The organism is Acidimicrobiales bacterium (assembly GCA_016716005.1).
In the GTDB taxonomy this organism is placed as follows: domain Bacteria; phylum Actinomycetota; class Acidimicrobiia; order Acidimicrobiales; family JADJXE01; genus JADJXE01.
Genome location: JADJXE010000001.1, coordinates 441539 through 672224, shown reverse-complemented (window position 1 = coordinate 672224; position 230686 = coordinate 441539). Strand labels below are relative to the sequence as shown.

The following is a 230686-nucleotide window of genomic DNA, read 5'->3' as shown; positions in this document are numbered from 1 at the left end:
TGGCCGTGCTGCGGGCGCTCAGCCGCCGCGAGCTCGATGTGGTGGACGCCCTGCGGGTGCTGTGACGGGCGGGTGGCCCGGCGCGCCGGCGGGAGCGCTCCGTGTGGCCCGGCGTTCTGCGCGTGGCAACGGCCGTCTCCCGGCCCTGCCCGTGCACAGAACGGGGAAGGCGGGGCCGTCAGGCGGTCGGCGCCGCGCAGGCGCCGGGGCCGACCAGGCAGCCGTCGGCCTCCAGATCGGCCACCAGCAGGCGGGCGTAGCGGTCGGCGCCGTAGGCCGTGAGGTGACCCAGGTCGGGTAGGCGGGTCGCCGGGCGGTCGGGGGGTGGCAGCAAGGTCGTCCGGCCGAGGGCCTCCCAGCCGTCGAGGGCGTCGACGCGGGCGCCGAACCGCTGCGACAGCGCGTGCCACAGTGGGCCCAGGGTGAGGCGCCCGCCGTCGTCACGGCCGTAGAGCTCGGACGACAGGAGCCACACGACGCGGGCGCCGCCGGCCACCAGGTTCGCGGTGAGGTCGTCGGCCCGCCGCAGCCACTCCGCCGCGTAGGCGAAGGAGCCAGGGGGGATCTCGGCGCCGCCGGCCTCGCGCACCCAGGGGGGCCGGTAGCCGCCCTCCAGGTCGACGAGCACCACGTCGGGTCGGAACGCCTCGGCTTCGGCGCGGATGCGGGCGGCCCAGTCGTAGCTCGACGACACCAGCCCGGCGGTGGAGTGGTGGGCCGCGTGCACCCACGCCCGGCCGCTGCCCTCGAGGAGCGCCTGCAGGCGGGGCGCCACCTGGAAGGCGATGCTGTCGCCGACCAGCAGCACACGCGGCCGGCCCGCGGGGGCCACCGGGGTGGGTGGCGGTCCGCCGAACGAGGGCACGCAGCCCGAGCCCGTCGGATCCAGGCACCACTCCCGGATGATCTGGTCGGCCACGAGCTCGGCCAGCCGGTGGGCACCTTCGGGGGCCAGCCCGTAGCCGTCCTCTGCGCGCAGGGCCATGGTGGCGCCGCCGGGCCCGGGGACGGTCGCGGTGAAGCCGCCGTCGGGCCCGGCCAGCCGCCGGCGGGCGTCGGCGAAGGAGACCCGGCCCGGGTACGACGCGAGGAGCGCCTGCTGGCCGACGGCGATCATCTCAGTGGTGATGGCCCGGGCCGGGTCGCCGTCGGGCGGCGGCACCACCCAGAGCACGCGGGCGTCGTGGGCCGTGGCCACGTCCATCAGGGCCAGCACGCCGCTGCCCCAGCGGTTGAGCCACGCCGGAGAGCCCGGTGCCGCCGGCGCGCCGTCGGGCCCGGGCGCCCACGGCGGGGTGTCGGCCCCGCCGAAGTGCGCGACGACCAGCTCGGCGCCCGTGGCGTCGAGGAGGCGGTCGAGCTCGGCGGGCCAGTCGAAGGTGCCGGCCATCCCCGTGCCCGGTCGGGCCGCCTGGGCGACCACCAGGGCCAGCCCGGTGCGGGTGAGGCGGGTCGCCAGCTCGGGCCCGGCCTGGGCCATCACCTCGTCGCCCACGAGCAGCACCCGAAGCGGCCGCGGTTCGGCGCCGGCGGGCGCACTGGCGGCGGCGAGGCCGGCGGCAAAGGTCGCGAGGACGGCGAGCACGCCGAGGGTGGTCGGCCCGGGCCGCGGCCGGGCCCGTCCCCCGTGGGCCGCTCCGATCTCCATGGGCTGCCTCCGTCGCCGTGCGCGCCGTGCGCGCCCACGCCATGGTGCGCGCTGTCGGGTCGTGCCGCGGCAGGGGCGGAGGTCCCGGGTCCATCGGCGCGAGCGCACCAACCGCTCGGCTGCGCCGGGCTCGCCGACGGGTTGTGCCAGGCTCGCCGACCGTGCGGGTGATCGGCCGGGTGGTCTGATGAGCGGGCCCGTCGTCGTCGAAGCCGCGTGGTCGGACGGGTGCATCGCGCTCTGGGGTCGCACGACGGGACCAATGCCGCGCCGCCGGCCGCCGTCGGCGTCCCGGTCGACGCTGCTCGGGACGCTCGGCGACGGCCCGGCCGCAGCCCGATCGGCCGAGGTGCCGCTGCTCCTGGCCCGGCCCGGCGGTCGGCGACCCGAGACGCAGGTGGTCCCGGCCCTGCTGGTCGATCCCGCCTCGGCCCTGCCGTGGCTCCTGGGGCTGCTCGACGGGGATGCACCGGTGAGCCGGTGGGCCGCCGACTCGTTGCGATGGGTGCTGGCCGTGGCCGCCCTGGCCGACGACCTGGCCGCGGCCGGAGCGGTGGCTCCCGGGCTGGTGCTGCACGACGACGGCCGGGCCGAGGCCCGCTGGTGGCCGGTGCCGGGCGCCGGCGAGGTGGCGCGCCTGCGCGCCCTCGTCGCCTCGGTGCCGGCCAGCGTGGCCGGTGGTGACCGCGCGACGAGCACGGCCGAGATCCTGGGTGCGCTGGTCGACGCCGCCTGCCGGGCACGCCTCGACGGGGTGCGGCTGGATCCGCCCCGCGCCCGCCCTCGCCGCGGACCCGACGAGCGGGTCACGGCGGCCTGGCTTACGTCCCTGATCGGAGCCGACCCCGTGCTGGCCTCGTCGCCCGGCTTCCCGCTCGATCGGGCGGCGCTCGAGCGCCTGCTCGCGGAGGTCAGCGCCTGGGTGCGCTCGGGCCTCCCCGACGCCGGCCCGGTTCGCCTGGTGCTGCGCCTGGAGCCGCCGCCCGAGGCAGAGGCCGGCGCCGCCACGGAGACCGTGGGCGAGACCGGCGCCGCGGTGGAGACCGTGGGCGAGACCGGCCTCGAGACCGGCGGTGGTGGCGGCGGGCAGCGCTGGTGGCTCGAGTACCTGGTGCAGCCGGCGTCCGACCCGAGCCTGCTCTTGCCGTTGGGCAGGCTGTGGGCGACCGGCCGGCGGGTGCCCCGCGCCGTCGGCCGGCTTCGGGCCGAGGTGCCCGATCTCGACGAACGTGTCCTCGGTGCCCTCGGCCGGGCCGTGCGCCTCTGCCCCGACCTGGCGGCGTCGCTCGACGTGGCCCGCCCCGAGGGCGCCGATCTCGCCGTGGAGGAGGCGCACCGGTTCCTCGTGGCCGCCGCGCCCCTGCTCGAGCAGGCGGGGATCGGGGTGCTGCTCCCGTCGTGGTGGCTGCGGCGCCCCCGGCTCGGCGCCCGGCTCCACGCCCGGTCGTCGGCGGCGTCGCCGCCCGGCACGACGGCCGTGACGGCCAGCGGCCTCGACCTGCTCGCCGCGGCCGAGTTCTCGTGGGAGGTGGCGCTGGGCGAGGAGGCGCTCACCGAGGACGAGCTCGACGAGCTGGCCGCGGCCAAGGCGCCCCTCGTGCGGGTGCGGGGCCAGTGGGTGGAGCTGGGCCCCGGCGACCTGGCCGCGGCCCGCCGGCTGCTGGAGCGGCCCGCCGCCCCGGGGGAGCTGGCCGAGCTGGTGCGCCTCGACCTCGGCCTCCCCGGGGCCGGAGCCGGCCTCGCCGCCGGCCCCGGCGACCTCCCGGTGCTGGGGGTGCGGGCCGAGGGGTGGCTGGCCTCGCTCCTCGACGACGTGGCGCACCAGCGCGTGGAGCCCGTACCCACGCCGTCGGGCTTCCACGGCGAGCTCCGTCCCTACCAGGAGCGGGGCGTGGGCTGGCTCGGGTTCCTCGGCCGGCTCGGCCTGGGGGCCTGCCTGGCCGACGACATGGGTCTGGGCAAGACCCCCCAGCTCCTCGCCCACGTCGTCGCCGATCCGGTCGGTGGGCCCACGCTGGTGGTCTCGCCCATGTCGGTGCTGGGCAACTGGCAGCGGGAGGCCGAGCGGTTCACGCCGGCGCTGCGGGTGGAGGTGCACCACGGGTCGCGGCGGCGGGTCGACCCCGTCGCCTTCGCCGAGCGGGCCGGCGAGGTCGATGTCGTCCTGACCACGTACGCCCTGCTGGCCCGCGACGCCGCCCTGTTCGCCGCCGTCGCGTGGGGCCGGGTGGTGCTCGACGAGGCGCAGTACGTGAAGAACCCGGGCACCAAGCAGGCCCAGGCCGTTCGCCGCCTGTCGGCGGGGCGGCGCGTGGCGCTGACGGGCACGCCGGTGGAGAACCGCCTGTCCGAGCTTTGGGCCTTGATGGATGTGCTCAACCCGGGCCTGCTCGGCTCGGCGACCGCCTTCCGGGAGCGCTTCGCCGTGCCCATCGAGCGCCACCGCGACGACGAGGCGGCCGAGCTGCTGCGGCGCGTCACCCGTCCCTTCGTGCTCCGGCGGCTGAAGACCGACCGGACCGTGATCGCCGACCTGCCCGACAAGCTCGAGTTCACCGAGCGCTGCAGCCTCACCCGGGAGCAGGCGTCGCTCTACCGGGCCGTGGTCGACGAGATGCTCCGGAGGGCCGACGAGGCCGAGGGCCAGCAGCGCCGGGGTGTCGTGCTGGCCGGGCTGACCAGGCTGAAGCAGGTCTGCAACCACCCGGCCCAGCTGCTGGCCGACGGCTCACCCCTCGTCGGTCGGTCCGGCAAGCTGGCCCGTGTCGAGGAGCTGCTGGAGGAGGTGCTCGCCGCCGGCGAGCGGGCCCTGTGCTTCACCCAGTTCGCGGCGTGGGGCCACCTGCTCGCCCCCTACCTCGAGCGACGCCTGGGCGAGCAGGTGCTCTGGCTGCACGGCGGCGTGCGCAAGGCCGCTCGCGACGAGCTGGTCGATCGCTTCCAGGCGGCGGACGGTCCGCCGGTGCTGGTGGTGTCGCTCAAGGCGGGCGGGACCGGGCTCAACCTCACCGCCGCCAACCACGTGGTGCACCTCGACCGCTGGTGGAACCCGGCCGTGGAGGACCAGGCCACCGACCGGGCCTACCGGATCGGCCAGCGCCGCCAGGTGCAGGTGCGCACGCTGGTGTGCATGGGCACCGTGGAGGAGCGCATCGATGCCCTGATGGCGACCAAGCGGGCGCTGGCCGACCGGGTGGTGGGCACGGGGGAGCGCTGGCTCACCGAGCTCGGCACCGACGAGCTGCGCGAGCTGGTCGTCCTGTCGGCCGACGCCGTGGCCGAGGCGGTGTGATGGCCGGCCGCGGTCAGGGAGGGGGGCCCGGCCGGTGGGCGAGCGGCTGGCCACCGTCGCGACCCCTGCCCGTCGACGGCGGCCTGGTGGCGCGCAGCCAGCGAGGCGGCATCGGCGAGCAGTGGTGGTCGCGGCGCTTCGTGGCCGTGCTCGAGTCGTACGGACTCGGGGCGCGGATGAGCCGGGGCCGGCGCTACGCCAGGGCCGGCCAGGTGCGCTCCCTGGGCGTGGTGCCCGGGCGCATCGAGGCGGTGGTGCAGGGGTCCCGGCCGACCCCCTACCGCTGCGTCGTCGAGGTGCCCGTGTTCGACGATGCCACCTGGGAGCGCCTCGAGGATCGCCTGGCCGCCCGGGCCGCGTTCGCCGCCCGGCTCCTCGACGGTGAGCTCCCGCCCGACCTCGAGGACGTGGTGACCGCCGAGACGGGCGTCGCGCTGCTGCCGCAGTCGTGGGGAGAGCTGCGGGCCTCGTGCAGCTGCCCCGACTGGGAGAACCCGTGCAAGCACCTGGCCGCCACCCTCTACCTGCTGGCCGAGCGCCTCGACGACGACCCCTTCGCGGTGCTGCTGCTGCGCGGTCGCGGGCGCGTCGAGCTGCTGGCCGGGCTCCGACAGCGGCGGGGGACCGCCGGCCACGGCCCCGGGGGCGTCGCGGCGCCGGCCCCGGTGGTGGGCCGCCCGGCGCCGTGGTGGCCCGACGGGGTGACCCCGCCGGCCGACGGGGTGGTCGTCGAAGCCGATCCCGACACCTGGTACCGCGCCGGCCCGGGCCTCGACGACGCGCGCACGTCCCCCGGCCCGTCGGCGGCCGCGCCCGAGCGGCTCGCCCCGCTGGAGCGGCGAGCCTGGGGCCGGCCGGTGGCCGACGTGCTGGCGGCCGCGTACGAACGGCTCGCCGGGGAGGGAACCGGGCCGCAGGGGCCCTGAGGGGATCGACGACCTCGTGTCGGCCTCCCGTTCTGTGCACCGGGACGATCGCATTGCGGCACTGCCGGTGCACAGAACGGCGGCCCGCCTGGCCGGCCGCCGCCGTCACCCCGATGCCGACCCGGCGTGGCCGGGCCACCTGTGACCGCGAGGGTGCAGGCCCCGGCGACGTGGTCTGCCCGGTCGACCGGGGCGTGAACCCCGAACGGCGTCCCAGCGTGCGGGTGATGGACCCGGCGAAGGTTGCGCTGCTGTTCGCAGAGGTGCCCGAAGGCGACGACCCCGACGACCCGGACGACCGCTCGCTGCTCATCGAGCGGGAGATGGGCGACGCCATCGACCAGCCGGGAGGCCGGTTGCGGGCCGTGGTGCGCGAGGCGCTGGCCAACCAGATCGCTGGCGGCGAGCCACCCGAGACGTGGTCCGCGGCTCAGCGCCTGCTGGCCGCCGGGCTCGAGTGTTCGAGGTGTCACCCGGCACGGAGCGACAGGTGCTCGAGCTGTTGGAGGACGACCCGGCCGAGCTGTTGGGCTACCTCGCCGCGGCCGAGCGGCCGCCCACGCTGCTCACCCGCGAGAACGAGCCGCTGGTGGCGTGCCGGGCCGAGATCGAGGTGCCCTCGGCCAGCGCCGCCGCTCTGGTGCTCGACGAGCGCTACGAGCTGGACGAGGACGTCGGCGGCGACACCTGGCTCGACCGCCACGAGCTGGGGGAGTGGGAGACCGTGGTGCGGGCCTGGATCCGCTTCGCGGATCGCACGATCACGGTGGAGACGATGAGCGAGGGGCGCCTCGACGCCGTGCTCGACACGGTGCTCGGTGCGATCCCCGGCGCGCGGGTCGTCGAGGACGAGCGCACGCCCGTGCGGGCGGAGGAGCTGGCGACCCGGGCCGGGTCAGGCGGCCCGGCCGGGTCGACGGACCTGTTCGTGCCGCGCAACGAGGAGGAGCGCGCCGCCCTGCGAGGCCATCGCCGATCGGTTCGAGCAGCGCTGGTGCGATGAGTCGGTCCCCGCCCTCGGCGGCCTCACCCCGCGCCAGGCCGCCGCCGACCCGACCCGCCGCGAGGAGCTGGAGGGCTCATCGCTTCTTTCCCCGAGTGGGAGCCCGGCTCCTTCGCCGTCACGATGCGCCCGGCCCGCCTGCGGACGCTGCTCGGCCTCGACGAGTAGCCGGGGTGTTGGCCGCTCTCAGGTGAGCCCGGCGAGGCCGAATGCCAGCGCGGCGACGGCGAACACCACGCCGAGCATGGCGAAGAAGAGCGTCCGCTGCTGGCCGACGAGCTGTCCGAAGGTGACGGCGATCTCCTGGCGGACCGCTCCGATCTCGTCGCGCACGGCGCCCGTCTGTCGGTGCACCTCGCCCCGCAGCAGGGCGATGTCGCCTCTCAGCTCGACGCGCAGGCTCTCGAGATCCTGCTTCGTGGTCACGTCGGCCCAGGCCGCCGGGGGGAGGAGGGCCATCAGCGTGGCTGCCTCGTCAGCGCCAGCGACGCCTCGAGACTCCGGTGGAGAGCAAGGCGAGCACGCTCATCGACCTGCATTGTCCCGCTCCTGGGTGGAACCGACAACGGGCGGCCTGGGCCAGGAGGCACCTCGGTGCGGCACGAGCACCATGCGACGGGGGTGTGTCGCGCTGGCGGACGTGGTGGCCAGCGAGGTGGGCGCCCCGCTGGCCGGCCCCGCAGCCGACCCCCCGCCACCCGGTCTCAGGTGGCGGCGGTGTCGTTGGCTTCCAGCCAGGCCCCGGGCAGCAGGGCCAGGTCGATGCGCTCGGCGGCCTCCGTGTCACCCGTCTCGTACAGCACCCCGATCGTGCCGTCGGTCAGCGCGACGAGGTCGGAGTAGCCGGCCGGGCCGCCCTGGACGAGCGCGCCGGTGCTCCACGTGGCGCCGCCGTCGAGGGATCGCCGCACCCGGAGGTCGAAGCGGGCGTCGGGCGCGCTGGGCGCCGACAGCAGCAGCACCGCCCCGTCGTCGACGGCGAGCACCGACGCCTGCACGACCGGCGCGACGAGCCCGACGACGTCGGTGAAGGGCGCGTCGAACGACGCGCCGCCGTCGCTCGACGTGGCGGCGAGGCGGTGCCACGCGTCGGTGCCGTCCTGGTCGCGGGCGTTGACGTAGACGGTGCCGTCGGGCCGTTCCGCCGCCGTGCTCTCGTTGGGATGGCGGTCGCCCCCCGCTGGGGTGTCGACGGCGCCGATCGTCCACGTGGCGCCGCCGTCGTCGCTCAGGACGAGGTGGGCGCCGTAGCCCCGGGCCGGGTCGGAGTGGTTGGCCGGCACCACGAGGCGCCCGGCATGCGGGCCGTGCCGCAGCTGGATGGCGTGGCCGGGCCCGACGGCGTACCAGCGCCACTCCGGCCGCTTCACCTGCGCCGTGAGGTCGACCGGCGCACTCCACGTGGCGCCGCCGTCGTCGCTGGTGGTCAGCAGCACCCGGCTCGTCCCCTCGCTCGTGCCGAGGACGATCTCGATCTCCTCGTCGGTGCCCGCCTTGGCGATGAAGGGCACCAGCACGCGGCCCGTGGAGGCGTCGACCACCGGTGCCGGGTTGCCGGCGAAGTCCGGCCCGTCGTCGACGACGACCTGCAACGGCCCCCAGGTGCGGCCGCCGTCGTCGCTGCGCCTGAGCACGAGGTCGACGTCGCCATCGTCGGAGGTCGAGCCGCGCCCCTCGGCGAAGGCGAGCAGCCCGCCGTCGGCGGTGGCGACGACGACCGGGATCCGAAAGGTGTCGTAGCCCGCATCGCCACCGGCGAAGACGGTGACGGTGACGGGATCGGCGGGGGGCGCAGTGGTGGTCGGCGCTGCGGTCGTGGGGCCGGCGTCGTCCGACGAGGAACAGCCAGCGGCCACGAGCAGCGTGGCGAGGACGAGGACGGCGGGTCGGAGCGGTCGCACGGCGGCGAGGTGCCGTCGCCGTCGTGGCGGTGCCACACGGTGGACCACGTCACCTCCCTCCGCGGCGTTGCGGGCCGATTCTGCCTCGTCGGTGCGGCAGGGACGTGGAGGGGGTCGCCGACGGGCCGAACCGGGGGTGGTCCGGCAAGGCTGCGACACCCTCCCGGTACCATGTGGCGGTGCTTCCCCCTCCGCACGGTCATCACCGCAGGAGGACATCATGGCGCTCACCGACGCCGAACGGCTTCGGCTCCACCGCCGCTTGGAGGAAGCGCTCGGGCCTGACGAGGCGGCACTGCTCATGACGGCTGTGCCGCCCGTCGGCTGGTCCGACCTGGTCACCAACGACGTGCTGCGCAGCGAGCTCGTTCTCGTGCGGGCCGAGCTCCGGGGTGACATGGCGGAGCTACGGGGTGAGTTCGCCGAGCTACGGGGCGAGTTCGCCGAGCTACGGGGGCACCTCGACCTGCAGCTGGCCCATCAGACCCGCTTGTACATCGCCGCCACCGTCACCTTGGTGCTGGCGGCCATGGCCGTGTCGTTCGCGGCCGCCGTCATCGGCTGAGGCGCTGGCTGACGGCGGCCGGCGGCGCGGATCTCGGTCAGGCCCCTCCCAGCCGCGCGAACGCGGCCTGGAGCACCTCGTCGAAGCGGGGGCGGATCGTGTCGAACCAGGCCGGGTCGTCGTCGGCGAAGGCGGCGCGCACCTGGGAGCGGATCGGCCCGGCGGCCGGGCCGGTGGGGTCGCCGTGGGCGTGCAGCCAGGCGTCGGCCCGCAGGGCCTGCAGCACGGTGATCGGGTCGATCGTGCCGAACTCCAGCGCCGCGGCCGTGACCTCGGTGCCCGGGAGCCAGTCGCCCACCCGGGCCAGCCAGTCGCCGACCACGGTGGCCGAGACGCTGTCGCCGTCGATCATGGAGCGCACGTCCCCCCACCACGACGTCGCCCGGGCGTAGCCCGGCTCGGAGACGGACTCGTGGGAGATCAGCTCGCCGTGGCCCCAGGGCCCGAGCCCGGTGTGCAGGTCGATGATCGCCAGCCGCTCGTGCCCGACGAGCAGGCCGGCGAGGTGGTCGCGGAGGAGGGCGTGCGACCACACCGGGCCGGTGCCGCCGTAGAACACGCCGGTCGGGTGGTGGTACTGGCCGCCGCTGATGATCGCCTGCATGGTGTCGAGGCCGAGCCGCTCGGCCAGCGCGAGCAGGGCTGCGGTGGTCTCCTCCTGCGCCTCCTCGGTCCACGTCTCGGGCACGAGCAGGTCGGCCAGCTCGCCATAGCCGTCGTTGGTCGGGGTCGGCTCGGCCCAGTCGACGAAGTTCCGGTTGAGGTCGACGTTGTCCTCGTTGGCCCGCCGCACCCAGGCGAAGCCGTACGGGTTGAACGCGTGCAGCAGCACCACACGGACGTCGGCGGGCCGCTGGCCGACGGCGGTCGTCAGCCACCAGTGCTGGAGGGCCGAGCCCGCGAACCCCTCGACGCCGTGGGTGCCCGAAACCACCAGCACCGCGTCGGCGGTGCCGTCGGGCCCGACGGTGGCGACGTCGACGGCCAGCTCCTCGCCGCGGGGCCCGGTCATCGGATGGCGATGCGTCGTGACGCCCGCCCCAGCAGACGCTGCCGCGGCGAGGAAGCGCCGCCTGGCCACGGCGTAGGACGGAGCGAGGGGAGAGCCGGGCGCGTCGGTCATCGCCGGAGGCTACCGACGGACGCCCGACCGAGGACGCCTTCAGCAGCGCCGTTGCTGACACACCCGGTGCGTACGGTGTGGTCGTGGGCGCGCTGCGGGGCGCGTCCCGAGGTGGAGGTGAGGAGGCGGCGTGCTCGGTGAGTCGTTCGACTGCGCGGTCAGGCTGGTGCGCGAGTCCTTCGCGGGCACGTACCGCAAGGGCACCGAGATCCCCTACGTGGCGCACCTGCTGGAGGTGGCGGCGCTCACCCTGTCGGCCGGGGGTGACGAGCCCCAGGCCATCGCCGCCCTCCTCCACGACGCCCTGGAGGACGTGCCCGACCGGATCACGCCAGCGCTGATCGAGCACCGGTTCGGCGGGGACGTGCTGGCCATCGTGGAGGCCTGCACCGACGGCACTCCCGGCCAGGCCCGGGACCCGGAGTCGTGGCTGGCCCGCAAGGAGGCCTACGTGGCGCACCTGCGGGGGGCGGACACGAGGGTGCTGGTCGTTTCCCTCGCCGACAAGCTGGCCAACGCCCGCGCCATCGTCGCCGACGCCCGTGCGCTGGGACCCCCGTTCTGGAAGCGGTTCAACGCCGGCCCCGAGGAGCAGCGCTGGTACTACGAGAGCCTGCGCAGCGTCTTCACCGAGCGGCTCGACGGCCACGCCGGTGCGGAGGTGCTGGTCGAGGACTTCGCGTCGACCGTCCGCCGGCTGTCGGTCCTGGCCGCCGAGGCCGAGGTGGCGCCGTGATGTTCGACGAGCTCGCCCCCACCGAGGACGACGACCGGCCGCCCTGGCTCACCCTGGGGCTCCCCAACCCCGCCGGCACGCCCGATCTGGGGCCGCTGCTGCTGGGCGAGGTGGTCGGCCGGCTCGGGATCGGCGACGGCGCGCTGGAGCGAGCCGAGCGGGCGGTGCGGTGGCGCACCGGCCGGCTGGCCACGCTGCTCAGCGCCTCGTCGCCCGGGTGGGCCCTCGAGGCACCGGTGGTGCGGCTGGCCGCGGTCACCCGAGTGGTGGGTCGCGTCCGCTCGCCGCGCGAGGTCGTGGACGAGGTGCTGGCCGAGGCCAACGCCCGGGCGGGGATCGGGGCCTTCGTGTGGGACCCCCGCGCCCGGCAGGTGGTCCTGGCCGCGACTGCGTGGTGCAACGAGACCCAGGGATGGACGGTGCCCTCGTTCGCCGGCCGGGCGGCGACGGTCGCGTACCAGGCCGACGTGACCGCCGACGTGCTCGCCGACCAGCTCGACGGTGTCGTGGCGAAGGCCGGCGACGACGGCGCCGAGGCCGACACGGTGGCGGCGACGCTGTTCGGACAGGTCGCCGCCGCAGGGGCGGACGCCCCGCCGTTCGACAGCGCCGACTTCGCCCACCTCGAGGTCAGCGGCGACGTTCCGTGGGATCGGGTGTTCGCGCACGAGACGGCGCTCTCCGGCGAGCTCGACCTTCGTCCGCCGCCCGCCGACGACGAGCCTGCGGTGACGGCGTCGGTGCTGCTCGGCTCGGGCCACGCCCACGGCACGCTCGGCCCCGGCCTGCAGGTGGCCGTCGTGCTGCCCCTGGTGGAGGACCGGCGAGCCGCACTGGCGCTGTGCACCCGGCTCAACCGTGACGAGCTGACCCAGCCGACCGGCTTCGGCCTCGACGGGGCGTGGCACGTCTCCGGGGGAGACGTCGCCGAGGTCTGCTTCCGGGGCTTCCTGCCAGCGGCGCTGGCGCAGCCCGACCGGCGGCGCCACCTCGCACACGTCGCGTGGACGTGCTGGATGCGGGCGTGGTGGGCGGCCGACACCGTGCTGGAGGAGGGGAGGCCGATCGCCACGCTCTACCGCGACGACGGCGGGGACGCGGCCGAGGGCGGTGCGGCCTGAGCGGACGGGTCCGGGCGGAAGGCGGGGCGATGGCGGCGGAGGCGACGTTCGGTGAGCGGCTGCTCGCCCTGCTCGACGGGGCGAGCCGCTCGACCACCTACAAGTACGCCCTGCTGCTGGCCATCCTCGATGCCGTCATGCGGCGTTCCGACCCCGACGGCGGTCCGCCCGAGGCGATCCCGGTGCGGGCGCTGGCCGAGCGGGTGATCGAGCTCTACTGGAACCAGGCGGTGCCGTACCCGGCGACCGGTTCGGTGCTGCGCCAGTCGCACACGGGCCAGGCCGAGATCGTCACCAGGATCCGCGGCCTGCGAGAGGGGATCGACGAGCGCCCGCAGCTCACCCTGGCCGAGGCCCGGGCCCTGGCCCCCGACCGGGTGGAGCGCCTGATCGGCGACATCGAGTGGAAGCTCGTCGAGATGCCCCTGCCCCGACTCCAGCGCCTGCAGGGTGCCGACGACCCGTTCATCTACGAGACCGACTGGGACGAGACCGTGAGGCGGGCCGACCTTCGCCGGCCCGGCTTCCGCTGTGAGATCAGGCTCCGTCCGGGCGTGGGGCGCGAGCTGCTCCAGCTGTCGACACTGGTGCGGCCCCTCGTCGAGCGGCTGTGGGCCGGTCAGGTCGTCGCCTACAACCGGCTTCCCGAGGGCGAGATCGAGCGCTTCCTGCTCGGCGCGGACCGGCTCGCGGCCGCGCGGATCCGGCCGACCCCGGGCGCCTTCGGGCGATCCTGGCGGCGTCGGGCTCAGGTCGTCGAGCGAGCGCTGGTCGGGGGCGCCGAGGAACTGCTCGACCGTTCCTGCCCAGCCCCAGCCCCGTTCCTGCGGACGGCCGTCATCGCTCCGCACCGGACGGAAGAGCCGCCGTCACGTGCCCCATGACCGCAGGCTACGTGACTCGCCCGGAGGCCGCCGCGGCCGTCCCGGCGCCCTACCAGTACCCGGCCATCAGCTCCCGGACCCAGGCCGGCTCTCGCACGGGCCCGCGGGGTGCGAGCTCCTCCAGGTAGGGCTTGAGGTCGAGGACGGGGGTGCCGTCGATGGCGTCGAGCCCCCGCACCCGCACGCGCAGCCCGTCCACGCCGAGCAGCTCGCAGGTGCACACCCCGAGGCGGTTGGGCCGGGCCCTGCCCCGCTGGGCGAAGATCCCCACCTCCGGCCAGTCGGTGCGGCCGCGCGGGTGGCGGGCCCCCGTCGTGACCTCGGCCGGGGCGACCAGGTGGAACAGGTAGACCACGTCGAGGTGCGAGAACCCGTCGAGGCCGACGAGGGCGTCGGGGGTGAACCGGCCGTCGAGCTCGATGGTGGCCTCGACCGGGCCCCAGTCGTCGTCGACCGGCTCGGTGCGGCCGCCCCGCACGGTGCCGACCGGTGTCAGCTCCACCGGCGAGACCCTCCTCGGTCGGCCACGGCCACGGGGTCGAGCTCGATGGGCCGGTACGTGCGGGCCAGCGCGCCGAGCCCGTGCTCGGCGTGCAGGTGTTCGGCGGCCGTCGGGTCTCGTCTGGTGCGGATGGTCGCACGGTAGCGCCGAGCCGGGCTGTCCCGATCGGGTTCCGTGCACGCCAGCGGCCGGCCGGATCCCGGCGTGTGCGGTGCACAGAACGGCGGCGGGCCGGCACGGCACGCCGGGCCGCGGCATCATCGGTGGATCGACGCGCCGCCGCCCGCCCTGCGCCACCTGCCCGACCCCGACGTCGAGGTCATGCTGGCCGCCATCGAGGAGATCGCCTCGTGGGGGGTGCGCCGCCCCGGCTACCCGGCCGACCAGCGGGCCATCGAGCACCTCGCGGCGCGGTTCGAGAGCCTGGGCCTCGAGCGGGTGCGCCTGGAGCCCGTGCACACCCCCTACTGGGAGGACCGATCGGCCCGCCTGCGGGTGCAGGTCGGCACCGGGTTCGTCGACGTGGCCTGCTCGGCCGTGCCGTTCAGCGAGCCGGCCCGGGTGGCCGGCGAGCTGGCCCGCTACGACCCGGCCCACCCGGGTGCGGTGCGGGGGAAGGTGGCGGTGTACGAGCTCGCCCTGGTCGAGCTGCCCCCGGCGTTCCCGGTGGCCGGCCGGCGGGCCCGACCCCTCGCCGATGCCGGCCCGGCCCGCGCGGCGCAGGAGGCCGGCTGGGCCCACGACCCGGGCGGCAACTTCGCGGGCGGCACCCATGTGCTGCCCTTCGCCCCCGAGGTCCAGGCGACGATGGACCCGGCCGTCGCAGCCGGCGCGGTTGCCTACGTCGGCATCCTGCGCAACTACCCCGGCGGCGGCTGCCAGTACTACGTGCCCTACGACGGTGAGCCCCGACCCATCCCGGGGGTGTACGTGGGGGCCGCCGACGGCGACCGGCTGCTGTCCCTGCTGGGCGGGGGGAAGGTGCCGGCCATGGTGGCCGTCGACGCCGAGCGCAGCACCACGACGAGCCACAACGTGGTGGGCGAGCTGCCCGGCGCCGACGACGAGTGGGTGGTGGTGGGCACCCACCACGACGGCCCCTGGCGCTCGGCCGTGGAGGACGCGTCGGGCCTCGCCCTGCTGCTGGCCCAGGCCGAGGCGTGGGCGGCCGTCGACCGCCACGACCGCCCGCACCGCCTGGTGTTCACCGCCAACGCGGCCCACATGACGGGCGGCCGGGGCACCCAGGCCTTCATCCGACGCCACCGCGACGAGCTGGCGCGCATCGTGCTGGAGGTGCACCTGGAGCACGCCGCCCGCGAGTGCCCGGACGTCGACGGCGAGCTGGTGCCCGACGACCGGGCCGTGCCCCGCTGGTGGTTCACCAGCGAGAACCCCTGGCTGGAGCGGGCGGTGTGGGACGCCGTCGTGGCCGAGGCGGTCGACCGCTCGCTGATCCTCACCCCGACGGCCCTGGGGGTGCGGCCGACGACCGACGGCGGCCACTTCCACGACGAGGGCGTGCCCCTCGTCAACTACCTGACCGCGCCCTGGTACCTCTTCGACGCCGCCGACCTGCCCGACAAGGTGCACGTCCCCAGCCTGCGCCAGGTCACCAGGGCCGCCTTCCGCGTCGTGGCCGCCACCGCAGGGGTGTCGGCCGCGGCCATGCGGGCCGGCGTCCGGCCGGAGGGCTGAGCGGTCAGCGCCGCGTCCGCACCGCGCCGGCCAGCTCGGCGGCGCTGAACACCCCCACCGACTCGCCCTGCTCCGCGTAGCGGTACATGGCCACGCCGAACACGGCGCGCACGGTGCTCGACAGCAGGCCGCCGACGATGAGCAGGGCGACCCCCGCGGCGGCCAGCGCGACCCCCAGGGCCACCACCTCGCCGTTGAGCAGCAGCACGACGCCCGCCACCAGCAGCACCAGGCCGGGGAGCACGAACAGCAGCGAGATCCGCACGCCCAGTCGGAACGTGCCCGACACCTCGGTGCCCCATCGCTCCTTGAACAACCGGGCCGACCGTTTGATGGCCTCGATGGGTCCGACCCCGTCGAGCACGATGGCCGGCACCGCGAACAAGGTGGCGAAGGCCCACGTCACGGCGATGGCGGCGCTGACCACCAGGCGGAGGATGGCGACGAAGGCGTTGCCCCCGCCGTCGCCCCGCAGGGCGCTGAGGAGCCAGCCGACCGCCATGGTGATGGCCGCCCACCCGGCCAGCGCGCCCAGGTGCTGCATCGCCGCGCTCCTGGCCTCGGCGCTGGTGGGGTCGGGGTGGCCGGCGAGGATGCGATCGGCGGCCCACGCCACCGCGCCGGCGAACACCATGCCGGTGAGTGTGGCCAGGTAGACCGCCACCAGGGCGATGGTCGCGGCCGCGATCGCCGCCGGGGTGCTCGCGTCGTCGGCGGAGAGCACCGCGCCCGCAGGGATGCCGCCTACGGCGAGCATCACCGTGGCGACCACTGCCCCCTGGACGACCAGTGACAGCAGGACGCGGTGCTCCTTCACGAGGCCCCAGGTCTTCCTCGCCAGCTCGCCACCTTCTCGCCAGGCCATCGCATCCCCCGCGTGCTCGTTCCTCAGCGCCAGTCTGCCCGGGCTCGGCCCGGCCGACCGGGACCGCGTGCGGGCCGGCGGCTCCGGCTGCCACGCTGGCGGCCGTGAACGCCGTGCGCATCGACGACGAAGGGGCGGTGCGGCACCTGGTGCTGTGTCGCCCCGGGGCCTACAACACCATCACCCCCGAGCTTCGTGACGAGCTGGGCGACGCCCTGCGCGGCGCCGACCGGGACCCCGCGGTGAAGGTGGTGCTGGTCCGGGCCGAGGGTCCGGCCTTCTGCGCCGGGTTCGGTCTCGACTGGAGCACCGCCGGCTCGGCCACCGGTGCGACCTCGGGGCACGTGTGGGACTCGATGGCCGACCTGACGATGATCGGGCGGTTCGCCGAGACGTTCGCCCTGCTGCACACCATCACCAAGCCGACCCTCGCGGCCGTGCAGGGGTGGTGCGTGGCCGGCGGCACCGACATGATCCTCAACGCCGACCTCATCGTGGCCGGCGAGTCGGCCACGTTCGGCTACCCGCCCGCGCGGGTGTGGGGCGTGCCCGAGGCCACGTGGGTGTGGGTGGCGCGGCTCGGCCTCGAGCGGGCCAAGCGCTACCTGCTGACCGGCGACGAGCTGCCCGCCCCCGAGGCCGCCCGCATCGGGATGATCCTCGAGTGCGTGCCCGACGACGAGCTCCTGGCCCACACGGCGGCCCTCGCCCAGCGGATGGCCCGGCTGCCCCTCAACCAGCTCCAGATGGTGAAGCTGGCTTGCAACGACGTCGCCCGCCAGGCGTACGCGCCGGACCGATCACGGCTGATCTCGTGCCTGTTCGACGGGGTGGCCCGCAACACCCGGGAGGGCCTCGACTTCGTGGCCCGGTCGCAGGAGGTGGGCTGGCGGCGAGCGGTGCGCGAGCGCGACGAGCCCTTCGGCGACTACGGCTCCCGCCCGCGTCCGTAGCCCGTCGCGGCCCGCCCCGGCGAGACACCCCAGGGGTACGATCACCTCGTGCTCCCCCCTCTCGCCGGTCCCGACCGTGGAGGGTCACCGTGGCGCTCACCGACGCCGAACGATTGCGGCTCCACCGCTGCCTCGAGGACAAGCTGGGCCCCGACGAGGCGGCCCTGCTGATGACGGCCGTTCCCCCGGTCGACTGGTCGGACATCGTGACCAAGGACGTGCTGCGAGGCGAGCTGGCGCTCGTCCGGGGCGAGATGTCAGGACTCCGTTCGGAGCTGCGCGGCGAGATGGCGGGGGTGCGCGGCGAGATGGTCGAGCTGCGTTCGGAGCTGCGCGGCGAGATGGCGGGGGTGCGCGGCGAGATGGTGGAGCTCCGGGGTGGGATGGCCGAGCTCCGGGGCGACGTCGTCGGTCTGCGGGGCGAGCTCAAGGCGGAGATCCGAGGCGAGCTGAGCGCCTTCAAGGGCCAGCTGATGCTGGCGCTGGTGGCGTTGGTGGTCTCGATGATCGGCGTGATGCTGGTGGGGGTCCGCCTGGCCGTGTGAGGCGGACCCTCGGATCGCTCAGTCCCCGCCCGGCTCCTGGGCCGGGCGGGCCCGGCTGGGGTTCACGCGGGTGGGCTCGCCGGCCATCTTCGGGTAGACGGGCGGCCACGGCGCGTCGGGGAGGCCGGCGGCCTGGTCGCGTGCCACCAGGTCGAGCAGCGGGTCGAGCTCCTGGGCCGCGCCGGGCAGGTCGGCCCAGGGGTCGCCCAGCAGCTCCAGCCGACGAGGCACGATGGCGATGGTGAGGTCGCGGGGGTCCACCCCGGCGACCTCCTCCCAGCGCAGCGGGCACGAGACCGGGGCGTGGTCGACGGCCCGCACCGACCACGGTGCGAACACTGTCTTGTGCGGCGCGTTCTGGTTGAAGTCCACGAAGATGCGGGCGCCCCGCTGCTCCTTCCACCACGCGGCGGTGACCAGGTCGGGCCGGCGTCGCTCCAGCTCGCGGGCCACGGCCACCGCGGCCGAGCGCACCACCACCGAGTCGTGGCGGGGCACCAGGGGGACGTACACGTGCAGGCCCCGCGAGCCGGTGGTCTTCACGAATCCCCGCATGCCCACCTCGTCGAGGAACGACCCTACGAGGGCGGCGGCCTCACGGGCCATGGCGAAGGTGGTGCCCGGCTGCGGATCGAGGTCGACGCGCAGCTCGTCGACCTCGCCGGCGTGGCCGGCGCGGAAGGGCCAGGAGTGGAAGCCGACGCACCCCAGGTTCACGGCCCAGACCAGGTGGGCCAGGTCGGCGATCACCAGGGCGGTCGAGGGGGTTCCGTTGACCGTCCACACCACCGTGGTGGTGAGCCAGTCGGGCGCTCCCTTCGGCACCCGCTTCTGGAAGAACGACGAGCCGCGCGCCCCGTCGGGGAACCGCTGCAGCAGCACGGGTCGATCGGCCATGGTGCGCATCACCGCGTCGCCGACGGCCAGGTAGTAGCGGACCAGGTCGAGCTTGGTCTCGCCGCGGGCCGGGAAGAACACCTTTCCGGGGTTCGACACCGCCAGCTCGCGGCCCGCCACCTCCACGACGACGGCCTCGTTGGCCATGGTCGGACCGTAGCGGCCGGCGCGACCATGAGGTCGTGCAGAGCCGATCTCGCGAGGTGCGGGCGGCCGGGCCGGCGGTGCTGGCGGTGCTGGTGGCCGGGCTCGTCACGGCCTGCGGTGGCGGGAGCGGCGACGAGGGCGGAGAGGTCTTCTCGCCGCCGTCTGCCGAGGGCACCGCGTCCTCGACGGAGGAGACGGCGGCCTCCAGCGACACCGGGGCGCTCCCCCCGGGGGCCCGGGACTGCGGCCGAATCACGCCGTCGGGCTGGCCGACCACCGCCCTGCCCAGCCCAGAGGTCCTCTCGTGCCTGGTCGACGCGCTGGCGACCGGGGCTCCGGCCTTCCTGGTCGAGGTGAGCTACGCCGCCCATGGCGCGCCCGGCGCCGCCGACCCGGCGTACCGCCACCAGATCACCTACGAGGTGGTGGGGCCCGGCGCCCTGCGCGTGACCACCGACTGGACCGGTGTGCCCGGCGCGCCCGCCGGCGTGGTCGCCGAGGTGTGCCGGGGGCTCGCGGGCAGCCTCTGGCCCGAGCCCACCGGCTGCGCGCCGGCCTGAGCCGGGTCGGGATCACCGGCCGGTCGTCGAGCCCTGGCCAGGACCGTGGCGACGGCGCCGGCCGCGCTCAGCACCATGTCGTCGCGCCAGGGCCCACCGACGACCTGGACCCCCAACGGCAGCCCACCGTCGGGCACCGGCACCGGCACCGGCACCGGCACCGGCACCGGCACCGGCATCGGCACCGATGCCGCCGGCCAGCCGGTGAGGCTCCACGGCAGCGTGAACACGTAGTCGAGCTCGTCGAGGGCCCGGGCCGGCGGGGCCACGCCCGCGGTGCTGGGGGTGACGAGCAGGTCGAAGCCGTCGGCCAGGGTGAGCAGCCGGCGCCGGAAGCGGTCCCAGTCCCAGAGCAGCCGGTCGTTGGCGGGGCCGTCGAGCGAACGGCGCGACCAGTAGCGGCGCGTGATGTCGAGGGACTCGTCGATGATCCCCGTCAGGGGCTCGTCGGCCACCCGCGCGCCCGCCTCCTCGAGGGCCACGAGGGCCCGTCGCACGGCGGCCGCGACCCCCGGGCTCGCTCGCCCGGCTCCGTCGTCGACCAGCCAGGCCACGCGGGTGGCTCGCAGGGCCTGCGGTGCCCCGACGTCGAGCGGTACCGGCGCGCAGGCGGCATCGCGCCCGTCGGGGCCGTGGATCACGCGCAGGCAGAGGCGGAGGTCGTCGACGTGGCCGGCGAGCGGGCCGATGACGGTGCGGCCGTCGTGCAGGGCACCGATGCGGGGGAAGTGGCCGGTGAGGGGCACCCGCCCGAAGGTGGGCTTCAGACCCGTGGCGCCGCACCAGGACGCCGGCAGGCGGATGCTGCCGCCGCTGTCGCTGCCGATCCCCAGGCACGAGCCGCCCGCACCGACCAGCGCGGCCTCGCCGCTGGACGAGCCACCGGGGCTGCGGGTGGCGTCGACCGGGTGGCGGCACGGCCCGAACAGCGGATGGTCGACCCCCACGTTGGTCTTGGCCACCACCACCGCGCCGGCCGCCCGGAGCCGGGCGACCACTGTGGCGTCGGTCGCCGGCACCCGGTTGCGGTCACCGCTCTCCCCGACGCACGGGAGACCGGCCACGTCGATCCAGTCCTTCACCGTCACCGGCACCCCGTGCAGCGGGCCGACGGGGCCGCCGGCCGCGAAGCGCCGGTCGAGCTCGGCGGCCTGGGCGAGGGCGGCCTCGTCGTCGCGGGCGACCACGGCGTCGAGCCCGGCCAGGGCGTCGAGGCGGGCCAGCCGGGCCGAGACCGTCTCGCGCGCCGACACCGCGCCGGCGGCCACCAACCGGGCGGTGGCGGCCGCGCCGAGCAGGCCCAGCTCGTCCAGGCCCGGAACGTCCAGGCCCAGCTCGTCCATGCCCGGAACGTACCGCCCGAGCCGCTACCCGCCGTCGACAGCCTGGAGCAGGGTGAGCTGCAGCACGGTCGGCTCGTGCGCAAGCACCGCGTGGGGGAGGTGGGCGGTGAGGTGGACGAGCCCGCCCGGCCGCAGGTCGACGGTGCGCCCGCCGGCGCTCACGGTGAGCCGGCCCGACAGCACCTGCAGCAGCACCGGCAGGGCCGCGGTGTGCTCGGTGAGCTCCTGGCCGGCGTCGAACGCGAAGAGCACGACCCTCGCGCCTGCCTCCCGGAGCACCACCCGCGACACCGTGCTCTCGGCCTGCACCGCCACCAGGGCGGTCACGTCGTCGACGAAGGTGAGGGCGCTGGCGGTGGTCATGCGGGCAGGGTACGGCGCGGTCAGCAGATGCGGGGGAGCTGCTCGCCGAGGGGCAGGTCGACGATGCGGGTGCCGCCGATGGCGGTGACGGCCGCCACGACACCGGGGTGGGCGTCGGTGACCCGCCCGATCACTGCGGCCCCGCGGCCCTGCGGGTGGTCCTGCATGGCCCCGACCACGGCGTCGACCGAGGCCGGGTCGACGAAGGCCACCAGGACGCCCTCGTTGGCCACCGCGTAGGGGTCGAGGCCGAGGAAGCCGCAGGCGGCGCGCACCTCGGGCGGGACCGGCACGGCGCGCTCGGCGATCTCGACCCCCACCGCCGACGAGGCGGCGATCTCGTTGAGGGTGGCGGCCAACCCGCCGCGGGTGGGGTCGCGCAGCACGTGCACCCCCGGGGCGGCGGCGAGCATGGCCGCCACCAACCCGTGGAGCGGCGCCGTGTCGCTCTCGACCACAGTGCCGAACTCCAGGCCCTCGCGCACCGACAGCACCGCGATGCCGTGGCGGCCGATGGACCCCGACACGATTACGGCGTCGCCCGGCCGGGCCCGGTCGGGGCCGATGTGCACGCCGGGCGGCACCAGCCCCACGCCGGCCGTGGTCACGAACAGGCCGTCGCCGTGGCCCTGGTCGACCACCTTGGTGTCGCCGGTGACCAGACGCACGCCCGCCAGCCGGGCGGCCTCGCCCATGGCCTCGGCCACCCGGCCCAGCACCTCGAGGGGAAGGCCCTCCTCCACGATGAAGGCGGTCGACAGGAAGAGCGGGGTGGCGCCGGCCATGGCGACGTCGTTGATGGTGCCGTGCACGGCCAGGTGGCCGATGTTGCCGCCGGGGAAGAACAGCGGGCGCACCACGTAGGAGTCGGTCGAGAAGGCCAGCCGGGCGCCCCCGGCCTCGACCACGGCCGCGTCGTGCAGGCCGGCCGGGTCGGCGCCCCCGAAGGCGGGCAGGAACAGGTGCTCGACCAGCTCGGCCGAGAGGCGCCCGCCGCCGCCGTGCCCGAGCACCACGGTGTCGTGGTCGCGCAGGGGCAGGGGGCAGCTCCACGTCGCCGGGTCGGCCGCGGGCCCGGCGACGTCAGCCACCGCGGCCCGGTGCGGCCACCGGCTGGTCGAGCCGGCGGTACCGGTAGTAGGCCGCGCAGGCGCCCTCGCCCGACACCATGGTGGCGCCGAGGGGTGCGCGGGGCGTGCAGCGCGTGCCGAACGCCTCGCACTCGTGGGGCGTGATCAGCCCTTGGAGCACCTCGCCGCTGCGGCACAGGGGCGACTCTCCGGTGCGGATGGCGCCGACGTCGAAGCGGGCCTCGGCGTCGAGGCGGCGGTAGGGCTCGGCGAGGCGCAAGCCGCTGGCCGGGATCGTGCCGATGCCCCGCCAGGTCCGGTCGCACACCTCGAACACGTCGGCCAGCACCCGGCGGGCGGCCTCGTTCCCCTCGTCGCGCACCGCCCGCGGGTAGGCGTTCTCGAGCTCGGCCCGGCCGGACTCCAGCTGGAGCACGGCGCGGCGGATGCCCTCCAGCACGTCGAGCGGCTCGAAGCCCGTCACCACCATCGGCACGCGGTGCTGCCGGACCAGCGGGGCGTACTGGCCCGTGCCCATCACGCTGCAGACGTGGCCGGCGAGCAGGAACGCCTGCACCCGGCAGGAAGGCGAGGCGAGGATGGCGGTGACGGCCGGGGGCACCAGCACGTGTGACACCAGCACCGAGAAGTTGGTGACGCCGCGCTGGTGCGCCTGGAGCACGGCGAGGGCGTTGGCCGGGGCCGTCGTCTCGAAGCCGATGGCGAAGAGCACCACCTGGCGGTCGGGCTCGGCCTCGGCCAGCGCGAGGGCGTCGAGCGGGGAGTAGACCACCCGCACGTCGCCGCCCCGGCTCTTCACCGTGAGCAGGTCGTGCTCGCTGCCGGGCACCCGCAGCATGTCGCCGAAGCTGCAGAACACCACCTCGGGCCGCGATGCGATCGCGAGCGCCCTGTCGATCACCTCGAGGGGGGTGACGCACACCGGGCAGCCGGGGCCGTGGATCAGCTCGATGGCTTCGGGCAGCAGCTGGTCGATGCCGTGGCGCACGATCGAGTGGGTCTGGCCGCCGCAGACCTCCATGATCGCCCACGGCCGGGTGGTGGCCCGATGGACGTCGTCGAGCAGCCGCCGGGCCAGGGCGGGATCGTTGAACTCGTCGAGGTACCTCACGGCGACGGCTCGGTGGTGCCCGGCTCGTCGCCGGCGCCCAGCTCGGCGAACAGGTCCAGCGTCTCGAGCGCCGCCGCCTCGTCGAGGCGGGTGATGGCGAACCCGACGTGCACGATCGTGTAGTCGCCCACCTGCACCTCGGGCACGTAGGCGAGCGAGACCACCTGCTCCACTCCGCCGAAGTCGACGCGGGCCGTCCGGCCGAGGTCCTCGCCGTGGATCTCCACCACCCTGCCGGGCACCCCGAGGCACATGGCCCCTCCCCTCAGGTCGACGCGGCCAGGACGGCCTGGCCGAGGGCGAGCCCCCCGTCGTTCGGGGGCACCCGCCGGTGGACCAGCACCTCGAACCCCTCCGACCGTAGCCGGGCGAGGCTCCAGCGGAGGATGGTGACGTTCTGGAACACCCCTCCCGTCAGGCCGACGCGGCCGATGCCCGTGACGGCACGCAGGTGGGACGCGGTGGCGGCCACGACATCGGCCACCGCGGCGTGGAAGCGGGCGGCCACCACGGCGGGCGGGGTGCCGGCGCGCACGTCGGCCGCCACCGCCGCGATCACCGGGGCCGGGTCGAGCACCACCGGGTCACCCGGCCGGAGCGTGAACCGGTAGGGGTCGGCGGGCTCGCCGGCCACCAGGCCCTCGAGCTCGATGGCGGCCTCGGCCTCGTAGCGGCAGGCCTGGCGGACGCCCGCCAGGGCGGCGACGGCGTCGACCAGGCGGCCCATGCTCGACGTGCGCACGGTGGTGGGGCTCTCGAGCTGGCTGGCCACGACGGCGCGCTCCGTCGGCGGACAGGCCGCCACCGCGGGCAGCGCCTCGTCCCAGGCGATCCCCGCGGCCCACAGGTGGGCCAGCGCGCTGCGAGAGGGCCGGGCGACGGCGGCGTCGCCGCCGGGGAGGGGGACGGGAGCCAGGTGGGCCGCCCGCCGGGCCGGGCCGGCCCCCGTCATCAGCACCTCGCCGCCCCAGATCGAGCCGTCGTCGCCGAAGCCGGTGCCGTCGAAGGCGACACCCAGCAGGGGCGTGTCGGGCGCCTCGCCGTGCTCGGCCAGCAGCGACGCCACGTGGGCCCGGTGGTGCTGCACCCGCACCAGGGGCACGCTCAGGGCGGCCGCGGCCCGCTCGGCCCACCGGGTGGTCTGGTAGGCGGGGTGGGCGTCGCAGGCCAGCACCTCGGGGGCGATCCCGTATGTCCGCTCGAACTGCTCGACGGACCGCTCGAAGGCCCACAGGGTCTCCAGCGATCCCATGTCGCCGATGTGCTGGCTGAGCCAGGCGTGCGTACCCGCGGCGACGCAGAACGTGGTCTTGAGCTCGCCCCCCACGGCCAGCACCGGCCGGACCTCGCCGGGCAGCCGGACGGGGAACGGCGCATAGCCGCGGGACCGCCGCACCGCCAGCTCCGCGCCCTCGACCAGCCTGACCACCGAGTCGTCGCACGGCACGTGGATCGGCCGGTCGTGGGTGCAGAAGGCGTCGGCCAGCCGGGCCAGGCGGATCAGGGCGTCGGCGTCCTCGTGGGCGATGGGCTCGTCGGCCAGGTTGCCCGAGGTCAGCACCAGGATCTCGGGCGCCGGTGGCGAGCCGGGGAGCGGCCGTACCAGCAGGTGGTGCAGCGGGGTGGACGGCAGCATCACGCCCAGGAAGGGGTTGTCGGGCGCCACCTCGTGGGCCGCGGGCGCTCCCCGGCCCCGCTTGGCGAGCAGCACGATCGGTCGCGCCCGCGACTCGAGCAGGTCGGCCTCGTCGTCGCCGACGTGGCACAGGCGGCGGGCAGTGGCGACGTCGGCCACCAGGAGGGCGAACGGCTTGCCGCCGCGGGCCTTGCGCTCCCGGAGCCGGGCGACCGCTGCGGCGTCGGTCGCGTCGCACGCCAGGTGGTACCCGCCCAGCCCCTTCACCGCCACGATGCGGCCCCCGGCCAGCTGCGCTCGGGCGGCGACCAGGGCGTCGTCGCCCTCGGCCAGCAGCGAGCCGGAGGGGTGGCGGAGCGCCAGCCGGGGCCCGCACGCCGGGCAGGCGTTGGGCTGGGCGTGGAAGCGGCGGTCGGCGGGGTCGTGGTACTCGCGCTCGCAGGCCGGGCACATGGCGAACCCGGCCATGGTGGTGGCCGGCCGGTCGTAGGGGAGCGACTCGATGATCGTGAACCGGGGCCCGCAGGCGGTGCAGTTGGTGAAGGGGTAGCGGTGCCGGCGGTCGTGCGGGTCGAGCACCTCCCGGAGGCAGTCGTCGCAGGTGGCCACGTCGGGGGGCACGAGGGTGGTGCCACCGGCCCCGGCCCGGCTGGCCACGATGGCGAAGCCGGCCGCCCCGGTCGCCGGCACGGTGGCGGCCTCGACCGCGTCGATCACCGCCAGTGGAGGGGCGTCGTCGACCAGGGCCCGCTCGAAGGCCCTCACCGCCGCCGGCGTCCCCTCGACCTCGATGAACACCGACGCCCGGTCGTTGCCCACGAAGCCGGTGAGGCCGAGACGCGCCGCCAGGCCGTGCACGAACGGGCGGAAGCCGACCCCCTGGACGACGCCGCGCACGGCGACGCGCCGACGGAGCTCGGGCGCGCCGTCATCCATCCTCATCCGCCGTCCCCGCGCCGGCCGAGCTCGTCGAGGAGCAGTTGGGCGAGGCGCTCCGTGGCGTCCTGCACGCGCGGCGACAGCGGGTCGCCCAGCTCCGTCGAGGCGACCTCCACCAGGTAGGCGGTGACCTCGGCCGGGTACTCGTCCTGCAGCAGCCACCGGGCGAAGGCGAGGGCGTGGTCCCACCGGTACCCGTGCAGGTCGAGGCCGGTGGCGGTGGGCAGCTGCTCGACGACCTCGGCCGCCACCCGGTGGAGCGTGCCCGGCTCGCCGCCGGTGCTGCAGGCGTCCACGACGATCACGTGGTCCTGGCCGCGCATGGCGAAGGCCACGTCCATGCCGGCGGTGCCGGCATCTGCCAGCTGGACCCCGCTCGGCACGCCCCGCTCGGCCAGCATCCGCACGAGGACGGGCCCCACGGCGTCGTCGCCCCGGAGGAGGTTGCCGCAGCCGACGACCAGCGTCATCCCAGCCCGGCTCCGCCTCTGAGCCAGAGCACGTTGGCCATGCGTCCTCCTACGGGGTGCTCGACGGCGTGCTCGGCGGGATCCTGACGGTGAGGTCCGCACGGCGGGCCTCGAGGGTGCGCACGAGCAGGTCGACGCCAGCGCCGGTGCGGGCCGAGGTCTCGACCACGGGGAGGCCAGGGTGGACCGCCTCGATGGCGTCCAGGGCGGCCGCCCGGTCGAAGTCGACGGCGTCGGCCAGGTCGACCTTGGTGAGCACGGCCAAGTCGGCGGTGTGGAACAGCCCCGGGTACTTGAGCGGCTTGTCCTCGCCCTCGGTGACGGAGAGGAGCACGATCCGCATGGCCTCGCCGAGGTCGAAGCTGCTGGGGCACACCAGGTTGCCGACGTTCTCCACGAACAGCACGTCGATGCCGGCCAGGTCCCACCCCTCGAGGTGCTGCTCGACCATGTCGGCCTCGAGGTGGCACATGCCCTGGGTGACGATCTGGCGGACGGGGGCGCCGCTGCGTCGCAGGCGCACGGCGTCGTTGTCGGTGGCGCAGTCGCCGACCAGGGCGGCCACGCGGTGGGCGGGGGCCATGGCCACCAGCACCGCCTCCAGCAGGGCGGTCTTGCCCGTGCCCGGGCTGGACACCAGGTTCACGGCGAACACGCCGGCAGCGAGGAACCGGTCCCGCAGCCCGGCTGCCAGCAGGTCGTTCTTCTCCAGGATGCCTCGGCGCAGCTCCACGATCCGGGGCTCGGTCACGGCGTCGCCTCCTCGGCCACGACCACCTCGATCGAGGCGATCTCCAGCTCGCGCCCCTGCACCACCTCGGCCGTGGGGGTGCCGCAGGCCGGGCACCGAAACCGGGTGAGCTCCGCGAGCGCGCCGTCGGTGCCGCAGGTGGGGCAGTGGACGACGACGGGGAGCGCTTCGATCTCGAGGCGGGCGCCCTCGGCGGCGGTGCCGTCGGCGGCCACGTCGAAGGCGAACTCGAGTGCCGAGCACACCACGCCCGAGAGCATGCCCACCCTCAGGCGGACCAGCGACACCCGCGCCGCGCCGTTGGCGACGGCCGCATCGGCCACGGTGCCGACCACGGCCTGGGCGAGGGACAGCTCGTGCATCAGCCTGTCGACACCGACGGGCCGAGGGCTCTCACCACGGTGGTGCTCACGGGCGCCTTCCCTCCGCCGGTGCGGGCGACGGCATGAGGCAATCGTACGCGCCGGCATCGGCGACGCCGTGGCCCCGCCGGGCGCTCCCCTTCGGCCCGGCTGCTGGCGCTCGAGGCCGGGCGGTCGCGAGCGGCGCCGGGAAGGGTGGCGCCGGTGGCGGGGTTGGCCCGGACATGGAACTCGATGCAGCTCTCGGCTTCGTCCGCCAGCGGCGCTGGGGGGTGCTGGCCACGCTCAAGGGCGACGGGCGGCCGCAGCTGTCGAACATCGGCTACGCCGTGGGCGACGACGGCGTCGTGCGGATCTCCGTCACCGATGAGCGGGCCAAGACCGCGAACCTCCGGCGCGACCCTCGCGCCTCGCTGCACGTGACGAGCGACGACTTCTGGTCGTACGCGGTGCTCGAGGGCCGGGCCGAGCTGAGCCCGGTGGCCGCCGCGCCCGACGACGCCACGGTGGACGAGCTGGTCGAGGTGTACCGGGCCCTGGCCGGCGAGCACCCCGACTGGAGCGAGTACCGCGCCGCCATGGTGGCCGATCGCCGGATGGTGGTGCGCCTACGCCCCGAGCGGGCCTACGGGATGCTCGGCGGATAGGGCTGCGAGCCGCCGGGTCGACCGGACAGGGCGGCCTCGCCCCACGCCGCGAGGGCCAACGCCGTGAGGGCGTGCCACAGGGCGTGGCCCTGCAGGCGCGAGTCGGGGTGGCACAGCGGCCGGCCGGTGCGGCTGAGCACGTTCACCACCGAGCCCAGCACCAGCGCCCCGCCCGAGAGCCCGTAGGGGCCCTGGGCCGAGCGGCGTCGGTGGAACCGGCCGCGACGTACCGAGAGCAGCTCGGCACCCAGCACCCCGGCGGCCAGGGTGCCGGTGACCGGGTTGCTGGCGTCGGGGACGAACGCGAGCAGCAGGGCGGTGCCGCCCACCACGGCGCCGGCGCCGGCCAGCGCCAGGTGGGCGGGCCCGTCGGCGGCGTCGACCACCACGTCGTGGGCGCCCATGAAGCCGAGGGTGCCGGCGAGGGCGATGTCGTGGATCCATCGGGCCCAGGGCTCGCCCGGCCCATGGAAGGCCACGCCTCCCGCGCCGTTGGCCGCCACCAGGGCGCCGAAGGCCACCAGCGGGAGCCGGTGGCCGGCCGGCCGGGCCACCCCCCGGGCGATCAGCGCGCCGCCCGCCACCAGGTAGGCCAGGCTCGACGCCGTGTTCACCGGCTGGGCGACGAGCCCCGGCCGGATCCGCTCGCAGTCGGCGGCGCCGACGTGCACCCACTCGCCGTCGGCTGGGCGAAGGACGGGGGGACGGGGCATCGCCGGCCGACGGTAGCGCCGCCGCTCGGGCGGGCGTCGCGACGGAGGTGAGCGATCGGCCGGCATCCGGGGGCCGACGGCGGGCGTTGCCGGCCCGTCAGCCCCGATGGTCCTCGATCCAGCGCTTGTTGAACGCCAGCTCGCCCTCCAGCGCCTTCTGGGCGTCGCCCACCGCCCAGGCGGCGATCTTGCCGCCGATGAGCGGCACCTTCACCTCGACGTCGCCCTTCACCGACTGGGTGGCGCGGCCGTCGCCGGTGGGGTCGAGGCGCATGGTGCCGCTCACCCGCATCGGGGCCCCCTGCACCTCGATGACGAACGTGCCCTCCCGTCGCCCGTCGACCTCGGGGCCCCACGTGTCGGTCTGGGTGGTGAGGTTGTTGGGCTTGAGGACCTTCTTGGCGAAGCCCGGGAGCTCGAGCGGCACCGTCCGCTTGCTCCTGATCACCCAGCCGCCGTCGGGCGACGCCTCGTTGGCGAGCACCTCCGCGTCCTTGTGGCCGAGGGACTCGGCCCGCGCCACGGTGGCCTCGGCGTCCTGGAAGAGCATGAACGCGGTCGCCACGTCGGCCTCGTACGTCTCGCTGGCGCTGAACTCCATGTCGTCCCTCCGTCGGATGTCAGTGCGGGCGACAGTGTCGCGCCGACGGCGCCTGGGGCGTCGTGAGCGCGATGCGGACCGGGCGTGTTCGGCCTCGGGCGCGTCGACGGCGCCTGGGGCGTCGTGAGCGCGATGCGGACCGGGCGTGTTCGGCCTCGGGCGCGTCGACGGCGCCTGGGGCGTCGTGAGCGCGATCGAGACCAGGCACATCAGTCGAGGCGGGTCACCTCGTTCGGGAGGACGTAGGTCTCGCCCTCGTCGAAGGCGACCAGCACGCTGAGCACGCCGTCGGTGACCTCGACGATCACGTTGGCCAGCACGATGCCCTGGGCCTCCAGGTCGAGGGCCTTCAGCTCGTCGAGCTTGTCGGCGAGCAGGCGCAGCTCGGCCGCGTCGAGCACCTCGATGTCGTCCTCGTCGCCGTCGTCCTCGAGGTCATCGAGGAGGTCCTCGAGGGCCTCGGCGATCTCCTCGTCGTCGAGATCCTCCAGCTCGGCCAAGGCCGCGTCGAGCTCGTCGGGCTCGCCGGGCACGTCGTCGTCGGGCGCCATGGGGGTCTCCTCGTGGGGTCGCGGCTCTCCCCGCCGTCCTACCACGCCGACGGTCGTGCCGGTCGGGCCGGTCAGCAGCCGGCCGCCTCCAGGTAGTAGCTGATGTTGGCGTTGACGTCGACGAACGTGTCGTTGGCGAGGTCGAGCAGCTCCTGGCCGCCACCGTCGGCGAACGGGGTCCCGACGGCCACGTTCTGCTGGAGCATCTCGCCGGCCTGCTGCGCGGTGTCGAGGCTGTCGGAGATCGGGCCGAACAGGTCGCCCTCGGCGGGTGTGACCGACTCCAGGACCCGCAGGGTGGACACGGCCGCCAGGAAGGCCTCGGGGTCGAGGTCGACGGGGCTGTCGGGGCTGGTCATGGAGGCGTACTGGCCATCGTCGTAGAGCTGGATCATCAGCTGGTACGTGAGGTTCACCGTGCCGGCGGCGTCCAGCGCGGCCGGGCAGTCCACCTCGCCGCCGCCTCCTCCGCCCCCGCCGCCGTCGCCAGTCTCCGGGACGGCGGTGCCGGCAGGTTCGGTGACGGCGACCGTGCCGGTGGTGCCGCCATCGTCGTCGTCGCCCCCGCAGGCGGTGACGAACCCGCCCACGAGCAGCACGGCCATCAGGATCGGGAAGAGTCGTCGCGTCCTCATGGCCTCATCATGAGCCAGTCGGGGCCGACTGCCCACCCGTCCCGACGGCGCGGCGGGACCTGTTCGACGGCGGTGCCCCGCCACCACCAGCGCAGGACCGGCCCGCCGGGGCTCGCCCTGGTGTCCGAGGCCCGAGCGGTGCCCCCCCTGCGAGGAGCATGGTGCCGTGCGGCGAGCTCGCGCGCGGGCTCGACCGGCGAGCGGGCCTCAGGCGTCGGTGCTGGTCGGGGCGGTCGGGGAGCCCGCGTCGGGCCCGCCGCCGGCCCGGGCCAGCACCTCGATCGCGGCCAGCAGGACCAGCACCAGCAGCACCAGCCCGAGCACCACCCACGGGGTGGGTCGCGACCAGAACGTGAGCAGGAGCCCGCCCAGGACGATGGCGACCACCTGCAGGGCCCTGCGGTGGGCGGCGACCCAGCGGGGCACGGGCCCGGGCTCGCCGACACGCTCGCCCGCCCTCCCGAAACCGGCCTCCAGCGTGGCCCGGAAGCGGCGGGCCGCCCGGCTCGGACCGAGCGCGATGCCGACGAGGGCCATCAGCACGCCCACCGTGAGCACCACGCGCAGCCCGTCGCGGAGGAACCGAACGACGATGTCGAACACGGCCGTGGCCGCGTCCTCGGGCATGGTGTCCTTCACGGCGCCGAGGTAGGCGTGGCGTCCGAGGGCGAGGGCCGTGCCGAGCACCACCATGGAGATGGCAAGGCCGCACCCCACTCGCACCACGGCGCGGCGGCGGTCGAACGACACGCCGATGGCGCCCCCGAGCGATGCCAGCGCCAGGATCGGCAGCACGTACGCGAGGGTGTCGAGCAGGTCGGTGGCGGAGCGGGCCTTGGCCAGCGGCTCCGATTCGAACAGCTCGAGCTCCACCGCCACCTGGTCGATGGGGACGTCGTCGAACACCGAGATCCCGCGGTCCTTCAGCGCCAGCTGGACGCGCGTGAGGATGTTGGCCAGGTCGACGGCGACGGTCTCCGACCGGTTGCCGCTGCTGGTGAGCAGCCGCACCACCTGCTCGTGCGCCCTCCGGTTGGCGTCGACCCACACCTGCTCGAACTGCTGGGTCTCCAGCACCTTCTCGACCTGGGTGGCCACGAAGCCCTCGAGGGTGCTGGTGAGCGGTGCCGCGAACGCCGAGGCCCCGCTCGGCAGCGCGTCCTTCGCGATCGCCTCGACGTCGACCGCGGCGAACAGCGAGTCGGTGATCTCGGTCGCGGCGAAGGAGATGATCGCCGGGTCGGTGGCGAGGGGCGTGACGGTGGCGACGTAGCGGTCGGTGTCGAGCAGCTGGTTCCGCACCCAGATGGAGGCCACCGAGAGGGGGGCGAGCACGCAGCCCAGCACCAGCAGGATCCAGGCCACGACCGTCCTCCAGCGAGGTCGGCGGGGCGTCGCTGCGGTGGTGTCGGCAGGCTCCATCGCGGCAGCGTAACCGGCCGGTCCCGCGGGCCCCGCGGGGCCGGCGAGCCTCTCGCGTCGGTGCGGGCACGGCCGGGCCGGCCGGCCCGGGCCTACGATCGGCAACCATGAGGTTGCGCTGGGCCCTGGCTCTGCTGCTGGCGGTGGGGCTGGTCGCGGCCGCGTGCACCGATGGCGACGGCGGGACCGGCGCGGCCACGAGTACCACGGTGGCCGTCGCCGACGGCGGCGGGGCCGCCGACGGCACCCCCGCTCCGGCGCTGGCCGCCGAGGTGGGCGCCGACGGCACGATCACGTTCACCAGCGGCGGCGAGCCCTTCCTCCGGACGGTGCCCGTCGGCGGGGAGGCGACCGACGGCATCGCCACCGTGGCGTGGCGGACGACCCCCTACCAGGTGGCGTCGAAGCAGCCCGGCCTCTACCTGGGTCACGAGGTGCTGAGCACCCCCGGGCCGGAGGCCGTCCCCTGGACCGCGCCCGTCGCGGCCACGGTCGACGGGCAGGACGGCGGCACCGTCACCGCCACCCTCAGCGCCGCCGACACCGGAGAGCAGGCGACGATCTCCGTCGAGCCCCTCGACGCCGGGATCGTCCGGGTCGAGATCGACGCGCCGGACACCGCGACCGAGGTGGCGACCAGCTTCGCCTGCACCGCCGGCGACCGCTTCTACGGGTTCGGCGCCCAGACCTGGGCCACCCAGCACCGGGGGAGCACCGTGCCGATCTGGGTGGTGGAGCAGGGCCTGGGCAAGGTCACCCCCGAGACGCCTCAGCCCGCGCCCTCGGTGATGGGCGAGCCCTACGACAGCTACGTGCCGATGCCGTTCTTCTGGAGCCCGGGGCCCGAGGGGGGACCGGGCCCGTACGGGGTGTCGCTCGACACGACCCGCTACGCCGCCTTCGAGCTCTGCACGGCCGAGCACCCCGACACCTGGCGGGTCCGCACCTGGGACGACCGGCTCTCCTACGAGGTGTACGTGGGTGCGCGACCCCTCGACGTGGTCGAGCGCTACACGTCGGTGGTCGGCCGGCCGCCCATGCCCCCCGACTGGTTCTTCGCCCCCATGAACGACGCCGTGCGCGGCCAGGACAACGTGGCCCGCGTCGCGCAGCTGCTGCGCGCCAACGACATCCCGTCGTCGGTGATCTGGACCGAGGACTGGATCGGGATCGGGTCGCAGGCCACCGGGTTCCGGCTCAGCCACGACTGGCAGGTCTCGCCGACCGAGTACCCGGACCTGCGGGCGCTCACCGACCAGCTGCACGCCGACGGCTTCCGGTTCCTCGGGTACGTCAGCCCCTTCATCGTGAGCGCCGAGAGCACGCCGGGTGGACCGTCCGTCGACCAGACCGGACAGCCGGTGGAGCTGGTGCCGCACAACCAGGAGAAGTGGGCCGAGGCCCAGGCGGGGGGGTACTACCTCACCACCCCCGACGGTGAGCCCTCCTTCATGCTCACGCCGCCGTTCGTGCTGCCGGGCGGCACCGCCCTCGACGTGACCGACTCCGAGGCGGTCCAGTGGTTCCAGGGCTACCTGGCGCGGGCCGAGGCGCTCGGCCTCGACGGCACCATGACCGACTTCGGCGAGTGGGTGCCCTTCGACGCCCGGTTCGCGAACGGTGAGACGGGTGCCGAGCTCCACAACGAGTACCCGGTGCGGTGGCAGCAGATCAACCGCGAGTTCTGGGACGAGGCCCGTCCCGACGGCGACTACCTGTTCTACGTCCGCTCCGGCTTCACCGGCTCGCAGCGCTGGGCGCCGGCGTTCTGGGGCGGCGACCAGAACACGTCGTTCGACCGCCTCGACGGCCTGGCCAGCGTGGTCTCCCTCGGCGTCAACCTGGGGATGTCGGGCGTGCCGTTCTACGGCCACGACATCGCCGGCTACTCGGCGTTCGCCATCCCCGGCGTGGAGAACACCCCCACCACCAAGGAGCTGTTCCTGCGGTGGGCCGCCATCGGCGCGTACACCCCGATGATGCGCACGCACCACGGCAGCCGCTACGGCGAGAACTGGTCGTTCGAAGGGGCACCGAACCCGGCCTATCCAGCCGACCCGGTCGACGACCCGGAGACCCTGGCGGCGTGGAAGGCCCTGGCCGAGACCCACATCTCGCTCTTCCCCTACCAGCAGGCGATGGCCGCGGCCGCCCTCGAGCGCGGCCAGCCGATCATGCTCCACCCCATCCTGCTGTACCCCGACGACCCGAACCTGCAGCGAGGCCTGCCCGAGGGGCCCGAGTGGGACGCCTTCGCCGCGGTCGGGCGGCCCCGGGGGGAGCTCTTCGAGTACTTCTTCGGCACCGAGCTGCTGGTGGCGCCCGTGATCGACGCCGGCGCCACCGGCCGGCCGGTGTACCTGCCCGAGGGGGACTGGGTCGACGTGGCGACCGGCGAGCGGTTCACGGGGCCCACCACGATCACGGCCGAGGCCGCCCCCGGCGAGATCCCCGTGTACGCCCGGGCCGGTGGCGTCGTGCCCCGCCTCCCACCCGGCGTGGAGACGCTGGCGCCCACCGACGCCCCCGGCGTCGTCGACCTGGCCGACGTGGCCGGCGAGCTGGTGGTCGACGCGTACCTGGGCGCCGACGGCTCGTTCGAGCTGGCCGACGGCACGCGCTTCGAGCTGACGTCGTCCTCGTTGCCGGACGGAGCGGTGCGCGCCGAGGTCGACGGCGAGCCTGCGGACGTGGTGCGCGACGGCGCGGTGCTACGGGTCGCGGCCGAGCTGGCCGGCGACGGCACCGTGCGTCTCGATCTCGGCGACGCCGGCTCGGCCGAGCTGCGGGTGCAGGGCGCGCCCGGGCCCCGTACGTACACCGTGCGGTTCGTGGGCTGATGCCATGAGCGGGCCCGGCTCTCTCGTCGCCGCTGAGGCGCTGGCTCACCACGTCACCGTCCGCCGTGGCCCGTGCGCCCTCAGCGCCACCCGGCCTGGACCACCGTCACCTCGTCGGCCGATCGCCGCGGCTCGGGCGCGGGGTCGGGGCCGTACCCGAGTCGGAGCACCAGCTGGGGGTGCGAATCCGGCCGACCGACGAGCGCAGCCAGGCGCGGCCGCATCTCCGCCACCTCGACCGGCTGGTTGAGGAAGGCCCCCGACACCTGCTCGGCCCGGGCCCGTAGGAGCACCCGTACGAGGGCCTGACCGGCCGCCAGCCAGTCGTGCTCGGTGTCGCCCTCGGTGCCCAGCACCGCGAGCAGCGGCGAGTGCTCGGCCAGCTCGCGGTCCCTGGCGGCCTGCCCCTTGCCCACATCGAACGTGCGCAGCACGAACGGCCCGACGTGGCTCATCAGGTGGCGCATCCCGAGCCCGTAGCCGCGGATGCCGTCGGGCCGGTCGCTGTCGTTGGTGCGGATCCACGCGGCCAGCTCCCGGCGGAACCGCCGGTCGGCGAGCTGGACGTGGTCGGCCTCGGCGACGAGGTCGACGAGGGCGTGGCGGGCGGCGTCCTCCCCGACGATGTGCAGCCAGGCGTCCTCGCCCTCGGCGTCGGCTCCGAGGCGGGCGGCGAGGGTGTCGGGCACCGGACGCGGATCGAAGGCCCTGCGGTTGGTGCGCCGCAGGGGGATCGCCCGGAAGAGGTCGTCGACGTCCGGATCGAAGGGAACGGGGCCGGCGAGGCGCACCTTGGCCAGGGCCTCCTCGGCGGGGGGAGGCGCCGGCTCCACGAGGGTGGCGTAGCCGAAGTGGGCCAGCGCGATGCGCAGGACCCCCAGCGCCGCGCCGCACGAGATCGTGAGCTCCCGGTCGTCGGGATCGACCACCGGGAGGCACCGCTGGCGGTCGGCCCGCACCTCGAGGCCCCCGTCCTCCAGCACGAACTGCCAGGGCTGGGTGTTGTGGCTCGAGGGGGCGAGGATGGCGTAGCGCACGGCGAAGGTGAGCTTCTGGCTGTCGGTCCCCGCCGTGGGGAACTGCAGCTCGTCGACCGACCAGACCGCCGTGGGGTCGGGATGGTGGCTCACGATCTGATCGTGCTCAGGAGCGCCCGTCCCCGGGTAGGGCCGATCGACCCCGGCGACCCGACGACCCGGCGCCGCATCGGGGGTTCCGGCGCGCCGTCGGCGGATGTCACGATGGGACGATGGCGACCGCGTCGGCACCGACCGTCCGCAGGTGGGTGGCCGTCGGCCGCTCGTCGAGCCCGGGTGCCCGGGAGGCCGGCGTGGAGGCGGCGCGCGGTGCCCTGGCCGGCCCCGACCCCGGGCTGCTGGTGGTGTTCTGCGGCAACTCGCAGGCGGTGCCGGCGCTGCTCGACGGCGTGCGGTCGGTGGCCGGAGAGGTGCCCCTGGTCGGCTGCTCCACCAACGGCGAGATCTCGGCCGGCGGCCCGGCCGACGACAGCGTCGTGGTGCTGGGCCTCGGCGGCGCCGGCTTCTCGGTGGCGACCGGCGTCGGTCACGTCGACGAGGTCGGCCTGCGCGAGGCCGGCGCGCTCGCCGCGGCCTGTGCCGCCTCGGTCAGCGGTGCCCACCGGGTGCTGCTGCTCCTGTCCGACGCGCTGGCCGGCGACCAGCAGGAGGTCGTGCGGGGCGCCTACCGGGTCGTGGGTGCCGAGGTGCCGCTGGTGGGCGGGTGCGCCGGCGACGGCCTCACCATGACGGGCACGCACCAGCTGCACGGCGACCAGGTGCTGGAGCGGGCGGTCGTGAGCGCCGCGATCGCGTCCGACGGGCCACTCGGCATCGGGGCGCACCACGGCTGGCGCCGGGTGGGCGAGCCGATGCTGGTCACGCGCAGCGAGGCCAACCGGGTCCTCGCCCTCGACGACGAGCCCGCCCTCGACGTGTACCTCCGCCGGCTGGGCGCGCCAGCCGAGCTGGGCCGCGACTCGGCCGCGCTCACCCGGTTCGCGCTGACGCACCCGCTCGGGATCAGCCGCCGCTCGGGCGAGGAGGTCCGCTTCGTGGCCGGCGCCGACCTCGACGAGCGCGCCCTCGTCTGCATCGCCGAGGTCCCCCAGGGCGGTCTGGCCTGGCTCATGGAGGGCGACCGGGCGTCGGTGCTCGACGCCACCGACGGTGCCTGTGCCGACGCCCTCGCCGCGCTCTCGGGGCACCAGCCCCTCGGGCTGCTCGCCTTCGACTGCATCGCCCGCCGCGGCGTGCTGGGCGAGGACGGCGTGCGACGCGAGGTCGACCGCATCGCGGGGCACGCCGCCGGCGCGCCGGTCGCCGGCCTCTACACCTACGGCGAGTTCGCCCGCACCTCGGGGGTCACCGGCTTCCACAACCAGACCCTCGTGGTGCTGGCGTTCGCATGACGGCCGGTTGCGACGGCGCCGCCGACGGCCCGACCGCGGGCGGCGAGGCCGACCGGGCGGCGGTGCCGGGCGGGTGGGCCGCACTCCGGCTGGCCGAGTTCCTCGAGCGGGTGTCGGTGCTGCCCGATGCGTCGGCGGCCGCGTCCGCCGCCGTCGAGGAGGCGGCCGAGGCGCTGGAGGCGGAGCTGGTCGGGCTGGTCGGCGCCGGGGGCGTGCTGGCCGCGGTCGGCTATCCCGCCGGCCGCGTGCCGGAGGCCGAGCTGCGGGCGGCGGCCGCCGGGCAGCGGCCGCAGCTCGACGTACCCGGCGTCGGGCCCTGCGGCGTGCTCACCGTGCCGGTGGTCGGCGAGGAGGCCACCCTGGTGCTGGCCCGCTCCGGCGCGGCGTTCTCGCGCACCGAGGTGGGGCTGGCGCGGGCCATGGCCCGGGTGCTGGGGCTCACGCTGGGCATGCGGCGGATGATCGACGCGGAGCGGGCGCTGCGCGCCGAGAGCGAGCGGCAGGGCCGCGAGCGCGCCCGTCTGCTGGCCGAGGTGCGTGGCCGCCAGCGCCTGCTGGAGCGGCTCTACGCCATCCAGCGCGCCATCTCCCACCGGGCGCCGGTGCAGGACGTGTTCGACGCCATCACCGAAGGGGCGTCGGTGCTGTTCGGCGACCAGGTCGTCGGCCTGCGCCTCCTCGACGAGGATCATCCCGGCTCGGTGCGGCTGGTCTCCAGCCGGGGCCTCTCCCCGGCCGAGGTCGAGGCGGTGGGGCGGTCGCCGATCGGCGAGGGAGCCGGTGGCCTGGCGGTGGCGGAGGGGCGGCTCGTCGTGTGGGACCGCTACGCGCGGGCCGACGCGCCGATCGAGCACTTCGCCCGCGCCGGCCTGCGGGCAGCCATGGCCGCGCCCGTCCACCAGGACGGACAGGTGGTCGGCAGCCTGGTGGTCGCTTCGTACGACCGGTCCGACGGCTACGGCCGCGACGAGCAGTCGATGCTGCTGGCCTTCGCCGAGCACGCCTCGATCGCCCTGAACGACGCCGGCGCCCTGGAGGCCATGCGCCGGGCGTTCGACGACGCCGTCCGCCGGGCGACGCACGACCACCTCACCGGGTTGCCGAACCGCACGCTGGTGCTCGACCGGCTGGGGCACGCCCTGGCCCGTGCGGCGAGGCCGCAGCAGCCAGTCAGCGTGCTGTTCATCGACATCGACCGGTTCAAGGCGGTCAACGACTCGTTCGGGCACGGGGCCGGCGACCGGGTGCTGCGCGAGGTCGCCCGCCGGCTGCGCGACGTCGTGCGGCCCGAGGACACCGTCGGCCGGCTGGCCGGCGACGAGTTCGTGGTGATCGGTGAGGACGTGGGGGAGGGGGCGGCGCGAGACATGGCCGCCCGGGTGGCGGCCGCCATCGCCGAGCCCATGGCGCTCGAGGGCAGGGAGCTGGTGATCACGGCCAGCATCGGCGTGGTCGGCGCACAGGGGTCGTCCGACCCGGAAGGCGTGCTCCAGGACGCCGACGTCGCCATGTACCGGGCCAAGGAGCAGGGCCGCAACCGCGTGCAGGTGTTCGACCAGGCGCTGCGCACGGTGCGGCTGGCCCGGCTCGACCTCGAGCACGACCTGCGACGCGCCCTGCGGCGTGGCGAGCTGGCCGTCCACTACCAGCCGGCGGTCTGGTGGCCCACCGGGGCCGTGATCGCGGTGGAGGCGCTGGTGCGGTGGGAGCACCCCGATCGCGGCATCCTGCCGCCGGCCGCCTTCGTGCCCGTGGCCGAGGAGTCGGGGCTCATCGTGGCCATGGGCGAGCAGGTGCTCGCCGAGGCCTGCCGCACGCTGGCCGACGTGCGGGCCGACCGGCCCGAGCTCGACGCCGTCCGCATGGCCGTGAACCTGTCGGCTCGGCAGTTCGCCGACCCCGACCTGGTCGACACGGTGGCTGCGGCGCTGCTGGCCGCGGGCCTCCCGCCCGAGGGCCTGTGGCTCGAGATCACCGAGTCGGTGCTCGTCGAGGAGGCGGAGGCGGTGTCGACGTTCCGGGCTCTGAAGGACCTCGGGGTCCACCTGGTGGTCGACGACTTCGGCACCGGGTTCTCGTCGCTCGGGTACCTCAGGCGCTTCCCGGTCGACGTGCTGAAGATCGACCGCACGTTCGTCGAGGGTCTCGACAGCAGCGCCGAGGACCGGGCCATCGTGTCGGCGGTGCTGGCCCTGGCCGGCGCGCTGGGGCTGGCTGTCATCGCCGAGGGCGTGGAGACGGCGGCGCAGCGCGACCAGCTCGACCGGCTGGGCTGCCATGCCATGCAGGGGCTCTTGTTCGGCCCCGCGGTGCCGGCGGCCGAGCTGGGCGGGCTCCTCGCCCGCCTTCAGCAGCCGGGCGGCCTACGGGCGGCCCACGGCGCGGCCGCCTCCAGCTGGGCCGCCACCCGCAGCAGCACGTCCTCGCGCCCGTAGGCGGCCACCAGCTGCACGCCCACGGGCAGCCCGTCGGGGGTCTGGTGGAGCGGGAGGGAGATCGCGGGCTGGCCGCTGGCGTTGAACGGCGGCGTGAACGGCACCAGCAGGGCCGAGCGGGCGAGGGGCGCCAGCGGGTTGGCGGGATCGTTGGCGAGGGTGCCGAGGTGGGGGGGCGGCTCGGCCAGGGTGGGGGTGAGGAGCAGGTCCCAGCCGGCGGCCCACCAGCCGGCCAGGGCCCGGCGGAACGTGCCCATGGCCGCCTGGGCCGCCAGCACGTCGGGGCCGGTGGTGCTCGCGGCCATCTCGGCCATGGCCCAGTTGACGGGCTCGACGTCGTCGGGGCCGATGGCCCGGCCCAGCTGGTCGCCGACGCCCCGGATCGCCATGGCCATGGCCGACGACCAGAGGGCGGTGAAGCGGCTGGCGAAGGTGGTGTCGCCCAGCACCGCCGGCCAGGCCTCGTCGACGTGGTGGCCGAGGCGCTCCAGCAGGGCGGCGGCGCGGCGGGCCGCGGCCTCGCAGTCGGGGTGGACGGCGGTGGTCGGATGGGTGGGCATGAGCCCGATCCGCAGCCGGCCGGGGTCGGCGCCGACCTCCGCGAGGTAGGGGCGTGACGGGGCCGGGGCGATCACGGTGTCTCCCGGCGCCGGCCCGTGGGTGGCGTCGAGCAGGCCGGCGCAGTCGCGGACGGACCGGGTGAGGACGTGCTCGACCCCGAGGCCGCTCTCGTCGCGGAGGGGGCCGAGGCTCGTGCGACCCTGGCTCACCTTCAGGCCGACCAGGCCGCACGCCGACGCGGGGATGCGGATCGAGCCCCCACCGTCGCTGGCATGGGCGGCCGGCACCATGCCGGCGGCCACCGCCGCGGCCGAGCCGCCGCTCGAGCCGCCCGGGCTGCGGCTCGGGTCCCAGGGGTTGCGGGTGGGGCCGAACGCGACCGGCTCGGTGGTGGGGAGGCTGCCGAACTCGGGGGTGTTGGTGCGTCCCACGATCACCAGGCCCGCGGCCCGATGGCGAGCGACCAGGGTGGTGTCGCTCGGAGCCGGGACGCAGGCGGCCTTGAGGGCGGCGTTCCCGTTGCAGATCGGGTCACCGGCGGTCGTCGCCCAGAGGTCCTTGATCAGGAAGGGCACGCCCCGGAACGGGCCGTCGGGCAGTGCGGGGTCGGCGGCCGCGGCCCGGGCCTTCTCGAACAGCTCGAGGATCACCGCGTTCAGGCCGGGGTCCAGCCGTCCGATCCGCTCGATGGCCGCGTCGACCAGCTCCGCCGGCGTCACCTGGCCGGTGCGCGCCAGCTCGGCCTGCGCGGTGGCGTCGAGCCACTGGGTGTCCTCGGCGATCCCCACGTCGTCCCCCTCCACGGCCAGCATGCGCGACCCGCTCCCGCGGGGCCGGGGCAGCGTACCCAGGTGGTTGGCGTTCGCCCGGCGCGGCCGATCTACGGTGTGCCGCCGATGGGGGGAGCGCTGCGGGTCGCGCTGGTGGGCGGGCCCATGTACGACGGGCTGTACCGCCTGCTCGACGGCCGCCACGTCGAGGTGGTCGTGCACGCCGACCATCCCACCCTCAACCTGCGGGTCGCCGGGCTGCTGGCCGCCGGCGAGCGGATCGACGTGCTGTCGACCCACGCCAAGTACGCCCCCTCGCAGGCCCGGTGGCTGCGCCCGCTCGACACCCTGCTCGACCCGGCGGTGCCCGCGGCCCTCGCGCCCCGGGCGGTGGAGCTCTGCCGGGTCGACGGCGCGCTGCTCTCGGTGCCCCGCAACATCGACGTCCGGGTGCTCTGGGCGGATCGCCGGCAGGTCGCCGGCCGGGTGCCCGCGACGTGGGACGAGCTGGTTGCCTCCGGGCTGGCCTTCGGCTTCCCCGGCCGGGAGTCGGGCCTGTTCGGCACGTTCTTCGAGGTGGTGACGGCCCTCGGCGGCCAGCTGTTCGACCCCGACGGCAGACCCACGCTGGCCACCGCCGAGGCGGAGGCGGCGGTGGCCACGCTGGTGGCGCTGGCCCGGCGGGCGCCGGCCGATCTGCCCGGCTGGCACTACGACGACGTCGACGCCGCGCTGGGCGCCGGCCGGGTGGCGCTGGCCGCGGCGTGGCCGGGTGCCACCGCCGGCCTTCGCCGCTCCGGGCGCGGGCCGGCCCTCGAGCCCCACCCCTACCTGGGCGGGCTCCTGGGCGTGCGCTCCTACGCGGGCTGCCATGCCTGGGCCATCCCCACGACCTGCGGCGACGTCGACGGCGCCGCCGCCCTGGTCACGGCGCTGTGCGGCGAGGCCGCCGGGGCCCTCGAGGCGACGAGCGGGGCGGTGTGCGCCCACGTCGAGGCGTTCGCGGCGGTGGCGCCGGTCGACGAGGTCGACGCCCGTCGCCTCGCCATCACGCGTGACACGATCGCCTCGGGGATGATCACGTACGCGCCCTCCGAGCGGTTCCCCGAGGTGGAGGACGCGGGGTGGGAGGCGATCCGGCGGGCGTTGCGGGGGGCGTGCTCGCCCGCAGCCGCGTTGGAGGAGATGCAGCGGGCGGCCGAACGGGTGGTGATGGGGTGATGGGCGAGCCACGGATGAGCGGGCTGGTGGCGTTGGTGACAGGAGGCGGGTCGGGGATCGGCCTGGCGACGGTCGGTGCCATGCGGCGCGAGGGGGCACGGGTGGCGGCGCTCGATCTCCGGCCGCCGCCGGCGTCGGACGGGCTGCTCCCCGTCCGGGCCGACGTGACCGACCAGGGGTCCGTCGACGCCGCCGTCGCGGCCACGGTCGAGGCGTTCGGCCGCGTCGACGTGCTCGTGAACGACGCCGGGATCGGCGCGGTCGGCGGCGTGGAGGCCAACGACGACGACGAGTGGCGCCGCGTGCTCGACGTGAACGTGATGGGCATCGTGCGCACCGCGCGGGCGTGCCTGCCGCACCTGCGGCGCTCCCCGCAGGCCGCCATCGTGAACCTGGCCTCCATCGTGTCGTGGACCGGCCTGCCCCAGCGGGCCTGCTACGGCGCCAGCAAGGGTGCGGTGCTGGCTCTCACCCTGGCCATGGCGGCCGACGGCGCCGCCGACGGGATCCGGGTCAACTGCGTGTGCCCGGGCACGATCGACACGCCGTGGGTCGGCCGGCTGCTGGCCGCCACCGACGACCCGGACGCGGCTCGGGCCGGCCTGGTGGCCCGCCAACCCGTGGGCCGCCTCGGCACCGCCGAGGAGGTGGCGGCCGCCATCGTCTACCTGGCGTCCCCGGAGGCCGGGTACGTCACCGGCACCGCGCTGGCCATCGACGGCGGCACCCACGGCTTCCAGGTGCCGGGCGGGGTGCGCCGGTGAGCGCGACGCCCCGCATCACGGGCGTCGAGGTGGTCGACGTGCGGGCCCCCACGTCTCGCTGGCTCCACGGATCCGACGCCGTGCACCGGGACCCGGACTACTCGGCCGCCTACGTGGTGGCGCACACCGACCTCGAGGGGTTGGCCGGCTACGGCCTCGCCTTCACCCTCGGCCGGGGCACCGAGGTGGTGTGCGCGGCGGTCGAGGCCCTGGCCCACCACGTCGTGGGCGTACCGCTCGACGAGCTCACCGGTGACCTGGCCGGGCTCCAACGCCGCCTCACCGGCGACACCCAGCTGCGGTGGTTGGGCCCCGAGAAGGGCGTGATCCACCTGGCCACGGCGGCCCTGGTGAACGCCGTGTGGGACCTGTGGGCGCGGGTGGAGGCCAAGCCGGTGTGGAAGCTGGTGGTCGATCTGGAGCCGGAGCGGCTCGCCGACTGCCTCGACTGGCGCTACCTGTCCGACGCGCTCACCCGCGACGAGGCCGTGTCGTTGCTGCGGTCCCGGGTGCCGGGGCGGGCGGAGCGCGAGGCGGAGCTGCGCCGCGACGGCTATCCGGCCTACCTCACGTCGGCGGGGTGGCTGGGCTACGACGACGAGCTCGTCCGGCAGCGGCTGCGGGTCGCGCGGCACGACGGCTGGACCCGCTTCAAGGTGAAGGTCGGCATCGACCCCGATGCCGACGTGCGCCGACTGGGGCTGGTCCGGGGCGAGATCGGGTGGGACGCCGACCTGATGGTCGACGCCAACCAGGTGTGGGACGTGCCCCAGGCCATCGAGTGGACGCGCCGGTTCACCCCCTTCCGGCTGCGGTGGGTCGAGGAGCCGACCAGCCCCGACGACGTGCTCGGCCACGCCGCGATCCGCGGGGCGGTCGCGCCGATCGGTGTGGCCACGGGCGAGCACGTGGCGAACCGGGTGGTCTTCAAGCAGCTGCTGCAGGCCGGTGCCATCGACTACTGCCAGGTCGACGCCTGCCGCCTCGGCGGGCTCACCGAGGTGCTCACGGTGGTGGTCCTGGCGGCCCACTACGGCGTGCCCGTGTGCCCCCACGCCGGCGGCCTCGGCCTGTGCGAGTACGTCCAGCACGTGTCGTTGATCGACTACGTGGCCGTGAGCGCCGACCTCGACGGGCGCATGTGCGAGTACGCCGAGCACCTGCACGAGCAGTTCGTGCACCCGGCCGAGGTCCGGCGGGGCAGCTACGTGGTCCCCGAGGCCGCCGGGTTCTCGGTGGAGCTGCGGCCCGAGGCCATCGACGCCCTGCGCTTCCCCGACGGTGCCGAGTGGCGCGACCGGGGTCGCGCCGAGGTCTGAGGCGTGCCCGATCCCGCGGCGCGAGTGCCGCTGGGGGGCACCGGCGTGCGGGTCACCGCGCTCGGGCTGGGGTGCGCCCCGCTCGGGAACCTGTACGAGCGGGTCGGCGAGGACCAGGGGCGCGCCACCGTCGACGCCGCGTGGGACGCCGGCATCCGGTGGTTCGACACCGCCCCCCTCTATGGTCACGGCCTGGCCGAGCGTCGCCTGGGTGAGGCGCTGGCGCGCCGGCCCCGCCCCGAGGTGGTCGTCGCCACCAAGGTCGGCCGGCTCCTCGTCCCGGGCGACGACCCCGACGGCGTCTTCGTCGACGTGCCCCCCGTCCGGCCGGTGTTCGACGTCACGACGGCGGGCGTCCGCCGGTCGCTCGAGGCCAGCTTCGAGCGCCTCGGCCTCGACCGGGTCGACGTGGTCCACGTGCACGACCCCGACGAGCACGAGGGCGAGGCCCGCGAGGCGGTCCTGCCCGAGCTGCGCCGCCTCCGCGACGAGGGCGTCGTCGGCGCGGTGGGTGCCGGGATGAACCAGTCGGCCATGCTCACCCGCTTCGTGCGCGCCGGCCTCGTCGACTGCGTGCTGTTGGCGGGCCGCTACACGCTGCTCGACCAGTCCGCCCTCGACGACCTGCTGCCCGCGGCCCTCGAGGCGGGCGTGGCCGTGATCGTGGGCGGGGTGTTCAACAGCGGCGTGCTGGCCGATCCCGGGCCCGGTGCCACGTTCGACTACGCGCCGGCCGGCCCCGCAGTGCTCGAGCGGGCGGCCGCCCTGGCAGCCGTGTGCCGCCGCTTCGACGTGCCGCTCGCGGCGGCGGCGCTCCAGCTGCCGGCCGCCCACCCTGCGGTGGCCTCCGTGCTCATCGGGGCCCGGTCGGCCGACGAGGTGCGACAGAACGTGGCTCGGTTCGAGCGGCCCGTGCCCGTCGGGCTGTGGGACGCCCTGCGGTCTGCCGGGCTGCTGCGACCCGACGCACCGACCCCGGGCTGATCGCGGTCAGGGGCCCGCGCCGGCGCGGGCCTCGGCTGCGGCCCGGGCCGGCGACGGGCCCAGCGACCAGCGCATCACCTGGATCAACCCCGCGGCCGCAGGGCGGACGGCCACTGCGCCGGTCACCGGCGGCAGCGGCAGGCGCAGCTCGAGGCGGGCCCAGAAGGGCAGGAGCTCGACGGCGGCGGCAGCCAGCAACCCGTAGGCCGGCCGGGCCGGGAGGGGCAGGGGCGGCGCGAGCAGGTACCGAACCGCCTGGTGGGCGCTCGGGCCGGCGCGCAGCTCGGGCCGGACGTCGCGCAGGTAGGCGGCCAGGGCGCCGGCCGAGCGAGGGGGGTCGGCCGCGCCGAGGAGGCCGGCGACCGTCGCCATCTCCGCCACGTAGCGGTCCTGGTCGGCGGGGGTGAGCCGGCCGCCGTAGCGGCGGAACGCGCCCAGGAGGCTGTCGACCTCGGTGGCGTGGACCCAGGTCAGCAGGTCGGGGTCCTGGGCTCGGTACGGGCGGCCGTCGGGCGCGACGCCCTGGACCCGCTCGTGCACCCGGCGCACCGTCTCCACCGCGGCGAGGGCCTGCTCGGTGGTGCCGTAGGTGGTGGCGCCGACGAACGCGGCGGTTCGCTGCAGCCGCCCCCAGGGGTCGCGTCGGTAGTCGGAGTGGTCGGCCACGCCCGCCATGGCCAGCGGGTGCAGGGTCTGGAGGAGCAGGGCCCGCACGCCCCCCACGAGCATCGACAGGTCGGCGTGCACCCGCCAGGTCACGCTGCCGGGGCCGTGGAGCCCGGCGTCGCCGGGCCCGGCGAACGGGCTGTCGGCCGGCCGCGCCGAGCCGGTGAGCAGCCGGCGCACCGTGGCGGCCACGGCGTGCTGCAGGGGAGCGAGGGGATCCACCACCTCGCGAGGGTGGACCCACCGGCGGTGCTCGGCCAACTCGGCGGCGACCGCGAGTGGAGGGGGTTGCGCCCAGATACCCCCAGGGGTATAGTGAGTGCAGCAGAGCGGGAGGTGCACCGTGGCCGTGTCCCAGACCACCGCCCAGGAGCTGGTCGCCCGGCTGAGGAAGGTCGAGGGCCAGGTCCGGGGGCTGCAGGTGATGCTGCACGAGGGACGTCCGTGCCGCGACGTGGTCACCCAGCTCCGGGCGGCCCGGAGCGCGCTCGACCAGGTCGGGTTCCGGCTCCTGTCGGCCGACCTGCAGGCCTGCCTGCGCGACCCGGAGGCCGCGGCCCGCAGTGGCGAGTCGCTGGAGGAGGTCGAGCGGCTCTTCCTGAAGCTGGCCTGACGGGCGGCGCGCCCTGCGGCCGACCGCTCGTCCCAGGAGAACCAAGAACCGGCCGGCAACGCCCGGCCCCGATTCCCGCGAGGAGACGGCCTTGTACTTCCAGCAGTACTACCTGGACTGCTTGTCGCACGCGAGCTACCTGATCGGCGACCAGGGCACCGGCCGCGCCGTGGTCGTCGACCCCCAGCGCGACGTGGCCCGGTACCTCGCCGACGCCGAGGCCCACGGGCTCGTCGTCGAGCGGGTGATCGAGACCCACTTCCACGCCGACTTCCTGAGCGGCCACCTCGAGCTGGCCGGCGCGACGGGCGCCGTCATCTCCTACGCCGAGGGCGCGACGGCCGACTACCCCATCGAGGGGCTGGCCCACGGCCAGCGCCTGTCGCTCGGCCAGGTCACCCTCGAGATCCGCCACACGCCGGGGCACACCCCCGAGTCGCTCTCCGTCGTGGTGTACGAGAACGGTGACGACGAGGTGCCCTACGGCGTGCTCACCGGCGACACCCTGTTCATCGGCGACGTCGGCCGGCCCGACCTGCTCGCGTCGATCGGTGTCAGCGCCGACGAGCTGGCCCGCCAGCTGTACCACTCGTTGCACGAGCAGCTGCTGTCGCTGCCGGACGCGACCCGGGTGTTCCCCGCGCACGGCGCAGGCTCGGCCTGCGGGAGGAACCTCAGCACCGAGACCGCGTCGACGATCGGCGATCAACGCCGGACGAACTACGCCCTCCAGCCGATGAGCGAGGACGACTTCGTGCAGGCCATCACCGAGGGTCAGCCGCTCGCCCCGCTCTACTTCGCCTTCGCGGCGAGCCGGAACCGCCAGGAGCGTCCGACCCTGGACGAGGTCGAGGCCCCGGCCGCGCTGGCCCTCGACCGCGTGCTCGAGCTGCAGCGCCAGGGCGCCGTGGTCGTCGACACGCGCGATCCTGCCGACTTCGCCGCGGGCCACCTCCTCGGTTCGGTCAACATCGGGCTGAGCGGTCGGTTCGCCGAGTACGCGGGCGACGTCCTCCAGCCCCATCAGCCCGTGATCGTCGTCGCCGAGAACGACGACGGTGCGATGGAGGCCAGGATCCGCCTCGGGCGGATCGGCTTCGACCAGGTCGTGGGCCGGCTGGACGACCCCATCCGCGCGTTCGTGGAGCGGCCCGACCTGGTCGCCCGCAGCAGCCGCCTCACCACCGAGGCCCTGGCCGAGCGGCTCGGCGACGTGCCCGACCTCCAGGTGGTCGACGTGCGCAACCCCGGCGAGGCGCGCCTCGGCATGATCCCGGGCGCCGCCCTGATGCCCCTCGCCGACTTCGTCAACCGGTTCCGCGCGCTCGACCCCGGCCGCCCGGTCGCGGTGTACTGCGCCGGCGGGTACCGGTCGGCGGTGGCGGCCAGCACGCTCGAGGCCAACGGCTTCGGCGACGTGTCCGACCTGTTGGGCGGTTTCGACGCCTGGGCCACCGTGCACCTGCCCGTGATCCGCCCCGACGAGACCGAGGTGATCTCGTGAGCCTGTTCCACCGCCATCACGTGCCGTCGGTCGACCCCCTCGAGGTCGGCGCCATCGCCGAGCCGAACGTGCTGGTCGACGTTCGCGAGCCCGACGAGTGGCACGCCGGCCACGCGCCGGGCGCCGTGCACGTGCCGCTGGGGCAGCTGGGCCAGCGGCTGGGCGAGCTGCCCGCCGACACCAGGCTGGTGATGGTGTGCCGCTCCGGCAACCGCTCGGGCCGGGCCACCGACGCCCTGGTCAAGCACGGCTACGACGCCGTGAACCTGGTGGGGGGGATGCAGGCCTGGGCTCGGGCCGGGCTGCCCGTGGTCACCGACGACGGCGGTGCCGGGCGGGTGGCGTGATCGGGCCGCTCGCCCTTGTCACCGGCGCCCGGCCCCTGGTGCTCGCCGCCGGCACCCGCGCCCTGGCGGCCTCACCGCTGGGGTTCCTCATCGGAGTGTCCCTCGGAGCCCTGGGGGGCGGCGGCTCGATCCTCGCGGTGCCGGCCCTCGTGTACGTGGCCGGGCTGGCGCCCAAGGAGGCCACGTCCGTCTCCCTCGTGGTCGTGGGCCTGTCGGCGCTCGTGGGCCTCGTCCCGCACGCCCGCCGGCACACGGTGGTGTGGGGACCGGGCCTGCTGTTCGGTGCCGCCGGCGTGGGTGGGTCGCTGGTGGGGTCGGCGCTCAACGCGGGCGTCGACCCCGACGTGCTGCTGCTCTTGTTCTCGGCGGTGATGGTCGTCGCCGCGGTCGCCATGTGGCGGAGGACCCGGGTGGTGCACGGGCCGGAGGCCGGCGACGTGCCGCTCGAGGATGTCGTCGACGAGCTCGACGACGAGCTGGCCGTGGAGGCCACCGGCCTCCTCACCGCCACCACGGCCCGGAGACGCCTCGACGCCCGCGCCGTGGTCGAGGTGCTCGTGGCCGGCTCGGTCGTCGGGCTCATGACGGGGTTCTTCGGGGTGGGGGGCGGCTTCGTGATCGTGCCCGCCCTGGTGCTGGTGCTGCGCTTCCGGATGCCGGAGGCGGTCGGCACCTCGCTGCTCGTGATCGCCGTCAACTCGGCCGTGGCCCTGGCGGCGCGGGGTGGCGCCGGCAACCTCGACTGGGGCGTGGCCCTTCCCTTCGCGGTGTCGGCCATGGCCGGCGTGGCCGCGGGGAGCTGGGTCGGCCACCGGGTCGACGCCACCCGCCTGTCGCGCGCGTTCGTGGTGCTGCTGGTCGGCGTGGCCCTGTACACGGCCCTGCGGTCGGTGAACGCCCTGGTGTGAGGCCGGCTCAGGCGGCGTCGCCCGGCGGGGGCTCCACACCGTGCCGGAAGGTCAGGCTCATTCGCGGACCCGCGGCCCGCACCTTGGGCACCCGGTGCTGCCAGGTCCGCTGGCACGAGCCTCCCATCACCAGCAGGTCGCCGTGCCCGAGCCGGAAGGCGCGCGAGGCGCCACCGCCCGCCGGGCGCAGGAGGAACGGCCGGGCCTCGCCCAGCGACACCATGGCCACGACGGGCTCGGGGCCCGTGCGGCCCTCGCGTTCGGCATGCCAGCCGACCGAGTCGGCGCCGCCGCGGTAGAGGTTGCACCCGACCGAGTCGAAGTCGCGCTCGTAGCGGGCCGACAGGACGCGGAGCGCCTCGACCACCACGCCGGGGAGCGGCGGGGCATCGGCGTCGTCGCGGCGCCACCACCACGTGAGCCGGGGCTCGACGAGCCGCTCGCCGTCCATGGCCACCGGACGGGTGCGCCACGGCAGCTCGTGGACCAGTCGCTCGAACAGGGTGTCGGCGCCGGTGAGCCAGGCGGGCTGGTGGTCGACCCAGGCGCCGTCGGCGAGCTCGTGGCGGTGGATCGTGGCGAACCCGCGGTCGACCCCGGGCGAGCCGACCTCGAGCAGCGAGGGCTGCCATCCCACGAACACTCGTTCGACAGTAGTCGCCTCCCGCACCTGCGTGCGACCGCGCGGGAGACTGGCCGTGTGGACCCCTACCCGCCGATCGAGCGCCTGGCGGCGGAGCTGCGCGATCTTCGTCGGGAGCTGGCGGTCGTGGCCGCGCTCCCGGACCTGGTCCCACAGCGGGACGAGCAGCTGCGGGACGTGTCGCGCCGGCTGGACGAGCGGTTGGTCCTCGCGGCCGAGATGCTCGAGGTCGACGCCCCGGAGCGCGTGCCGCTGGCGCCGACCGAGCGGGTCACCCTGCTCCGCGACCTTGCCGGGGCCGGCCTGGACGTGGAGCCACCGCCGGCTCGCCCCGATCCCTAGACCGACAGCACCCGCACCTGCCCGCGATCGCCGTCGACCTCCACCAGGGCCCCGTCGGGGATCGAGCGGGTAGCGTCCGTGACGCTGACCACGCACGGGATCCCGAGCTCCCGGCTCACGATCACGGCGTGGCTGAGCTGGGCGCCGACGTCGACGACCACCGCGTCGGCGGCCAGGAACAGCGGCGTCCACGAGGGGTCGGTGATGGGAGCCACCAGCACCTCGCCGGGGCCGAGGCCCCGGGGGTCTGCGGGGTCGAGCACCACGCGGGCCCGGCCGCGCGCGATGCCGGGGCAGCCGCTGATGCCGAGCAGGGTGGTGCCGGCGTGGACGACCGTCGCCTGGGTGGCACGGCGCGCCCAGCGCTCGATCGGGGGGACCTGCCCGTCGACGACGAAGGGCGGTTCGAGCCCGCGCAGGCGGTCGCGTGTGGCCCGGCGGGCGTCGAGCACTTCGGCGAACGACGCCGGGTCGGCCAGGTACGCGGGCAGCTCGCCGATGGTGAGCAGCCACAGATCGGTGAGATCGTCGGGTCCGCCCCGGTCGCGACCGCGACGGGCGAGCTCGCGCTGAGCCAGGCGGACGGCGTGCAGGGCCCGGATCACGGTCGTCTTGCTCCGCTCGCGGCCCTGCGAGAACAGCTGGGCGGACCGCAGGGCCAGGTCGAGCTGCAGGCGCTGGGGCGCTCGGAGGGCGGCTCGGGCGGCGTCGGTGGCTGCCACCCGCCGGAGCCGCAGGCGCTCCTGCTGGCGGCGCGGGTCGTGGCCGGGGTCGGCGCCCCGGAGCCGGTCGATGGCGGCGAGCGCCGTCGCCGGGTGGGTGGCCCACACCGCTGCGGCCCCCTCCCACTCGTTGGGGCCTCGGCACCCGTGCTCGGCGATGAAGGCCGCGAAGCCGGCTCGGAACTGCTCGGCGGCGCCGCCGGTGGCGGCGGCCAGGCGCAGGCCCAGCCCGTCCAGGCCGCGGTCGAACAGCCCCGTGAGCACGGGGCTGGCGGCCACCAGGCGGCCGAGGTCCCAGAGCGCCACCGACGGCGCCGCCGACTCGACGTCACCGATGCCGGCGAGGAGGGTCGTGGGCAGGGTCGGATCCCCCAGCCTCCCCGTGCACAGCGACGCGAGGAGACCGGGCCCGATCTGGCCCTGGAAGGTCATGAGGACGTGCCGCCCGAACAGCTGCCGGAACATCGGACGGAAGCCGTTGAGGATCGCCAGCAGGTCGCGGTCGGAGGCTCCGGCAGGGTCGGGGAGGTGCCGCATCCACGAGCCCACCCACTGCTTGTCGGCGTCCAGATCGGGGAGGGTGCGAGCCAGGAGGGTGCGCGCGAGGGTGGCGCCCACGCGCAGCGAGGCCAGCAGGTGGCGGTCGCCGGGGCGGGGCACGTAGGGCGGCGCCTCCGACTCGCCGAAGAACTGCCGGTCCAGGTCGGCGACGGTCATGCCGGGTGTCCGCACCGCGAGCACCCGGATGTAGGACGCGTTCAGGTACGCGTAGCCGCCGAACACGCCGAGCAGCAGCATGCGCTCGCCGGCCACGTCGGCTGGCACGAGCACCCCGAATCGGGTGAACGCGTCCCGCCACCCCAGCTCGGCCATCTCCCCGAACAGCGACCAGGTGAGCGGGCTCACGACCGTGGGGAAGACCTCGCCCACGTTCCCCCGCGTGTACAGCGGGAAGCGATGGCTGGGGGCGTCGTCGACGATCCAGATGGGCTCGCCCGCCCCCTCGGTCACGGCCGGCCGCGGCCGGCGTTCGGGGCGCCGGGGCCAGTCGGGCCGCCGGGGCCGCCACGCCCGCCGGGGCCGCCCGGGCCGCCGGGGCCGCCACGCCCGCCGGGGCCGCCGGGGCCGCCGGGGCCGCCGAACGGCCGGCGGTCGCGCTTGTCCTTGGGCGGCGCGCGGAAGGGCCCCTCGATGAGGGCCTGGAAGACGTCGTCGTTCGGCTGGTGGCGGTCGTTCAGGTGCTGGAGGTACTCCTTGAGCGCGGCCCTGGCCGGGGCGACGTGCTCGCCCTTGAGGTTGGCCGACCGCTTGAGGGCGTCCTTTGCCGCCGCGACCCGCTCCTTGCGCTTGGCCTTCTCCTCCTCGGAGTGCTGGGTGGCGCCGCCCGGGCCGGGGCCGGCGCGGCCCTGCTCCTCCCGCTGGCGGGCGGCCAGCTCCTCGGCGGTCGTCAGGCGGGCGCGGATGGCCATCGGCGGTGTCCTCGCAGTCGTGGGGATCGGTGCGATCGGGCGCGGCATGCTACCGGGGCCCGGCAAGGGGTCGCCCACCGCTCAGCCGGCGACGGCGGCGGCCACGGCGCCCACCAGGCCCAGCCCCAGGGGGACCAGGCCGATCAGGCTGACGCGCCACGCGATCCGCCGGGAGCGGTCGGGCAGGTTGTCGTCGGCGCCGACGAGCGCGCCCACGAGCAGCACGGTCGCGCCCGCCACGAACAGCACGACGGAGACGGTGCCGGCGACGCTCACCCGGCCAGTCTGGCTCGTCGGTCGGCTTGCCCGCCCGCCTCGACGTGGTCACAGTGGAGCCGGGCCGGACGACCGGCACCACGGTGGGAGGTGGCGCGGTGGCGCAGGAGAGCGGAACCGGCGGGGGGTTCGTGCGGGGGCTGCTGGACGCGGTCGCGGGGTGGCCGGCACGGCTTCGGCCCGCCGGCGCGCCCCGGCAGGTGCGCCGGGTCGTCACCGGCGACTCGCCCGAGGGCACCTCGGTGGTCGTGAGCGACGGCCCACCGCCCCGGGTCGCCAGCGTGCCCGCGTGGCCCGGGTTCTCCAGCACCGTCGTCTGGGCCACCGACGCCGGCATGACGGCGGTGCCGGGTGCCGACGACCCCACGCCGGCGATGACGTCGTTCGTGCCAGGCCCCGGTGGCACTCGCTACACCGTCGTGGTGATCCCCCCCGACACCGGCGGGCTGGCGCCGGGTGCCACACCCGACGACCTGGTCGGCCAGATGGCCGAGGCCCTGCCCGGCCTCGGGGACCGGATGGACGCCGAGCACCCGGGCGTCCACGCCACGGACACGGTCGACTACAACGTCGTCGTCTCCGGCGAGGTGTGGCTCGAGGTCGACGACGGGGTCAGCACCCTGCTCCGCGCCGGCGACGTGGCCGTGGTGACGGGCAACCGCCACACCTGGCACAACCGGTCGAAGGCGTCGGCGGTGCTGCACACCGTGGTCGTGGGGACGCCTCGCACGTAGCGCGGATCGGTCAGCGATCCGCGGCTGCGGGCGCCCCCTTCGAGCGTTCTCGGGCAGGTTCGCCACCGCCAGGGTGGTCGAGCGGGCGCAGAACCCGCCTCGCGCCGGCCCCCGGATCGGCGGCGTGCCGGCACAGGCGTGCCGGCACGAGGTGCCTGGCTCGTCCGTGAACCCTGCGTTTCGGTGGCCCGTCGGTCTCGACCGAACCGACGCCGCGCCCGTATGCTGCCCCGACCGTGCTCCTGAGGAGGACCCGAGGTGCGTCGAACCCGTTCCTGGATGGCCCTGCTGCTGGTGCTCACGCTCGGCGTCGCCGCTACCGCGTGCGGCGACGACGATGACGACAGCGGCTCCACCGACACCACCGCGGCGTCGTCGGACACCACCGCGGCGGCCGGCGGAGAGACGGCCGCCACGCTCGACGGGGTGACCCTCGTCAGCGACGGCGAGCTCACCGTGTGCACCGACTCTCCCTACCCACCCTTCGAGTTCGAGGGTGACGACGGCGAGCAGACGGGCTTCGACATGGAGCTGCTCCGGGTGCTGATCGCGCCGCTCGACCTCGAGCTGGCTCCCACCGTGACCCCGTTCGACGGGATCTGGCTGCAGCCTGCCGCGGGCACCTGCGACCTGGTCGGGTCGGCGATGACCATCACGCCCGAGCGCCAGGCCGCGGCCCTCTTCTCCGACCCGTACTTCGACGCCGACCAGTCGCTGCTGGTGCGGGTCGACGACCAGGACACCTACGCGACGCTCGACAGCCTGGCCGGCGCCGTGATCGCGGTGCAGACCGGCACCACCGGCGAGGCCTACGCCCAGGAGAACGCCCCGGAGGGCGCCGAGGTCAAGAGCTTCGACGAGGCCGCGGCCATGTTCCTCGCCCTCGAGAGCGGCGACGTCGCAGCGATCCTCCAGGACTTCCCGGTGAACGCCTACCGGGCCACCCAGGACGACCAGTTCGTCGTCACCGAGACGTTCACCACCGGCGAGCAGTACGGCTTCGGCGCCTCGCTGGACAACACCGCGCTGATCGACGTGATCAACACCCGCCTCGCGGAGGTGCGCGACAGCGGCGAGTACGACGAGGTGTTCAGCGAGTGGTTCGGCGAGGCCCCGCAGTAGGACAGGCGGACCCGGGGGGGACGTGGATCGGCGAGTAGGGGCAGCCAGCCCGGGTGACCGGGCTGCAACCCACCGGCGCTGGGGGACCCGCACGGGTCCCCCACGCCGCGTGTGGGGGGCACAGAGCGGCGTGGGGCGACCGAGGTGGCCCTGACCCGACGGCAGCGATCCCGCCTCGTGCGGTGGGGCGTGTACGCGGCCACGCTCGCCCTCCTCGCCGTCACCGCGCTCAGCGTCGACTGGGGTCGTCTCTACGACGCCCTGTTCGACTGGGACATCGCCAAGCAGCTGTTCCCCGACGTCCTCACCGTCGCGGCCAAGAACACACTCATCTTCACCACCCTCGGCTTCGTGGGCGCCCTGCTCCTCGGGCTGCTCCTCGCCCTCATGCGGCTCTCGTCGGCCAAGCCGTACCGCTGGTTCGCGGCGGGCTACATCGAGGTGTTCCGGGGGATCCCCGCACTGGTCACCATCGTGCTCATCGGCTTCGGGCTGCCCATCGCCCTCGGCGTGCGGGTCCCGGGGATCTACGGGCCGGGGGCGTTGGCCCTCTCGGTCGTCTACGGCGCCTACCTGGCCGAGACGATCCGCGCGGGCATCGAGGCCATACCCAAAGGCCAGATGGAGGCGGCCCGCTCGCTCGGGATGAGCCACGTCCGGGCCATGGTCACCATCGTGATCCCGCAGGCCTTCCGGGTGATCATCCCGCCGCTCACCAACGAGTTCGTGGCCCTGCTGAAGGACACCTCGCTGATCTCGGTGCTGGGCGTCACGGCCGCTACCCTCGAGCTCACCCGGTTCGGCCGGAGCGCGGTCAACACGTACGCCAACGCCACGCCGCTCATCGTCGTGGGAGTCGTCTACCTCGTGCTGACCGTGCCGCTCACCCGCCTGGCGGGGTACCTGGAGAAGCGGTCCCGCCGGGCCCGGTAGGCCCGCTCCGGAGGAGCCATGACCTCGAACCCGCCCCTCGTCTCGATGGCCGAGCCCGCCATCCGCATCGAAGGCCTGCACAAGTACTTCGGCGCGCTCGAGGTGCTGAAGGGCGTCGACCTCGAGGTGCGTCGCGGCGAGGTCGTCTGCATCGTGGGCCGCTCCGGTTCGGGCAAGTCGACGCTGCTGCGGTGCGTGAACCGCCTCGAGGAGCCCACCGCGGGCCGGATCCTCGTCGAGGGGATCGACATCACCGACCCCGACTGCGACGTCGATGGCGTCCGCCGGCGCATCGGCATGGTGTTCCAGCTGTTCAACCTGTTCCCGCACCTCACGGTGCGAGGCAACCTCACGGTCGCCCAACGGCGCGTGCTCAAGCGCTCGAAGGCCGAGGCCGACGCCGTGGCCGAGGAGATGCTCGCCCGCGTGGGGCTGGCCGAGAAGATCGACGAGCACCCGATCCGCCTCTCGGGCGGCCAGCAGCAGCGGGTGGCCATCGCCCGGGCGCTGGCCATGAACCCCGACATGATGCTGTTCGACGAGGCCACCAGCGCGCTCGACCCCGAGCTGGTCGGCGGCGTGCTCGGCGTGATGCGCCGCCTCGCCACCGACGGCATGACCATGCTCGTCGTCACCCACGAGATGGGGTTCGCCCGCGAGGTGGCCGACCGCGTGGTGTTCATGGACGGCGGCGTGGTGGTGGAGGAGGGGCCGCCCGAGCAGGTGCTGGGCGAGCCGCAGGACGAGCGCACGCGGTCGTTCCTCCAGCGCGTGCTGCAGCCGATGGCCGTGAGCGACATCGGCCCGGTTCCCCTTCTGGGCGAGGTGCCCCCCCTGCCGGCCGAGGAGGGGCGGGTCACCCAGCTGTGACCGGCGTGGGGAGCCGGCCGACGGCGTCGGCCACCGAGAGCAGCGGATAGGGGTTCACCGGCGCGCCGCCGCCGGGGTGCACCTCGAAGTGCAGGTGGGGCTGCCCGGCGGCGTTGCCGGTGTCGCCCACGAAGCCCACCACCTCGCCGGCCTCGACGGCGGTGCCGGCCGCGATCCCCACGGCGTAGCCCGACAGGTGGGCGTACAGGTACCGGGTGCCGCTCTCGCCGTCGAGCCAGAGCTCGATGCCTCCGAGCGGGCCGCCGCCGGGGCGCACCACCCCCCGCTCCGCGGCCACCAGCGCCGTGCCGCCCGGAGCGCCGATGTCGGTGCCTTCGTGGGTGTGCGCCTGCTCGGTGCCCGCCATCCGGGGGGCGCCGAAGTCGTCGACGAACGGGTGGTACGGCGGTGCCACCGGGAACACGAAGCCGGTGACGGCCACCTCGCCGCCGGCCTCGAAGACCAGGAGGGTGAGCCGCGCCCCGCCGACCCGGCGCTCGGCCGCGGGGAGCTCGGCCGCAGCCCCGGCGGCCTCGCGCTCGGCCGCGTCGCGCGCCAGGACCACGTCGGCCAGGTCGGCGGTGACGGCCTGGCGGGCCGCGCGGTAGGCGTCGACGGCGGCCCGGTCGCCGTCCAGGGCACCCCGCACCAGCTCGGCCCGGCTGGCCAGCTCGGTGGGGCTGTCGGCGGTGACGAGGAGCTCGAGGGCGGTCGTCGGGCCACGCACGTAGGCGGCGGCCGCCCGGCTGGCGAGGGTGGCCCGCGCGTCGCGGAGCCGGTCGATGGCCTGGCGGCGCTCCTCGTCGAGCCCCTCCCGCTGCACGTCCAGCTCGGCGATGCGGGCGGTCGCGGCGTCGCGTCGGGCGAGGGTGGCGGCCAGGGCGGCCTCGGCGTCGGCCAGCTGGCGGCGCGCGCCCGGGAGGTCGCGCCGGATCGCCCGGTGCGGCTCGGCCCCGGCGGGCAGCCCGGCACCGGGCGCGGCGGCGCAGGGGGTGGCGGCCCCGAGCACGATCAGCAGGGCCAGGACGGCGGCGGCCCGGCGCATGCACGTCCTGTCGGCCCGTCACCCGGCGATGTGAGGCGGCGCGCCCGCTACGGTCGGGCCGACGAGAGCCCTCGGGGGGGACGGATGCTGACAGAGCTGGCGGCCGCAGTGCGGGGCGGGCGGGTCGAGCCGGTCGAGCTGGTCGAGGAGAGCCTCCGGCGCATCGAGGCCGGCAACGGCGCGCTCAACGCGGTGATCTCGGTCCGCCCCGACGAGGCGCGGGCCGAGGCTCGCGCCTCGTCGGGGCGGGACGGGCCGCTGGCCGGCCTGCCGCTGCTCGTCAAGGACATGGCGCGGTGCAAGGGCTCGGTCACCACCATGGGGTCGCCGCTGTTCGCCGGTGCTGCCCCCGACACCGTCGACGACGTCGCCGTGGCCCGGCTCCGGGCGGCCGGCGCCATCGTGGTGGGCCGGACGAACAGCCCGGCGTTCGGGCACGCGGGGTTCACGACCAACCGGCTCTACGGCGCCACCTGCAACCCCTGGAACCTCGACCGCTCCCCGGGGGGGTCGAGCGGGGGCTCGGCTGCCGCCCTGGCCGCCGGGTTCGCGCCCCTCGCCACCACCTCCGACGGTGGCGGCTCCGTGCGGATACCGGCCAGCTGCTGCGGGCTGGTGGGGTACAAGCCCTCGATGGGGGCCATCGGGCGCAACGTGCTACCCCGCTGGATCCACTTCTCCACGCAGGGGGTGACCGCCGCGAGCGTCGACGACGTGCTGGCGCAGGCCGAGGTCGTGCTCGGGCCTGCCGTCGGCGACTACCTCGGCCTGCCCCGGGCCGGCGTGGCCCTCGCCCCGTCCGCGCCGGCCCGGGTGCTGGCGTGTCGCAGCTTCCGTGCCGGCGTCGACCCGGTGATCGAGGCGGCCTTCGAGGAGGCCCTCGACGAGCTGGCCGGGGTCGGGTTCCCGGTGGAGCGCGTCGAACCGCCGTCGGACTCGTCGGTGGCAGAGGCCTGGTTCGTGATGAGCGCGGCCGAGCTGGCGCAGAGCCTCCTCGACGTGCGCGACCAGTGGCCGTCGTTCGAGGCATCGCTCGCCTTCGTGCTCGACTACGGCGCCGCGGTCGGCGCGACCGACTACATCGCGGCCGAGCGACGGCGCCACGAGGTGTCGGCCCGCTTCGACGACCTGCTCGGCGCCGACGCCGTGCTGGTCGTCCCCACCGTGAACGTCACCAGCTGGGGCCCCGAGGGGCCGCTCCCCACCAGCGTCGGCTCGGTGGTCGACGACCCGGCGGTGGCGGTCAACACCAACGACCTGAACTTCACGGGCCACCCGGCGGTGAGCGTGCCCCTCGGCCGCGACGCTGACGGCGTGCCGTTCGGCCTGCAGATCGTGGCGCCCCGCTTCGCCGACGGGCTGGCCCTCGGCCTGGCACAGGCGTGGGAGCGGCGGCGGCCGTGGCCGGAGGTGGCGCCCGGCTACGAGCCCTTCGGCCCCCCGTGACGGCGGGCGGGCCCGCTCATGGGGTGTAGCCGATCCGGCGGAGCAGCTCGTGGCGGTCGGCCACGTCGGCGTCGGTCTCCTCGCCCAGGGGCGGCTGGCCGTCGATGACGCCGACGATCCCCCGGCCCGACTCGTTCTCGGCCACCAGCACCTGCAGGGGGTTGGCGGTGGCGCAGTAGACCCGGCACACCTCGGGCACCTGCTTCACCGCGTTCAGCACGTTCACCGGGTAGCCGTCGGCGAGCAGGACCACGAAGGAGTGGCCGGCGGCGATGGCCAGCGCGTTCGCCACCGCGGCCCGCACCAGCTCGGGGTCGTTTCCCGCCCGGCGCACCAGGCGGTCGCCCGAAGCCTCGCAGAAGGCGATGCCGAACCGGAGGTGGGGCGACGATCCGGCCAGCACTGCGAACAGATCGTCGACGGTCTTGATGAAGTGGGCCTGGCCCAGGATGACGTTGGCGCCGTCCGGGGCGCTCACCGGCACGGCCAGGAGCCGCATCGCCGCCTCGCTCACGAACCCACCGCCCGGCCGAGGGCGCTGCCGCCGTCGATCGCCACGACCTGCCCGGTGACCTGGCCGGCGCGGTCCGAGCACAGGAACGACACCGTGGCCGCGATCTCTGCGGGGGTCTGCTCGGTGCCCATCGGCACGGCGCCGCCCACCATGGCGTCGAACATCGACTTGTCGGGGAGCAGCTGCTGCCACAGCCGGGTATAGATGAAGCCCGGCGCCACGGCGTTCGCGCGGATCCGTCGGGGAGCGAGGGCGAGGGCCAGGCAGCGCGTCCAGTGGATCAGGCCGGCCTTGGCGGCGGCGTAGGCGAACAGCTGGTTCGGAACGAGGCCCGCGATCGACGCGGTGTTGCAGATGGCGGCGCCCGGCTCGAGCCGCGGGCCCACGACCCGGGTCACCACGTGGGCCGCGGTGAGGTTGAGGTCGATCTGGTCGCGCCACAGGTCGACCGGGCCGAAGGGGTCGAAGGGCACCACGTCGGTGCGGGACGGGTCGACGCGCCCGCCGCCGGCGTTGTTCACGAGCACCCGGGGAACGACGCCGAGGTCGTCGACGCAGGCCCGCACCGCGTCCTCGTCGGTCACGTCGCAGGCGTACACCTCGGCGCCCGGCACCTCGTCGGGGTCGAGGTCGAGCACGACGACGCGACTGACCACCCCGTCGGCCACCAGGGCCTCGGCGATGCCCCTCCCGATCCCCCGTGCCCCGCCCGTCACGAGCCCCAGTCCGGCCATGCTCCCCCTCCTCGCGTCGCCGGCGGACCTTACCGGCCCCCGCCGAGGAGCTCGGCGAGCAGCGCGACGACCGCCGCGGTCGCGGGCGCCTCCGTGGCGCCGAGGGGCTCGACGGTCACGAAGGCCTCGGTCCCCTGGGCCCGGCCCTGCAGCGTGATCACCACCGACGCGGCCGGGAGCCCGCACAGCTCGACGATCACCTCGAGCAGGCCGGCATCGGCGTCGACGTACGTCACCTCGCCGAGCCGATCGGCGCCGTCCAGCAGGGCGAAGAAGGCCTCGTCGTGGGGCGCGTCGAGGAGCAGCGTGTCCGCCTCGGCCACCAGCGGCTCGGCCACCAGAGGCTCGGCGACCGGGCCGGCGACCGGGCCCGCACCGGGCTCCGTGCGGCCCGGGCCGTCTCGGGAGGCGCGCAGCACGGTGTAGGCGGCCGTGATCCGGGCCGTGGTGCGGCCGGCGTCGGCGTGCCGGGCGACGTCGGGGTGATGGGCGCGCACCAGCCGCCGGTAGGCGGCGCGGACCTCGGGCCACGGGGCGTCGTCGGCGACGCCGAGCACCCGGGAGGCCTCGGCCACGTCCACCCCGTTCGACTCGCTACCCGAACTCGGGCAGACCCTCGCCGCGCACGACCCGCTCGTACAGGTCGAGCACCCGATGGGCGATCGCCGACCAGCTGAAGTGCTCGACGACCCGGCGCCGCCCGTCGATCCCGAGCTGGCCGCCCAGCGCGGGGTCGTCCAGCACCCGGGTCAGGGTGGCGGCCAGGTCGCGCGCCAGGCCGTCGGGGTCCTTGGGGCCGGCCATACCCGGGCCGGCGGGCTCGAACGGCACGAGCAGGCCGGTCCGACCGTCGGTGACCACCTCGGGGATGCCGCCCACGGCGGTGGCCACGACGGGGGTCTCGCAGGCCATGGCCTCCAGGTTCACCAGGCCGAGCGGCTCGTAGATCGACGGGCAGCAGAACACGTCGGCGTGGGTGAGGAGCTGGATCATCTCCTTGCGCTCCAGCATCTCCTCGATCCACACGACGCTGCCCCGCTCCTCCTGGAGATCCTCGATCATGCCGGCGATCTCCTGGCCGATCTCGGGCGTGTCGGGCGAGCCCGCCCGGAGCACCACCTGCACGTCCGGGTCGAGCAGTCGGACGGCGTCGAGGAGGTGGCGGATCCCCTTCTGGCGGGTGATGCGGCCGACGAAGATGACCGTGGGCCGGTCGGCGTCGACGCCATGGCGGTCGAGGGCGTCGATGCCCGGGTCGGGGTGCCACTCGACGTGGTCGATCCCGTTGTGGATGACGGTGACGCGGTCAGGCGCGATGGCGGGGTAGCAGTCGAGGATGTCGTCGCGCACCGCGCTCGACACCGCGACGACGGCGTCGGCCGCCTCGAGGCCCGTCTGCTCGCAGAAGCTCGACAGCTCGTAGCCCCCGGCCAGCTGCTCGCGCTTCCAGGGCCGCAGGGGCTCGAGGCTGTGCACCGTGGCCACGTGGGGGATCCCGTGGATCATCTTGGCCACGTGCCCGCCGAAGTTGGTGTACCAGGTGTGGCTGTGGACCACGTCGGCGTCGGCCACGCCGGCGGCCATCGCCAGGTTGATCGACACGGCGCGCAGCGCGTCGAGGTACGGCGCCGACCCGGCGAGGCGCTCCCAGGACCGGTAGGCGAACACGGCCGGGTTGTGGCTCGGCCCCGAGCGCTCGAGCCCCCAGCAGTGCACCTGGACGGCGGCGTGGTGGGCCAGCTCGCGCGAGAGGTACTCGACGTGGACGCCCGCACCCCCGTAGACGTCGGGCGGGTACTCGCGGCTCAGGATCGCGACCTTCACGGGGCGAACCTACCCCGTGGGCGGGGCCACCCCGGTCAGTCGGCGGGGAGCCCGGCCCGACGCCGGCGCACCGCCCAGTAGCGCCGCACCCACGCGGGCCGCACGTCGGCGGTGGGGTGGGCGGCGACGGCCTCGGTCCACCGGCCCAGTAGCCGGTCGGCCTCGGCGAGGGCCCGGGCCGGTTCCGGGGGGGCCGCGAGCCACGCCCGCTCCACCTCGTCGCGCTCGGCCGCGAACAGCGGGGCCAGCGCGGCCGGGTTGCGCACCACCCGGCGGTGGAGCCGTTCGTGGCGCCACCACAGGCTCCGGCCGTCGTCGACGTCGGTGGGCGGGGGGCCGAGGTCGAGCGGCTGCTCCACGCGAACCGGCTTGAACAGCCCGGTGCACGGCGCGGCGGTGGCGGTGGCCCAGTGGCGGGCCGTGCCGGGGCGCAGCTCGGCGACCCACGAGGCCGTGGTCTGCGACGTCGCCACCAGGCCGCCGGCGTGCATGCAGGGTGCGGCCATGCCGCCCGTGAGCGGTGAGTAGCGGGGTTGGCCGGTGGGACCATGGTCGCGGAGCAGCGCCATCATGGCGGCGGGGCCGTCGGCTGCCGCCGCCGCGGCCTCGGTGCGCCCGCAACGCAGCGAGCACGCGGCCACCCTCCCGCGGAGCCGGTCGGCGTGCTCGGCCGCGAACGAGGGGATGGTGAGGCCGTTCGAGATGCTGCGGGCGCCCCCGGTCACCCGTTCCACCGCCCACCGGCGACCGGCCGTCTCCACCACCCAGGCCTCGGTGGCGTCGGCCACCAGGAAGCTGTTGTGGTAGCTGGACGACCGGTGCTCGTGGCCGCAGCCGCCGCCCTGGCCGGGGCGCTCGATCAGACCGGTGATCAGCGCGGCCGCGGCGGCGGCGGTGTCGGCCCGCTCGAGGGCCAGGCGCAGGACGTCCATCCCGGTGAGCCCGGTCGGGGCGTAGGGCTGGTCGGTGAACACGGCCTCGTTGCCGATCACGACCCCGTGCTCGTTGGCCCCCATCTCCGCGCCCCACATCCAGAACGGGCGGCTGAGCAGCACGGCGTTGGTGCGGCGCACCTGCGGCACCTCGATCCACGTGCAGCGCAGGCGGCTCCCCGGTGGGTGGTCCGCCGAGGGATGCCACTCGAGGAGCTGGGCCTCGTTCGGGTCGCGGTCGGAGTTCTTGGCGAACAGGACGCGGTCCGCCTCGACGAGGACAGCGGTGTCACACACGCGGGGATCGTACGACCCGGGACGCGGCGACGGCCCGTCGGCTAGCTTGGCCCGCCGCAGGGGTTCTGGTTGGGGGGAGCCGTGCGGATCGCCGTTGTCGGCGCAGGGGCATGGGGCACGACGCTGGCGTCACTGGTCACGCCGCGGGCCGAGGTCGTGCTGTGGGCACGCGAGCCCGAGGTGGTGGAGGGCGTCAACGAGGAGCACGCCAACCCGCTGTTCCTGCCCGGCTTCCGCCTGTCGCCGGCGGTGCGGGCCACCACCGATCTCGAGGAGGCGGTGGCCGGGGCCGAGGTCGTGGTGCTGGGCGTGCCCGCGCAGTGGCTGCGCGCCGTGCTGGGCGAGGCCGCGCCGCTGCTCCACCCGGGCACGCCCCTCGTGAGCATCGCCAAGGGCATCGAGCAGGGCACGAGGCTGCGGATGACCCAGGTGATCGCCGAGGTGCTGCCGGACCACGACCGCGACCGCATCGGGGTGCTCACCGGGCCGAACCTGGCGCGCGAGGTGATGGCCGGCCAGCCCACGGCGACGGTGGTCGCCCTGCGCGACGAGATCTGGGCCAGGGCGATCCAGTCCCTCTTCATGTCGCCGACCCTGCGCGTGTACACGAACCGCGACGTCGTCGGCTGCGAGTCGGCGGGAGCGCTCAAGAACGTCATCGCGCTGGCTGCGGGCATGGCGCACGGCCTCGGCTACGGCGACAACTCGAAGGCGGCGCTCATCACCCGGGGCCTGGCCGAGCTGACCCGCCTGGGGGTGGCGCTCGGCGGTGAGCCCCTCACCTTCCTGGGGCTGGCCGGCAACGGTGACCTCATCGCCACGTGCTCGAGCCCGCAGAGCCGGAACCGCACCGTCGGCGAGCAGCTGGGCAAGGGTCGCCCGCTCGCCGACGTGCTCGCCGGGATGCGCTCGGTGGCCGAGGGGGTGAGGAGCGCGCCGGCCGTGCTCGCCCTCGCCGACGAGCTCGGCGTGGAGATGCCGATCGCGACCCACGTGCAGGAGGTGCTCGCCGACGGGCGGAACCCGGCCGATGTGGTGGCCGACCTGATGGGCCGGGCGCCCAGGGACGAGCTGCACGGCATCCACCAACCGGTGGCCTGAGCACGCGCCCAAGTGGGGGCGTCGTCGGCTACCCGCCCGCGAGCTGGGCCAGCAGGGTGTCGTGGAGCCGGCCGTTGGTGGCCACCCCGCTGCCCCTGTCGATGCCGTCCCGGCCGTCGGCGGCGGTGAAGCGACCGCCCGCCTCGGCGAGGATCACCGGCATGGGGGCGAGGTCCCACGGGCTCACGTCGGGGTCGACCATGGCGTCGATGCGCCCGGTGGCCACGAGGGCGTACCCCCAGCCGTCGCCCCAGGTCCGCATCCGCCAGCCGGCGCGCCTGACCGCGATCAGGGCTGGTTCGGGCCAGTGGTCGAAGCCGCTGGTGGACAGCGTGCTGCCCCGGACCTCGTCGCGCTCGCTCACCTGCACGGGCACGCCGTTGCTGGAGCAGCCGAGCCCCCGGCCGGCGGCCACGGTCTCGCCCAGCGCGGGCAGGACGATCACCCCGACCGCGGGGCCGTGCTCGTCGTGGACGGCGAGGAGGGTGCTGAAGGTGGGGACCCCCCGGCTGAAGGCGAGGGTGCCGTCGACGGGGTCGAGGATCCAGCGGCGGGTGCTGGTGCCCTCAGCCAGGCCCTCCTCCTCGCCCAGGATCGTGTCGGCCGGGAACCGGTGGGCGAGCTGGCTGCGGACGAGGTGCTCGGCCTCACGGTCGGCCTGGGTGACGGGGGTGCCGTCGCCCTTGGCCGTCACGGTCAGGTCAGGGGAGCGGAACCAGCGCAGGGCCAGCGCCCCGGCCTGCTCGGCCAGCTCGACGGCGGCGGCGAGCAGGGCGGCCTCGACGGGCGGCGGGGGGTCGGGGAGAACGGTCATGGCGCTCGGCCCTCCAGCCTCGCGCACGAGGGCGCCGGGGGGAGAGGCCGGGGACCGAGCGCCACGACCGAGAAGGGTGAGGGGTGGTCCGGGCTAGTAGATCCCGCAGGCGCCGCGCCAGGGGCTCCAGCCCACCTCGGCCCACAGGTCCGCGGCCACGGCGGCGTTGGGGGCGGCCTCGCGCATGCGGTCCCAGGTGAAGCCGAGCTTGGCCGCCCGGCCCTCGTGGTAGGCACGGCCGAGCTGGAAGAGCCCGGTGTACTGGCCGTTGGCGACGGCCGGGTCGAGGCCCGACTCGCACCGCGCGATGTGCACGGCCTTGTCCTGGTCGGCGGCCGTGGCGCCCCTGACCGAGAAGGCCACACGGATCTGCTCTTCGATGCCGCAACCGCTGGCGAGCACCACGAGGATCGCCACGACGGCGAGGAGGCGACGGGTCATCGACCGAGACCGTAGCGAGTCGGCGCGCTCAGCGCAATGTGATCGCAACATTCGTCACGTCCCTCACGAGCTGCGGGCGCAGGACCAGGGGCCCCAACCCGCCTCGGCCCACAGGTCGGCGGCCACTTGGATGTTGGGGCCGGCTTCCCACATGTGGTCCCACGTGTAGCCGAGCCTGGCCGCCCGGCCCTCGTGGTAGGCACGGCCGAGCTGGAACAGACCCGTGAACTGACCGTTGCGCGCCGTCGGCTGCAGGCCGGACTCGCAGCGGGCCACCCTGACGGCGCGGTCCTGGTCGGCCGACGAAGCGCCCCGGTTGCCGAAGTGGAACCGGATCTGGTCCTCGATCGAGCACCCGGTGGCCAGCACCAGGAGCAGCAGGACGGGGAGGATCAACTTTCGCAACATCTTCGTAACGTTACGTGACACGCGCGTCATTCGCAACGCAACCGTAATGAAAATTGGGCCGGTTCCGCCCCGTCCGCATCCCGACCTGGCCGCCTGCCCCCGATCGGCCGTGCTAGAAGTCCCGACCACGACCGGAGGGGACGAGCCGTGACCGAGACCGACGTCGAGCAGGAAGGCCGCGCGCATCGAGGACCTGACCTGGTGGAGCTGCTGTCGGTGGTGCTGCTGGGCGTGGCCGCCATCCTCACGGCCTTCACCGCCTTCCAGGCCTCGCTCAAGGACGGCGAGGCCCTCAGCGGCTACACCGAGTCGAACCAGCTGGCCACCCTGGCCGCCGACCTCAACGGCCAGGGCGACGTGGTCCAGTCGAACAACGAGCAGATCTTCCTCGAGTGGAGCAAGGCCGTGAACACCGGCGACGAGGAGCTCGCCGCGTACATCCAGGGCTCGCTCATGACCGACGACCTGGCGTCCGCCATCGCATGGTGGGCCGACAGCCCCGACGAGTTCACGAGCCCCTTCGTGGAGGAGAACCCCGACTGGGTCAACCCCTTCTGGGAGCAGGGGGCCGACCTGCAGGCCCAGTCCGAGGTCGCGTTCCAGGAGGGACAGGAGGCCGGCGACACCGGCGACACCTACGGCTTGGCCGCCGTGTTCTTCGCCGTGACCCTGTTCTTCGGCGGCGTCGCCAACGTCTTCAAGAACCGCCCCCTCCAACTGGTGATCCTGGGCGTCGCCGCGGTGGCGCTCGGGGTGGGGACGGCGGTGATGCTCTCGGCCATCTAGGTCCCGACGGCCTCCTGGCCGACCGGCACCGAGCCCCGCGCCGGGGTCCGGAGGGGGCTCGGGAGGGCGCCGCAGCCGGCCCGCCGCGCCGGGGACCGCGGGTTAGTGTCCGACCGTGACGCTGCCGTACCCCGCCGAGTGGGAGGCCGACGTGGTCCTCTCCGACGGGGGGACCGTGCACGTGCGGCCCATCCGACCGGACGACGCCGAGCGGCTGGTGGCCCTGCACTCGCGCCTCTCGTCGGAGAGCATCTACTTCCGCTTCTTCAGCCCCCGGCCGGCGCTCACCGACCGGGAGGTCGAGCGCTTCACCACCGTCGACTACGACGACCGGATGGCCATGGTGGCCCTGCTCGGCGACGACCTCGTGGCCGTCGCCCGCTACGACCGCTGGCCGGGGCGCGACGAGGCCGAGGTGGCCTTCACCGTCGACGACGTCCACCAGGGCCGCGGGATCGCCACGGTCCTGCTCGAGCACCTGGCCGCCATCGCCCGTCAGCGGGGGATCCACCGCTTCACGGCCGAGACGCTCCCCCAGAACCGCAAGATGCTGGGGGTCTTCCGCTCGGCCGGGTTCGAGGCGTCGACGTCGTTCAACGAGGGCATCATCGATGTGAAGCTCGACATCGAGCCCACCGAGGAGTCGCTCGCGGCCATGCGCGAGCGCGAGAAGCAGGCGGAGGCGCGGTCGGTGGCCCGCCTGCTCAACCCGACGTCCGTGGCCGTGATCGGTGCGAGCCACCATCCGGGCACCATCGGGAACGAGGTGCTCCGCAACCTCCTGTCGGCCGGCTTCTGCGGCACCGTGTGGCCGATCAACCCGCACGCGTCCCACGTGGCCGGGGTGCGCGCCTATCCCTCCGTCATCGACGTGCCCGACGACGTCGAGCTGGCGGTCGTGGCCGTGCCGGCCGACGACATCGCGCCGGTGGTCGAGCAGTGTGCCCGCAAGCGGGTGCAGGGGCTGCTGGTGATCTCGGCAGGCTTCGGCGAGGCCGGGCCGGCAGGGGTGGAGGCCGAACGCGACCTGGTGGAGCTGTCGCGCCGGCTGGGAATGCGCCTCATCGGCCCGGCCAGCATGGGCGTGATCAACACCGCGCCCAGCGTGTCGATGCACGCCAGCTTCGCCCCGTTGGGCGTCCTGCCGGGACGGGTCGCCATCGCGGCCCAGTCGGGGCCGCTCGGCATCGCGATCCTCCGGCTGGCGACGCAGCTGGGCGTGGGGATCTCCACGTTCGTCGCCATCGGCAACCGGGCCGACGTGAGCGGCAACGACCTCCTCCAGTACTGGGAGGACGACGAGCACACCGACGTGGTGCTGGTGTACACGGAGTCGTTCGGGAACCCGCGGAAGTTCAGCCGCATCGCCCGCCGGATCTCGCGTCGCAAGCCGATCGTGGCCGTGAAGAGCGGGTTGCAGCGGGCGGCGGCGGGCGAGCCGCGCGGCGCAGCCGTCGCCGCCGGCGCGGTGGAGCCGCTGTTCCAGCAGACGGGCGTGATACGGGTCGACAGCATCCCGGAGCTGTTCGACGTGGCGCGGATCCTGGCCGGCCAGCCCCTGCCCAGGGGCCGGCGGGTCGCCGTGCTCACCAACACCCGCCACCCCGGCCTGATCGCCGCCGACGCCGCGGTGGGCTCGGGGCTGGTGCTGGCCGAGCTCGACCGCCACACCCTCGCGGCCCTGCACGAGGCCGTGCCGCCCGGATCGACCATCACGAACCCCGTCGACCTCACGCACGTCGCCGAGCCCCACCACTACGAGTCGGCGCTGGCCGCGATCCTCGACGACCCGCACGTCGACGCCCTGATCGCCATCCACGCCCCGCCGCTCACCGACCGGGCCGACGAGGTGGCGCGCATCCTCGCCGCCGCCTCCAGCCGCTCCGGCGAGGTGCCCGTCGTCGCCACCTTCCTCGCCCTGGCCGACGGGAGCCAGGCGCTCTCCTCGGGTGAGCGGACGGTTCCCAGCTTCGAGTTCCCGGAGATGGCCGCCCACGCCCTGGGCAAGGTCGCCACCTACGCCGAGTGGCGCCGCCGGCCCGAGGGCGAGGTGCCCGACCTCCCCGACGTCGACGAGGAGCGGGGCCGCGCCGCAGTCGAGCACGCGCTCGAGATCCGCCCGACGGGCACCCTCCTGCCCTGGTCGGTCGCGGCCGACCTGCTCGACGCCTACGGCATCCCCCTGACGGCCGCCAGGATGGTCACCTCGCTCGACGACGCGATCGCGGGTGCCGAGGCCGTGGGCTACCCGGTGTGCCTCAAGGCCACGGGCCTGCGGCGCGTCGCCCGGTCGGAGGCCGGCGGGGTGGCGCTGGATCTGCACGACCCCGACGAGGTGGCCGGCGCCTACCAGCGCATGAGCGAGGCGCTGGGGCCGGCCATGGCCGAAGCCATCGTCCAGCGCATGGCGGTCCCCGGGGTGGAGCTGCTCGCCGGGCTCCGGCACGTGCGGCTGTTCGGTCCGGTCGTGAGCTTCGGCCTGGGTGGCGCCTTCGCCGACGCCATCGGTGACACCTCGTCGGCGGTCGTGCCGCTCACCGACGTCGACGTCGACGAGCTGCTCGAGGGCTCGCGGGCCGGCGCGGTGCTGCTCGAGGCCGACGGGCCGGTCACGTACGACGTGCCGGCCGTGCGCGACCTGCTGCTGCGGCTCGGCCGGCTCGCCGACGACCTCCCCGAGGTGGCCGAGGTGCAGCTGAACCCGGTGCTGGTGTCGGCGTCGGGCGCCGCGGCCGTCGACGCCAGGATCTGGGTCGCTCCCGTCGCACTCGGGGTGCCCGACGAGGTGCGCCGTCTGGGCTGACTCGGCCGGCGGTTCAGCCGTCGGCCCGGGCGACCAGCGAGCCGTAGGCGTCGGGTCGGCGGGTGCGGAGGAGGGGGAAGAGCTCGAGCCAGTCGCGCCGTGCGTCGAGGTCGAGGTCGGCGACGAGCACCGCTGGCTCGTCGCGAGGTGCCTGGAGCAGGATCCGGCCGTACGGGTCGGAGATGAACGACGACCCGTAGAACGTGATCCGCTCCTCGGTGCCGATCCGGTTGGGGACCACCATGAAGGTGCCGTTGGCGATGCCGTTCCCGGTGATCACGTGCTGCCACAGCGGCTGGGTGTCGAAGTCGGGGTGATCGGGCTCCGAGCCGATGGCCGTCGGGTACACGATCAGGTCGGCCCCGGCGAGCGCGTAGGCGCGGGCCAGCTCGGGGAACCACTGGTCCCAGCAGGTCGGGAAGCCGGCGCGGGCTGCGTCCACCGTGAGCACCGGGTACTCGGCCGGGCCCGGGCGGAAGTAGCGGTCCTCGTGGTACCCGGCGGTGACCGGGAGATGGATCTTCCTCGTGCGGATCACCAGCTCGCCGTCGGGCGCCACGACGATGGCGGTGTTGTAGCCGAGCCCGCCGTCGGCGGCCCGCTCGCACAGCGAGGCGTGCACGAGGGCCCCGGTCTCGGCCGCCAGCTCGGCCGCGAAGACGTGCGTGGGCCCACCGGGCAGGGGTTCGGCGTTGGCGGCTGCGGCCTGCTCGGTCTCGTCGTCGCGGACCGCGAAGTACGAGGTGAGGGTGAGCTCCTGCAGGCACACCAGGCGGGCACCCTCGGCGGCAGCGGTGCGCACGCCCTCGGCCAGGGCGCCGCGTTGCACCTGGGGCTCGGGGTGCCAGCGCTGCTGGACCAGGGCCACGCGGATGAGCCCTCGCTCGGGTGGGCGCGTGCGGGCCGGGGACGGGGGAGGGTCGTAGCACGTGAGCAACTGCACGGCGAGGCTCCCCGGGCCGGTGGTCAGCGCAAGGCGGGCTCGCGGGGCAGCCCGAGGATGCGCTCGCCGATGATGTTGCGGAGGATGTCCGAGGTGCCGCCCATGATCGTGTAGCCAGGGGCGTAGCAGACCGCCCGGGCGGTGCGGCCCCAGAGCAGTGAGCCGGGGCCGCCGACCCGTGCCACGAACTGGGCCACCCGCTGCTCGTGCTCGGTGCAGAAGGCCTTGGTGGCCGCCGAGAAGCCCTTCGGGGCCTGGCCCAGCACCTCGCGCAGCACCAGCATCCGGCCGAGCCGGTAGCCGGTCTCCAGGGCCGCGATCTCGTGGCGGACCAGCGGGTCGGCGGTGTCGGCCCGGTCCAGCGCGTCGAGGTACAGCGCCCGGTTCGAGAGCAGCCGGTCGATGCCGCCCCGCTCGTGCTCGAGCTGGCGCATCGTCTGCCTCCAGCTGCCGCCCTCCTCGCCCACCAGGTTGGAGGCGGGCACCTCCACCCGGTCGTACCAGACCTCGCAGAAGTGGCGGTTCGTGGTCATGTCCTGGATCGGCCGGATCGTGATGCCCGGCGTGTCGAGGGGGACGATCAGCTCGCTGATCCCCGCGTGGGGCGGTCCCTCGTCGCTGGTGCGGCAGATCAGGTAGCAGTAGTCGGCGACCTCGCCGAAGCTGGTCCAGATCTTCTGGCCGTCGACCACGTACACGTCGCCGTGGCGCACGGCTCGGGCGCGCAGGCTCGCCAGATCGGAGCCGGAGTCCGGTTCGCTCATCCCGATGCACCAGGTGGTCTCGCCGGCGATGATCGCGGGGAGGAACTCGGCCTGCTGCGCCTCCGAGCCGAACGCGGCGAGGGTGGGGCCCATCTGGCGGTCGGCGAAGTAAGAGGCGGCGATCGGGGCCCCGGCGCCGATCAGGGCCTCGGTGACCACGAACCGCTCGATCGGCGTGCGGCCGTGGCCGCCGACCGACACGGGGAGGGTCATCCCGAGCCAGCCGCGGCGGCCGAGCTCGCGGGAGAAGCCCCGGTCGAAGCCGTTGATCCACGAGTCCTCGCGGACCTCGCGGTCCTCGACCGCGGCACGTGCCACCGCCTCCGCCTCCGCCTGGAGGGCCGCCAGCTCGTCCGACCAGTCGAAGTCCATGGGAGGGGATGCTAGGAGGGCGGCGGACGAGGGGCCTACCGCACGGTGAGGCGGTAGGGGCCGGTGCCGTCGTACGCGCCGACCTCGACGGTGTAGGTGCCCGTGACGGGCAGCGTGACGGTGACGGCCGCCGCGGTCGACGTGGCCAGGCCGAGAGACGGGTCGGCGTCGTCGTTGGACGCCAGCAGCGCGCCGTCGGGGTCGAGCACCGCCACCGTGGGGTCGAGCGCGCCCGACGCGTCGCCCGGATCGGCGGGTGGGGCCGGTTCCACCACCAGGGTCACGAGCTGCCCGGCGGTGCCGGCCAGGGTGTAGGTGTCGGTCCCCCCGGAGCGCTGCAGGCCGCCCTCCACCACCGAACCGGGCTGCACCGGCCCGCCCGGGCCGTCGATCTCGGCCGGGTCGACCTCGTCGATGCGGAACACGTAGGGCCCGCTGCCGCTCAGGTTGCCCACCTCGACGGTGTACTCGCCGTCGGCCGGGAGGACGGTGAGCAGGCCTGCGTCGAAGGTCCCCGCATCCGGGTCGATGTCCCCGGCGCCGTCGTCGTCCTCGGCCACGACCTCGCCGTCCGGGCCGAGCAGGGTGATCGTGGGGTCGGGGCCGCTCCCGGCGACGGCCAGGATCGCGACGGCGTCGCCCCGACGGGCCGTGAACCGGAACTCGTCGACGGTCTCGTCGCCCAGCAGCCAGCTCTCGACCCGGTCGCCGACCTGTACGTCGGTGCTCTGGCCGCCCGGCTCGACGCCCTCCGGCCCCGGCTGCACGGTCAGCGTGAAGGCACCGGTCTGGTCGGCGTCGTAGGCGCCCACCTCGACCAGGTAGCGGCCGTCGGCCGGGGCCACGACCAGGAGGGCCGGGTCGTCCGGGCCGGCCTCGGGATCGAAGGCGTCCGCGCCGTAGTCGGCGTAGCCCACCTCGTCGCCGGCCTCGTCGCGCACCGTCAGCTCGAGATCGACGTCCGGGTCGGCGGCCCGCACGACGAGCACGGCCAGCTCGTCCTGGACCAGGTCGAGCCCGTACACGGCCGGCTTGGTGCCCACCACCACCTCGCCGTCGACGGTGTCGCCCACGGCCACCTGGGTGGGGCCGGCGACGGGCGGCTGCTCGTCCTCGCCGAGGAGCTCGACCTGGAGGGCGTAGGCGCCGGTGCTGTCACCCACGCCCCGGACCTCGAGGCCGTAGCGCCCCGAGCGGTCGGCCTCGATCACGAGCAGCGGTGTGACGCCGCCGCCGCCGTCGTCGTCGCGGCCGACGAGGTCGCCGCCGGGATCGGTGGCGAGCAGCTCGGGGTCGAGGCCCGGGCCCGGTCTGACCGAGGCGACGATCCGATCGCCGGCGTCGAGCTGCACGCCGAACCGGTCGCCCTCGCCGGGCGCGCCGATCCGCCCGTCGATGTTCTCGTCGAAGGAGAACTGCTCGCCGTCGGGTTCTCGGGTGACCGGCCGGTCGTTGCCGCCGTCGCGGCGCGCCACGACCACCGCGGCCACGACCACGACGAGCAGCAGCGCCACCCCTGCCACGATCCACGGGACGGGGGAGCGATGGGTGCCCGGTGCCTGGACCGGGGTGGGCGCCGGCCCCGGCGGCGGGCCCGGCGGCGCGCCGACGGGTGGGGTCGGCGGGAGGGGGAGGTGTGGCGGCGGCCCTTGCGGCGGCGGGCCCGGCGGTCGGGGCGGCTGCCCCGGTGCGTCACTCATGGTGCCTGCTTGCCTACCACGCCTCACCCCGGGAAGAGGAGGCGACGCGACCGGGTTGTCCACGACCGTGGAGATCGAGCGGTTGACCGGCGTGTACCACGCCGACGGCGGGCTCTCGGGGGAGCTCGCCTACGTGGTGGGCAGGCTCCGGGGCACGGCGCACTGCGCCCTGTGCGACGTCACCCACGGGGTGCTCCGGGCCAAGCCGGCGTGGCGGTCGTGCGCGTCGTCCCTCCCGGTTCCCATCGAGCTCGTCCACCGCAACGAGCGCAGCCCCGAGGTCGAGGCGTTCACGGGGGCTCGCACGCCGGCGGTGGTGGCCCACACCGGCCTCGGGTTGGTCGAGGTGCTCGGCCCGGACGACCTCGACGCCCTCGGGGGCGAGGTGGAGGCCTTCCGGGCCGCGCTGGAGGCGCGCCTGGCCGCACTCGGAGCGGCCTGACGCTCCGCTCGTCCGGTCAGTCCTCGCCCTGCGCCTTCGTGAAGCCGGGCTCGCCGTCGAACTCCTGGAGCTTCTCGACGTGCATCCAGGTGTGCTCGGCCCCGACCGCGGCCACCAGGGCGAGGATGTCGGCCCCGCTGAGGTCGGCGGCCTCGTCGCGGGCCAGGAAGCGGCACCGGTACTGGTCGACGACGTCGGTGATGGCACCGGTGGGGGGGTACACCTTGGTGCCCCGGCTCGAGACCATCTTGAGCCGGAGCCTGGTGGGCGCGGCCAGCCGCTCGAGGCTGGGGCCGAGCTCGTCGGGGAACAGGGGCGTCTCCACGAACACGTCGGCGCCCACCACCCGCCGCTCGGCGGGCACGACCATGACGGGGTCGGGCGACACCTGCGGCAGCACGACCTCCTTGTAGTCCCGCACCGCCCAGGCCGCCGAGCGCCGCCCGAGGTTCTGGATGATCGCGTCGGTGTAGTCCGTCGTGGACGCGCCGTTGCCGTAGCCGACGACGTCGCCCGTGAGCGTGCCGTCCTCGAGGGTCACGAGCACCGCGTGCTCGATGTCGGCCGCGGCCTCGAACTCGCCGAGGTGGCGGAGCATCATCACCGAGGAGAGGATCACGGCCGTCGGGTTGATCACGTTGCGGCCCGCGTACTTGGGGGCGGACCCGTGCACCGCCTCGAAGATGGCGACCTCGTTGCCGATGTTGGCGGACGGCGCGAAGCCGAGGCCTCCCACCAGCGCCGAGGTGAGGTCGCTGAGGATGTCGCCGTTCATGTTGGTCGTGACGATCACGTCGAACTGCTCGGGCTTCTTCACCAGCTGGTGGGCGCAGTTGTCGACGATGACGTGCCAGCTCTCGATGTCGGGGTACTCGGGGGCGATGCGTTCGAAGGTGCGCTTCATCTCGCCCTCGGTGAGCTTCATGATGTTGCTCTTGGTGGCGCAGGCCACGCTCTGGCGGCCTTCGGCCCGGGCGACCTCGAAGGCCAGCCGCACGATCTTCTCGCAGCCCTTGCGGGAGATGAGCTTGAGGCACTGGGCGACGCCCGGGGTCTGCATGTGCTCGATGCCGGCGTAGAGGTCCTCGACGTTCTCGCGGACCACGATGAGGTCGATGCCCGAGCCGGAGTAGCGGGTCCGCACGCCGGGGAGCTCGCGGACCGGGCGCAGGTTCCCGTAGGTCTCGAAGAGCTTGCGCAGCGTCACGTTGGCGCTCTTCTCGCCGTACCCCACCGGGGTGCCGAGGGGGCCCTTCAGCGCCACCCTGGTCCGGGAGATGGACTCGATCGTCTCCTGGGGCACGCCTGACGGGATGCCCTCGCGGAACACCCGCTCGCCGGCGTGGCGCTCCTCCCACTCGATCGGCGCGCCGGTCGCCTCGACGACGCGGACCGCGGCGTCGACGCACTCGGGCCCGATGCCGTCGCCGGGGATGACGGTGACGAGCTTGCGGCCCGATGCGGTGACGTGGACGTTGGCCATGCGATGCACTCCCCAGTCGGTGAGCCGAGCTTGTCTGGGAATTGTATACGAAGCAAAGTTCGTATTTCAACGAACGCTGTTCGCCGCCCGGGGGCTCAGCGCACCAGCGCCACCACCGTGCCGGTCGCGACCACGGCCAGGAGCCCGGCGGCCACCAACGCGAAGCGCCAGTCGCCCTTGCGGGCCCACCGGATCCCCAGCCAGGCCACCCGGACCAGGGGCGCGGCCACGAGCAGGCCCACCATCAGCGCGCCGGCGGCCGATCCGGCCTCGTCGGGGAGCAGCGTGGCGAGGGCGGCCGCGACCGACACCGCCACCACGGCGACGCGCCCGGCCCCGGCCAGCGCGGCCTGGCGGTGCGGCCACCACGGGTGCGGGACGTGTCCGCGAGCCGGACCGCCGGGTGCGGCGTCGGCCGGCATCCCGCTCAACCCCGAACCAGGAGGATCCCGGCCACCACGACCAGGACCGCGCTCAGGACCTTGCGCACCGCCGTGGGTCGCAGGACCCCCTGGAGACGGGCGCCGATCGTGCCGCCGAGGAGCCCGCCCAGCACCACGGCCGCGCCCGACTCGGTGTCGATGCGTCCCTGGGTCGTGTAGACGATGAGCCCGGCCGCGGCGGTCACCCCGACGGTGAAGGTGGTGGTGGCCGCCGCGACCTTCACGGGCACCCGCATGATCTCCGACATCACCGGCGTCTTCAGGAAGCCGCCGCCCACTCCCGACAGCCCGGACACGATCCCGGCCCCGACCATGGCGGGGAGCCCCAGCGCGAGCCGGCGGGCCTGGTACGGGACGGTGTCGTCGCCGAGGCGGTACGTGCCGCCCAGGCTGCCCGGCCACTCGCCCGGCAGCTCGCCCGCGAAGGTGTCGTCGGGGAGGTTGCGGATCCCCTTGCGGAGGAAGCCGCTGAGGGCCGAGCCCAGCGCCACCACCGCGAGCAGGCGGGCCAGCACCGTCGAGGAGATCGCCCCGGACGCGAGCGCGCCGGCGAAGGTGCCCGCGCTGGCGGCCACCTCCACCGTGACCCCGAGGCGGTGGTGGACGGTGCCCTCGCGCAGCTGGGGCGCGCCGGCAGCCAACGCTCCGGCCGCCACCGAGAGCATGCCCAGCGGCGCCGCCTCCGACACCGGCGTGCCCGACAGCACGAGCAGCGGCACCAGGAGCACGGCTCCGCCCAGCCCGCCCAGGGCCCCGACCCCGCCCGTCAGGGCGGCCAGCCCGGCGAGGGCGACCAGGTTCACCTTCCGACGGGGGCCCGGTGCGACCGGCCGGCGGTCAGAGCCGCTCGACGATGGCGGCGGCGAACTCCGAGCAGCGCACCTCGGTGGCGCCGTCCATGAGGCGGGCGAAGTCGTAGGTGACGATCCTGTCCGCGATGGTGGCCTCGAGGGCCTTCACGATGTCGTCGGCCGCGCCCTGCCAGCCCAGGTGCTCGAACATGAGCACGCCCGACAGGATGACCGAGCCCGGGTTCACCTTGTCCTGACCGGCGTACTTGGGGGCCGTGCCGTGCGTGGCCTCGAAGATCCCGTGACCGGTGACGTAGTTGATGTTGGCGCCGGGGGCGATGCCGATGCCGCCCACCTGGGCGGCCAGGGCGTCGGACAGGTAGTCGCCGTTGAGGTTCGGTGTTGCGATCACGTCGAACTCCGAGGGCCGGGTGAGCACCTGCTGCAGGGTGATGTCGGCGATCGAGTCCTTCACCAGGAGCTTGTCGCCCGGGTCGCCCCCGCAGTCGTCCCAGCCCACGGCCACGTCGGCGAACTCCTCGCGGACGAGCTCGTAGCCCCACTTCCGGAAGGCGCCGGAGGTGAACTTCATGATGTTGCCCTTGTGGACGAGCGTGACGCTGCGGCGGCCCTTGCGGAGCGCGTAGGCGATGGCCGCCCGGACCAGGCGCTTGGAGGCGAACTCCGAGATGGGCTTGAGGCCGATGCCCGAGTCGGGGCGGATGTCCCAGCCGTACTCCCGCTTGCAGAAGTCGAGCAGCTTGGCGGCCTCGGGGGAGTAGGCCTCGACCTCGAAGCCCGCGTACACGTCCTCGGTGTTCTCCCGGAAGATCACCATGTCCACCAGCTCGGGGTGCCTCACCGGTGAGGGGACCCCGGGGAACCACCGCACCGGGCGCAGGCAGACGTACAGGTCGAGGATCTGGCGGAGGGCCACGTTGAGGGAGCGGATCCCGCCACCGATGGGCGTGGTGAGCGGTCCCTTGATCCCGATGAGGTACTCGCGGAAGGTCCCGACGGTCTCGTCGGGCAGCCACGAGCCGGTCCGGTCGAACGCCTTCTGGCCGGCCAGGACCTCCATCCAGGCGATGGTCTTGCCGTGCTTGGCGGCCGCGGCGTCGAGCACGAGCCTGGCGGCGGGCCAGATGTCGATGCCCGTGCCGTCACCCTCGATGAACGGGATGATCGGCTCGTCGGGCACGACCAGCTCGCCGCCCGCATCGATGGTGATCTTCCCGGGCATCTGGGTACCTCGCTCGTCGGCGTCCCCTCGGCGGGGTGGTCCGCCAACCCTACGCCTACGCTGCTGGTCGGTTCGTCGGTGTCCACCGTGGAGGTCGTGCATGCGCGCTGTCGTCCTGGAGCAGCACGGAGGACCGGAGGTGCTCACGCGGCGCGACGTGCCCGATCCGGTGCCGGGTCCAGAGGAGGTCGTGGTGGCGGTGACCGCCACCGCGGTGAACCGGGCCGACCTGCTGCAGCGGATGGGCCTCTACCCGGGACCGCCGATGCCGTTCGAGATCCCGGGGCTGGAGTTCGCGGGCCGCGTCGTCGCGCTCGGCGACCGGGCGCGCGAGGCGGCGGTGGGCGACGAGGTGATGGGCATCGTGGGGGGTGGCGCCTATGCCGAGCTGCTCGCGGTGCACGAGCGCCAGCTGCTGCGGGTGCCGCCCGCCCTCGGCCTCGCCGACGCCGCGGCCGTGCCCGAGGGGTTCATCACCGCCTGGGACGCGCTGGTGCTGCAGGGCGGGCTGACGCAGGGGCGGGTGGCGCTGGTGCACGCCGGCGCGTCGGGTGTGGGCACGGCCGCCATCCAGGTTGCCAGCGCCCTCGGCGCGACGGTCGTGGTGACCGCGTCGGCGGGCAAGCTGGAGGCGTGCCGCCGGCTCGGGGCCGACCTGGCCGTGGAGCGCAGCCCGGCCGACTGGCTGGGTGCCGTGCTCGACGCGTTCCCCGGGGGCGTCGACGTCGTGCTCGACGTGGTCGGCGGCGACGAGCTGCAGCGCAACGTGGCCGCGCTGGCGGTGCAGGGGCGCATCGTGCAGGTGGGGGTGATGGGGGGCGGCCAGGCCACCTTCTCCCTCGGGACGCTCCTGCCCAAGCGGGCGACCATCACCGGGACGGTGCTGCGGGCCCGGCCGATCGAGGAGAAGATCGCCGTGACCCGGCGCTTCGCCCGGGAGGTGCTCCCGCTGTTCGCGGCCGGGCGGCTTCGGCCGGTGATCGACAGCCGGTTCCCGCTGGACGAGGTCGCGGCCGCGCACGAGCGGATGGAGGCCAACGCCAACGTGGGGAAGATCCTGCTCGACGTGGGTTGACGTCGGCGGCGCCGGGTCGGCCCCGGTCAGCGCTGGTCGATGGGGACGTAGTCGCGGATCGGCGAGCCCACGTACTTCTGGCGGGGGCGGTAGATCTTCTGGTCCTTGGCGCCGAGCAGCTCGACCCAGTGCGCCAGCCAGCCCGAGGTGCGGGGGATCCCGAACAGGACGGTGAACATCTCGACCGGGAAGCCCATCGCCTGGTAGATGAGGCCCGAGTAGAAGTCGACGTTCGGGTAGAGCTTGCGCGACAGGAAGTAGTCGTCGGAGAGCGCGGTCTCCTCGAGCTTCAGGGCGATGTCGAGCAGCGGGCTCCGCCCCGTCACGTCGAACACCTCGTCGGCCGTGCGCTTGATGATGGCGGCCCGGGGGTCGTAGCTCTTGTAGACGCGGTGGCCGAAGCCCATCAGCCGCCCCTTGCCCTCCTTCACCGACTGGAGGAACGCCGGCACGTTGTCGAGCGAGCCGATCTGGGTGAGCATCCGGATGACGGCCTCGTTGGCGCCGCCGTGCAGCGGGCCGTAGAGCGCCGCACATGCCGCGGCCACCGCCGAGTAGGGGTCGGCCTGGGCGCTCGCCGCCGTCCGCAGGGCGGTGGTGCCGCAGTTCTGCTCGTGGTCGGCGTGCAGGATGAAGAGCACGTCGAGGGCGTGGGCCAGCACCGGGTCCGGCTCGTAGCGGGGCTCGGCCGTCTTCCACATCATCGAAAGGAAGTTGGCCGCGTAGGCGAGCGAGTTGTCGGGGTAGACGAAGGGCATGCCGACGCTGAAGCGGTGCGCGCAGGCGGCCAGCGTCGGCATCTTGGCGATGAGCCGCAGGATCTGCTTGTCGCGCGAGTCGGGGTCGGAGATCGACTTGGCGTCGTTGTAGAAGGTGCTGAGCGCGGCCACCGCCGACACGAGCATCCCCATGGGGTGGGCGTCGTAGTGGAAGCCCTCCATGAAGCGCTTCCGCATGTTCTCGTGGATGTACGTGTGGTGGGTGATGTCGTAGACCCACTGCTCGTGCTGGCTGGGCGACGGAAGCTCGCCATGGATCAGCAGGTACGCCACCTCGAGGAACGTCGACTGCTCCGCCAGCTGCTCGATCGGGTAGCCGCGGTAGCGGAGGATGCCGGCGTCACCGTCGAGGTACGTCACCGCGCTCGAGCAGGCGGCGGTGGAGAGGAAGGCCGGGTCGTACAGGCGCAGGTCGGGGTCGAGCTCTCGCAGCGCCTGCGACGAGAAGGTGCCCTCTTCGATGGGCACGGTGACGCTCTTGCCCGTCCGGTTGTCGGTGATGGTGATCGTGTCTGCCACCGAGCCTCCGATCCTTCGACGTCCCCCGAAGCGCTGTGAGCCTACCGGTGCCCCGCCACCGCGCTCGCCGTGGGCCCCGGCGGGCCTCCGGGTGGGGTCGGAGGGGCGGGTCGTCGTGCGCGTGGACGGAGGGGAGCGCGCATCCCCGTGGCGTCACTGCGGGGTGCCGGGCGAGTGCTCGCCGCCGTGGTGCTCCTCGTCGACGGGTTCGACGAGGTGCACGCCGGGCTGGTCCCCGGCCCGGGACGCGACCACCTTCCGCAGCACGTCGCGCACCGCCCGGGCCGGGGTGGACGGGAGCCCGCGGCGCCGGCGGGCGAGGCCCACGTGGCGGTACGGGACACCGGCCAGGCCGACCGGGCGCCATGGCCCGTCGACCACGACCGGCACGGCGGTGGCCGGCAGCACCGCAGCCCCGAACCCGCTGAAGGCGAGGGAAGCGATGAGGCGCACGCCGTCGATCTCGGCCTGGGCCTGCAGGCGCACCCCGGCACGGGCGGCCTCGACGTCGAGGTCGTCCCGGAAGGCGGTGCCGGGCGGCCCGAGGAGCAGTGGGTGCTCGGCCAGCTCGGCCATGGTCACCTCCGGCCGCTCGGCCAGCGCATGCCCGAGCGGAGCGACCACGAGGAGGTCCTCGTCGAACAGCGCCTCGACGGCCAGATCGGGGTCGTCGAGCGGCAGGTTCACCACCGCCAGGTCGAGCTGGCCCGAGAGCAGCTGGGGGACGAGGGACGTGGTGGAGGCCTCGAGCACCACGGGGTGCACCCGGGGATGGGCGGCGCGCACGGCCCCGAGCAGCGGGGGCACCAGCCACCGGGCGGTCGTGCCGATGACGCCCAGCCGGGCGCTGCCGGCCACCTCGGTGCCGACCGACGCCACGTCGGCGGCCAGGGCGTCGAGCTCGTGCTGGATGCGGCGGGCCCGGCGCACGACGGCCTCGCCCTCCGGGGTCAGGCGGCCGCCGGTGCGGTCGACCAGGACGACCCCGAGCTCCCGCTCGAGGTGGGCGACGTGGGTGGAGACGTTCGACTGCACGGTGTGGAGGGTCTTGGCCGCGGCCGAGAAGGTGCCGCAGTCGGCCACGGCGACGAGGGCGGCGAGCTGGCGGAGATCCATCGCCCTCCATGATGGCATCCATCGCTGATAACTGTTTGAACGATGAACATGGCGTCGCCATACTGGGGGAGCCCTCGAGGTGGCCGTCCCCCAACTGGCCGCCTCGACAGAGCCTCGAAGAACGGATCCCCCCTCCGAGTCTTCGGCTCGCGTGCGAAGGGGCCGGCCTACCCCCCAGGCCGGCCCCTTCTCTTTTCCCCGCCGCATCCGGCCCGGCGGTAGGTTTCCGGGATGGCCCGCACCGCCGTCTTCCTCGACCTCGATCGCACCCTGCTGCGGGGCCCGAGCGGGCCGGCGCTGGGGGCGGCGCTGCAGGCCGCCGGGCTGGTGACGCGCTCGCTGCCCGGGCAGGGCCTCCTCTACAAGATCTACGACGTGTACGGGGAGACGGCGCCGAGCATGCTCCTCGCCCGCCAGGGCCCCCGTGTGGCCAAGGGCCTGGCCCGCAGCGCGGTGCAGGCCGCGGCCCGGCCCGCAGCCGACACCCTGCTCGGTCTGGTGGCACCGTTCGCGCCGCCGCTGCTCGACGAGCATCGCCGGGAAGGGCGCCTGCTCGTCCTGGCCACCACCACGCCCTACGACCTGATCGCGCCGTTCGCCGAGGCCCTCGGCCTCGACGACGTGATCGCCACCCGGTACGGCGTCGACGCCGACGGCACCTACGACGGCACCATCACCGGGCCCTTCGTGTGGGGCATGGGCAAGCTGGCCGCGGTGCGCCAGTGGGCGGCCGACCGCGGGGTCGACGTGGCCGCCAGCTGGGCCTACTCCGACAGCGTCTACGACGTGCCGCTCCTGGGCGCGGTGGCCCATCCCACGGTGGTGAACCCCGACCCCCGCCTGCTGCTGGTGGCCGCGGCCCGCCGGTGGCCGGTGCTCCACCTCGACGTGCCCCCCGGCGTGCCCAAGCTGCTCGGGGTCGAGCCGCAGCAGGTGGCCCAGCTGTTCGCCCGGCCCGAGCTGGTGCCCTACGCCCGCTTCGACATCTCGGGCGTCGAGAACATCCCGTCCGAGGGACCGGCCATCGTCTGCGGCAACCACCGCAGCTACTTCGACGCCACCGTGATGAGCCTGGTGCTGGCCAAGCGCGGGCGGCCGGCACGCTTCCTGGGGAAGAAGGAGGTGTTCGACGCGCCGCTGGTCGGCGCCCTGGCCCGGGCCTTCGGGGGCATCCGGGTCGAGCGGGCGAGCGGTTCGGACGAGCCGCTCCGCGAGGCGGCCGCCGCGCTGCAGGCCGGCGAGGTGGTCACGCTCATGCCGCAGGGCACCATCCCTCGGGGCCGAGCCTTCTTCGACCCGGTCCTGAAGGGTCGGTGGGGCGCCGCCCGGCTGGCCGCCCTGACCGGGGCGCCGGTGATCCCGCTGGGGCTGTGGGGCACCGAGCGGGTCTGGCCCCGCAGCTCCCGGCTCCCCAACGTGCTGAACGTCGCCAACCCGCCGTTGGTGACGGCCCGGGTGGGCCGGGCGGTCGAGCTGGCCCACGACGACCCGGAGGCCGACACCCAGCGGATCATGTCGGCCATCGTCGACCTGCTGCCCGCGGCGGCCAGGGTGCGCCGTGACCCCTCGCCCGAGGAGCTCCTGCGCACGTTCCCCCCCGGCTACCGGGGCGACCCCGAGGCCGAGGACACCCGCCGCCCGGGCACCGACTGATCAGTCCCTCCGGCGGCCCGGCCGTGCCCGTCAGCCCAGGTGCTGGCGGGCACGGATGATGTTGAGGGCGCTCCCGGCCCGGAACCACGCCAGCTGGTCGGGCGAGAAGGTGTGGGCGCACCGGAAGTCGACGGTCGTGCCGTCGGGCCGGTGGATGCGGCCCTGCACCGCAGCGTCGGGGGTGAGGTCGGCCAGGCCCAGGATCGAGATCCGGTCGTCCTCGGCGATCAGGTCGTAGGTGGCCGGATCGGCGAAGGTGAGCGGGAGCATCCCCTGCTTCTTCAGGTTCGTCTCGTGGATGCGGGCGAACGATCGGGCCAGGATCACCTTCCCGTTGCGATAGCGGGGCTCCATGGCCGCGTGCTCCCGCGAGGAGCCCTCGCCGTAGTTCTCGTCGCCCACCGCCACCCAGCCGATGCCGGCCTCGGCGTAGCGCTTGGCGATCTCCGGGTACGGGCGGGTCCGGCCGTCGGTCTGGTCCTTGCCCTCGCCGGTGGCCCCCGTGAAGGCGTTCACCGCGCCGAGGAACAGGTTGCCGCTGATGTTCTCGAGGTGGCCGCGATAGCGGAGCCAGGGCCCGGCGGCCGAGATGTGGTCGGTGGTGCACTTGCCCCGTGCCTTCATGAGCACGGGCAGCTCCACGTAGTCGCGGCCGTCCCAGGCGGGGAAGGGCTCCAGCAGCTGCAGGCGGTCGCTGGCCGGGTCGACGCCGACCGTGATGGTGGAGCCGTCGGCCGGCGGGGCCACGAAGCCGCTCTGGCCGGGGTCGAACCCGCGAGCCGGCAGCATCTCGCCCACGGGGGGATCGAGGCGCACCTCCTCGCCGGCCTCGTTGGTGAGGGTGCCGCGGGCCGGGTCGAAGTCGAGGGTGCCGGCCAGGGCGAGGGCCACCACCGTGTCGGGGGAGGTCACGAAGGCCAGCGTGTTGGCGTTGCCGTCGTTGCGCTTCGGGAAGTTGCGGTTGAAGGAGTTGACGATCGTGTTCTTCGTGGACGGATCGACGTCGGTGCGCTCCCACTGGCCGATGCACGGCCCGCAGGCGTTGGCCAGCACGGTCGCGCCGATGGCCTCGAGGTCGGCGAGCAGGCCGTCGCGCTCGATGGTGGCGCGCACCTGCTCGGAGCCCGGGGTGACCAGCAGGGCCGTGCGGGCCCGCAGGCCCTTGGCCGAGGCCTGGCGGGCGATCGACGCGGCGCGGGTGATGTCCTCGTACGACGAGTTGGTGCACGAGCCGATGAGCGCGGCCGAGATCTCGACCGGCCACCCGTTGGCGCGGGCGGCGGCGCCCACCTCGCTCACCCTGTGGGCCAGGTCCGGGGTGGCCGGGCCGTTGATCAGGGGCTCCAGCGTGGACAGGTCGATCTCGATCACCTGGTCGTAGAAGCGGGCCGGGTCGGCCTCGACCTCGGGGTCGGCGCGGAGGTGGGCCGCCACGGCCGTGGCCGCGTCGGCGATGGCCTCGCGGCCGGTCGAGCGCAGGTAGTCGGCCATGTGGCCGTCGAAGGGGAAGATCGAGGTGGTCGCGCCGATCTCGGCGCCCATGTTGCAGATCGTGCCCTTGCCCGTGGCCGAGAGCGAGTCGGCGCCGGGGCCGAGGTACTCCACGACGGCGCCCGTGCCGCCCTTCACGGTGAGCACCTCGGCGACCTTCAGGATGACGTCCTTCGGCGCCACCCAGCCGGACAGCTCGCCGGTGAGGTGGACGCCGATCACCGTGGGCCAGCGGACGTTGAAGGGGAACCCCGTCATCACGTCGACGGCGTCGGCACCGCCCACGCCGATCGCCACCATCCCCAGGCCGCCGGCGTTGGGCGTGTGGCTGTCGGTGCCGATCATCATGCCGCCGGGGAAGGCGTAGTTCTCCAGCACGACCTGGTGGATGATCCCCGAGCCCGGCTTCCAGAAGCCGATGCCGTACCGGGCCGACACGGCCTGCAGGAACGCGTAGACCTCGGAGTTCGCGTCGAGCGCGAAGCGGAGGTCGGCGGCACCGTCCACCTTGGCCTGGATCAGGTGATCGCAGTGGACGGTCGACGGCACCGCCACCCGCGGGAGCCCGGCCGTCATGAACTGCAGGAGCGCCATCTGGGCGGTGGCGTCCTGCATGGCGACGCGGTCAGGGTGGAAGTCGGCGTAGCTGCGGCCCCGCTCCACCTCCTGGCCCTCGGGGTCGCCGAGGTGGTTGAACAGCACCTTCTCGGTGAGGGTGACCGGCCGGCCCAGCCGGCGACGGGCGCTCGCCACCCGCTCGGGGAGGGTGGCGTAGACGCCCCGGACGAGCTCGATCGGCGTGCTGGCGGTGACGGCCATGGCGACCCCCTGGAGGCGGCGGACGGCGGCCGCTTGCGTCGGCGACCGATGTAGACAAGTATATGACAAGTGCGCGAGATCCGCTACCGGGCGATCGCCGACGAGCTGCGGTCCCGCCTCGAGGCCGGCGAGCTCGCGGCCGGCCGGGTTCTCCCCAGCGAGGCCGAGCTCTCGGCAACGTACCGCGCCAGCCGCGTCACGATCCGCCGGGCGCTGGAGGTCCTCCGGACGGAGGGGCTGCTCGACGCCCGCCAGGGGTTCGGCTGGTTCGTGGCCGCCGACCCGCTGCGTCAGACCCTCGGGCGGCTCGGGACGATCGAGGGCCAGCTGGCCGAGAGCGGCCTGGTGCCAGAGCGGCGCGTGCTCGACTTCGCCTTCGTGGCCGCCGAGCCGCGGGTCCGCCGAGCGCTCGGCTGTGAGCAGGTGCTGCGGGTCCGCCGCCTCAACCTGGCCGACGGCGAGCCCTTCGCGAGGGTGACGGTCTGGTGCCCGGCCGAGCTCGGTGCCGAGCTCTCGCGCGCCGACGTGGAGCGCTCGCCGTTCTACGAGCTGCTGGCCGTCCCCCTCGGCGGGGCCACCCAGACCATCGGCGCCGCGGCCGCCTCGGCCGACGACGCCGCACTGCTGGGCATCCCCGTGGGGTCCCCGGTGCTGCGCTGCGAGCGGGTCACCCAGACCGTCGACGGCGAGCCGGTGCTGCTCTCCGAGCACGTGTTCCCGGCCCACCGGACCGAGTTCGTGGTCGACCTGCCCCACGTCGAGCTCTCGATGGCGCCGACGGGCCTGCGGCTGGTGGAGGAGCCCCAGTAGCGCTCGGGCTCGCCGTTGCGTGCACCGGATCGCTCGAAAGGCGACCGCGGGCGTGCACAGGACGCGAGCGGCCCGCCCGGCTCAGCCTTGGACGGCCGGGACCAGGATCGCGACCACCCAGATCACCACGGCCATCACCGAGATGGCCTGCGCGGCCACCGCAAGCCGGTAGCCCCGCACCGTCACCCCTCCCTCGTTGGCCGCCTTCACCCGGACCCTCGCCTTCCAGGCCAGGAAGAACGCGACCGGGCCGATCACGAACGGGATGACGATGGTGGCCAGGAGCGAGAGCAGGCCCGCGACCACCGCCAGGTTGTCGATCGGCGGCTTGGGAGGCTTGGCCGCCCTGGCGCCGGGGGTGGTGGCGCCCGTCGCGCCGGTCGCGGTGGCTCCGCCCGTGGGCCCGCCGTGCTTGGCCGCCTCGGCCTTGGCCGCGCGGGCCTCCCACGACGACTTGCTGGTCGGCGCGGCGGGGGCGTCGCCGGGCTGGGGCTCGATCGGCTTGCGGCGGAGCATGGCTAGGCGTTGGTGATCAGGAAGATGATCCAGAAGCCGATGGCCACGAACCCGAGGATCTGCCCGGCCACGGCCAGGCCCATCCCCTTCAGGCGGCCCTCGGAGGCCTGGATGTCGCGCTTGGCCCGCCAGGCGAAGAAGATGGCGAGCGGGCCGAGCACGATGGCGAAGAGGAAGAAGCCGACCATGCCCAGGGCGAGCGCCGCGATCGCCTTCGGCTCGGTCCTGGCGCCCTCTGCCGGGGCCGGCGCCACCGAGCCCTCGGTGAGGGCGCGGGTGGCGCGCTGGGCCCACGAGGTGGTGTCGGCGCCCTCCGGCCCGTTGGCCTCGGGTGCGATCACCTCGTCGGGGCGGTCGGCGTCGTCGGCCCCGGGGACCTCGTCGGGGCGGCTGGGCTCGTCGGTCGGCTCGTCGGCGCGGTCGCCCGGGGGCTGGGGGGCATCGGTCACCCGGCCATTCTCGCCGGTCGAGCCGGCGTCGGGCCAGGCGCGGCGCCCACAGGCCTGCGCAGCGGGTGGCGGTCCGGACCATCGCGCGGGGCTGCGGCGCGGGGCCGACGGTCACGCAGCGGGTGGGCTACCAGCCGTTCCAGTGGAGCACGTCGGCGAGGGGGAGGCGGGGAGCGGGCTTGAAGTCGGTGCCGAGCGTGTGGGCCACGGGGAACAGGCCGGCCTGCGTGTAGCGGTCGTAGGGGATGCCCAGCAGGTCGGCGACCGCCCGCTCGTCGGGCAGGTGCAGGGTGGTCCACGCCGACCCGAGCCCGCGCGCCCGCAGGGCGAGCATGAAGCTCCACACCGCGGGGAGGATCGAACCCCACATGCTGGCCTGGGCGAACGAGGGCAGGCCCTCGAACCGCCCGGCGATGCAGGGGATGACCATCACCGGCACCTCGTGGAGGCGCTCCCGCAGGTAGCGCGACGACGACCGGACGGCGTCGCGGCGCTGGGCCCGGGGGTCGTCGTCGGCGAACGCCGCCGAGGCCGGGTTCTGGGCGTACTCGTCGTAGTTGCGCCCGTAGTGCCCGGCGATGGCGGCCTTCAGCGCCGGGTCGTCGACGACGACCCACTGCCAACCCTGGGTGTTCGAGCCGGTGGGTGCCTGCAGGGCGACCTCGAGGCACTCCTCGACCACGGCCCGCTCCACCGGACGGTCGAAGTCGAGGCGCTTGCGCACCGATCGGGTGGTCGTCAGTAGCTCGTCGGGGTCGAGAGGCAGGAGGTCCACCGGCCGAGCATGCCACCGCCGGGCGGGGCCGTGGCGGGTGTCACGAACAGGTCACGATCCGCGAACCGAGTGGCGTCGCTCGGGGGGGCGTGGAGTACCCTTCTGACGCTGCGTCAGGGCCAACGCCGTCCCGAGCGAGCACCACCCGTCCCCGCACCACCGGAGAAGGATGGCGCATGCCCCACGACCTCCCCGTGCCCCAGGGGCTCTACGACCCCCGCTTCGAGCACGACGCCTGCGGTGTCAGCTTCGTCGTCGACCTGCAGGGCCGGCGCTCGCACCGCCTCGTCGAGCTCGGCATCGGCGCGCTGCGCAACCTCGAGCATCGGGGCGCGGCAGGCTGCGAGGTGAACACCGGCGACGGGGCCGGGATCCTCATCCAGGTGCCCGACGCCTTCTACCGGGCGGTCGTGCCCTTCGAGCTCCCACCAGCGGGGGCCTACGCGACCGGCCTGGTCTTCCTGCCCGTCGACGTGGGCCAGGCCGGCGAGACCTGCCGGCAGATCGAGGCGATCGTCGCCGACGAGGGCCTGCGCACCCTCGGGTGGCGGGACGTCCCGTTCGACGACTCGATGATCGGCTCCACCGCGAAGGCGGTGGAGCCCCGCTTCCGGCAGGTGTTCGTCGCCGGTCCCCCCGACGCGCCCCTCGCCGGCCTCGACCTCGAGCGGCGGGCATTCGTGGTCCGCAAGCGCGTCGAGCACGGCGTGGTGGTCGGCGCGCCCGGGGGCGAGCAGCCCACGGTGGCCAACGGCGGGCTCCCGCCGTACTTCCCGAGCCTGTCCGGCCGCACGATCGTGTACAAGGGCATGCTCACCACGCCCCAGCTGCGCACGTTCTTCCCCGACCTGGCCGACGACCGCACGGAGAGCGCACTGGCCCTGGTGCACAGCCGCTTCTCCACCAACACGTTCCCCTCGTGGCCGCTGGCGCACCCGTACCGGTTCGTGGCCCACAACGGCGAGATCAACACCCTGCAGGGCAACCGCAACTGGATGCGGGCCCGCGAGGCCCTGCTCGCCACCGACCTCATCCCGGGCGACCTGGAGCGCGTCTTCCCGATCATCACCCCCGGCGCCAGCGACTCGGCCAGCTTCGACGAGTGCCTGGAGCTGCTGCACCTCGGTGGGCGCTCGCTGCCGCACGCCGTGCTGATGATGATCCCCGAGGCGTGGGAGAACCACGGCTCGATGCCCGCGGAGAAGAAGGCCTTCTACCAGTTCCACGCGTCCCTCATGGAGCCGTGGGACGGGCCCGCGTCCATCGCCTTCACCGACGGCACCGTGATCGGTGCCGTGCTCGACCGCAACGGCCTCCGCCCGAGCCGCTACTGGGTGACGGCCGACGACCTGGTCATCATGGCGAGCGAGGTCGGCGTGGTCGACGTGCCGCCCGACCGGGTCGTGAAGAAGGGCCGACTCCAGCCCGGGAAGATGTTCCTCGTCGACACCGAGCAGGGGCGCATCGTCGACGACGAGGAGATCAAGGCCGGCCTGGCGGCCGAGCACCCCTACGGGGAGTGGCTGCGTCGGGGCCTGGTGCGGCTCGACGACCTGCCCGAGCGCGAGCACAAGATCTGGGGCCACGAGTCGGTCATGCGCCGGCTGCAGACGTTCGGCTACACCCACGAGGAGCTGAAGATCATCGTGGGCCCGATGGCCAAGAACGGCTACGAGCCCATCGGCTCGATGGGCAACGACACCCCGATCGCGGTGCTGTCGAACCGGTCGCGACTCCTGTTCGACTACTTCGCCCAGCTCTTCGCGCAGGTGACCAACCCGCCCCTGGACGCGATCCGCGAGGAGCTGGTCACCTCGCTCTTCACGACGATCGGACCCGAGGGCAACCTCCTGCAGCCGACGCCGCAGAGCTGCCGGCAGATCAGCCTCCACCACCCGATCATCGACAACGACGAGCTCGAGCGGCTGATCGACGCCAACGACGACGGCGAGTACCCCGAGTTCCAGTCGGTGACCCTCCGCGGGCTCTACCCGGTCGCGGGCGGGGGCGAGGCGCTCCGCGCCGCCCTGGAGGACCTCTGCCGGCAGGCCAGCGCGGCCATCGCCGACGGCGCCAGCGTGATCGTGCTCTCCGACCGGGACTCCGACGAGGAGCTCGCGCCCATCCCGTCGCTGCTGTTCACCGGCGCCATCCACCACCACCTGATCCGCGAGAAGACGCGCACCAGGGTCGGCCTGGTGGTCGAGGCCGGCGACGCCCGCGAGGTGCACCACATGTGCCTCCTGCTCGGGTACGGCGCAGGCGCCATCAACCCGTACCTCGCCTTCGAGGCCATCGAGGACCTCGTGCTCGAGGGCCTGCTCGTCGACATCGACGCCGAGAAGGCCGTGCGCAACTACATCAAGGCGGCCAACAAGGGCGTGCTGAAGGTGATGTCGAAGATGGGCATCTCCACCGTCGCGTCCTACACCGGCGCCCAGGTGTTCGAGGCCATCGGACTGGGCTCGGAGGTCGTCGACCGCTACTTCACCGGCACGGTGAGCCGCCTCGGCGGGGTGGGGCTCGACGTGCTCGCGGCCGAGGTCGCCCGCCGGCACGCCACCGCGTACCCGCCGCGGCCCACCGAGCGCGCCCACCGCACCCTCGAGCTCGGGGGCGAGTACCAGTGGCGCCGCGAGGGCGAGTACCACCTGTTCAACCCCGAGACGGTGTTCAAGCTCCAGCACGCGACCCGCGCCAAGCGCTACGAGGTCTTCAAGGAGTACACGAGCCTCGTCGACCAGCAGGCGGCCCACCTGGCCACGCTCCGGGGGCTGTTCCGCCTGCGGACGGACGAGCGGCCGCCGGTGCCCGTCGACGAGGTCGAGCCGGTCTCGGAGATCGTCAAGCGCTTCGCCACCGGCGCCATGAGCTACGGCTCGATCTCGAAGGAGGCCCACGAGACCCTCGCCATCGCCATGAACCGCATCGGCGGCAAGAGCAACACCGGCGAGGGCGGCGAGGACCCCGACCGCTTCGTGCCCGACCCCAACGGCGACCTGCGCCGCTCGGCCATCAAGCAGGTGGCGTCGGGCCGCTTTGGCGTGACCAGCGAGTACCTGGTGAACGCCGACGACCTGCAGATCAAGATGGCCCAGGGCGCCAAGCCCGGCGAGGGCGGCCAGCTGCCGGGCCACAAGGTGTACCCGTGGATCGCCAAGACCCGGCACTCCACGCCGGGTGTGGGGCTGATCAGCCCGCCGCCGCACCACGACATCTACTCCATCGAGGACCTGGCCCAGCTCATCCACGACCTCAAGAACTCCAACCCGGAGGCCCGGGTGCACGTGAAGCTGGTGGCCGAGGTGGGCGTGGGCACGGTGGCCGCGGGCGTGTCGAAGGCCCACGCCGACGTGGTGCTCATCTCCGGCCACGACGGCGGCACCGGCGCCTCGCCGCTCACCTCGCTCAAGCACGCCGGAGCCCCGTGGGAGCTGGGGCTGGCCGAGACCCAGCAGACCCTGCTCCTGAACGGGCTGCGCGACCGGATCGTGGTGCAGGTCGACGGCCAGATGAAGACCGGCCGCGACGTGGTGATCGCCGCGCTGCTCGGTGCCGAGGAGTTCGGCTTCGCCACCGCCCCGCTGGTGGTGTCGGGCTGCGTGATGATGCGGGTCTGCCACCTCGACACCTGCCCGGTGGGCGTGGCCACCCAGAACCCGGAGCTCCGCGAGCGCTTCAGCGGCAAGCCCGAGTTCGTCGTCACGTTCTTCGAGTACGTCGCCGAGGAGGTGCGCGAGCTGCTCGCCGAGCTGGGCTTCCGCACGCTCGCCGAGGCGATCGGCCACGCCGAGCTGCTCGACGTGCAGGCGGCCGTCGACCACTGGAAGGCGTCGGGCCTCGACCTCACCCCCGTCCTCACGATGCCCGACCTCGGGCTCAACGAGGCCCGCTACTGCGTCCAGAAGCAGGACCACGGCCTCGACCGGGCCCTCGACCACACCCTCATCCAGTTGTGCGAGGGGGCGCTCGACGATCGCCAGCCGGTGAGCCTCGAGCTGCCGATCCGCAACGTGAACCGCACGGTCGGCACGATGCTCGGCTTCGAGGTCACCCGGCGCTTCGGCGGCGAGGGGCTGCCCGACGACACGATCCGGCTCCACTTCCGGGGCTCGGCGGGCCAGAGCTTCGGCGCCTTCGTGCCGAGGGGCATCACGATGCGCCTCGAGGGCGACGCCAACGACTACCTCGGCAAGGGCCTGTCCGGCGGGCGCCTGGTGGTGCACCCCGATCGCGACGCCCCCTTCGTCGCCGAGGACAACGTGATCGCCGGCAACGTCATCCTCTACGGGGCCACGGCGGGGGAGGTGTTCCTGCGGGGCGTCGTGGGTGAGCGTTTCTGCGTGCGCAACTCCGGGGCCACGGCGGTCGTCGAGGGGGTCGGCGACCACGCGTGCGAGTACATGACCGGCGGGCGCGTGGTGGTGCTCGGCCCCACCGGGCGCAACGTCGGGGCCGGCATGTCGGGGGGAGTGGCCTACGTCCACGACCCGCACGACGAGCTCCCGAACCTCGTGAACTACGAGATGGTCGACCTCGACCCGCTCGAAGAGGACGACTTCGACTTCCTCCGGGAGATCATCGCCCGGCACCGCGACGAGACCGGCTCGGCCGTCGCCTCCCGCCTCCTCGACGACTGGTGGAACCAGCTCGAGCACTTCAAGAAGGTCATGCCCAAGGACTACAAGCGGATCCTGCAGGCCACCAAGGACGCGGAGGAGCGGGGCATCCCGGTCCTCGAGGCAGTGATGGCGGCGTCGCATGGGTGAGCTCACCGGGTTCCTGAAGTGGGATCGGGAAGCGCCCACGCGCCGCCCGGTGCCCGTGCGGCTCCGCGACTGGAAGGAGGTGTACGAGCCCTTCCCGGCCGACAGGCTCAAGCTCCAGGCCGGCCGGTGCATGGACTGCGGCATCCCCTTCTGCAACAACGGGTGCCCGCTCGGCAACCTCATCCCCGACTGGAACGACCTCGTCTACCGGGAGCACTGGCGCGACGCCATCGAGCGGCTGCACGCCACCAACAACTTCCCCGAGTTCACCGGGCGGCTCTGCCCGGCGCCCTGCGAGGCGGCCTGCGTGCTGGGCATCAACGCCGATCCCGTCAGCATCAAGCAGGTGGAGGTCGAGATCATCGATCGGGCCTGGGCCGAGGGCTGGGTGGCGCCGCAGCCGCCGGCGGTGGAGACGGGTCGCGCCGTCGCGGTCGTGGGGTCGGGGCCGGCGGGCCTGGCCGCCGCCCAGCAGCTGCGCCGGGCCGGGCACCGGGTGGTGGTGTTCGAGCGGGCCGACCGCATCGGCGGACTGCTGCGCTACGGCATCCCCGAGTTCAAGATGGAGAAGCGGGTCCTCGACCGTCGCCTGGCCCAGATGGAGGCCGAAGGGGTCGAGTTCCGCGTCAGCGCCGACGTGGGCGTCGACGTGGCGGTCGACGACCTCCGCCGCCAGTTCGACGCCATCGTCCTGGCCGGTGGGGCCACGGTGGCCCGGGGTCTGCCGATCCCCGGGCACGACCTGAACGGGGTGCACCAGGCGATGGAGTTCCTGCCGATCGCCAACCGGGTGCAGCAGGGAGACCTGGCCGAGCCCACGATCACCGCCGAGGGCAAGCACGTGGTGATCATCGGCGGCGGCGACACGGGCGCCGACTGCCTGGGCACGGTTCACCGCCAGGGCTGCCTGTCGGTCCACCAGTTCGAGATCATGCCCCGGCCACCCGATCACCGGCCGACGGCCAACCCCTGGCCGACGTATCCCATGCAGTACAAGGTCACCTCGGCCCACGAGGAGGGCGGCGAGCGCGTCTTCTCGGTGAACACCGAGATGTTCGTCGGCGACGACCAGGGGAACGTGCGGGGGCTGCGGGCCCACGAGGTGGAGCAGCGGTTCGTCGACGGCCGCATGGTGTTCGAGAAGGTCCCCGGGTCCGACTTCGAGCTGCCGTGCGAGCTGGTGCTGCTGGCCATGGGCTTCACCGGGGCCCAGGTCCCGGGGATGCTCGAGGCCCTCGGCGTCGAGATCGACGCCCGGGGCAACGTGGCCCGTGACGGCGGTTGGAGGACGAACGTCGAGGGTGTGTTCGTGTGCGGCGACATGGGACGCGGCCAGAGCCTGATCGTGTGGGCCATCGCCGAGGGCCGGGCCTGCGCCGCCGCGGTCGACGAGGCGCTCATGGGCGAGACCATGCTGCCGGCACCGATCGCGCCCACGGCCCGCCCCCTCACCTAGGACGGCGCCGGGTCGGGCGCGAGGCAGACTCGGCGTCGTGCACCGGTACACGGACGAGACGGAGCGGTTGGCCCGGGCGATCGTGGACTACGCCCTCGAGCGCCTGCGGCTCGACCCGCCCGACCTGGACCACCCGCGCACCGAGCAGGAGCTCACCGCCGCCGTGGGCAGCACCATCACCCCTGCGGGCATCGGGGGGCTCGAGGCGCTCCGGCTCTTCGCCGAGGTGCTGGCGTCGGCCAACATCTCCGTTGACCACCCCCGCTTCCTCGCCTTCGTGCCGGCGGCCCCCACCAAGGTGGCCGCGCTCTTCGACATGGTCATCGGCGCCTCGGGGCTCTACGGGGGCTCGTGGCTGGAGGCGAGCGGTGCGGTCTACGCCGAGAACCAGGCCCTGGCGTGGATCGCGGAGCTGGCCGGACTGCCGGCGACCGCGGGTGGCACGTTCGTGAGCGGCGGGTCGGCCGCGAACCTGTCGGCGCTGGTCGCGGCCCGCCACACGGCCGCTGCGACGCGGGCCGACCGGCCGGCCCGCTGGAGGGTGGCGGCCAGCGGCGACGTGCACTCGTCGATCGACGCCGCGGCCCGCGTGATGGACGTCGAGGTGCTGCGGGTGCCGGTCGACGATCGGGGGCGCCTCACCGGCCCGAACCTGCGGACCGCGCTGGGGCGGGCCGACTCGGCCGGCGCGAGCGACGGGCTGTTCGCCGTGGTCGCCACCGCCGGCACGACGAACCTGGGCACGGTCGACGACCTGGCGGGGGTGGCCGACGTGTGCGCCGAGCGGGGCCTGTGGCTGCACGTCGACGGCGCCTACGGCGGTGCCGCCCTGGCCGCCCCCAGCGTGCGGCACCTCTTCGACGGCATCGAGCGGGCCGACTCGTTCGTGGTCGACCCGCACAAGTGGCTGTTCAGCACCTTCGACTGCGCGGCCCTGCTGTATCGCGAGCCCGAGCTGGCCCGGGTGGCGCACACCCAGAGCGCGGTCTACCTCGACGCCGTCACGGCCCGTCACGAGTGGAACCCGTCGGACTACGCCTTCCACCTATCCCGACGGGCGCGCGGCCTGCCGTTCTGGTTCTCGCTGGCCACCCACGGCACCGACGCCTTCCGGGTGGCGGTGGAGACCACGCTCGACACCGCTCGCGACGCCGCCCGCCAGGTGCGGGCCCACCCGTCGACCGAGCTCCTCCTCGAGCCCGAGCTGTCGGTGGTGCTGTTCCGCCGGGTCGGGTGGACGCCTCCCGACTACCACACCTGGTCGCAGCGGGTGCTGGCCGAGGGCCTGGCCCTGGTCACACCCAGCGCGTGGCAGGGTGAGACGGTGCTGCGCTTTTGCGTGGTGAACCCCGGCACGACGCCGGACGACATCGCGCTGATCCTCGGCTCCCTCGACCACCCGTAGGCGGTCCCTCCGGCTGGCCGGCGCTCAGACCCCGGCCGGGAGCGGGGGCAGCTCCTCCATGGCCGCCGGCACGGGGACGGGGTCGAAGGCGGCCGGGTCGCCCAGGTACTCGCGCATGATCTTGGCGATCACGGCTCCCTGGTAGCCGTCGATGAAGCGATGGTCGATCATCGCCCCGAGCGGCAGGATCGGGCGCACGACGACCTCGTGGTTCCGCACGACCGGCTTCTCGGTGATGGCCCCGACCACCACCCCGCCGGGGACGTGGCAGGTCGTGGCGATGGCCGCGTAGGCGGAGTCGAGCCCGTACGTGCCGACGTTGGTGACGAGGAACGAGCCGAACGGCCGGGCCTCGAGGCCGAGGAACGGCACCGGCAGCTGCAGGGACTCGGTGATGAAGCCGACCGTGTCGAGGATCGGCCGCAGGGCGATGGCGGGCAGCCGCATGGCCAGCGCCTTCGTCTGCCTGAACATGGGGTCCTCGCCGGCGCGGATCTGGTGGGCCTTCTCGGTCAGCTCGGCGGCCTGCACCCACGGCGGCTTCTCGTCGGCTCGTCGGATCACCGAGCCCGACAGATCGGTCTCGGCGGCGTCGGCCCCGTCGACCAGGTCGGTGCGGAGGGACACGACGTAGAAGATGTCGATGGTCGGCGAGGGGAGGAACTCGCCGAACACCACCCGGCCGTTCAGGCCGGGGAGTTGCTCGAGGACTTTGGCGACGGCCCGACCGACGAGGTGCGCCGGCGTCACGTGCTGGCCCGTCGCCAGCCGGACCTCGTCGAGGTAGGCGAGCAGGTTGCCGGCGTCGACGTCGAGGCTGGCGAAGATCATCGGATCGGTGCGCGGCCGCCACGTGGCCATGGCGATCTTGCGCCACACGGAGAAGTGGAGGGCAGGTGCTGCGGCCATGTGCGGACCCCTTCCGCCGGCCGTCCCTGGCCCGGCCAGGCCCCTGGCGTCGACGGCTGGCGCTGCCTCGGTTGTCGCGCCCCGTGACCGGTGTCACCAGGGCCGTTGGTCCCGAGGTGACGGCGCCCGAGCGGCCCGGGTTCTCCGGCGCGTCGACCACCGTGGCGGTGGTGGACCGGCCGGAGAACGCTCGGGTGAGCCCGGGAGCGTGCCGCCGGCGCGGGGCCGGGGTTAGTCGAGCTTCGGCCAGGCCCGCCCCTCGCGCCGGCGTCGTGCCGCGTCGCGGCCCCGACCGGTGTCGCCCAGCGCCCAGGCCCGGCGCCACGAGGGCAGCTCCGGCCCCCCGAGCGACGGCGTGTCGCCGATGGCGGCCCGCCGCCGGGCCGACCACCAGTCGGTGGCCGCCTCGTCGGCCAGCTCGGCGACGGCCCGCTCGATGCGCACCGCGAAGCGGCGCGCATCCTCGCCCTCGGCGGGCCGCAGGGGTGGCCCGAACGTGACCAGGGTGCGTCCCACGGCGGGCAGGCGCTGGCCCTTGGGGAGGATCCTCCCGGTCCCCTCGACGTGCACCGGCACGACCGGCACGGCGCAACGGATCGAGAGGTACGCCGCGCCACCCCGGAACGGCTGCCCCCAGCCGTCGGGGCTGCGGCCGCCCTCCGGGAAGATCAGCAGGCTCCACCCGTCGTCGATCAGCTCCGCGGCCAGGTCGGCGGAGCGGCGGTTCACCCTGGCCCGGTCGATCGGGAACGCCCCGAGGGCCAGCGCCGAGAGGGCGGAGGTGACCCGCGTGGCGAAGAAGTAGTCGGCCGCGGCGCCGACGACGAGCCGGTGCCGCCAGGGCTCGGGGATCGACGTGATCATCAGGGGAGCGTCCACGTGGCTGTGGTGGTTGGCCGCGAACACGGCGGGCCCCTCCAGCGCGTCGAGCCGGTCGAGGCCGGTGCGCTCGGGGGCGGCGACGCCCCGCACGAGGAGGCGGAGGGGGCCCTCGACGATGGCGGCGCGGGCCAGCCGGGCCGGCATCCGGCGCGCCCACTCGGTGTCGTAGCGCGAGCCGGTTCGCGGCTCCTCGGGCAGGGGCTCCACGCCGGCGGGCACGCTCGGCGCCCGCCAGGGGAAGCCGCGGCCCCTGAGCCGGGCGACGGGCGACCGGTCGACGACCTCGCGCACGCGGCCGACGGCTCGGGCCGCCCGGGCCAGGGCGACGAGCTCGGCGGGCGTCCGCTCGGGTTCGGGCATCGGCGTCCGGGCCCTCAGCGGACGTCCGCCATCAGCAGCGGCGGGTTGTGGATGTGGGTGATCGACGGGCTGCGGCCGACCACGTCGGAGGCGATCTCCAGGGCGTCGTCGAGGGTGGTCGCGGGGTGGAAGCCGAGCCGGCGGACGGCCTTGGGGTCGCCGCCCACGACGACCACCCGGCCGAGGTGCTGCAGGGCGTGGCTGCCCCAATACCACATGTAGAACGGGTGGACCCCGTGGTAGGCGTAGCTCGTGCGGTAGAGGTGCCGGTACCACTCGTCCTCGGCGTAGCGCTGCTCGTAGCGCGCCTCGATCTCCACCGGGTCGGTGGTGTCGGCCAGGACCTCCTCGAAGAAGTCGATGTAGCTCGGGTGGTGCACCGGGTGGAACTCCCACGGGGTGTCGTGGAAGAGGACCAGCACCCCGCCCTCGCGCACCGGGGGCTTGCCGCGGTAGAGGTTGAAGAAGTAGCCGAGGCCGAGGCTCATCACCAGGATCGGGTTCATGATCGAGTTCACGTTGTAGGGGCAGAGGTAGGGCAGCCCCATCGTGAGCACGTCGGTCTGGCCCTGCACCTCCACCAGCTGCTGGCGGTACACGTGCTCGGTCGTGACGCGGTGGACCGCCTCGACGTCGCCGGCCTGCACCGACGTCATGGCGTGGGGCGCCTCGATCGAGTGCAGGATCCTGCGGGCGGCGCGGCGGGGGAGGCGCTGGAGGCCCTTCGAGGCGCCCAGGTAGAGGGCGCGATCCCTCGGTGTCCACTCCCACTCGCGTTTGGCGAGGAACTCGAAGGGCGACGGGAACGTGTCGTTGTTGAGGGTGGTCTCGACCTGGAAGATCTTCACCCCCGCCTCGCGCAGCACGGCGCCCATGCGCCAGTTCGAGGCGTGCAGCTCCGAGCGTTCCTGGTCCATGAACGACCTGCTGTGCTGCAGGGTGTGCACGTTGTGGTGGTGGCGGAGGCTGCGGTACGACGCCAGGCCGGTGGCGGTCGACTTCCATCCCCCGTCCATGGCCACAAGGTTGATGTTCACGTAGACGAGCAGGTCGCTCTCGGCGGCCCGCCGGTTGATCTCGACCTCCTCGCCGTGCGGGGTGGTGCCGAGGAAGGCGAGGTTGTCGGGATCCTCTGCGTCGTGGTTGTACAGCCGGCCGCTCGGAGCGAAGGCGTCGTACACCCGGTCGCCGACGGCGTGGCGCAGCTCGGCCTCGGTCATGCGGCGGTGGAGGGCGAGGGCTGCGATCAGCACGACGTCGTCGACCCCGGCTGCCGCGGCCAGGTCGAGGACGGCCTCGATGATCCGCTGGCGGATGTCGGGGCGGCGCATCGGCGGGAGGGGCAACGACACGTCGTCGAACGCGATCGTGAGCTTCATGCCCGGGTGGAGCAGGGCGGGGAGCGGATCGCTGTCGATGGGGTCGAGGAGGGCTCGGCGGATGGCGGCGTCGGGGTCGTCGATGGGGTCGACGGCCTCGGCCGGGTACACGACGCGCGTGCCGGCGGGCAGCTGCTGGAGGCGGAAGCCCTCACCGTGCCACAGCAGCGTGGGCGGGGTGGAGCGATCGACCTCGAGCACGAACCCTGGTCGGGGCATCAGCGGTACCTGTCCTTCTCGGAGCGGAGGTCGAAGACGATCTTCACGGCGCCGCGCCGGCCGGCCTGGGCGGCGTGGGCGACCGCGTCCTCGAACCGGTCGATGGGGTAGCGGGCGGTCACGAGCCGGTCGAGGCGCGCGGCCTGCACAAGCTCGAAGGCCAGGTCGAACGTGCGAACCGCGCCCCGCCCGGCGATCACCTCGGTGCCGTACGCGTAGGCGCCCCGCAGGTCGACCTCGCGATGCCACAGCGAGGTGAGCTCCACGTCCACCGTGGCGGGCATGCCCACCAGCACCACCCGCCCCCGGGGTCGGACCATCCGCAGCGCCTCGGCGAGGCTCTCGTTGGAGCCGACGCAGTCGACGACGACGTCGGCGCCGCCGGTGAGCTGGCTGCCGGCCGCCAGCGAGCCGGTGGCGCGCCGAACGGCCCGGATCAGCTCGTGGGGCTGGGCCACCACGTCGGCCCCGAGCTCGGTCGCGAGCCGGCGCTGGGCCGGATGCTTGGCGCCGATGATGAGCCGGGCAGGCTCGGTGAGCTGCCGGAGGCTCGCCAGGGTGAGCAGGCCGAGGGTGCCGGCGCCCACCACGGCCACGACGTCGCCCGGCTCGACCTCGCACCGCAGCGCGGCGTGCACGGCGCACGCCGTGGGCTCCACCATCACCGCGGCCTCGTCGCTCATGTCGGCGGGAACGGTGTGGAGCTGGCTGCCGTGGGCCACCAGCTCGGTCGACCACCCGCCACCGGTGTCGCAGCAGAACCCGGTCTGCAGGCCGGGGGCGATGGCGCCGAACGCCACCCGCTCGCAGCCACCCAGATCACCGCGCGCGCAGGCTGCGCACGGGGGCTGGACGGCCCGGGCGACGCAGCCCAGGACCGGCTCGAGCACCACCCGAGCGCCGGTGGCCGGTCCGTCGGACCCGTCGAGGTCGGCCACCACCTCGTGGCCGGGCACGAAGGGGAACGACACGATGGGCTCGAAGTAGCGGGCGGCCGCGCCGTCGATCGTCGAGAGGTCGGAGCCGCAGATCCCGGCCAGTCGGGGTCGGATCCGGACCCACCCGTCGCCGGGCAGGTCCGGAGGGGGCTCGTCGACCAGCGAGAGCGGCCCGAAGCGGGCCCCGCCGCCCGGCTGGAGGCGGCCCGCGACCATGGCGGCGGCGTAGCGGGGCACCGATCGCTCGAAGCGGAGGGCTCTCACCGTCGGACCTCGGCGGCGTCGTGCGGGGCCCGGAGCCGGTTGGCGCGCCGCTCGGGCCCGATGGGCAGCAGCGGCCGGGGCCCGCCGGGGGCCTTCTCCCAGTTCTCGACCAGCCAGCCCCGCTTGCGGGCCAGGGCCGCCAGTCTGGTCTCGGGGTTCACCGCCACCGGGAAGCCGGCCACCTCCAGCATGGGCAGGTCGCTGGTGGAGTCGGCGTAGGCCACCGTCTCGGCCAGGTCGAGGCCGTGGGCCGCGGTGTACTCGGCCATCACGTCGGCCCGTGCCTCGCCGGTGGGCGGGGCCTCCCGCAGCTCGCCGGTCAGCACCGGGCCACGCGGGCCGGGGCGGGTGGTCATCCGGGCGCACACGACGTCGTCGAACAGCGGTGCGATGGGGGCGACCACCACGTCGAGCGCACCCGTGATGAGCAGGGTCCGGTGGCCGAGGGCCCGGTGCTCGCGCACCCGCCGGATGGCGGCGGGGAAGCTCTTGGTGAGGAGCAGGGCCGAGAGCAGCTCGCGAGCGTCCTCGTCGAGCTGCGCCGCCGGTGCACCGTCGTAGCGGCGGTAGAAGTAGCGCAGGAAGTCGCCCCGGTCTCGGCGGTCGAGTGCCAGCAGCCGCGGGGCCTCGGCCAGGGTGCGAGCGACGAAGCGGAGCCGGTCCTGGCGGGGCAGCCGGCGGGTGGCCAGCCAGGCGTAGCTGTCGACCACGTTCGACGCGATGAGGGTGTTCTCCAGGTCGAACACCGCGAGGTGGCGCTCGGGGGCGAGCACCGCGGCGCGCAAGCGCTCCTCGCGCGTGGGGCCGCCCTTGGTGCCGGGGGTGGTGCGCACGCGGGCGTGCTCCACCACCGAGGGCAGGTGCACGTCGAGGGCGTAGTGGGTCCAGTCGATGACGCGCGGGTCGAAGCAGAACTCCGAGCGGTCCGCGACCTGCACCCGGTCCCACAGGGCGAGGAGGCGCTCGACCCCGTAGATGGCCTCGCACTCGGCGTAGGCGCCGTAGAGCTCGACGTAGCCGAGCGCCCGCTCCACCTCCTGGCGGCGCTCCTCCACGGTGGCGGACAGCTCGGCCCGCCGGCCCCGCAGCGGGAGGGCGTTGAGCGCTCGCTCGGCCCGCTCCAGCAGCCGCTTGGCCCGGTGCAGCTGGCCCTGGACCTCGCCCCGGCCGGGGAACGACCAGTCGGGCACCACGATCGGCTGGCCGGCGGCGTCGTAGATGGGGTTGCGGGTGAAGAAGTCGCGCCCGTGCTCCACCAGGGTGCGGTACTTCAGCGGGTTCACCGAGCCGGAGGCCACCTGGTACACGGGCGGCTTGGCCGCGTCGGCCTCGGGCCCCTTCGCCGCCACCGCGCAGAGGGCGCCCACCACCAGGTCGACGGGGATGACGTCGACGGTGCCCTCGGGGACCCCCGGGAACTGCTTCAGCAGCCCGCGCGCGTAGGAGATGATCACCGGCTCGGCCATGCGGAAGCCGCGGATCCACCCCGGGTGGGGCTCGGCCAGGGCCGACTCGATGATCGAGGGCCGCACGATGGTGGTGGGGACCGGCCCGTGGGTCTCGGCCAGGGCGGCCTCTCCCAGGGCCTTGGTGTAGGCGTAGGCGTCGGGCCACCCGAGCGACGTGGCGCGGGCCCGGCCGGCCTCGACCATCCGGTCGGTCACCCAGCGGACCCGCATCTGCTCGGTCTTGTCGGCGAGCAGGGGGATCCCGGCGGCCCCGAGCTCGGTGCGGGCCTGCTTGCGGAACCGGGCGAGCATCTCGGGCGTCCGGCTCTCGGCCTCGGCGTCGGAGCGGGCGCGGCGGGCGGCGTCGACCTCGGCGCGCCAGGGCACGGTCAGGTCGAAGCTGCCGTCGGCGAGGAGCTCCTCGGGGGCCCGGCCCCGCCTGGTGCCGGCGACGTAGCAGGTCGACACCGAGATCAGGTGGGGCGCGACCCCGAGGTCCTGGAGGGTGGCGGCGATCCGGCTGGGGCCGAGCAGGTTCACCTCGACCGCGCTGTCGAGCGGGGAGTCGAAGCTCACCGTGGCGGCCGAGTGGATCACCAGGTCGCAGGCCGCGAGCGCGGCCCGGTCGGCCTCGTCGAGGCCGAGGCCGTCGGCGCCCACGTCGCCGGTGATCACCTGCAGCCGCCTCGCCGTCTCGTCGGCGAACCGCTCGCCCAGCTCGGCGCGCAGTCGGCCGAAGGCGTCGTTGCGGAGCACCTCGCGCTGCACCCGCTGGGCGGCGGTGGAGCGCCGACCGGCCCGCACCAGCAGCACGACCTCGCAGCCGGGCACGCTGCGGAGGAGCCGCTCGACCAGCGCCGTGCCGAGGAACCCGGTCGACCCGGTGACGGCGATCCGCCGGCCGTCGAGGGCGTCGGCGATCCGGGGCAGGCGGCGGGTGCGGGGCACGAGGCTCCTGTCTAGTCGGCGCGCCGGGGCGCGGTGTCGAGCGCGGGAGCCCCGGCTGCGGGCGCGACCGGCCCCGCTCGGAGGCCAGGGTGTGACCTGCCCACCGGCGGCCGGGTTACGCCGACCGCCGGCGCGAGCACCTAGGCCAGCTTGCTGGCGATGCTGCCCGCGGCCCGGAGCGCGGTGCCGTCGGCGCCCTCGACCGACCACACGCGGGCCGGTCCCTGGGCGGCCTCGTCGAGCAGGGCCGAGAGCAGCCCGGCGATGGGCAGGCCCCGCTCGGCCCAGAAGTACCAGGCCAGGGCCCCGGGGATGGTGTTGATCTCGTTCACCCACACGTCGTCGCCGGACCAGAGGAAGTCGATCCGGGCCACCCCCCGCACCGCGGCCGCATCGACCAGCACCCGTGCTGCTCCGGTGATGCCGGCCGTCACCGCTTCGGGCACCTGGGCCGGGAGCTCCCGCGGGGCGCTCGAGAGGCCCTCGCCGCCCAGGTACTTGTCGGCGTAGGTGTAGATCGCGCCGGCGGCGTTGCGGCGCAGGGGGCGCTCGATGCTCGACAGGGCCGGCTCGGGCCAGGTGCGGACGCTGATGTTCAGGTCGAGGGCGTCGGGGAGGTACGGCTCGACCACGGCGCCGGCCCGCAGGTGCGGCTGCGTGCGCAGCAGGGCGCGGGCGGTGTCGAGGTTCTCCACCACCTCGATGCCGATCGACGAGCCGCCGTAGCGCGGCTTGACGATGTACGGCGGCTCGAACCCCGGTGCCGGCCCGTCCAGGGTGAGGGCCCGGCGGGGGAGGGTGGCCAGGCCGGCCGACGCGACCACCCCGCCGAAGGCGAGCTTGTCCATGCCGAGGGCGGCGCCCGGCGCCGACGGGCCCGTGTACCGCAGCCCGGCCAGGTCGAGGGCGGCCTGCAGGCTGCCGTCCTCGCCCGGCCCGCCGTGGCAGCAGACGAGGAAGGTGTCGAGGTCGAGGCGGTTGCGCCGTCCGAGCCGCCCCTCGACGGTGAAGCCTCCCCCCGGTCCGGCCACCAGCTCGGCGCGCGGCGAGCGGGCCGGCACGCCACCGAGGAACGACGACGCCTCGAGGGTGGGGTCGACCTGGAACCACTCGCCGGCCGTGGACCAGTAGAGCGCCTCGACCGCCGTGCCGGCGTCGAGCAGGGCCCGGGCCGCCTGCAGCCCGGTGAGGATGCTCACGTCGTGCTCGGGCGAGGGCCCGCCGAAGATGACCGCCGGTCGACTCATGCTGCGTGCCTCACGGGTAGTGGTCGGGAAGATCGTTCTCGTAGAGCACGGCGTCGCCGTCGCCCAGCTCGTCTCGCACCCAGGCGACCGCCTCGTCCCGGGTGGCCACCACCCGCACGGTCGCGCCGCCGCCGGTGGCGCCGGCGACGAGCGGGCGACGGTTGGTGCGGCCGACCACGACGAGGTCGGTGGCCACGCGGCCGATCGCCTCGCCGAAGGCCTCGTTCTCACCGTACTGGAGGCGCCCCAGCTCGACCATCCCCGGGGTCACCACCACCCGGCGACGGTTCGGGCGGCCGAGCCGCTCGAGCAGGCGGAGCGACGCGTCGGCGCTGGCCGGGTTGGAGCTGAAGGTGTTGTCGACCACGGTCACCCCCCGGGCCGTCGTCACGACCTCCTGGCGGTGCTCGGGCACGGGAAGCGTGGGCAGCCGCGGCGCGACCAGGTCGAGATCGACGCCGAGGGCGATGGCCACGCCCACCGCGCACGCCACGTTGCCGGGCTGCGCCGAGCCGGCCGGGACCTGCCCGAGGCGCCGGCCTCCCGCGGTGACGACGGTGTCGCCGCCGGGAGCGGTGGCGGCCACCACGTCGGCCGAGGGGTCGGTGGTGGAGCACCGCACGACCCGTGCGCCCCGGGCCTCGGCCCCGTCGGCCACGGCGGCGAGGCCGTGGGCGTCGACGTTCAGCACCGCCACGGGCGCTCGCTCGACGATCTCCGCCTTGGCCGCCACGATGCCGTCGAGCGAGCCCACCCGCTCGAGGTGCACGGGCCCGATGGCGGTGATCACGGCCACCGCGGGCTCGACCCACGTGCACAGCGACCGGATCTCGCCGGGGCCCCACATCCCCATCTCGGCGACGAACACCTCGGTGCCGGGCGTGAGGCCCTCGTTGACGGCGCGGGAGAGGCCGGCCGCGTTGTTGAAGCTGGCCGGGCTGGCGACGACCGACCGGGCCGCCGAGACGAGGTGGCGCACGTACTGCTTGGTGGACGTCTTGCCGTAGCTGCCGGTGATGGCCACGATGCTGGGCTGCACCCGGCGCAGCCGCTCGCGGGCTCGGTCCACGTAGCGCCGCGCAGCGCGGCGCTCGAACGGGGCCGTGACGGCGAGGGCGGCGTCGACCAGCCAGGGCTGCAGGGCGGCGGCCAGCGTCGCCGCGGCCGCGGCAGCCGCCAGCGACCCGGTGAGCGCGCCCACCAGCACGACCAGCAGGAGGTCGAGGGCGGCGAGCACGACCGCCAGGGTGCGCAGCCGTCGAGTCCAGGCGAGTCGCGAGGTGCGGCCCCTCACCGCGAGCCCCAGGGGGCCGGACGCGACCGCGACGGCGGTGACGAGCCCGGCCGGCAACCACACCGGGCTCGCGGCCGCGCCGGCCAGGCCGGCCAGGCCGAGGGCACGGTTCGCCGGGGTGACCGTCCACCACCGCAGCGCGAAGCGCAGGGCCGCACCGGGCCCGTAGTGCTCGCGCTGGGCCACCCGGAGCCAGCGCAGCGAGGCCGGCACCATCGCGGCCAGGGTCGCGACCAGGACGGCGGCGGAGAGGGCGGCGTTCACGGCCGGGTCATCCGAGGGCGTCGGGCGGCAGGTGCCGCTCGATGGCCGCCCGCAGGGCGGGCACGGCGGTGCGCACGGTGTCGTGGCCGGCGCCGGGCACCACCGTGAGCCGGGCGTCGGCGAGGAGCTCGGCGGCCCGCTGCGCAACCTCGAGGGGCACGTCGGCGTCGTCGTCGCCCCACACCAGCTCGACCGCGCAGCGCACCTGCCGGAGGGCGTCCTCGTGCGTCTCGTTGACCATCCGGACGAGCACGTCGCGCATCAGGCCGCTGGCGGCGCGGTAGTCGGCCGAGCCGTGCCGCTGCCGGAGGGCCTCCATGCGGGCGTCCGACAGCAGGTGCCGTCGGTGCAGCCAGCGCCCCAGCCGATAGCGCGCCGGGGCCCGGCCGCCGCCTGCGGGGGTCCGCCGCACCAGCGGGGCCCCGGTGAGCACCAGCGCGCCGACCGCCTCCGGGTGGCGTGCGGCCATCTCCACGGCGACGCAGCCGCCGCGCGAGTGGCCGACGAGCACGGCCGGCCGGGCCGCCGCGGCCAGCACCGGGTCGAGGGCGGCGGCGTAGTCGGCTGCGCCCCACACCGCCGGCGGGGCCGGTGAGGCCCCGAACCCGGGTAGGTCGACGGCGACGGCGTCGAGGCCCTCGAGGAGGGCCGCGAAGTCGGCGCGCGTCCGCCCCCAGCCGTGGAGGGCGATGACCCGGGCCGGCCGGCTGCCGACGGCGTCGCCGAACACGGCGCCGTCGGCGTACGCGGTCAGGGGCACGGCCGACGATGCTACGCGGCGGCTCGGCCGGCCCCGGTGAGGGCGCCCCGGGCCGGGGTCAGCCGGCCATCGCCGGCGCGGCGCGGGCCGCGGCGTCGAGGTCGCACCACCAGGCCAGGGCGGCCGCGACCACCGCACCCGCCAGCACGATCGCGGTGATGCCGACCACGTCGACCAGGGGGCCGGCGACCAGGTTGCCGAGGGGCACGGTGCCGCCGAAGCCCATCATCCACAGGGCCATCACCCGGCCGCGCACCCGGTCGTGCAGGTGCTGCTGCAGCACGGTGGACAGCGAGGTGATGGCGGCGAAGTACGTGAACCCCACGAGGACGATCACCGGATAGGCGAGGGCGGGGGAGCGGAGCAGGGCGTACCCGGCCAGGGCGACCGCGAACCCGGCCAGTGCCCGCCGGACGAGGCGGTGCCGGTCGGCCCCGGCCAGCACGGTTCCCACCGACAGGGCCCCGCTCACGGCGCCGAGCCCGAAGCAGGCGTACAGCAGCCCGTAGGCGAGGCTGCGCGGGTTCAGGCCGAGGTTCTCGGCCGCGAGCACCGGGAACTGGCCGATGAACGGGAGGCAGAAGAACGAGAACACCGTGAGGGTGACGAGGATGCGCCGGACCAGGGCGTCGGCCCTGGCGACGGCGAACCCGCCCAGGAGCCGGCGCATCCCGCCGGGCCCGCCGGCGTGGTGGACGGCGGCCGGCACCCGCACCGCCAGCAGGGCGATCACCACGAACACGTACGTGCCCGCGTTGATGGCGAAGACGCCGGCGGCGCCGGCCAGCGGGTAGATCACGCCGCCCAGCGCCGGTCCCACGACCCGCGAGGCGTTCATCTGGGTCGAGTTGAGCGAGATGGCGCCGGGCAGGTCCTTCCTGCCGACCAGGCTCGGCACCATCGCCTGCCACGCCGGCGCGTTCAGGGCGTTGCCCACGCCGATGGCCGCGACCGTGGCCACGATGGCGGCCTTCGGGGGCGAGCCGGCCGCCGCCAGCGCCGCCAGCACCCCGGCGAAGAGGAGCTGCTCGAGCTGGAGGGCGATCAGCAGCCGCCGGCGGTCGACGGCGTCGGCCAGGGCGCCCCCGACGAGCGACAGCAGGAGCATGGGCCCGAGCTGGGCGAAGATGAGCACGCCGACGAACGTGGGCGAACGGGTGAGCTCGTAGGCCCACGCGCCGAGGGTGACGTTCTGCATCCAGGTGCCGATGTTGGATGCGAAGGCGCCGATCCAGACGATGCGGAAGTCGCGGTGCGCCAGCGCGGCCCGGGCCGTGCCCGGGGTGTAGGGGCGCTCGTCGTCGACGAGGCCGGCGGCCTCCTCCTCGGGCGGCACGGCGGCGCCGGGTGGGCGCGTCGGGTCGGGTTCGGTGGTCGACATGGCCGCTGCCGATGGTCTCACGACGGACGACCGTCCACCAGATGACCGGTCGGCTGAATCAGACGTGGTGGACGTCGCCCTGGTCGGCGTCGTCGACCACCCGGCCGCAGGCCGGGCAGTACCACCTGACCTCGAGGGGGGTGCCGCAGGGCGCGTGGCGCGGTGGCTCGACCACGCCCCCGACGCGGTTGGCGCCCCAGTGGGCGAGCAGGCGGAGGGCGCCGGCGAGGTCGTGACCCGCGGTCGTGAGCTGGTACGAGAACCGGGGTGGGCGCTCCTGGTAGGGGCGGGCCACCACCACCCCGTCCCGCTCGAGGGCGCGGAGTCGCTGGGTGAGGATGCTGGGGGCCAGGCCGGGCAGGCCGTCGAGCAGCTCGGTGAACCGGCGGGGGCCCGCGAGGAGCGCCTCGATCACCTGCAGGGTCCACCGGTCGCCCAGCCGGGCCAGGGCCTCGGCCAGCGGGGAGCCGTCGCCGTGGGTTCGCGCCACGTCCCCCATCCTCGTCGCGTTCGACCGCCGGTGGGGGGGTTGGCATCAGGGTTTGACACTAGTAACTTGCAAGTCACTAGACGCAAGTGGAAGGACGGTGCACGACCATGACAGAGCAGACGGCAGGACGCCAGGACGCCGAGGTGGTGGCCGCCCTGGAGCGGGTGCTGGCCAGCGTGGCCGCGTCGGTGGGACCGGCGGTGGTGGGGATCGGACGGGGCGGTGGCCGGGGTTCGGGCGTCGTGATCGCGGACGGGCGGGTGCTGACCAACGCCCACAACCTCCGGGGCCGCCAGGTCACCGTGCAGCTCGCCGGCGGGCGGAGCGCCGTGGGCACTGTGGCCGGGGCGGACCTCGACGGCGACCTGGCCGTGATCGAGGTCGACACGGCCGGCTCGCCCGCCGTCGAGTGGAGCACGCGCCCGATCGCCACCGGCGGGGCGGTCGTGGCCCTCGCCAACCCGAGCGGGGGAGCCCTGCGCGCCACCCTCGGGTTCGTGTCGGCGATCGATCGGCCCTTCCGGGGCCCCCGTGGCCGCCGGATCACGGGCAGCCTGGAGCACACCGCGCCGCTGGCACCCGGCTCCTCCGGAGGCCCGGTCGTCGACCTGACAGGTGCTCTGGTGGGCCTCAACACCCATCGCCTGGGCGACGGGTTCTACCTGGCCCTGCCGGCCGACGCGGAGCTGCGGGCCCGGGTGGACGCGCTGCTGCGCGGTGAGGTCCCGGCCCGCCGTGGGCTGGGCGTGGGCGTGGCGCCGGCGGAGGTCGCCCGGCAGCTGCGGCGCTCGGTGGGCCTGCCCGAGCGGGACGGCCTGCTCGTGCGCACCGTCGACGAGCGGGGTCCCGCGGCCCGCGCCGGGGTGCGGGTGGGCGACCTGCTGGTCGCGGCCGGTGGCCAGAGCCTCGCGTCGGTCGACGACCTGCTGGAGGTGCTCGAGGGCGTCGGGGACGGCGCCCTCGTCCTGCGGGTCGTGCGCGGCGCCGACGAGCTCGACGTGGCCGTGACGTTCGGGGAGGGAGAGGCGCCGCGCGACGAGGGTTCGGCATGAGCCCGGCACGGGCCGCCACCTGGCGCGGCGCCGGTGACGAGCGCGAGGCCGAGGCCCTCGACGCGTACTCCCGGACCGTCGTGGCCGTGGCCGAGCGCGTCCTGCGCTCGGTCGCGAGCGTGGAGGTCACGCGTCGGCGGGGCCGTGGCGGCAACCGCCCGGCGGGCAGCGGATCGGCGGTGGTGCTCTCGGCCGACGGGCTGCTGGTGACCTCGGCCCACGTCGTGGGCGACGCCGCCGGTGGCACGGCCGAGCTCGCGGACGGGCGTCGGGCCGAGATCACGGTCATCGGGGCCGACCGGCTGTCGGACCTGGCGGTCCTCCGGGTGGCGGCCGACGGGCTGGTGCCCGCCGAGCTGGGCGACGCCGACCGGCTCCGCGTGGGACAGCTGGTCGTGGCGGTCGGGAGCCCGCTGGGGTTCGCGGGGTCGGTCAGCGCCGGGGTGGTGAGCGCCCTCGGACGCTCGCTGCTGGGGCGCACGGCGCGCACGGCCCGCCTGGTCGAGGACGTGATCCAGACCGACGCCGCCCTGCACCCCGGCAGCTCCGGCGGGGCCCTCGCCGACAGCGCGGGCCGCGTCGTCGGCATCAACACGGCGGTCGTCGGCCCGTTCATCGGGCAGGGTCTCGGGCTCGCCGTCCCGGTGAACGCCGCGACCCGGGCGGTCGTGGCGACGCTCGTGCGCGACGGCCGGGTGCGCCGGGCCTACCTCGGCGTGGCCGGCGGGGCGCGGCGGCTCACCCCCGCCGAGGCCGCAGCCACGGGCCGGGCAACCGGTGCCGAGGCTGTCGAGATCACGTCGGTGGTGGCGGGCGGTCCGGCGGCTGCCGGCGGGGTGCAGCCCGGCGACGTGGTGGTGGCGGTGGGGCGGGAGCCGGTCGACCGGGTCGGCGACCTCCAGCGGCTGATGGTCGGGGAGCGGATCGGCCGGCGGAGCGCGGTGGTGGTGCTCCGGGACGGTCGCCCGCTCGACCTGACGGTGGTGCCGAGCGAGCTCGAGGAGTAGCGCCGCCGAGTCCGGTGGGCGGGGATCAGCCGAGGATGAGCTCGGCGTAGGCGGGGACCGTCGAGTTCCCGAGTGAGGTGATGCCTGGGGATCAGCCCAGGATGAGCTCGGCGTAGGCGGGGACCGTCGAGTTCCCGAGTGAGGTGATGCCTGGGGATCAGCCCAGGATGAGCTCGGCGTAGGCGGGGAGGACCGCGGCCGGACCCGACACCAGCATGGTGGTGAGGCAGGTCTCCTTCCAACGGGCCAGCTCGTCGCGGATCTTGTCCATGGGCCCGACGAGGGCGATGTCCTCCACCATCCGCAGCGGGATCGACGCGGCCGCCTCGGCCTTCCTGCCCTCGAGGTAGAGATCCTGGATGTGCAGGGCCTCGGCCTCGTAGCCCATGCGGGCGAAGACCTCGAAGTGGAAGTTGGCCCCCCGGGCGCCCATGCCCCCGGCGTACAGCGCGATGAACGGCCGCACCGCGTCGGCGCAGCGCTCGGGGTCGTCGCCCGGCACCACGATCACCGTGGCGGCCACGTCGAAGGCGTCGGGGTTGCCCCGCGCGCCGGGCCGGGCGAAGCCCTCGGCCAGGCAGCCCCGGTAGAAGGCGTCGTCGCTCGGGGAGAAGAACAGGGGGAGCCAGCCGTCGCAGATCTCCGCGGCCAGGGCGACGTTCTTCGGGCCCTCGGCCGCCAGGTAGACGGGGATGTCGGTCCGCAGGGGATGGATCGTCGACTTGAGGGGCTTGCCCAGGCCCGCGCCGCCCGGGAAGGGCAGCTGGTAGTGCTCGCCGTCGAAGGCGACCGGCTCCTCGCGGGCCACGATGCGCCGGATGATCTCGACGTACTCCCTCGTCCGGGCCAGCGGCTTCGGGTAGGGCTGGCCGTACCACCCCTCCACCACCTGGGGGCCCGAGGCGCCGATCCCCAGGACGACGCGCCCGCCCGAGAGGTGGTCGAGGGTCATGGCCGCCATCGCGGTGGCGGCCGGCGTGCGGGCGGACAGCTGCATGATGGCCGTCCCCAGCTTCACGCGGGTCGTCTGCGATCCCCACCAGGCGAGCGGGGTGAGGGCGTCGGAGCCGTAGGCCTCGGCCGTCCAGATGGAGTCGAAGCCCAGCCGCTCGGCCTCGGCGATCGCCTCGGTCACGCCCGCGGGCGGACCCGCGCCCCAGTACCCGGTGTTCAGCCCGATCTTCATGGCGCCCGTTCTACCGGAGCCCGCCCGCCGGTGCACCGGGAGGGCGGCACGGGCCGGGTTCACACAGCCGTAGCACGACGTGGCTTGTCGGCGCGTCGTGGTGCTGCGATGCTCTCGACCGGTGCGGATCGGAACCGGGGGATGGTGAGCGGGGCCGACGTCGTGTTCCTGGGGGGAACCGTCGTCACGGCCGACCCGGCTCGTCCGGTCGCCTCCGCCCTGGCGGTCGCGGCGGGGGAGATCGTGGCCCTCGACGACGCCGCCGCGGCCCTGGCCGGGGGAGCTGCCGAGGTGGTCGAGCTGGCCGGGCGTTGCGCGCTGCCGGGCTTCCGCGACGGCCACATCCACCCGCTCTGGGGAGGGGTGGAGCTGACCCAGGTGCCCCTCGTGGGCGCCACCTCGCTCGACGAGCTCCTGGCGCGCGTGAAGGCCTACGCCGAGGCGAACCCGGAGCTGGCCTGGATCGTGGGGGGCGGGTACCCGGCCTCGGCGCTGCCCGGCGGCGTCGGCCTCGCCGAGTGGCTGGACTCGGTGGTTCCCGACCGACCGGTCGCGCTGGAGGCCAACGACCACCACACCATGTGGGTGAGCTCGCGGGCCCTCGAGGCCGCGGGCATCACGGCCGGGACGCCCGATCCGCCGCTCGGTCGCATCCTGCGTCACCCCGACGGCCGGCCGGTCGGCACGCTCGTCGAGTGGGGCGCCCTCGACCTGGTGCACGCGGTGCTGCCGCCGGTCGGCGCCGCCGAGCGCCTCCGTGGCCTCCAGCTGGCCATGGCCGAGCTGGCGCAGAGCGGGATCACCTGGGTGCAGGAGGCTGCGGCCACCCCCGGCGACGTGGCCGTGTATGCCGAGCTGGCCCGCCGGGGCGGCCTCACCTCGGGCGTGAACGCCGCCTTCCGCATGGCGCCGGGCCGCTGGCGGGGCGACCTGGATGCCTTCGTGGCCTGCCGCCGCGACCTGGAGGCCGACCCGGCCGTGCGCGACGTGCTCGGCGCCCGGACGGTCAAGTTCTTCGTCGACGGGGTGATCGAGATGGGCACCGGCGCCTTGCTCGAGCCCTACGACGACGAGCCGCACGGCTGCGGCCTGCCGAACTGGGCGCCGGAGGAGCTGGCCGAGGCCGCCCGGGCGGCCGATGCCGCCGGCTTCCAGGTGCACCTGCACGCCATCGGCGACGGCGGGGTGCGGATGGCGCTCGACGCCGTCGAGCACACGGCCCGCGAGAACGGCCCGCGGGATCGCCGCCCGGTGATCGCCCACACCCAGGTTGTGGATCCGGCCGACCGCCCGCGGTTCGCGGCGCTGGGCGCGATCGCCAACTTCGAGCCCCTGTGGGCCTGCCTCGACGACACCATGGTCGACCTGACCATGCCGAGGCTGGGGCCGAGGCGCTCCGCCCTCCAGTACCCGATCGGCTCGCTGCTGCGGGCTGGCGCCCGGGTGAGCTTCGGCAGCGACTGGCCGGTCACGTCGATGCGCCCGGTCGAGGCCCTGGCCGTCGCGGTCACGCGCCAGACCCCCGCGGGGGAGCCTGCCGGGGGGTGGTTGCCCGAGGAGCGGGTGCCGATCCACCAGGCGATCGCGGCGTACACGGCCGGAACGGCGTACCAGGGCTACGACGACGACGCCGGCCGCCTCGCCGTCGGGTGCCGAGCCGACGTGTGCGTCCTCGGCGCCGACATCACGACCATGACCGGACAGGACGTGGCCGACGTGGCCGTCGATGGCGTCTGGGTCTCCGGCCGCGAGGTCCACCGCCGTGCGTGAGCAGGGGGCCGTCCGGCCGGGGTCGGTCGACATCGTGGGCGTCACCAAGCGCTTCGTCGGCGTGACCGCCGTCGACGACCTCACCCTGCACATCCAGCCCGGGGAGTTCATCTCGTTGCTCGGCCCGTCGGGGTGCGGCAAGACCACGACCCTGCGCATGCTGGCCGGGTTCGAGGATCCCGACGAGGGGCACATCACCATCTCGGGCCGGCGGGTCGACGGCGTGCCGCCCCACCGCCGCGACGTCAACACCGTGTTCCAGAGCTACGCCCTGTTCCCCCACATGACCGTCGCCGAGAACGTGGCGTACGGTCCGCGCCAGAAGGGCGTGCCCCGCGACGAGGTGCGCCGCCGGGTGGGCGAGGCCCTGGAGCAGGTCCGCATGACCGCCCTCGCCCGTCGCAAGCCCCGCCAGCTCTCGGGTGGCCAGCAGCAGCGGGTGGCGCTGGCCCGGGCCCTCGTGAACCGCCCCAGCGTGCTCCTGCTCGACGAGCCGCTCGGGGCCCTCGACCGCAAGCTCCGCCAGGAGATGCAGATCGAGCTGAAGCTGCTGAAGGCCCAGCTCGGGACCACGTTCGTGTTCGTCACGCACGACCAGGAGGAGGCCCTGTCGATGTCGGACCGGATCGCGGTGATGCTCGACGGGAGGGTCGAGCAGCTCGCCGATCCCGACGCGGTTTACGACCGGCCGGCGTCAGCGTTCGTGGCCGGGTTCATCGGCCAGCAGAACTTCCTGCAGGGCACGGTCGTCGGCGACGGGCACGAGCTCAGCGGCGACGGCTTCACCGTGCTGGCCGGGCGCACGGCCGACGACGTCGTGGTGGGGGCCGAGGGCCTTGCCACCGTGCGGCCGGAGGCGGTCACCCTGCGCGGCGACGACCCGGGTGCCGGCCCGAACGTGGTGCCCGGCACCCTCGCCGGCGTCAGCCACCTGGGCGACGTGATCCAGTACGTGGTGCTGAGCGGCGAGCTGGAGATCCTCTGCCGCCAGCCCCGCCACGGTGTCGCCCGCTTCCAGCCGGGCGATCGGGTCTGGTGCACGTGGGGCGTCGAGCAGGCCCAGCTGTTCGGTGGCGAGCAGGTCGACCTGGTCCTGGCCGAGCCCGACGCCGACCCCGACGCGCCGACCGACGACGAGTGACGACGACCGACGACGACCGAACGAGGAGGACGACACTCATGGCGAACGACGACCGCAACCTGCGGGTGCTCCTGCCGAGGGCGACGGCCCAGCGGTTCACGCGTCGGCGGTTCCTGGGGCTGAGCGCGGCCGGCGCCGTCGCCGGCGGCCTGTGGATCGCCGGCTGCGGCGGCGACGACGACGACGGTGCGTCGGGCGGGGGCGGCTCGGGTGGCACCGGGGGCTCGGGCGGCTCCGGCGGGGGGCTCGGGGGCCAGCTGTTCATCTACACCTGGGCGGAGTACACCGCCCCGGAGGTGATCGAGCAGTTCACCGACGAGCTCGGGCCCAGCGTCACCCTCGACGTGTACTCCTCGAACGAGGAGGCCATCGCCAAGCTGGAGGCGGCCGGCGGCACCTCCGGCTACGACGTGCTCGTCCCCACCGGTGCCTACATCCCCCAGCTCGTGGCCAAGGGCCTCATCGACCCCCTCGACAAGGACCTGCTCCCCAACCTGGCGAACGTCGATCCGCTCTACCTCGACCAGCCCTGGGACCCGGGCAACGAGTACTCGGTGCCCAAGGACTGGGGCTCCACGGGGTGGATCTACGACAACACGGTGATCACCGAGACCATCGAGACCTGGCAGGACTTCATCGACGCCGCCGCCTCCGACGGCGTGAGCGGGCAGGTGTCGGTGCTCGACGTGCCCCCCGACCTGGCCGGGATCTACTTCTGGGCCAACGGCATCCCCTGGACCACCGAGGACCCCGCCGACCTCGACGCCTACGAGGCCTGGGTGCTCGACTGGATCGGCAACGTGAAGGCCTTCGACTCCTTCCCGGGCATCAACCTGACCAGCGGCAACTACGTGATGTCGCAGGTCTTCAACGGCGATGCCCGCCAGGGCCTCCTCAGCGTCGACGACCCCGACAAGTTCACCTGGGGCCTCGGCGCGCCGGCCAGCGAGATCTGGATGGACAACTGGGTGATCGTGACGGGCGCCAACAACCCCGCCGCGGCCCACGCCTGGATCAACTTCATGCTCGACCCGGCCGTGTCGTTCCAGGACCTGCAGTTCCACGGCTACCACACCGGCATCAAGGGGATCGAGGCCCAGGGCGCCGACCTGCCCTTCGCCGACCTGATCTTCTTCACCCCCGAGCAGGTCGCCACCCTCGAGCCCGGCGAGGTCAACGAGGCCCAGGACCGGCTGGTCGAGATCTACAACGCGGCCAAGGCACAGGCCGGGGCCTGAGCGCGACCGTGACCGCCGCCACCACGACGGTCGGGGCCCGGCGCCGGAGGCGCGCCCCGCGCTTCGCCCTGGCCCTGCCGTCGTGGATCTGGTATTCGGGCTTCTTCCTGGTCCCGGCGGCGGTCATCTTCTGGTACAGCCTGGGCTACAAGCCGCCGGTGGTCTCCGGGCAGGGGCCGATCGGCCTCGACCGGCTCACGTTCGACAACTACTCCGAGGCGCTCACCGGCACGTTCTTCTCCACCTTCCGCAACACCCTGCAGGTGGCCCTGATCGGCACGCTGGCATGCCTGGTGATCGGCTTCCCGGTCGCCTACTGGATCGCGGTCAAGGTGTCGCCCCGCTGGCGCGGGCTGCTGCTCGGGCTGATCATCGTGCCGTTCTGGACCAGCTTCCTGGTGCGGACGCTGGCGTGGCGCATCATCCTGGCCAACCAGGGGCCCGTGTCGAACGTGCTGATCGATGTCGGCCTGCGCGACGGCGGGTTCCAGGTCCTCGACACCCGGGCCGCCGTGCAGCTGGGGGTCGTCTACAACTACCTGCCGCTCATGATCTTCCCGCTCTTCGTGGCCCTCGACCGCCTCGACCCCGCCCTGCGGGAGGCGAGCAAGGATCTCGGTGCCGGTCGCTGGAAGACGTTCGCCCAGGTCACGCTGCCCATCGCGTCGCCGGGCGTGGTCGCCGGCCTGCTGCTGGTGTTCATCCCGCTGTCGGGTGACTACATCACCGCTGCGCTCCTGGGCGGCGCCAAGGGCAACATGGCGGGGGCCATGGTCGCCTCGCAGTTCCTGGCCGCCCAGAACTGGGCCCTGGGCTCGGCCATGGCGATCGTGCTCATCGCCATGATCCTGGCCACCATCGCGGTGGTCGCGGCGGTGGCGCTGGTCGTGCGGACCGTGGTGCGGCGTCGACGCCACGTCGAGGTGGGCCAACCGGCACCGGCGCCGGTGCCCCTGCCGGTGGTCGCAGCGGCCGAGGGGGCACCGGCGTGACGGCCCCCGCGACGCCAGACGATCGGCCCCGCCGCCGGCGCGACTGGTCACGACCGGCCCTCACGGCCTGGGCGGTCCTCGTCTACGCCTTCCTGTTCCTGCCCATCGCCTTCATCGTCGTCTACTCGTTCAACAACGGGCGGGCCCTGCTGGTCTGGAGCGGCTTCGGGGGCGACGCGTACCGCAACATGCTCGAGAACGAGCCCCTCAAGCAGGCGGTGCGCAACTCGCTCGAGATCGCGGTCGGCAGCGCGCTGATCGCGACGATCCTCGGGTCGCTGGCCGGGATCGCCCTGGCTCGGCGGCCCGGGCGCTGGACCGTGGCCTTCGTGGCCGTGGTGTTCCTGATCCTGGTCACCCCCGAGATCGTGGACGCCATCGCCTACCTCATCTGGTTCGTGCGCGTGGGCGGGCCCTTCGAGTCGGGCTTCGGGCCCTTCGGCCCCGGCGACCTGCGGCTGTGGGTCTCGCACTCGATCTTCAGCTCTGCGGTCGTGACGCTCATCGTCCGCGCGCGCCTGGCCGGCCTCGAGGAGTCGCTCGAGGAGGCCGCCGCCGACCTCGGGGCGACGCCGACGCGGGCGTTCCGCCAGATCACCCTGCCCCTGATGATGCCGGCGGTGCTGGCCGGCGCCCTGCTGGCCTTCACGTTCAGCCTCGACAACACCATCGTGTCGACGTTCGTCTCGACGGCGGGGTCGTCGACGCTCCCCGTCTACATCTTCAGCGCCGTCCGCAGCGTCATCCGCCCCGACGTGGCCGCCATCTCGACCGTGATGCTGTTGCTCACCCTGGTGGCCCTGGCGGTCGTGGCCCTGGTGCTCCGGCGCTCCGGCGAGTCGGCCGAGGACATCGCAGCCACGATCACCGGCGCCTGACGCGTCGGGGCCGCTCAGCGGGCGAGGGCCACCGCGGGCTCCACGTTGGGCCGGCCGAGGGCCTCGGCCACGGCCGGGTTGGTCACTGCGCCGTCCGCGGTGTTCACGCCCCAGGCCAGGGCCGCGTCGCGCGCCGCCGCCTTGGCGGCGCCGTGCACGGCCAGCTCCAGCACGTAGGGGAGCGTGGCGTTGGTGAGCGCGTACGTCGACGTGTACGGGACGGCGCCGGGGATGTTGCCGACGGCGTAGTGGATCACGCCGTGGCGCTCGAACACGGGCTCGGCGTGGGTGGTCTCGTGCATGGTCTCCACGCACCCGCCCTGGTCGATCGCGACGTCGACGATGACGGCGCCGTCCTTCATGCCCCGCACCATCTCCTCGGAGACCACGAGCGGGGCACGCCCGCCGGGCACCAGCACGGCCCCGATCACCAGGTCGGCCTCGGCCACGGCCCGCTCGACGGCCCCCCGGTTCGAGGCCAGGGTGACGACGCGGCCGCGCTGGATCTGGTCGACGAAGCGGAGCCGGTCGAGGTTCTTGTCGAGCAGGAGCACCTCGGCCTCCATGCCCGCCGCGATCCACGCCGCGTTCCAGCCCACGTTGCCGGCGCCGAGCACCACGACCCGCGCCGGCCGCACGCCCGGGGCCCCGCCCAGCAGGACCCCGCGGCCGCCGTTGTGCCGCTCGAGGTAGTGGGCGCCCAGCTGCGGGGCCAGCCGGCCGGCCACCTCGCTCATCGGTGCCAGCAGCGGAAGGGCGCCGCCGGGGAGCCGCACCGTCTCGTAGGCGACCCCCGTCGTGCCCGAGGCGAGCAGGGCGTCGGCCACCGCCGGATAGGCGGCCAGGTGGAGGTAGGTGAACAGGGTGAGGTCGGGGCGCAGGTACTCCAGCTCGTCGGCCTGGGGCTCCTTCACCTTCACCACCATCGGTGCGGCCCAGACGTCGGCCGAGGCGGGCACGATGCGGGCGCCGGCCGCGGCGTACTCGGGGTCGGTGATCGCCGAGTCGGCGCCGGCGCCCTTCTCCACCAGCACCTCGACGCCGTGGTTGGTGAGCTCGCGCACCCCGTCGGGGGTGACCGCCACCCGGTGCTCCTCGGTCTTGACCTCGCGGGGCACCCCGACCACTCGGCCGCCGCTCATCGCCCCAGCCGCTCCGAGGCCTCGGTGAGCGCGGTGCGGAGGATGCGCTCGATCTCGTCGAGCTGCTCCGGCGCGGCGACGAGCGGCGGAGCGAGCTGCACCACTGGGTCCCCCCGGTCGTCGGCCCGGCAGATGAGCCCGAGCTCGAACAGCCTCGGGGTCAGGAACCCGCGGAGCAGCGCCTCGCTCTCGGCGTCGTCGAACGACGCCTTGGTGTCCTTGTCGCGCACCAGCTCGACGGCCCAGAAGTACCCGGCTCCGCGCACGTCGCCGACGATGGGCAGGTCGCGGAGGCCTTCGATGCGCTGGCGGAACCCGGGCTCGTTGCGCTGGACGTTCCCGAGGACGTCCTCGCGCTCGAACAGGTCGAGGTTGGCCAGGCCCACGGCGCAGCTCACCGGGTGGCCGGCGAAGGTGATGCCGTGGAGGAAGGCCGCCCGCTCGCCCAGGAACGGCTCCACGAGGAAGTCGCGGCAGATGAGGGCGCCGAGGGGGGAGTAGCCGCTGGTGAGGCCCTTGGCGCTGGTGATCATGTCGGGGTGGTAGCCGTAGCGCTCGGCCCCGAACATGGTGCCGAGGCGGCCGTAGGCGCAGATCACCTCGTCGCTCACGAGCAGCACGCCGTGGCGGTCGCAGATCTCCCGCACCCGCTCGAAGTAGCCCTCGGGCGGTGGGAGGCAGCCGCCGGCGTTCTGCAGGGGCTCCAGGAAGACGGCGGCCACCGTGTCCGGCCCCTCCATCTCGATCGTCTGCTCGATGGCGTCGGCGCAGGCCAGCGAGCAGAGCGGCTGGTCGGCGCAGAACGCGCAGCGGTACCGGTTGGTGTTGGGCACGTGGAACGCGCCCGGCACGAGCGGCTCGAACACGTTGCGGATGGCCGGGATGCCGGTGATGGCCAGCGCCCCCATGGTGGTGCCGTGGTACGCGATGTTGCGGGCGATCACCTTGTAGCGCGAGGGCTGGCCGACGGCCTTGAAGTACTGGCGGGCGAGCTTCCACGCCGACTCGACGGCCTCGGCCCCGCCGGTGGTGAAGAACACCCGGTTGAGGTCGCCGGGGGCCAGCGCGGCCAGGCGGGCCGCCAGGCGGATCGCGGAGGGGTGGGCGTAGCTCCACAGCGGGAAGTACCCGAGGTCGCGGCCCTGCGCGGCGGCGGCGTCGGCCAGCTCCCTGCGACCGTGGCCCACCTGCACGGTGAAGAGCCCGGACAGGCCGTCGAGGTAGCGCCGCCCGTGCTGGTCGAACACGTAGCAGCCCTCGCCCCTCGTGATGATGGGCACCTCGGCGTCGGCGTACGACGCCAGCCGCGTGAAGTGCATCCACAGGTGGCGGCGCGCGAGGGCCTGGAGGTCCTCGGGCTCGGGCTCGGGGTCGTCGGCCATGGGCACGTGCGGCCTCAGTCGGTCTTGATCATGACGTGCTTCAGCTCGGTGTAGTCCTCGAGCGCGGCGATCGACATGTCCTTGCCGAAGCCCGACTGCTTGAACCCCCCGTGGGGCATCTCGGGCACGAGTGGCCCGTGGTCGTTCACCCACACGGTGCCGAAGTGGAGGGCCCGGCTCATCCGCAGGGCCCGGCCGACGTCGCCGGTCCAGACACTGGCGGCGAGGCCGTAGTCGACCCCGTTCGCCCAGGCCACGGCCTGCTCCTCGTCGGCGAAGGGCTGCACCGTGACGACCGGGCCGAACACCTCCCGCTGGACGATCTCGGAGTCCTGGCCCACGCCGGCCAGCACGCTGGGCCGGTAGTAGAACCCGTCGCCCCCGACGGCCGACCCGCCGGTGACCACCTCGGCCCCCGCGGCCACGGCCCGATCGACGAGACCCGACACCCGCTCGAGCTGGTCGGCCGAGACCACGGGCCCGAGCTCGGTGTCGGGATCGGTGGTGGGCCCGACCTTGAGGCCGGCGGCGGCTCCGGCCAACCCGCCGACGACGTCGTCGTACACGCCGGGGCCGGCCAGCACCCGGCACGCGGCCGTGCAGTCCTGGCCGGCGTTGTAGTACCCGAACAGCTTCACGCCGGCCACGACCGCCTCGACGTCGGCGTCGTCGAACACCACCACCGGGGCCTTGCCGCCCAGCTCGAGGTGCACCCGCTTCAGGGTGTCGGCCGCCGCCCTCAGGATGATCTTGCCGGTGGTGACCTCGCCGGTGAGCGACACCATGGCCACCTGCGGGTGCGCGACCAGCGGCGCGCCGGCGGTCTCGCCCTGGCCGGTCACCACGTTGAGGACCCCCGGCGGGAACAGGTCGGAGGCCAGCTCGGCCAGGCGGAGGGCGGTGAGCGGCGTGAGCTCGGAGGGCTTGAGCACCACGGTGTTGCCCGCGGCCAGGGCCGGCCCGATCTTCCAGGCCGTCATCATGAGCGGGTAGTTCCACGGCGCGATGGAGGCGACCACGCCCAACGGCTCGCGGCGCAGGAACGAGGTGTAGCCGGCCAGGTACTCACCTGGCGCCTGGGTGGTGAGGGCCCGGGCCGCCCCGGCGAAGAACCGGAAGTTGTCGACGATGAAGGGCAGCTCGTCGGGCACCGCCGAGATCGGCTTGCCCACGTTCTGCGATTCGATGGCCTGCAGCTCCTCGGCGTGCTCCTCGATCCGGTCGGCGAGCCGCAGCAGGGCCAGGCCACGCTCGCCCGGGGTCTGCGCGCGCCAGCCCTCGAAGGCCTCGGCAGCGGCGGCCACCGCCCGGTCGACGTCGACGGCCGTCGACGAGGCGACCTGCGCGATCACCGCGCCCGTGGACGGGTCGATCACCTCGTCGGTGCGGCCCTCGGCCGCAGGGACCCAGGCCCCGCCTATGAAGTTGGACAAGGTGCTCTCGGCCACGGTGCCTCTCCCTGTGCTGGCGGGACGTGCCGGGATTCTCCGCCGTGCCCGGGCGGTGCGCAAGGGACCCCGTCGGGTGCGCGTGGCCGGCGCTACCCTTCGGCCGTGCCAAGAAGCCGCCCACCTCGTGTCGCACTCGCCCCCGACACGGCCCCGCGGTGGATGGTCGACGCGATCCTCGCCGGTGGGGGCGAGGTGACTGCCCTGGAGCAGGCCGATGCGCTGGTGTGGGCCGACCCGCGCGGGCCCGGCGCGCTGCAGGCGACCCTCGACCGGGCGCCCGGGCTGCGCTGGGTGCAGCTCCCGTGGGCGGGGGTGGAGCCGTTCGTCGACGTGATCGACCACGAGCGCCTGTGGACCTGCGGCAAGGGCGTGTACGCCGAGCCGGTGGCCGAGCTGGCGCTGGGGCTGGGGCTGGCCGGCCTGCGGGGCATCGCCCACTACGCCCGTGCCGACCACTGGGGCGGACCCCGCGGGGTGAACCTGCAGGGAGGGCGCGTCACCATCCTCGGCGGCGGCGGGATCGCCGAGTCGCTGCTCGCCCTGCTGGCGCCCTTCGACGCCCACGTCACCGTGGTGCGCAACCGGGTCCAGGCCATGGACGGCGCCGACGTCGTGCTGGAGGCCGACCGGCTCCACGACGCCCTGCCCGGGGCCGACCTGGTGGTGGTGGCCCTGGCCCTCACGCCCGAGACCGACGGCATCATCGGTGCCGCGGAGCTGCGGCTCATGGAGCGTCATGCCTGGCTGGTCAACGTGGCGCGGGGCCGCCACGTCGTCACCCACGCCCTGGTCGACGCGCTCCGCGACGAGCGCATCGGCGGGGCCGGCCTGGACGTGACCGAGCCGGAGCCCCTCCCCGACGACCACCCCCTGTGGACCCTGCCCACGTGCGTGATCACGCCCCACGTGGGCAACACCCCGGAGATGGCGGTGCCGCTGCTCGCCCAGCGCATCACCGCCAACGTCCGGCGGTTCGCCGCCGGTGACGAGCTGCTCGGCCCGGTCGACCCGCACCTGGGCTACTAGCGGTGGCGGCCCCGCTGCTCGACGGCGGCGAGCTGGCCGGTCTGCTGGCCGACGGCGAGCGTCTCCGGTGCGTCGCCGCCCTGGTGCTCGGGGCCACGAACGTCGACGAGGTGCGGGCCGCCACCGGGCTGGACGGCCGGGGTGCGGGGCGGGCCCTGGCTCGCCTCGAGGAGCGCGGGCTGGTGGTGCGGGGCGACGACGGCACCCTGGTGCTGCTGGCCGAGGCGTTCGGCCTGGCCGCCCGGGCCGCCGCGCCGCCGCCCCCACCCGCCGAGCACCCCGACGCGCCGCCCGATGCGGCGCGGGTGCTGCGCGCCTTCGTCCGGAACGGGCGGCTGCTCTCGATCCCCGCAGCGCGTGGCAAGCGGCTCGTGATCCTCGATCTGCTGGCGCAGGGCTTCGAGCCCGGCCGCCGGTACCCCGAGCGCGAGGTGAACCGGGTGCTGGCCGGCTGGCACCCCGACACCGCCGCGCTGCGCCGCCACCTGGTCGACGAGGGCTTCCTCGACCGCGAGGGGGGCGTGTACTGGCGGTCCGGCGGCACCGTGCCCGCCGCCCCGCCGTCCGGCTAGTCGGTCGCCCAGACGAGCACCTCGGCCCCAGCGGCGCCGGCGGTGGCCCGCAGGCCGCCGGCCATCGTGAGGCGGGCGGCGTCGCCCTCGTCGAGCCGGCCACCGCCCTCGAGGGCGAGCGAGCCCCGCGCCACGTACACGTGGACGTGCGGCGCGTCCGGCAGGGTCACCGGCTCGCCCGGCCGCACCCGGCCCGCGGCCAGCTCGGCGCCGGCCTGGCGGATCCGGATGGCGCTGTCGTCGCCCCGGCCCGAGGCCACGGTGACGAGCCCGCCGCGGTCGAGCTGGTCGGAGATGTCGAGCTGCTCGTACGCCGGCTCGATGCCCTCGGTGTCCGGGAGGACCCACATCTGCACGAAGCGGACGTCGTCGTGCGCGCTCGGGTTCATCTCCGAGTGCCAGATCCCGGTGCCGGCCGACATGCGCTGGGCCAGCCCCGGGTAGATCTCGTCGTGGTTGCCGAGCGTGTCCAGGTGCTCCAGCCGGCCGTCGAGCACCCAGGTGACGATCTCCATGTCCCGGTGGGGGTGGGTCGTGAACCCCGTGCCGGCCCGCACCACGTCGTCGTTGCTGACGAGCAGCAGGCCGTGGTGGGTGTTGCCCGGGTCCCAGTGGCGGGCGAAGCTGAAGCTGTGGCGGGAGTCGAGCCACCCCGTGCGGGTGTGGAAGCGCTCCCCCGATCGGCGGACGTCGACGGCGGTCTGCACCGGATCCTCCTCGGCTCCCTCGGCCTCGATCAGCTCAGAACCCACAACCGTTGCGCTCGCAACCACATTCCGGTCCGGTCCGGGTCCGGTTCCGGGTCCGGTGCCCCGCCCGGTGGCGGGGGTGGCGGGCCGGTAGCGTCCGCGTCCGATGGGCGACACCCGACCGCCGTGGCTGCCGCTGAGCCGCCGGGCCTTCCTCGGGGTGCTCGGCGCCGGGGCGGTGGCCGCGTGCACCGGCGGGTCCGGCTCGTCGTCGTCGGCACCGTCGAGCACCGAGGCGGGGGGCGCCACCCCGAGCCGCCCCCCGAGCGCGCCGCCGACCAGCGCCGCGGCCCGGCTGGGCGCCGATCCCTTCACGCTCGGCGTGGCCTCGGGCGACCCGCTCCCTGACGGCGTCGTGCTGTGGACGCGGCTCGCCCCCGAGCCGCTCGCGCCGGACGGGGCCGGCGGCATGCCCGCCCGCGACGTGGCGGTGCGCTGGCAGGTCGCCGCCGACGAGGCCTTCGCGTCGGTGGTGGCCGGCGGTGAGGTCGCGGCCTCGCCCGACGCCGCCCACAGCGTGCACGTCGACGTCCGCGGGCTCGAGCCCGGCCGCCCCTATTGGTACCGCTTCGCCGCTGGGGGGTTCGAGAGCCCCGTGGCTCGCACCCGCACGGCTCCGGCGGCCGGCGCGCCCGTCGGCCGCGCCCGGTTCGCCGTCGCCTCGTGCCAGAGCTGGCAGTCGGGCTACTACACCGCGCACGCCGCCATCGCCGCCGACGAGCCCGACCTCGTGCTGCACCTGGGCGACTACATCTACGAGGGCGGCGTGGCCACCGGCGCCGTTCGGCCGCACGACGGCCCGGAGGCCGCCGACCTGGCCGGCTACCGGAACCGGTACGCCCTGTACAAGGGCGACGCCGACCTCCAGGCCGCGCACCGGTCGGCGCCGTGGATCCTGACGTGGGACGACCACGAGGTCGAGAACAACTACGCCGGCGCCAGCCCCGAGGCGGGGAACGACACCGAGGGCTTCCTCCGCCGTCGGGCCGACGCCTACCGGGCGTGGTGGGAGCACCAGCCCGTCCGGTTGCCGCCGCCGGTCGGCCCCGACCTGGCGATCCACCGCCGGCTCGGCTGGGGCGGCCTGGCCGACCTGTTCGTGCTCGACACCCGCCAGTACCGCTCGGTGCAGCCGTGCGGTCGGGACGACGACCTGGGCCAGCCCTGCCCGGCGGTCGACGACCCCGCGGCCACGCTCCTCGGAGCGCAGCAGGAGGCCTGGCTCCTCGCCGGGCTGGCCGACGCCGACGCCACCTGGACGGTGCTGGCCCAGCAGGTGGTGATGACCCCGCTCCTGCTCCCGCTCGGGTTCCGCAACCTCGACCAGTGGGACGGCTACCCGGCCGCCCGCCAGCGCCTGGTCGACGGGCTGGTGGGGGCCGGCGTCGCCGACGCCGTGGTGCTCACCGGCGACATCCACGCCAGCGGGGTCGGCCTGCTGCACCGCGCGCCGGCCGATCCGGCCTCGCCGGTCGTGGCGGTCGAGCTGGTGGCGCCGGGCATCGCCTCGGCCTTCCCCGAGGGTCTCGCCGGCCTGGCCGAGGCGACCCTCGCCGGCAACGCCCTCTTCCCGTACGTCGAGGTGCGCCGGCGCGGCTACCTGCGGTGCGACGTCACGCCCACGGCGTGGCGGGCCGACGTCCGCCTGGTGGATCGCGTCGACGTGCCCGGGGCCCCCGTGCAGACCGACGCCACCTTCGTGGTGGAGGCCGGCGTCCCCGGCGTGACCCGGGCCTGAGCGGCGCCGGCGGTCCCGCCGTCAGAGGTAGGGCAGGGGGTCGACGGGGTTCCCGTTCACCCGCACCTCGAAGTGCAGGTGGGGGCCCGTCGAGGCTCCCGTCGACCCGATCGCGCCGATCACCTGGCCTCGGGTCACCGACTCGCCGGCGCCCACCGACATGGCGCTCAGATGGGCGTAGAGGGTGGCGAGCCCGTCGCCGTGGTCGATCACGATGCAGTTCCCGTAGCCGCCCCGCACGTCGGCCGACACCACCACGCCGTCGTCGGCGGCCCGCACCGGGGCGCCGGTGGGTGCCCCGATGTCGACGCCGCTGTGCATGCGCGGCGTGCCGTAGATGGGGTGGACCTGGACGCCGAAGCGGCGGCTCCCGACGGAGTAGCCCGGCACCGGGAAGGCCAGCTGACCCGAGCCCTGCACCGCCGGGCCCGTCGAGAGCGAGCCGGAGCGGGCCCGCAGGGCGGCCGCGACGGCGTCGGACTCCTGCTGGAGGGCGGCGATGCGCTGCTCGTACTGCCCCCGGCGGGCCTCCACCTCGGCGATGAGGGACGCCTGGCGGTCCACCTCGGCCTCGGCCTCGCGGCGCGCCGCCTCCTGCTCGTCACGGAGGGCCCGGGCCTGGGCCTCCCGCTCGGCCACCAGGTCGCGCTGCGCCTGGATCTGGGAGCGGGCCGCCTCGAGCTGATCGGACCGGATGCGGGCGTCCTCCTCGAGGGCCTTGCGCCGGTCGATGGTGGTGCGCTGCTCGGCGGCGAGCCAGCTGGTGTAGCTGGCCCGGGTCTGCAGATCCGCCAGGTCGCCGCCCTGGAGGGCGATCGACGCGAAGTCGGAGGCCGGCCCGCCACCCACGTAGGCGTCGACGGCCCGCTCGGCGAGCAGGTCCGAGGCCTCCTCCAGCTGGCGGCGGGTGCCGGCCAGCTGGGTGCGGGCCTGGTCGGCCCGGGCCTGGGCCTGGTCGAGGCGGCGCTGGGCGTCGGCCCGCTCGGCCTGCACCGTGGCCAGCGACGCGTCCAGCTCGGCGACGCGGGCCGACAGCGCCTGCTCGCGCCCCCGGGCGACCTCGATCCCGGCCAGGAGGTCGGCCTCGTCGGCCAGGGCCTCGTCGTACTGCTCGCGCAGGCGGGCGATCTCCTGCTGGATGTCGTCCTGGCGCCCGCGGGGCGCGGGCTGGCCGGGCGCGGCACCGGCAGGCGCGAGCAGGACCACGGCGAGCAGCAGGGCGATGGCCGCCGCGGCGGCACGTTTCACAGGCGCAACAGTACAAACACCAGCCACAGCAGCGCCAGAGGCCCGGCCGATCTCACCCGGGGGCGGCCCCGGCCCGCCTCCGTCGCCGCTCCCGCACGGTCACCAGCACCAGCGTGACCACGGTGATCGGCACCACGAAGGCCAGCATCACCGCCGACAGCGGCTCCACCGCACCGTGGCCGGAGGCGTCCAGCACGAGGAAGGAGACGTAGGCGGCGTAGTACCCGAGGAACACCGCACCCTCCCACCGGGAGATGCTGGCGCCGGTGAAGAAGATGGGCAGGCAGGCCACGGCCACGGCCAGCATGACCGGCAGGTCGAACCGCACGACCGAGTCGGGGACGGGGAGCCCGTCGCCGGCGACGATCGCGCTCAGGCCGAGCACGCCGAGCAGGTTGAAGAGGTTGCTCCCGACCACGTTCCCCACGGCGATGTCGCGCTCGCCCCGGACGGTCGCGACGACCGACGTGGCCACCTCCGGCAGCGAGGTGCCGGCGGCCACGATGGTGAGGCCGATCACCAGCTCCGACAGCCCGAGCGCCCCGGCGATCTCGACGGCCCCGTCGACGAGCCACCGCGAGCCCACCACCAGCAGGGCCAGGCCCAGCCCGACCAGCCCCACGTCCACGTACCACGGGCTGCGCCGGGAGGGCTCGGGGGGGCCGAGCTCGGCCTCGTACTCGGCGATCACCGCCGCGGAGGTCTCCCGGCGTCCCTCCACGACCGTCCACGCGGTGTAGACCACGCACCCGGCGGCCAGGAGCAGGCCGTCGAGCCGGCCGATCGCTCCGTCGAGGGCGAGCACCAGGGTGAGGGCCGACGCGCCGATCATCACGGGCACATCGATCCGCACCAGCCTCTGGGCCACGACGAGGGACGCGACGAGCGAGGACACCCCCAGGATGAGGAGCACGTTGAACGTGTTGCTCCCCACCACGTTCCCGAGGGCGAGGTCGGCGTCGCCCCGAGCCGCCGCCGACACGCCCACGGCGAGCTCGGGCGAGCTGGTGCCGAAGGCGACGACGGTGAGGCCCACGACGAGCGGCGAGATGCCCGCCGACACCGCGAGCCGCGACGCGCCCCGCACCAGCGCCTCGGCCCCGGCCACCAGCACCACGATGCCGAGCAGGAACAGGATCAGGGTGACGGCGTCCAAGGATGCTCCGACGGCGGGGGCCCGGCCGGTCCGCCCGGCCGGCGATTCACGAAGGTTGGTTCCGCTTCTGGTGGACGAGGGGTAGGATCCGTGTCCGAAGGGGAGTATCCCGCAACGGTGCCGCCGTCAGCACGGCCCGGTCCTGGTGGCGCCGACCCTCCCGGGTGGGAGAGACCTTCCACGTCGCGGCCCGCGCCCGAGGAGGCCACCCACCCGATGCCCGACCCCACCGTGCTCGCTCACCTCGGCGTGAGGCCTGACGGGCCTGCCTGGCAGTCGCTCGGCCCGTCGGAGGCGGCGGCCCGCCTCGGCGTCGACCCGGCTCTGGGCCTCTCGCCCGACGAGGCCGCCAGCAGGCTGGCGGAGGGCGGTCCCAACCGCCTGGCCGAGCCGCCCAAGCGCTCCAAGCTGCTGCTGTTCGTCGACCAGTTCCGCAGCTTCCTCGTCTACATCCTCCTCGGGGCCGCCCTCCTTGCGGTGTTCGTCGGCGAGCCCAAGGACCCGATCGTCATCGGAATCGTCCTGCTGGTCAACGCCATCCTCGGCTACGCGCAGGAGGCCAAGGCGGAGAAGAGCATGGAGGCGCTCAAGCGCATGCTCGTGCTCCGGGTCCGCGTGCGGCGCGGGGGCCGGGTGCTGGAGGTGCCGAGCGAGGAGCTGGTGCCCGGCGACGTGGTGCTGCTCGACGCCGGTGACCGCGTGCCGGCCGACGGCCGCCTGCTGGTGGCCGCCAGCCTCGCCGTCGACGAGTCGGCGCTCACCGGCGAGTCGGAGGCGGTGGAGAAGTCGGTCGACGCCGTCGTCGCTCCCGATGCGCCGGTGGCCGACCGTGTGGGCTGCGCCTACATGAACACGGTCGTGACCCGGGGCCGGGGCGAGCTGTTGGTGACCGCCACCGGCATGGCCACCGAGATCGGCAAGGTGGCCGAGATGCTGGCGGGGGCCGAGCAGGCCGACACGCCGCTGCAGCGCCAGCTCGACGACGTGGGCAAGCGGATCTCGGCCATCGCCGGCATCGCCGTGGTGGTCGTGTTCGTCCAGGCCCTCGTCCGGGACGAGTCGTTCAACGACGCCATGCTCACGGCGGTCGCCCTGGCCGTCGCGGCCATCCCCGAGGGGCTGCCCGCCGTCGTCGCCGTGACCCTGGCGGTCGGCACCCACCAGATGGCGAAGCGCAACGCCATCGTGAAGCGGCTGGCGTCGGTGGAGACGCTGGGCTCCACGTCGGTGATCTGCTCGGACAAGACGGGCACGCTCACGCTCAACCAGATGACCGCCCGGGCTGTCATGCGCGGCGGCCGGCGGTTCGCGGTGAGCGGCCAGGGCTACCGCGTCGAGGGGGCGATCACCGCGGACGGCGGCGGTACCGCCTCCCTCGACGCCGCGCTGGTGCCGGCGGCGCTCTGCAACGAGGCCACGGTGCGCGACGGCGAGCTGGTCGGCGACCCCACCGAGGGTGCCCTGCTCGTCGTGGCGGCCAAGGGCGGCGTCGACCGGGACGCGTGGCTCGCCCGGCTCCCGCGGGTGGCCGAGATCCCGTTCGACTCGGCGGCCAAGTTCATGGCGACGTTCCACGCCGCTCCGGACGGCTCCGAGGCCTGGGTGTTCGCCAAGGGTGCCCCCGACGTGCTGCTCGGGCGGTCGGCCACGGAGGCGGGCCCCGACGGCGACGCCCGGTCGCTCGACGCGGCCGCCCGTGAGCGGGTGCACGCCGACGTGGAGGTGCTGGCCTCCCAGGGTCTGCGGGTGCTCGGGCTGGCCTCGCGCCGGATCGATCCCGCCGTCCTCGCGGGCGGCGTCGATGACGACGCCCTGCAAGAGCTGGTCGCCGACCTGCGGCTCGAAGCCCTGGTGGGGATCCTCGACCCGCCCCGTGCCGAGGCCCGGGACGCCATCGTCGTGTGCCGGCGCGCCGGCATCGCCGTGAAGATGATCACCGGCGACCACAAGGCCACGGCCGCCGCCATCGCCGCCGACCTCGGCATCGAGGGCGAGGCGGTGAGCGGCGCCGACCTCGATGCCATGTCCGACGAGGAGCTCGGCGCCCGGATCGAGGGGATCGGGGTCTGCGCCCGGGTGTCGCCCGAGCACAAGGTGCGGATCGTCAAGGCGCTGCGCGCCCGCCGGCACGTGGTGGCCATGACCGGCGACGGGGTCAACGACGCCGCCGCCCTCAAGAACGCCGACATCGGCGTGGCCATGGGCATCACCGGCACGGAGGTGACGAAGGAGGCCGGCGACATGGTGCTGGCCGACGACAACTTCGCCACCATCGTCGGGGCCGTGGAGCGGGGCCGCACGATCTACGACAACATCGTGAAGTTCGTGCGGTTCCAGCTGAGCACGAACATGGGGGCGATCCTGACCATCCTCGGCGCCGGGATGTTGGGCTGGCCCACCCCGTTCACGCCGATCCAGGTGCTGTGGGTCAACCTGATCATGGACGGCCCGCCGGCCATCGCCCTGGGTGTCGACCCGCCCAGCCCCGGGATCATGGAGCGCCGGCCCCGCCCGCCGGGCACGTCGATCCTCAACGTCGCCCGGGTGGTCCGGCTGCTCGCGTTCGGCCTGGTGATGGCCATCGGCACGCTCTGGATGTACGACTACGGCGCGGGCCTCGCGGCCGGCGAGGGCGGCGAGGCCTCGGCCCTCGGGATCACGATGGCGTTCACCACGTTCGTGTTCTTCCAGTTCTTCAACGTGCTGAACGCCCGGACCGAGCGGACGAGCGTGTTCGGCCGCCACACCCTCACCAACGGGAAGCTGTGGCTCGCTCTGGGCGGCGTGGCGCTCCTCCAGGTCGCGGCGGTGAAGCTGGAGCCGCTCCAGCGGATCTTCGACACCACCGCCCTCAGCCCGGGCCAGTGGGCCCTCTGCATCGCGGTCTCGGCCACGATCCTGGTGTTCGACGAGCTCTACACCCTGGTCCTCAGGCGTGTCGGCCGCTGAGGCGCCGTGGAGCGGGCGGGCCCACGAGGCCGCGCTCTTCGGCGACCTGATCACGTTCGCCCGGGACGTGATCGAGGGGCTCGGGCTCGTGGGGGTGGCCGCGCTCGTCGCCCTCGAGAGCGTGGTGCCGCCGATCCCGTCGGAGATCGTCCTGCTGCTGTCCGGCTCGCTGGTGGCCGAGGGCCGCTTCGGCCCGGTCGCCCTGGTGCTGATGGCCACGCTGGGGTCGGTCGTCGGGGCCCTCGTCCTGTACGGGCTCGGCGCGTGGGTGGGTCAGGACCGCCTGCGGCGGGTCGTCGTGCGGGCCGGCCGGCTCCTGCTCGTGAGCGAGCGCGACCTCGACCGGGCCGAGCACTGGTTCGAGCGCCACGGCGCCGGCGTGGTGCTGGTGGGCCGTCTGGTACCGGTGGTGCGCAGCCTGGTGTCGATCCCGGCCGGCGCCGAGCGGATGGCCCTCGGGCGCTTCGTCGCGTACACGGCCGTCGGGAGCGCGATCTGGAACACCGTGTTCATCGGTGTCGGCTGGGCCCTGGGGGAGCGCTGGGAGGAGGCCGAGCGCTTCACCGAGGCCTACGAGCTGGCCGTGGTGGGGGTGCTGGTCGCGATCGCAGCCGGTCTCGTGCTCCGGGGGTGGCTGCGCCGGCGGCGGGCGAGGGCCGCGGCGGTGGACGCGTGAGGGTCAGCGGGGGTCGACCAGCACCCCAGGATTGAGGACGCCGGCCGGGTCCAGCGCGCCCTTGGCGGCCCGCAGCGCGTCCGCGAAGAGGTCGGGGCGCTGGCGGTCGTACCACGGCCGGTGGTCGCGGCCCACCGCGTGGTGGTGGGTGATGGTGCCGCCCGCGGCGAGCAGGGCCTCGGACGCGGCCGCCTTGATCTCCGCCCATTGGGCCAGCTCGGCGCCCCACCGGCCGGGGGCCAGCACCGTGAAGTAGGGCGCAGGGCCGTCGGGGTAGACGTGGGTGAACCGGCACGTCACCCAGCCGCCCCCGCACACCTCGCGCAGCGCCCGCTCGACCGCCTCGACGACGGCCTGGTGCAGGTCGGGGAACCGGTCCCAGGTGCAGGCCGTCTCGAAGGTCTCGCTGATGACGCCCATCGCCACCATGGCGTCGCGGCCGTAGGGGGCACGGAGGAACGAGCTGCGCCACGCACCCGCCGCCCCGTCGCGCGTCGGCCGGTCCTTCGACGTCGAGACCCGGATGCCGAGGGGCGCGGTGCCGCCGTGGTCGGCGCACAGCTCCACCGCACGGTGGATGTAGGGCTCGACCGGCCGGTCGGCCGACTCGAAGCCGAGCAGCAGCACCGCGGACCCGTCCTCGACGCCCGCCGACAGCTCGGCCTCTCCCGGGTCGAGCAGCCGGCAGTTCGCCGGGTACAGGTGCGCCTGCGACACGGCCCGGGCCGCGATGGCGCCCTGCTCCATCGACGCGAAGTGCACCACGGCCGAGGCGCGGTGGTGGGGGCGTTCCTGCATGCGCATCCACGCCTCGGTGACGATGCCGAGGGTGCCCTCGGAGCCGAGGAAGAGCCGGTCGGGCGAGGGTCCGGCGCCCGAGCCGGGGAGCCGGCGAGTCTCGACCGGGCCGGCCGGGGTGATCACCCGGAGCGCCTCCACGAAGTCGTCGATGTGCGTGTAGAGGGTGGCGTAGTGGCCGCCCGAGCGGGTGGCGATCCAGCCGCCGAGGGTGGAGAACTCGAAGCTCTGCGGGAAGTGGCGGAGGGTGTACCCGTGGTGGCGGAGCTGCTCCTCGAGCACCGGCCCCAGGGCGCCCGCCTGGATCCTCGCGGCCCGGGACAGCCGGTCCACCTCGAGCACCCGGTCGAGGCGGTGCAGGTCGATGGTGACGACACCTGCATAGGTCTCGCCGGCGTCGCACTCGACGCCCCCGACGACCGAGGAGCCACCCCCGTAGGGCACGGCCGCCGCGCCCGCCGCGCCCGCCCAGTCGAGCAGGTCGACCACCTCGCGCTCGGCGGTCGGGAAGGCGACCACGTCGGGCGGGTGCGCGAGCTCGCCGCGGAAGCCCCGCACGATGTCGCGGTAGCTCTTGCCGTAGGTGTGCCCGGCGCGGTCGTAGGGGGAGGTCGAGCAGATGGCGGCGAGCGATGCCGGCGGGGTGAGGCGCGGGGCGGGGAGCCGGACGGCGTCGAGGGGCACCGGGTCGCGGACCTCGAGGTGGTCGACCTGCAGGCGGGCGGCCAGGGCAGCGGCCAGCTTCACCTGCTGGTCGCGGGGCAGGGCCTCGTCCTCCCAGCCCCATCCCCACCACGAGCGGCGGCGCGGCGTCGACGTCATCGGGCGAACCGTAGGCCACCCGGACGCCGGCCGGCGGCTCCCGCTCGCCGCCGCGGTGGCCGTCTACGGTGGATCGTCGTGGCGTTCGTCTGGGGCCTGCTGATCGGGCTGGTGGTCGCCGTGGCCGTGGCCGTGGCCTTCACCGTCGACCGACGGTCGGGCGGCCGGCGCCGAGCGGCGGTGCTGCGCGGCGCGGTCCTGGCCGGCCTGGTCCGAGACCTGCAGGCGGCCGGCGCCGAGCTGAGCCGGCGGGACGCCCACGTCGGCGAGCTGGAGCACGCGGTGGCCGGCCTGGAGGCGACGGTCGTGGCCCTGAGCGCCGACGCCTTCGACGCCGCGCAGCGGGCTGCCGACGTGGCGTCGCGCCTGGCCGAGGCCGAGGCGGCCCGAGAGGCGGCCGAGCGCGGTGCGGCGGAGGCGGAGGCGGCCCGGGAGGCGGCCGAGCGCGGTGCGGCGGAGGCGGAGGCGGCCCGGGAGGCGGCCGAGCGCGGTGCGGCGGATCGCGGCGGGGGAGAGGGCGGCGGGGCCGAGGCGGAGGCGTCGGCCGGGTCTGCGTTGTGGGAGCTCGAGCTCGTGCGCCTCGAGCGCGACGAGGCGATGTTGGCGGCGCTCGGGGGGCCGGCGCCCGTGGCCGGCGCCGGTGGGGCGGTCGGCCGGATCCTCGCCGGGCACCTCGAGCACGTGCGCGAGGAGGTCGGCACACCCGCCGACCTGTCGGTGGGGTCGGCGCTGCCGGCGCTCACGCCGGCGGCGTCGCTGGCTCTGGCCCGCCTGGCCCTCGAGATCATCGCCACCGTGGCCAAGTTCGCCGACCACCTCGACGTCGATCTGGGCGCCGATGGCGACGTCGCGCGCATCCGGATCGCTGCCCACGGCTGGGAGCGCTCGCCCCTGCCCGAGTCCGGGCTCCGGCGGATCGCCGGTCTCGCCCCCGGCCTGCAGGCGTCGGTGCGCGTGGAGCTGGGCGACGAGCCCCTGATCGCCACGGTCGAGGTGCGCGGCCTCGCCTGATCGCGCGGGTTGGTGCGCAGGTGGTCGCTGGGCGACCACCTGCGCACCAGGTTCCGGTGGGTGTCGCCGCAGGGTTGGGATCGGGTGGCGTCCCGCCGTAGCGTTCGACCGGGCGGTCGGCGCGCGTCGACCGTGTCGAGGAGGCGGCGACGACCCACTACGACACGCTCGGGGTGTCACCCGAGGCGTCAGGGGACGAGCTCCGTGGCGCCTTCCGGCGGCGCGCCCGGCAGCTGCATCCCGACCATCGCGCCGGTCGGTCCGAGGCCGAGTCGCGCCGGGCGGCGGTCGAGATGGCCGCGCTGAACGAGGCCTGGCGCGTGCTGCAGGACCCTGGCCGCCGGGCCCGCTACGACGCCCGGCTCCGCGCCGAGCGTGCCGCCGGCGCCGCCCGACCCGGCGGGCAGCCCACCGTGCCGCTCGTCGATCCCGCCCGCCTCGGGGCCGACCCGGCGGGAGCCGACCCGGGCGTGCAGCTGGTACGTGGTCTGCCGTGGCTCGTCCTCGTCGGGCTGCTGGCCGTCGTCTTCGTGTTCACCGCCTATGCAGCCCGGCCCGGTCGGCTCGACGAGCCCACGACGTCCACCGCGTCGACCACGTCGACCACCCTCCTCGGGGGCCTGATCGAGCTCGGCACCTGCGTCACGGTGCCGTCCGACCCGCAGGTGCTCGTCCCCGTGCCGTGCGCGGGGCCCTACGACGGGCGGGTCGCGGCCACCGCGCCGCTCGGGGAGGCGTGCCCGGCGGGGACGGAGCCCTGGGTGGCGCAGGGTGCGCCCGTGAAGCTGTGCGTGTCCCCTCGTTGAGCCGCGCCCGGGTCAGGGCCGGCTGAGCACGAGCCGGGTGCCGAGGTTCGCCTCGGGCGGCACCTGGTAGCGGCCGTCGCCGTGGGGTGCGGAGCCGGGCACGGCGGCTGGGTCGGCGCAGGCGAAGGCCAGGTGGTGCACGCGGCCGGGCCGGGCCGCCACCCACGCCGCCAGCGGGCTGCCCGGGCGGGGCTGCACCAGCCGCAGCCGGCCCGGGCCCGGCCAGCCCAGCTCGACCCAGTGGCCGTCGGGGGACTCGCCGGCGTCGAGCCGGGATCCTCCGAGGAGCCCGGCGAACAGATCGAGGGCGCCGTCGAGCGAGGCCACCCCGTGGGTGATGCGCAGCAGGGTGGCCATCGGCCCCCCGGCCGGCGGCAGGTCGTCGGGGGGCGAGTCGGCCCACTCCCCGCTCGACTGGGCCAGCTGCACGACCACGCCGTGCGCGGCCTTGGGGTGCAGGAACGCTTCCTTCCAGTCCGGGTCGGCCAGGTTCACACCGACCGGCGTGTGGCCGGCGGCCTCGGCCTCGGTCAGGGCGGCGGCGAGGTCGGGCACCTTGAAGGTGAGGTGGTGCGGGCCCGGGCCCGACTGGTCGAGGAACCGCTGGAGGAAGTCGTTCTGGTCGACCGCCCAGGGCTCGAGCACCTCGAGCTTCATCCCGTTCGCGTACCGGAGCTGGCCGCACCAGAACCCGGCCGTGGCGCCACCCGAGACCCACTCGCCCCCCAGGGCGGTGCGGTACCCGGGCCAGCAGAGCGCGGCCCGTGCCGCCGCGACGGCCACGTGGTCGAGGTCGGTGCCGGTGATCACCGCAGGATCATGGACAACGGCGGCGCTGCTGTCGAGCGCGGGCTCTACGCTCGACCCGTGCTGCGAGCGACGGGTCTCGACCACGTGGTGTTCCGGGTGAGCGACGTCGAGCGCAGCGTGGCCTGGTGGGTCGAGCACCTCGGTGCCGAGCCACTCCGGCTCGAGGAGTGGAGGCGGGGCGAGGCGCCCTTCGCGTCGCTGCGGATCGACGCCACGACCATCGTCGACCTGCTCGCGGCCGAGCGCACGGGGGACAACGTCGATCACGTCGCGCTGGTGGTCGACGGCGACGCCGACTCGCTGGCGGCCGCTGCCTCGTCGGGCCGGTTCGACGTGGTGTGGCCTCCGTCGCGCCTGTTCGGCGCCCAGGGGTCGGGGATTGGGTTCTACGTGCGTGACCCGGACGGCAACGTGATCGAGCTGCGCACCTACCGCTGACGCCGTCGCAGGCCGCCCTCGGGGCACGGCTCCAGGTCGCAGCGAGCCTCGAGCGAGGCGGTGAGCCGGTCGCAGTCGGCCACCGTGGCCGTCATCCCGGGGTGGGGCATCGCCCCGAACGGGAGGAGCGCCGGGACGGGCTCCCGGAAGAGGACGCACACGCCGCGCTCGCACGTGGTGCCGAACGTGACGCCACCGTCGGCGAACGAGCCGCGCGCCCCGATCGCCTTGAACCAGTGGTAGCCGCCCGTGGCCCGGGTGCCGACCACGTTGGCGAGCGGCGTGTCGAGGCACCAGGGGCCGAAGCGCACCACCAGACGGCCGTCGTCGGTGAGCGAGAGCACCGCCGTGTCGGGCCGGACGCCGAGAAGGGCGAGCAGCCGTCGGTACCGCGGGTCGAAGGCGAAGTCGAAGGTCTCCACGGGCACCGGGGTACCGGCTGGGAGCCACCGGCGCAAGCACGGCGCCGCCGAGCCACACCCACCGGGTCGCCGCTCGGTAGCGTCCCGTCCATGGATCTGCGCGCCGTCACCCTCCCCGAGCTGGCCCAGCGGGTGCAGTCGCGGCACCTGGCTGCCCGCGAGCTGGTCGAGGTGGCCCTGCGCCGCATCGACGAGCTGAACCCGCACCTGAACGCCTTCGTGGCGCTCGACCCGGAGGGTGCCCTCGCCGACGCCGCCGACGTCGACGACCGCATCGCTCATGGCGACGACGTCGGGCCTCTCGCGGGCATCCCGATCGGTGTGAAGGACCTGGAGGACGCGCAGGGCTTCGTGACCACGCACGGGTCGCCCGCCCACGCCGGCGACCCGCCGGCCGCGCAGGACTCGGTGCTCGTCGCCCGCCTGCGCGCCGCCGGGTGCGTGATCGTCGGCAAGACCAACACGCCCGAGTTCGGGTGGAAGGCCGACACCGACAACCCCGTGTTCGGGCCGACCCTCAACCCGTGGGACCCCGAGCGGTCGCCGGGCGGGTCGTCCGGCGGGTCGGCGGCGGCGGTGGCGGCGGGGATGGTGCCGCTGGCCACCGGCTCCGACGGTGGCGGGTCGATCCGGATCCCGTCGGCCCTGTGCGGCCTCTCGGGGCTGAAGGCGTCGCTGGGGCGCGTCCCCGGCGGGGGCACCGAGGATCCCGGCTGGTCGCTGCTCTCGACCAAGGGCCCGATGGCCCGGCGCATCCGTGACGTGGCCTACGCGCTCGACTGCGTGGTCGGGCCCGAGCCCACCGACCTGCGGTCGCTCCCCATGCCGGAGGCGTCGTGGACCCGCTCGCTGGGCGACCTGCACGCCCCCGCCCGGGTCGGCTGGTCGCCCGACCTCGGGTACGCCCCCGTCGACCGGGAGGTGCTGGAGGTGTGCGAGCGGGCGTTGCGCACGCTCGAGAGCCTCGGCACCGAGGTGGTGGAGGTGCCGGTGGTCTTCCCCGAGGACCCCGTCCGGCTCTTCCTCACGCTCTCGTGCACGTACAACCTCCGCTCGCTCGGCGGCTTCCGGGGCACCGAGGTGTGGGAGCGCATCGATCCCGGCTTGCGGGAGGGCCTCGACTGGGCAGCCCGGCGGGTCAGCGCGGTCGACCTGGTCAAGGCCGAGGACGCCTGCCACCACCTCAACCTGCGGCTCGTGGAGGTGCTGCACGACGTGCACCTGCTGGTCACGCCGTTGTCGGCGGCACCGACCCCGTTGTCCGGTCAGGTGGGGGTGATCAACGGCGTCGAGGATCCCAACTGGGTGCGGTTCACGTACCCGTTCAACCTGACGCGCTCGCCCGCGGGCACCGTGACCGCCGGGTTCACCGCGTCGGGATTGCCGGTGGGCCTCCAGGTGATCGGCCCCCAGCACGGCGACGTGGCCGTCCTGCGCCTGCTGGCCGTGCTCGAGGATGCGCTCGGGCTCGACACGCGTGCGCCGGTCGAGCGGCTGCCCCGCTGATCGGGGTCCGCCCGGCATGCCGTCGCGGCTACAGTTCACCCCGCTCCGGGCGCTTGGCTCAGTTGGTTAGAGCGCAGCCTTCACACGGCTGAGGTCACAGGTTCGAGTCCTGTAGCGCCCACCACAAGACCCCAGGTACCTGGGGCGGCGGGTGGGGTCGAACCGCAGCGGCAGGGCCGTGAGCTGGGCTCGTCACCCGCCCGCATGCCGGGATCAGGGGGTGAGGTTGGTGCAGCTCCGGAGCTGGTCCCACGAGGCCCGGGCCTGGTCGGCGGCGCCGCCCTGCAACGGCACGGGTACGCCGTTGGAGATCACGGCCGGCTCCCACCGGTACGACTCGACCGAGCGGCCCCGGACGGTGAGCAGGAGCACCCCGCTGTTCGTGCCCGGCCCGCTCGGGGTGTAGAAGACGAAGTTCCCGAGCCCGTACGCCACGAAGGCCTGCCCGAGCCGCCCTGCGCCCTGGAGGCGGTGGGCGTGGCCGCCGACGATCACGTCGGCACCGGCGTCGGCGAGGGTCTGGGCCAGCTCCTGCTGGGCGGCGCTGGGGCAGGTGTCCTTCTCGATGCCCCAGTGCAGGAAGACGACGACCGTGTCGGCCTGCTGGCGGGCCGCCTGCACCTCACCCACCAGGCGATCGACCTCCTTGGCCGAGGCCACACCGGGCTTGCCCTCTCCGGCCGTCCACGCCGAGATCAGGTTGTCGTCGAGCACCTGGGTCGCGCCGATGATCGCGATCCGCTGGCCGCGCACGTCCACCACGTGGGGCGCGTAGGCCCGGGCGGCGTCCTCGCCGATCCCGATCACCGGGAGGCCGGCCTGCTGGCTCGCGGCCAGCGAGTCGCGGAGCCCGTCGGTGCCGAAGTCCATGCCGTGGTTGTTGGCCATGCTGGCCACGTCGACGCCGGCCGCGGCGAGGGCGGTGAAGGCGCTCGGCGGGGCCCGGAACACGTACGTCTTGGGGGCCGGGGTCCCGCCGGTGGTGATGGCGGTCTCCAGGTTGACCACGGCCACGTCGGCCTGCCCGAGGACCGGGGCGATGGCCGAGAGCATGCCCCCCGGGTTGGCGTCGAGCTGCGGCCGGATCATCCCCTCGAAGTGCACGTCGCCGGCCACGGCGATGGTCACCGGCTCCGCCGGAGGCCCGGTGGTGGGGGCGGCGGTGGTCGAGGGCGCGGCCGTGGTGGCGGGCTCGGAGGGGGCCGCCTGCCCCGAGGTCGTCGCCGATGACGCGGTCGACGGCGACGCCGACCCGGTGGCGGCGGGGTCGGTGCCCGGAGCGGTCGACGAGGACGGGCCCGCGCTGGCGGCGACCACGTCGGTGACGGCCGGGTTCGGGTGCACCAGCGCGGCGGCGGTCAGGCCGGCCGCGATGACGGTGGCCCCGATGAGGGTGGCCACCAAGCGCCGGCGCGTGTGGTCCTGGCGCCGGAGGTGGCGCGCCGGGGGGCGGCGGTGCTGGGGGCGGGGCACGGCCGCTCATCGTACCGTCCCCGTGTCGGTTCCCCCTGGTCATCGGCCCGCGTCCCCGTCCGTTCACGTGGTCGTCGGGCCCGAGCCGCCCGCGAGTGGTAGACGGGGCGCGGCCGGACCGAGGAGGAGGCATGCGCATAGGGGTGCTGACGGGTGGCGGTGACTGCCCTGGCCTCAACGCGGTGATCCGGGCGGTGGTGCGCCGGGGGGAAGGGGAGCACGGCCACAACCTGGTGGGGTTCCGCCAGGGCTGGAAGGGCGCAGTCGACGGGGCGGTGGTGGATCTCAGCGCCTCGGCGGTGCGGGGCATCCTCGCCTCCGGCGGGACGGTGCTGGGCACGGCCCGCTACCACCCGGACCGGCACCCCGGCGGGGTCGAGGCGGTGCTGGAGACCGTGCGGCGCGAGCGCCTGGACGCGCTGATCGCCATCGGCGGCGACGGCAGCCTCGGTGCGGCCCGGGTGGTGTCCGAGGCGGGCGTGCCGGTGGTGGCCGTGCCCAAGACGATCGACAACGACGTCCGCCTCACCGACCGGAGCGTGGGTTTCGACACGGCCGTCTCGATCGCCACCGAGGCCATCGACCGGGTGCGCACCACCGCCGAGAGCCACGACCGGGTGATGGTCGTGGAGGTGATGGGTCACCACGCCGGCTGGATCGCGGTGTGCGCGGGGATCGCCGGTGGCGCCGACGTGGTGCTGTTCCCGGAGGAGCCCTTCGACATCGCGGAGGTGGCCGCCAAGCTGCGCCACCGGCACCGGCGGGGGCCCACCTGGTCGGTCGTGGTCGTGGCCGAGGGCGCCGTGCCCGCCGAGGGGACCCTCGACTTCGCGGTCACCGAGGACGAGCTGGGCTTCATCGCCTCCGGCGCCATCGGCGAGCGGGTGCGCGACGAGCTCCGGGGGCGCACCGGGTTCGACGCGCGGGTCACGGTGCTCGGCCACATGCAGCGGGGCGGGGTGCCCACGGCGGCCGACCGGCTCCTCGGCAGCCGGTTCGGGGTGGCGGCCGTCGACGCCGTGCACGCGGGCCGCTTCGGGGTGATGACGGCGCTGCAGGGCGACGCCGTCCGGCTGGTGTCGCTGGCCGAGGCGACCGGCGGCCTGCAGCTCGTGCCCGACGAGCTCCGGATGGTGGCAGCGACCCTGGGGGAGTAGCGACGCGGAGTAGAGCCCGTTCCCGGTGGCGGTTAGGGTCCGTCCGAGCGCGGCGCACGGCGCCCGTGGTGCAGGGGAGGCCATCCATGACTCGTCGGCTGCTGGCGTTGCTGATCGTGGTGGCGGGCCTCGCTGCGGTGGCGCCGCTGGCAGACGCCCAGGCGGTCGCCGACGCCCCGGCTGCGGAGTCCGAGGCGATCCTCGACGTGGGCGGCACCCCCGTGCGGATCATCCGCACCGACTACGGGGTGCCGCACGTGTACGCCGACGAGACCAGGGCGCTGTTCCACGGGGTGGGCTTCGTGACCGCCCAGGACCGGCTGTGGCAGGCCGAGGTGTTCCGGCGGGCGGCCGCCGGGCGGCTCGCCGAGATCGGGGTGGGGTCGGCCGAGGACGACCTGTTCACCCGGCAGGACGGCTACACCGACCAGGAGCTGCAGGCGATGTACGCGGCGCTCGAACCCGAGGCGCAGCAGATCCTCGACGGGTACGTGTCGGGCATCAACGCCTACCTGGCCGAGGCGACGGCCAGTGCCGAGGCGCGCAGCCGGATGCTCCCGCTCGAGTACGCCGCGCTGGGCGTCGAGCCCGCGCCGTGGACGGTCGCCGACGTGATGCGCGCCGCGGTGTACTTCGTGCGCCGGTTCGGCGAGACCGGTGGACGCGACCTCGACAACCTCGCCGTGCTCCAGGACCTCGTCGCCCGGTTCGGGGAGCAGGACGGCTGGGCCCGGTTCGACGACCTGCTCTGGATCGACGACCCCGACGCGTACGCGACGGCGCCCGGCGAGCTCGACCTGGCCGCCGCCCCGGTGCTCGATGCTCCCCCGCCGGCCGCCCCGCTGTCGGAGGAGGCCAAGGCCACCGGGCTGGCGCTGCCCGACGTGCGGGCCGCGGCCGCCCGGCTCGACGCGCAGCGCGGGTCCTGGCGCGACACGCTGGACGCCCTCGGGGTGCCCACCAAGGGTGGCTCGAACACCATCGTGATCGGCCCGACGATGTCGGAGGACGGCTCGGCTCTGCTGCTCGGCGGGCCCCAGATGGGCTACACGGTGCCTCAGATCGTGCTCGAGGTCGGCATCCACGGGGCGGGCTTCGACAGCGAGGGCATGACCTTCGCCGGGGTGTCGCCGTTCCCGCTCATCGGGCGGGGTCGCGACTTCGCCTGGTCGAGCACCACGGGCAGCACCGACGTGGTCGACCACGTCATCGAGCAGCTCGAGCCGGGAAACCCGACCAGGTACCTGTACCAGGGCGAGTACCGGGACATGGAGGCCCGCACCGAGGTGATCCAGGTGCGCGGCTCGGCGCCCCTCACCGCCACCGTGTACCGCACCGTGCACGGCCCCGTGGTCGACGTCGACCCGGCCACCGACACGGCCGTCTCCGTGCAGCGGACCTTCTGGAAGGGCGAGCTGGACAGCATCTTCGGGTTCCTGGCCTTCAACCGGGCGACCGGCCCCGACGACTTCCGAGCGGGTGCCGCGGTCATCCCGAGCAACCACAACTTCACCTATGCCGACGCCGAGGGCCGGATCGGCTACTGGATGACGGGCCGGTTCCCCATCCGGCCGGCCGGCGTCGACCCCCGCCTCCCCCGCCTCGGCACGGGTGAGCAGGAGTGGCAGGGGCTGGTCAACATCACCGATCTCGTCGACTCCGTCGACCCGGACCAGGGCTACTTCGTCAACTGGAACAACAAGCCCATCGCCGGCTGGCCCAACGGCGACATCGGCCCGGCCTTCGGGCCGACGCAGCGGGTCGGGCTGCTCGACGCGCTCGTGCGTGGCCAGGCCCCCATCTCCCGCTCCGACCTGCTCGAGATCAACCGCGAGGCGGCCACCACCGACCTCGACGGCTTCAACTTCCGACAGCTGCTCCTCGATGCCATCGCGCGGTTCCGGGCGTCGGGCGGATCGCTGTCCTCGCTGGCGTCGCGGGCGCTCGATCTGGTGGCCGCGTGGGACGACCGTCTCACCGACGCCGACGGCGACGGCCGCTACGACGCGCCGGGGGTGACGGTGCTGCGGACGTGGGTGGCCCTGCTCGAGGTCCCCCTGCTCGAGGGCCTCGACGATCCCGACGTGGAGCTCGCCGCCGACGGGGTGCTGTGGCGGCTGCTGGTCGGGCCCGACGGCGCCGCGCTGGCGGTGCGGCATGCCTGGTTCGGGGGTCGGAGCATCGAGCAGGCCGTCGCCGACGCCCTCGACGGGGCCGTGCGGGCGCTGGAGGTGCTGGGTGGCGGCGCTCCGCCGGACCGCTGGCTGACGCCCGTGCGGCTGACGACGTACACCCCCCTCGGGGCGCTGCCGGGCATCGAGCGCCGGTTCCTCAACCGCGGCACGTACAACCAGGTGCTCGAGCTCGCCCCCGGGCGGGTGAGCGCGGTGAACGTGGTGCCGCCCGGCCAGAGCGGCCTGGTGACCGCGGCCGGGACGGCCGCCCACACCGACGACCAGCTCGAGCTCTACGACGACTTCCGCTACAAGGCCCAGTTCCTCGACGTGCGCGCCGCGCCGGTGCGGCTCGCCGGCGGGGATCGCTACGCCACGGCCGCCGCGGTGTCGGCCGCAGCCTTCGCTCCTGGCGTCCCCGTGGCCTTCGTCACCAGCGGCGAGGGCTTCGCCGACGCCATCACCGGCCAGGTGGCCGCGGCCCGCGGCGGTGGGCCCCTGCTCCTGGTCCGGCCGGGCGAGGTGCCGGCCACCACGGCCGACGAGCTCACGCGGCTGCGGCCGGGGCGCATCGTGGTGCTCGGGGGCACCGCGGCGGTGTCGGACGCCGTGCTCGGCGAGCTGCGGGGCTTCACCGGTGGTGAGGTCACCCGGGTGGCCGGCTCCGACCGCTACGCGACGGCGGCGGCCGTGTCGGCGGCCACGTTCCCGGACGGCGCGCCCGTGGCGTTCGTGGCCACCGGGACCTCGTTCGCCGACGCCCTCACCGGTGGGGTGGCGGCGGCGCGCGGCGGTGGCCCCGTGCTGCTCGTGGAGCCCGGGGCCGTTCCCGACGTCGTGCTGCAGGAGCTGATCCGGCTGGCGCCGGAGCAGATCGTCGTCCTGGGGGGCCCGGCCGCGGTGTCCGAGGCGGTGGCGTCCGAGCTGACCGCCACCGCGCCGGTGCGGCGGGTCAGCGGGGCCGACCGCTACGCCACCTCGGCCGCGGTGGCCGAGGCGTTCTTCTCGGCGCCGGCAACGGGCGTGTGGGTGGCGACCGGCGAGGGGTTCGCCGACGCCCTCACCGGCGGGGTGCCCGCGGCCCTGCGGGGCGGGCCGATGCTGCTCACCCGGCGCACCACCCTGCCCGACCCGGTGTGGGACGAGCTGGCGGCCCTGCAGCCGGCGGTCGCCACCGTGATCGGCGGCTCCCGGGCGGTCGACCCGGCGGTCGCCTCCGAGCTCGAGAGCGCCCTTCGCCGCTGAGGGTCAGCGGCCGACGCGCACCAGCAGCACCAGGAAGCCGATCCCGGCCAGCACGAGCAGGGCCACGCCCAGCCAGCCCCGCCACGACAGCACGGGCTCGGAGCGGGAGGCCCGGCGGCGCTCGGCCCGGCCGACGTACTCGTCCTGGTCGGCCGAGCCGTCGTCGCCGGTCTCCTCGTCGGTGGCCGTCGCGACGGCGGGGCCCGCCGGCGGCGCGTCGGGGGCGAGGGGCGGTGACCCGGCGGACGGGGCCGCGCCCGGGGCCGGCGGGGCGCCCGGTGGCGGCCCGCTCGGACGGTCGTCGTCGGGCAGGGGCTCGGGCGACAGGAGGTGTCCCGACTCGCCGAAGTCGCCCACGTAGCCGGTCTCGCGGTCCATCGCCCTCCCGTCGGTCTCGGTTGCCGCTCGGCCGGGGGTCCCGGGCCACGGCGGTCCGAACGGTAGGTTGGCACCCGATGGCCGACTTCGACGACATCCTGCCGGTCGGGGCCGTGGCCGCCGACGGTGGCGACCGGGTCGCCGTGGGCCGCCAGGGTGCCGTGGTGCACCTGGAGCTGGCCGGGGCCGGCCGCGAGCCCTTCGAGGTGTGGCTGGCCCCGTCCGACGCCGAACGGCTGGCCGAGCTGCTCCGGGCGGCGGCGCAGGCCTGATCGTGTGGCTCGCACGGCGCGCCGCGCTGCTCGCCACCGCCCTCGTGCTCGTGCTGCTCCTCGCGGCCCGTGCCGGCGCGCAGACCTGCAACCCGCTCACCGACCCGTTCGCCCAGGCCGCGGTCGACGTGATCGCCGACGACGACCGGGCCGTGGCCGCCGCCCTCCTGGCGCTGGAGGACGAGTGCATCGCCACGTCCACGTGCGCCACGGCCGCCTATCGCCAGGCACGGGTCCAGACCGTCCTCGACCAGGGCTACCGGTGGGACTGCGCAGCCCGACGCTACGTGCCGGATCCGTCGGCGGCCACGACCACCACCCTCGAGCCGCCCTCCACCACGGCCGCGCCCACCACGGCGGCGCCCTCCACGGTTCCCCCCACCACGTCGCGCCCGCCGACCACCTCGGTCACCACGTCGCGCCCGCCGACCACGTCGGTCACCACCTCGCGCCCGCCGACGACGGTGGTGGTGACGTCACGGCCGGCGACCACCGCGACGGTTCCGGGCACGGGCGGGGGTGGGCCGGCCACGTCGATCGGTGCCACCACCTCGGTGGTGACGTCGGTGCCGGGAGGCACCACGTCGAGCACCGGCACCACCAGCACGAGCGTCGGGCCCACCACCAGCTCGTCGGCGGACTCGACCGGCTCGTCGACGCCGCCGGACGACCAGCAGGCCATCGACACCGGCGACGGGGGCGGGGGGCCCTCGGTGGGCTGGGCCGCCCTGGCCGTGCTGCTGGCTGCCGTCGGGGTCACCGGCGGCGTGCTCGTCGCGCGCGACCTGCGCCGCACCTGAGCGGCCGGCCGCCCGATCTGCGACATCGCCGCGGAGGCGGCCATCATGGCGCCGATGGACGTGACGGCGACCCTGGCGGCGCCCTGCGACCCGGCCACGCTGTTCGCGTGGGTCGAGGATCTGGCCAGGTACCCGGCGTGGCTGGACATCGTGCCCCGAGCGACCTCGGTGGAGGCGGACGCCGGTGACCCAGGCCCGGCGTGGAGCGTCGACCTGCGGGGGCGTCTCGGCCCGCTGGCACGATCGAAGCGCCTCCGCATGGTCCGCACCGTCGACGAGGCGCCGACCGCCGTCCGGTTCGAGCGCCGCGAGGTCGACGGCCGCCACCACGCAGCCTGGGTGCTGCGCGCCGACGTCGGCCCGGCGGGCACCGGCAGCCGCCTCACCATGCACCTGCACTACGGGGGCTCCCTGTGGGGGCCCCTGATCGAGCGGATGCTGGGCGACGAGATCGAGCGCTCCCGCCCGCGGCTGCTCGCCCTGGTGGCCGGCGGCCCGGCGGAGGGGCCGGGCCAGCCGTCGGGGCAGCCATCGGGCTGACGCCGTCGGGCCCGGCCCAGCCCCGGCCGCCCCCGCTGGTGCACGTTCTCGGGCCGATCGACCACCGTGGCGGTGGTGAACCGGGCGAAGAACGCCCGGGCGGCACGGCCTCGCTAGCCGTCGGGCTCGGCCCAGGCCGCCCAGCGCGGGCCCCGGCGCTCGAGCCGGAGGGACAGGCCGAAGAGCCCGGACAGGTTCCGGGCGGTGAGCACCTCGGCGAGGGGCCCGGCCGAGAGCACGCGGCCCCGGTGCAGGAGCAGCACGTGGGTGAACGCCGCGGGGATCTCGTCCACGTGGTGGGTCACCAGCACCAGCGGCGGCGAGGCCGGATCTGCGGCCAGCGCCCCCAGCCGCGAGACCAGCGTCTCGCGGCCGCCCAGGTCGAGACCGGCCGTGGGCTCGTCGAGCAGCACCAGGGCGGGCTCGGCCATGAGCGTGCGGGCGAGCAGCACGCGCTGGCGCTCCCCCGAGGAGAGCGTGCCGAACGTGCGCGCCGCCATCCCGGCGCAGCCGAGCGCGCCCAGCAGCCCGGCGGCCCGGTCGCGGTCGGCTCGGTCGTACTCGTGCCACCACGGCTCCAGCGCCGCGTGGCGGGCGGTCATCACCACCTCGGCCGCGGTCAGCTGCGGGCGGAGCTGATCCGCGAGGGCCGCGCTGGCCAGCCCGATCCGCCGGCGCAGCGAGCGGACGTCGGTGCGGCCGAGCCGCTCGCCCAACAGCTCGACCTCGCCGGCCGACGGGTGCAGGTACAGCGATGCGACCCGGACCAAGGTGGTCTTCCCCGACCCGTTCGGCCCCAGCACGACCCAGCGCTCGCCCGGCCGCACCTCCCAGGTCACCCGGTCGAGGAGCGTGCGGTCGTCCCGCCGCACGCTCACGTCGCGGAGCGCGAGGAGGGGCTCGCCGGCGCCGGCGGTCACGGGGCGGTGATCGGCACGTCGAGCAGGTGCGGCCGGCCCGAGGCGAGCGCGGCACGGACGGCGTCGCCGATGTCGGCCGCGTGATCGACCTGCGTGGCATCGACCCCCAGCGACCGGGCCAGCGCCACGAAGTCGACCGCCGGGTCGACGAGCTCGAGGCCCGGCCACCGGTCGCGTGCCGCGGCCGGGCCCTCGCGGGCGCGCAGCGCGTCCTGCAGGATGCGGTACCGCCGGTTGTTCACCACGGCCACCACGACCGGGAGGCCCTCGTGGGCCGCGCTCCACAGCGCCTGCGGGGAGTAGAGGGCCGAGCCGTCGCCCACCACGCACAGCACGGCCTCGCCGCCGTAGGCCAGCGACACGCCGACGGCGGCCGGCATGCCCCAGCCGAGCCCGCCGCCCCGGCAGAAGAAGTACCGGCCGGGGCGGTCGCTGTGGTGGAACCCGCGGACGTAGGGGCCGGTGGTGATGGCCTCGTCGACGACCGGCGTGTCGGCCGGGAGGGCGCGCACCAGGGCGTGCGCAGCCGCCATCGGCTCCACCGGGGCCGGGCCGTAGCGGGCGAGGGCGGTGTCCTCCAGGCGCTCGATCTCGGCGTGCCGCCGGGTGGTCGCGTCGGCCAGCGCGTCGGCGGCGCCGCCGGCGTCGGCGCGGGCGGCCACGTGGGGGAGGAGCGCCTCGACGGTGGCCCTCGGGTCGCCGACCACGCCGAGGCGCACGGCGTGGGTGCGCGCCAGCTGCGCGGGATCGGGCGACACGTGGAGCAGCTCCACCTCGTCGGGCACGGGGGAGCCCGGCGTGTACGGGTACACGAGGAACGCCTGGCCGCCGATCAGCAGCACCCGCTCGTATCGGCGCAGGGCGGCGTGGATGCCCGCCGCGCTCGGGGGGAGCATCCCCTGCCACAGCGGGTGCGTCGGTGGGAACACGCCCGTCGAGTACAGCGGTGCGCCGTGCACCGGTGCCCCCAGCGCCTCGGCCAGGGCCGTCACCGCGGCCTGGGCGCCGGAGGCGCTCACCTCGTCGCCGACCACGATCGCGACCGCGCCCGGGGCGGGCTCGGTGAGCAGCTCGGCCAGCTCGGCCAGCGCGCCCCCGACCACCCGGTGCTCCACCGCGGAGCGAGGTGGCACCTCGGCCTCGCCGATCTCGTCCAGGGTGGACATGCGCAGCGACACGAACACCGGTCCGGTGGGGGGAGCCACCACGTCGTGGAAGGCGCGCCGCAGCACCGTCCCGAGCTCGCCGAGCCCCCGCACCTCGTGGGCCCACTTGGTCACCGGGGCGGCCATGGCCACCAGGTCGCCGGACAGCATGGGATCGGCGACCAGGTGCGCCTCGTGCTGCTGTCCGGCGGTGACGACCAGCGGGGTGCCGAGCACCCGGGCGTTGGTGAGGTTGCCGATGGCGTTGCCGAGGCCGGCCGCGGTGTGGAGGTTGCAGAACGCCGGCCGGCCGGTGGCCTGGGCGTAGCCGTCGGCCATGCCGACCACGGTGGCCTCCTGGAGGCCGAGCACGTACCGCAGGTCGTCGGCGCCGGCGAGGGCGTCGACCAGCGGCAGCTCGGTGGTGCCCGGGTTGCCGAACACGTGGCGGACGCCCTCGGTGCGGAGCACCTCGAGCAGCGCGTCGGACCCGCGGCGCTCGCTCACCGGGCCAACCTACCCGGGGCGGTCGGCGGCGGGGCCGCCCAGGTGGGCGGACCAGGTCGCGTACATGTCGGCGTACCGGCCCCCCGCGGCCAGCAGCTCGTCGTGGTGGCCCACCTCAACCAGCCGCCCCTCGTCGATCACGGCGATGCGGTCGGCGCGGGCGGCGGTGGCCAGGCGGTGGGCGATCACGATCGCCGTGCGACCCTCGCGCACCGCGTCGAACGCCCGCTCCACCCGGCCCTCCGAGCGCGGGTCGAGGTTCGAGGTGGCCTCGTCGAGCACCAGGACCCGCGGGCGCGCCAGGAACGCCCGGGCCAGCGCCAGCAGCTGGCGCTCACCCGACGAGAGCGACGCCCCCCGCTCGTGCACAGGGGTGTCGAGCCCGGCCGGCAGCTGCGCGAGCAGGTCGTCGAGCCCGACCGCGTGGCAGGCGGCGAGCACCTCGGCCTCGTCGGCGTCGGGCCGGGCGAAGGCCACGTTGTCGCGCAGGGTGCCCGCGAAGAGGAACGGCTCCTGGGGCACGACCCCCAGCTGCAGCCGCAGCGACGCGAGCGTGACGTCGCGGAGGTCGATGCCGTCGACCAGCACGCGGCCCTCGGTCGGGTCGTGGAAGCGGGTGACCAGCTTGGCCAGCGTCGACTTGCCCGCTCCGGTCGGACCCACGAAGGCGATGGTCTCGCCGGGCTCGACCACGAGGGTCACGTGGCGCAGGACGGCCTCACCGTCGGGGTCGCGCCCGCCGCCGCCGCCGTCGCCGGCGGGTTCGCTCCTCGCGCGCGGCGCGTAGGAGAACGAGACGTCGTCGAACTCGATCCGGCCCTCGATGGGCGGCAGGTCGAGGGCGCCGGGCCGTTCCTCCACCGTGGGCTCGGCCGCCAGGAGCTCCCGCAGCTTCACCACGGCCGCCTGGCCCGACTGGTACGTGGTGTAGAGCTGGACCAGCTGCTGGATCGGTGCGAAGAAGGCCGCCAGGTAGAGGACGAAGGCGGTGAGCTCGCCCAGGCTGAGGCGACCCTGGAGCACCATCGTGCCGCCGACGCCCAGCACGACGGCCTGACCGGCCACACCCACGAGGTCGCTGGCCGGGCCGTACAGCGCGCCGATCCTCGCGGTGTGGACGTTGGCCCGGCGGTAGTCGCCGAGCACGTTGCGGTGGTGCACCACGTTGTGGCGGCGGCGGTTCGTGGCGGCGATCACGCGGATGCCCGAGAGGGTCTCCTGCAGGTCGGCCAGCACGTCGGCGATGCGCTCGCGCACGGCCAGGTAGCCACGGTCCGACGCCGACCGGAACCAGAGGCTCAGCACGGTCATGGCCGGGACCACCACCAGCACCGTGAGCACGGCGAGGAAGGGGTTGAGGAGGAACAGGATCACCGTGACGACGAGCATCGTGAGGCCCTGCACGGCGAGGTTCACGATCCCGTCCTGGAACAGGGCGCTCAGCGCGTCGATGTCGCTCGTCATCCGGGTCATCACCCGGCCGCCCTTCTCGGCCGTGAAGTAGTCGACGGACTGGCGCTGCAGGTGCGTGAACACCCGGATGCGCAGGCGGTACAGGAGCTTCTCGCCGACGCGGGCCGTCCAGCTCACCCGCAGCCCGCCCACCACCATCCCGAGCGCGACGGTCGCGGCGAAGACGGCGGCCAGCACGGCCAGCACGCGCACGTCGCGGGCGTCGATGCCCTTGTCGATGGCGACCTGGGTCAGCAGCGGACCGGCCTGGACGGCCAGCGTCTCGACCACCACCAGCAGGAAGGCGAGGGCGATGCCGGCCCGCTCGGTGCCGAGGAACCGGCGGAGGGTGAAGGGCCGCCGGTCGTCCATCACGTGGGTGAAGGCCACCGTGGGCTCGGGGTGGACGGGCTCGTGGTCGAGGATCGCCTGCACCCGCGGGGCCAGCTCGGGGGGCACCCCGGCGAAGGGCAGGCCGGCGGCCGCGCTGGCCGCGCCCGCCGTGGGGCCTCCCCAGGGCCCGCCGGCCGGCGGGCCGCCCCACGCCATCAGTCGCCTCCCCCGGCCAGCGTGGGCTCCGGCACGGCGGGCTCGCCGGCCCCGGTCGGAGGGGTGGCGTCGGCGTCGACGAGGTGGGCGAGCACGGCCGCGTACCGGGGTTCGCGTGCCAGGAGCTCGGTGTGGGTGCCCTCGGCGACCACCCGGCCGCTCTCGACCAGCGCCACCCGGTCGGCCAGCGCGATGGTGCTCAGGCGATGGGCGACGAGCAAGGTGGTCCGCCCGGCCAGCAGGGTGTGCAGCGCCCGGTGGATCTCGGCCTCCACCTGGACGTCGACGGCGCTGGTGGCGTCGTCGAGCACGAGCACGCGCGGGTCGGCCACCAGGGCGCGGGCGATGGAGAGCCGCTGGCGCTGGCCGCCCGACAGGTCGTAGCCGCGCTCGCCGATCACGGTGTCGTACCCGTCGGGCAGCTCGCGGATGAACGCGTCCGCCTGGGCCGCGACCGCTCCGGCGACGATCTGGTCGCGGGTGGCGTCGGGGCGGGCGTAGGCGATGTTCTCGGCGATCGAGCACGAGAACAGGAAGGGCTCGTCGGCGACGAGCCCGACGAGCGCACGCAGGCTGGCGGTGGTGAGGTCGCGCACGTCGTGGCCGTCCACCAGCACCGCGCCGGCGTCGACGTCGTAGAAGCGCAGCAGGAGCCGGGCAGCGGTCGACTTGCCGGAGCCGGTGCCGCCGACCAGCGCGACCGTCTCGCCGGGGCGGAGGTGCAGGGAGAAGCCGTCGAGCACCGCGGTCGACTCGTCGCCGCCCTGGCCCCGCCCCGGGGTGGCGTAGGCGAAGCGCACGTCGCGGAGCTCCACGTCGCCGACGGGGTCGACGAGATCGACCGCACCGGGCCGGTCCTGGATCTCGGGCGCCTCGTCGAGGATCTCGTAGATCCGGTCGGCCGAGGCCGCCGCCCGTTGCTGGAGCATCAACAGGAACCCGAGGAAGCGGAAGGGGGTCTGGAGCATCACGACGTAGGCGTTGAAGGCCACGATGGCGCCCACCTCGAGCTGCCCGTCGATCACGAGCCAGCCGCCGTAGAGGAGCACGGCCGCCAAGCCGAGGCGGGGGAGGTTCTCCATCACCGGCGCCCAGCGGGCCCGGGCGTCGGCCAGGCGGACGTTGGCCCACCGGAGGCGCTGCGCCGCCCGGGCGAGCAGGCCGATCTGGCGCTCCTCGGCCGCGAACGACTTCACCACCCTGGCGCCGCTCACGTTCTCCTCGACGATGGTGGCCACCTCGGCCGTCCGGGCCTGCACGACCCACGACAGCGGGAAGACCTGGTTCCGCAGGCGCAGGCCCGCGACGTACACGAACGGCAGCGTGACGACCGACAGCAGCGTGAGGCCGACGTTGATCGTGAGCATGAGCACGAGGGCCACCGCGAAGCTCACCAGGCTCAGGGCCATGAGCGGCGCGAACGTGAGGAAGAGCTGCACGGAGCGGATGTCGGCGTTGGCCCGCGAGATCAGCTGGCCGGACTGCACGCGGTCGAAGAACGAGAACGACAGGCGCGTGAGGTGGCCGTACACGATGGCGCGCAGGTCGAACTCGATCTCGTAGGCCATCCGGTAGAGCCCGGCACGGTAGAAGTAGGTGAGGACGGCGCGGGTGACGCCGATCCCGACGAACAGCCAGATGTAGGGGGCGAGCGGCGCGGTCCTGGCGACCAGCGCCTGGTCGATCGCCCGCATCGTCACGAGGGGGATCAGGACCTGCAGCACCAGCGCGACGAGCGCGGCCGCCAGCGACGCCACGAGCAGGCCCCGGTGGGCCCGCAGGAGGGGCCTGGCCCGCCCCAGCCAGCTGCGGCCGCGGTCGGGGTGGATGCCGGCCCGGGGCGGGTCGGAGCGGGCCGTCACGCCGATCGGCTCGTAGGGCGACCAGGGCCCGTCGGGGTCAGTGGTGGTGCCGGGGATGGGCCGAGGCTACCGGCGCGCTCGCCGTGTGACCCTCGACCATCGCTGTCACAGGATCGCAACGTTCGCTATCGTGGTCGGGTCGTGCGAACTCCCAGAACGTCCCGTCTCGTGATCGCGGGCGCCCTCGTGGTCGCCACCCTGGGCCTGGCGCCGAGGGCATCGGCCGACGAGGCCGACATCAGCGCCGCCCAGCGGCGGGCCAACCAGGCCGCCGCCGAGTACGCCCAGGCCCAGACCGAGCTGGCGCAGATCGAGCAGGGCCTCACCGACCTCGAGCACCGCACCGGGGAGGCCGAGGCCCGGATGGCCGCCCTCCGGGCGTCGGTGCAGGAGGTCGCCCTGCGCAGCTACGTCCGCTCCGACGAGGCGGTGGCGGCGTGGATGGTCGGCGGCGACCTGAACCAGCACGTCGTGGCCGACGCCATGGCCCGCTTCGTCACGGTGGGTCAGGAAGACGTGATCGACGAGTACCGGCGTCAGCGCCAGGACCTCGACGCGGCCCAGGCCGAGCTGACCGATCGCAGGGCCGACCAGCAGGTGGCGATCGGGGAGCTCGAGCAGCGCAAGGCGGCCCTCGAGGCCGAGCTTGCCCGCCTGCAGGAGGAGGAGCGGCGCCGCCAGGAGGAAGAGGCCAGGCGACGGGCCGAGGAGGAGCAGCGCCGGCAGGCGGAGGCCGCCCGCCAGCAGCAGGCGTCGGCGGCGCGGGCTGCCGCCCCGCAGCGGGCCGCCAGCAGCGGCGGGTCGGGCTCCGGCGGCTCGGCCAGCAGCGGGTCGGGCTCCGGCGGCAACGTCATCGCGGCGCCGTCCGGCGGCGAGTGGGTGTGCCCGGTGCAGGGTCCCCGTGCCTTCAGCGACGACTGGGGCGCGCCCCGCCCCGGCGGCCGCCGCCATCAGGGCAACGACATCCTCGCTCCACTGGGCACGCCCATCGTCGCCCCCGTGTCCGGCCGGTTCGAGCCCACCTTCGACCGCGACGGCGGGCTCACCTTCCGGCTCTACGGTGCCGACGGCAACTTCTACTGGGGCGACCACCTGTCCGGCCACGAAGGCCCGGCCCGCAACGTGTCGGCCGGCGAGGTGATCGGCTACGTGGGCAACACCGGCGACGCGCGGGGAGGCCCGTACCACCTCCACTTCGAGGTCCACCCGGGCAACGGATCGCCGGTCAACCCCTATCCCTGGGTCAGCCGCTACTGCTGATCGGGACGCCGTGGAACCCGCCGCGCTGGCCTCGGCACTGAGCGACGTCCTCGCCGATGCCCTGGGCCCGGTGACGGTCGAGGGCCTGCGGCGGCTGTCGGGGGGCGCCTCCCGCGAGACCTGGTCGTTCGACGGGCGGATGCCCGACGCCACGGTCGTCCCGCTGGTGCTCCAGCGCGAGCGCCCCGGGGCGGTCCGCCCGGGAGGCGGGATGGCCACCGAGGCCGCGCTGCTGCGAGCGGCCGCACGCGCCGGCGTGCCCGTGGCCGGCCTGGTCGCCAGCGGTGCCGACGCCGAGCCCCTCGGTGCGCCCTTCCTCGTGCTCGAGCGACTCGCGGGGGAGACCATCGCCCGCAAGATCCTCCGCGACCCGCAGTACGAGCCGGCCCGCGCGGTGCTGGCGGAGCAGTGCGGGCGGGCCCTGGCGGCGGTGCACGCGATCCCCGTCGACGCCGTGGCCGGGCTCGAGGAACAGGATCAGCTGGGCCAGTACCGCGCCGTGCTCGACGCCCTGGGCGCTCCGCATCCCGCCTTCGAGCTCGCGTTCCGGTGGCTCGAGGCCAACCGCCCACCCTCGCACCGCACCACCGTGGTGCACGGCGACTTCCGGATCGGGAACCTCGTGGTCGGCCCCGAGGGGCTGCGGGCCGTGCTCGACTGGGAGCTGGCCCACGTGGGCGACCCGGTGGAGGATCTGGGCTGGCTCTGCGTGCGGGCGTGGCGGTTCGGCGGTCCCGGCCGGGTGGGTGGGTTCGGGTCGCTGGAGGCGCTGCTCGGCTCGTACGAGGCGGCGTCGGGGGTCGCCGTCGACCCCGAGGTGGTGCGCTGGTGGGAGACGCTCGGCACGCTCAAGTGGGGGATCATGTGCATCATGCAGGCCAACGCCCACCTCACCGGCCTGTCCCGGTCGGTGGAGCTCGCGGCCATCGGCCGGCGGGTCTGCGAGAACGAGCACGACCTCGTGCTGCTGTTGCCGTGAGCGCGTCCCGGTGACCGCGCCCCACGACGCGCCCAGCGCGCAGCAGCTGGTCGAGGCCGTGCGCGAGTGGCTCGAGCGCGAGGTGCTGCCCGCGGTGGAGGGCCGGCTCCAGTTCCACACCCGGGTGGCGGTGAACGTGCTCGGCATGGTGGAGCGCGAGCTCGAGCTCGGGCCCGAGCAGGCCGCCGACCACGCCGAGCGGCTGGCGTCGCTGGGCGTCGCCGACGAGGCCGAGCTGGCCGCCGCGATCCGCAGTGGTGCCCTCGACGACCGCTACGACGAGGTCCGGGCGGCCGTGGCCGCGACCGTGCGGGACAAGCTGGCGGTGGCCAACCCCAGGTACGCGGCGCCCGACCCGCCCGACCGGTAGCGGGCCGCCCCGGCGCTGGCCTAGGCCCCCATGGCGTGGTAGCCGCCGTCGACGTGCACCATCTCGCCGGTCGTGCGGGGGAACCAGTCGGACAGCAGCGCGACGCAGGCCCGGGCGACCGCATCCGGGTCGTCGACGTCCCATCCGAGCGGCGCCCGCTCGTCCCAGACCTCCTCGAAGCGGGCGAACCCGGGGATGGACCTGGCCGCCATCGTGCGGATCGGCCCGGCCGCCACCAGGTTCACCCGGATGCCCCGCGCGCCGAGATCGCGCGCCAGGTAGCGGCCCGTCGACTCCAGCGCGGCCTTGGCCACGCCCATCCAGTCGTAGGCGGGCCAGGCCACCCGCGCGTCGAAGTCGAGGGCGACGATCGACCCGCCCCCGTCCATCAGCGGAGCGACCGCGTCGGCGAGGGCCTTGAGGGAGTACGCGGAGATGTGGAGGGCCACCGACACGTCGGGCCACCCGGCTCTGAGGATGTCCCCGCCCAGGCAGTCGGCGGGCGCGAAGCCGACGGCGTGGAGCGCCCCGTCGACGCGGCCCCAGCGTGCCGCCAGCGCGTCCCGCACGGCGGCCACGTGGGACTCGTCGGTGACGTCGAGCTCGAGGACCTCGGGCGCGATGGGCAGCTTGCGGGCGGTCCGGCGAGTGAGCGAGAGCCCCCGGCCGGCCCCGGTGAGCACCACCTCGGCGCCCTCGTCCTGGGCCATGCGGGCCACGGCGAAGGCCAGCGAGGCGTCGGTGAGCACGCCGGTGACCAGGATGCGCTTGCCGTCCAGGATCCCCATGTCCACCTCCGCTGCGGGACGGCTGCTCACCGTACCGGTGGACCGCGGCTCCGCGCCGCTGGGGCGGGCGTCCGGGCTGGCCCGGCCGCCGCGGGGATGCGAAGGTGTCGCGGTGCGAATCGGGATCCTCGGGGCGACGGGACCGGCCGGCCGGGCCCTGTCCGCCCGTCTGGCATCGGTCGGGTTCGACGTCGTCCTGGGATCGCGGTCGCGGTACCGGGCCCTCGAGGCGCGCGACGGCATCGTCGAGCGGTGGCCCGGCCACGAGCTCTCCATCGATGCCGCGGACAACGAGGGGGCCTCGGACGCCGACGTGGTGGTGATCGCCACGCCGTGGGACGCGGCACCGCCCACCGCAGCGTCGGTGGCCCGCCAGCTGCGGGGCAAGGTGGTGATCTCGATGGCCAACGCCCTGGCCAAGGTGGGCCACGAGTTCCAGCCCCTGGTGCCGCCCCGTGGGTCGGTGGCGGCGAGCGTGCAGGCCGCTGTGCCCGGCTCGAAGGTGGCCGCCGCGTTCCATCACGTGCCGGCCAAGGAGCTGGGCACCATCGACGCGCCGGTGGAGAGCGACGTGCTCATCTGCTCCGATCACCCCTCGGCCACCGACGCCACGGCCCACATCGTCGAGCGGATCCCGGGGTTGCGGCCCCTCGATGCCGGTGAGCTGTCCAACGCCGCGCCCATCGAGGCGTTCGCGGCGGTGCTCCTGCAGCTGAACATGCGCTACAAGACCCGCGTGGCCGTGCGGCTCACCGGCATCCACGACGTGTAGACGGGGCCCGGTCGCCGCCTCCGGGCCGTCCGTCCGTCGCGAGCACCGGCTCCGCGTGTAGACCCGTGCCCATGCGCCTGTACGACACCGCCCGCCGGGCGGTCGTGCCCTTCGAGCCGGGCCCCCTGGTCGCCATGTACACCTGCGGCATCACGCCCTACGACGCCACGCACCTCGGTCACGCAGCCACGTACCTGACCTACGACGTCCTCCAGCGGCGCCTCCGCGACCTCGGCCACGACACCCGGTGCGTCCGCAACATCACCGACGTCGACGACGACATCCTCCGCAAGGCCCGTGAGCTGGGCGTGCACTACCTCGACCTGGCCGCGGCCGAGGTCGCCCGGTTCCAGGCCGACATGAGCGCCCTCGAGATGCTCCCCTGCTGGAGCGAGCCCCGGGCCACGTCGGCCATCCCCGACATCCGCGGCTTCATCGGGATGGTGCTCGAGCGCGGGCACGCGTACACCGCCGGCGGAGCCGTGTACTTCGACGTGGGGTCCTTCGACGGCTTCGGTCACGTGAGTGGCTACGACCGCGACGAGATGCTGTTGCTCGCGGCCGAGCGCGGGGGGAACCCCGACGACCCGAACAAGCGCGACCCCCTCGACTTCGTGCTGTGGCAGCCCTCGGCGCCCGACGAGCCCGCATGGGAGTCGCTGTGGGGGGCGGGCCGTCCGGGCTGGCACGTCGAGTGCTCGGCGCTGGCCCTGCGCGAGCTCGGCACCACGATCGACCTGCACGGCGGTGGCTCCGACCTGGTCTTCCCCCACCACGAGTGCGAGCGCGCCCAGAGCGAGGCCGCGACGGGCGAGCCCTTCGTGCGCCACTGGATGCACCAGGCCATGGTCCGCATGGACGGCTCGAAGATGTCCAAGTCGCTGGGGAACCTGGTGTTCGTGAGCGACCTGCTGCTCCGCTACGACCCTCGCGCCATCCGCCTCGGCGTGCTGGCGCACCGGTACCGCGACTCCTGGGAGTGGGAACCCGGGATCATGCCCGAGGCGTCGGTGCGGCTCGAGGCGTGGTGCGCGGCGGGCGAGGGCGAGGGCGGCCTCGACGAGGTGCGGGCCGCGCTCGACGACGATCTCGACACGCCGGCCGCGATCGCCGCCGTCGACGCCGCGGCCGCGGCCGGACACGGTGTGTCGGCCGCGGCGGCGCTGCTGGGGGTGCGCCTCGACCGCCCGGTCGGCCACGCACCCCGACGGGCCTGACCCCTCCCCCAGCCGGCCGCGCCACCGTGACGTTCGTCACCACGTAACCTGGGTGGGGAGACATCGACCACGAGCGGGGGCCGCGATGCCGCAGCGAGAACCTGGACACCTGCAGGACGTGGGCCGGCGCGTCCTCGGGCCCGTCCGCAAGTTCCTGTGGCGCATCCACGTCGAGGGCCTCGACCGCCTGCCGGCGACCGGGCCGGCGATCCTCGCCCCGAACCACGTCTCGTTCCTCGACTCGGCGTTCCTGATGCTCACCCTTCCCCGCCGCATCACGTTCGTCGGCAAGGCCGAGTACATGGACTCGTGGAAGACGAAGCACCTGTTCCCGGCCATGGGGATGATCCCCATCGACCGGTCCGGTGGCGAGGCCAGCGAGGGCGCGCTCAGCGCGGCCCAGGGGGTGCTCGACCGCGGCGAGCTGTTCGGGATCTTCCCCGAGGGCACCCGCTCGCGCGACGGGGTGCTCCACAAGGGCCACACCGGCGTGGCCCGCCTGGCCCTGCGGGCCGGCTGCCCCATCTACCCGGTGGGGATCCGCGGCACGCGCGAGATCCAGCCGCCCGACGCCCTGGTGCCCCGGCCGTTCCTGGCTGCCCAGATCCGGATCGGCCGGCCCATCAAGGTCACGCGCTACCTCGACCGGGCGAGCGATCGGCTCGTCCTCCGCAGCATCACCGACGAGGTGATGTTCGAGATCCGCGAGCTCTCGGGCCAGGAGTACGTCGACGCGTACGCCACCAAGACGTCGGAGAACCTGCCCACCGACGTGGCCAGGCTGCCGGGGCCGGTCGAGGGCCCGGCGGTGATCGCCGCCGCCTTCGCCTGAGCCGAGGCCGCGGTCCGGTCCCGACGCCCGAACTGCTCCGGGGAGCGTCCGGGCGGCCGGTAGGCTCGCCGGCGATGGCCGACCAGATCACTGTCACGCTCCCCGACGGCTCCGCGCGCTCCCTGCCCGACGGCGCCACAGGAGCCGACCTGGCCGCCGCGATCGGGCCCCGCCTGGCTCGCGACGCGGTCGCGGTGGTGGTCGACGGGGTCGAGCGCGACCTGGGGGCCCCGCTGCCCGAGGGCGCGTCGGCGGCCATCGTCACCGCCGGCTCGGAGCCGGGCCGCCACGTGCTGCGGCACTCGACCGCGCACGTGCTGGCCCAGGCCGTGCTGGCGCTCTTCCCCGGTGCCCGCTTCGCCATCGGTCCGCCGATCGAGCACGGCTTCTACTACGACTTCGAGCTGCCCGGCGGCGGCACCTTCACCGACGACGACCTCGAACGCATCGAGGCCAAGATGCGCGAGATCGTCGCCGACGACCAGCCCTTCGTCCGGAGCGAGCTCAACCAGGAGGAGGGGCTCGAGCTCTTCGCCGACCAGCCCTACAAGCGGGCGATCATCGAGGGCGTCGACGTGGCCGAGGGTGCGGCCGGCGGTGCGGTGAGCGTCTACCGGAACACGCCCGAGTTCGTCGACCTCTGCCGGGGTCCCCACGTCCCGTCCACCGGCCGGCTGGGCCACTTCAAGCTCATGAAGGTGGCCGGTGCGTACTGGCGGGGCGACGAGCGCAACCCGATGCTCCAGCGGATCTACGGCACGGCGTGGGAGTCGGCCGAGGCGCTGGCCGAGCACCTCCACCGCCTCGAGGAGGCCGAGAAGCGCGATCACCGCAAGCTCGCCGTCGAGCTCGACCTGCTCTCGTGGCCGGACGAGGTCGGCGGCGGGCTGGCCGTGTGGCACCCCAAGGGTGCCCTGGTGCGCAAGCTCATGGAGGACTACAGCCGCGAGCGCCACGAGCGGGGCGGCTACGAGTTCGTCTTCTCGCCCCACATCGCCCGGGCGGGGCTGTGGGAGACGAGCGGGCACCTCGACTTCTACGCCGACGCCATGTACCCGCCCATGGAGATGGACAACGGGCAGTACTACCCGAAGCCGATGAACTGCCCGTTCCACGTGATGGTCTACAAGTCGAGCCAGCGCAGCTACCGCGACCTCCCGGTGCGCCTGTTCGAGCTCGGCACCGTCTACCGGTACGAGCGGTCCGGCACCCTCCACGGGCTCATGCGCATGCGGGGGTTCACCCAGGACGACAGCCACATCTTCTGCACCCCCGACCAGGCCGTCGACGAGGTCGCCAGCCTGCTCGGGTTCGTGCTGTCGGTGCTGCGCGCCTTCGGCTTCGACGAGTTCGAGGCCAACCTGTCGACCCGACCCGTGGAGAAGTCGATCGGCGACGACGCGGCGTGGGACGAGGCGACCGAGGCACTCCGGTCGGCGCTGGTGCGAGAGGGTCTGCCCTTCGAGCTCGACGAGGGGGGCGGCGCCTTCTACGGGCCCAAGATCGACGTCAAGGTGCGCGACGCCATCGGGCGCAGGTGGCAGCTGTCGACCATCCAGTACGACTTCAACCTGCCGGAGCGCTTCGACATCGAGTACGTCGGGGCCGACAACGCCCGGCACCGCCCGATCATGATCCACCGCGCCCTGTTCGGCTCGCTGGAGCGGTTCTTCGGCGTGCTGGTCGAGCACTTCGCGGGGGCGTTCCCGGCCTGGCTGGCGCCCGTGCAGGTCCGCCTGCTGCCCGTGCGCGACGACCACCACACCTACGCCGCCCGCCTCGTCGACCGCCTCCGCGCCGAAGGGTTCCGGGCCGACTACGTCGACGCCGGCGAGCCGCTCGGCACCAGGATCCGGCGGGCCAAGCTGGCCAAGCTCCCGTATGTTCTGGTGGTCGGCGACGAGGACGTGGCCGAGGGCACCGTGGGGGTCAACCCCCGCGTCGGCGACGTCGAGCGGGGGGTCAGGGTCGACGACTTCATCGAGCACCTGCGCGCCGACGTCCTGGCCCACACGACCTGAGCGTGGGCTCGCTCGACCGGCTCTGGGCGGGCTGGCGCACCGCGTACGTGGAGTCGGCGGCCTCCGACGGGGGCGAGCCGCCGGGGGAGGGGTCGATCTTCACCCGCATCCTCGCCAGCGGCCTGCCCGACGAGGAGACCCACGTGGTGTGGCGGGGCGAGCGGTGCTTCGCGATCCTCAACGCGTTCCCGTACACGAACGGGCACGTCCTGGTGATGCCCTACCGCGAGGTGGCCACCCTCGCCGCGCTCACGCCGGGCGAGGCCGCCGAGCTGTGGGCCGCGGTCACCGACGCGGTGACGGCCATCGAGGCGGCCTACCGGCCCGACGGGGTGAACCTGGGGGCCAACCTGGGCCGCTCGGCCGGTGCCGGCGTGCCCAACCACGTGCACGTCCACGTGCTCCCGCGCTGGAACGGCGACACCAACTTCATGACGGCGGTGGCCGAGGCCAGGGTGATGCCCGAGACGCTGTCGTCGAGCGCGGCGCGCCTGCGGGCCGCCTGGCCGCGGCCCACCCCGCACCCGTAGCCTCTGGCCGATGGCCGACCCCACCAGCGACGGCGCGACCGCCCGCCCCGACGAGGAGATCCGCGACGAGCTGCCCGGGGACCTGGACGCGTCGGGGTTCGTCGGTCCCTACCGGTTCCCCGACAACAACCGCCGCCGCATCCCCGGGGTCCTGTACCTCGTGATCGCCACGGGGTGCTTCGGGGCGTGGGCGCTCACGCGGGGCGACGACCCGGTGCTGGTCAACCAGGGCTTCCTCTGGGCGGCCGTCCTGCTGGCGGCCATCGGCGCCTACCACCTCGTCGCCGGCTGGACGCTCCGGGTCGACGAGAAGCAGGCGCTGGTGGCGGCCACCCGGGCGGTGGGCTTCCCGGTGGGGCACGCCTCGGCCCAGATGGGCTGGCGTGGCCTGCTCAGCCGGCCGACCTGGAAGATCCTCCTCTACTCGGCCGAGAACCCCCCGGCGCGCCGGGGCCTGGTGCTCGTCGACGGCGTCGACGGCCGCGTGCTCGACCAGCTCGTGATGGACAACCCCGAGGACTGGTCGGGGTTGACGTAGGCCGTCTGCCCAGGTCAGACCCGTGGAGCTACCCTGGCCCACCGACGGGGCTGCGCGGTTCGTGTCCCGAGGGAATCGGAGCTCGGGAGACGACGATGCCGGACGTGCTCGGACCTGGTGAGACGACGCGACAGGCGGGGCGACCCAGGCCCGGCCCGGTGCGGCCCGTCGACCGACGCCGGGTCGTGGGAGGCACGCTCGGGGTCGCGGCGCTCGTCGGCGGGGTGATGCTCCTCGTGCGGTCCATGGGCGACGGTGGGATGCAGGCGGTGCTGGCCCTCGTGCTCGGCCTGTGCGTCATCCCCCTCGTCGCCTCGCCCATCGAGTGGTACGTGCACCGGTTCGTGTACCACGAGCCGGTGATCCGTCCGCTCGGCGCCATCTTCACGGTCCACACCGCGCACCACGTCGCCTTCTTCCCGACGTGGCGCTACGTCACGGGTGGTCCGCCTCGTCGGCTGTCGATCGGCGGGCGCGCCCCCGACGCGCACGTCTCGCCGTTGCGGAACGCCGGCGTCAGGCTCGCCCACTTCTCCTGGTACATGGGGATCGGCGCCGTCGCGGTCTGGCTGCCCGCCTGGCTCCTGACGCGGAGTGTGCCGTTCCTCGTCGGCGTCGTGGTCGGTTCGGCCGTCGTCTCCAACCTCTTCATCGTCGTGCACGACACGATCCACCGGCCGGGCAGCCACCGCATCGTCGAGGCGCAACCGTGGTTCGCGTTCCTCGACCGGCACCACTACATCCACCACGTCGATCTCGGGGCCAACCTCAACTTCCTGCTGCCCCTCGCGGACGTGCTCTTCGGCACCCTCCGCACCGCCATGAGCCCCGACGAGCTCGCCCGGCACGGCACACTCGTCGACGCCAAGGCGCGCCCGGTCGGACACGGTGAGCGAGCCCGCGCGGCCGTGTCCTGAGCGACGGCTGACCAGGGGCCCGTCCACCGCCCGGGGAGCCCCGAGCGCCGCCTGAACCGGGGTCAGGCGTCGGGTGGGCGGGCGACGATGTAGATGAAGGTCCCGAGCAGCGGCAGCACGATGATGATCAGGGCCCAGAGGGCCTTCATCCAGCCGCTGTGGTCGCGCCGACGGAAGTTGTCGATGAACGCCCAGATCACCGCGAAGACGACGATCGCGAACATCGAGAAGAAGAAGACCGACCAGAAGATGCCGAGCAGCGGGTAGTCGTAGGCGAGCATCACAGTCCTCCCGTGCGTCGCGCCATCTGCGTTCCGTCTCCATCGAGCGCCCCGTCGCGGGGCCTGTCAAGCGTCCTCGACCCGGGCCCCGGCCTTCGCGGCGAGCAGCACCGCGTGCGAGGCCACGGTGGACGGCGAGATCCGCCAGCGGCCCCCGCGGGGCTACGGTGCCGCGGATGGCCGAGGTCTACATCTCCGTGGACGTCGAGACGGCGGGGCCGGTGCCGCGCACGCATGCCCTGCTGTCCGTCGGCGCCTGCCTGGCCGACGACACCCGGTGCACCTTCTACGCCGAGCTGCAGCCCACCACGTGGGAGGCCGACCCCGACGCGCTGGCCGTGAGCGGCCTCTCCCTCGACCACCTCGCCGAGCACGGGCTGCCTCCGCAGGAGGCCATGCAGCGCCTGGCCGCCTGGGTCGAGGACGTGGTGCCCGCCGGCAGCCGGGCCGTGTTCGTCGCCTTCAACGCCCCCTTCGACTGGATGTTCGTGGCCGACTACTTCCGCCGCTTCGACGTGCCCAACCCGTTCGGGCATTCGGCCCTGGACATCAAGGCGCTGTACATGGGCGTCACCGGGGCGCCCTGGAGCCGCACCGCCCTGGCCGACGTGGCCGCCCGCTTCGGGCTCGACATCGATCTCCCGCACCACGCCCTGGCGGACGCCGTCATCCAGGCCGGTCTGTTCCGGCGCGTCCTCGCCGAGGGCGCGGTGCGCCGAACCACGGAGGAGCCGTGAGCACCGAGCCCACTCCCGCCGCCGATCTGGAGCGCATCGTCGAGTCGGCCCGCCGCCTCGGGGTCGAGCTCGACGAGGCCGACGCCCTGCAGTGGCTCGGTGCCATCGTCGCGGCCCGCGAGAGCAGCGGGGTGGTCGTGCACGCGGAGACCGGGGTGTTCGGCCACCAGGTGAGCATGCTCGACTTCAGCCCCGACGACCTGGCCCACTTCCGCGCCGTGGGGCGGCTGGTCGGCTTCGACGACGCCGAGGGGGTGGAGACCGCACTGGCCCTGTCGGGCTCGGCGGCCCAGTCGAAGATCCAGACCTACCCCGGTGACTGCGACTACTTCGAGCGGGTGAACATCCTGGCCCCCACCCGCGACGACGCCTGTCGCCGCCTCGCCGCCCTCATCCGCGACAAGGCGATGGCCACCCTCGAAGGCGACACGTACCGGCTCCTCGAGGTGAAGTTCGGCAGCTACCCGCAGGACGTCGAGCGGCAGGGACGGCTCTGCCGGGCGGGGACGCCCATCGCCTGGATGCCGGCGGAGATCGGTGCCGGCTCCATCGTCGGGCGCACGCCGGGGGGCGAGCCGGTCGAGATCGGGTGGGACCAGGTCGCGCCCGATCCCGGCTGGTGCAAGCTCGACTGGGTGGTGGCCGACCCGGTGCGCAACCAGGTGGCGAACGCCTCCAACATGCTCGACGTCACCTGGGAGGCACCCGACGGGTCGATCACCCCCCTCGACGGCTACCTGGATCCCTACTTCCAGGAGGTCTACCTGGAGGCGGACTCCGTGCCCGTCTTCTCCAAGCTGGTCGAGCACGTCTCGCCCGACGCCCTCGAGGAGTACGTGGCCCGGCTGGAGGAGGAGGTGCGCAAGTACGTGGCGCACGACCCCCGCAACTACGGCAAGGCGGCCAAGCGCATGTACAACGTCTTCCGGCTCAGCGGTCGCTACGAGGAGGCCGCCTTCCTCCGGGAGCTGTTCGACGAGCCCACCGCGGTGCTCTACCAGGTGCACGCCGTGATCCGAACCGTGGACGAGGCGTCGGTGCCGGGGTCGTCCATCACCACCGACACCGTGCTCGCCCAGGTGGACGCACTCGTCGTGGACGTGCTGCGGGCACTCGACGGGGTCGAGGAGGAGGAGATCGTCCGCCAGCTGCTCCGCCTGCGCGATGCCGTGGGGCGTCAGTCGGCGGCGGACACGCGGTCGGCGGCGGTGGCGGCGGCGCGGGACCAGGTGATGAACCTGGTGAACAACTTCTTCCACGACAAGCTCACCGGCCTGCCCTCCATCGCCGCCTACCTCGACGAGATGGCCGCCGCGGACTGAGCGGAGCCGGGGCGGGTCGGTCGGCGGAGGCCCACCCCGCGCGAACCTGCAGGCCGTCCGACCGCGCCGCGCCGAGATGCCGCCTACCGTTGGTGGCCTCATGCCAGAGGTCCGAGCACGCGAACCTGCAGGGCGGCCGACCGCGCCGCGGCACGCCGTCGTCGTCCTGCTCGACAGCCTGAACCGGCACCTGCTCGGGTGCTACGGCAGCGACGAGTTCGACACCCCGAACCTCGACCGCTTCGCGCGCACGGCGCTGCGCTTCGATCGCCACGTCGCCGGCTCGCTGCCCTGCATCCCCGCCCGTCACGACATCCTGTGCGGGGCCCTCGACTTCCTGTGGAAGCCCTGGGGCTCGATCGAGGTGTGGGAGGACGCCATCACCCTCCAGCTCCAGCAGGCCGGGGTGACCACCATGCTCGTGTCCGACCACCCGCACCTGTTCGAGGTGGGCGGCGAGAACTTCCACACCGACTTCAGCGCGTGGGAGTACGTGCGTGGCCACGAGGGCGACCCGTGGAGGACGAGGCCCGACCCGAGCTGGGTGGGCGCGCCGGCGCTCCCAGCGGCGCCCGCACCGCACCTCGTGCGCCCCTACGACACCTCGCGCACCTGGTTCCGGTCGGAGGGCGACTTCCCCGGCCCCCGGACCATGGCGACGGCGGCGCAGTGGCTCGAGCTGAACGCCGGCCACCACGACCGGTTCCTGCTGTTCGTGGACGAGTTCGACCCGCACGAGCCGTTCGACACCCCCGAGCCCTGGGCGAGCCGGTACGACCCCGACTGGCAGGGCCCACGGCTGATCTGGCCGCCCTACGCCGTCGACGGCGTGGCCCGAGGCGTGCTGAGCGAGCGCGAGGGGCGCCACATCCGGGCCAACTACGGCGCCAAGCTCTCCATGATCGACCACTGGTTCGGGCGCGTCCTCGACGCCGTGGATCGGGCCGGCCTCGCGCCGGACACCGCGATCATCGTGTGCACTGACCACGGGCACTACCTGGGCGAGCGCGACCTGTGGGGCAAGCCGGCGGTGCCCGTGTACGAACCCATGGGCCGCATCCCCCTCCTGGTCTCCTGGCCGGGGGTGGCTCCCGGCGTCGTCGACGCCCTCACCACCAGCGTCGACCTGCACGCCACCCTGGCCGACCTGTTCGGCGTCGCGCCCGGCCACCGCATCCACGGCCGCTCGCTGGCGCCCCTGATCACCGGGGAGGTGTCGAGCGTCCGCGACGGCGCGCTGGCCGGCTACTGGGGCCGCGAGATCCATGTCACCGACGGTCGCCACAAGTACGGCCGGGGCCCGGTGGGCGACAACGCCCCCCTGTCGATGTGGTCGAACCGCTGGTCGACCATGCCGATCCACGGCCTCCCGGGGCTGCGCCTGCCCCGGCCCGACGGCCGGGCCTGGCTCGACCGCATGCCGGGGTCGTCGGTGCCGGTGATCCGCCAGCCGTTCGCCCCCGGGGACCCGGTCCCGTACTGGGCGGCCGGCACCCGGCCGGGCAGCCGGATGCTGTTCGACCTGGACGCCGACCCCGGCGAGGAGCACGACCTGGTCGGCACGCCGCTCGAGGCGGAGATGATCGACCTGCTGCGCGCCGCGCTGGACGAGGTGGAGGCGCCGGCCGAGCACCTGGCCCGGCTGGGCATCGCATAGGCCGCTGACGTACCGGCGCGGGCCCCGGGGTGTCGGCCCGGGCGAGGTGGTCGGCGCCCGGCCCCGGCGGGCGGGTGCGTGCGGGATCAGGTCTTGGGCTTGGCCACCTTCTCGACGAGGTTGGCCGGGAGCTGCTCGTAGTGGTCGTGCTCCATCCGGAACCGGCCGCGGCCACCCGTCATCGAGCGCAGGTCGATGGCGTAGCGGAGGATCTCCGAGGTGGGGACCAGGGCGGTGACCGTCTGCTCGCCGTTGCCGACGGCCTCGGTGCCCTGCACGCGGCCCCGCCGGGAGTTGAGGTCGCCCATCACGTCGCCCTGGTACTCGGCCGGCACCGTGACCTCCAGCCTCGAGACCGGCTCGAGCAGCACGGGGTCGGCCTTGGCCATGGCGTCCTTGAACCCGAGCGACCCGGCCATCTTGAAGCTCATCTCCGACGAGTCGACGGTGTGGTACTTGCCGTCGAAGCACGTCACGCGCACGTCGACCACGGGGTAGCCGAACACGCCGCCGGTGGACATCGTCTCCTCAACGCCCTTCTGCACGGCAGGGATGAACTGCCGGGGGATCGCACCGCCCACGATGCTGTCGACGAACTCGAAGCCGGCACCCCGCTCCAGGGGCTCCACCCGCAGGAACGCCACCCCGAACTGGCCGTGGCCACCCGTCTGCTTCTTGTACTTGCCCTCGGCCTCGGCCTGGCGGCCGATCGTCTCCCGGTAGGGGACCCGCACGTCCTCGGTCTCGACGGTGACGCCGAACTTGCGGCTGAGGCGCTCGAGGGTGATCGCCAGGTGCGTCTCGCCCGTGCCCCGCAGCAGGGTCTGCTTGGTCTCGTCGTCGCGGACGACCACCAGGGCCGGGTCCTCGTCGCGGAGGCGGTGGAGCGCGGTCGCCAGCTTGTCGTCGTCGGCCTGCGTCTTGGCCTTGATGGCGATGGAGAGCTGGGGCTCGGCCGGCTCGATGGCCGCCGCCCGGACCGGCACGTTCTTGGGGGCCAGGGTGTCACCGGTGGCCGTGGCCGCCAGCTTGGCTACCGCCGCGATGTCGCCGGCGGGCACCTGGGCGACGGTGTCCTGCTCCTTGCCGCGCAGCGTGAACAGGCCGTGGAGCCGCTCCTCGGCGCCGGTGCGGGGGTTCACCAGGCGTTCGTCCGGCCGGACGGTGCCGGAGAGCACCTTGAACACGGAGATCTGGCCCACGTACGGGTCGGCGATGGTCTTGAACACGAAGGCCAGCGGGTCGGCCGCCGGGTCGGGCGTCACCGCGGCCTCGGCATCGCCCGCCTGCACCGGCACGGGGGGTCGCGACGTGGGCGCGGGCCCGAGCTCGACGATGAAGTCGGCGAGGCGGTCGACGCCCACGTCGGTGACCGCCGACCCGCACACGACCGGGAAGACCGTCGCCTCGGCGACCCCGACGGCGAGGGTGTCCTCCAGCTCCCGGGCCGAGGGGACGTCACCCTCGAGGTACCGCTCGACGAGGGCGTCGTCGGCCACCACGATGCCCTCGACCAGGTTGTCGTGCACTTGGCGCTCGAGCTCGGCCAGCTCCTCGGGGACGTCGGTCTCGGTCGACGTCGCCCCGTCGTACACGTAGGCGCGGTCCGTGAGGAGGTCGGCCACCCCGTGGAACGCGGCCTCCTCGCCGATGGGCAGCTCGAGGGGGGCCACGCCGGCGCCGAAGCGCTCGCGGAGCTGGTCGAGCGTGCGCTCGAAGCTGGCCCGCTCGCGGTCGAGCTTGTTGACGAACACCATGCGGGGGACGCCCAGTTGGGCCGCGGTCCGCCATGCGATCTCGGTCTGCACCTCGACGCCGTCGACGGCGCTCACCACGAACACGGCCAGGTCGGCCACCCGGAGCGCGGCGTGCACGTCGCCCACGAAGTCGGCGTAGCCCGGGGTGTCGATGAGGTTGACCTTGTGGTCGCGCCACTCGAAGGGGGCGAGGGCCAGGGACAGGGAGATGCGCCGCTTCTGCTCCTCCGGGTCGAAGTCGCAGACGGTGGAGCCGTCGTCGACCTTCCCCTGGCGGTTGATCGCGCCGGCCCGGTAGAGGAGCGCCTCGGCCAGCGTGGTCTTGCCCGACCCGCTGTGGCCCACCAACGCGACGTTGCGGATCCGGTCCGGCGGATACTGCTTCACCCTGGCTTCCCCCCTCGGTCACGAGGTCGACGGCGGGCTCACACTAGTCACGCCGCCGCGCCTCCCCCCTCGGCCGGGCCACGTCGACGGCCGACGTGACCGGACGTGGTGACGGCGGCGTGCCGCACCCCGGCGGGGTTGCGCTGGTACCGTTTTCCCCGTCGGGCTCTCGCAGGGAAGGCCACATGTTCGACGGACATTGGAAGACCGGCATCGACCGCGGGCTGCAGCCCGTGGGGGCCAGTCTCCGCCGGGCCGGCATCACGGCCGACGTCCTCACCGCCATCGGGCTCGCGATGGCCGTGGCGGCGGCCGTCGCCATCGGTGCCGGCGCGCTCCGGGGTGGTCTGGTGCTGTTGGTGCTGGCGGCGCTGCCCGACCTGCTCGACGGTGCGGTCGCCAAGGCGTCCGGATCGGCGTCGCCGCGCGGTGCCTTCTTCGACTCGGTCGCCGACCGGGTCACCGACGCCCTGCTCCTGGGAGGGGTCGCCTGGTTCCTCGCCACCCAGGACGGTGGGCGGGCCGCCCTGCTGCCGATGGCGGTGCTCGGGGCGTCCGCGCTCGTCTCCTACGAGCGGGCCAAGGCCGAGTCGCTGGGCTTCGACGCCAAGGGCGGCCTGATGGAGCGGGCCGAGCGGATCATCCTGCTGGCCTTCGGCCTGCTGTTCGACTCGCTGCTCGTCCCGATCCTGTGGGTGATGCTCGTGCTCACCCTGGCGACCGCGGTCCAGCGCTTCGTCAAGGTGTGGCGTCAGGCCAGCGCCCCCCGTCCGGTGCGCCGCCAGCGCACGTGGACCGCCCGGCGCACCGCTCGAGCCTCGTCCCGGGCGGCCAGCCGCCGCGTGGGCGTGCGCCGCCGCCAGATCTAGCCACCGTCCCGCGCCCGTGGACCCGCGGGCCGTCGTCGCCGCCTACCGGACCGGGTCGGCCGTCAGCCGGCTCGTGCCGACGCTCGCCGTGCGACCGGCCTCGGCCGCCATGGGCCGAGCGGCCGCCCGCGCCATGGCCGGACGTCGCTCCACCCTGGAGCGGCACCTGCGCCGGGTGCGGCCCGAGCTCCAGGGGGCGGCGCTGCACCGGGCGTCGCGAGCCGCGTTCGCGTCGTACGCCCGCTACTTCATCGAGTCGTTCCGGATCCCGGCCCTGTCGGCCGCCGAGATCGACGCCGGCTTCTCGTACGAGGGCTTCGGGCTGGTCGAGGACGGCCTGGTGGCGGGGCAGGGCGTGATCGTGGCCCTCTCCCACCTGGGTGGCTGGGAGTGGGCGGGCCGCTGGATCGCCGATCAGGGCATCCCGATCACGGCGGTCGTGGAGCCGCTCGAGCCCCCGGAGCTGTTCGCGTGGTTCGCCGAGTACCGGCGATCGCTGGGGATGACCGTCGTGCCGCTGGGTGCCGGGGCTGGCGGGGCGGTGCTCCGGGCGCTCCGGGCCAACGAGGTGGTCTGCCTGCTCTGCGACCGGGACCTCACCGGCGATGGGGTCGAGGTGGAGTTCTTCGGCGAGCGCACCACCCTGCCGCCCGGTCCGGCCACCCTGGCCCTGCGCACCGGTGCCCCGCTCCTGCCGACCGCCGTCTACTTCGAGGGCGAGGGCCACCGGTGCGTGGTCCGGCCTCCGCTCGCGGTCGAACGGCTCGGCCGCCTCCGCGACGACGTGACCCGGGTGACCCAGGACCTGGCCGGCGAGCTCGAGCGCCTCATCCGGGCCGCCCCCGAGCAGTGGCACCTGATGCAGCCCAACTGGCCCAGCGACCCCGGCTACCCCTTCTGAGCTGCCCGTTCAGGTTCCGGCGGCCGCCCCGTGACACGCGGATGACACGAGAGGCGCGGCGGCGGCGAGAGCACGGCGGGCCAGGTCGTCCGAATCGGGGAACAGGTGCCCGTACACGTCGAGCGTGGTGACCGCCGACTTGTGGCCGAGCGTGCGCTGCACCAGCTTCACGCTCGCCTGCCACGAAGGCGGACCCTCATCCGCCGCCGGTCGGCCGGTGCGAGATGATTGACTAAGAGTGGTCATAAGCACACTATGAGTGGTGAGTCCGGTCGACGCGTGGTGCGGCGAACTGGAGAGCTGCGGACGGAGACCGCGCCCTCGCCGGTGCTCCCGACAACTCCATGGACCCTGCGGATCCCGGGGGGTCTGGGACTGGGGGCGTACGCCGGCCGGGGCGTCGTCGAGCGAGATCATGCGTTGTTTGGGCGGTGAGGGCGATGTCGTTCCCATTCGATTTCCGCCGTTTCGGATTCGCACAAGACCTTGCGGTCAAGATCCGTCAGCTCTTCAACCTTGGCGACGCCTGGACTCTGGTGTTCGGGTTCCCACCGGACGTCTGGCCCGACCTGACGCGGGCCCGAGCCATGGCCGAGTTCAACGGGCTTCTGTATGTCGGGGTGGAGCACCTCTACGGCCTTCAGGTCTGGAGGTCGGTGGACGGCGTCGACTGGCAGCAGTGCGTGGGGCCGAAGGCCTCGACCCCGGCTGGGTTCGGCACCGCGAGTCGGTCGCGGGCGACGCAGATGGCGACGCTCGACGGGGTCCTCTATGTCACCACCGACATCGGTGTGTGGACGACTACGGACGGACTGACCTGGACGCAGGCGGTTGGTGACGGCATCGAGAGCGTCGACGCCTGGGCTGTCGCCAGCTTCTCGGGATCCGTCTACGTCACCTCAGGCACCAGCCTCTGGCGAGGCAAGGGCAGCTCAGGCTGGATCCGCGTGGTCGGCGGTCAGGGCATGGCCAAAGCGGGATTCGGGGACCCAGACATCACCGACATCACGTCGCTCACCGTCTTCGACGGGGCCCTCTACGCGGGCGCGGGCAAGGACAACCCCACGGGCAACAACGGGATCTGTGTGTGGCGAACGTACGACGGCATGTCATGGCAGGAGTTCCAGACAGCCAAGGGCTCGCTGCACGTCCACACGATGGCCAGTTTCGGCGGCCACCTTTACGTCGGTGGGTATCACGTGCTCCACGTCTATCGGACCGACGGGACGAAGGGAACCACCCAGAGCTGGGTCGACGTCACAGACGGTATCTCCACAGGGGCGTCGAACGATGCCGCCTGGTCGATGGGGACATACGACGGGCGTCTCTACCTGGGCGTCACAGGGGTCCACAGCGGGAAGATCCTCTGGTGGACCGGCGATGGCACGACGTGGTCGCTCGTCGACACCACCACGGTCGGCACGGACAAGAGCCATGCCGACGCACTCACCGAGTACAAGGGCGACCTCTACCTCACTACGTCCCGTACCTACCCCGGGCCGAGCTACCAGGAACGGAAGGTCGAGGTGTGGCGATTCGGTCCCACATGGGGATGGCCCATGAAGTACTTCAAACCGATCCTGTGGCGCAGAACCATCATCCGCATACCCCCGGGACCTTGGGGTCCCACCGGGCCCGCGTCGCCAACCGGTCAGCCGCTGACTGACATCGGGCCGACATGAGGCAGCACCGACCTGGATACCCAGGGTCTCGTCCAACCCGACGGGGCCTCGTAGCCGTGGGGGTCGTCGATCTCCGGGGTGCCGTAGACGACGACGCCTGCAAGGAGGCGCGCCATGAACATGCCCGGGAACCAGCACCCAACTAGCCACCTGATCCAGCAGCTCGTTGGCTACGACTCTGCGTTCTGGGCGGCGGTTCACACGCGACTGCAGCAGCAAGTAGACACCGCGGCCAAACCCCTCGACCCGAGCGCAGTGGATAAGGCCATCAGGGATGCCCTTCCCGCCCTCGACGCCGCCGAGCGCGAGTCACTCGCCTTGGAACTGGGCGATAGGAAGCACGCCAGCAACCCGAGCGTCGACCGCGCACGCCATGCCGTGGTCCGCCTCCGCAGCCGCCTCGAAGCGATCGCGTCGGAGAAGGGACGCCTCCGGCGTGACGATCGCCTGACAATTGACCGCGCCACGCTCACGTGCCGCCGGCTCGATCTCGTCAAGGGGATCCTCGCCGGACCGGACGCCGACTCCGACCTGGCCCACCAGCTTGTCGCCGCAGCCGTACAGGCCACCAGCGAGGAGCGCCTGGCCCGCAGCAGCGCGTTCTGGTGGTGGCTCGGACTGTTCGCCACTTCATCCCTGGCGCTCCTCGCCTGCGCCGCCTGGCTCGTGATGACGAACGCCCCAATCTTCAACGGCTCCCTCGGCAAGGGCGCCGACCGCATCGTGACGATCCTCGGGTTCCTGGTCGGCGTCGCAACCTTCACTCTGGGCATCAAGTACACGATCGAGGTGTACCGCGGGCCTGGCCGGCGCGACGGCGCAGAGCTCTCCGACAGCGCGATCAGCTGGCGCATCGCCACCATCGCCGTTCTCGGCGCGCTGCTCTGGGTGGTCGGCACGATGATCTCTCTCCCGGTCTCCGACCATGCGCTGCGAGCTGGCGACAACCCGTCGGGGTCTGGGGCTTCGGAGGTCTGCCTCGCCCGCATGAGGGATGTCGGGGCCACGAACCTCACCCTCGATGGCTCGCCGGTGGGCCCGGTCACCCCGCGCGCAGAGCCAGTGGACGCGCCGGCCGTGACCACCCAGCTCACCGGGGGCGAGGCCATCGAGCTGTCCTTCGGACCCTACCGCCAGGCCACGCGGCTCGGCATGACGTCGTACTCGGTGAGCGAGGGCGACCAGGGCGTCGTCCTCAGCGGACACTTCGACGCGTTGCCGCTCGGCACCGCCAGCGGCAGCGGCTTCTACGCCCGAGCGCTCGTGGTGGGTCACCGCCAAGACGGCAACGTGGTCCGGGTGTTCGTGTGCGCTGACCCCTCCATGTTCGTCGGCAACCCTACCGGGAAGCTGACCACAGTAGTCAGCTACAACGGTGCCGACGCGACGATCGCCCCCGCCACGATGGCGGTGACGCTCCAGGCCCGCTATCTCTGGGGGATCGTGCCCCTGGTGTGGCTGGTGAGCGTCTTCTCCATCTGGCTCGTGCTCGAGCAGTGGCCCCGCACCTTCCGGTCCCTGTGGCTAACGCTTATCGCGGTCATTGCGCCGACGGCAATTGTGTTTGGCAACGTGCTGTCAAACGACGGCTGGACAGGCAAATGGCGACCGCTAGTGACCCTTCTGGTGGCGCTGTACTCGACAGCCGTGGCCGCGGCTGCGACTGTGAAGGCCGGCACCCGTCCGCGCGAGGGGGCCCCGGGGTAGGGGTGCCGGCTCGCCTGCGGAGGGGCACGTCTTGCGAGCACAGGCGGGCCATCCGCCTGAAGAGGGTGGATGTCGACGCGTTCATGGAGGCGAGCAGGATCACGCCGGGCGAGCTGCGCCACCTCTACCCGGGCGGCGACGACGGCGTCTGACCCGAGTTCGGCGGGTGGGGGGCTGTGTGGGTGGGGGTGCAGGTCGCTGACCTGCGGTTTCGTGTCCCAGTAGGGGGTTTCGGGTCCGGAATGTAGGGGCGACACATTCCACCACTTCGGGTCGGGTTGCGGCCATACTGCTGATGTGTTCGTGAAGACGACCCGCCGCAAGAGGGGCGACAAGACCTACGAGTACCTGTCGCTGGTGGAAGCGGTCCGCGACGGGGACCGCACCGGGCACCGCACCCTGTTGCGGCTCGGTGAGGTGACCGCCCTGCGAGCCTCCGGGCAGCTGGAGCGGATCATCGCCGCCCTGGAAGCCCACCTGGAACGCGACCGCATCGATGTGGCCTGCCTGGCGGCCGAGGAGACCCGGGTGTTCGGGTCGATCACCGCGGTGCACACCATCTGGCGTCGGCTCGGGTTGGACGCCTGGTTCGCCAAGGTGGCCGCCGACCGGGGCGCCGACGCCTTGGGTGACGCCGTGTTCACGATGGTCGCCAACCGGCTGGTGGCCCCCCGCTCCAAGCGGGCGCTGCTCGAGTGGTGCCAGCTGGACGCCGCGCTGCCCGACGGGGTGGCGGTGTGCTCGCTGGACCAGTACTACCGGGCCCTCGACGCCGTCGCCGCCACCAAGGAAGCGACCGAAGCCGAGCTGTACGCGGCGTTGTGCAACCTCACCAACTTGGACCTGCGGCTCGTCTGCTACGACCTGACCTCGACGTTCTTCGAGGGTGCGACCCGCGCCTCGACCCGGTTCCCGTCCCGAGCGTTCGGCTACTCCCGTGACCATCGCTCGGACCGCCCGCAGGTGGTGATCGGCTTGTTGTGCACCAGCGACGGCACCCCCATCGCTCATCACGTGTTCGCCGGCAACACCGCCGATGTCACCACCCTCCCCGGTGTGCTCGAGGATCTGCAGACCCGCTTCGGAGTAGGGCGGATCTGTGTGGTGGCCGACCGCGGCCTGGTGTCGGTCGACAACGTCGAGGTCGTCGCCGGCGCCGGGTTCGATCACATCGTGGCCACCCGCTTGCACCGCGACCCCACCTGCGCCGCCGCCCTCGAAGCCTGTAGTCGACCGGACGCGGTGTGGGTGCCTGTCCTCGAGGCTCGCTCGGCGGCCTGTGACGTGACCCTCGACGACGGCCGCCGAGCCGTGGTCGTGTCCAGTGTCGAACGGTGGCAGCGCGACACCGCACGCACCGCCGAGCTGGTCGCTCGCACCGAAGCCCGCCTGCTCGCCCTCGAGCACCGCGTCCGGGCCGGGGAGCTCATCGACGCGGGCAAGATCGGGCGGGCCGCCCAACGCATCCTCGCCAACAACCCGGTCGCCCGCCTCTTCGACATCCACATCGACCAGGCCTGCTTCGTCTACCACTACAACGACCAGGCGTTCGCCTACGAAGAGCTCCTCGCCGGCCGCTACGTCCTGGTCACCAGCCTCACCCCCCAGCACGCCTCCACCGGCGACGTGGTGCGCGCCTACCGCCAGCTCCAGTCCGTCGAGCACCGCTTCCGGGTCCTCAAGGACTTCTTGCACCTCCGCCCCGTGCGCCACTTCACCGAACGACGCGTCCGCGGTCACGTCGCCATCTGCGTCTACGCCGCCGTCATCGAAGCCGTCATCACCCGCGCCCTCATCGACGCCGACCTGCGCGACCCCGACCTGGCCGACCAGCACCTCACCGCCACCCGCGCCCTACGCGAGCTCGACCGCATCCGCCACGTCACCCTCGACGCCGACAGCCGCACCATCACCCTCATCACCCGCCCCACACCACGACAAGCCCGCATCCTGGCTGCCCTCGACGTCGACACCACCACCTGGGACCGGGCCACCATCACCTGACCACCCGGCGCGCCCCCACCAGCCGGTGTAGTGGAAACACCCACCCCACGCGCCGCCGCTCACCAGCCCATTCGCGAACCACCCGCCGAAGTCGGGTCTGAGGTTGGAGCGGGCGACGCGGCGGCATCACCACCGAAGGTCGGGCTCGGCTGCGGGGCGCCGGTCAGGTGGCCGAGGCCAACGCGCAACAGCTCGGCCAGCGCGACGTAGAGCGCGTCGGCCGCGGTCATGTTGTGCCGGTGTCGCCATGCTTGATCGATGAGCGGCTGAACGGCCGCCTGGCGGAGGTGCCAGTCGCGCGGGCGGGCGACCGCCGACGCAGCCTCGGTCTCGGTGATGCTCCGCTCGCCGACGAGCCGTCGCCGAAGCACCCCGAGGACCTCGGCGTAGAAGTGGTCAGGGACCCAGCCGACGGTGTCGGTCGGCAGCAGGCGGGCCAGCGCCCGACCTCGTGCGGTACCGGCGACGATCTCCGCGCCGGCCGACGCGTCGATGACGACGGCGGTCACCTGGCCGGATCGGCTCTGTCGGCGCGGAGCTCGCGCAGGGCCTCCGCCGCATCGAGCGACTCGAGCTCGGGTTCGGGCCCGGCGAGCAACGCCTCGAGGAAGGCGCGAAAGGCCTCCGGCGAGCAGTCCTCGTCAGGGTTGACGACGACCACCGCAAGTCACTCTGTTCCACCACGACCTGGCATTCCCACTCGAGTCGTTCCGATCTGACCGTCCCGGTGACGGGCGAAGCTGCGGGTATGGAGGGGCGGAGGAGCTCGGCGAGCCACGGCACTGGTTGACGCCGGGGTGGCGGGGATCGCCACGGGAGCTTTCCGGCCGATGGGGGTCACGACATAGCGGTGCTCGTTGGGCGGGGACGGTGGATGGCACGTCTCTGCGACGGCCGTCGCCCGACCGGTGGGGGCGGGAGGTGATGGCAGGTTGATGGTAAAGTACTGCCATGCGCACAACCATCGATCCGGCAGGTCGGTTGGTGATCCCCAAGGTCCTCCGAGACCAGGTCGGTCTACGGCCCGGTGCCGTGGAGGTCGTCGTTGACGGCGCCGGCCTGCGGGTGGAGCCGGTGGCCACCGAAGACCTGACCGAGGAAGACGGCCGGCCGGTCATCCCGGCCTCGGGCCAGGTCATCGACGACGAGCTCGTGCGGGCCCTGCGCCTCGCCGACCAGCGGTGAGCGCTTCCCGGGCCGACGTCCTGGTGGACACCAGCGCGGCCGTGGCGCTGCTCGTCGCCGACCACGAGGCCCACGGCACCGTCGCGACCGCGCTGCGCGGGCGGCGTCTCGGCTTGGCCGGGCATGCCGCCTACGAGACCTACTCGGTGTTGACCCGGCTCCCCCCTCCGGCTCGGCGGACGCCCCCCGTCGTCGCCCGGCTTCTGGCCGAGGCGTTCCCCCGGACCCGCTTCCTCGACGCCGATGCGACCGCGGCGCTGTTCGCCCGCCTTGCGGAGCTCGGCATCGCCGGCGGCTCGGTGTACGACGCCCTGGTCGGGGCTACCGCGGCAGCTCACCGCCTACCGCTCGCCACCAGGGATGCCCGCGCCGCCGACGTCTACCGGGCGCTGGAGGTCGACGTGGTCCCGCTCGGGTGAGCGACCCACCACAGCGCTGCTTCCTGCCCGATCACCTCGCCCGCTCCCGCCGGCTCGAGCCGCGCCGCGAGCACGTCCACCGGCTCGAGCAACGGAGCCGGAGTGCCCCTCGGTCGGTGCTCCTCGAGGACGAAGACCTCGCCCAGGAGCAACAACCCCGAGGCGTCAGACCTCGCCCAGGAGCAACAACCCCGAGGCGTCAGACGACCGGCTCAGCCGCGGGTCGCCTCGACGATCGTGGCGAGCCCCGGTCCGGGGGTGCCGAGCTCGCGCATCAGCAGCTCGAGCCGCATCAGGTCGAGCAGGCCGGCGACGTCGTCGGGCTCGCGGGGCAGGGTGGCCGGATCGGCGCAGGCCACGTAGGCGCGCACGAACACGCCGGCCACGGCCCCGTACCAGGCGTCGGCGACGGCTCGATCGGTCAGCGTGCCGCCCCGCCCGGCCGTGTCGGTCGCGGGCGCCGCGGCGGCTGCCGCGTGGATGCGCTCGAGCGACCGGAGCACGCCGGCCACGTCGCGCAGGGGCGAGCGCTTCACCCGCCGCTCGACGAAGGGCCGGCCGGGCTCGCCGCCGAAGTCGACGAAGACCAGGTCGCGCCCGGTCCAGAGGACGTCGCTGAGCGAGAGGTCGCCGTGCACGCGGATGCGCCCGCCGCTGGCGTGGTGCTGGAGACGGTCCCGGAGATCGTCGAGGAGGGCGGCCTCGCGATCGATCAGCTCGGCGGCCAGATCGGCCTCGTGCTGGGGCAGGCGCCGTAGGTCGCGTCGCAGCAGCTGGAGCCCCCGGCGGAGCCCGGTGCGCATCGACTGGTACAGGGAGCGGACGTAGGCGGGCGTGAACGACTCGGGAGCGAAGGCCGGGTCGGCGGGGTCGACCAGGGCGGCGTGCAGCCCGGCCAGCCGTTCGGCCAGCAGCTCGGCGGTGAGCACCGCCCGGGTGAGCCGGGGGTCGGGCCGGGGCGCAGCCGACAGCAGGTCGCGCGAGGGCCACCATCCCCTGGCGGCCGGGGCCCGCGAGCCGAGGGGCCCGGGATCGTCGAGGGCGCGGGCGAGCTCGCGCTCGAGCAGGCCCGAGGCGGTCCCTTCGTGGGGCACGTACTCGAGGGCGATGGCCGCGGTGGATCGGCGACCGTCCTCCCAGGCGGCGTCGAGGTGCGCGGCGAGGCGGGCCGCATGGGGGAAGTGCCGGGCGGTCAGGTGGCCGGTCAGCTCCAGCTCCGGGTGCACGCCCGGGCTGAGGCGGCGGTACAGCTTGAGCACGAGGTGGCGTCCGGCGACCACCAGGGTGTTGGCGTGCGAGCCCTCCAGGGCGACCAGCTCGCCGTCCGTGTCGTCGCCGCCGACCGCGGCCCACTCTCGGGTCCGGTGCCCCCGCAGCACCAGGCCCCGGGCCTCGACGCGCCGCCGGCGGCCCATCAGCTCGAGCAGCCGCCCGGCCAGGCGAGGGTCGCCGGCGTCGTCGCGGAGGTCGACGGCCTGGCCGCCCACCCGCAGCCGGGCGATGGTCGGCCGCGAGCCGCTGTTGTTCTCGCCGCCGAGGACGAGGGGGAGCAGGTAGTGGTCGTCGGGCCCCTGGCGGTGCTCCACCCGCACCACGGCGAGGGTGGCGTCGCCCGGCCCGAGCGGGGCGAGGTCCTCCAGGCGGGCCCGCAGCAGGGGGCGGGTGCCGTCGGCGTACCACGGCTGGCGCACCAGCCACGTGGCGATGGCGACGTCGAGCGGCGCCCGCACCCGGCCGGGGGGCAGCTCGGCCAGCGGCGTCGGGAGGGCCACGAGGGGCGGCTCGGCCGACGGCTCCCCGCGTTCCTCCCGGGCGGCGGGCTCGAGCGCGAGCCAGAAGAAGCCGTGCGGTCCGAGGGTCAGGGTGTACGGCGTCCGCCCGACGGGCGCGAAGGCGGCGTGGCCGAACAGCTCGCGCGGCGTCGTGCCAGCGTGATCGGCGAGGTCGAGCTCGGCGTGCTGGGGGAACCGCGACAGGTTGGCGACCACCAGGAGCGTCTCGTCCTCGTGGCGGCGGAGGAACGCCAGCACGTTCGTGTTCTCGGTGCCGACGAACGACAGGTCGCCGCGACCGAAGGCGGGGTGACGGCGACGGGTCGTGAGCGCCCGTCGCATCCATCGGAGCAGGCTGGCCGGCGAGCGCCGCTGGGCCTCGACGTTCACCGCCTCGTAGTGGGACTGGGGATCGGTGAGCACCGGCAGGAAGAGCTGCTGGGGGTTGGCCCGGGAGAAGCCGGCGTTGCGGTCCGCGCTCCACTGCATCGGGGTCCGGACGCCGTCGCGGTCGCCCAGGTAGATGTTGTCGCCCATGCCGATCTCGTCGCCGTAGTAGATGATCGGCGTGCCCGGCAGCGACAGCAGCAGGGCGTTCAGCAGCTCGATGCGCGCCCGGTCGTAGTCGAGGAGCGGCGCCAGACGCCTCCGGATCCCGAGGTTCAGCCGGGCCTGCGGGTCGGCGGCGTAGTAGCGGTACATGTAGTCGCGCTCCTCGTCGGTGACCATCTCGAGCGTGAGCTCGTCGTGGTTCCTGAGGAACAGCGCCCACTGGCACCCGTCGGGCAGCTCCGGCGTCTGCTGCAGGATGTCGACGATCGGGTAGCGGTCCTCCATGTGCAGGGCCATGAACAGGCGGGGCATCAGCGGGAAGTGGAAGCTCATGTGGCACTCGTCGCCGCCTCCGAAGTAGGCGACCGCGTCCTGGGGCCACTGGTTCGCCTCGCCGAGCAGCAGGCGCCCGGGGAACCGCTCGTCGACGTGGCGGCGGAGCAGCCGCAAGAACGAGTGGGTCTCGGGCAGGTTCTCGCAGGGGGTGCCGTCGCGCTCGAAGAGGTAGGGCACGGCGTCGAGGCGGAGGCCGTCGACCCCCAGCTTGAGCCAGAAGTCGACCACCCGGAGCATCTCGCTCACGACCTCGGGGTTGTCGTAGTTGAGGTCGGGCTGGTGGGCGTAGAAGCGGTGCCAGTAGTAGGCGCCGGCCACCGGGTCCCAGGCCCAGTTCGACGTCTCGAAGTCGCGGAAGATCACCCGGGCGTCGACGTAGCGGTCGGTGGTGTCGCTCCACACGTAGTAGTCGCGCCAGCGCGTGCCCGGCCGGGCCTGGCGTGACCGCTGGAACCACGGGTGCTGGTCCGAGGTGTGGTTCAGGACCAGCTCGGTGATGACGCGCAGCCCTCGATCGTGAGCGGCTCGCAGGAAGGCGCGGAAGTCGGCCAGCGATCCGTAGCGGGGGTGCACCCCGCGGTAGTCGGCGATGTCGTACCCGTCGTCGCGCAGGGGTGAGGGGTAGAAGGGGAGCAGCCACACGGCCGTCGCGCCCAGGTCGACGAGGTGGTCGAGCTTGGAGGCGAGGCCGCGGAAGTCGCCCATGCCGTCGCCGCTGGCGTCGCAGAACGACCGCACGTGGAGCTCGTAGACGATGGCGTCGCGGTACCAGTCGCCCGGCGCCGGATCGGCGGCGGGGGTGACGGCGCGGCGGCGGGTCGGCACGCCACCCATCCTCGCCTGCCGGGCCACCTCTGCGCGGGGCGCCGCCGCCGGTGCGGCCGGGCGAGTGCCCCTCGGGCTCAGCGGCGGGCTCGTGCGGCGGCCCGCTCGCGGCGGGTCGCTCGCCGGGCGAGCAGCAGGGAGCGGAGCAGGCTGACCGCCGCCTCCGGGGCCTCGACGGAGGCGGCGGCCGCGGTGGCGCCCTCGCCGACTCGGATCCCGAGGTCGTCGCGCCCCAGGCTGGCGAACACCTCCTCGTCGGCGTGGTCGTCACCGAGGTAGATGACCGCTCCCGGGTCGATGTCGTCGCGGAGCCGCCGGATCGCGGCCGCCTTGCTGAGCGGGCGCACCGAGACGTCGAGCACCCGCTTGCCGGGGCGGATCCAGAGCCCCGACCGGCCACCGAGGCGGTGCTCGAGGCGCACCAGGGCGGCGGCCGCGACGTCGGGCTCGGCGGCCCGGTAGTGGAAGGCGAAGCCGAAAGGCTTCGCCTCGACCCACGTGCCCGGCGCCTCGGCCGCCACCCCCCGTGCGACGGCGAGGACGCGCCCCAGCAGCTCGCGCTCGTGGGCCGACGTCGGGGGCACCGCCGCGCCGGTGTCCTCGGCGCCGTGGCTCCCCACCCGGCGGATTCGGGGCGACGGGTGCAGGATCCGGTCGAGATCGCCGAGCGATCGGCCCGACACCACGGCGACCGAGGTGTCGGGGAGCCGGGTGAGCGCCGTCAGCACGCGCCGGGCACCGGGCGCGGGCCGCACCTGCTCGGGTCTCGGGGCGATGGGCGCGAGCGTGCCGTCGAGGTCGCTGGCCACGAGGAGCCGTTGGGCCGCGGCGACCTTCCAGAGGCGGTCCTGGTCGACCTCGGTCATGCCGGGTAGGCCTCGAGCGGGCCGGCCCCGAGCGCGCCGGCCTCGAGGGGGCCGGCCTGCGGACGGCGGTGGCGCGTCGAGGGCAGCACGGAGGCGGCCCAGCGGTGGGCGTCGAACTCGGCCACCACCCGCCGCAGCCGTCGCATGCGCGACCCCGACTCGCGGGCGCTCATGGTGACGGCCGTCTGCAGCGCGCCCGTGAGCTCGTCGGTGTGGTGGGGGTTCACGAGCAGGGCGTCGGCCAGCTGGCCGGCGGCGCCTGCGAACTCGCTCAGCACCAGGACGCCGCGCTCGTCCACCCGAGACGCCACGTACTCCTTGGCGACCAGGTTCATGCCGTCGCGCCACGGGGTCACCACCATCACGTCGGCGGCCCGGTACAGGGCGACCAGATCCTCGGTGGCGAGGTTGCGGTGCACGTAGTGGACCGCGGGAGAGCCGAGCTCGCCGTGCTCGCCGTTGATCCGGCCCACGAGGTACTCGACGTGGGCTCGCTCGTCGGCGTAGTGGGCGAGCCGGCTGCGCGACGGCACCGCGACCTGGACGAACACGCAGCCCTCGTTGCCCGGCCGGGCGCGCAGGGCCTCGAAGGCCTCGAGCCGCCGGGCGATGCCCTTGGTGTAGTCGAGCCGGTCGACGCCCAGGAGCAGGCGCCGGGGGTTGCCGAGACGCCGCCGCAGCTCGGCGGCCTCGGCCTCGACGGCGGGCCGGCGGGCCAGCTCGTCGAAGGCGGCGGTGTCGATCGACACCGGCCGGGCCTCGACGCGCACCCGGCGGCCGCCGACCACCAGCCCGCCCGGGGCGGGGCGGGCGCCGGTGAGGTACCTGGCCGCCTCGATCAGGTTCCGGGCCGCCAGCTCGGTCTGCACGCCGATCACGTCGGCGGCGAGGAGGCCGGCGAGGATCTCGTTGCGCCACGGCAGTCGGGCGAACAGCTCCACGGGCGGGAAGGGGATGTGCAGGAAGAAGGCCAGGTGCAGATCCGGCCGGGCCTCGCGGAGCAGCTCGGGCACCAGCTGCAGGTGGTAGTCGTGCACCCAGACGGTGGCCCCGGGTGCGGCCGTGCGGGCCGTGATCTGCGCGAAGCGCCGGTTCACCCGCACGTACGCGTCCCAGGAGGCCTGATCGAACTCCGAGGCGCGGGTGGCGTCGTGGTACAGCGGCCACAGGGTGGTGTTGGCGAACCCGTCGTAGAAGCCGTGGACGTCGTCGGTGTCGAGGGCCACCTGCACCAGCCGCACGCCCTCGGCCACCCGCGGGGGAGCGGCGGCGTCGGTCGTGCCGGGCCAGCCGACCCACGCGCCGCCCGCTCGCTGGGCCACGGGGAGGAGCGCCCGCACGAGGCCGCCGGGGCTGGCCGCCCACGTCCCACCGGCGTCGCGGGTCACGGGCAGCCGGTTGGCCACGACCACCAGGTCGTGGCCTTCGCGCTCGCTGGCGACGGGTCGTCGGGTCATCCGCACCTCCTCGGGGAGCGCCGGGGGTGCCGCGCTCCGTGCCGAGTGTCCCCGGCCCGTGTTTCGGTCGGGTTCGCGTCGTGTCGCGGCTCCGTGACGGTCGTGTGGCGCGGCGGGGGTCCGCCGGCCACTCTGCCCGCCCGGATCGGGGGGTCGCCTAGCGTGAGGTGGGTGCGGGTCGGCCTGGTGTGCCCCTACAGCCTGACGGTCCCGGGTGGGGTCCAGGGCCAGGTGCTCGGGCTGGCGCGCGCCCTGCGGGCCCGGGGGCACGAGGCCCGGGTGCTGGCGCCCTGCGACGGCCCTCCGCCCGACGCCGGGGTGACGCCGCTCGGGAACAGCATCCCCACCGCGGCCAACGGGTCGGTGGCCCCGCTGGCCCCCGACCCCTCGTGCGCGCTGCGCACCATCCGGGCGATCCGGGACGAGGACTTCGACGTGCTCCACCTGCACGAGCCGATCGTCCCGGGCCCCACCGTCACCACGCTGGTCTTCGCCAGCGCGCCGATGGTCGGCACGTTCCACGCGGCCGGCGGGAGCGCGGCGTACCGCTGGCTCGGTCCGGCGGTGTGGCGCCTGGCGGCGCGCCTGGCCAGCCGGTGCGCGGTCTCCGAGGAAGCCCGCCAGATGGCCGCGGAAGCCCTGGGGGGCGAGTACACCCTGCTGTTCAACGGGATCGAGGTGGACCGCTTCGCCAAGGCCCCTCCCACGCCCACCGAGGATCCCACCATCTTCTTCGTCGGGCGCCACGAGCCCCGCAAGGGCCTGGCCGTGCTGCTCGAGGCCCTCACCCTCCTGCCCCCGCACGTGCGCCTGTGGGTGGCCGGCGAGGGCCCCGAGACGGCGCGGCTCCGGAGCCAGACGGCCGGCGACCCGCGCATCACGTGGCTCGGGCGCGTCTCCGACGACGAGCTGGCCCAGCGGCTGCGCGGTGCCGACGTGTTCTGCGCCCCGTCCCTGCGCGGCGAGTCGTTCGGCGTCGTGCTGCTCGAGGCCATGGCCGCCCGCACGCCGATCGTGGCCAGCGACCTGGCCGGCTACCGCAACGTGGCCCGGCCCGGGCTCGACGCCCTCCTCGTGCCCCCCGGCGACGCCGCCGCGCTGGCGGAGGCACTGCGGCGGGTCCTCGCCGACGGGCCCCTCGTCGGGGCCCTCCTCGCGTCGGCCGACTCGCGGGCCTCGAGCTACTCGATGGAGCACCTGGCCGAGCGCTACGAGGCGATCTACCGCGAGGCGTCGGGCTCGCCGTGACGCTGGGGGCCCGCCGACGAGCGAGGGGTGCCCGGTCACCCGGGCGTGCGCCCACTACAGTCCTGCTCGACCCGATCTCAGCAGGAGCACGCCCATGTGGGTCCTGATCGTCATCCTCGTCCTGCTCGTCCTGATCCTGCTGTACCTGGTCGCGCTCTACAACGGCCTGGTCAAGCTCCGGAACCGCATCGACAACGCCTGGGCCCAGATCGACGTGCAGCTCAAGCGGCGCTACGACCTGATCCCGAACCTGGTCGAGACGGTGAAGGGCTACGCCAGCCACGAGAAGGAGACCCTCGAGCGGGTGATCACCGCCCGCCAGCAGGGGATCAGCGCCACGACGGTGCACGACCAGGCCCAGGCCGAGAACGTCATCACCGGGGCCCTGCGCCAGCTGTTCGCCCTGTCGGAGGCCTATCCGGACCTTAAGGCGAACCAGAGCTTCCTCGAGCTGCAGGAGGAGCTGTCGGGCACCGAGGGGCGCATCGCCTACGCCCGGCAGTTCTACAACGACACCGTCTACAAGTACAACACGAAGATCCAGAGCTTCCCCGCCGTCGTCATCGCCGGGATGATGCGCTTCACGTCGCGCGAGTACTTCGAGGCCGACGACGAGTCGCGCGGCAACGTGAAGGTGGACTTCTCCTCCTGACCATCCAGGCGGCGCCGACCCTCGTCGCGCCGCCCCGACCGCGGGTACCCAACCTGTACGAGCAGATCTCGTCCAACAAGCGCCGCTCGGTGCTGCTGATCGCCGGGTTCGTGGTGTTGGTGGTGCTGGTCGGGCTGGCCCTCAACTGGGTGTTCCGCTACGGCTACGTGGGGCTCATCGTCGCCCTGGTGTTCGCGAGCGGCATGGCCGTGCTGTCGTACTGGAAGTCCGACGCCATCGCCTTGTCGATGAGCCGGGCCAAGCCGGCCGACCCGGTGCAGTACGCGCGCCTGCACAACCTCGTCGAGGGCCTGTGCATCGCGGGCGGCCTCCCCAAGCCGCGCCTGTACGTCATCGACGATCCGGCCCCGAACGCCTTCGCCACCGGGCGCAACCCCAAGCACGCCGCCATCGCCGTCACCACCGGGCTGCTCGAGAAGATGAACCGGGTGGAGCTCGAGGGCGTGCTCGCCCACGAGCTGAGCCACGTGAAGAACTACGACATCCTGGTCTCCACGATCGCCGTGGTCCTGGTGGGTGCCATCGTGCTGGTGGCCGACTTCGGGGTGCGGTTCCTGTGGTTCGGCGGCGGGCGCCGCTCCGGTGATCGGGGCGAAGGGCCGGTGGGGGCCATCCTGTTCCTGATCGGCATCGCCCTGCTGGCGCTGGCGCCGATCATCGCCAAGGTGATGCAGTTCGCCGTGAGTCGCCGACGGGAGGCGCTCGCCGACGTGAGCGGGGTCGCCATGACCCGGTACCCGCCCGGGCTCATCGCGGCCCTCGAGAAGCTGCGCGACGACCAGACGGTGGTGCACTCGGCGTCACGGGCCACCGCGCACCTGTGGATCGAGTCGCCGCTGGCCCGCACCAAGGACGAGGGGCGCCTGTCCTGGCTGAACCGCCTGTTCGAGACCCATCCCCCCATCGAGGAGCGCATCGCGGCCCTGCGCGAGCTGTAGGCCGCGCTCCACCAGCCCCGAGGAGACGCCGTGTCACGCCGATCCCGCCCTGCCGTGCTGCTCGCCGCGCTCGTCGCGCTGGCGGCGCTGGCCCTGGCCGCCTGCTCCGGTGGTGACGACGACGACGCTGCGCCCACCACCACCGCCCGCGCGACCACGACCACCGAGCGGACCACCACGACCACCGCCCCCCCGGTCGGTCAGCTCACGGGACTGCCGCTCGACGACCCGCTGATCGGCTTCCGGCCGGCACTGGTCGTGAAGATCGACAACCATCCGGACGCCGTGCCCCAGAGCGGGCTGGCCCAGGCCGACCTGGTGTTTGAGGAGATCGTCGAGGGGATCACCCGCTTCGCGGCGGTGTTCCACTCGACCGGCTCCGACCCCGTGGGTCCGATCCGCTCGGCGCGCACCACCGACGTCCAGCTGCTCCCCCAGCTGGGGCGGCCGCTGCTCGCCTGGTCCGGCGGCAACCCGGGGGTCACGGGCGCGGTGGCCGGGTCGCCCCTCGTCGACGTGGGGGTGAACGCCTTCCCCGACCTCTACTTCCGCGACCGCAGCCGCCGGGCGCCGCACAACCTCTACAGCAGCACCAGCGAGCTGTGGGCGGTGGCCCCGCCGGAGGCCACGCCGCCGCCGCCGCTCTTCCAGTACCGGGGTGACGGCGAGGCGCTGCCGGCGGGCGCCGAGCCGGTCACCGGGGTGGACATCGAGTTCACCGGCGGCCAGCGCGTCGCGTACGGCTGGGACGACCAGCGAGGTCGCTGGCTGCGGTTCCAGCAGGGCGAGCCCCACCTCGATGTCGACGGCCAGCAGCTGGCACCCGAGAACGTGGTGATCCAGTTCGTCGACTACGGGGCCAGCCCCGCCGATCCCCGCTCGCCCGAGGCCCGCACGGTGGGTGAGGGCGAGGCGTGGGTGCTCACCGACGGCCACCTGATCCGGGGCCGGTGGGTCCGCCCGTCGCCGGAGCAGGTGACCCAGCTGCTCGACGCGGCCGGCCAGCCGATCCGCCTCACGCCCGGCCGGACCTGGGTGGCGCTGCCCGAGCCCGGCGACGCCACGGTCGTGCCGCCCCTGGCGCCCGCGGATCCCGCTGGGGGCAGCCAGGGAGCCGGGTCCTAGAATGGGGCACATGGCCGCCGAGCGCTCGCCCGAGGTTCCCACGCCCGCCATCGGCACGTTCCGCGTCAAGCGGGGCCTGGCCGAGATGCTGAAGGGCGGCGTGATCATGGACGTCGTCGACCCCGAGCAGGCCCGGATCGCCGAGGACGCCGGCGCCGTCGCGGTGATGGCCCTCGAGCGGGTGCCGGCCGACATCCGCCGCGACGGCGGCGTCGCCCGGATGAGCGATCCGGAGATGATCGAGGGCATCAAGGCCGCGGTCACCGTCCCGGTGATGGCCAAGGCGCGGATCGGGCACTTCGTCGAGGCCCAGGTCCTCGAGGCGCTCGGCGTCGACTTCGTCGACGAGAGCGAGGTGCTCACGCCGGCCGACGAGGCCCACCACATCGACAAGTGGGTGTTCACCGTGCCGTTCGTGTGCGGGGCCACCAACCTGGGCGAGGCCCTGCGGCGGATCTCCGAGGGTGCGTGCCTGATCCGCTCGAAGGGCGAGGCCGGCACCGGGAACATCGTCGAGGCCGTGCGCCACCTCCGCTCGATCCTGGGCGACATCCGCAAGATCACCCAGGCCGACGGGCCCGAGCTGTTCGACTGGGCCAAGCGGCTCCAGGCGCCGCTCCCGCTCGTCCAGGAGCTGGCCGAGACGGGCCGGCTCCCGGTGCCGTTGTTCTGCGCCGGCGGCGTGGCCACCCCGGCCGACGCCGCCCTGGTCATGCAGCTCGGCGCCGAGTCGGTGTTCGTGGGCTCCGGGATCTTCAAGAGCGAGAACCCCGCGGTGCGGGCCAAGGCGGTCGTCGAGGCCACCACCCACTTCCGCGACGCCCACATCCTGGCCAAGGTGAGCCGCGGCCTCGGCGGGGCCATGCCCGGCCTCGAGATCGCCGGGCTCGACACCCGGTTGGCCGAGCGGGGCTGGTGATCCCGGTGGCCGGGCGTGCTCGGCAGGCGGTGCCCCCAAGTGAAGGTGGGCGTGCTGGCCCTGCAGGGCGACTCGGAGGCCCACGCCCGGGTCCTCGCTGATCTCGGCGCCGACCCGGTCGAGGTCCGGGTCCCGGGCGACCTCGACGGGGTGGAGGGGGTCGTGCTGCCCGGCGGCGAGTCGACGACGCTGTCGTTCCTGCTCGACTCGTCCGGGCTGTTCGAGCCGCTGGCCGAGAAGCTCGAACAGGGCATGCCTGCGTTCGGCACCTGCGCGGGCATGATCCTGCTGGCCCGCCAGGTGCTCGACGGCCGGCCCGACCAGCACGGCTTCGGGGTCGTCGACGTGGCCGTGCGCCGCAACGGGTACGGCCGCCAGGTCGACTCGTTCGAGCTGGCCCTCCCCGTCGACGGGGTCCCGGGCGGGCCCTTCCCGGCGGTGTTCATCCGCGCGCCCGTGGTCGAGCGGGCCGGACCCGAGGTGGAGGTGCTGGCCCGGGTCGACGGGCGCCCGGTGCTCTGCCGGCAGGGTCGGGTGCTCGTCGGGGCCTTCCACCCCGAGCTCTCCGGCGACGCGCGCATCCACGAGCTCTTCCTTGGAGGTTGGTAGACGATGTCCGGCCACTCGAAGTGGGCGACGATCAAGCACAAGAAGGGCGCGGCCGACAAGGCTCGCGGCAAGCTCTTCGCCAAGCTCATCCGCCAGGTCGAGGTGGCGGCCCGCGAGGGCGGCGGCGACCTCGACGCCAACCCCACCCTGCGCACGATGTTCAACAAGGCCCGGTCCGCCTCCGTGCCGGTCGACACCATCGAGCGGGCGATCAAGCGGGGGACCGGCGAGCTCGAAGGGGTGCGCTACGAGGCGGTCGCCTACGAGGGCTACGCGCCGAGCGGGGTGGCGGTGATCGTGGAGTGCCTGTCGGACAACCGGAACCGCACCGGTGCCGAGGTGCGCAACATCTTCAGCCGCAACGGCGGCTCGCTGGCCGAGCCCGGGGCCGTGGCCTGGCAGTTCCAGCGCAAGGGGGTGCTGTCGGTGGGCAAGGCGGCCTCCGAGGACGACATCGTGCTGGCCGCCCTCGACGCCGGCCTCGAGGACATCGTCGACGAGGGCGACGGCTGGCGGGTCACGTGCGACCCGTCGGCCCTCAACGCGGTGCGCGACGCCCTCGACGCCGCGGGCATCTCGGCCGAGTCGGCCGACCTCAGCCTGCTCCCCACCACGGTGGTGTCGCTCGACGCCCCGGAGGACGCCCGCAAGGTGCTCCGCCTGATCGACGCCCTCGACGACCACGACGACGTGCAGGGGGTCTACGCCAACTTCGACATCCCCGACAGCATCCTGCAGACGGTGGAGGCCTGACGGTGGCCCTCGCGGTGGGGGCGGAGGCGCCCGACTTCACGCTGCCGGGGACGGGCGACCGCTCGTACACGCTGTCGGAGTACCGGGGTCAGGCCGTGGTCCTGGTGTTCTACCCCGGCGACGACACGCCGGTGTGCACCAAGCAGCTCAGCTCGTACACGAACGACATCGGCGAGTTCGTCGGCGTCGGTGCCCAGATCCTCGCGATCAGCCCCCAGGACGTGGGGAGCCACGAGCGGTTCTCGGAGAAGCGCGGCGGCTTCGCCTTCCCCCTCCTCGCCGACACCGACAAGGCGGTGGCCCAGGCCTACGGCGTGCTCGGGCCCCTGGGCTTCTACCGGCGCAGCGTGTTCGTCGTCGACGCGGCAGGCACGATCCGCTACGCCCACCGGGCCGTGGCCGGGCTGACCTTCCGCCCGACCGAGGAGCTGGTGGAGGCGGTCAGGGCGGCCACCGCCTGACGCCTCCCGGCTCCCTCACTGCTCGTCGGCCACGCCGAGGAGCCGTGAGCGGTTGACGGAGCGCATGCCCCGAACCAGCCCGACGCCGGCGAGCACCCACGCGATCGCGCCGATGATCCAGCCCGACGAGGCCGCGCCGAAGAGCGCGCCCGTCGACTGGCTGTAGGCGACCAGGATGAGCGGCAGGCTCACGAGGCCCGCAGCCTGCTGCGCCGCGACCGTCGACTTCACCCTCGCCGACAGCCGCAGCACGATCGACAGCGTGAAGGCCAGGAAGGGCGGCACGACCCACAGCATCAGCACCCACCACTCGCTGGTGGGGAAGAACCACCCGCCGACCTCCGGCCCGACGATCAGGTTCACGATCAGCGAGTACACCCCGAAGCCCACGATGGTGGTGGCGTAGCCGGGGAGCAGGCTGGCGATGAGCTTGCCCAGGTAGATCTCGCCGACGTCGGCGGGGGAGTGGGCGAGGAACTCGCCGGTGCCGCGCTCGCGCTCGCCCACGATCGTGCTCGCCCCGATCGCGGTGGCGATGGTGAGCGGCACCACCACCGCCACCGGCGCGAAGAGGAACACCGCGAGCGCGTACGACGCCCGCCCCGCGTCGGTGTCGCCGCGGATGGCCTGCTGGGCCCGTTCGGGGAGCACCTCGAGGGCGTCGCTGATCTGCCGGACGGCCTGGATGTCGCCCACGCTGGTGATCGACAGCAGCAGGATCGTCGGCAGCAGCACGAAGAACAGGGCGCCGAGGATCACCATGGGGAGCCAGAAGTCGCGGGCCTGCCGGAGCTGGCGGAGATCGGTCCGGGCCACGGTGAGCATGCGGTCGCGGTTCATCGGCGGTCCCCCTCGACCACGTGGGTGGCCGGCGGCACGACCACCGGGCCCCCTCCCGCGCCGGGGCGGCGCACGTGGCGCACCGCGAAGTACAGGTCCTCGAGCGTCGGGCGGTAGGGCTCGACCCGGGTGATCCGGGCGCCCCGGGCACCCAGGACCGCCACCAGGTCGGGGACCCGCCGCAGGTCGTCCAGGGTCACGGTGGCCGGGCCGCCGTCGGCCAGCTCGACGCCCAGCACCCCGTCGAGGTGGTGGAGCACGGCCAGGTCGCTGCGGTCCTCGGCGTCGAGCCGCACCACCGCGGTGCCCCAGAAGCGCCGGGCCAGCTCGGGCGGCGACCCGGAGACCACGTCGGTCCCGTCCTGGAGCACCACGACCTGGTCGGCCAGCCCCTCGGCCTCGAGCAGCAGGTGCGTGCACATGACCACCGTGCTGCCCTCGGCGGCCATGCCCCGGATGAGCTCGAGCACCGCCGCGGCCGACTCGGGGTCGAGGCCCGAGGTCGGCTCGTCGAACAGCAGCAGCTCGGGCCGGTGGAGCACCGCCCGGGCCAGGGCCAGGCGGGTCTTCATGCCCGTGGAGTAGCCCCCGACCTGCTGGTCGAGGGCGCCGACGATGCCGAACCGGGCGGCGGCCTCCTCGACGGGTGCATGCCGTCCGAGGCCGTAGAGGGCGGCCGAGTACCCGAGGTTGTCGCGGCCCGACAGGCGGTCGTACAGGGCGGGCTTGGCCGACACCACCCCGCAGCGGCGGCGCACCTCCTCGCCGTCGGCAGCCGGGTCGAGGCCGAACGCCCGCACCGTGCCTCCGTCGGGCAGGAGCGCACCGGTCACCACGCGGATCGCCGTGGTCTTGCCCGCGCCGTTGGGCCCGAGCAGCACCGTCACCGTGCCCCTGGGCACGTGGAGGGACAGGTCGGTGAGCGCGGGCACGCGGCCGAACCGGCGGGACACGTGCTCGAGTTCGACCACCGGCGCGCTCGTGCCGTCCACGCTGCCATCATCGGCTCCGCGAGCCGAAACCTGACCATCGATCCCCGCTCGCCCGGGACGCGTGCGATAGCGTCGAACTTGTGTTCGTCCTCGGCATCGACCCGGGCCTGTCGCGATGCGGCTACGCCGCCGTCGAGCAGGTCGGGGCGCGCCCCCGGGCCCTCGCGCTGGGCGTGATCACCACGGCGCCGTCCGCCCCGCTGCCGGGCCGCCTGGCCGAGCTGCAGGCCGAGCTCCGGCGGCTGATCGCCGAGGTGGGTCCCGAGGTGGTCGCGGTCGAGCGGCTGTTCTTCCAGGTGAACGTGCGCACCGCGATGTCGGTGGGGCAGGCCAGCGGGCTCGTGCTGGCCGAGGCGGCCGCGGCCGGCTGCGAGGTCGTGCAGTACTCGCCCAACCAGGTGAAGCAGGCCGTGGCCGGTGACGGCGCGGCCGACAAGGGCCAGGTGCAGCGCATGGTGCAGGCGCTCCTGGGCCTGCCGGCCCCGCCCCGCCCTCCCGACGCGGCCGACGCCGCGGCCCTGGCCCTCTGCCACCTGGCGGCCGCCCCGCTGGCCGCCAGGGTGCGGGCCGCCGTGCGCGGAGGGGCCCGGTGATCGGGTCGCTGCGGGGCACGCTGGTCGAGCGCGATCCGGCCGGGGAGGCCCTGATCGAGGTGGGTGGCGTCGGCTACCGGGTGCAGCTGTCGCCGGCGGGCCTGGTCGCCCTGGGCGAGCCGGGGCGCGAGGTCTTCGTGCACGTCCACCACCACGTGCGAGAGGACGCCGACACGCTCTACGGCTTCGCCACGCGCGACGAGCGGGTGTGCTTCGAGGCCCTGCTGGGCGCACACGGGGTCGGCCCGGCCCTCGCCCTCGGGATCCTCTCGGTGCACTCGCCGGCCGAGCTGCGCCGGGCCGTCGCCGACGACGACCTCGATGCGCTGTGCCTGGTCCCCGGCGTGGGTCGCAAGACGGCGGCCCGCCTCGCCCTCGAGCTGAAGAGCCGCCTGGCGGTCCCCGACGTCGATCTCACCGTGCCCGGCTCGGCCGACGCTGCCGACCGTTCGCCGCTGGCCGACGTGCGAGAGGCGCTGGCCGGCCTCGGCTACGCACCCGACGAGGTGCGGGCGGCGCTGCGTGACCTGCCGACCAGCGGCGACCCGGCGGCGCTGCTCCGCGAGGCGCTGCAGCGCCTGGCTGCGGCGCGGGCCTGAGGGACGCCGTGCGCGACGAGCTCCTCGACCCCGCGCCGGGCCCCGTCGAGGTCGCCGAGGAGGCGGCGCTGCGGCCCCGGCAGCTGGCCGAGTTCGTGGGGCAGGCCGAGGTGAAGGAGCACCTGGCGATCGTGCTCGAGGCCGCCCGTCGCCGTGGCCAGGCCGCCGACCACGTGCTCCTGGCCGGCCCTCCGGGGCTGGGCAAGACGACCCTGGCGGGCATCGTGGCCGCCGAGATGGACGCCAGGCTGCACGTCACCTCGGGGCCCGCCCTCGAGCGGGCCGGCGACCTGGCCGCCATCCTCAGCCAGCTCGACGACGGCGACGTGCTGTTCATCGACGAGATCCACCGCCTCAGCCGCGCCGTCGAGGAGGTGCTCTACCCGGCCATGGAGGACTTCCAGCTCGATCTCGTGCTGGGCAAGGGCCCCGCGGCGCGCTCGCTGCGCCTGCCGGTGGCCCGGTTCACCCTGGTGGGGGCCACCACGCGCACCGGGCTGCTCACCGGGCCCCTGCGGGACCGCTTCGGCCTGGTGGCCCGCCTCGACTTCTACGAGGTCGACGACCTGGAGGCGATCGTGCGGCGGACCGCCGGGATCCTCGGCGTCAGCCTCGACGCAGCCGGGGCCGCCGAGATCGCCGGCCGCGCCCGGGGCACCCCCCGCATCGCCAACCGGCTCCTGCGGCGGGTGCGCGACTACGCCGAGGTGCGCGGCGACGGCACCGTCGACCGCGACGCCGCCCGGGCCGGGCTGGTGCTGTTCGGGGTCGACGAGCTGGGCCTCGACAAGCTCGACCGGGCCATCCTGTCGGCAATCTGCGTGCGCTTCGCCGGCGGGCCCGTCGGGCTCTCCACGCTGGCCATCAGCGTGGGCGAGCAGCCCGACACCGTCGAGGACGTGTACGAGCCCTTCCTCATCCAGCGCGGCCTCGTGATGCGCACCCCGCGGGGGCGGGTCGCCACCGCCGCGGCGTGGCGCCACCTGGGGGTCGAGCCGCCCCGGCCCGACGACACCCCGCCGGTGTCCCTGTTCGGCTGAGCCGGGCGGGGCGGGGCGGGGCCGTACGCTTGTCGCCCTGTGACAGGCCCCAGCATGGCCGAGTTCGACTACGGCCTCCCCGAGGCGGCCGTCGCCCAGGTCCCCGCCGAGCCCCGCGACGCGGCGCGCCTGCTCGTCGACCTCGGCCCCGGGGAGGCGCCGGCCGACCACACCGTGGCCGACCTGGCGACCCTGCTGCACCCGGGTGACCTGCTCGTCGTGAACGACACCCGGGTGCTGCCCGGTCGCCTGCGGCTGCGCCGGGCGAGTGGCGGGGCCGCCGAGGTGCTGCTGCTCGAGCGCCGCGACGACGGCACCTGGGAGGCGCTGGCCCGCCCCGATCGCCGGCTCCGCGACGGCGAGCGGCTCCGGCCGGCCGCCCCTGCCACCGGCCCGTCGCTGGAGGTGGAGGTGGGCGAGGCGCTGGGTGGGGGCCGGCGAGTCGTGCGCCTGTGCGGCCCCGGCGACGAGCTGGCCGCGCTGGCGGCCCACGGCGAGGTGCCGCTGCCCCCCTACATCCACACCGCCCTCGCCGACCAGGAGCGCTACCAGACCGTGTACGCCGAGCGGCCGGCGTCGGCCGCGGCCCCCACCGCGGGGCTCCACCTGACCCCCCGGGTGCTGGCGGCCTGCGCCCGGCGGGGTGTCGGCCTGGCCCGTGTCGAGCTGGTCGTCGGCCTCGACACCTTCCGGCCGGTGACGGTGGACGACCCGGCCGAGCACCGCATCCACACCGAGCGCTTCCGGGTGCCGCCCGAGGTCCTCGATGCGTGCGGGCGGGCGACGCGGGTGGTCGCGGTCGGCACGACCACGGTGCGGGCGCTCGAGACCGCGGCGCGCGGGGCCACCGAGGGGCGCACCGACCTGTTCATCCGGGGCGACTTCCCCTTCGCCGCGGTCGACGTGCTGCTCACCAACTTCCACCAGCCACGGTCGTCGCTGCTGCTGCTGGTGGCCGCGTTCGTGGGTCCCCGCTGGCGAGAGCTCTACGACACCGCACTGGCCCGCGGCTACCGCTTCCTGTCCTTCGGCGACGCCATGCTGCTGGAGCGGCGGTGAGGCCGGGCGACCGGGCCGCGGTCACCGTCGAGGCGGTCGACGGGGCGGCCCGGGCGACCACGGTGCGGCTGCCCCGGGGATCGTTCCGGACCCCGTGCTTCATGCCGGTGGGCACGCGCGGCGCGGTGAAGGGGCTCACCTCGGGCGACCTCGCCGGGCTCGGGAGCCAGGTGGTGCTGGCCAACGCCTACCACCTGATGCTGCGGCCCGGGGCCGACGTGGTGGCCGCCCTCGGCGGCCTGCACGGGTTCATGGCCTGGGACGGGCGGGTGCTCACCGACTCGGGCGGCTACCAGGTCTTCTCCCTGGGGCCCGACGTCGACGACGACGGCGTGACGTTCCGCTCGACGTACGACGGGAGCCGCCATCGTCTCACGCCCGAGCGGGCCGTCGAGGTGCAGGAGCTCCTGGGCGCCGACATCCAGATGGTGCTGGACGTGTGTCCGCCGCTGCCGTCGCCACCGGAGGTGCTCCGCCGGGCCGTCGACCGAACCGCGGCGTGGGCGAGGCGGGCGCGCGCCCGGCACGGGCGCGCCGACCAGGCCATCTTCGGCATCGTGCAGGGCGGGACCGACGCCGGGCTGCGGCGCGAGAGCGCCCGCCGCACCGTCGACCTCGACTTCGACGGCTACGCCGTCGGAGGCCTCTCGGTGGGCGAGGACCGCGCCGCGATGCTCGAGGCGCTGGCCGCCACCCTCCCCGAGCTGCCCGCGGACCGGCCGCGGTACCTGATGGGGGTGGGCGACCCGGTGGGCCTGGTCGAGGCGATCGCGCTGGGCGTCGACCTGTTCGACTGCGTGCTGCCGACGAGGCTCGCCCGCCACGGCACGGTGCTCACCGCCGGCGGCCGGGTGAACCTGCGCAACGCGGTGCACGCCCGCGACGCCGGGCCGCTCGACCCGGCGTGCGGGTGCGCGGTGTGCGCCACCTGGTCGCGGGGCTACCTCCGTCACCTCCTCGGCGTGGGCGATCCCGCCGCCCGCCGCCTGGTCACGCTGCACAACCTGGCGTGGCTGCTCGGCCTGGTGGAGCGCACCCGCTCGGCGGTCCTCGCCGGGTCGCTCGACGGGCTGCGGGCCGAGGTGCGGGCCGTGTGGGCGGGCCGGCCGACCCGGGCCGGCGGGGGAGCGGGCTGACCCGGGGGGGCCGTCACACTGCGGTAGCCTGCCTCTCCGGTCCTGTTCCCCAGCACCTTGGATCTGCCATGGGTCTGCTCCTCCTCCCGATCATGCTCGGCCTGATGTACGTGCTCCTCGTCCTCCCGCAGCAGCGGAGGGTCAAGGCTCACCAGGCCCTCGTCTCCGCCCTCGACGTGGGTGACGAGGTCATGACCACCGCCGGCCTCTACGGCCGCATCACCGGCTTCGACGGCGACATCGCGCACCTCGAGGTCGCCGACGGCGTCGAGGTGCGGGTGGCCAGGGGCGCCATCGGCAAGCGGGTGGAGCCCGTCGCCGCCACGCCTGACGCGGCGCCGGCCGCCGTCGCCGCCGACGACCCGCCCGAGCTCGGTGAGGGAGCCGACGAGGCCGAGGCCCGCTAGGCCGTGCGTCGCGCCAACTGGATCTCCCTCATCGGGATCTTCGTCGTCGCGTTCGGCGGCCTGGCCCTCACGCTGGTCGCCGGCAACAGCCCGCAGCTCGGCCTCGACCTGCAGGGCGGGGCGTCGGTGGTGCTCCAGCCCAAGGAGCAGGTGCCGTCCGACGTCCTCGACCAGACGATCTCGATCATCCGCAACCGGGTCGACGCCCTCGGGGTGGCCGAGCCCGACATCACCCGCCAGGGCAACTCCGTGCTGGTGCAGCTGCCCGGCGTGAGGGACCAGCAGCGCGCCCTCGACCTGGTGGGCCAGACCGCCGAGCTGCGCTTCCGGCCGGTGCTCCAGCCGGTCCCGCCCGACGAGTCCACGCCGGTGCAGACGGTCCCGCCGGTGTCGACCACCGTCGCGGGCGACACGTCGACCACCGTCGCCGACGCCACGGCCACCAGCGCGCCCGGCACCACCGTGGCCCCGGCCACCACGGCTCCTCCGGTGGGGTCCGGCGAGCGGGGCGTGCCCCGCCAGGCACCCGACACCACCGCGCCGCCGGCCACCACCGCCGAGCCCACCACCACGGCCACGACCGCTGCGGGCGACACCGCCGCCACCACCTCACCCGGCATCACCGTCCCCACGACGCCTCGCGACGACGACGTGGCCGACCAGGTGGTCGTGCTGCCCCAGCTCGACGAGAACGGCGACGTCGTCTCCCGTCTCCAGCTCGGTCCGGCCGCGCTCACCGGCAGCGGCGTGTCGTCGGCCAGGGCCACCTTCGAGCAGGGCGAGTGGCTGGTGCGCGTCGAGTTCACCGGCGACGGCATCGACGCCTTCAACGCCCTCGCCGCCCAGTGCTACCAGGCCTCCGACCCGACGGTGTGCCCGTCCGGCCAGATCGCCATCACCCTCGACGGCGAGGTGCAGTCGGCGCCCACCGTGCAGGCGCCGGAGTTCCAGCGCGACCAGGTGCAGATCTCGGGCTCGTTCGACGAGCAGAGCGCCAAGGACCTCGCGCTGGTGCTCCGCTACGGCGCCTTACCCGTGCAGCTCGAGCCCCAGACGGTGCAGACCGTGTCGGCCACGCTGGGCAAGGACTCGCTCCACGCCGGCATCATCGCGGGTCTGGTCGGCCTCCTGCTGGTCATCGCCTACATGACCCTGTACTACCGGTGGCTCGGCCCGGTCGTGCTGCTCGGGCTCATGGTGAGCGGCTCGCTGCTCTACACGATCATCGCCTTCCTCGGCGAGACCCAGGGGCTGGCGCTCACGCTGGCCGGCGTCACGGGCATCATCGTGTCGATCGGCGTCACCGTCGACTCCTACGTCGTGTACTTCGAGCGCCTGAAGGACGACGTCCGCTCGGGCAAGTCGATGCGCTCCTCGGCCGAGCGGGGCTTCTCCAACGCCTACCGCACCATCCTCGCCGCCGACGGGGCCTCCCTCATCGGCGCGGTGCTGCTCTACCTGCTCACCGTCGGGTCGGTGCGGGGCTTCGCCTTCTTCCTCGGGTTGGCGACGCTGCTCGACATGATCGTCGCCTACTTCTACACACGCCCCATGGTGATCCTGCTCAGCCGCACCAAGCGGTTCTCGGGCACCCACGTCATGGGTGTGACCTCCGGCGAGGCCGCGGTCTCCGCCGGCCGCGCCCCCGTGGGAGCCGCCCGATGAGCTCGATCCGGCACCGCCTGTACCACGGCGAGACGAACATCGACTTCGTCGGCCGCCGGCGCGTCGGCTTCGCCATCTCCGGCGCGCTGATCCTGATCAGCCTGCTGTCGCTGTTCACGCGCGGGCTCAACCTGGGCATGGACTTCGAGGGCGGCGTGGCGTGGGAGCTCCCCGTCGGCGAGGCCACGGTCGACGGCGCCCGTGTGGTGATGGACGACGCCGGGATCCCGGGTGCGTCGATCCAGACGCTGCGCGGCTCCGAGGGCGAACGCATCAGGGTGCGCGTCGGTCCGCAGGCCATCGAGGTGCAGCGCAGCGTGAGCCAGGCGCTGGCCGACGAGGCCGGTGTCGACGTCGACCAGGTCAGCCTCAACTCGGTCGGGCCGTCGTGGGGTCAGGAGGTCACCGACAAGGCCGTCCGGGCCCTGGTGTTCTTCCTGCTCGCCATCGCGCTGTACATCTCGCTGCGGTTCGAGTGGCGCATGGCGGTGGCCGCCCTGGTCGCGGTGGTGCACGACGTGCTGATCAGCGTGGGGATCTACTCGGTGTTCGGGTTCGAGGTCACCCCGGCCACCGTCATCGCGTTCCTCACCATCCTCGGCTTCTCCCTCTACGACACCATCGTGGTGTTCGACAAGGTGCACGAGAACAGTCGGCGGATCGGCTCGACCGGCCGGGCGACGTACAGCGACGTCGTCAACCTGTCGATGAACCAGGTGCTGATGCGCTCCATCAACACCAGCCTGGCGGCGGTGCTGCCGGTGCTGTCGCTCCTGGTCGTGGGCTCGTGGATGCTGGGTGCCGTCGCCCTCGAAGACTTCGCCATCGCCTTGCTGGTCGGCCTGGTCACCGGCTCGTACTCGTCGATCTTCATCGCCACGCCCATCCTGGCCCTGCTCAAGGAGCGAGAGCCCCGCTACGCGGCGCTGCGGAAGCGGGCCGGGGCCACGTCGCCCCGCGCCGAGCGGGCCCCCGCGCTGGTGGGGGCGGCGGGTGAGAGCGATGCCGGCGTCACCGAGGACGAGCCGGCCACCGACGCCGCGGCCGAGCGGGCCGCGGCCCCGCGGTCCGGCGGTGGCCGCCCGGGGGCGACGACCACGCCGATCCCGCCACGGCCCCGCAAGAAGAAGCGTCGCTGACCCTCCCCACGCGGGCGGCCCGGGGCGCCGGCAGCCCCGCGTGCGGCGGTACCGTGGGGGGATGATCGTGCGGGTGGTGCCCGGGGCCTGCCGGGGACCGGTGAGGTAGCCGGCCGGTGGCGACGGTCGATCGCGTCCTGCCCTGGCGCCGGCACACGGTCACCGCCGACGAGGTCACCCCGCTGGTGAACGCCTATCGCACGCGCCATCCGCGGGCGAACCCGGCGCTGATCGTGCGGGCGTACGAGGCGGCGGCGGTGGCCCACGAGGGCCAGGTCCGCAAGTCGGGCGAGCACTACATCCAGCACCCCCTCTCGGTGGCGCGCATCGTGGCCGACCTGGGCCTCGACGACATCACCGTGGCGGCGGCGCTGCTGCACGACGCCGTCGAGGACACGGGCCTGCAGCTGGCCGACGTGGAGGCCGACTTCGGCCACGAGGTGGCCGAGATCGTCGACGGCGTCACCAAGCTCGACCGCGTGCGCTTCGAGTCGAAGGAGGCGCAGCAGGCCGCCACCATGCGCAAGATGCTGGTGGCGATGGCGAAGGACCTCCGGGTCCTGCTCATCAAGCTGGCCGACCGCCTCCACAACATGCGCACCCTGGCCGGCCTGCCGGAGTGGAAGCAGCGCCGCACGGCCCAGGAGACGCTCGACATCTACGCGCCGCTGGCGCACCGCCTCGGCATGCAGGAGATGAAGCAGGAGCTCGAGGACCTGGCGTTCGCGGCCCTGCACCCCAAGCGCTACGCCGAGATCGACCACATGGTGGCGTTCCGCACGCCCGAGCGCGAGCTCTACCTGGCCACCGTGCGGGAGGAGGTGCAGGCCCACCTGGCCGAGCTACGGATCAACGCTCAGGTGACGGGCCGCCCGAAGCACCTCTGGAGCATCTACGAGAAGATGGTTGTGAAGGGCAAGGAGTTCTCCGACATCTTCGACCTGGTGGGCATCCGGGTGGTCGTCGACTCCGTGAAGGACTGCTACGCCGCGCTGGGCTCGATCCACGCCACCTGGAAGCCGGTGCAGGGGCGGTTCAAGGACTACATCGCGATGCCCAAGTTCAACCTGTACCAGAGCCTGCACACCACCGTGATCGGGCCGGAGGGCAAGCCGCTCGAGGTGCAGATCCGCACGCGCGAGATGCACGGCCGGGCCGAGTTCGGGGTGGCCGCGCACTGGAGCTACAAGGAGCGCCACCCGTCCTCGGACATCCCGTGGCTCAACCGGATCGTCGACTGGCAGCAGGAGACGGCCGACCCGGCGGAGTTCATGGAGAGCCTGCGGATCGACCTCGACCAGGACGAGGTGTTCGCCTTCACCCCGAAGGGCGACGTGATCTCCCTGCCGTCGGGGGCGACGCCGATCGACTTCGCCTACGGGGTGCACACCGAGGTGGGCCACGCGTGCATCGGCGCCCGGGTCAACGGGCGGCTGGTGCCGCTCGACTCGCAGCTGACGTCGGGCGATACGGTCGAGATCTTCACGTCGAAGGTCGAGGGGGCCGGCCCGTCCCGCGACTGGCTGAAGGTGGTCGCCACCCCGAGGGCCCGCAACAAGATCCGCCAGTGGTTCTCGCGGGAGCGCCGCGAGGACGCCATCGAGAGCGGCCGCGAGGAGCTGGTGCGGGCCCTGCGGCGCGAGGGGCTGCCGGTGCAGAAGCTGGCCGGCTCCGACACCATGAAGGGCGTCGCCGCCGACCTCGGCTTCACCGACCTCGAGGGGCTGCACGCCGCCATCGGCGCCAACCGGATCTCGGCCAAGGCCGTGTCCGACCGGGTGGCCCGCGCCCTGCGCGAGGGCGAGCAGGACGAGGTGCTGCCCAGCACCGTCCACCCGAAGCGACGGCCGAGCAAGCGCCAGAAGTCGGTGAGCGTGCACGTCGAGGGGCTCGACGACCTGATGGTTCGGCTGTCCCGGTGCTGCACGCCGGTGCCCGGCGACCCGATCCTGGGGTTCGTCACCCGGGGCCGCGGGGTGTCGGTGCACCGGGCCGACTGTGCCAACGCCATCTCGCTGTCGACCGACCAGGCCGACCGGCTCATCGAGGTCGACTGGGACTCCGACGGCGGCGGGGTGTTCGTGGCCGCCATCGAGGTGAAGGCCCTCGACCGGTCACGGCTGCTGCGCGACGTCTCGAACGCCCTCAGCGACCAGCACGTCAACATCATCTCGTGCTCCACGCACACCGGCTCCGACCGGGTCTCGCGGATGCGCTTCGAGTTCGAGCTGGCCGACCCGTCGCACCTCGACTCGGTGATCGGCACGATCAAGCAGATCGACAGCGTCTACGACGCCTATCGCGTGTTGCCCGGCCGCGGCTGACCGGGCGTGTGCCGAGGCCAGGGGTGCTTCACGCGACAACCGGCGCCACGCGACTAGGTGCCGGGAGCCGCGCATCCAGCGCCCGGGCGCCGCTGGCGGCGTCCCCGGGCCCGCCCGGCACCCACCACCAACACGTGTCGAGATGGCCCAGCCGGCGACCACCAACCAGGCCGCCGGGCCGACGGTGGCCGAGCTCGAGCGCAGCTTCCGCCTGTCGCTCCAGGCCGCCGACAAGGCCACCAGCACCGTCGCCGTGCCGCCGTCACCCAGCTGGCCGGGTTCCTGGCCGACCGGGGCATGCCCACCGTGCTTGCCGGCGTGCGCCGCGAACACGTCGAGGCGTACCTCGTCGACCTGCTCGACCGGCGCTCGGCCACCACCGCCAAGACCCGCGAGCAGCCGGTGCCGATCATCGCCGCCGACGACCTCCGCCGCCTACTGGCCACCGTCGACGGAACCGGGTTCGCGGAGCGCCGCGACGCCGCCATCATCCGGCTGTTCATCGACTCGGGGATGCGCCGGGCGGAGATGGCCGGGCTCCGCCTGGGCGACGTCGACCTCGAGCTGCGCGTCGCGGTGGTGCTCGGCAAGGGCCGGCGCGGCCGCTCCGCCCCGTTCGGCACCAAGACCGCCCGGGTGGTCGACCGGTACCTGCGGGCCCGCCGGGCCCACTCGCACGGCCGTCCCCCGGACGGCGGCGCAGCCGGGGGACGTCGGCCCGATGTGGACCGCACTCCCCGATCGGGCCGACCGATGGGCCATAGTGCATCATCGTCCGCGGCCCGGCCACCGGGAAGGTTCCTGACTGAACGTGCGAATCGAACTGGAGCAGCTCCGCGCGGCGCAAGATGTCGTCTATCGCCACTTCCGTGCGACCCCGCAGTATGCGTGGCCCCTCCTCCGGGAGGCCTTGGGCGTCGAGGTGGTCGTGAAGCACGAGAACTGCACGCCGACGGGTGCCTTCAAGGTCCGTGGCGGTCTCGTCTACGTCGACCGCCTGACGCGCGAGCGCCCTGGCGTGGGAGGTGTCGCCTCGGCCACGACCGGCAACCACGGCCAGAGCCTCGCGTACGCGGGCCGCGCCTTCGGAGTGCGCGTGACGATCGTGGTGCCTGAGGGCAACAGCGTCGAGAAGAACGCGGCCATGCGCGGCTTCGGTGCTGAGCTGATCGTGCACGGGGAGGACTTCCAGTCCGCACGGGAGCACAGCGCCGTCCTTGCGCGTGAGCGCGGCTACGAGCTCGTCCCGCCGTACCATCCCGATCTCGTGCTCGGCGTCGCCACGTACGCACACGAGCTGTTCTCGGCTGCGGGCCACCTCGATGCCGTGCTGGTCCCCATCGGCATGGGCTCGGGCATCAACGCGGTGATCGGCGTGCGTGACCTGATGGGGCTCGACACCGAGGTCATCGGCGTCACTGCCGTCGGCGCCCCCGCAACGGCGAGGTCCTTCGCTGCCCGAAAGGTGATCGCCACACCGAGCATCGACACCTTCATCGACGGCGTCGCCACCCGCCAACCCGACCCCTCTGCGCTCGATGGCATCCTCGGAGGTGCGTCGCGCATCGTCGAGATCACCGACGCCGACGCCGGCGCAGCAATGCGCCTCGCCTACCGCTGCACGCACCACCTCCCTTGCCCTGCCGGGGCGTTGGGGCTTGCTGCCCTCATGGGGGAGCGGGACCGGTGGCGGGGAAGGCGCGTCGGCGTCGTGTTCACGAGCTCGAATCTCGACACCGCGCTCGCCGCACGCGTCCTCGCCGGCTGAGCCCGGTCAGCCACCCACGCCTGAGACCACCTGTGGGAGAACCGCGAGAGCGGCAGCCTGAGGGCAGCTCAGAGCGCACGGCGGTCCACTGCGTGGCCCCGGTCGCCATGACGAGCACCGTCTGACCCGAGCTCGACGGGGTGGGGGCGTGATGGCCGTTGACGGCCCCGTACGCCACCGAGCGATCGACTCGGCAACGAGCTACAGCCCGCCAGTCGAGGCGGGACTCTCGAGAACCTGACGGCACAGCGACGTGGCGTTCTCCGCGCTCGAGCCCGCGAGTGCGGCCGACGACGACCCGGTCCGCGCCGGACGGTTGGCGTTGCAGGAACGGGGCGCGTGTGTTCGACTCCGCCCGTGTCCGGCAACGTGGTACTCGTGCACGGCGCGTGGTCGAGCCCATCGGACTGGCACTGGGTCCGCGATCTCCTGATCGAACACGGCGTGAGGTCGACGTGCCGGATCTGGCCTCGCACCGGGTGCCGGGAGCCACCCACGCCGATGATGTCGACCAGGTCTCCCAGCTCCTGGCCGCCGCACCGGGCCCGGTCGTCGTGGCCGGATGGTCCTACGGCGGTTCCGTGTTGACCGACCTCGATGTCAGCACCCTGGACATCCAACGACTGATCTACGTGGCAGCGGTACCGGGCGTGCCACCGGCGGACCCGGTCGGTGATGCCCCCCCTGTGGAGCTCGACTTGAGCCATCTCCTCTTCAGCGACGACGGCACCGTCGTGCTCGACAACGACTGGTTCGTGACCTCTGACCCGGTCATGGACACCCTGCCGCCAGAGGTGGTCGAACACTTCCGGACGCACCCACGACGACCGCTGCCCGTGGACGCCGCGCTGGCACCGCCGGTACGCACGGCCTGGCGCGAGGTCGCCACCACCGTGATCCTGGGTCGTGCCGACCCGTTATGCCCCGAGCCACGCCAGGAATGGGTCAAGCACGTCGTCGAAGACACCAGGATCGTCGACAGCGACCACTTCATCCCGTTCCGTCGGCCCGATCTCGTCGCCGGCATCATCCTCGAGGCACTCGCCCCCTGAGCTGCACGACGCGGCCTGGTCCCGGGTGCAGCTCGTCGTGTCATCGCCGGTGTCGCCGACCGGGGGCGCCGATATCTGGGTTACCTGGGGCAGCATTGCTGGGGCGGTGACGGTCGTGGCCGTCAACTGGTTGCGGCAAGAGGGCTACGAACGCCGGACCGCGACAACGACCGCAACCGTGACGAGGACCGTGACGAGAGGAGGGCGGCAGACCGTCGAGATCCGGAGGGTGTGTCAGAGCGGGTGACCGTCGCGGCCGCACAGGGTCCGGGGCGGTTGAGAGAGCCGACTGGTCCGAGCCCTGAGTGCCGTTGGGCCCTGGCGAGTGCCCGACGCGCCTGATTGACTGGCTGCCGGCAGCCAGTTTCGCGCAGGAGCCGACAGTGCTCTTCTACGACCGAGTGAACGCCACAGTTCCCGACGGCATCGAGCACTACACCGCCCATGTCATCGGTGGCGGGTTGGCAGGTCTCGCGGCGGCGGCCTTCTTGGCCACCGATGCCCACATGCCTGCGGCCAACATCACCGTCTACGAGGACCTGCCCACCCTGGGCGGCTCGATGGATGGAACCGGTGATGCGGTCACTGGGTACGTCAACCGCGGCGAACGCGAGCTCGAAGCCCACATGGAGTGCCTGTGGTACCTGTTCAGTAAGGTCCCATCTCTCAAACGGCCCGGGCGGACGGTCCTCGACGAGACCCGTGCGTTCAACTGCCGCGAGCCGATCTCGTCGCATTGGCGCGTCATCGAAAAGCGGGGTCTCAAGGCCGAGTACGAGTCGCTGAGGCTTCCCAACGATGCCTTGCGAGCGCTGCTTCGTCTGTTGGTCAGGCCGGAGACAGAGATGCAGGACACGTCCATGCGTGACTGCTTCTCCCCGAGCTTCTTCGAGTCCAACTTCTGGCAGCTGTTCTCGAGCATGCTCTCCTTCGACGACTATCACAGCGCGATCGAGGTCCGTCGTTACATGCTCAGGTTCCTGCACCTCGCGCAGGCGATGCCGCGCCTGGAAGGGATCTTGCACACCGAGTACAACGAGTTCGATGCCCTCATCCGCCCCCTGATCGTCTGGCTGCAGGACCTGGGCGTGCGCTTCGAGCTCAGCACGCGGGTCGTTGACATGGCGGTCGAGACGAAGGACGGCGAGACGACCGTCGTGGGGCTCACCGTGCAGTCGCCGCAGGGACGCTCGGAGATCGTCCTCACCGCCGAGGACTTCGTGATCTTCACCAACGGCTCTCTGACCCAGAACACCACCTACGGTGACAACGAGACTGCCGTCACATGGAACCTCGACCGTCAGGAGCGAGGTCTCTTCACCCTGTGGGAGAAGCTGGCCGCCCTCGACCCGAAGTTCGGGCGACCCGAGAAGTTCATCAGCTGGCCCGAGAAGACCCGCTGGACATCGTTCTTCGTCACCGTGGTCGACTATCCCGGCTTTGCCGATCACATCGAGAAGGTGAGCGGCGACAAGCGAGGCAACGGCGGCGCGGTGACGGTCAAGGACTCAAGCTGGGGCCTCGGTTTCATGCTGCACTCCAAGCCCTTCTACCCCAACCAGCCCGACAACGTCGATCTGTTCTGGGGGTACGGGCTTCGGGGAAACCGTGTTGGTGACTTCGTGAAGAAGCCGATGGTGGACTGCACCGGCAACGAGATCTTGACCGAGTTCCTCTACCACCTCGGACTCGAGGACAGCATCGACGACTTCACCGCCCACGCCAAAGCGTCGTTGGCCGGGATGCCGTACATCACCAGCCAGTTCATGCCCCGCGCGATGGGTGACCGTCCCAGAGTGATCCCCGACGGCTGCGTCAACCTCGGCTTCGTCGGCCAGTTCGTCGAGGTCGATGGTGACTGCGTGTTCACCGTCGAAACCTCAGTGCGGACCGCCATGGAAGCGGTCTACGGCCTGCTGAAGTTGGACAAGCCCATCATCCCGGTGTCGCCCACCCGGTACGACATACGCCATCTTGCCGCCACTGTCAGGGCCCTACTGGACCTCGACACGCTCCACCTCAAGGACCTCCTCCTCCGGCTGCTCGTTCCAGCCGCCCTCCACCCACACGAGTTGGTTGAGCTCGTTGAGCTCGTTGAGCTCGTCAACCGGATCCCGGAGCCCGTCGACGTGCGCCCCGGGACGTGACCGGCCCCCGGCAGGTCCCGGAGGCCTCCGCAGCAACGCGGCGACTGTCGGCGCAGCCCATCAGCTGGTTCGTTCGCTGCTGTGCGCCGACGAGCTCGCCGAGCGCTGTGGCCTGGATCGCCAACAGGTCCGGTGCCGCCCAGCCGTTCACGACCTGCTGCTGCGGTGTCGAGTCGGCGACCGGAGAGCCCGACCGGCCCGAGCCGGCCGCGCCCCACCATCGGCCCGGGGGAGGCCAGCACCCGTGACCGACGCCCGCAGCGTCAGATCGACGGTGGGTGAGCGGCCAGGACGGGGGCCCTGTCATCTGGACGGGGCTGGGCGCATCATGGTGGTGGAAGCGTGAAGTGTTGGAGGTCCAGGGCTCTGGGAGCTGCTGACATGCGAGCTCCGGTGTGGGTGCACGTGGTACTGGTGGCGGTGCTGCTGGTGGGTGCCGCTGGGTGTGGGGACGATGAGTCCGAGGTGGTGGTGCCGACCGCCGAGGCGCTGGCCTCCACGCTGGTGGAACCCGACGACTACGACGGGGACTGGTCGATCACCGCACCTCCCGAAGGCACGGAGCAAGCGCTGTCAGGCGTCGTGTCCCGCGAGCAGCAGGAGCTGCTGCCGCGTGCGGAGCTGTGCGATGACGCCAGCCCCGAGTCGCGTCAGGCCGTCGAGACGCTGCAGTGGAAGGCCTTCCGGCAGCTCGAACTCGCCGTGGAGGACCCGGTCCAGCCGCCCGACGACATGGAAGGTCACATGGTCTTCGTGCAGGAGTTCCTGACCTCGGGTGATCCTGAGGAGATCGAGGACACGTTCGGCCTGATCCGCGAGGGCATGCAGGCCTGCCTCGGCGACTTCCCCGCTGCCGGAGGGGAAGGCCCCGGCACGGCCGAGGAGATGACGGTCCCGGACGTGGGCGACGACCGCTTCGGCGTGCTCGTCTCGATGGAAGAGGGCGGCGGCGGGGCGGAGTGGCTCCTGCACGAGATGTTCGTGCGCCAAGGCCCGGTGCTGATGTTGCTGAGCGTCACCGACATCCGGGCCGGCGACGGGGTCGAGCCCTACTACTCGATCGACGACGTGGGCGCCATGCTTCAGACGGCCGTCGACAAGTTGTGATGCGCACGTGGACCAGCCCTTCATCACACTTCTTCGAAAGCAGTGGTCGCCGCTCGCAACTGATCTCGAACGCTGTATCGCTCGATGTCACGAGTAGGGCAGCGGAGCATCTGTTGGGAACTGGTTCCACCCTATTCGCCCGTGGCGGCCTCATCCGATCCCTCGGTCGAGAGGTGCTCTATGAACGTCTTGACGATCTACGCGAATTCGAACCCGCAGTCGTTCTGTAACGCTGTCCTGGATCAGTTCACAGCGGGTTTGCGTGAGGCCGGGCACTCGAGCGAGGTCGTCGACCTGTATGCGATCGGCTTCGACCCGGTGCACCGCCCGCGCGACACGCCAAGTTGGATCACCGAGAGCGTCCCGGACGACCTGCTCGACCGGATGCGCGTGCGGGAGTCCGTGCTCGAGGGGGCGGGCGGTCCGTTGCGACGTTTCGCGATGAAGCGGCTGCTCGGCGACCGCGACGCTCGCGACATCATCCGGCTGTTGCGGGAGCGTTTCCAGCCCAAGGACGTGCTCGCGCAGCAGCAGAAGGTGGCGCGTGCCCAGGCACTTGCGTTCATCGCGCCAGTCCATTTCTTGAGCTTTCCTGTCATCTTGAAAGGGTGGTTCGATCGCGTCTGGACGCCGGGTTTCGCCTACGATCTGACTGAGGAGGCCTGGCGGGGCGACATCAACGGCCGTCGGGGGCTGCTGACGCATGAGAAGGCGCTGATCATGCAGACGACCATCTGGGATGAGCGTTCATACGACACCGGGCTCCGCGAGGCCATGTGCAAGATCATCGATGAGTACACGTTGACCTATCCAGGGATCAAGCACGTTGAGCACGTGCTGTTCTACGCCGTTCACGGCGCCGACGACGACACGAGGCGCGGGTACCTCGAACGGGCCCGTGAACTCGGTCGGAACTTCTGACGGGTCGGAGCAATCTCCGTTCGCTCGAGCCGAGGTCCGCGCATCATGTCCCTCGAGAGCTTTCCAGTTCTTTCGACACCGGAGCTTCGGAGAAGAAGCCTGAGCAACCTGCTCCGCATGGGCCACTGCGCGCCCACCGTCATGCAGACGATCCTGGATGCATCCGACGCCGAGTCGACGTGGCTCGTGACCTTGACGGCGGGATTACCGGGCGGCATCGGCAACACGGGAGGCGAATGCGGAGGCCTGACGGCGCCCTTGGTTCTGCTGGGCCTGAGGAGTGGCCGGAACGACGTGGCCGACGGGCTGCCCGTGGTGGTGGACCAGGGCCACGACATGCTGCGTCGTTTCACCTCCGCGCACGGCACGACCGAATGCCGGGCGATCCGCGGCGACTCACGGCTGCCGCTCGCATGCATCGGCGTGGTGCGACAGTCACCCGAGTTGTGCGCCCGGAGCCTGGCCGTCAGCGGCATCGAAGGCATCCCGCCCGAGACGCGTCAGGCATTCCGCGAGCTCTACCTCCACTGGGTCGACCAGGGGTTCCACTGCGCGGATGCCGTCTTCGAGCAGCTGGGCCGGACGATCCCCATCCCCGCGGAAGCGCCGGACGCCGTGACCGCATTCATGGGCGGCACCCTCTTCACCGGCCGGACGTGCGGCGCCCTGACCGCAGGCGTGATGGCGCTTGGCTTGGCCGTGGGTCAGATCGAGGGCAGCCGGATCCGTGTTCTCCGAATGATCGCGACGATGGCGGTCGGCGGCAACGCGTTCGCCGACGACATGAACGCGTTCAATCGGGTCATGAACCTGGGGCACGAGTTGGCCCGATGGTTCGAGGTCGAGTTCGGAAGCACCCAGTGTCGGGCCCTCACCGGTTGTGACTTCGCCACGACGGATGGGGTACGCGACTACGTCGAAGGCGACGGCGTCTCCGCGTGCGCGGCCATGGCCCGGCGGGTCTCGTCCCGCGTCGCCGAGATGCTCGCGGACGAACCTCCGCGGCCTCAGTCGGCGACCTCGGGATCCGCTCCGCCGCCGGGTTCCTGATGGCGCTCGCGGCTTGTTCGCCGTCGTAGCTGGTGGAGGAGCCCGACCTGCACGCGGCGGTGGCGGCGGACCTGTGGAAGGAATCCTGGCCCGGGACATCGGAGGCCTAGGTCCCTGGCAACCGAACGGCCGGTCTCGCACTCTGTACGGCATGTCACGCACCCGGGAGTTCGGCTCGAGCAAGTTCCTCGGTGTCGTTGTGGGTTGCACGCTGGTGGCTGTGGCGATTGCAGGCTGTGGCGGCAGCGAAAGCGACACGGGGTCCAAGGACCGGGTCACTCTCATCGGCCCGAACGGAGAAGAGGCGAGTGTGGTGGCGGCCTGCGCGGTCGTGACCGAGGCAGAGGTCCTGTCGGTGTTCGGGGCCACCGGTCCACCTGAGGACACCGGCTCCAACTGCCACTGGGGTGGTAACGGCCCTGAGACCACGCTGAGGGTGTTCGTACGGGCGACGGCCTTCGGCGAGGACGTCAACGAGCGGCGGGCGTACTTCGCCGACAACGCGAGTGTCGAGGTGATCGACCTGCCCGACGTCGGTGACGACGCGGTGCTGCTCATCGGAACCCGCCGGTACGCGCCGGGAGCACCCGAGGTGGTCGAGGTGGACGGCATCGTGTTCCAAGTCGGGGGCCAGCGCATCCAGTTCGAGACCGGAGTCGCGCACCGCTTCGCACCCGAGAGCCCCGAGGCCGCGCAGCTGCTCGCCGTGGCCAGGGCGGCCGCCGATCGCCTCTCTGCGCCAACGGGGTGAGCCCCATCAGTCCAGACGCCGATGGTTGAGCGCTGGGCACCCGGGGTCGCCCTCGGCCGGCCCTCGCCGCCGGCCTCGCCGGCTCCTCTCCTGACGACATCGCGCCGGCCGTCCCCCTCCTCGTCGCACGGGGTGCCGGCTTCGCCACCGGGCAGGCCCTCTCGGTGAGCGGTGGACTCACGATGGCGTGACACCACGTCGGTCGGAGCCGGCTTCCCGTCGGCGCCGTGCGGGCGCACACTGGGAGACACATCCGCGAGGGGGTGCGGCGCATGCGTCGCGTGGCCGCCTGGATCGCCATGGGGGCATTGGCGGTGGTGGCGGCGCTCCCGCTGGCCACGCCGGCGCCCGCCGGGCCGGGTGCGCCCGCCGAGGAGTTCTCGGCGGCGCGGGCGATGTCGCATGTCGAGCGGGTGGCCGAGGAGCCCCATCCCATTGGGAGCCCGGCCATCGTGCGGGTGCGTCGCTACCTGACCGGCCAGCTCCGCGCGCTCGGACTCGACCCGGAGCTGCAGACGGTAACGGCCCCGGACTGGTTCGGCGGCAGCGACCGACCGGTGGCGGTCGTCAACGTGCTCGCCCGTATCGAGGGCGCCGATCCCACCGGGGCCATCGTGCTCATGGGTCACTACGACACCGTGCCCACCACGCCCGGTGCGAACGATGACGCAGCCGCCGTGGCCACGCTTCTCGAGACCGGTCGGGCCCTGCTCGCCGGTCCGCCGCTCCGCAACGACGTGATCCTGCTCTTCACCGACGGTGAGGAGCCGGCGCCGCGCTTCGGGGCGACGGCATTCGTCGAGCAGCACCGGTGGGCGCCCGATGTCGGGCTCGTCGTCAACTTCGAGGCGGTCGGCGGCTCGGGCCCCTCGACGCTGGTGGAGACCAACGGCCCGGGCCGGGCGCTGATCGGCGCGCTCGCCGACGTGTCGTCGCAGCCTGCGGCGTGGTCGTTCCTCACGGCGATCGCGGACGGCCTGGGTGGCTCCGACACGGACTTCTCGCCGTTCCGCGCCGAGGGGATCCCCGGTTACCACTTCGCCTACCTGCGGGGATCGCCGATCTACCACACGGCCCGTGACACCCCTGCCGCCGTGAGCCGCGGGAGCCTGCAGCACCACGGGGACCACGCCCTGGCCTTGACCCGCCGCTTCGGGCGTGCGGACCTGGGTGCGCTCGGTCCCTCGGGCGACGCGTCCTTCTTCACGGTGCCCGGGAGCCTCGTGATCCGCTACCCGGCGTGGTGGGTGCTGCCACTCGCGCTGCTGGCCGCCGTGGCGCTGGGCGCTGCAGTGGCCGGGGGCGCCCGGCGGGGCCTGCGCTCGGGGAGCGCCCTCGCCGCCGGCGTCGGCGTGGTCACCGTCCTGCTCCTGATCGCCGCCGTGCTGACCGTTGCCGCGTGGCGTCTGATCATCGTCATCTGGCCGTCGCCAGGCGTCGGCGCGAGCTACTTGGGCCTCGCCGTGCTCGTCGCGCTCTCCGCCGCCACGTGGTTCCTGGGCAGCAGGGCTGCGGCGCGGCGGTGGGGCGAACCCGACATCTGGTTCGGGGTGTTCGCCTGGTGGGCGGGGCTCGCTCTGCTCACCGCGATCTGGCTCCCCGGGGCGAGCTACGTCTTCGCCTGGCCCGCCCTCGTCGGCTCCCTGGCCCTGCTCGTGCCTGCCGATGGCGGGTCCGGGCCGGCTGCTGGCGTGCTCCGTCTCGTGGTGGTGGCGGGGACCGCGCTGGTGCTCGTGGTCCCGGCTCTGGACGTCCTCTTCCAGCTCGCGCAGCCCCGCCCCGGCAACCCCGGCTCGGAGATGGTCGACGTCGTGGCATTCGTGGCCGTCATGGTCGTGCTCGTCGCGGGACTCGTGGATCCACTCGTCCGTGCGGTCGCCGGGCGTGACGGCTGCGACAGCCGGCCCGACGCGGCCGGGCTCGAGCAGGCCGTCGCTCGGGGCAGCCGGTAGCCAACGGGCCGTCGACGCCCTCACCGGCTGCCGAGGGATCGTGCCGACCCACGGTCGCGGTCACGGTGGCGCTGCCAAGGTCATGGTGGAGACCACTCTCGACCTGCGCTGGTATCCGTGCACACGTCAGCACGTTCGAGCATCGGTCCGAAGCCGGCCGGCCGAGCCCCGGGTTGTGGTGCAGGCGACGGCATTCCGTCGGCCTCGTGGTTCGTTCCTGCATGGCTTCGGTCAGTCCGTGTCGGGCCACCTCCTCGAGGTCGCCGTCGATGACGCGAAGGTTGGTTTGGGTGAGGCTGTGGGAGCTCATGCCGGTGCGGCGACGCAGTCCGTTGTTCAGTCGGATGCCGCGCTGCGACGGAAAGCCGCAGCCGCCGACACGAACCCGGGGGCCCGCTGACCGAGCATGGTTCGGTGTCGCCGAGGTGCTCGTGCGCGGCGTCGCGCCGGCGTGCGCTCGCAGCCAGCGGGTGAACGACGTGGCCCTGCCGCCCTGCGTCACCCACCTGCACCCCACCTGAGCAGCCCAGACACCCCTCAATCGGGCCTCAACGCGCGTGGGACACACACGGTCTTCGACGCTCGTCACGGTCCGGTGGCGGCCGGCGGCTCGTCCATGGACGCCCGGACGTCGACGAGCGCCGTGAACGGGACGGTGATGAAGCCGCGCTGGGGGCGGTCGAGGTCGAGCGAGACGAAGAGGATGAGGACGAGGACCCCTGCGGCCAGCAGGGATGTGGCGATGCTGCGCCCGAGGAGCGCGAGGTAGAGCGCGAGGACCCCGAGGGCGAGGGCGCTGCCGAAGACCTGGAGGAGCATCACCGACGTGGGCACGCGGTTGCCGAGGGACGCCACCCGGTCGGTGTGCGTGTCGAACATCTCGTTGAGGGTCTCGATGTAGGCGCGAGGCGCCGTGCCGACCGGGTCAGCCCGCACCGCATCGCCGGCGGCCGCCCAGAGGTCGCGCTGGAGGGACTCGACGCGGGCGACGTCGGCATCGAACGCGTCGGTGAACGGCACCTGGTCGGCGAGGTCGATGGTGGCGTCGGTGTACTCCCGGAGAAGGCCGAGAGAGGCCGACCGCACGGGTTCAGCCAGCAGTTCGGCGCGCAGGTACGTGGTGCCGATGGTGTTGGCCTCCTTCACGACGAGCCCACGACGGTCCTCGTACCGGCCCACGGACATGGTGAGGCCGAAGGCCAACAGGAGGCCGACGAGACCGAGGAGGGTGCCCTGGACCACGCCCACGGATTCGTGGCTGGCGCCCGGCCGCTTGCGCAGGGTGCGGCCGATCACGATGCCTGCCGTGGCGGTGCCTCCCACGATGAGGAACAGGACGACCCCGATGGCCAGGGTGCTCATCCGGAAGAACATCGCGGGCTCGCTCTCCTGTCAGGCGGCGTGGCGGGCGGCGTCATGGTGATCTGAGGTCGAGGGTGACGGGGCGCCGCCGACCAGGTCACGCACGCGCTCTCGGCGGGCCTGCCACGTCGCCCCGAAGCGCCTCGTCGCCGATCCGGCTCGCTGCGATCGTACCGACGGTGCGGCCACGGCGAGTCCGGCTGGTGGCGGAACTCGACGAGACCGGTGAGGAGCGACGAAGCCGCCCAGCGCCCACCGCGCGGCGGACCTACCGGTGCCGATTGCCGGTACGATATCTTGTACCACTCGGAAGGGGACCAGGATGGCCATCACCGCGAGCGAAGCCCGCAAGAACCTCTTCCCGCTGATCGAGCAGGTCAACGCCGACCGCACCCCGGTCGAGATCACCTCCAAGCGCGGTGACGCCGTGCTCATGGCGATCGACGACTACCGCGCCCTCGAGGAGACGGCCCATCTCCTGCGGTCACCCGCCAACGTGCGACGACTCCTCGAGAGCTTGGACCAGGCGCGCTCCGGCGACGTGCAGGAGCATGAGCTCGACCGGTGAGGATCGTGTTCACGCCCAACGGGTGGGAGGACTACGTCTTCTGGCAGTCGTCGGACCGGGCAACGCTCAGGCGGATCAACCGGCTGCTCGACGACATCGCCCGTGATCCCTTCGATGGGATCGGCAAGCCCGAACAGCTGCGCCATGCGCTGGCCGGCGCCTGGTCCCGCCGCATCGACGAGGAGCACCGCCTCGTCCACCTGGTCGATGGCGACGACGTCGTGGTCCTGCAGGCCCGCTACCACTACGGCTGATCCCGGATCCACCGACTCGGGTCGGTGATGGCGGCTGGGCGGCCGGCGGCTGGGAGAGGCACGCCGCAGGCAGGGCTCACCCGTGCCAGGCTCAGGAGGTGACCGACTGCATGTTCTGCCAGATCGCCTCTGGCGTGGCGGCCGCCTACATCGTCGCGGAGGACGAGCGGACGGTCGCGTTCCTCGACCGTGGACAGGCCACCGTGGGTCACACGCTGGTCGTGCCGCGACTGCACGCCGCCGACATCTGGGACATCCGAGAGACTGAGGCTGCAGCCGTGATGGTGATGGCGAAGCGCGTCGCTCAGCTCTTGGACGAGAGGCTGAGCCCCGAGGGACTCAGCCTCACACAGTCGAACCGGCCGGCCGGTTGGCAGGACGTGTTCCACTTCCATCTCCACGTCATCCCCCGATGGAGGGGAGACGGCCTCGTGCCCCCGTGGCGTCCTACTCGGCCATCGGATTCGCAGTTGGCAGCAACGCTCGCTCAGCTGCGGTAGGGCTGGTCCGATCAGGAGCTTCACCCACCCATACCGCCGGATCAGCAGTCCACCGCTGCCGGACGACCACACTGCCGACAACACCCGCCGACTACGAGCTGGCCGCGACGATGTACCGCGCCTGCCGCGTTCGCAGCGAGACCGTCCGCAAGCTGATCGACTGCTTGATCGGCGTCGTCGCCGTCAGGGCCGGCGTCGAGATCCTCCACGCAGATGCAGACTTCGCGACGCTCGCACGCCACACCGACCTGCGAGTCCACTCCGCCTCTCTGCGCTGACGTCGTCCGGTTGCCGTCGCCGACCGCAGCCAGACTGGCCAGGGACCTCCCTGAACGCCATCGCCGCCTCCCGGCCCGCTGATCGGACGGCGGCAACTGGACCGTCAGCAGGACCGACGATGGTGAACCCCCACTGGTCCCATCACTGGCGCTGGGGTGGTCCCATCACTGGCGCTGGAGTGGTCCCATGCTCCTGGCGCTCAACCCGCTCAAGTGGTCCCATGCGGCTGGCGGGCGACACCGTAACGCCGGTTTATCGTCGGGGGGTGCGCGTCGTGGTGGTTCCGTGGAGCGCCCGGTGGTCGATCGAGTTCGAAGCGGTCAGGCGTGAACTCAGCGAGGCGTGCTCGTCGATTCCGGTGCGCTCGGTCGAGCATGTCGGCAGCACGTCGGTGCCGGGCCTGGCATCGAAGCCCATCCTCGACGTCGCGGTGGTCGTCGCCAGCGACGATGTCCATGCTGCGATCGCCGCGCTCGAGAGGGTGGGCTACCGCCACTTGGGGGAGCGGGGCATCCCTGATCGGCACGCGTTCTCGGCGCCAGCGCACGGGCCTGCTCGGCACGTGTACGTCACGGTCGACGGATCGCTGGCACTGCGGAACCAGCTCGCCGTGCGCGATGTCCTTCGGCGGGACCCCAACCTCCGCCGCCGTTACGGCGAGCTCAAGCTCGCACTCGCCAGCCGCGACACAGATGACATGGACGCCTACGTCGCAGCGAAGTCGCCCGTGCTCCAGGAGGTCCTGCGGGCTTCCGGACGCTTCACCGCCAGCGAACTCGAGACCATCGCCGCGTTGAACGACGTGTCAGGAAGCGGCTGATCGGGACACGTCGGACAGTCGCGCTGGGATGCCCCACAACGCCGGATGGGCGCGGTGATCGCGATCGCTGTTGGGCAGCAGCGCACTTGGCAAGAAGCGCGCTGCTGCTGGCGAGGCGGATGAGCGCGTCGAGCTCATCCGCCTTCCGGGCTCAGCGCGTCGTGACGTTGCGGGCGATCTCGTCCAGGTGCGTATCCCAAGTGCCGCAGCATCCGCCCCAGATGTCGATGTGTGGGTACTGCTCGGCGATGGCTCCCATGCGCTGGCCGAGGTCCACGGGGTCGCCGGACTCGAGGTGGCCGAGCGTGCAGAGTGAGATCTTGTCCATCGTGGCGGCGTTCGGGCGCAGGCAGCGGACCCGTTCGAACCAGTCGCCCGGCTCGATGGCCGGAAGGAACTCGAGCGGGTGCGAGCAGTTGATCCCATAGAACGCCGGGCGGTCATCGCCGCATTCGGCGTCGACGGCCTCGATCGCTTCTTTCAGGGTCGGCCCGGAGTGGAGGCGGTGGTTGCTGTCCAGCGTGAACAGGATCGATGCCGGCAACCCGGCCCGGGCCGCGGCACGGGCCACGCCGACCGCCTCAGGGACGCTGTTGAAGGTCATGGCCTCGACCAGGTCCACCTCGGCTGTTGCCAGTGTGGCGATCTGGGTCGAGTGGTACTGCTCGGCCTGCTCCGGGGTCATGCGCTGGTCGAGCGAGTATGCGTCGCCTCGTGGTCCGACGATGCCGACGAACATCAGCGCCGGCAACTGGTCGACGCACGGCCGGGCGACCTCGCGCAGGAAGTCGATGGCCCGCAGCTGCAACTCGGCGAGCGCTTCGGGCGAGTAGCCGAGCAGTCCCGCCCAGTCCGGGCTCGCTCGGTAGTCGAGGCCGCCCATCAACGCGCCGAACCCATGCTCGCAGGCGGTCTCGAGGTAGCGCTCGTACATCCCCCGCAGCTCAGTGACCGCACGGGGATCGTCGAGCAGCGGGAACAGGGCGAACTCGGGCAGTTCGAACCCGAACTTGTACATGATCTCGGTCTCCTGACCCCCCTCGGTCAGGTACCGCAGACCCTCCTGCTGCTGTGGGAACGAACCCGCCATCTCACACCCCTGTCGTCTCGCGCGAGTCTCGCCGACCGAGCCCACCGATGCCATCGATTCGGGCCCTGCCTCTGACCCACCCCGCCCTCCGAAGACGCACTCGTAAGACCCCTGCCCCCGAACGCCGGGAGCAGGGCTGATACCCGACGAAGAGGTGTGCAACCATCCGGCTGGTGATCGCGGTCGTCGCAGGGATCCCGGGCAGTGGGAAGACAACGCTCGCCCGGCGCCTCGCGCCGGAGCTCGGGTGGCCGCTCCTCTCGAAGGACGCGATCAAGGAAGCGTTGATGGACGCACTCGGCACCGGTGACCTCGGCTGGGCGAGCCAGCTGAGTCGAGCCGCCCACAGGGTGGTGTACGCGCTCGTACCGGAGCTCGCAGGGCCGGTGGTGCTCGAGGCACGCTTCCACAGGGGCGTCGCCGAATCGGATCTCGCCTCGCTCGGACAGCCCCTGGTCCAGGTGTACTGCGCATGTCCGGTCGACCTGGCCTGGAGCCGCTACCAGCAGCGGCGAGAAGACCCTGCACGGCACCCCGGGCACCTTCCCGAGCACCAAGACGACGCTGCGACGCTGGGATGGCGGACGACCGAGCCACTCCCGCTCGACCTCGACGCACCGCTGATCGAAGTGGACACCTCAACTGAGGTCGACGTGGTCGCGCTTGCTGCCCAGATCGTCAGCCTCACCAACCGAGTCTGAGCGCCAGCGGAATCCAGATCCGCAAACGGGAAGGCATCCCCTCTCGCCGGTCGACAGCCGGTGACCGGTGAATCGGGGAAGACTCCCAGGGAGGAAGTGTATGATTGGTGTATGTCTCGCACCAACATCGACATCGACGACGAGCTGTGCCAGAAGGTGATGGACCGCTATCACCTGTCGACCAAGCGCGATGCGGTCAACATGGCCCTCCGGCACCTCGCCGGTGAACCCCTCGGCCTGGACGATGCCCGCTCGCTTCGCGGAACGGGCTGGGACGGCGACCTCGACGAGATGCGAACGAGCCGGGTGTGATCCTGGTCGACACGTCCGCATGGGTCGAGTTCCTCAGAGGAACCGACTCGCCGGTCTGCGAGGCCGTCGATCAGATCCTCGCCGGAGACATAGCCATCTGCGATGCGATCTCGATGGAACTCCTCGCCGGAGCGCGCGACGAACGACAACTCGGGCAGCTCCGAGGCCTGCTCGCGCGGACGACCACACTGCCGACAACACCCGCCGACTACGAGCTGGCCGCGACGATGTACCGCGCCTGCCGAGTCCGCGGCGAGACCGTCCGCAAGCTGATCGACTGCTTGATCGGCGCCGTCGCCGTCAGGGCCGGCGTCGAGATCCTCCACGCAGATGCAGACTTCGCGACGCTCGCACGCCACACCGACCTGCGAGTCCACTCCGCCTCTCTGCGCTGACGTCGTCCGGTTGCCGTCGCCGACCGCAGCCAGACTGGCCAGCGCCGATCGGGAGCGTGGGGCGTCGTATTCGCTCGTCGTGAGCGTCCCTGTCAGGACTCCATCAGGTCTTCGGCGGCGATACGCGCCTTGGCGACGAACCGGGCGGGACCGAGCTCGACCTCGGATCGGATGCCGCGGATGGTGCGCGTGATGGGAGCGCAGGCGACGGCGGTCAGCACCTGGATCGCTGCATCGCGGGCCAGGACGCACACGGGACCTGGGGCGCCATGTTCGTTCCCGCAACGGGGGAGAGGGGTCGCCCATGACCCGCTGCCGGCTGCCGCCCGTCGTGCCTCTCGCCCTCGCGCCCTGCTGACCTCCGTCGCGGGCTGGGGTGGCGGCGGCACCCGGGCTCCTGTGCCGGCTGGCGGGGCGACCGACGAGGGGCGGCCAAGCAGGTCGAGGCCGACGGCTGGCTGGAGGCGCACGGCCCGATCGCACGGGTCGCACGGCCCTTCCGGGTCGAACCCCGTGGGCATTGGGTGCGACGTGGGTGGCAGGGTCCGCGGACGGCCCGGTGGCGCCCCGACGCCTGTCCAGGAAGGGGCATCTTCATGGCCCGACTCGACCAGGCCGACACCGCCGGCACAGTCAGCGCCGAGCTCGCCGATCTTGCGGCCCTCGGCTCCTCCGTCCGCCGGCACGAGCTCGACGAGCTCACCTCGCTGGTCGCATCGGGCGGTGACCGCCCGCTCGACCCGATCGAGCTGACGTTCACCGGAGACACCCTCGGAAGGGTGCCGCGCTGCACAACGGACGACGTCACCCGGGCGGTCGAGCGCGCCCGCGAGGCGCAGGCGATGTGGGCGCGCCGCCCGCTGCGGGAGCGTGCGCGCGTCGCGCTGCGCTTCCACGACCTCGTCCTCGCCCGCCAGCGGGAGATCCTCGACATCGTGCAGCTCGAGGCCGGCAAGGCTCGCCGCCACGCGCTCGAAGAGGTGCTCGACGTGGCCATGGTGGCCCGCTACTACAGCCGCGCCGCCGATCAGCACCTGTCGGCGCGCCGCCGCAAGGGCGCCGTGCCGCTGCTCACCAGCACCATCGAGCACCACCACCCGAAGGGCGTGGTCGGCATCATCGCTCCGTGGAACTACCCGTTCACCTTGGGCGTGAGCGACGCGCTGCCGGCGCTGCTCGCAGGCAACGGCGTCGTCATCAAGCCCGATTCGCAGACGCCGTACTCGTCGCTGTGGGGCTATGCGCTGCTCGAGGAGGCCGGTCTCCCCAGAGGGCTCGCCCAGGTGGTCGCCGGCTCGGGTCGAGAGCTCGGCACCCCGCTGATCGAGGGCTGCGACTACCTGATGTTCACGGGCAGCACCGCCACTGGCCGCATCGTGGCCCGCCAAGCGGCCGAGCAGTTGATCGACTGCTCCATGGAGCTCGGGGGCAAGAACGCCCTCCTGGTGCTGGCCGATGCCAACCTCGACCGGACGGTGAGCGGGATCATCCGCGGCGCCTACTCCAACGCCGGCCAGCTGTGCATCGCGGCGGAGCGGATCTACGTCGAGGAGCCGGTGTGGCACACGCTGGTCCCCCGACTGGTTGCAGCGGTCCGGGCGATGCGGGTGGGCCCGGGCCTGCGCTGGGACATCGACATGGGCTCGCTCGTGTCGGCGAGCCAGTTCGCCACCGTCGACGCCCACGTCGCCGACGCCGTCGGCAAGGGTGCGCACGTGCTCGTCGGCGGACGGGCCCGACCGGATCTCGGCCCGTACTTCTACGAGCCGACGCTGCTCACCGACGTCACCCCCAGGATGGAGCTGTTCGAGGAGGAGACGTTCGGCCCCGTGGCCGCCGTGACGAAGGTGTCGAGCGCCGAGGAGGCCATCGAGCGGGCCAATGCCAGCCGGTACGGGCTCAACTTCAGCATCTGGACACGCGACACCCGCCGGGGCCGCCGCCTGGCCACGCGGCTGCAGGCCGGCACCGTCAACGTCAACGAGGGCTACGCGGCGACGTGGGCATCGGTCGACGCGCCGATGGGCGGGTTCAAGGACTCCGGCATCGGCCGGCGGCACGGCGCCGAAGGCATCCTCAAGTACACCGAGGCCCAGACGGTGGCCGTCCAGCGGCTGCTGCCGATCGCTGCGCCGCCGCAGGTCGACGGCGCCCGGTTCGCCTGGCTGGCGACCCGAGCCCTGCGAGCGGCCCGGCGGGTGCCGGGCCTCAAGTAGCCACACCACAGGAGCACGCGATGACGAACGTGAACGGCCGCATCTGCCTCGTGACCGGGGCGGCGAGCGGCATCGGGAGGTTGTTGTCCTTCGAGCTCGCAGACCGCGGTGCCCGCGTGATCCTCTGGGACCTCGACGCCGACCGCCTCGAGACGGTCGTCGAGCAGGTCCGAGCGCGCCGGGGCGGAGAGGCGTGGGGGTTCCGGTGCGACGTCACCGACCGGGCGATGGTCCAGCGAGTCGCCGACCAGGTGCGCGCCGAGGTCGGTGACCCGATGGTCGTCGTCAACAACGCGGGGGTCGTGAGCGGCGAGCGCCTCGTCGACCTCGCGCCGGAGAAGATCGAGCGCACCTTCGCCGTCAACGTGCTCGCGCTCTACTGGGTGACGAAGGCCTTCCTGCCGGCGATGCTGGCGTACGGGGAGGGTCACGTCGTGACGGTCGCGTCGGCGGCCGGACTGGTCGGCGTGGCGAAGCAGACGGACTACTCGGCGAGCAAGCATGCCGCAGTCGGCTTCGACGAGTCGCTGCGCATGGAGCTTCGCCGCATGCGGTCTCGGGTGCGCACGACGGTCGTCTGCCCCTACTACATCGACACCGGGATGTTCGAGGGTGTGAAGACGAAGGTGCCGTTCCTGCTCCCGATCCTGAAGCAGGAGGAGGTGGCCCGGAAGATGGCGCGTGCCATCGAGCGTGACCGGCGCACCGTCGTGCTGCCCCCGTTCGTCCGGGTGGTGCCGGTCACCCGCGTCCTACCGGTCGCGGTGTTCGACCGTCTCATGGATCTCTTCGGCGTCAACCAGTCGATGGACGACTTCGTGGGTCGCGCGCTGGAACGGGCTGAGCGTGAGTGACGGGTGACCCGCCGCCCGGGGCGGCGGTCAGCCTCGCCACGCGCACTGAGCGGGTGGCGTTCGGGCGTCGCCGCTCCGCCCACCTCACGGGATGCACGCGCGGGACTCCCGGGACAGACGGGTGAGCACGGCCCGATGGTCGGAGTGCGGACCGCCCGGGGCGTCGAGATGACCGGAGTCGAGGACCCGCCAGTGCGCCGTCGCCGGCTGCTGCACGAACACGTAGTCCAGGCGCCGGTGCAGCAAGCCGCCCCAGGGCACCGCTCGTGTGTGGGTGACGGCCTCGGCGTGGGGGTGCGACTGGCGGAAGGTGTCCGTCCACGCACGGCGCGTCCGGGTGATCTCGCGTCGGTGCTCGGGAGCGTTGAAGTCGCCGCCGATCACGGCCGCCTCGCCGGCGGACACGTCGGCCACCCACGAACGCAGCCGGCGGATCTGTCCGGCGTTGTGGCGCTGGAGCAGCCCGAGGTGGACGGACACGAGGAGCAACCGGCCGTAGGGGGTCTCTGCGTGCGCCCCGAGGGCGACGCGGCGAGCGAGCGGGTTGTGGCCGTGGCTGAGCCGGCGAAGGTGCACGTCGCCGAGCGGGAAGCGGCTGAGGACGGCCGGGCCTTCCTCGAAGCCGATCGCCTCCACGTCACCGTTGGCACGGGCGTAGGCCAAGGCCAGGCCGAGTCGCTCCGCCAGCCAGAGATCGGCCTTCAACGTCGGGGTGCGTGCCACCTCCTGCAGCAGGAGGATGTCGGCGTCTTCCGCCTCGGCCAGCTGCGCGAACGCCTCGAGACGCTCGGGCCACCGCTGTTGGCGCGGCCAGTCGTGCCACAGGTTGGCGCTGAGCACCGTGAGCCACCTGGTGTCGGGCGGACGGCGCACGTGGGGATCGGCCAGCACCGTCACCCGCCCGGCGGCCTGCGCCACCGCGTGGACCCTCCGAGCCACCGGCCGCCACCGCCGGAGACCCGGCAGCGCCAGGGCACGGCCGGCCACTCGCGCCAGCGCCAGGTACCAGGCCGGACCGGCTTGGGGGTGCGCCTCGAGGACTCGGTCAGCGGCAGTCGACATACGCCGCCATCACCCTACCGACCGGACCGGTCGCGACCTCCGAGGCCGTGCGCACCGGCCGCCGGGCGCCCCTGACCCTCCTACCCCGGGGCGTGGCGGCGGTGCCCGTATGCTGAGGGGACATGCCGCGTGAGGTCGCAGGAGCAGAGCCGAGGACGCTCCTGCTCGCCCTCGATGCGGTTCCCTTCCGGGTGGCGGCGGAGGCCTGCCGGCGGGGGGCCTTCGCCGGTTGGCCGCCACCGTCGGCCCTCGTCGCACCGTTCCCCACCGTGACGCACGTCGCGTTCGCGTCGCTGTTCCTGCCCTTCGGCGCGGCCCCGTCCCGGCGCTACGAGCTCCGCCACTTCGACTCGATCGCGAACACGACCGTGGGCGGCGGTCCCCTGGCGTACGGGAGAGACGTCCCTCCCTGGAGCGAGTACCTCGACGCGCCGCACCGGGACCTGGTGTCCGAGCTGTCCAACTACGTGTCACCTCGGCGGGCGGCCCGCAGCGGGCTCGACGAGATCGAGCGCGAGGTCCTCGCGTCCGACCGCGACGTCGTCGTCGCGTACCTCGGCGCAACCGACGGCCTCATGCACCTCTACGGCGACGAGAGCGTGCTCGACTTCCTCGGCGAGCTCGACGAGCGGCTCGCGGGCCTGGGCCGGCGGCACCGCGAGGAGAGGGGACGACCGCTGCGCATCGTGCTCTTCTCCGACCACGGCTGCGGGAGCTGCGAGATCCGCCACGCCGGCGGCTTCGACCGCCTCCTCCGCGATGCGGGGCTGCGGGTGGTGGATCGGCTCGAGGGGCCCGACGACGTCGTGGCACCGAGGTTCGGGCTGGTCAACTACGGCGCGCTGTTCCTCCGCGACGCCGACCGTGCCGACACCGCGGCCCGCGCCATCGCCCGTCACCACGCGGTGGAGCTGGCGGCCTTCTCGCCGGGGCCGAACCTCGTCGAGGTGGTCTCCGGGGCCGGTCGGGGCCGCGTCCGCTGGCACGGGCCGGCCGGAGCGGCGAGGTACGCCTACGAGGACGTCGGCGGCGATCCCCTGCGCCTGACGGGGGCTCGCCGCCGACTCGCCGCCGGCGGGCTGCTCGACCCAGCGGGGTACGCGGGCGACGACGAGTGGCTGCGAGAGACGGCGTTCGAGCACTTCCCCGATCCGCTCCGTCGCCTCGCGCAGGCACTGACGGGCGATCGGATCCAGAGCCGGGCGAACGTCCTGTTCTCGCTGGGGCCCTGCTGGTCGTGGGGGTTGTACTCGGCGGTCGTCGGCGCATGGGTGCGGGGCGGCCGCCTCGAGGGCACCCACGGCGGGCTCGACCGAGAGTCGAGCCTCGGGTTCTTCCTCGCCGACGATCCCACCCTCGCGATGCCGCTCGTCGTCCGCGCCGACGAGGCGCTCGCTCCCCTCGCCGACGCGGTCTCCCGGACGCCGGCGTCGGCCCCCACCCGCCGCGGCCCGGCCGAACCCGGGCGCCGGGGTTGAGGACCACGCAGATCGGACACGGGCGGGGGAGCCGGCTCGTGCCGGGCCGGTGGGAGACGTGAGCACCGGCGAGCGTCCGAGGCGCTGGCGCTGGGTCGTCCTCGCTGTCCTGGGCGCGGCGCTCCTCGCCGGGGCCGTGCTCGTGCTGCTCGTCGTGCGGGGTCGAGACGCGCGACGGGTCTCCGTCGACGAGGCGGTCGACCGGTATCGCGCGTCGACGACGATCGGCGGCCCCGCGCTGGGCCGGCCAGCCCAGGGCGTGTACACCCTCACCGGCTCGGGCTCGGAGAAGCTGAGCTTCCAGACGACCGGCCAGACGATCGGCCCGACTCTGACGGCGACGGTCACCTGGCGCGGCGACAGCTGCTGGGACCTGCGCATCGACTACAACGCCAACCACTGGCAGACCTGGCGCTACTGCATCGAGGGCGATCACGTCGTCGACGAGGGCGGCGCGGTGTTCCAGCGGATCGATCTCGTGGTGGCCCATCCCGAGAGCCTCTCGATCTCGGCGTGCGAACCGCCGGTTCCGTCCCTTCGACGAGGCGCGACCGCCGGCACGACCTGGGACGACACGTGCACCGTCGTCACCGACGGCAGGGGCCGCAGCGAGCTGATCGGCACGGTGACCTTCCTGGGCGACGAGGCCGTGACTGTCGCCGGCGAGGAGGTGTCGGCCGGCCACAACCGGTACGAGCGCCGCTACTCGGGCGCCCAGCGGGGCCACGGCGTGCTCGACACCTGGTTCGCGACCGACACGGGCTTGCCGCTGCGATCCCGGTGGGAGCTGCAGATCACGTCGGGCTCGCCCATCGGCGACGTCACCTACACCGAGTCGGGGGAGTGGACGCTCGACTCGCTGACGCCGAGGCAGTGACCCGTGACCGCTAGGGGTCCAGCCCCCTTCGGCCCGCCGTGGCCGCTGCCGGTCTCGTCGGTGTGACCGTCCCGGCACGGTCTCGGGACCAAGGGCTCGAGAGGGTGGCGACCACAGGTGGTCTGATCGAGGTGACCGACGAGCCCCGCCGGGCTCGCGGGCCGGGTAAGCGCGGACCCGGAGCGCCTCGAGCGGCTGCTGCGCTTCGGAGCGACCCGCGGGTGGCTGCGCTTCGACCGCCGCGGCCGGGTCCGGCCGACCCCGATCACGACGTTCCTGCGTCGCGACCATCCCGGCGGGTGGCGGGCATGGGTGCGACGTCGAGGGTGGCGCCGGTGCGCTCCTCGCCACCCTCCTCGACCTCCTGCCGACGGTGCGCGGCGCCGTGTTCGACCTGGAAACCGGTGGTCGCCCGGGCCGTGGGGGAGCTCCGACGGTGACCCGCGGAGCGGGGACGGGCGCCGGGCCCGCACCACCGCGCCGCTGAGCCGGTCGAGCGTCTGGGCTGTGCCCGATGTCACGGTGAAAGGGGGTGGACGGTCGAACAGGTGTTCGATACTATGAATGTGCTTCCCCGATCGCCAGGTCCGCCCTGGCCTCTCGTTCGGCCACGCGCACCCCGGAGGTGCCCCATGGCGATCGGCGCGGAACACGCACCACCCCGCCTCGACGACCGGCCCGGCGAAGACCGGCCCGGCGGAGACCGGCCCGGCGAAGACCGGCCCGGCGAACCTTGTGACGACCGGTGGGCGGCGTGCAGCCTCGATGAGCTGGGCGACGCCATCCGCCGGCTCGACGCGGCCGAGGCCGCGGCCCGGGCCGAGAAGCTGGCCGCCCTGGCCGAGCTGGCCCGCCGCCACGGCCACCACCTCGACGGCTGCGCCACCCCGGTCGACTGGCTCATGGCCGCCACCACCTGCACCCGCGCGTCGGCCCGCGACCAGGTCGACGTGGCCGCCGCCCTCCAAGGGCTGCCCGCCCTGGCCGCCGGCTTCGCGGCCGGGCTGCTGTCGTTCGACCAGCTGGTGGCCCTGGTGCGCTTCGTCACCCCCGACACCGACGCCCACTGGGCCGTCGACGCCGTCGGCCGCTCGGCCCACGAGCTGGCCGCCCTGGCCCGCAGCCTGCACCCCCCCACCCCCCGCGACGTGGCCACCGCCCGCCGGCGCCGCCACCTCCGCCTGGTCGACCACGACCACGAGACCCTCGTCCGCGGCCGGCTGCCCGCCGCCGACGGCGCCCTGCTGCGAGCCTGGCTCGAACCCCTGGCCGCCGCCGCCCCCGCCGACACCGTCGCCGACACCGTCGACCACTGGGGCGCCCGCCTGATCGACGCCCTGTGCGCCCGCGCCGCCCAGACCCCACCCGACACCGTCACCGCCCGCCGGGCCGTGGTCGTCGTGCACGCCACCCCCACCCAGCTCACCGGCCAGGCCGACACCCCCGCCGTGGCCGGCGACGCCCTCACCCCCCTGGCCCACCAGCTGCTGTGCGGGCTGCTGTGCGACTGCCAGCTCGAGGTCAGCGTCGACGACCCCCACACCGGCCACGTCCTGGGCATCGGCCGGGCCGGCCGCAACATCCCCGCCTGGCTGGCCCGACGCATCATCCACCGCGACCACACCTGCCGGGTCCCCGGCTGCGACCGGCCCGCCGTCCACCTCCACCACCTCGTGTTCTGGGAAGCCGGCGGCCCCACCACCGACCACAACCTGGCCGGCCTGTGCTGGCACCACCACCAACGCATCCACGCCGACGGCTTCACCCTCACCGGCAACGCCAACCACACCCTCGACTGGAAAGACCCCAACGGCCGACTCATCGGCACCACCCGGCCCGCGGCATCGCCCGGCGGGGGGCGCACCGCCGGGGGGTAGCCTTGCCCGCCGTGCCCGAGTTCCGTGCCCCTGTCGGCACGCGCGACGTCCTGCCGCCCGAGTCGGCTCGCTGGACCGCGCTGGTCGCGCGCTTCGCCGAGCGGGTCGGGCGGGCCGGCTACGGCCTGGTGGTGTCGCCGACGTTCGAGGACATCGGCGTGTTCGAGCGGGTGGGCGAGTCGACCGAGATCGTCCGCAAGGAGATGTACGACTTCCGCGACAAGGGCGACCGCCATCTGGCACTGCGCCCCGAGGGCACGGCGTCGGTGGTGCGGGCCTTCGTGCAGCACCGCCCGACGTCGCCGTTCAAGGCCTGGTACGTGGCGCCCAGCTTCCGCTACGAGCGGCCGCAGGCCGGCCGCTACCGCCAGCACCACCAGGTGGGCGTGGAGGCCATCGGGAGCGCCGACCCCGACCTCGACGTCGAGGTGATCGGCCTGGCATGGGGGCTCCTCGACGACCTCGGCCTGCGCCAGGTGCGGCTGCTGGTCAACTCGCTGGGCGACCCGGCGTGCCGCCCGGCCTACCTCGGGGCCCTCCGGGCCTACCTCCACGAGCGTCAGGCCGTGCTGTCCGAGGACGCCCGGGCCACGCTCGCCGTCAACCCGCTGCGCGTGCTCGACTCCAAGCGGCCCGACGACCAGCTGGTGATCGAGGCCGCGCCCCGGATGGTCGACCACCTGTGCGACGCCTGCGCCCAGCACTTCACGCGCCTGCGGGCCGGCCTCGACGCGCTCGGCCTCCCGGTCGAGATCGCCCCCCGCCTGGTACGGGGCCTCGACTACTACGTCCGGACCACCTTCGAGCTGGCGGCCGACGCGCTCGACGCGGCCCAGAACGCGGTCGGTGGCGGCGGCCGCTACGACGGCCTGGTCGAGGAGCTGGGGGGTCCCCCCACGCCGGGCATGGGCTTCGGCATGGGCATCGAGCGGCTCCTCCTCGCCTGCGACGCCGAGGGCGTGTTCGGCGCGCCCGCCGCCGCCGTCGACGTGTGGGTGATCGACGTGACCGGTCGCAGCGAGGCGCTGGTGCTGGCCGACGAGCTCCGCTCGGCCGGCGTGGCGTCCGACCGCTCCTTCGACGGCCGGTCGATGCGGTCGCAGATGAAGGCCGCCGACCGCTCGGGCGCGCGGGTGGCGGTCATCGTGGGTGACGAGGAGCTGGCCGCCGGCGTCGTCGCCGTGCGCGACCTGCGCAACGGGACCGACCAGGAGCTGGTCCCGCGCGCCGGGCTGGTCGAGCGGGTGAAGGAGCTGCTGTCGTGACGATGCGGACCGCGTACTGCGGGGAGCTGGGTGCGGCCGACGTCGGGCGCCGGGTGGTGCTGTGCGGCTGGGTCGGTCGGCGGCGCGAGCACGGGGAGCACCTCGCGTTCGTCGACCTCCGCGACCACACCGGCCTGGTGCAGTGCGTGGTCGACGGCAGCGTCGACGTGCGCTCCGAGTACGTGCTGCGTGTCGAGGGCACCGTGCGTCGGCGCCCCGAGGGCACGGCGAACCCCAACCTCCCCACCGGCGAGGTCGAGGTGGGCGAGTGCTCGGTCGAGGTGCTCGCCGCGGCCGAACCGCCGCCGTTCCCGCTCGACGAGCGGGTCGACGTCGACGAGACCCTGCGGATCCGCCATCGCTACCTCGACCTGCGCCGCGACTCGATGCAGCATCGGCTCCGGATGCGCTCGCGCATCACCGCCGCCATCCGGCGGGCCATGGACGAGCAGGGCTTCGTCGAGATCGAGACGCCGCTGCTCATCGCCAGCACCCCCGAGGGTGCCCGCGACTTCGTGGTGCCGTCGCGGCTCAGCCCGGGCTCCTTCTACGCCCTGCCGCAGAGCCCCCAGCTGTTCAAGCAGCTGTGCATGGTCGGCGGCATGGACCGCTACTACCAGATCGCCAGGTGCCTCCGCGACGAGGACCTGCGCGCCGACCGCCAGTTCGAGTTCACCCAGCTCGACGTCGAGGCCAGCTTCGTCGAGCGCGACGACGTGCTCGAGTTCGTGGGCCACGCCGTCGGCGCCGCCACCGAGGTGGTCACCGGCGGCCGCCTCGCGGCCATCCCCCGCATGACCTGGCACGACGCCATGGAGCGCTTCGGCTCCGACAAGCCCGACGTGCGCTTCGGGATGGAGCTCGTCGAGCTCACGGAGCTGTTCGCCGACACCGGCTTCAACGCCTTCAAGGCCCCGTGCGTGAAGGGCATCGCGGTCGCGGGCGGCGCGGCCCTCACCCGGAACCGCCTCGACGACCTCACCGACCGGGCCAAGCGGCTCGGCGCCAAGGGTCTGGTGTGGATGCGGGTCGAGGACGGGGGAGCGCTGGCGTCACCGGTGGCCAAGTTCCTCTCCGAGGCCGAGCTGTCCGGCCTGGTCGAGCGGCTCGGGGCCCGGGCCGGCGATCTGCTGCTGCTGGTCGCCGACGAGCGGCCCACGGTGCGCCGCGTGCTCGGCCAGCTGCGGCTCGAGCTGGGGCGCCCACGCGTCGACGAGGGCGGGCTGCAGTTCCTCTGGGTGGTCGACTTCCCGCTCTTCGAGGGCATCGGAGACGACGGCTCGCCGATCCCGGCCCACCACCCGTTCACGATGCCGCACCCCGACGACCTCCACCTGCTCACCGAGGAGGGCGCCGACCTCCTCGCGGTGCGCTCGCAGGCGTACGACCTGGTGCTCAACGGATGGGAGCTGGGGTCGGGGAGCGTCCGGATCCACCGCTCCGACGTCCAGCAGCAGGTCTTCTCGCTGCTCGGGATCGCCCCCGAAGCCGCCCGCGAGCGCTTCGGCTTCCTGCTCGACGCGTTCCGCTACGGGGCGCCGCCCCACGCCGGGTTCGCCGTCGGGCTCGACCGCCTGGTGGCGTTGCTGCTGGGCGAGGAGAACATCCGCGAGGTCATCGCCTTCCCCAAGAGCCAGTCGGGCACCGACCCGCTGACGGGCGCCCCGTCGCCCATCGACGCCCGCCAGCTCGACGACCTCGGCCTGCGGCTGCTCCCGCCCACCAGCTGACCGGTACCCTCCGCTGATGGCCGACGACCTGTTCGCGGCCGCCGCCGAGGACCGGCTGCGGAGCCAGGCGCCCCTCGCGGCGCGGCTGCGTCCCCACTCGCTCGACGAGCTCGTGGGCCAGGAGCACCTCCTGGGGCGGGGAAGGCCCCTGCGGACCCTCATCGACGCCGACCGTCTGTCGTCGG

General features: G+C 73.9%; 211 protein-coding genes, 1 tRNA gene and 1 pseudogene (2 of these 213 cut by a window edge). 122 read left to right on the top strand and 91 right to left on the bottom strand.

The features are described from left to right. A protein-coding gene (locus tag IPM45_03290; protein MBK9178596.1) for a maleylpyruvate isomerase N-terminal domain-containing protein crosses the window boundary here: on the top strand, positions 1-65 show its end. 568 nt of this gene lie to the left of the window's left edge; only the last 65 of its 633 coding nucleotides appear in the window; its start codon lies beyond the left edge, outside the window; its stop codon occupies positions 63-65. Between the two features lie 113 nt (positions 66-178). Here the strand turns inward: IPM45_03290 and IPM45_03285 are convergent, their stop codons facing one another. Beyond that, positions 179-1648: a hypothetical protein gene (locus IPM45_03285; GenBank protein MBK9178595.1), complete on the bottom strand. Its 1470-nt coding sequence runs from the start codon at positions 1646-1648 to the stop codon at positions 179-181. Between IPM45_03285 and IPM45_03280 the strand changes: the two genes are divergently transcribed. From IPM45_03280 to IPM45_03270, 3 genes are all read left to right on the top strand, one after another. Next, positions 1647-4940, top strand: a complete 3294-nt coding sequence (locus IPM45_03280; GenBank protein MBK9178594.1) for a DEAD/DEAH box helicase — start codon at positions 1647-1649, stop codon at positions 4938-4940. The genes IPM45_03285 and IPM45_03280 overlap by 2 nt on opposite strands. Continuing rightward, on the top strand, positions 4940-5866 hold the full coding sequence (locus IPM45_03275) for an SWIM zinc finger family protein (GenBank protein ID MBK9178593.1): 927 nt from the start codon (positions 4940-4942) through the stop codon (positions 5864-5866). The genes IPM45_03280 and IPM45_03275 overlap by 1 nt, the downstream gene beginning before the upstream one ends. A gap of 466 nt (positions 5867-6332) precedes the next feature. Continuing rightward, positions 6333-6869 (top strand): hypothetical protein, encoded by a 537-nt coding sequence (locus IPM45_03270; GenBank protein MBK9178592.1) that lies wholly within the window; start codon positions 6333-6335, stop codon positions 6867-6869. Positions 6870-7055: 186 nt separating this feature from the next. Here the strand turns inward: IPM45_03270 and IPM45_03265 are convergent, their stop codons facing one another. Next, entirely contained in the window at positions 7056-7328 is a 273-nt protein-coding gene (locus IPM45_03265) for a hypothetical protein (protein MBK9178591.1), read from the bottom strand. Between the two features lie 245 nt (positions 7329-7573). Further along, on the bottom strand, positions 7574-8989 hold the full coding sequence (locus tag IPM45_03260) for an exo-alpha-sialidase (GenBank protein ID MBK9178590.1): 1416 nt from the start codon (positions 8987-8989) through the stop codon (positions 7574-7576). A 1-nt stretch (position 8990) separates the two neighbouring features. Between IPM45_03260 and IPM45_03255 the strand changes: the two genes are divergently transcribed. After that, entirely contained in the window at positions 8991-9335 is a 345-nt protein-coding gene (locus IPM45_03255; GenBank protein ID MBK9178589.1) for a hypothetical protein, read from the top strand. A gap of 37 nt (positions 9336-9372) precedes the next feature. Here the strand turns inward: IPM45_03255 and IPM45_03250 are convergent, their stop codons facing one another. Continuing rightward, positions 9373-10458 (bottom strand): DUF2817 domain-containing protein, encoded by a 1086-nt coding sequence (locus tag IPM45_03250; protein MBK9178588.1) that lies wholly within the window; start codon positions 10456-10458, stop codon positions 9373-9375. 130 nt (positions 10459-10588) lie between these two features. Here IPM45_03250 and IPM45_03245 point away from each other — a divergent pair, with 130 nt between their 5' ends. Genes IPM45_03245 through IPM45_03235 form a run of 3 tightly spaced genes read left to right on the top strand, consistent with a single transcriptional unit; the run spans position 10589 to position 13199 of the window. Next, positions 10589-11194, top strand: a complete 606-nt coding sequence (locus tag IPM45_03245) for an HD domain-containing protein (GenBank protein ID MBK9178587.1) — start codon at positions 10589-10591, stop codon at positions 11192-11194. Then, positions 11194-12315 (top strand): hypothetical protein, encoded by a 1122-nt coding sequence (locus IPM45_03240; GenBank protein ID MBK9178586.1) that lies wholly within the window; start codon positions 11194-11196, stop codon positions 12313-12315. Before IPM45_03245 ends, IPM45_03240 begins: the two co-directional genes overlap by 1 nt. A gap of 29 nt (positions 12316-12344) precedes the next feature. Continuing rightward, positions 12345-13199 (top strand): hypothetical protein, encoded by an 855-nt coding sequence (locus IPM45_03235; protein MBK9178585.1) that lies wholly within the window; start codon positions 12345-12347, stop codon positions 13197-13199. A gap of 49 nt (positions 13200-13248) precedes the next feature. Here IPM45_03235 and IPM45_03230 read toward each other — a convergent pair whose 3' ends face one another. Next, positions 13249-13959, bottom strand: a complete 711-nt coding sequence (locus IPM45_03230; protein MBK9178584.1) for an SAM-dependent methyltransferase — start codon at positions 13957-13959, stop codon at positions 13249-13251. On the opposite strand from IPM45_03230, the gene IPM45_03225 reads away from it, so the two are divergent. Beyond that, on the top strand, positions 13906-15399 hold the full coding sequence (locus IPM45_03225; protein ID MBK9178583.1) for a hypothetical protein: 1494 nt from the start codon (positions 13906-13908) through the stop codon (positions 15397-15399). The genes IPM45_03230 and IPM45_03225 overlap by 54 nt on opposite strands. A gap of 4 nt (positions 15400-15403) precedes the next feature. On the opposite strand, the gene IPM45_03220 is transcribed toward IPM45_03225, so the two are convergent. Beyond that, positions 15404-16264 (bottom strand): hypothetical protein, encoded by an 861-nt coding sequence (locus tag IPM45_03220; GenBank protein ID MBK9178582.1) that lies wholly within the window; start codon positions 16262-16264, stop codon positions 15404-15406. A gap of 104 nt (positions 16265-16368) precedes the next feature. On the opposite strand from IPM45_03220, the gene IPM45_03215 reads away from it, so the two are divergent. Further along, positions 16369-17217: a crotonase/enoyl-CoA hydratase family protein gene (locus tag IPM45_03215; protein ID MBK9178581.1), complete on the top strand. Its 849-nt coding sequence runs from the start codon at positions 16369-16371 to the stop codon at positions 17215-17217. 89 nt (positions 17218-17306) lie between these two features. Next, positions 17307-17762, top strand: a complete 456-nt coding sequence (locus IPM45_03210) for a hypothetical protein (GenBank protein ID MBK9178580.1) — start codon at positions 17307-17309, stop codon at positions 17760-17762. Positions 17763-17780: 18 nt separating this feature from the next. Here the strand turns inward: IPM45_03210 and ligD are convergent, their stop codons facing one another. The 10 genes from ligD to hypA all read right to left on the bottom strand — a co-directional run bounded on the left by ligD (position 17781) and on the right by hypA (position 27432). Beyond that, positions 17781-18806 (bottom strand): non-homologous end-joining DNA ligase, encoded by a 1026-nt coding sequence (ligD, locus tag IPM45_03205; GenBank protein ID MBK9178579.1) that lies wholly within the window; start codon positions 18804-18806, stop codon positions 17781-17783. Between the two features lie 415 nt (positions 18807-19221). After that, positions 19222-20709 (bottom strand): amidase, encoded by a 1488-nt coding sequence (locus IPM45_03200; protein MBK9178578.1) that lies wholly within the window; start codon positions 20707-20709, stop codon positions 19222-19224. A 24-nt stretch (positions 20710-20733) separates the two neighbouring features. Further along, positions 20734-21072 carry a cupin domain-containing protein gene (locus IPM45_03195; protein ID MBK9178577.1) on the bottom strand — a complete coding sequence of 113 codons (339 nt, stop codon included), beginning with the start codon at positions 21070-21072 and terminating at the stop codon, positions 20734-20736. Between the two features lie 20 nt (positions 21073-21092). Beyond that, positions 21093-22163, bottom strand: a complete 1071-nt coding sequence (gene hypE / locus IPM45_03190) for a hydrogenase expression/formation protein HypE (protein ID MBK9178576.1) — start codon at positions 22161-22163, stop codon at positions 21093-21095. After that, positions 22156-23274, bottom strand: coding sequence for a hydrogenase formation protein HypD (gene hypD, locus IPM45_03185; GenBank protein ID MBK9178575.1), 1119 nt, complete (start codon positions 23272-23274; stop codon positions 22156-22158). Before hypD ends, hypE begins: the two co-directional genes overlap by 8 nt. Continuing rightward, positions 23271-23528, bottom strand: a complete 258-nt coding sequence (locus IPM45_03180; GenBank protein MBK9178574.1) for a HypC/HybG/HupF family hydrogenase formation chaperone — start codon at positions 23526-23528, stop codon at positions 23271-23273. The genes hypD and IPM45_03180 overlap by 4 nt, the downstream gene beginning before the upstream one ends. 11 nt (positions 23529-23539) lie before the next feature. Further along, on the bottom strand, positions 23540-25846 hold the full coding sequence (gene hypF / locus IPM45_03175; GenBank protein ID MBK9178573.1) for a carbamoyltransferase HypF: 2307 nt from the start codon (positions 25844-25846) through the stop codon (positions 23540-23542). A 2-nt stretch (positions 25847-25848) separates the two neighbouring features. Further along, entirely contained in the window at positions 25849-26319 is a 471-nt protein-coding gene (locus IPM45_03170) for a hydrogenase maturation protease (protein MBK9178572.1), read from the bottom strand. A 49-nt stretch (positions 26320-26368) separates the two neighbouring features. Beyond that, on the bottom strand, positions 26369-27070 hold the full coding sequence (gene hypB / locus IPM45_03165) for a hydrogenase nickel incorporation protein HypB (GenBank protein MBK9178571.1): 702 nt from the start codon (positions 27068-27070) through the stop codon (positions 26369-26371). After that, positions 27067-27432 carry a hydrogenase maturation nickel metallochaperone HypA gene (hypA, locus tag IPM45_03160; protein MBK9178570.1) on the bottom strand — a complete coding sequence of 122 codons (366 nt, stop codon included), beginning with the start codon at positions 27430-27432 and terminating at the stop codon, positions 27067-27069. The genes hypB and hypA overlap by 4 nt, the downstream gene beginning before the upstream one ends. 224 nt (positions 27433-27656) lie before the next feature. Between hypA and IPM45_03155 the strand changes: the two genes are divergently transcribed. Then, complete coding sequence (locus IPM45_03155; GenBank protein MBK9178569.1) at positions 27657-28079, top strand: PPOX class F420-dependent oxidoreductase; 423 nt, start codon at positions 27657-27659, stop codon at positions 28077-28079. Here IPM45_03155 and IPM45_03150 read toward each other — a convergent pair. The 5 genes from IPM45_03150 to IPM45_03130 all read right to left on the bottom strand — a co-directional run bounded on the left by IPM45_03150 (position 28058) and on the right by IPM45_03130 (position 32001). Beyond that, on the bottom strand, positions 28058-28792 hold the full coding sequence (locus IPM45_03150) for a hypothetical protein (GenBank protein ID MBK9178568.1): 735 nt from the start codon (positions 28790-28792) through the stop codon (positions 28058-28060). The two genes, IPM45_03155 and IPM45_03150, sit on opposite strands and share 22 nt — an antisense overlap. A 97-nt stretch (positions 28793-28889) precedes the next feature. Continuing rightward, complete coding sequence (locus IPM45_03145; protein ID MBK9178567.1) at positions 28890-29393, bottom strand: DUF2505 domain-containing protein; 504 nt, start codon at positions 29391-29393, stop codon at positions 28890-28892. Between the two features lie 209 nt (positions 29394-29602). After that, the gene (locus tag IPM45_03140; GenBank protein ID MBK9178566.1) at positions 29603-29944 is read right to left on the bottom strand and encodes a hypothetical protein; all 342 of its coding nucleotides are present in this window, start codon (positions 29942-29944) and stop codon (positions 29603-29605) included. 71 nt (positions 29945-30015) lie between these two features. Next, positions 30016-30579, bottom strand: coding sequence for a hypothetical protein (locus tag IPM45_03135; GenBank protein ID MBK9178565.1), 564 nt, complete (start codon positions 30577-30579; stop codon positions 30016-30018). Positions 30580-30786: 207 nt separating this feature from the next. Next, positions 30787-32001, bottom strand: coding sequence for a hypothetical protein (locus IPM45_03130; GenBank protein MBK9178564.1), 1215 nt, complete (start codon positions 31999-32001; stop codon positions 30787-30789). Positions 32002-32108: 107 nt separating this feature from the next. Here IPM45_03130 and IPM45_03125 point away from each other — a divergent pair, with 107 nt between their 5' ends. Then, positions 32109-34841 (top strand): hypothetical protein, encoded by a 2733-nt coding sequence (locus IPM45_03125; protein ID MBK9178563.1) that lies wholly within the window; start codon positions 32109-32111, stop codon positions 34839-34841. 80 nt (positions 34842-34921) lie between these two features. Here IPM45_03125 and IPM45_03120 read toward each other — a convergent pair whose 3' ends face one another. Further along, positions 34922-35926, bottom strand: a complete 1005-nt coding sequence (locus IPM45_03120) for a hypothetical protein (protein MBK9178562.1) — start codon at positions 35924-35926, stop codon at positions 34922-34924. 164 nt (positions 35927-36090) lie between these two features. On the opposite strand from IPM45_03120, the gene IPM45_03115 reads away from it, so the two are divergent. Both IPM45_03115 and IPM45_03110 read left to right on the top strand, forming a co-directional pair. After that, a complete protein-coding gene (locus tag IPM45_03115) occupies positions 36091-37269 on the top strand; it encodes an FIST C-terminal domain-containing protein (GenBank protein ID MBK9178561.1) in 1179 nt (392 codons plus the stop codon). After that, the gene (locus tag IPM45_03110; protein ID MBK9178560.1) at positions 37266-39704 is read left to right on the top strand and encodes an EAL domain-containing protein; all 2439 of its coding nucleotides are present in this window, start codon (positions 37266-37268) and stop codon (positions 39702-39704) included. The genes IPM45_03115 and IPM45_03110 overlap by 4 nt, the downstream gene beginning before the upstream one ends. On the opposite strand, the gene IPM45_03105 is transcribed toward IPM45_03110, so the two are convergent. After that, complete coding sequence (locus IPM45_03105) at positions 39617-41077, bottom strand: amidase (protein MBK9178559.1); 1461 nt, start codon at positions 41075-41077, stop codon at positions 39617-39619. The genes IPM45_03110 and IPM45_03105 overlap by 88 nt on opposite strands. A gap of 84 nt (positions 41078-41161) precedes the next feature. On the opposite strand from IPM45_03105, the gene IPM45_03100 reads away from it, so the two are divergent. The 4 genes from IPM45_03100 to IPM45_03085 are packed head-to-tail and all read left to right on the top strand — an operon-like array spanning position 41162 to position 45323. Beyond that, the gene (locus IPM45_03100; protein MBK9178558.1) at positions 41162-42256 is read left to right on the top strand and encodes an extracellular solute-binding protein; all 1095 of its coding nucleotides are present in this window, start codon (positions 41162-41164) and stop codon (positions 42254-42256) included. Further along, positions 42256-43020 (top strand): SDR family oxidoreductase, encoded by a 765-nt coding sequence (locus IPM45_03095; GenBank protein ID MBK9178557.1) that lies wholly within the window; start codon positions 42256-42258, stop codon positions 43018-43020. Before IPM45_03100 ends, IPM45_03095 begins: the two co-directional genes overlap by 1 nt. Then, positions 43017-44339, top strand: coding sequence for a fuconate dehydratase (locus IPM45_03090; GenBank protein ID MBK9178556.1), 1323 nt, complete (start codon positions 43017-43019; stop codon positions 44337-44339). The genes IPM45_03095 and IPM45_03090 overlap by 4 nt, the downstream gene beginning before the upstream one ends. 24 nt (positions 44340-44363) lie before the next feature. Next, a complete protein-coding gene (locus tag IPM45_03085; protein MBK9178555.1) occupies positions 44364-45323 on the top strand; it encodes an aldo/keto reductase in 960 nt (319 codons plus the stop codon). A gap of 6 nt (positions 45324-45329) precedes the next feature. On the opposite strand, the gene IPM45_03080 is transcribed toward IPM45_03085, so the two are convergent. Beyond that, a complete protein-coding gene (locus IPM45_03080; protein ID MBK9178554.1) occupies positions 45330-46250 on the bottom strand; it encodes a DUF2236 domain-containing protein in 921 nt (306 codons plus the stop codon). An 82-nt stretch (positions 46251-46332) separates the two neighbouring features. Between IPM45_03080 and IPM45_03075 the strand changes: the two genes are divergently transcribed. The 4 genes from IPM45_03075 (at position 46333) to IPM45_03060 (ending at position 49361) form a co-directional block, all read left to right on the top strand. Beyond that, complete coding sequence (locus IPM45_03075) at positions 46333-46602, top strand: metal-sensitive transcriptional regulator (protein ID MBK9178553.1); 270 nt, start codon at positions 46333-46335, stop codon at positions 46600-46602. 91 nt (positions 46603-46693) lie between these two features. Further along, entirely contained in the window at positions 46694-48106 is a 1413-nt protein-coding gene (locus tag IPM45_03070) for an MBL fold metallo-hydrolase (GenBank protein ID MBK9178552.1), read from the top strand. A 20-nt stretch (positions 48107-48126) separates the two neighbouring features. Then, a complete protein-coding gene (locus IPM45_03065; protein MBK9178551.1) occupies positions 48127-48453 on the top strand; it encodes a rhodanese-like domain-containing protein in 327 nt (108 codons plus the stop codon). A 62-nt stretch (positions 48454-48515) separates the two neighbouring features. Further along, positions 48516-49361, top strand: coding sequence for a sulfite exporter TauE/SafE family protein (locus tag IPM45_03060; protein ID MBK9178550.1), 846 nt, complete (start codon positions 48516-48518; stop codon positions 49359-49361). Positions 49362-49368: 7 nt separating this feature from the next. On the opposite strand, the gene IPM45_03055 is transcribed toward IPM45_03060, so the two are convergent. Continuing rightward, complete coding sequence (locus tag IPM45_03055) at positions 49369-50004, bottom strand: alpha-ketoglutarate-dependent dioxygenase AlkB (protein ID MBK9178549.1); 636 nt, start codon at positions 50002-50004, stop codon at positions 49369-49371. Between the two features lie 57 nt (positions 50005-50061). Here IPM45_03055 and IPM45_03050 point away from each other — a divergent pair, with 57 nt between their 5' ends. Further along, complete coding sequence (locus IPM45_03050) at positions 50062-50346, top strand: hypothetical protein (GenBank protein MBK9178548.1); 285 nt, start codon at positions 50062-50064, stop codon at positions 50344-50346. Here IPM45_03050 and IPM45_03045 read toward each other — a convergent pair. The 3 genes from IPM45_03045 to IPM45_03035 form a co-directional block, all read right to left on the bottom strand. Continuing rightward, the gene (locus IPM45_03045) at positions 50343-52079 is read right to left on the bottom strand and encodes a phosphoenolpyruvate-utilizing protein (GenBank protein ID MBK9178547.1); all 1737 of its coding nucleotides are present in this window, start codon (positions 52077-52079) and stop codon (positions 50343-50345) included. The two genes, IPM45_03050 and IPM45_03045, sit on opposite strands and share 4 nt — an antisense overlap. Continuing rightward, positions 52076-52537 carry a hypothetical protein gene (locus tag IPM45_03040; protein ID MBK9178546.1) on the bottom strand — a complete coding sequence of 154 codons (462 nt, stop codon included), beginning with the start codon at positions 52535-52537 and terminating at the stop codon, positions 52076-52078. The genes IPM45_03045 and IPM45_03040 overlap by 4 nt, the downstream gene beginning before the upstream one ends. Positions 52538-52618: 81 nt before the next feature. Next, complete coding sequence (locus IPM45_03035; protein ID MBK9178545.1) at positions 52619-52813, bottom strand: hypothetical protein; 195 nt, start codon at positions 52811-52813, stop codon at positions 52619-52621. 26 nt (positions 52814-52839) lie between these two features. Between IPM45_03035 and IPM45_03030 the strand changes: the two genes are divergently transcribed. From IPM45_03030 to IPM45_03015, 4 genes are all read left to right on the top strand, one after another. After that, a complete protein-coding gene (locus IPM45_03030; protein MBK9178544.1) occupies positions 52840-53547 on the top strand; it encodes a cupin domain-containing protein in 708 nt (235 codons plus the stop codon). 258 nt (positions 53548-53805) lie between these two features. Next, positions 53806-54669, top strand: coding sequence for a transporter substrate-binding domain-containing protein (locus IPM45_03025; protein MBK9178543.1), 864 nt, complete (start codon positions 53806-53808; stop codon positions 54667-54669). 144 nt (positions 54670-54813) lie between these two features. Next, positions 54814-55602 carry an amino acid ABC transporter permease gene (locus IPM45_03020; protein MBK9178542.1) on the top strand — a complete coding sequence of 263 codons (789 nt, stop codon included), beginning with the start codon at positions 54814-54816 and terminating at the stop codon, positions 55600-55602. A gap of 45 nt (positions 55603-55647) precedes the next feature. Continuing rightward, positions 55648-56472, top strand: a complete 825-nt coding sequence (locus tag IPM45_03015; GenBank protein MBK9178541.1) for an amino acid ABC transporter ATP-binding protein — start codon at positions 55648-55650, stop codon at positions 56470-56472. On the opposite strand, the gene IPM45_03010 is transcribed toward IPM45_03015, so the two are convergent. Further along, positions 56459-57517, bottom strand: a complete 1059-nt coding sequence (locus IPM45_03010) for a M23 family metallopeptidase (protein ID MBK9178540.1) — start codon at positions 57515-57517, stop codon at positions 56459-56461. The two genes, IPM45_03015 and IPM45_03010, sit on opposite strands and share 14 nt — an antisense overlap. A gap of 84 nt (positions 57518-57601) precedes the next feature. Here IPM45_03010 and IPM45_03005 point away from each other — a divergent pair, with 84 nt between their 5' ends. Further along, a complete protein-coding gene (locus tag IPM45_03005) occupies positions 57602-58963 on the top strand; it encodes an amidase (GenBank protein ID MBK9178539.1) in 1362 nt (453 codons plus the stop codon). Positions 58964-58979: 16 nt separating this feature from the next. Here the strand turns inward: IPM45_03005 and IPM45_03000 are convergent, their stop codons facing one another. Genes IPM45_03000 through IPM45_02980 form a run of 5 tightly spaced genes read right to left on the bottom strand, consistent with a single transcriptional unit; the run spans position 58980 to position 63264 of the window. Next, complete coding sequence (locus IPM45_03000) at positions 58980-59462, bottom strand: adenosine-specific kinase (protein ID MBK9178538.1); 483 nt, start codon at positions 59460-59462, stop codon at positions 58980-58982. Between the two features lie 11 nt (positions 59463-59473). Next, complete coding sequence (locus tag IPM45_02995; GenBank protein MBK9178537.1) at positions 59474-60211, bottom strand: SDR family oxidoreductase; 738 nt, start codon at positions 60209-60211, stop codon at positions 59474-59476. Positions 60212-60240: 29 nt separating this feature from the next. Further along, a complete protein-coding gene (locus IPM45_02990) occupies positions 60241-60786 on the bottom strand; it encodes a DnaJ domain-containing protein (protein ID MBK9178536.1) in 546 nt (181 codons plus the stop codon). A 19-nt stretch (positions 60787-60805) separates the two neighbouring features. Next, positions 60806-62035: a glycogen synthase gene (glgA, locus tag IPM45_02985; protein ID MBK9178535.1), complete on the bottom strand. Its 1230-nt coding sequence runs from the start codon at positions 62033-62035 to the stop codon at positions 60806-60808. 35 nt (positions 62036-62070) lie between these two features. Then, positions 62071-63264: a C69 family dipeptidase gene (locus tag IPM45_02980; protein MBK9178534.1), complete on the bottom strand. Its 1194-nt coding sequence runs from the start codon at positions 63262-63264 to the stop codon at positions 62071-62073. A gap of 69 nt (positions 63265-63333) precedes the next feature. On the opposite strand from IPM45_02980, the gene IPM45_02975 reads away from it, so the two are divergent. Beyond that, a complete protein-coding gene (locus tag IPM45_02975; GenBank protein MBK9178533.1) occupies positions 63334-64365 on the top strand; it encodes an NAD(P)-dependent glycerol-3-phosphate dehydrogenase in 1032 nt (343 codons plus the stop codon). Positions 64366-64393: 28 nt separating this feature from the next. On the opposite strand, the gene IPM45_02970 is transcribed toward IPM45_02975, so the two are convergent. From IPM45_02970 to IPM45_02960, 3 genes are all read right to left on the bottom strand, one after another. Next, positions 64394-65179: a hypothetical protein gene (locus tag IPM45_02970; GenBank protein MBK9178532.1), complete on the bottom strand. Its 786-nt coding sequence runs from the start codon at positions 65177-65179 to the stop codon at positions 64394-64396. Between the two features lie 93 nt (positions 65180-65272). Further along, positions 65273-65620: a hypothetical protein gene (locus tag IPM45_02965; GenBank protein MBK9178531.1), complete on the bottom strand. Its 348-nt coding sequence runs from the start codon at positions 65618-65620 to the stop codon at positions 65273-65275. Positions 65621-65683: 63 nt separating this feature from the next. Beyond that, positions 65684-66028, bottom strand: a complete 345-nt coding sequence (locus IPM45_02960; protein ID MBK9178530.1) for a hypothetical protein — start codon at positions 66026-66028, stop codon at positions 65684-65686. Positions 66029-66175: 147 nt separating this feature from the next. Here IPM45_02960 and IPM45_02955 point away from each other — a divergent pair, with 147 nt between their 5' ends. Both IPM45_02955 and IPM45_02950 read left to right on the top strand, forming a co-directional pair. Next, positions 66176-66814, top strand: coding sequence for a hypothetical protein (locus IPM45_02955; GenBank protein MBK9178529.1), 639 nt, complete (start codon positions 66176-66178; stop codon positions 66812-66814). Between the two features lie 115 nt (positions 66815-66929). Then, complete coding sequence (locus IPM45_02950) at positions 66930-69617, top strand: GNAT family N-acetyltransferase (protein ID MBK9178528.1); 2688 nt, start codon at positions 66930-66932, stop codon at positions 69615-69617. Positions 69618-69630: 13 nt separating this feature from the next. Here the strand turns inward: IPM45_02950 and IPM45_02945 are convergent, their stop codons facing one another. The 3 genes from IPM45_02945 to IPM45_02935 are packed head-to-tail and all read right to left on the bottom strand — an operon-like array spanning position 69631 to position 73210. Next, a complete protein-coding gene (locus tag IPM45_02945) occupies positions 69631-70560 on the bottom strand; it encodes a hydrolase (GenBank protein MBK9178527.1) in 930 nt (309 codons plus the stop codon). 23 nt (positions 70561-70583) lie between these two features. Then, positions 70584-71696 carry an acyl-CoA dehydrogenase family protein gene (locus IPM45_02940; protein ID MBK9178526.1) on the bottom strand — a complete coding sequence of 371 codons (1113 nt, stop codon included), beginning with the start codon at positions 71694-71696 and terminating at the stop codon, positions 70584-70586. A 35-nt stretch (positions 71697-71731) separates the two neighbouring features. Beyond that, the gene (locus tag IPM45_02935) at positions 71732-73210 is read right to left on the bottom strand and encodes a PPC domain-containing protein (protein MBK9178525.1); all 1479 of its coding nucleotides are present in this window, start codon (positions 73208-73210) and stop codon (positions 71732-71734) included. A gap of 241 nt (positions 73211-73451) precedes the next feature. Between IPM45_02935 and IPM45_02930 the strand changes: the two genes are divergently transcribed. Further along, positions 73452-73838 carry a hypothetical protein gene (locus IPM45_02930; GenBank protein MBK9178524.1) on the top strand — a complete coding sequence of 129 codons (387 nt, stop codon included), beginning with the start codon at positions 73452-73454 and terminating at the stop codon, positions 73836-73838. Between the two features lie 16 nt (positions 73839-73854). Here the strand turns inward: IPM45_02930 and IPM45_02925 are convergent, their stop codons facing one another. The 4 genes from IPM45_02925 to icd form a co-directional block, all read right to left on the bottom strand. Next, a complete protein-coding gene (locus IPM45_02925) occupies positions 73855-75321 on the bottom strand; it encodes an NADP-dependent isocitrate dehydrogenase (protein ID MBK9178523.1) in 1467 nt (488 codons plus the stop codon). A gap of 95 nt (positions 75322-75416) precedes the next feature. After that, the gene (locus IPM45_02920) at positions 75417-75743 is read right to left on the bottom strand and encodes a DUF1634 domain-containing protein (protein MBK9178522.1); all 327 of its coding nucleotides are present in this window, start codon (positions 75741-75743) and stop codon (positions 75417-75419) included. Positions 75744-75748: 5 nt separating this feature from the next. Next, positions 75749-76567: a sulfite exporter TauE/SafE family protein gene (locus IPM45_02915; protein ID MBK9178521.1), complete on the bottom strand. Its 819-nt coding sequence runs from the start codon at positions 76565-76567 to the stop codon at positions 75749-75751. Between the two features lie 34 nt (positions 76568-76601). Then, entirely contained in the window at positions 76602-77798 is a 1197-nt protein-coding gene (gene icd, locus IPM45_02910; protein ID MBK9178520.1) for an NADP-dependent isocitrate dehydrogenase, read from the bottom strand. A 100-nt stretch (positions 77799-77898) separates the two neighbouring features. On the opposite strand from icd, the gene IPM45_02905 reads away from it, so the two are divergent. Continuing rightward, complete coding sequence (locus IPM45_02905; protein MBK9178519.1) at positions 77899-78873, top strand: NAD(P)H-quinone oxidoreductase; 975 nt, start codon at positions 77899-77901, stop codon at positions 78871-78873. Between the two features lie 26 nt (positions 78874-78899). Here the strand turns inward: IPM45_02905 and IPM45_02900 are convergent, their stop codons facing one another. Continuing rightward, positions 78900-80171 (bottom strand): citrate synthase, encoded by a 1272-nt coding sequence (locus IPM45_02900; GenBank protein ID MBK9178518.1) that lies wholly within the window; start codon positions 80169-80171, stop codon positions 78900-78902. Positions 80172-80324: 153 nt separating this feature from the next. Further along, complete coding sequence (locus tag IPM45_02895; protein MBK9178517.1) at positions 80325-81287, bottom strand: LysR family transcriptional regulator; 963 nt, start codon at positions 81285-81287, stop codon at positions 80325-80327. Between the two features lie 231 nt (positions 81288-81518). Here IPM45_02895 and IPM45_02890 point away from each other — a divergent pair, with 231 nt between their 5' ends. Then, entirely contained in the window at positions 81519-82940 is a 1422-nt protein-coding gene (locus tag IPM45_02890; GenBank protein MBK9178516.1) for an HAD-IB family hydrolase, read from the top strand. 30 nt (positions 82941-82970) lie between these two features. On the opposite strand, the gene IPM45_02885 is transcribed toward IPM45_02890, so the two are convergent. After that, positions 82971-85250: an aconitate hydratase gene (locus IPM45_02885; GenBank protein MBK9178515.1), complete on the bottom strand. Its 2280-nt coding sequence runs from the start codon at positions 85248-85250 to the stop codon at positions 82971-82973. A gap of 69 nt (positions 85251-85319) precedes the next feature. On the opposite strand from IPM45_02885, the gene IPM45_02880 reads away from it, so the two are divergent. Further along, the gene (locus IPM45_02880; GenBank protein MBK9178514.1) at positions 85320-86060 is read left to right on the top strand and encodes a GntR family transcriptional regulator; all 741 of its coding nucleotides are present in this window, start codon (positions 85320-85322) and stop codon (positions 86058-86060) included. An 81-nt stretch (positions 86061-86141) separates the two neighbouring features. Here the strand turns inward: IPM45_02880 and IPM45_02875 are convergent, their stop codons facing one another. The 3 genes from IPM45_02875 to IPM45_02865 all read right to left on the bottom strand — a co-directional run bounded on the left by IPM45_02875 (position 86142) and on the right by IPM45_02865 (position 87800). After that, a complete protein-coding gene (locus IPM45_02875; GenBank protein MBK9178513.1) occupies positions 86142-86576 on the bottom strand; it encodes a hypothetical protein in 435 nt (144 codons plus the stop codon). A gap of 2 nt (positions 86577-86578) precedes the next feature. Then, the gene (locus IPM45_02870) at positions 86579-87025 is read right to left on the bottom strand and encodes a DUF4190 domain-containing protein (GenBank protein MBK9178512.1); all 447 of its coding nucleotides are present in this window, start codon (positions 87023-87025) and stop codon (positions 86579-86581) included. A gap of 127 nt (positions 87026-87152) precedes the next feature. Next, entirely contained in the window at positions 87153-87800 is a 648-nt protein-coding gene (locus tag IPM45_02865) for a nitroreductase family protein (protein MBK9178511.1), read from the bottom strand. Positions 87801-87976: 176 nt separating this feature from the next. On the opposite strand from IPM45_02865, the gene gltB reads away from it, so the two are divergent. From gltB to IPM45_02850, 3 genes are read left to right on the top strand one after another with little or no spacing between them, the layout of a single operon-like run. Then, positions 87977-92569 carry a glutamate synthase large subunit gene (gene gltB, locus IPM45_02860; GenBank protein MBK9178510.1) on the top strand — a complete coding sequence of 1531 codons (4593 nt, stop codon included), beginning with the start codon at positions 87977-87979 and terminating at the stop codon, positions 92567-92569. Further along, the gene (locus tag IPM45_02855) at positions 92562-94025 is read left to right on the top strand and encodes a glutamate synthase subunit beta (protein ID MBK9178509.1); all 1464 of its coding nucleotides are present in this window, start codon (positions 92562-92564) and stop codon (positions 94023-94025) included. The genes gltB and IPM45_02855 overlap by 8 nt, the downstream gene beginning before the upstream one ends. Positions 94026-94062: 37 nt before the next feature. Beyond that, on the top strand, positions 94063-95430 hold the full coding sequence (locus IPM45_02850) for an aspartate aminotransferase family protein (GenBank protein ID MBK9178508.1): 1368 nt from the start codon (positions 94063-94065) through the stop codon (positions 95428-95430). Positions 95431-95454: 24 nt separating this feature from the next. On the opposite strand, the gene IPM45_02845 is transcribed toward IPM45_02850, so the two are convergent. The 10 genes from IPM45_02845 to IPM45_02800 all read right to left on the bottom strand — a co-directional run bounded on the left by IPM45_02845 (position 95455) and on the right by IPM45_02800 (position 108213). Further along, positions 95455-96339, bottom strand: coding sequence for a 2-oxo acid dehydrogenase subunit E2 (locus IPM45_02845; protein MBK9178507.1), 885 nt, complete (start codon positions 96337-96339; stop codon positions 95455-95457). 231 nt (positions 96340-96570) lie between these two features. Then, a complete protein-coding gene (locus tag IPM45_02840) occupies positions 96571-97581 on the bottom strand; it encodes a 1-acyl-sn-glycerol-3-phosphate acyltransferase (GenBank protein ID MBK9178506.1) in 1011 nt (336 codons plus the stop codon). A gap of 14 nt (positions 97582-97595) precedes the next feature. Next, positions 97596-99179, bottom strand: a complete 1584-nt coding sequence (locus IPM45_02835) for a DUF2088 domain-containing protein (protein ID MBK9178505.1) — start codon at positions 99177-99179, stop codon at positions 97596-97598. Beyond that, the gene (locus IPM45_02830; GenBank protein MBK9178504.1) at positions 99179-100333 is read right to left on the bottom strand and encodes a zinc-binding dehydrogenase; all 1155 of its coding nucleotides are present in this window, start codon (positions 100331-100333) and stop codon (positions 99179-99181) included. Before IPM45_02830 ends, IPM45_02835 begins: the two co-directional genes overlap by 1 nt. A gap of 44 nt (positions 100334-100377) precedes the next feature. Beyond that, a complete protein-coding gene (locus IPM45_02825; GenBank protein MBK9178503.1) occupies positions 100378-102777 on the bottom strand; it encodes an HAD-IB family phosphatase in 2400 nt (799 codons plus the stop codon). Positions 102778-102917: 140 nt separating this feature from the next. Continuing rightward, entirely contained in the window at positions 102918-104024 is a 1107-nt protein-coding gene (locus IPM45_02820) for a hypothetical protein (protein MBK9178502.1), read from the bottom strand. Positions 104025-104034: 10 nt separating this feature from the next. After that, positions 104035-105582 carry a UDP-N-acetylmuramoyl-tripeptide--D-alanyl-D-alanine ligase gene (locus IPM45_02815; GenBank protein MBK9178501.1) on the bottom strand — a complete coding sequence of 516 codons (1548 nt, stop codon included), beginning with the start codon at positions 105580-105582 and terminating at the stop codon, positions 104035-104037. A gap of 7 nt (positions 105583-105589) precedes the next feature. Continuing rightward, on the bottom strand, positions 105590-106342 hold the full coding sequence (locus IPM45_02810; GenBank protein MBK9178500.1) for an alpha/beta fold hydrolase: 753 nt from the start codon (positions 106340-106342) through the stop codon (positions 105590-105592). A gap of 58 nt (positions 106343-106400) precedes the next feature. Beyond that, positions 106401-107723: an MFS transporter gene (locus tag IPM45_02805; GenBank protein MBK9178499.1), complete on the bottom strand. Its 1323-nt coding sequence runs from the start codon at positions 107721-107723 to the stop codon at positions 106401-106403. Positions 107724-107781: 58 nt separating this feature from the next. After that, positions 107782-108213, bottom strand: coding sequence for a helix-turn-helix transcriptional regulator (locus tag IPM45_02800; protein ID MBK9178498.1), 432 nt, complete (start codon positions 108211-108213; stop codon positions 107782-107784). A gap of 107 nt (positions 108214-108320) precedes the next feature. Between IPM45_02800 and IPM45_02795 the strand changes: the two genes are divergently transcribed. Both IPM45_02795 and IPM45_02790 read left to right on the top strand, forming a co-directional pair. Continuing rightward, positions 108321-109265: a serine protease gene (locus tag IPM45_02795; protein MBK9178497.1), complete on the top strand. Its 945-nt coding sequence runs from the start codon at positions 108321-108323 to the stop codon at positions 109263-109265. After that, a complete protein-coding gene (locus IPM45_02790; protein ID MBK9178496.1) occupies positions 109262-110272 on the top strand; it encodes a trypsin-like peptidase domain-containing protein in 1011 nt (336 codons plus the stop codon). Before IPM45_02795 ends, IPM45_02790 begins: the two co-directional genes overlap by 4 nt. A gap of 157 nt (positions 110273-110429) precedes the next feature. On the opposite strand, the gene IPM45_02785 is transcribed toward IPM45_02790, so the two are convergent. Continuing rightward, complete coding sequence (locus IPM45_02785; GenBank protein MBK9178495.1) at positions 110430-111458, bottom strand: LLM class F420-dependent oxidoreductase; 1029 nt, start codon at positions 111456-111458, stop codon at positions 110430-110432. A 141-nt stretch (positions 111459-111599) separates the two neighbouring features. On the opposite strand from IPM45_02785, the gene IPM45_02780 reads away from it, so the two are divergent. From IPM45_02780 to IPM45_02760, 5 genes are read left to right on the top strand one after another with little or no spacing between them, the layout of a single operon-like run. Next, positions 111600-113228, top strand: a complete 1629-nt coding sequence (locus IPM45_02780) for an amidohydrolase (GenBank protein MBK9178494.1) — start codon at positions 111600-111602, stop codon at positions 113226-113228. Then, positions 113185-114369: an ABC transporter ATP-binding protein gene (locus IPM45_02775; protein ID MBK9178493.1), complete on the top strand. Its 1185-nt coding sequence runs from the start codon at positions 113185-113187 to the stop codon at positions 114367-114369. The genes IPM45_02780 and IPM45_02775 overlap by 44 nt, the downstream gene beginning before the upstream one ends. 38 nt (positions 114370-114407) lie before the next feature. Continuing rightward, positions 114408-115607 (top strand): spermidine/putrescine ABC transporter substrate-binding protein, encoded by a 1200-nt coding sequence (locus IPM45_02770; protein MBK9178492.1) that lies wholly within the window; start codon positions 114408-114410, stop codon positions 115605-115607. An 8-nt stretch (positions 115608-115615) separates the two neighbouring features. Then, the gene (locus IPM45_02765; protein MBK9178491.1) at positions 115616-116599 is read left to right on the top strand and encodes an ABC transporter permease; all 984 of its coding nucleotides are present in this window, start codon (positions 115616-115618) and stop codon (positions 116597-116599) included. After that, complete coding sequence (locus IPM45_02760) at positions 116596-117477, top strand: ABC transporter permease (GenBank protein MBK9178490.1); 882 nt, start codon at positions 116596-116598, stop codon at positions 117475-117477. Before IPM45_02765 ends, IPM45_02760 begins: the two co-directional genes overlap by 4 nt. A 14-nt stretch (positions 117478-117491) precedes the next feature. Here IPM45_02760 and ald read toward each other — a convergent pair whose 3' ends face one another. Genes ald through IPM45_02745 form a run of 3 tightly spaced genes read right to left on the bottom strand, consistent with a single transcriptional unit; the run spans position 117492 to position 121434 of the window. Beyond that, positions 117492-118619: an alanine dehydrogenase gene (gene ald, locus IPM45_02755; protein ID MBK9178489.1), complete on the bottom strand. Its 1128-nt coding sequence runs from the start codon at positions 118617-118619 to the stop codon at positions 117492-117494. After that, a complete protein-coding gene (locus IPM45_02750; GenBank protein ID MBK9178488.1) occupies positions 118616-120001 on the bottom strand; it encodes an aspartate aminotransferase family protein in 1386 nt (461 codons plus the stop codon). Before IPM45_02750 ends, ald begins: the two co-directional genes overlap by 4 nt. Positions 120002-120015: 14 nt before the next feature. After that, a complete protein-coding gene (locus IPM45_02745) occupies positions 120016-121434 on the bottom strand; it encodes a gamma-aminobutyraldehyde dehydrogenase (protein ID MBK9178487.1) in 1419 nt (472 codons plus the stop codon). 177 nt (positions 121435-121611) lie between these two features. Here IPM45_02745 and IPM45_02740 point away from each other — a divergent pair, with 177 nt between their 5' ends. Both IPM45_02740 and IPM45_02735 read left to right on the top strand, forming a co-directional pair. Continuing rightward, positions 121612-122478 (top strand): hydroxyacid dehydrogenase, encoded by an 867-nt coding sequence (locus tag IPM45_02740; protein ID MBK9178486.1) that lies wholly within the window; start codon positions 121612-121614, stop codon positions 122476-122478. A gap of 32 nt (positions 122479-122510) precedes the next feature. Beyond that, positions 122511-123050, top strand: a complete 540-nt coding sequence (locus IPM45_02735) for a DUF2087 domain-containing protein (protein ID MBK9178485.1) — start codon at positions 122511-122513, stop codon at positions 123048-123050. Here the strand turns inward: IPM45_02735 and IPM45_02730 are convergent. Further along, on the bottom strand, positions 123047-123757 hold the full coding sequence (locus IPM45_02730; protein MBK9178484.1) for a pirin family protein: 711 nt from the start codon (positions 123755-123757) through the stop codon (positions 123047-123049). The genes IPM45_02735 and IPM45_02730 overlap by 4 nt on opposite strands. A gap of 148 nt (positions 123758-123905) precedes the next feature. On the opposite strand from IPM45_02730, the gene IPM45_02725 reads away from it, so the two are divergent. Then, positions 123906-125537 carry an alkaline phosphatase D family protein gene (locus IPM45_02725; GenBank protein ID MBK9178483.1) on the top strand — a complete coding sequence of 544 codons (1632 nt, stop codon included), beginning with the start codon at positions 123906-123908 and terminating at the stop codon, positions 125535-125537. Positions 125538-125558: 21 nt separating this feature from the next. Here IPM45_02725 and IPM45_02720 read toward each other — a convergent pair whose 3' ends face one another. Both IPM45_02720 and IPM45_02715 read right to left on the bottom strand, forming a co-directional pair. Next, entirely contained in the window at positions 125559-126785 is a 1227-nt protein-coding gene (locus IPM45_02720; GenBank protein MBK9178482.1) for a peptidoglycan DD-metalloendopeptidase family protein, read from the bottom strand. Between the two features lie 52 nt (positions 126786-126837). After that, positions 126838-127941 carry a calcium/sodium antiporter gene (locus IPM45_02715; protein ID MBK9178481.1) on the bottom strand — a complete coding sequence of 368 codons (1104 nt, stop codon included), beginning with the start codon at positions 127939-127941 and terminating at the stop codon, positions 126838-126840. A gap of 216 nt (positions 127942-128157) precedes the next feature. Here IPM45_02715 and IPM45_02710 point away from each other — a divergent pair, with 216 nt between their 5' ends. Both IPM45_02710 and IPM45_02705 read left to right on the top strand, forming a co-directional pair. Continuing rightward, entirely contained in the window at positions 128158-130890 is a 2733-nt protein-coding gene (locus IPM45_02710) for an HAD-IC family P-type ATPase (protein MBK9178480.1), read from the top strand. Positions 130891-130936: 46 nt separating this feature from the next. Further along, positions 130937-131566, top strand: coding sequence for a DedA family protein (locus IPM45_02705; protein MBK9178479.1), 630 nt, complete (start codon positions 130937-130939; stop codon positions 131564-131566). 3 nt (positions 131567-131569) lie between these two features. Here IPM45_02705 and IPM45_02700 read toward each other — a convergent pair whose 3' ends face one another. Next, a complete protein-coding gene (locus IPM45_02700) occupies positions 131570-133186 on the bottom strand; it encodes an FAD-binding oxidoreductase (GenBank protein MBK9178478.1) in 1617 nt (538 codons plus the stop codon). 78 nt (positions 133187-133264) lie between these two features. On the opposite strand from IPM45_02700, the gene IPM45_02695 reads away from it, so the two are divergent. Continuing rightward, positions 133265-134197, top strand: coding sequence for a hypothetical protein (locus IPM45_02695; GenBank protein ID MBK9178477.1), 933 nt, complete (start codon positions 133265-133267; stop codon positions 134195-134197). Between the two features lie 173 nt (positions 134198-134370). Continuing rightward, positions 134371-135003 (top strand): J domain-containing protein, encoded by a 633-nt coding sequence (locus IPM45_02690; protein ID MBK9178476.1) that lies wholly within the window; start codon positions 134371-134373, stop codon positions 135001-135003. Between the two features lie 12 nt (positions 135004-135015). On the opposite strand, the gene IPM45_02685 is transcribed toward IPM45_02690, so the two are convergent. After that, on the bottom strand, positions 135016-135813 hold the full coding sequence (locus IPM45_02685; protein MBK9178475.1) for a VOC family protein: 798 nt from the start codon (positions 135811-135813) through the stop codon (positions 135016-135018). A gap of 9 nt (positions 135814-135822) precedes the next feature. Here IPM45_02685 and IPM45_02680 point away from each other — a divergent pair, with 9 nt between their 5' ends. Continuing rightward, positions 135823-136251, top strand: coding sequence for a VOC family protein (locus IPM45_02680; protein ID MBK9178474.1), 429 nt, complete (start codon positions 135823-135825; stop codon positions 136249-136251). Here the strand turns inward: IPM45_02680 and IPM45_02675 are convergent. After that, positions 136242-136709, bottom strand: a complete 468-nt coding sequence (locus IPM45_02675; protein MBK9178473.1) for a hypothetical protein — start codon at positions 136707-136709, stop codon at positions 136242-136244. The genes IPM45_02680 and IPM45_02675 overlap by 10 nt on opposite strands. 54 nt (positions 136710-136763) lie before the next feature. On the opposite strand from IPM45_02675, the gene IPM45_02670 reads away from it, so the two are divergent. Both IPM45_02670 and IPM45_02665 read left to right on the top strand, forming a co-directional pair. Next, entirely contained in the window at positions 136764-138179 is a 1416-nt protein-coding gene (locus IPM45_02670) for an amidase (GenBank protein MBK9178472.1), read from the top strand. Positions 138180-138226: 47 nt separating this feature from the next. After that, a tRNA-Val gene (locus tag IPM45_02665) sits at positions 138227-138303 on the top strand. 89 nt (positions 138304-138392) lie between these two features. On the opposite strand, the gene IPM45_02660 is transcribed toward IPM45_02665, so the two are convergent. Next, positions 138393-139268, bottom strand: a complete 876-nt coding sequence (locus IPM45_02660) for a CapA family protein (protein MBK9178471.1) — start codon at positions 139266-139268, stop codon at positions 138393-138395. Between the two features lie 515 nt (positions 139269-139783). Here IPM45_02660 and IPM45_02655 point away from each other — a divergent pair. Further along, positions 139784-140809 carry a 6-phosphofructokinase gene (locus IPM45_02655; GenBank protein ID MBK9178470.1) on the top strand — a complete coding sequence of 342 codons (1026 nt, stop codon included), beginning with the start codon at positions 139784-139786 and terminating at the stop codon, positions 140807-140809. A gap of 86 nt (positions 140810-140895) precedes the next feature. After that, positions 140896-144228, top strand: coding sequence for a penicillin acylase family protein (locus tag IPM45_02650; protein MBK9178469.1), 3333 nt, complete (start codon positions 140896-140898; stop codon positions 144226-144228). A gap of 3 nt (positions 144229-144231) precedes the next feature. On the opposite strand, the gene IPM45_02645 is transcribed toward IPM45_02650, so the two are convergent. Continuing rightward, positions 144232-144606, bottom strand: coding sequence for a hypothetical protein (locus IPM45_02645; GenBank protein MBK9178468.1), 375 nt, complete (start codon positions 144604-144606; stop codon positions 144232-144234). A gap of 77 nt (positions 144607-144683) precedes the next feature. On the opposite strand from IPM45_02645, the gene IPM45_02640 reads away from it, so the two are divergent. The 3 genes from IPM45_02640 to IPM45_02630 are packed head-to-tail and all read left to right on the top strand — an operon-like array spanning position 144684 to position 146218. After that, positions 144684-144878, top strand: coding sequence for a hypothetical protein (locus IPM45_02640; protein ID MBK9178467.1), 195 nt, complete (start codon positions 144684-144686; stop codon positions 144876-144878). 2 nt (positions 144879-144880) lie between these two features. Continuing rightward, positions 144881-145678, top strand: a complete 798-nt coding sequence (locus IPM45_02635) for a hypothetical protein (protein MBK9178466.1) — start codon at positions 144881-144883, stop codon at positions 145676-145678. A 54-nt stretch (positions 145679-145732) separates the two neighbouring features. After that, a complete protein-coding gene (locus tag IPM45_02630; protein ID MBK9178465.1) occupies positions 145733-146218 on the top strand; it encodes an SRPBCC family protein in 486 nt (161 codons plus the stop codon). Between the two features lie 113 nt (positions 146219-146331). Here IPM45_02630 and IPM45_02625 read toward each other — a convergent pair whose 3' ends face one another. Genes IPM45_02625 through IPM45_02610 form a run of 4 tightly spaced genes read right to left on the bottom strand, consistent with a single transcriptional unit; the run spans position 146332 to position 152653 of the window. After that, positions 146332-147138, bottom strand: coding sequence for an ABC transporter ATP-binding protein (locus tag IPM45_02625; GenBank protein ID MBK9178464.1), 807 nt, complete (start codon positions 147136-147138; stop codon positions 146332-146334). After that, the gene (locus IPM45_02620; protein ID MBK9178463.1) at positions 147135-148790 is read right to left on the bottom strand and encodes a thiamine pyrophosphate-binding protein; all 1656 of its coding nucleotides are present in this window, start codon (positions 148788-148790) and stop codon (positions 147135-147137) included. The genes IPM45_02625 and IPM45_02620 overlap by 4 nt, the downstream gene beginning before the upstream one ends. A 9-nt stretch (positions 148791-148799) precedes the next feature. After that, the gene (locus IPM45_02615; protein MBK9178462.1) at positions 148800-150791 is read right to left on the bottom strand and encodes an ABC transporter ATP-binding protein; all 1992 of its coding nucleotides are present in this window, start codon (positions 150789-150791) and stop codon (positions 148800-148802) included. After that, positions 150791-152653: an ABC transporter ATP-binding protein gene (locus tag IPM45_02610; protein ID MBK9178461.1), complete on the bottom strand. Its 1863-nt coding sequence runs from the start codon at positions 152651-152653 to the stop codon at positions 150791-150793. Before IPM45_02610 ends, IPM45_02615 begins: the two co-directional genes overlap by 1 nt. A gap of 141 nt (positions 152654-152794) precedes the next feature. Between IPM45_02610 and IPM45_02605 the strand changes: the two genes are divergently transcribed. Genes IPM45_02605 through IPM45_02595 form a run of 3 tightly spaced genes read left to right on the top strand, consistent with a single transcriptional unit; the run spans position 152795 to position 155262 of the window. Next, entirely contained in the window at positions 152795-153913 is a 1119-nt protein-coding gene (locus IPM45_02605) for a peptidoglycan DD-metalloendopeptidase family protein (protein MBK9178460.1), read from the top strand. Positions 153914-153938: 25 nt separating this feature from the next. Next, complete coding sequence (locus IPM45_02600; protein ID MBK9178459.1) at positions 153939-154892, top strand: phosphotransferase family protein; 954 nt, start codon at positions 153939-153941, stop codon at positions 154890-154892. Between the two features lie 10 nt (positions 154893-154902). Further along, on the top strand, positions 154903-155262 hold the full coding sequence (locus tag IPM45_02595) for a hypothetical protein (protein ID MBK9178458.1): 360 nt from the start codon (positions 154903-154905) through the stop codon (positions 155260-155262). Between the two features lie 20 nt (positions 155263-155282). Here IPM45_02595 and fabI read toward each other — a convergent pair whose 3' ends face one another. Further along, a complete protein-coding gene (gene fabI, locus IPM45_02590) occupies positions 155283-156050 on the bottom strand; it encodes an enoyl-ACP reductase FabI (protein ID MBK9178457.1) in 768 nt (255 codons plus the stop codon). Between the two features lie 112 nt (positions 156051-156162). Between fabI and npdG the strand changes: the two genes are divergently transcribed. From npdG to IPM45_02555, 7 genes are all read left to right on the top strand, one after another. Continuing rightward, positions 156163-156822, top strand: coding sequence for an NADPH-dependent F420 reductase (npdG, locus tag IPM45_02585; protein MBK9178456.1), 660 nt, complete (start codon positions 156163-156165; stop codon positions 156820-156822). A gap of 71 nt (positions 156823-156893) precedes the next feature. Further along, complete coding sequence (locus tag IPM45_02580; protein ID MBK9178455.1) at positions 156894-158039, top strand: cysteine--tRNA ligase; 1146 nt, start codon at positions 156894-156896, stop codon at positions 158037-158039. An 85-nt stretch (positions 158040-158124) separates the two neighbouring features. Continuing rightward, positions 158125-158871, top strand: a complete 747-nt coding sequence (locus IPM45_02575; protein ID MBK9178454.1) for a 1-acyl-sn-glycerol-3-phosphate acyltransferase — start codon at positions 158125-158127, stop codon at positions 158869-158871. A 74-nt stretch (positions 158872-158945) separates the two neighbouring features. Then, on the top strand, positions 158946-160892 hold the full coding sequence (gene thrS / locus IPM45_02570) for a threonine--tRNA ligase (protein ID MBK9178453.1): 1947 nt from the start codon (positions 158946-158948) through the stop codon (positions 160890-160892). Positions 160893-160894: 2 nt separating this feature from the next. After that, positions 160895-161422 (top strand): HIT domain-containing protein, encoded by a 528-nt coding sequence (locus IPM45_02565; GenBank protein MBK9178452.1) that lies wholly within the window; start codon positions 160895-160897, stop codon positions 161420-161422. Between the two features lie 10 nt (positions 161423-161432). Next, positions 161433-161960, top strand: a complete 528-nt coding sequence (locus IPM45_02560; GenBank protein MBK9178451.1) for a hypothetical protein — start codon at positions 161433-161435, stop codon at positions 161958-161960. Between the two features lie 158 nt (positions 161961-162118). After that, positions 162119-162877 carry a hypothetical protein gene (locus IPM45_02555; protein MBK9178450.1) on the top strand — a complete coding sequence of 253 codons (759 nt, stop codon included), beginning with the start codon at positions 162119-162121 and terminating at the stop codon, positions 162875-162877. Between the two features lie 62 nt (positions 162878-162939). Here the strand turns inward: IPM45_02555 and IPM45_02550 are convergent, their stop codons facing one another. Further along, complete coding sequence (locus IPM45_02550) at positions 162940-163158, bottom strand: PLDc N-terminal domain-containing protein (protein ID MBK9178449.1); 219 nt, start codon at positions 163156-163158, stop codon at positions 162940-162942. A 176-nt stretch (positions 163159-163334) separates the two neighbouring features. Between IPM45_02550 and IPM45_02545 the strand changes: the two genes are divergently transcribed. The 3 genes from IPM45_02545 (at position 163335) to IPM45_02535 (ending at position 166874) form a co-directional block, all read left to right on the top strand. Next, on the top strand, positions 163335-163895 hold the full coding sequence (locus IPM45_02545) for a 3'-5' exonuclease (protein ID MBK9178448.1): 561 nt from the start codon (positions 163335-163337) through the stop codon (positions 163893-163895). Continuing rightward, on the top strand, positions 163892-165217 hold the full coding sequence (locus IPM45_02540) for a hypothetical protein (GenBank protein ID MBK9178447.1): 1326 nt from the start codon (positions 163892-163894) through the stop codon (positions 165215-165217). Before IPM45_02545 ends, IPM45_02540 begins: the two co-directional genes overlap by 4 nt. Positions 165218-165317: 100 nt before the next feature. After that, a complete protein-coding gene (locus IPM45_02535) occupies positions 165318-166874 on the top strand; it encodes a sulfatase-like hydrolase/transferase (GenBank protein ID MBK9178446.1) in 1557 nt (518 codons plus the stop codon). An 86-nt stretch (positions 166875-166960) separates the two neighbouring features. On the opposite strand, the gene fusA is transcribed toward IPM45_02535, so the two are convergent. Beyond that, on the bottom strand, positions 166961-169018 hold the full coding sequence (gene fusA, locus IPM45_02530) for an elongation factor G (GenBank protein ID MBK9178445.1): 2058 nt from the start codon (positions 169016-169018) through the stop codon (positions 166961-166963). A 185-nt stretch (positions 169019-169203) separates the two neighbouring features. Here fusA and IPM45_02525 point away from each other — a divergent pair, with 185 nt between their 5' ends. Then, on the top strand, positions 169204-169887 hold the full coding sequence (locus IPM45_02525) for a CDP-alcohol phosphatidyltransferase family protein (GenBank protein MBK9178444.1): 684 nt from the start codon (positions 169204-169206) through the stop codon (positions 169885-169887). Between the two features lie 16 nt (positions 169888-169903). Then, entirely contained in the window at positions 169904-170788 is an 885-nt protein-coding gene (locus IPM45_02520; GenBank protein MBK9178443.1) for a phosphatidylinositol mannoside acyltransferase, read from the top strand. A 93-nt stretch (positions 170789-170881) separates the two neighbouring features. Here the strand turns inward: IPM45_02520 and IPM45_02515 are convergent. After that, a pseudogene (locus IPM45_02515) lies at positions 170882-170965 on the bottom strand (site-specific integrase). Positions 170966-171228: 263 nt separating this feature from the next. On the opposite strand from IPM45_02515, the gene IPM45_02510 reads away from it, so the two are divergent. The 4 genes from IPM45_02510 to IPM45_02495 all read left to right on the top strand — a co-directional run bounded on the left by IPM45_02510 (position 171229) and on the right by IPM45_02495 (position 176181). Next, positions 171229-172470, top strand: a complete 1242-nt coding sequence (locus IPM45_02510) for a hypothetical protein (protein MBK9178442.1) — start codon at positions 171229-171231, stop codon at positions 172468-172470. 114 nt (positions 172471-172584) lie between these two features. Beyond that, a complete protein-coding gene (locus IPM45_02505) occupies positions 172585-174177 on the top strand; it encodes a hypothetical protein (protein ID MBK9178441.1) in 1593 nt (530 codons plus the stop codon). Between the two features lie 2 nt (positions 174178-174179). After that, positions 174180-174329 (top strand): hypothetical protein, encoded by a 150-nt coding sequence (locus tag IPM45_02500; GenBank protein MBK9178440.1) that lies wholly within the window; start codon positions 174180-174182, stop codon positions 174327-174329. 145 nt (positions 174330-174474) lie between these two features. Then, positions 174475-176181, top strand: a complete 1707-nt coding sequence (locus IPM45_02495) for an IS1634 family transposase (GenBank protein MBK9178439.1) — start codon at positions 174475-174477, stop codon at positions 176179-176181. 59 nt (positions 176182-176240) lie between these two features. Here IPM45_02495 and IPM45_02490 read toward each other — a convergent pair whose 3' ends face one another. Continuing rightward, a complete protein-coding gene (locus IPM45_02490) occupies positions 176241-176690 on the bottom strand; it encodes a type II toxin-antitoxin system VapC family toxin (GenBank protein MBK9178438.1) in 450 nt (149 codons plus the stop codon). Beyond that, positions 176687-176842, bottom strand: coding sequence for a hypothetical protein (locus IPM45_02485; GenBank protein ID MBK9178437.1), 156 nt, complete (start codon positions 176840-176842; stop codon positions 176687-176689). The genes IPM45_02490 and IPM45_02485 overlap by 4 nt, the downstream gene beginning before the upstream one ends. Positions 176843-177132: 290 nt before the next feature. Here IPM45_02485 and IPM45_02480 point away from each other — a divergent pair, with 290 nt between their 5' ends. Continuing rightward, on the top strand, positions 177133-177366 hold the full coding sequence (locus IPM45_02480; GenBank protein MBK9178436.1) for an AbrB/MazE/SpoVT family DNA-binding domain-containing protein: 234 nt from the start codon (positions 177133-177135) through the stop codon (positions 177364-177366). Continuing rightward, a complete protein-coding gene (locus IPM45_02475) occupies positions 177363-177785 on the top strand; it encodes a type II toxin-antitoxin system VapC family toxin (protein ID MBK9178435.1) in 423 nt (140 codons plus the stop codon). Before IPM45_02480 ends, IPM45_02475 begins: the two co-directional genes overlap by 4 nt. A gap of 212 nt (positions 177786-177997) precedes the next feature. Here the strand turns inward: IPM45_02475 and treS are convergent, their stop codons facing one another. From treS to IPM45_02460, 3 genes are all read right to left on the bottom strand, one after another. Then, entirely contained in the window at positions 177998-181270 is a 3273-nt protein-coding gene (gene treS / locus IPM45_02470; protein MBK9178434.1) for a maltose alpha-D-glucosyltransferase, read from the bottom strand. A 77-nt stretch (positions 181271-181347) separates the two neighbouring features. Then, a complete protein-coding gene (otsB, locus tag IPM45_02465) occupies positions 181348-182136 on the bottom strand; it encodes a trehalose-phosphatase (GenBank protein MBK9178433.1) in 789 nt (262 codons plus the stop codon). After that, on the bottom strand, positions 182133-183593 hold the full coding sequence (locus tag IPM45_02460) for a trehalose-6-phosphate synthase (protein MBK9178432.1): 1461 nt from the start codon (positions 183591-183593) through the stop codon (positions 182133-182135). The genes otsB and IPM45_02460 overlap by 4 nt, the downstream gene beginning before the upstream one ends. Positions 183594-183764: 171 nt before the next feature. On the opposite strand from IPM45_02460, the gene IPM45_02455 reads away from it, so the two are divergent. From IPM45_02455 to IPM45_02420, 8 genes are all read left to right on the top strand, one after another. After that, positions 183765-184841: a glycosyltransferase family 4 protein gene (locus IPM45_02455; protein MBK9178431.1), complete on the top strand. Its 1077-nt coding sequence runs from the start codon at positions 183765-183767 to the stop codon at positions 184839-184841. A gap of 94 nt (positions 184842-184935) precedes the next feature. Continuing rightward, positions 184936-185493, top strand: a complete 558-nt coding sequence (locus tag IPM45_02450; protein MBK9178430.1) for a LemA family protein — start codon at positions 184936-184938, stop codon at positions 185491-185493. Between the two features lie 53 nt (positions 185494-185546). Continuing rightward, the gene (locus IPM45_02445) at positions 185547-186452 is read left to right on the top strand and encodes a M48 family metallopeptidase (GenBank protein ID MBK9178429.1); all 906 of its coding nucleotides are present in this window, start codon (positions 185547-185549) and stop codon (positions 186450-186452) included. A gap of 30 nt (positions 186453-186482) precedes the next feature. Next, positions 186483-187577, top strand: coding sequence for a DUF3048 domain-containing protein (locus IPM45_02440; protein MBK9178428.1), 1095 nt, complete (start codon positions 186483-186485; stop codon positions 187575-187577). 10 nt (positions 187578-187587) lie between these two features. Continuing rightward, positions 187588-188496 carry a pyridoxal 5'-phosphate synthase lyase subunit PdxS gene (gene pdxS / locus IPM45_02435; GenBank protein ID MBK9178427.1) on the top strand — a complete coding sequence of 303 codons (909 nt, stop codon included), beginning with the start codon at positions 187588-187590 and terminating at the stop codon, positions 188494-188496. 15 nt (positions 188497-188511) lie between these two features. Continuing rightward, positions 188512-189105, top strand: a complete 594-nt coding sequence (gene pdxT, locus IPM45_02430; GenBank protein ID MBK9178426.1) for a pyridoxal 5'-phosphate synthase glutaminase subunit PdxT — start codon at positions 188512-188514, stop codon at positions 189103-189105. 3 nt (positions 189106-189108) lie between these two features. Continuing rightward, positions 189109-189858, top strand: coding sequence for a YebC/PmpR family DNA-binding transcriptional regulator (locus tag IPM45_02425; GenBank protein MBK9178425.1), 750 nt, complete (start codon positions 189109-189111; stop codon positions 189856-189858). Positions 189859-189860: 2 nt separating this feature from the next. Beyond that, entirely contained in the window at positions 189861-190319 is a 459-nt protein-coding gene (locus IPM45_02420; protein MBK9178424.1) for a peroxiredoxin, read from the top strand. A 15-nt stretch (positions 190320-190334) separates the two neighbouring features. Here IPM45_02420 and IPM45_02415 read toward each other — a convergent pair whose 3' ends face one another. Continuing rightward, entirely contained in the window at positions 190335-191159 is an 825-nt protein-coding gene (locus IPM45_02415) for an ABC transporter permease subunit (GenBank protein ID MBK9178423.1), read from the bottom strand. Next, positions 191156-192151, bottom strand: a complete 996-nt coding sequence (locus tag IPM45_02410) for an ABC transporter ATP-binding protein (GenBank protein MBK9178422.1) — start codon at positions 192149-192151, stop codon at positions 191156-191158. The genes IPM45_02415 and IPM45_02410 overlap by 4 nt, the downstream gene beginning before the upstream one ends. Positions 192152-192231: 80 nt before the next feature. Between IPM45_02410 and ruvC the strand changes: the two genes are divergently transcribed. The 17 genes from ruvC to IPM45_02325 all read left to right on the top strand — a co-directional run bounded on the left by ruvC (position 192232) and on the right by IPM45_02325 (position 212861). Continuing rightward, positions 192232-192744, top strand: coding sequence for a crossover junction endodeoxyribonuclease RuvC (ruvC, locus tag IPM45_02405; protein MBK9178421.1), 513 nt, complete (start codon positions 192232-192234; stop codon positions 192742-192744). Next, positions 192741-193343, top strand: coding sequence for a Holliday junction branch migration protein RuvA (gene ruvA / locus IPM45_02400; protein MBK9178420.1), 603 nt, complete (start codon positions 192741-192743; stop codon positions 193341-193343). The genes ruvC and ruvA overlap by 4 nt, the downstream gene beginning before the upstream one ends. Beyond that, positions 193340-194383, top strand: a complete 1044-nt coding sequence (gene ruvB / locus IPM45_02395) for a Holliday junction branch migration DNA helicase RuvB (GenBank protein ID MBK9178419.1) — start codon at positions 193340-193342, stop codon at positions 194381-194383. Before ruvA ends, ruvB begins: the two co-directional genes overlap by 4 nt. 54 nt (positions 194384-194437) lie before the next feature. Continuing rightward, a complete protein-coding gene (queA, locus tag IPM45_02390) occupies positions 194438-195442 on the top strand; it encodes a tRNA preQ1(34) S-adenosylmethionine ribosyltransferase-isomerase QueA (GenBank protein MBK9178418.1) in 1005 nt (334 codons plus the stop codon). Beyond that, on the top strand, positions 195439-196578 hold the full coding sequence (tgt, locus tag IPM45_02385; GenBank protein MBK9178417.1) for a tRNA guanosine(34) transglycosylase Tgt: 1140 nt from the start codon (positions 195439-195441) through the stop codon (positions 196576-196578). Before queA ends, tgt begins: the two co-directional genes overlap by 4 nt. 68 nt (positions 196579-196646) lie before the next feature. Further along, positions 196647-196985: a preprotein translocase subunit YajC gene (gene yajC, locus IPM45_02380; GenBank protein ID MBK9178416.1), complete on the top strand. Its 339-nt coding sequence runs from the start codon at positions 196647-196649 to the stop codon at positions 196983-196985. Between the two features lie 3 nt (positions 196986-196988). Then, on the top strand, positions 196989-198650 hold the full coding sequence (gene secD / locus IPM45_02375) for a protein translocase subunit SecD (protein ID MBK9178415.1): 1662 nt from the start codon (positions 196989-196991) through the stop codon (positions 198648-198650). After that, positions 198647-199789 carry a protein translocase subunit SecF gene (gene secF / locus IPM45_02370; protein MBK9178414.1) on the top strand — a complete coding sequence of 381 codons (1143 nt, stop codon included), beginning with the start codon at positions 198647-198649 and terminating at the stop codon, positions 199787-199789. The genes secD and secF overlap by 4 nt, the downstream gene beginning before the upstream one ends. 116 nt (positions 199790-199905) lie before the next feature. Continuing rightward, a complete protein-coding gene (locus tag IPM45_02365; protein ID MBK9178413.1) occupies positions 199906-202113 on the top strand; it encodes a bifunctional (p)ppGpp synthetase/guanosine-3',5'-bis(diphosphate) 3'-pyrophosphohydrolase in 2208 nt (735 codons plus the stop codon). Between the two features lie 811 nt (positions 202114-202924). Then, positions 202925-203881 carry a threonine dehydratase gene (locus tag IPM45_02360; GenBank protein MBK9178412.1) on the top strand — a complete coding sequence of 319 codons (957 nt, stop codon included), beginning with the start codon at positions 202925-202927 and terminating at the stop codon, positions 203879-203881. 389 nt (positions 203882-204270) lie between these two features. Then, the gene (locus tag IPM45_02355) at positions 204271-204933 is read left to right on the top strand and encodes an alpha/beta hydrolase (protein ID MBK9178411.1); all 663 of its coding nucleotides are present in this window, start codon (positions 204271-204273) and stop codon (positions 204931-204933) included. 383 nt (positions 204934-205316) lie between these two features. Further along, positions 205317-207080, top strand: coding sequence for an oleate hydratase (locus IPM45_02350; protein MBK9178410.1), 1764 nt, complete (start codon positions 205317-205319; stop codon positions 207078-207080). A gap of 414 nt (positions 207081-207494) precedes the next feature. Next, entirely contained in the window at positions 207495-208187 is a 693-nt protein-coding gene (locus IPM45_02345; GenBank protein ID MBK9178409.1) for a hypothetical protein, read from the top strand. Positions 208188-208367: 180 nt separating this feature from the next. Continuing rightward, complete coding sequence (locus IPM45_02340; protein MBK9178408.1) at positions 208368-209108, top strand: NAD(P)H-dependent oxidoreductase; 741 nt, start codon at positions 208368-208370, stop codon at positions 209106-209108. 45 nt (positions 209109-209153) lie between these two features. After that, on the top strand, positions 209154-210158 hold the full coding sequence (locus IPM45_02335) for a C_GCAxxG_C_C family protein (GenBank protein ID MBK9178407.1): 1005 nt from the start codon (positions 209154-209156) through the stop codon (positions 210156-210158). A 151-nt stretch (positions 210159-210309) separates the two neighbouring features. Further along, the gene (locus IPM45_02330; GenBank protein MBK9178406.1) at positions 210310-210909 is read left to right on the top strand and encodes a hypothetical protein; all 600 of its coding nucleotides are present in this window, start codon (positions 210310-210312) and stop codon (positions 210907-210909) included. A gap of 272 nt (positions 210910-211181) precedes the next feature. After that, complete coding sequence (locus IPM45_02325) at positions 211182-212861, top strand: M20/M25/M40 family metallo-hydrolase (protein ID MBK9178405.1); 1680 nt, start codon at positions 211182-211184, stop codon at positions 212859-212861. Between the two features lie 585 nt (positions 212862-213446). On the opposite strand, the gene IPM45_02320 is transcribed toward IPM45_02325, so the two are convergent. Further along, on the bottom strand, positions 213447-214223 hold the full coding sequence (locus tag IPM45_02320) for a hypothetical protein (protein ID MBK9178404.1): 777 nt from the start codon (positions 214221-214223) through the stop codon (positions 213447-213449). A 322-nt stretch (positions 214224-214545) separates the two neighbouring features. Between IPM45_02320 and IPM45_02315 the strand changes: the two genes are divergently transcribed. The 4 genes from IPM45_02315 to IPM45_02300 all read left to right on the top strand — a co-directional run bounded on the left by IPM45_02315 (position 214546) and on the right by IPM45_02300 (position 216644). Continuing rightward, positions 214546-214791 (top strand): type II toxin-antitoxin system prevent-host-death family antitoxin, encoded by a 246-nt coding sequence (locus IPM45_02315; GenBank protein ID MBK9178403.1) that lies wholly within the window; start codon positions 214546-214548, stop codon positions 214789-214791. Further along, positions 214788-215045 (top strand): Txe/YoeB family addiction module toxin, encoded by a 258-nt coding sequence (locus tag IPM45_02310; GenBank protein ID MBK9178402.1) that lies wholly within the window; start codon positions 214788-214790, stop codon positions 215043-215045. The genes IPM45_02315 and IPM45_02310 overlap by 4 nt, the downstream gene beginning before the upstream one ends. Before the next feature lie 110 nt (positions 215046-215155). After that, positions 215156-215545 carry an HIT domain-containing protein gene (locus IPM45_02305; protein ID MBK9178401.1) on the top strand — a complete coding sequence of 130 codons (390 nt, stop codon included), beginning with the start codon at positions 215156-215158 and terminating at the stop codon, positions 215543-215545. Positions 215546-216044: 499 nt separating this feature from the next. Next, complete coding sequence (locus IPM45_02300) at positions 216045-216644, top strand: GrpB family protein (protein MBK9178400.1); 600 nt, start codon at positions 216045-216047, stop codon at positions 216642-216644. A 151-nt stretch (positions 216645-216795) separates the two neighbouring features. On the opposite strand, the gene IPM45_02295 is transcribed toward IPM45_02300, so the two are convergent. Beyond that, positions 216796-217734, bottom strand: a complete 939-nt coding sequence (locus IPM45_02295) for a homocysteine S-methyltransferase family protein (protein MBK9178399.1) — start codon at positions 217732-217734, stop codon at positions 216796-216798. A 173-nt stretch (positions 217735-217907) separates the two neighbouring features. Here IPM45_02295 and IPM45_02290 point away from each other — a divergent pair, with 173 nt between their 5' ends. The 3 genes from IPM45_02290 (at position 217908) to IPM45_02280 (ending at position 219142) form a co-directional block, all read left to right on the top strand. Beyond that, positions 217908-218435 (top strand): AAA family ATPase, encoded by a 528-nt coding sequence (locus IPM45_02290; protein ID MBK9178398.1) that lies wholly within the window; start codon positions 217908-217910, stop codon positions 218433-218435. Positions 218436-218546: 111 nt separating this feature from the next. Then, a complete protein-coding gene (locus tag IPM45_02285; protein MBK9178397.1) occupies positions 218547-218747 on the top strand; it encodes a type II toxin-antitoxin system VapB family antitoxin in 201 nt (66 codons plus the stop codon). Then, a complete protein-coding gene (locus IPM45_02280) occupies positions 218744-219142 on the top strand; it encodes a PIN domain nuclease (GenBank protein ID MBK9178396.1) in 399 nt (132 codons plus the stop codon). The genes IPM45_02285 and IPM45_02280 overlap by 4 nt, the downstream gene beginning before the upstream one ends. 92 nt (positions 219143-219234) lie before the next feature. On the opposite strand, the gene IPM45_02275 is transcribed toward IPM45_02280, so the two are convergent. After that, a complete protein-coding gene (locus tag IPM45_02275; protein ID MBK9178395.1) occupies positions 219235-219396 on the bottom strand; it encodes a hypothetical protein in 162 nt (53 codons plus the stop codon). Positions 219397-219738: 342 nt separating this feature from the next. Between IPM45_02275 and IPM45_02270 the strand changes: the two genes are divergently transcribed. Together IPM45_02270 and IPM45_02265 are read left to right on the top strand one after the other, a co-directional pair. Next, entirely contained in the window at positions 219739-221358 is a 1620-nt protein-coding gene (locus IPM45_02270; GenBank protein ID MBK9178394.1) for a succinate-semialdehyde dehydrogenase (NADP(+)), read from the top strand. Between the two features lie 20 nt (positions 221359-221378). Beyond that, the gene (locus tag IPM45_02265) at positions 221379-222212 is read left to right on the top strand and encodes an SDR family oxidoreductase (protein MBK9178393.1); all 834 of its coding nucleotides are present in this window, start codon (positions 221379-221381) and stop codon (positions 222210-222212) included. Between the two features lie 84 nt (positions 222213-222296). On the opposite strand, the gene IPM45_02260 is transcribed toward IPM45_02265, so the two are convergent. Continuing rightward, on the bottom strand, positions 222297-223130 hold the full coding sequence (locus IPM45_02260; protein MBK9178392.1) for an endonuclease/exonuclease/phosphatase family protein: 834 nt from the start codon (positions 223128-223130) through the stop codon (positions 222297-222299). Between the two features lie 266 nt (positions 223131-223396). Between IPM45_02260 and IPM45_02255 the strand changes: the two genes are divergently transcribed. The 6 genes from IPM45_02255 to IPM45_02230 form a co-directional block, all read left to right on the top strand. Continuing rightward, entirely contained in the window at positions 223397-224752 is a 1356-nt protein-coding gene (locus IPM45_02255) for an alkaline phosphatase family protein (GenBank protein MBK9178391.1), read from the top strand. Between the two features lie 58 nt (positions 224753-224810). Beyond that, positions 224811-225629 (top strand): hypothetical protein, encoded by an 819-nt coding sequence (locus IPM45_02250; GenBank protein ID MBK9178390.1) that lies wholly within the window; start codon positions 224811-224813, stop codon positions 225627-225629. A gap of 632 nt (positions 225630-226261) precedes the next feature. Beyond that, positions 226262-227506 carry a DUF222 domain-containing protein gene (locus IPM45_02245; GenBank protein ID MBK9178389.1) on the top strand — a complete coding sequence of 415 codons (1245 nt, stop codon included), beginning with the start codon at positions 226262-226264 and terminating at the stop codon, positions 227504-227506. An 11-nt stretch (positions 227507-227517) separates the two neighbouring features. Continuing rightward, on the top strand, positions 227518-228771 hold the full coding sequence (locus tag IPM45_02240) for a histidine--tRNA ligase (protein ID MBK9178388.1): 1254 nt from the start codon (positions 227518-227520) through the stop codon (positions 228769-228771). A gap of 2 nt (positions 228772-228773) precedes the next feature. After that, positions 228774-230501: an aspartate--tRNA ligase gene (aspS, locus tag IPM45_02235; GenBank protein ID MBK9178387.1), complete on the top strand. Its 1728-nt coding sequence runs from the start codon at positions 228774-228776 to the stop codon at positions 230499-230501. Between the two features lie 16 nt (positions 230502-230517). Beyond that, positions 230518-230686: the 5' portion of a replication-associated recombination protein A gene (locus IPM45_02230; protein MBK9178386.1), read on the top strand. 1139 nt of this gene lie beyond the right edge of the window; the window shows 169 of its 1308 coding nt (coding positions 1-169); its start codon is at positions 230518-230520; the stop codon falls past the right edge of the window.

Coding starts and splice junctions, on each gene's coding strand:
- aspS (MBK9178387.1), top strand. CDS start 228,774: ATGCGGACCGCGTACTGCGGGGAGCTGGGTGCGGCCGACGTCGGGCGC.
- IPM45_02505 (MBK9178441.1), top strand. CDS start 172,585: ATGAACATGCCCGGGAACCAGCACCCAACTAGCCACCTGATCCAGCAG.
- IPM45_02790 (MBK9178496.1), top strand. CDS start 109,262: ATGAGCCCGGCACGGGCCGCCACCTGGCGCGGCGCCGGTGACGAGCGC.
- secF (MBK9178414.1), top strand. CDS start 198,647: ATGAGCTCGATCCGGCACCGCCTGTACCACGGCGAGACGAACATCGAC.
- IPM45_02855 (MBK9178509.1), top strand. CDS start 92,562: ATGGGTGAGCTCACCGGGTTCCTGAAGTGGGATCGGGAAGCGCCCACG.
- IPM45_02480 (MBK9178436.1), top strand. CDS start 177,133: ATGCGCACAACCATCGATCCGGCAGGTCGGTTGGTGATCCCCAAGGTC.
- IPM45_02525 (MBK9178444.1), top strand. CDS start 169,204: ATGTTCGACGGACATTGGAAGACCGGCATCGACCGCGGGCTGCAGCCC.
- IPM45_03200 (MBK9178578.1), bottom strand. CDS start 20,709: ATGGACGAGCTGGGCCTGGACGTTCCGGGCCTGGACGAGCTGGGCCTG.
- IPM45_02295 (MBK9178399.1), bottom strand. CDS start 217,734: ATGGCGGGTTCGTTCCCACAGCAGCAGGAGGGTCTGCGGTACCTGACC.
- IPM45_02700 (MBK9178478.1), bottom strand. CDS start 133,186: ATGACGTCGACGCCGCGCCGCCGCTCGTGGTGGGGATGGGGCTGGGAG.
- fabI (MBK9178457.1), bottom strand. CDS start 156,050: ATGGGGATCCTGGACGGCAAGCGCATCCTGGTCACCGGCGTGCTCACC.
- queA (MBK9178418.1), top strand. CDS start 194,438: ATGGCCGAGTTCGACTACGGCCTCCCCGAGGCGGCCGTCGCCCAGGTC.
- IPM45_02640 (MBK9178467.1), top strand. CDS start 144,684: ATGGCCGACTTCGACGACATCCTGCCGGTCGGGGCCGTGGCCGCCGAC.
- IPM45_02905 (MBK9178519.1), top strand. CDS start 77,899: ATGCGCGCTGTCGTCCTGGAGCAGCACGGAGGACCGGAGGTGCTCACG.
- IPM45_03130 (MBK9178564.1), bottom strand. CDS start 32,001: ATGGAGCCTGCCGACACCACCGCAGCGACGCCCCGCCGACCTCGCTGG.
- IPM45_02340 (MBK9178408.1), top strand. CDS start 208,368: ATGAACGTCTTGACGATCTACGCGAATTCGAACCCGCAGTCGTTCTGT.
- IPM45_02785 (MBK9178495.1), bottom strand. CDS start 111,458: ATGAAGATCGGGCTGAACACCGGGTACTGGGGCGCGGGTCCGCCCGCG.
- IPM45_03240 (MBK9178586.1), top strand. CDS start 11,194: ATGTTCGACGAGCTCGCCCCCACCGAGGACGACGACCGGCCGCCCTGG.
- IPM45_02835 (MBK9178505.1), bottom strand. CDS start 99,179: ATGCCCCGACCAGGGTTCGTGCTCGAGGTCGATCGCTCCACCCCGCCC.
- IPM45_03105 (MBK9178559.1), bottom strand. CDS start 41,077: ATGCTGGCCGTGGAGGGGGACGACGTGGGGATCGCCGAGGACACCCAG.
- IPM45_02895 (MBK9178517.1), bottom strand. CDS start 81,287: ATGGATCTCCGCCAGCTCGCCGCCCTCGTCGCCGTGGCCGACTGCGGC.
- IPM45_02710 (MBK9178480.1), top strand. CDS start 128,158: ATGCCCGACCCCACCGTGCTCGCTCACCTCGGCGTGAGGCCTGACGGG.
- IPM45_02545 (MBK9178448.1), top strand. CDS start 163,335: ATGGCCGAGGTCTACATCTCCGTGGACGTCGAGACGGCGGGGCCGGTG.
- IPM45_02255 (MBK9178391.1), top strand. CDS start 223,397: ATGCCGCGTGAGGTCGCAGGAGCAGAGCCGAGGACGCTCCTGCTCGCC.
- IPM45_02970 (MBK9178532.1), bottom strand. CDS start 65,179: ATGACCGTTCTCCCCGACCCCCCGCCGCCCGTCGAGGCCGCCCTGCTC.
- IPM45_02965 (MBK9178531.1), bottom strand. CDS start 65,620: ATGACCCGTCGCCTCCTCGCCGTCGTGGCGATCCTCGTGGTGCTCGCC.
- IPM45_02630 (MBK9178465.1), top strand. CDS start 145,733: ATGGACGTGACGGCGACCCTGGCGGCGCCCTGCGACCCGGCCACGCTG.
- IPM45_02535 (MBK9178446.1), top strand. CDS start 165,318: ATGCCAGAGGTCCGAGCACGCGAACCTGCAGGGCGGCCGACCGCGCCG.
- IPM45_03110 (MBK9178560.1), top strand. CDS start 37,266: ATGACGGCCGGTTGCGACGGCGCCGCCGACGGCCCGACCGCGGGCGGC.
- IPM45_02425 (MBK9178425.1), top strand. CDS start 189,109: ATGTCCGGCCACTCGAAGTGGGCGACGATCAAGCACAAGAAGGGCGCG.
- IPM45_03125 (MBK9178563.1), top strand. CDS start 32,109: ATGAGGTTGCGCTGGGCCCTGGCTCTGCTGCTGGCGGTGGGGCTGGTC.
- hypF (MBK9178573.1), bottom strand. CDS start 25,846: ATGGATGACGGCGCGCCCGAGCTCCGTCGGCGCGTCGCCGTGCGCGGC.
- IPM45_03220 (MBK9178582.1), bottom strand. CDS start 16,264: ATGGCCTGGCGAGAAGGTGGCGAGCTGGCGAGGAAGACCTGGGGCCTC.
- gltB (MBK9178510.1), top strand. CDS start 87,977: ATGCCCCACGACCTCCCCGTGCCCCAGGGGCTCTACGACCCCCGCTTC.
- IPM45_02285 (MBK9178397.1), top strand. CDS start 218,547: ATGTCTCGCACCAACATCGACATCGACGACGAGCTGTGCCAGAAGGTG.
- IPM45_02940 (MBK9178526.1), bottom strand. CDS start 71,696: ATGGACTTCGACTGGTCGGACGAGCTGGCGGCCCTCCAGGCGGAGGCG.
- IPM45_02655 (MBK9178470.1), top strand. CDS start 139,784: ATGCGCATAGGGGTGCTGACGGGTGGCGGTGACTGCCCTGGCCTCAAC.
- IPM45_03155 (MBK9178569.1), top strand. CDS start 27,657: ATGGAACTCGATGCAGCTCTCGGCTTCGTCCGCCAGCGGCGCTGGGGG.
- IPM45_02670 (MBK9178472.1), top strand. CDS start 136,764: ATGGATCTGCGCGCCGTCACCCTCCCCGAGCTGGCCCAGCGGGTGCAG.
- IPM45_03230 (MBK9178584.1), bottom strand. CDS start 13,959: ATGCCGCGGCCCGGCGTGCCGTGCCGGCCCGCCGCCGTTCTGTGCACC.
- IPM45_02795 (MBK9178497.1), top strand. CDS start 108,321: ATGACAGAGCAGACGGCAGGACGCCAGGACGCCGAGGTGGTGGCCGCC.
- IPM45_02840 (MBK9178506.1), bottom strand. CDS start 97,581: ATGCCCGAACCCGAGCGGACGCCCGCCGAGCTCGTCGCCCTGGCCCGG.
- IPM45_02335 (MBK9178407.1), top strand. CDS start 209,154: ATGTCCCTCGAGAGCTTTCCAGTTCTTTCGACACCGGAGCTTCGGAGA.
- IPM45_02740 (MBK9178486.1), top strand. CDS start 121,612: ATGGTCGACGCGATCCTCGCCGGTGGGGGCGAGGTGACTGCCCTGGAG.
- IPM45_03235 (MBK9178585.1), top strand. CDS start 12,345: ATGGCGGCGGAGGCGACGTTCGGTGAGCGGCTGCTCGCCCTGCTCGAC.
- IPM45_03000 (MBK9178538.1), bottom strand. CDS start 59,462: ATGCGGCTCCTGGCCGTGCCGGTGAGCGCCCCGGACGGCGCCAACGTC.
- ald (MBK9178489.1), bottom strand. CDS start 118,619: ATGAGCGGCGGCCGAGTGGTCGGGGTGCCCCGCGAGGTCAAGACCGAG.
- IPM45_02875 (MBK9178513.1), bottom strand. CDS start 86,576: ATGCTCCGCCGCAAGCCGATCGAGCCCCAGCCCGGCGACGCCCCCGCC.
- IPM45_02750 (MBK9178488.1), bottom strand. CDS start 120,001: ATGGCCGACGACCCCGAGCCCGAGCCCGAGGACCTCCAGGCCCTCGCG.
- IPM45_02265 (MBK9178393.1), top strand. CDS start 221,379: ATGACGAACGTGAACGGCCGCATCTGCCTCGTGACCGGGGCGGCGAGC.
- IPM45_03100 (MBK9178558.1), top strand. CDS start 41,162: ATGGGGGGAGCGCTGCGGGTCGCGCTGGTGGGCGGGCCCATGTACGAC.
- yajC (MBK9178416.1), top strand. CDS start 196,647: ATGGGTCTGCTCCTCCTCCCGATCATGCTCGGCCTGATGTACGTGCTC.
- IPM45_02300 (MBK9178400.1), top strand. CDS start 216,045: ATGCGGCTGGCGGGCGACACCGTAACGCCGGTTTATCGTCGGGGGGTG.
- IPM45_03260 (MBK9178590.1), bottom strand. CDS start 8,989: ATGTCCTCCTGCGGTGATGACCGTGCGGAGGGGGAAGCACCGCCACAT.
- IPM45_03040 (MBK9178546.1), bottom strand. CDS start 52,537: ATGGCCATCCGCGCCCGCCTGACGACCGCCGAGGAGCTGGCCGCCCGC.
- otsB (MBK9178433.1), bottom strand. CDS start 182,136: ATGACCGAGGTCGACCAGGACCGCCTCTGGAAGGTCGCCGCGGCCCAA.
- IPM45_03250 (MBK9178588.1), bottom strand. CDS start 10,458: ATGACCGACGCGCCCGGCTCTCCCCTCGCTCCGTCCTACGCCGTGGCC.
- IPM45_02925 (MBK9178523.1), bottom strand. CDS start 75,321: ATGGCCAACGTCCACGTCACCGCATCGGGCCGCAAGCTCGTCACCGTC.
- hypA (MBK9178570.1), bottom strand. CDS start 27,432: ATGCACGAGCTGTCCCTCGCCCAGGCCGTGGTCGGCACCGTGGCCGAT.
- IPM45_02890 (MBK9178516.1), top strand. CDS start 81,519: ATGGCCCGCACCGCCGTCTTCCTCGACCTCGATCGCACCCTGCTGCGG.
- IPM45_03150 (MBK9178568.1), bottom strand. CDS start 28,792: ATGCCCCGTCCCCCCGTCCTTCGCCCAGCCGACGGCGAGTGGGTGCAC.
- IPM45_03010 (MBK9178540.1), bottom strand. CDS start 57,517: ATGCGCCGGGCCGCCGCCGTCCTGGCCCTGCTGATCGTGCTCGGGGCC.
- IPM45_03265 (MBK9178591.1), bottom strand. CDS start 7,328: ATGGCCCTCCTCCCCCCGGCGGCCTGGGCCGACGTGACCACGAAGCAG.
- IPM45_03005 (MBK9178539.1), top strand. CDS start 57,602: ATGCTGACAGAGCTGGCGGCCGCAGTGCGGGGCGGGCGGGTCGAGCCG.
- IPM45_02770 (MBK9178492.1), top strand. CDS start 114,408: ATGGCGAACGACGACCGCAACCTGCGGGTGCTCCTGCCGAGGGCGACG.
- IPM45_02820 (MBK9178502.1), bottom strand. CDS start 104,024: ATGAGTCGACCGGCGGTCATCTTCGGCGGGCCCTCGCCCGAGCACGAC.
- IPM45_02560 (MBK9178451.1), top strand. CDS start 161,433: ATGGCCGACCCCACCAGCGACGGCGCGACCGCCCGCCCCGACGAGGAG.
- IPM45_03145 (MBK9178567.1), bottom strand. CDS start 29,393: ATGGAGTTCAGCGCCAGCGAGACGTACGAGGCCGACGTGGCGACCGCG.
- IPM45_03285 (MBK9178595.1), bottom strand. CDS start 1,648: ATGGAGATCGGAGCGGCCCACGGGGGACGGGCCCGGCCGCGGCCCGGG.
- IPM45_02510 (MBK9178442.1), top strand. CDS start 171,229: ATGTCGTTCCCATTCGATTTCCGCCGTTTCGGATTCGCACAAGACCTT.
- IPM45_02330 (MBK9178406.1), top strand. CDS start 210,310: ATGTCACGCACCCGGGAGTTCGGCTCGAGCAAGTTCCTCGGTGTCGTT.
- IPM45_02305 (MBK9178401.1), top strand. CDS start 215,156: ATGTTCTGCCAGATCGCCTCTGGCGTGGCGGCCGCCTACATCGTCGCG.
- ligD (MBK9178579.1), bottom strand. CDS start 18,806: ATGGCCAACGAGGCCGTCGTCGTGGAGGTGGCGGGCCGCGAGCTGGCG.
- IPM45_02960 (MBK9178530.1), bottom strand. CDS start 66,028: ATGTTGCGAAAGTTGATCCTCCCCGTCCTGCTGCTCCTGGTGCTGGCC.
- IPM45_02615 (MBK9178462.1), bottom strand. CDS start 150,791: ATGGCGTGGGGCGGCCCGCCGGCCGGCGGGCCCTGGGGAGGCCCCACG.
- IPM45_02645 (MBK9178468.1), bottom strand. CDS start 144,606: ATGGACCGCGAGACCGGCTACGTGGGCGACTTCGGCGAGTCGGGACAC.
- thrS (MBK9178453.1), top strand. CDS start 158,946: ATGGCCGACCAGATCACTGTCACGCTCCCCGACGGCTCCGCGCGCTCC.
- IPM45_02725 (MBK9178483.1), top strand. CDS start 123,906: ATGGGCGACACCCGACCGCCGTGGCTGCCGCTGAGCCGCCGGGCCTTC.
- pdxS (MBK9178427.1), top strand. CDS start 187,588: ATGGCCGCCGAGCGCTCGCCCGAGGTTCCCACGCCCGCCATCGGCACG.
- IPM45_02830 (MBK9178504.1), bottom strand. CDS start 100,333: ATGGTCGCGGGCCGCCTCCAGCCGGGCGGCGGGGCCCGCTTCGGGCCG.
- IPM45_03095 (MBK9178557.1), top strand. CDS start 42,256: ATGGGCGAGCCACGGATGAGCGGGCTGGTGGCGTTGGTGACAGGAGGC.
- IPM45_03015 (MBK9178541.1), top strand. CDS start 55,648: ATGGCCGAGCCCGCCATCCGCATCGAAGGCCTGCACAAGTACTTCGGC.
- IPM45_02680 (MBK9178474.1), top strand. CDS start 135,823: ATGGACAACGGCGGCGCTGCTGTCGAGCGCGGGCTCTACGCTCGACCC.
- IPM45_02315 (MBK9178403.1), top strand. CDS start 214,546: ATGGCCATCACCGCGAGCGAAGCCCGCAAGAACCTCTTCCCGCTGATC.
- IPM45_03170 (MBK9178572.1), bottom strand. CDS start 26,319: ATGACGCTGGTCGTCGGCTGCGGCAACCTCCTCCGGGGCGACGACGCC.
- IPM45_03135 (MBK9178565.1), bottom strand. CDS start 30,579: ATGAGGACGCGACGACTCTTCCCGATCCTGATGGCCGTGCTGCTCGTG.
- IPM45_02460 (MBK9178432.1), bottom strand. CDS start 183,593: ATGACCCGACGACCCGTCGCCAGCGAGCGCGAAGGCCACGACCTGGTG.
- IPM45_02660 (MBK9178471.1), bottom strand. CDS start 139,268: ATGATCCGGCCGCAGCTCGACGCCAACCCGGGGGGCATGCTCTCGGCC.
- IPM45_02805 (MBK9178499.1), bottom strand. CDS start 107,723: ATGTCGACCACCGAACCCGACCCGACGCGCCCACCCGGCGCCGCCGTG.
- IPM45_02320 (MBK9178404.1), bottom strand. CDS start 214,223: ATGAGCACCCTGGCCATCGGGGTCGTCCTGTTCCTCATCGTGGGAGGC.
- IPM45_02885 (MBK9178515.1), bottom strand. CDS start 85,250: ATGGCCGTCACCGCCAGCACGCCGATCGAGCTCGTCCGGGGCGTCTAC.
- IPM45_02775 (MBK9178493.1), top strand. CDS start 113,185: ATGGCGTCTGGGTCTCCGGCCGCGAGGTCCACCGCCGTGCGTGAGCAG.
- IPM45_02450 (MBK9178430.1), top strand. CDS start 184,936: ATGTGGGTCCTGATCGTCATCCTCGTCCTGCTCGTCCTGATCCTGCTG.
- IPM45_02920 (MBK9178522.1), bottom strand. CDS start 75,743: ATGCCGGCCGACGCCGCACCCGGCGGTCCGGCTCGCGGACACGTCCCG.
- IPM45_02995 (MBK9178537.1), bottom strand. CDS start 60,211: ATGGCCGGACTGGGGCTCGTGACGGGCGGGGCACGGGGGATCGGGAGG.
- IPM45_02580 (MBK9178455.1), top strand. CDS start 156,894: ATGCGCCTGTACGACACCGCCCGCCGGGCGGTCGTGCCCTTCGAGCCG.
- IPM45_02650 (MBK9178469.1), top strand. CDS start 140,896: ATGACTCGTCGGCTGCTGGCGTTGCTGATCGTGGTGGCGGGCCTCGCT.
- IPM45_02245 (MBK9178389.1), top strand. CDS start 226,262: ATGGCGATCGGCGCGGAACACGCACCACCCCGCCTCGACGACCGGCCC.
- IPM45_03195 (MBK9178577.1), bottom strand. CDS start 21,072: ATGACCACCGCCAGCGCCCTCACCTTCGTCGACGACGTGACCGCCCTG.
- IPM45_03280 (MBK9178594.1), top strand. CDS start 1,647: ATGGGCTGCCTCCGTCGCCGTGCGCGCCGTGCGCGCCCACGCCATGGT.
- IPM45_03115 (MBK9178561.1), top strand. CDS start 36,091: ATGGCGACCGCGTCGGCACCGACCGTCCGCAGGTGGGTGGCCGTCGGC.
- IPM45_03140 (MBK9178566.1), bottom strand. CDS start 29,944: ATGGCGCCCGACGACGACGTGCCCGGCGAGCCCGACGAGCTCGACGCG.
- IPM45_02845 (MBK9178507.1), bottom strand. CDS start 96,339: ATGGCCGCAGCACCTGCCCTCCACTTCTCCGTGTGGCGCAAGATCGCC.
- IPM45_02270 (MBK9178394.1), top strand. CDS start 219,739: ATGGCCCGACTCGACCAGGCCGACACCGCCGGCACAGTCAGCGCCGAG.
- IPM45_03180 (MBK9178574.1), bottom strand. CDS start 23,528: ATGTGCCTCGGGGTGCCCGGCAGGGTGGTGGAGATCCACGGCGAGGAC.
- IPM45_03275 (MBK9178593.1), top strand. CDS start 4,940: ATGGCCGGCCGCGGTCAGGGAGGGGGGCCCGGCCGGTGGGCGAGCGGC.
- IPM45_02415 (MBK9178423.1), bottom strand. CDS start 191,159: ATGAACCGCGACCGCATGCTCACCGTGGCCCGGACCGATCTCCGCCAG.
- IPM45_02325 (MBK9178405.1), top strand. CDS start 211,182: ATGCGTCGCGTGGCCGCCTGGATCGCCATGGGGGCATTGGCGGTGGTG.
- icd (MBK9178520.1), bottom strand. CDS start 77,798: ATGCCCGGGAAGATCACCATCGATGCGGGCGGCGAGCTGGTCGTGCCC.
- IPM45_02780 (MBK9178494.1), top strand. CDS start 111,600: ATGGTGAGCGGGGCCGACGTCGTGTTCCTGGGGGGAACCGTCGTCACG.
- IPM45_02575 (MBK9178454.1), top strand. CDS start 158,125: ATGCCGCAGCGAGAACCTGGACACCTGCAGGACGTGGGCCGGCGCGTC.
- IPM45_02550 (MBK9178449.1), bottom strand. CDS start 163,158: ATGCTCGCCTACGACTACCCGCTGCTCGGCATCTTCTGGTCGGTCTTC.
- IPM45_03255 (MBK9178589.1), top strand. CDS start 8,991: ATGGCGCTCACCGACGCCGAACGGCTTCGGCTCCACCGCCGCTTGGAG.